Annotated in this window: 155 protein-coding genes, 1 tRNA gene, 72 pseudogenes and 1 other annotated feature (1 of these 229 only partly in view); of the genes and pseudogenes, 129 read left to right on the top strand and 99 right to left on the bottom strand. The window is 59.5% G+C overall.

Annotated features, from left to right (window positions below):
- Positions 1 to 397 precede the first annotated feature (397 nt).
- The 3 genes from IVB45_RS05260 to IVB45_RS05270 form a co-directional block, all read right to left on the bottom strand.
- Positions 398 to 473, bottom strand: a tRNA-Ile gene (locus IVB45_RS05260).
- Between the two features lie 529 nt (positions 474 to 1,002).
- Complete coding sequence (locus IVB45_RS05265) at positions 1,003 to 2,709, bottom strand: MFS transporter (RefSeq protein WP_247356690.1); 1,707 nt, start codon at positions 2,707 to 2,709, stop codon at positions 1,003 to 1,005.
- A gap of 115 nt (positions 2,710 to 2,824) precedes the next feature.
- Complete coding sequence (locus tag IVB45_RS05270) at positions 2,825 to 3,937, bottom strand: ABC transporter ATP-binding protein (protein ID WP_247356691.1); 1,113 nt, start codon at positions 3,935 to 3,937, stop codon at positions 2,825 to 2,827.
- Positions 3,938 to 4,025: 88 nt separating this feature from the next.
- Here IVB45_RS05270 and IVB45_RS05275 point away from each other — a divergent pair, with 88 nt between their 5' ends.
- The 4 genes from IVB45_RS05275 (at position 4,026) to IVB45_RS05290 (ending at position 7,729) form a co-directional block, all read left to right on the top strand.
- On the top strand, positions 4,026 to 4,850 hold the full coding sequence (locus IVB45_RS05275) for an ABC transporter permease (RefSeq protein WP_247356692.1): 825 nt from the start codon (positions 4,026 to 4,028) through the stop codon (positions 4,848 to 4,850).
- A 10-nt stretch (positions 4,851 to 4,860) separates the two neighbouring features.
- Positions 4,861 to 5,694 (top strand): ABC transporter permease, encoded by an 834-nt coding sequence (locus tag IVB45_RS05280; RefSeq protein WP_247356693.1) that lies wholly within the window; start codon positions 4,861 to 4,863, stop codon positions 5,692 to 5,694.
- Between the two features lie 189 nt (positions 5,695 to 5,883).
- Positions 5,884 to 6,051 (top strand): hypothetical protein, encoded by a 168-nt coding sequence (locus IVB45_RS05285; RefSeq protein ID WP_247356694.1) that lies wholly within the window; start codon positions 5,884 to 5,886, stop codon positions 6,049 to 6,051.
- An 814-nt stretch (positions 6,052 to 6,865) separates the two neighbouring features.
- On the top strand, positions 6,866 to 7,729 hold the full coding sequence (locus IVB45_RS05290; protein WP_247356695.1) for an IclR family transcriptional regulator: 864 nt from the start codon (positions 6,866 to 6,868) through the stop codon (positions 7,727 to 7,729).
- A 287-nt stretch (positions 7,730 to 8,016) separates the two neighbouring features.
- Here the strand turns inward: IVB45_RS05290 and IVB45_RS05295 are convergent.
- Together IVB45_RS05295 and IVB45_RS05300 are read right to left on the bottom strand one after the other, a co-directional pair.
- Positions 8,017 to 8,310: pseudogene (locus IVB45_RS05295) on the bottom strand (IS3 family transposase); the annotation flags it as partial.
- Positions 8,311 to 8,449: 139 nt separating this feature from the next.
- Positions 8,450 to 8,821 (bottom strand): hypothetical protein, encoded by a 372-nt coding sequence (locus IVB45_RS05300; RefSeq protein WP_247356696.1) that lies wholly within the window; start codon positions 8,819 to 8,821, stop codon positions 8,450 to 8,452.
- 558 nt (positions 8,822 to 9,379) lie between these two features.
- On the opposite strand from IVB45_RS05300, the gene IVB45_RS05305 reads away from it, so the two are divergent.
- From IVB45_RS05305 to IVB45_RS05315, 3 genes and pseudogenes are all read left to right on the top strand, one after another.
- Entirely contained in the window at positions 9,380 to 9,913 is a 534-nt protein-coding gene (locus tag IVB45_RS05305) for an SET domain-containing protein (protein WP_247356697.1), read from the top strand.
- A gap of 95 nt (positions 9,914 to 10,008) precedes the next feature.
- A pseudogene (locus IVB45_RS05310) lies at positions 10,009 to 10,560 on the top strand (IS5/IS1182 family transposase); the annotation flags it as partial.
- A gap of 358 nt (positions 10,561 to 10,918) precedes the next feature.
- Positions 10,919 to 11,176: pseudogene (locus tag IVB45_RS05315) on the top strand (transposase); the annotation flags it as partial.
- A 240-nt stretch (positions 11,177 to 11,416) separates the two neighbouring features.
- Here the strand turns inward: IVB45_RS05315 and IVB45_RS05320 are convergent.
- The 4 genes from IVB45_RS05320 to IVB45_RS05335 form a co-directional block, all read right to left on the bottom strand.
- Complete coding sequence (locus IVB45_RS05320; protein ID WP_247385528.1) at positions 11,417 to 12,469, bottom strand: IS110 family transposase; 1,053 nt, start codon at positions 12,467 to 12,469, stop codon at positions 11,417 to 11,419.
- A 174-nt stretch (positions 12,470 to 12,643) separates the two neighbouring features.
- Complete coding sequence (locus IVB45_RS05325; protein WP_247807596.1) at positions 12,644 to 14,233, bottom strand: IS66 family transposase; 1,590 nt, start codon at positions 14,231 to 14,233, stop codon at positions 12,644 to 12,646.
- A gap of 69 nt (positions 14,234 to 14,302) precedes the next feature.
- The gene (gene tnpB / locus IVB45_RS05330) at positions 14,303 to 14,656 is read right to left on the bottom strand and encodes an IS66 family insertion sequence element accessory protein TnpB (RefSeq protein ID WP_007601228.1); all 354 of its coding nucleotides are present in this window, start codon (positions 14,654 to 14,656) and stop codon (positions 14,303 to 14,305) included.
- Positions 14,653 to 15,075, bottom strand: a complete 423-nt coding sequence (locus tag IVB45_RS05335) for a transposase (RefSeq protein ID WP_247290870.1) — start codon at positions 15,073 to 15,075, stop codon at positions 14,653 to 14,655. The genes tnpB (IVB45_RS05330) and IVB45_RS05335 overlap by 4 nt, the downstream gene beginning before the upstream one ends.
- 94 nt (positions 15,076 to 15,169) lie before the next feature.
- Between IVB45_RS05335 and IVB45_RS05340 the strand changes: the two are divergent.
- Positions 15,170 to 15,970 (top strand): annotated as a pseudogene (locus IVB45_RS05340) (DDE-type integrase/transposase/recombinase); the annotation flags it as partial.
- A 14-nt stretch (positions 15,971 to 15,984) separates the two neighbouring features.
- Here IVB45_RS05340 and IVB45_RS05345 read toward each other — a convergent pair.
- Positions 15,985 to 16,997, bottom strand: a pseudogene (locus IVB45_RS05345) (IS110 family transposase).
- Positions 16,998 to 17,012: 15 nt separating this feature from the next.
- Between IVB45_RS05345 and IVB45_RS05350 the strand changes: the two are divergent.
- Positions 17,013 to 17,324, top strand: a complete 312-nt coding sequence (locus tag IVB45_RS05350) for a transposase (protein WP_256467193.1) — start codon at positions 17,013 to 17,015, stop codon at positions 17,322 to 17,324.
- A gap of 165 nt (positions 17,325 to 17,489) precedes the next feature.
- Here IVB45_RS05350 and istB (IVB45_RS05355) read toward each other — a convergent pair whose 3' ends face one another.
- The gene (gene istB, locus IVB45_RS05355; RefSeq protein ID WP_247356441.1) at positions 17,490 to 18,251 is read right to left on the bottom strand and encodes an IS21-like element helper ATPase IstB; all 762 of its coding nucleotides are present in this window, start codon (positions 18,249 to 18,251) and stop codon (positions 17,490 to 17,492) included.
- 15 nt (positions 18,252 to 18,266) lie between these two features.
- Positions 18,267 to 19,805, bottom strand: a complete 1,539-nt coding sequence (gene istA, locus IVB45_RS05360; protein ID WP_247356440.1) for an IS21 family transposase — start codon at positions 19,803 to 19,805, stop codon at positions 18,267 to 18,269.
- Between the two features lie 315 nt (positions 19,806 to 20,120).
- Here istA (IVB45_RS05360) and IVB45_RS38865 point away from each other — a divergent pair.
- The 4 genes and pseudogenes from IVB45_RS38865 to IVB45_RS05380 all read left to right on the top strand — a co-directional run.
- A pseudogene (locus tag IVB45_RS38865) lies at positions 20,121 to 20,237 on the top strand (helix-turn-helix domain-containing protein); the annotation flags it as partial.
- 14 nt (positions 20,238 to 20,251) lie between these two features.
- Positions 20,252 to 20,782 (top strand): transposase, encoded by a 531-nt coding sequence (locus IVB45_RS05370; protein WP_247501255.1) that lies wholly within the window; start codon positions 20,252 to 20,254, stop codon positions 20,780 to 20,782.
- 695 nt (positions 20,783 to 21,477) lie between these two features.
- Positions 21,478 to 21,868: pseudogene (locus tag IVB45_RS05375) on the top strand (ATP-binding protein); the annotation flags it as partial.
- A gap of 197 nt (positions 21,869 to 22,065) precedes the next feature.
- A pseudogene (locus IVB45_RS05380) lies at positions 22,066 to 22,680 on the top strand (transposase); the annotation flags it as partial.
- Between the two features lie 407 nt (positions 22,681 to 23,087).
- On the opposite strand, the gene IVB45_RS05385 reads toward IVB45_RS05380, so the two are convergent.
- The 3 genes from IVB45_RS05385 to IVB45_RS05395 form a co-directional block, all read right to left on the bottom strand.
- Positions 23,088 to 23,927, bottom strand: a complete 840-nt coding sequence (locus IVB45_RS05385; protein ID WP_247363250.1) for a hypothetical protein — start codon at positions 23,925 to 23,927, stop codon at positions 23,088 to 23,090.
- A gap of 131 nt (positions 23,928 to 24,058) precedes the next feature.
- Positions 24,059 to 25,099, bottom strand: a complete 1,041-nt coding sequence (locus IVB45_RS05390; protein ID WP_247363247.1) for a polyamine ABC transporter substrate-binding protein — start codon at positions 25,097 to 25,099, stop codon at positions 24,059 to 24,061.
- Between the two features lie 630 nt (positions 25,100 to 25,729).
- Entirely contained in the window at positions 25,730 to 26,059 is a 330-nt protein-coding gene (locus tag IVB45_RS05395) for a hypothetical protein (protein ID WP_247363252.1), read from the bottom strand.
- On the opposite strand from IVB45_RS05395, the pseudogene IVB45_RS05400 reads away from it, so the two are divergent.
- A pseudogene (locus tag IVB45_RS05400) lies at positions 26,009 to 26,657 on the top strand (IS630 family transposase); the annotation flags it as partial. The gene IVB45_RS05395 and the pseudogene IVB45_RS05400 sit on opposite strands and share 51 nt — an antisense overlap.
- A 1,412-nt stretch (positions 26,658 to 28,069) precedes the next feature.
- On the opposite strand, the pseudogene IVB45_RS05405 reads toward IVB45_RS05400, so the two are convergent.
- From IVB45_RS05405 to IVB45_RS05415, 3 pseudogenes are all read right to left on the bottom strand, one after another.
- Positions 28,070 to 28,279: pseudogene (locus tag IVB45_RS05405) on the bottom strand (transposase); the annotation flags it as partial.
- Positions 28,277 to 28,557, bottom strand: a pseudogene (locus IVB45_RS05410) (phage integrase N-terminal SAM-like domain-containing protein); the annotation flags it as partial. The pseudogenes IVB45_RS05405 and IVB45_RS05410, both read right to left, overlap by 3 nt.
- 791 nt (positions 28,558 to 29,348) lie before the next feature.
- Positions 29,349 to 30,030: pseudogene (locus IVB45_RS05415) on the bottom strand (transposase); the annotation flags it as partial.
- A gap of 207 nt (positions 30,031 to 30,237) precedes the next feature.
- Here IVB45_RS05415 and IVB45_RS05420 point away from each other — a divergent pair.
- The 6 genes from IVB45_RS05420 (at position 30,238) to IVB45_RS05445 (ending at position 40,935) form a co-directional block, all read left to right on the top strand.
- A complete protein-coding gene (locus IVB45_RS05420; RefSeq protein WP_247363696.1) occupies positions 30,238 to 31,587 on the top strand; it encodes an IS701 family transposase in 1,350 nt (449 codons plus the stop codon).
- A 197-nt stretch (positions 31,588 to 31,784) separates the two neighbouring features.
- The gene (metF, locus tag IVB45_RS05425) at positions 31,785 to 32,699 is read left to right on the top strand and encodes a methylenetetrahydrofolate reductase [NAD(P)H] (RefSeq protein WP_247358209.1); all 915 of its coding nucleotides are present in this window, start codon (positions 31,785 to 31,787) and stop codon (positions 32,697 to 32,699) included.
- Between the two features lie 6 nt (positions 32,700 to 32,705).
- Positions 32,706 to 36,581, top strand: a complete 3,876-nt coding sequence (gene metH / locus IVB45_RS05430) for a methionine synthase (protein ID WP_247807597.1) — start codon at positions 32,706 to 32,708, stop codon at positions 36,579 to 36,581.
- A gap of 405 nt (positions 36,582 to 36,986) precedes the next feature.
- The gene (gene metK / locus IVB45_RS05435) at positions 36,987 to 38,183 is read left to right on the top strand and encodes a methionine adenosyltransferase (RefSeq protein WP_247361455.1); all 1,197 of its coding nucleotides are present in this window, start codon (positions 36,987 to 36,989) and stop codon (positions 38,181 to 38,183) included.
- Positions 38,184 to 38,311: 128 nt separating this feature from the next.
- Positions 38,312 to 39,733 (top strand): adenosylhomocysteinase, encoded by a 1,422-nt coding sequence (gene ahcY, locus IVB45_RS05440; protein WP_247361453.1) that lies wholly within the window; start codon positions 38,312 to 38,314, stop codon positions 39,731 to 39,733.
- A gap of 200 nt (positions 39,734 to 39,933) precedes the next feature.
- A complete protein-coding gene (locus IVB45_RS05445) occupies positions 39,934 to 40,935 on the top strand; it encodes an adenosine kinase (protein WP_247361461.1) in 1,002 nt (333 codons plus the stop codon).
- Positions 40,936 to 41,111: 176 nt separating this feature from the next.
- Here the strand turns inward: IVB45_RS05445 and IVB45_RS05450 are convergent, their stop codons facing one another.
- Positions 41,112 to 41,366 carry a hypothetical protein gene (locus IVB45_RS05450; protein ID WP_247361451.1) on the bottom strand — a complete coding sequence of 85 codons (255 nt, stop codon included), beginning with the start codon at positions 41,364 to 41,366 and terminating at the stop codon, positions 41,112 to 41,114.
- A gap of 439 nt (positions 41,367 to 41,805) precedes the next feature.
- Here IVB45_RS05450 and IVB45_RS05455 point away from each other — a divergent pair, with 439 nt between their 5' ends.
- The 10 genes from IVB45_RS05455 to IVB45_RS05500 all read left to right on the top strand — a co-directional run bounded on the left by IVB45_RS05455 (position 41,806) and on the right by IVB45_RS05500 (position 57,200).
- On the top strand, positions 41,806 to 42,045 hold the full coding sequence (locus tag IVB45_RS05455; RefSeq protein WP_247361449.1) for a hypothetical protein: 240 nt from the start codon (positions 41,806 to 41,808) through the stop codon (positions 42,043 to 42,045).
- Positions 42,035 to 42,733 (top strand): recombinase family protein, encoded by a 699-nt coding sequence (locus IVB45_RS05460; RefSeq protein ID WP_247361447.1) that lies wholly within the window; start codon positions 42,035 to 42,037, stop codon positions 42,731 to 42,733. The genes IVB45_RS05455 and IVB45_RS05460 overlap by 11 nt, the downstream gene beginning before the upstream one ends.
- 462 nt (positions 42,734 to 43,195) lie before the next feature.
- Entirely contained in the window at positions 43,196 to 44,233 is a 1,038-nt protein-coding gene (locus IVB45_RS05465; protein WP_247491446.1) for an ABC transporter substrate-binding protein, read from the top strand.
- Between the two features lie 248 nt (positions 44,234 to 44,481).
- Positions 44,482 to 45,876, top strand: coding sequence for an MmgE/PrpD family protein (locus IVB45_RS05470; RefSeq protein WP_247361444.1), 1,395 nt, complete (start codon positions 44,482 to 44,484; stop codon positions 45,874 to 45,876).
- Positions 45,877 to 46,051: 175 nt separating this feature from the next.
- Complete coding sequence (locus tag IVB45_RS05475) at positions 46,052 to 47,020, top strand: D-2-hydroxyacid dehydrogenase (RefSeq protein ID WP_247361442.1); 969 nt, start codon at positions 46,052 to 46,054, stop codon at positions 47,018 to 47,020.
- A 90-nt stretch (positions 47,021 to 47,110) separates the two neighbouring features.
- A complete protein-coding gene (locus IVB45_RS05480) occupies positions 47,111 to 48,499 on the top strand; it encodes an aspartate aminotransferase family protein (RefSeq protein ID WP_247361439.1) in 1,389 nt (462 codons plus the stop codon).
- An 851-nt stretch (positions 48,500 to 49,350) separates the two neighbouring features.
- Positions 49,351 to 51,399 carry a hydantoinase/oxoprolinase family protein gene (locus IVB45_RS05485; RefSeq protein WP_247361437.1) on the top strand — a complete coding sequence of 683 codons (2,049 nt, stop codon included), beginning with the start codon at positions 49,351 to 49,353 and terminating at the stop codon, positions 51,397 to 51,399.
- Positions 51,400 to 51,402: 3 nt separating this feature from the next.
- Complete coding sequence (locus tag IVB45_RS05490) at positions 51,403 to 53,370, top strand: hydantoinase B/oxoprolinase family protein (protein ID WP_247361435.1); 1,968 nt, start codon at positions 51,403 to 51,405, stop codon at positions 53,368 to 53,370.
- 349 nt (positions 53,371 to 53,719) lie between these two features.
- Positions 53,720 to 55,333, top strand: coding sequence for an L-glutamate gamma-semialdehyde dehydrogenase (pruA, locus tag IVB45_RS05495; RefSeq protein ID WP_247361432.1), 1,614 nt, complete (start codon positions 53,720 to 53,722; stop codon positions 55,331 to 55,333).
- Positions 55,334 to 55,676: 343 nt separating this feature from the next.
- Complete coding sequence (locus tag IVB45_RS05500; RefSeq protein ID WP_247361458.1) at positions 55,677 to 57,200, top strand: altronate dehydratase; 1,524 nt, start codon at positions 55,677 to 55,679, stop codon at positions 57,198 to 57,200.
- Positions 57,201 to 57,788: 588 nt separating this feature from the next.
- Here the strand turns inward: IVB45_RS05500 and IVB45_RS05505 are convergent.
- Positions 57,789 to 58,030 (bottom strand): annotated as a pseudogene (locus IVB45_RS05505) (ISAzo13 family transposase); the annotation flags it as partial.
- A gap of 665 nt (positions 58,031 to 58,695) precedes the next feature.
- Between IVB45_RS05505 and IVB45_RS38870 the strand changes: the two are divergent.
- Both IVB45_RS38870 and IVB45_RS05510 read left to right on the top strand, forming a co-directional pair.
- Entirely contained in the window at positions 58,696 to 58,824 is a 129-nt protein-coding gene (locus IVB45_RS38870; RefSeq protein WP_256467191.1) for a hypothetical protein, read from the top strand.
- A gap of 541 nt (positions 58,825 to 59,365) precedes the next feature.
- Complete coding sequence (locus IVB45_RS05510; RefSeq protein ID WP_247361430.1) at positions 59,366 to 60,886, top strand: porin; 1,521 nt, start codon at positions 59,366 to 59,368, stop codon at positions 60,884 to 60,886.
- Positions 60,887 to 61,146: 260 nt separating this feature from the next.
- Here the strand turns inward: IVB45_RS05510 and IVB45_RS05515 are convergent, their stop codons facing one another.
- The 4 genes from IVB45_RS05515 to IVB45_RS05530 all read right to left on the bottom strand — a co-directional run bounded on the left by IVB45_RS05515 (position 61,147) and on the right by IVB45_RS05530 (position 64,404).
- On the bottom strand, positions 61,147 to 61,740 hold the full coding sequence (locus IVB45_RS05515) for an aminodeoxychorismate/anthranilate synthase component II (protein ID WP_247361427.1): 594 nt from the start codon (positions 61,738 to 61,740) through the stop codon (positions 61,147 to 61,149).
- The gene (pabB, locus tag IVB45_RS05520; protein ID WP_247361425.1) at positions 61,737 to 63,131 is read right to left on the bottom strand and encodes an aminodeoxychorismate synthase component I; all 1,395 of its coding nucleotides are present in this window, start codon (positions 63,129 to 63,131) and stop codon (positions 61,737 to 61,739) included. The genes IVB45_RS05515 and pabB overlap by 4 nt, the downstream gene beginning before the upstream one ends.
- Positions 63,132 to 63,302: 171 nt before the next feature.
- On the bottom strand, positions 63,303 to 63,608 hold the full coding sequence (locus IVB45_RS05525) for a Dabb family protein (RefSeq protein ID WP_247361423.1): 306 nt from the start codon (positions 63,606 to 63,608) through the stop codon (positions 63,303 to 63,305).
- Between the two features lie 163 nt (positions 63,609 to 63,771).
- Positions 63,772 to 64,404 carry a GntR family transcriptional regulator gene (locus tag IVB45_RS05530; protein WP_247361422.1) on the bottom strand — a complete coding sequence of 211 codons (633 nt, stop codon included), beginning with the start codon at positions 64,402 to 64,404 and terminating at the stop codon, positions 63,772 to 63,774.
- A 114-nt stretch (positions 64,405 to 64,518) separates the two neighbouring features.
- Between IVB45_RS05530 and bioB the strand changes: the two genes are divergently transcribed.
- The 5 genes from bioB (at position 64,519) to IVB45_RS05555 (ending at position 69,050) form a co-directional block, all read left to right on the top strand.
- Positions 64,519 to 65,580, top strand: a complete 1,062-nt coding sequence (gene bioB / locus IVB45_RS05535) for a biotin synthase BioB (protein WP_247361420.1) — start codon at positions 64,519 to 64,521, stop codon at positions 65,578 to 65,580.
- The gene (gene panD, locus IVB45_RS05540; protein ID WP_247361418.1) at positions 65,565 to 65,918 is read left to right on the top strand and encodes an aspartate 1-decarboxylase; all 354 of its coding nucleotides are present in this window, start codon (positions 65,565 to 65,567) and stop codon (positions 65,916 to 65,918) included. Before bioB ends, panD begins: the two co-directional genes overlap by 16 nt.
- A gap of 83 nt (positions 65,919 to 66,001) precedes the next feature.
- Complete coding sequence (locus IVB45_RS05545; protein ID WP_247361416.1) at positions 66,002 to 67,153, top strand: 8-amino-7-oxononanoate synthase; 1,152 nt, start codon at positions 66,002 to 66,004, stop codon at positions 67,151 to 67,153.
- The gene (gene bioD / locus IVB45_RS05550) at positions 67,150 to 67,788 is read left to right on the top strand and encodes a dethiobiotin synthase (protein WP_247361414.1); all 639 of its coding nucleotides are present in this window, start codon (positions 67,150 to 67,152) and stop codon (positions 67,786 to 67,788) included. Before IVB45_RS05545 ends, bioD begins: the two co-directional genes overlap by 4 nt.
- Positions 67,785 to 69,050, top strand: coding sequence for an adenosylmethionine--8-amino-7-oxononanoate transaminase (locus tag IVB45_RS05555; protein WP_247361412.1), 1,266 nt, complete (start codon positions 67,785 to 67,787; stop codon positions 69,048 to 69,050). The genes bioD and IVB45_RS05555 overlap by 4 nt, the downstream gene beginning before the upstream one ends.
- Positions 69,051 to 69,402: 352 nt before the next feature.
- Here IVB45_RS05555 and IVB45_RS05560 read toward each other — a convergent pair whose 3' ends face one another.
- From IVB45_RS05560 to IVB45_RS05570, 3 genes are read right to left on the bottom strand one after another with little or no spacing between them, the layout of a single operon-like run.
- A complete protein-coding gene (locus IVB45_RS05560; protein ID WP_247360894.1) occupies positions 69,403 to 71,139 on the bottom strand; it encodes an IS66 family transposase in 1,737 nt (578 codons plus the stop codon).
- Positions 71,140 to 71,183: 44 nt separating this feature from the next.
- Positions 71,184 to 71,531, bottom strand: coding sequence for an IS66 family insertion sequence element accessory protein TnpB (gene tnpB, locus IVB45_RS05565; RefSeq protein ID WP_082758020.1), 348 nt, complete (start codon positions 71,529 to 71,531; stop codon positions 71,184 to 71,186).
- A complete protein-coding gene (locus IVB45_RS05570) occupies positions 71,528 to 71,872 on the bottom strand; it encodes a transposase (RefSeq protein WP_188106852.1) in 345 nt (114 codons plus the stop codon). Before IVB45_RS05570 ends, tnpB (IVB45_RS05565) begins: the two co-directional genes overlap by 4 nt.
- Before the next feature lie 1,236 nt (positions 71,873 to 73,108).
- On the opposite strand from IVB45_RS05570, the gene panB reads away from it, so the two are divergent.
- The 3 genes and pseudogenes from panB to IVB45_RS05585 all read left to right on the top strand — a co-directional run bounded on the left by panB (position 73,109) and on the right by IVB45_RS05585 (position 75,700).
- Entirely contained in the window at positions 73,109 to 73,981 is an 873-nt protein-coding gene (gene panB / locus IVB45_RS05575) for a 3-methyl-2-oxobutanoate hydroxymethyltransferase (RefSeq protein WP_247363215.1), read from the top strand.
- 15 nt (positions 73,982 to 73,996) lie between these two features.
- A pseudogene (panC, locus tag IVB45_RS05580) lies at positions 73,997 to 74,862 on the top strand (pantoate--beta-alanine ligase).
- 454 nt (positions 74,863 to 75,316) lie between these two features.
- The gene (locus IVB45_RS05585) at positions 75,317 to 75,700 is read left to right on the top strand and encodes a transposase (RefSeq protein ID WP_247363213.1); all 384 of its coding nucleotides are present in this window, start codon (positions 75,317 to 75,319) and stop codon (positions 75,698 to 75,700) included.
- 495 nt (positions 75,701 to 76,195) lie between these two features.
- On the opposite strand, the gene IVB45_RS05595 is transcribed toward IVB45_RS05585, so the two are convergent.
- Both IVB45_RS05595 and istA (IVB45_RS05600) read right to left on the bottom strand, forming a co-directional pair.
- On the bottom strand, positions 76,196 to 76,588 hold the full coding sequence (locus IVB45_RS05595; protein ID WP_346015323.1) for an ATP-binding protein: 393 nt from the start codon (positions 76,586 to 76,588) through the stop codon (positions 76,196 to 76,198).
- A pseudogene (istA, locus tag IVB45_RS05600) lies at positions 76,588 to 77,883 on the bottom strand (IS21 family transposase). The gene IVB45_RS05595 and the pseudogene istA (IVB45_RS05600) overlap by 1 nt, the downstream one beginning before the upstream one ends.
- 756 nt (positions 77,884 to 78,639) lie before the next feature.
- Between istA (IVB45_RS05600) and IVB45_RS05605 the strand changes: the two are divergent.
- Both IVB45_RS05605 and IVB45_RS05610 read left to right on the top strand, forming a co-directional pair.
- Entirely contained in the window at positions 78,640 to 79,128 is a 489-nt protein-coding gene (locus IVB45_RS05605) for a HAMP domain-containing protein (RefSeq protein WP_247363212.1), read from the top strand.
- A 332-nt stretch (positions 79,129 to 79,460) separates the two neighbouring features.
- Positions 79,461 to 79,772 (top strand): annotated as a pseudogene (locus tag IVB45_RS05610) (methyl-accepting chemotaxis protein); the annotation flags it as partial.
- Positions 79,773 to 80,196: 424 nt separating this feature from the next.
- On the opposite strand, the gene IVB45_RS05615 reads toward IVB45_RS05610, so the two are convergent.
- Positions 80,197 to 80,400 carry a hypothetical protein gene (locus IVB45_RS05615; protein WP_247363210.1) on the bottom strand — a complete coding sequence of 68 codons (204 nt, stop codon included), beginning with the start codon at positions 80,398 to 80,400 and terminating at the stop codon, positions 80,197 to 80,199.
- 698 nt (positions 80,401 to 81,098) lie between these two features.
- Here IVB45_RS05615 and IVB45_RS05620 point away from each other — a divergent pair.
- The 7 genes and pseudogenes from IVB45_RS05620 (at position 81,099) to IVB45_RS05655 (ending at position 87,077) form a co-directional block, all read left to right on the top strand.
- Positions 81,099 to 81,299: a hypothetical protein gene (locus tag IVB45_RS05620; RefSeq protein ID WP_247363208.1), complete on the top strand. Its 201-nt coding sequence runs from the start codon at positions 81,099 to 81,101 to the stop codon at positions 81,297 to 81,299.
- 16 nt (positions 81,300 to 81,315) lie between these two features.
- A complete protein-coding gene (locus IVB45_RS05625; protein WP_247363207.1) occupies positions 81,316 to 81,678 on the top strand; it encodes a hypothetical protein in 363 nt (120 codons plus the stop codon).
- A gap of 65 nt (positions 81,679 to 81,743) precedes the next feature.
- Positions 81,744 to 82,504: pseudogene (locus IVB45_RS05630) on the top strand (IS5 family transposase).
- A gap of 988 nt (positions 82,505 to 83,492) precedes the next feature.
- A pseudogene (locus tag IVB45_RS39015) lies at positions 83,493 to 83,648 on the top strand (transposase); the annotation flags it as partial.
- Positions 83,649 to 83,784: 136 nt separating this feature from the next.
- Positions 83,785 to 85,703: pseudogene (locus tag IVB45_RS05645) on the top strand (conjugal transfer protein TraG).
- A 13-nt stretch (positions 85,704 to 85,716) separates the two neighbouring features.
- Positions 85,717 to 86,136, top strand: a complete 420-nt coding sequence (locus IVB45_RS05650) for a CopG family transcriptional regulator (RefSeq protein WP_247359477.1) — start codon at positions 85,717 to 85,719, stop codon at positions 86,134 to 86,136.
- Between the two features lie 572 nt (positions 86,137 to 86,708).
- Positions 86,709 to 87,077, top strand: a complete 369-nt coding sequence (locus tag IVB45_RS05655) for a hypothetical protein (protein ID WP_247359478.1) — start codon at positions 86,709 to 86,711, stop codon at positions 87,075 to 87,077.
- 71 nt (positions 87,078 to 87,148) lie between these two features.
- On the opposite strand, the gene IVB45_RS05660 is transcribed toward IVB45_RS05655, so the two are convergent.
- Complete coding sequence (locus IVB45_RS05660; RefSeq protein ID WP_247501306.1) at positions 87,149 to 87,565, bottom strand: hypothetical protein; 417 nt, start codon at positions 87,563 to 87,565, stop codon at positions 87,149 to 87,151.
- 1,606 nt (positions 87,566 to 89,171) lie between these two features.
- Here IVB45_RS05660 and IVB45_RS05665 point away from each other — a divergent pair.
- The gene (locus IVB45_RS05665; RefSeq protein ID WP_247359451.1) at positions 89,172 to 89,567 is read left to right on the top strand and encodes a hypothetical protein; all 396 of its coding nucleotides are present in this window, start codon (positions 89,172 to 89,174) and stop codon (positions 89,565 to 89,567) included.
- A gap of 381 nt (positions 89,568 to 89,948) precedes the next feature.
- Positions 89,949 to 91,064, top strand: a complete 1,116-nt coding sequence (gene modC / locus IVB45_RS05670) for a molybdenum ABC transporter ATP-binding protein (RefSeq protein ID WP_247359453.1) — start codon at positions 89,949 to 89,951, stop codon at positions 91,062 to 91,064.
- A gap of 121 nt (positions 91,065 to 91,185) precedes the next feature.
- On the opposite strand, the pseudogene IVB45_RS05675 reads toward modC, so the two are convergent.
- A pseudogene (locus IVB45_RS05675) lies at positions 91,186 to 91,440 on the bottom strand (transposase); the annotation flags it as partial.
- 194 nt (positions 91,441 to 91,634) lie between these two features.
- Between IVB45_RS05675 and IVB45_RS05680 the strand changes: the two are divergent.
- Both IVB45_RS05680 and IVB45_RS05685 read left to right on the top strand, forming a co-directional pair.
- Positions 91,635 to 92,247: pseudogene (locus tag IVB45_RS05680) on the top strand (cation:dicarboxylase symporter family transporter); the annotation flags it as partial.
- A 249-nt stretch (positions 92,248 to 92,496) separates the two neighbouring features.
- A pseudogene (locus IVB45_RS05685) lies at positions 92,497 to 92,925 on the top strand (ATPase, T2SS/T4P/T4SS family); the annotation flags it as partial.
- A gap of 37 nt (positions 92,926 to 92,962) precedes the next feature.
- Here IVB45_RS05685 and IVB45_RS05690 read toward each other — a convergent pair.
- Positions 92,963 to 93,148 carry a hypothetical protein gene (locus IVB45_RS05690; RefSeq protein ID WP_247363376.1) on the bottom strand — a complete coding sequence of 62 codons (186 nt, stop codon included), beginning with the start codon at positions 93,146 to 93,148 and terminating at the stop codon, positions 92,963 to 92,965.
- A gap of 74 nt (positions 93,149 to 93,222) precedes the next feature.
- On the opposite strand from IVB45_RS05690, the pseudogene IVB45_RS05695 reads away from it, so the two are divergent.
- Positions 93,223 to 93,480: pseudogene (locus IVB45_RS05695) on the top strand (transposase); the annotation flags it as partial.
- Positions 93,481 to 93,834: 354 nt separating this feature from the next.
- Here IVB45_RS05695 and IVB45_RS05700 read toward each other — a convergent pair.
- Positions 93,835 to 94,362 carry a hypothetical protein gene (locus tag IVB45_RS05700; RefSeq protein ID WP_247363375.1) on the bottom strand — a complete coding sequence of 176 codons (528 nt, stop codon included), beginning with the start codon at positions 94,360 to 94,362 and terminating at the stop codon, positions 93,835 to 93,837.
- A 404-nt stretch (positions 94,363 to 94,766) separates the two neighbouring features.
- Positions 94,767 to 95,799 (bottom strand): annotated as a pseudogene (locus IVB45_RS05705) (IS110 family transposase).
- A gap of 214 nt (positions 95,800 to 96,013) precedes the next feature.
- Between IVB45_RS05705 and IVB45_RS05710 the strand changes: the two are divergent.
- The 3 genes and pseudogenes from IVB45_RS05710 (at position 96,014) to IVB45_RS05720 (ending at position 97,787) form a co-directional block, all read left to right on the top strand.
- Positions 96,014 to 97,039, top strand: coding sequence for an IS110 family transposase (locus tag IVB45_RS05710; protein ID WP_247363374.1), 1,026 nt, complete (start codon positions 96,014 to 96,016; stop codon positions 97,037 to 97,039).
- Between the two features lie 247 nt (positions 97,040 to 97,286).
- Positions 97,287 to 97,549, top strand: a pseudogene (locus IVB45_RS05715) (IS30 family transposase); the annotation flags it as partial.
- Positions 97,506 to 97,787, top strand: coding sequence for a hypothetical protein (locus IVB45_RS05720; RefSeq protein ID WP_247363377.1), 282 nt, complete (start codon positions 97,506 to 97,508; stop codon positions 97,785 to 97,787). The pseudogene IVB45_RS05715 and the gene IVB45_RS05720, both read left to right, overlap by 44 nt.
- A 220-nt stretch (positions 97,788 to 98,007) precedes the next feature.
- Here IVB45_RS05720 and IVB45_RS05725 read toward each other — a convergent pair whose 3' ends face one another.
- Together IVB45_RS05725 and IVB45_RS05730 are read right to left on the bottom strand one after the other, a co-directional pair.
- On the bottom strand, positions 98,008 to 99,282 hold the full coding sequence (locus IVB45_RS05725; RefSeq protein WP_247363373.1) for an acyl-CoA dehydrogenase family protein: 1,275 nt from the start codon (positions 99,280 to 99,282) through the stop codon (positions 98,008 to 98,010).
- A gap of 801 nt (positions 99,283 to 100,083) precedes the next feature.
- Positions 100,084 to 100,314, bottom strand: a pseudogene (locus IVB45_RS05730) (IS630 family transposase); the annotation flags it as partial.
- Positions 100,315 to 100,368: 54 nt separating this feature from the next.
- Between IVB45_RS05730 and IVB45_RS05735 the strand changes: the two are divergent.
- Both IVB45_RS05735 and IVB45_RS05740 read left to right on the top strand, forming a co-directional pair.
- On the top strand, positions 100,369 to 100,791 hold the full coding sequence (locus IVB45_RS05735) for a VirK family protein (RefSeq protein ID WP_247363372.1): 423 nt from the start codon (positions 100,369 to 100,371) through the stop codon (positions 100,789 to 100,791).
- A gap of 537 nt (positions 100,792 to 101,328) precedes the next feature.
- Positions 101,329 to 101,887, top strand: a pseudogene (locus tag IVB45_RS05740) (carbonic anhydrase).
- Between the two features lie 568 nt (positions 101,888 to 102,455).
- On the opposite strand, the gene IVB45_RS05745 reads toward IVB45_RS05740, so the two are convergent.
- Positions 102,456 to 103,805: an IS701 family transposase gene (locus IVB45_RS05745; RefSeq protein WP_247284244.1), complete on the bottom strand. Its 1,350-nt coding sequence runs from the start codon at positions 103,803 to 103,805 to the stop codon at positions 102,456 to 102,458.
- Between the two features lie 122 nt (positions 103,806 to 103,927).
- On the opposite strand from IVB45_RS05745, the gene IVB45_RS05750 reads away from it, so the two are divergent.
- From IVB45_RS05750 to IVB45_RS05760, 3 genes and pseudogenes are all read left to right on the top strand, one after another.
- Complete coding sequence (locus IVB45_RS05750) at positions 103,928 to 104,893, top strand: IS481 family transposase (protein ID WP_247807598.1); 966 nt, start codon at positions 103,928 to 103,930, stop codon at positions 104,891 to 104,893.
- Positions 104,894 to 105,052: 159 nt separating this feature from the next.
- Positions 105,053 to 105,813: pseudogene (locus tag IVB45_RS05755) on the top strand (IS5 family transposase).
- Between the two features lie 74 nt (positions 105,814 to 105,887).
- A pseudogene (locus IVB45_RS05760) lies at positions 105,888 to 107,236 on the top strand (IS701 family transposase).
- A gap of 316 nt (positions 107,237 to 107,552) precedes the next feature.
- Here the strand turns inward: IVB45_RS05760 and istB (IVB45_RS05765) are convergent.
- A pseudogene (gene istB / locus IVB45_RS05765) lies at positions 107,553 to 108,418 on the bottom strand (IS21-like element helper ATPase IstB).
- Positions 108,419 to 108,438: 20 nt separating this feature from the next.
- The gene (gene istA / locus IVB45_RS05770) at positions 108,439 to 109,743 is read right to left on the bottom strand and encodes an IS21 family transposase (RefSeq protein ID WP_247807599.1); all 1,305 of its coding nucleotides are present in this window, start codon (positions 109,741 to 109,743) and stop codon (positions 108,439 to 108,441) included.
- 2,071 nt (positions 109,744 to 111,814) lie between these two features.
- Here istA (IVB45_RS05770) and IVB45_RS05775 point away from each other — a divergent pair.
- Positions 111,815 to 112,974: pseudogene (locus IVB45_RS05775) on the top strand (AMP-binding protein).
- 50 nt (positions 112,975 to 113,024) lie between these two features.
- Here the strand turns inward: IVB45_RS05775 and IVB45_RS39020 are convergent.
- Positions 113,025 to 113,153 (bottom strand): hypothetical protein, encoded by a 129-nt coding sequence (locus tag IVB45_RS39020; protein ID WP_346015283.1) that lies wholly within the window; start codon positions 113,151 to 113,153, stop codon positions 113,025 to 113,027.
- Positions 113,154 to 113,238: 85 nt separating this feature from the next.
- Complete coding sequence (locus tag IVB45_RS05780) at positions 113,239 to 113,364, bottom strand: tripartite tricarboxylate transporter permease (protein WP_247356407.1); 126 nt, start codon at positions 113,362 to 113,364, stop codon at positions 113,239 to 113,241.
- Positions 113,365 to 115,117: 1,753 nt separating this feature from the next.
- Between IVB45_RS05780 and IVB45_RS05785 the strand changes: the two genes are divergently transcribed.
- Both IVB45_RS05785 and IVB45_RS05790 read left to right on the top strand, forming a co-directional pair.
- Entirely contained in the window at positions 115,118 to 115,258 is a 141-nt protein-coding gene (locus IVB45_RS05785; RefSeq protein WP_247356408.1) for a hypothetical protein, read from the top strand.
- Between the two features lie 558 nt (positions 115,259 to 115,816).
- Entirely contained in the window at positions 115,817 to 116,665 is an 849-nt protein-coding gene (locus IVB45_RS05790; RefSeq protein WP_247356409.1) for a CmcJ/NvfI family oxidoreductase, read from the top strand.
- 299 nt (positions 116,666 to 116,964) lie between these two features.
- Here IVB45_RS05790 and IVB45_RS05795 read toward each other — a convergent pair.
- From IVB45_RS05795 to IVB45_RS38875, 4 genes and pseudogenes are all read right to left on the bottom strand, one after another.
- A pseudogene (locus IVB45_RS05795) lies at positions 116,965 to 118,295 on the bottom strand (IS5 family transposase).
- A gap of 420 nt (positions 118,296 to 118,715) precedes the next feature.
- Positions 118,716 to 119,930, bottom strand: a pseudogene (locus IVB45_RS05800) (IS91 family transposase).
- A 34-nt stretch (positions 119,931 to 119,964) separates the two neighbouring features.
- Positions 119,965 to 120,813, bottom strand: a pseudogene (locus IVB45_RS05805) (tyrosine-type recombinase/integrase); the annotation flags it as partial.
- 259 nt (positions 120,814 to 121,072) lie between these two features.
- Complete coding sequence (locus IVB45_RS38875; RefSeq protein ID WP_256469470.1) at positions 121,073 to 121,207, bottom strand: hypothetical protein; 135 nt, start codon at positions 121,205 to 121,207, stop codon at positions 121,073 to 121,075.
- Positions 121,208 to 121,568: 361 nt separating this feature from the next.
- On the opposite strand from IVB45_RS38875, the pseudogene IVB45_RS05810 reads away from it, so the two are divergent.
- Positions 121,569 to 121,715, top strand: a pseudogene (locus tag IVB45_RS05810) (transposase domain-containing protein); the annotation flags it as partial.
- Positions 121,716 to 122,130: 415 nt separating this feature from the next.
- Here IVB45_RS05810 and IVB45_RS05815 read toward each other — a convergent pair.
- Positions 122,131 to 122,340 carry a transposase gene (locus tag IVB45_RS05815; protein WP_247356410.1) on the bottom strand — a complete coding sequence of 70 codons (210 nt, stop codon included), beginning with the start codon at positions 122,338 to 122,340 and terminating at the stop codon, positions 122,131 to 122,133.
- Positions 122,341 to 123,144: 804 nt separating this feature from the next.
- Here IVB45_RS05815 and IVB45_RS05820 point away from each other — a divergent pair.
- Positions 123,145 to 123,405 (top strand): hypothetical protein, encoded by a 261-nt coding sequence (locus IVB45_RS05820; RefSeq protein WP_247356411.1) that lies wholly within the window; start codon positions 123,145 to 123,147, stop codon positions 123,403 to 123,405.
- An 809-nt stretch (positions 123,406 to 124,214) separates the two neighbouring features.
- On the opposite strand, the pseudogene IVB45_RS05825 reads toward IVB45_RS05820, so the two are convergent.
- Positions 124,215 to 125,076, bottom strand: a pseudogene (locus IVB45_RS05825) (IS3 family transposase); the annotation flags it as partial.
- A 257-nt stretch (positions 125,077 to 125,333) separates the two neighbouring features.
- On the opposite strand from IVB45_RS05825, the gene IVB45_RS05830 reads away from it, so the two are divergent.
- Complete coding sequence (locus IVB45_RS05830) at positions 125,334 to 125,963, top strand: transposase (protein ID WP_247356412.1); 630 nt, start codon at positions 125,334 to 125,336, stop codon at positions 125,961 to 125,963.
- A gap of 508 nt (positions 125,964 to 126,471) precedes the next feature.
- Here IVB45_RS05830 and IVB45_RS05835 read toward each other — a convergent pair.
- Together IVB45_RS05835 and IVB45_RS05840 are read right to left on the bottom strand one after the other, a co-directional pair.
- Positions 126,472 to 126,614: pseudogene (locus IVB45_RS05835) on the bottom strand (IS3 family transposase); the annotation flags it as partial.
- Positions 126,615 to 126,660: 46 nt separating this feature from the next.
- Positions 126,661 to 126,972: pseudogene (locus tag IVB45_RS05840) on the bottom strand (transposase); the annotation flags it as partial.
- On the opposite strand from IVB45_RS05840, the pseudogene IVB45_RS05845 reads away from it, so the two are divergent.
- A pseudogene (locus IVB45_RS05845) lies at positions 126,961 to 127,638 on the top strand (IS110 family transposase); the annotation flags it as partial. The pseudogenes IVB45_RS05840 and IVB45_RS05845 overlap by 12 nt on opposite strands.
- A gap of 48 nt (positions 127,639 to 127,686) precedes the next feature.
- On the opposite strand, the pseudogene IVB45_RS05850 reads toward IVB45_RS05845, so the two are convergent.
- Positions 127,687 to 127,980 (bottom strand): annotated as a pseudogene (locus IVB45_RS05850) (transposase); the annotation flags it as partial.
- On the opposite strand from IVB45_RS05850, the gene IVB45_RS05855 reads away from it, so the two are divergent.
- Both IVB45_RS05855 and IVB45_RS05860 read left to right on the top strand, forming a co-directional pair.
- Positions 127,931 to 128,242, top strand: coding sequence for a hypothetical protein (locus tag IVB45_RS05855; RefSeq protein ID WP_247363219.1), 312 nt, complete (start codon positions 127,931 to 127,933; stop codon positions 128,240 to 128,242). The pseudogene IVB45_RS05850 and the gene IVB45_RS05855 overlap by 50 nt on opposite strands.
- Positions 128,197 to 128,391, top strand: a pseudogene (locus IVB45_RS05860) (IS481 family transposase); the annotation flags it as partial. The gene IVB45_RS05855 and the pseudogene IVB45_RS05860, both read left to right, overlap by 46 nt.
- Positions 128,392 to 128,445: 54 nt before the next feature.
- Here the strand turns inward: IVB45_RS05860 and IVB45_RS05865 are convergent.
- The gene (locus IVB45_RS05865; protein WP_247363221.1) at positions 128,446 to 130,098 is read right to left on the bottom strand and encodes a class I adenylate-forming enzyme family protein; all 1,653 of its coding nucleotides are present in this window, start codon (positions 130,096 to 130,098) and stop codon (positions 128,446 to 128,448) included.
- A gap of 483 nt (positions 130,099 to 130,581) precedes the next feature.
- Positions 130,582 to 130,763 (bottom strand): annotated as a pseudogene (locus tag IVB45_RS05870) (transposase); the annotation flags it as partial.
- Between the two features lie 1,535 nt (positions 130,764 to 132,298).
- Between IVB45_RS05870 and IVB45_RS05875 the strand changes: the two are divergent.
- From IVB45_RS05875 to IVB45_RS05900, 6 genes are all read left to right on the top strand, one after another.
- Complete coding sequence (locus IVB45_RS05875) at positions 132,299 to 134,410, top strand: hydantoinase/oxoprolinase family protein (RefSeq protein ID WP_249800429.1); 2,112 nt, start codon at positions 132,299 to 132,301, stop codon at positions 134,408 to 134,410.
- 4 nt (positions 134,411 to 134,414) lie between these two features.
- Positions 134,415 to 136,157, top strand: coding sequence for a hydantoinase B/oxoprolinase family protein (locus IVB45_RS05880; RefSeq protein ID WP_247363225.1), 1,743 nt, complete (start codon positions 134,415 to 134,417; stop codon positions 136,155 to 136,157).
- A 757-nt stretch (positions 136,158 to 136,914) separates the two neighbouring features.
- Entirely contained in the window at positions 136,915 to 137,349 is a 435-nt protein-coding gene (locus IVB45_RS05885; RefSeq protein ID WP_247363226.1) for a hypothetical protein, read from the top strand.
- 359 nt (positions 137,350 to 137,708) lie between these two features.
- Positions 137,709 to 138,986 carry an aminotransferase class I/II-fold pyridoxal phosphate-dependent enzyme gene (locus IVB45_RS05890; RefSeq protein WP_247363227.1) on the top strand — a complete coding sequence of 426 codons (1,278 nt, stop codon included), beginning with the start codon at positions 137,709 to 137,711 and terminating at the stop codon, positions 138,984 to 138,986.
- Positions 138,987 to 139,223: 237 nt separating this feature from the next.
- A complete protein-coding gene (locus IVB45_RS05895) occupies positions 139,224 to 140,000 on the top strand; it encodes an SDR family NAD(P)-dependent oxidoreductase (protein ID WP_256469471.1) in 777 nt (258 codons plus the stop codon).
- Positions 140,001 to 140,324: 324 nt separating this feature from the next.
- Complete coding sequence (locus IVB45_RS05900) at positions 140,325 to 142,766, top strand: CoA transferase (RefSeq protein ID WP_247363229.1); 2,442 nt, start codon at positions 140,325 to 140,327, stop codon at positions 142,764 to 142,766.
- Between the two features lie 98 nt (positions 142,767 to 142,864).
- On the opposite strand, the pseudogene IVB45_RS05905 reads toward IVB45_RS05900, so the two are convergent.
- Positions 142,865 to 143,884 (bottom strand): annotated as a pseudogene (locus IVB45_RS05905) (IS66 family transposase); the annotation flags it as partial.
- A 174-nt stretch (positions 143,885 to 144,058) separates the two neighbouring features.
- Here IVB45_RS05905 and IVB45_RS05910 point away from each other — a divergent pair.
- Positions 144,059 to 144,211 (top strand): annotated as a pseudogene (locus tag IVB45_RS05910) (IS481 family transposase); the annotation flags it as partial.
- On the opposite strand, the pseudogene IVB45_RS05915 reads toward IVB45_RS05910, so the two are convergent.
- Positions 144,211 to 144,700, bottom strand: a pseudogene (locus IVB45_RS05915) (IS66 family transposase zinc-finger binding domain-containing protein); the annotation flags it as partial. The pseudogenes IVB45_RS05910 and IVB45_RS05915 sit on opposite strands and share 1 nt — an antisense overlap.
- Here IVB45_RS05915 and IVB45_RS05920 point away from each other — a divergent pair.
- The 6 genes and pseudogenes from IVB45_RS05920 to IVB45_RS05950 all read left to right on the top strand — a co-directional run bounded on the left by IVB45_RS05920 (position 144,593) and on the right by IVB45_RS05950 (position 148,096).
- Positions 144,593 to 144,823 (top strand): hypothetical protein, encoded by a 231-nt coding sequence (locus IVB45_RS05920; RefSeq protein ID WP_247363235.1) that lies wholly within the window; start codon positions 144,593 to 144,595, stop codon positions 144,821 to 144,823. The pseudogene IVB45_RS05915 and the gene IVB45_RS05920 sit on opposite strands and share 108 nt — an antisense overlap.
- A gap of 368 nt (positions 144,824 to 145,191) precedes the next feature.
- Entirely contained in the window at positions 145,192 to 145,440 is a 249-nt protein-coding gene (locus IVB45_RS05925) for a resolvase (protein ID WP_247363230.1), read from the top strand.
- Positions 145,441 to 145,654: 214 nt separating this feature from the next.
- A complete protein-coding gene (locus tag IVB45_RS05930) occupies positions 145,655 to 145,780 on the top strand; it encodes a recombinase family protein (RefSeq protein ID WP_247363234.1) in 126 nt (41 codons plus the stop codon).
- Between the two features lie 131 nt (positions 145,781 to 145,911).
- On the top strand, positions 145,912 to 146,145 hold the full coding sequence (locus tag IVB45_RS39025; protein WP_346015324.1) for a zinc ribbon domain-containing protein: 234 nt from the start codon (positions 145,912 to 145,914) through the stop codon (positions 146,143 to 146,145).
- A 1,060-nt stretch (positions 146,146 to 147,205) separates the two neighbouring features.
- Positions 147,206 to 147,521: pseudogene (locus IVB45_RS05945) on the top strand (integrase core domain-containing protein); the annotation flags it as partial.
- Between the two features lie 191 nt (positions 147,522 to 147,712).
- Positions 147,713 to 148,096, top strand: coding sequence for a helix-turn-helix transcriptional regulator (locus IVB45_RS05950; protein WP_247363231.1), 384 nt, complete (start codon positions 147,713 to 147,715; stop codon positions 148,094 to 148,096).
- A 28-nt stretch (positions 148,097 to 148,124) separates the two neighbouring features.
- Here the strand turns inward: IVB45_RS05950 and IVB45_RS05955 are convergent, their stop codons facing one another.
- Positions 148,125 to 148,892: an enoyl-CoA hydratase/isomerase family protein gene (locus IVB45_RS05955; protein ID WP_247363232.1), complete on the bottom strand. Its 768-nt coding sequence runs from the start codon at positions 148,890 to 148,892 to the stop codon at positions 148,125 to 148,127.
- A gap of 203 nt (positions 148,893 to 149,095) precedes the next feature.
- On the opposite strand from IVB45_RS05955, the pseudogene IVB45_RS05960 reads away from it, so the two are divergent.
- Positions 149,096 to 149,457: pseudogene (locus IVB45_RS05960) on the top strand (DDE-type integrase/transposase/recombinase); the annotation flags it as partial.
- 39 nt (positions 149,458 to 149,496) lie between these two features.
- Here IVB45_RS05960 and IVB45_RS05965 read toward each other — a convergent pair.
- Positions 149,497 to 150,042, bottom strand: a pseudogene (locus IVB45_RS05965) (IS30 family transposase); the annotation flags it as partial.
- Positions 150,043 to 150,139: 97 nt separating this feature from the next.
- On the opposite strand from IVB45_RS05965, the gene IVB45_RS05970 reads away from it, so the two are divergent.
- From IVB45_RS05970 to IVB45_RS05980, 3 genes are all read left to right on the top strand, one after another.
- Complete coding sequence (locus tag IVB45_RS05970; protein ID WP_247363233.1) at positions 150,140 to 150,376, top strand: hypothetical protein; 237 nt, start codon at positions 150,140 to 150,142, stop codon at positions 150,374 to 150,376.
- 210 nt (positions 150,377 to 150,586) lie between these two features.
- A complete protein-coding gene (locus IVB45_RS05975; protein WP_247541991.1) occupies positions 150,587 to 150,757 on the top strand; it encodes a hypothetical protein in 171 nt (56 codons plus the stop codon).
- Positions 150,747 to 152,816: a recombinase family protein gene (locus IVB45_RS05980; protein ID WP_247482664.1), complete on the top strand. Its 2,070-nt coding sequence runs from the start codon at positions 150,747 to 150,749 to the stop codon at positions 152,814 to 152,816. Before IVB45_RS05975 ends, IVB45_RS05980 begins: the two co-directional genes overlap by 11 nt.
- Here IVB45_RS05980 and IVB45_RS05985 read toward each other — a convergent pair.
- Positions 152,786 to 153,052 (bottom strand): annotated as a pseudogene (locus tag IVB45_RS05985) (IS3 family transposase); the annotation flags it as partial. The gene IVB45_RS05980 and the pseudogene IVB45_RS05985 overlap by 31 nt on opposite strands.
- A gap of 81 nt (positions 153,053 to 153,133) precedes the next feature.
- Here IVB45_RS05985 and IVB45_RS05990 point away from each other — a divergent pair.
- Positions 153,134 to 154,460: pseudogene (locus tag IVB45_RS05990) on the top strand (IS30 family transposase).
- Between the two features lie 40 nt (positions 154,461 to 154,500).
- Here IVB45_RS05990 and IVB45_RS05995 read toward each other — a convergent pair.
- Positions 154,501 to 154,853: pseudogene (locus tag IVB45_RS05995) on the bottom strand (IS3 family transposase); the annotation flags it as partial.
- A 135-nt stretch (positions 154,854 to 154,988) separates the two neighbouring features.
- Positions 154,989 to 156,269, bottom strand: a complete 1,281-nt coding sequence (ccrA, locus tag IVB45_RS06000; RefSeq protein ID WP_247360872.1) for a crotonyl-CoA carboxylase/reductase — start codon at positions 156,267 to 156,269, stop codon at positions 154,989 to 154,991.
- Between the two features lie 564 nt (positions 156,270 to 156,833).
- On the opposite strand from ccrA, the gene proB reads away from it, so the two are divergent.
- The 9 genes and pseudogenes from proB to IVB45_RS06045 form a co-directional block, all read left to right on the top strand.
- A complete protein-coding gene (gene proB, locus IVB45_RS06005; RefSeq protein ID WP_256469452.1) occupies positions 156,834 to 158,030 on the top strand; it encodes a glutamate 5-kinase in 1,197 nt (398 codons plus the stop codon).
- Between the two features lie 105 nt (positions 158,031 to 158,135).
- Positions 158,136 to 158,258: pseudogene (locus IVB45_RS06010) on the top strand (transposase); the annotation flags it as partial.
- A gap of 184 nt (positions 158,259 to 158,442) precedes the next feature.
- Positions 158,443 to 158,774, top strand: a pseudogene (locus tag IVB45_RS06015) (recombinase family protein); the annotation flags it as partial.
- Between the two features lie 276 nt (positions 158,775 to 159,050).
- A complete protein-coding gene (locus IVB45_RS06020) occupies positions 159,051 to 159,551 on the top strand; it encodes an IS66 family transposase zinc-finger binding domain-containing protein (RefSeq protein ID WP_247360875.1) in 501 nt (166 codons plus the stop codon).
- A 236-nt stretch (positions 159,552 to 159,787) separates the two neighbouring features.
- A pseudogene (locus IVB45_RS06025) lies at positions 159,788 to 159,994 on the top strand (transposase); the annotation flags it as partial.
- Positions 159,995 to 160,094: 100 nt separating this feature from the next.
- Positions 160,095 to 160,184 carry a transposase domain-containing protein gene (locus tag IVB45_RS06030; protein WP_247360878.1) on the top strand — a complete coding sequence of 30 codons (90 nt, stop codon included), beginning with the start codon at positions 160,095 to 160,097 and terminating at the stop codon, positions 160,182 to 160,184.
- Between the two features lie 466 nt (positions 160,185 to 160,650).
- The gene (locus tag IVB45_RS06035) at positions 160,651 to 161,073 is read left to right on the top strand and encodes a transposase (RefSeq protein WP_247365184.1); all 423 of its coding nucleotides are present in this window, start codon (positions 160,651 to 160,653) and stop codon (positions 161,071 to 161,073) included.
- Positions 161,067 to 161,419 (top strand): annotated as a pseudogene (tnpB, locus tag IVB45_RS06040) (IS66 family insertion sequence element accessory protein TnpB). The gene IVB45_RS06035 and the pseudogene tnpB (IVB45_RS06040) overlap by 7 nt, the downstream one beginning before the upstream one ends.
- A gap of 51 nt (positions 161,420 to 161,470) precedes the next feature.
- Positions 161,471 to 161,632: pseudogene (locus tag IVB45_RS06045) on the top strand (transposase); the annotation flags it as partial.
- A gap of 42 nt (positions 161,633 to 161,674) precedes the next feature.
- Here IVB45_RS06045 and IVB45_RS06050 read toward each other — a convergent pair.
- The 4 genes from IVB45_RS06050 to IVB45_RS06065 are packed head-to-tail and all read right to left on the bottom strand — an operon-like array spanning position 161,675 to position 164,660.
- A complete protein-coding gene (locus IVB45_RS06050) occupies positions 161,675 to 162,277 on the bottom strand; it encodes a plasmid pRiA4b ORF-3 family protein (RefSeq protein ID WP_256469503.1) in 603 nt (200 codons plus the stop codon).
- The gene (locus IVB45_RS06055; protein WP_247478075.1) at positions 162,274 to 163,839 is read right to left on the bottom strand and encodes an IS66 family transposase; all 1,566 of its coding nucleotides are present in this window, start codon (positions 163,837 to 163,839) and stop codon (positions 162,274 to 162,276) included. The genes IVB45_RS06050 and IVB45_RS06055 overlap by 4 nt, the downstream gene beginning before the upstream one ends.
- A gap of 51 nt (positions 163,840 to 163,890) precedes the next feature.
- Positions 163,891 to 164,244, bottom strand: coding sequence for an IS66 family insertion sequence element accessory protein TnpB (tnpB, locus tag IVB45_RS06060; RefSeq protein WP_091898177.1), 354 nt, complete (start codon positions 164,242 to 164,244; stop codon positions 163,891 to 163,893).
- Positions 164,238 to 164,660, bottom strand: a complete 423-nt coding sequence (locus IVB45_RS06065) for a transposase (protein WP_247807601.1) — start codon at positions 164,658 to 164,660, stop codon at positions 164,238 to 164,240. The genes tnpB (IVB45_RS06060) and IVB45_RS06065 overlap by 7 nt, the downstream gene beginning before the upstream one ends.
- A 282-nt stretch (positions 164,661 to 164,942) precedes the next feature.
- Here IVB45_RS06065 and IVB45_RS06070 point away from each other — a divergent pair.
- Positions 164,943 to 165,682, top strand: a pseudogene (locus tag IVB45_RS06070) (IS701 family transposase); the annotation flags it as partial.
- A 208-nt stretch (positions 165,683 to 165,890) separates the two neighbouring features.
- On the opposite strand, the gene IVB45_RS06075 reads toward IVB45_RS06070, so the two are convergent.
- The gene (locus tag IVB45_RS06075) at positions 165,891 to 166,766 is read right to left on the bottom strand and encodes an IclR family transcriptional regulator (protein WP_247356790.1); all 876 of its coding nucleotides are present in this window, start codon (positions 166,764 to 166,766) and stop codon (positions 165,891 to 165,893) included.
- Between the two features lie 18 nt (positions 166,767 to 166,784).
- Positions 166,785 to 167,474, bottom strand: a complete 690-nt coding sequence (locus tag IVB45_RS06080) for an aspartate/glutamate racemase family protein (protein WP_247356788.1) — start codon at positions 167,472 to 167,474, stop codon at positions 166,785 to 166,787.
- A gap of 313 nt (positions 167,475 to 167,787) precedes the next feature.
- Here IVB45_RS06080 and IVB45_RS06085 point away from each other — a divergent pair, with 313 nt between their 5' ends.
- Positions 167,788 to 168,312 carry an SET domain-containing protein-lysine N-methyltransferase gene (locus IVB45_RS06085; protein ID WP_247356787.1) on the top strand — a complete coding sequence of 175 codons (525 nt, stop codon included), beginning with the start codon at positions 167,788 to 167,790 and terminating at the stop codon, positions 168,310 to 168,312.
- Positions 168,313 to 169,148: 836 nt separating this feature from the next.
- On the opposite strand, the gene IVB45_RS06090 is transcribed toward IVB45_RS06085, so the two are convergent.
- Positions 169,149 to 170,123 carry an IS701 family transposase gene (locus tag IVB45_RS06090; RefSeq protein ID WP_256469504.1) on the bottom strand — a complete coding sequence of 325 codons (975 nt, stop codon included), beginning with the start codon at positions 170,121 to 170,123 and terminating at the stop codon, positions 169,149 to 169,151.
- A gap of 69 nt (positions 170,124 to 170,192) precedes the next feature.
- Here IVB45_RS06090 and IVB45_RS06095 point away from each other — a divergent pair, with 69 nt between their 5' ends.
- The gene (locus IVB45_RS06095; RefSeq protein ID WP_247359224.1) at positions 170,193 to 170,513 is read left to right on the top strand and encodes a hypothetical protein; all 321 of its coding nucleotides are present in this window, start codon (positions 170,193 to 170,195) and stop codon (positions 170,511 to 170,513) included.
- A gap of 433 nt (positions 170,514 to 170,946) precedes the next feature.
- Here IVB45_RS06095 and IVB45_RS06100 read toward each other — a convergent pair.
- Positions 170,947 to 171,653: pseudogene (locus IVB45_RS06100) on the bottom strand (IS30 family transposase); the annotation flags it as partial.
- On the opposite strand from IVB45_RS06100, the gene IVB45_RS38975 reads away from it, so the two are divergent.
- Positions 171,631 to 171,837 (top strand): hypothetical protein, encoded by a 207-nt coding sequence (locus IVB45_RS38975; protein ID WP_275992084.1) that lies wholly within the window; start codon positions 171,631 to 171,633, stop codon positions 171,835 to 171,837. The pseudogene IVB45_RS06100 and the gene IVB45_RS38975 sit on opposite strands and share 23 nt — an antisense overlap.
- Positions 171,837 to 172,217: an ATP-binding protein gene (locus tag IVB45_RS06105; RefSeq protein ID WP_276011505.1), complete on the top strand. Its 381-nt coding sequence runs from the start codon at positions 171,837 to 171,839 to the stop codon at positions 172,215 to 172,217. The genes IVB45_RS38975 and IVB45_RS06105 overlap by 1 nt, the downstream gene beginning before the upstream one ends.
- A 41-nt stretch (positions 172,218 to 172,258) precedes the next feature.
- Here the strand turns inward: IVB45_RS06105 and IVB45_RS06110 are convergent, their stop codons facing one another.
- A complete protein-coding gene (locus IVB45_RS06110; protein WP_247359222.1) occupies positions 172,259 to 173,104 on the bottom strand; it encodes a CmcJ/NvfI family oxidoreductase in 846 nt (281 codons plus the stop codon).
- Between the two features lie 298 nt (positions 173,105 to 173,402).
- On the opposite strand from IVB45_RS06110, the pseudogene IVB45_RS06115 reads away from it, so the two are divergent.
- A pseudogene (locus IVB45_RS06115) lies at positions 173,403 to 173,605 on the top strand (IS66 family transposase); the annotation flags it as partial.
- Positions 173,606 to 174,701: 1,096 nt separating this feature from the next.
- Here the strand turns inward: IVB45_RS06115 and IVB45_RS06120 are convergent.
- From IVB45_RS06120 to ltrA (IVB45_RS06135), 4 genes are all read right to left on the bottom strand, one after another.
- On the bottom strand, positions 174,702 to 175,172 hold the full coding sequence (locus IVB45_RS06120) for an IS5 family transposase (protein WP_247807627.1): 471 nt from the start codon (positions 175,170 to 175,172) through the stop codon (positions 174,702 to 174,704).
- Positions 175,070 to 175,462, bottom strand: coding sequence for an IS5 family transposase (locus tag IVB45_RS06125; protein WP_027515775.1), 393 nt, complete (start codon positions 175,460 to 175,462; stop codon positions 175,070 to 175,072). The genes IVB45_RS06120 and IVB45_RS06125 overlap by 103 nt, the downstream gene beginning before the upstream one ends.
- A 65-nt stretch (positions 175,463 to 175,527) precedes the next feature.
- Entirely contained in the window at positions 175,528 to 176,013 is a 486-nt protein-coding gene (locus IVB45_RS06130; RefSeq protein ID WP_247359476.1) for an Lrp/AsnC family transcriptional regulator, read from the bottom strand.
- Positions 176,014 to 176,832: 819 nt separating this feature from the next.
- On the bottom strand, positions 176,833 to 178,242 hold the full coding sequence (gene ltrA / locus IVB45_RS06135) for a group II intron reverse transcriptase/maturase (RefSeq protein ID WP_346015295.1): 1,410 nt from the start codon (positions 178,240 to 178,242) through the stop codon (positions 176,833 to 176,835).
- 549 nt (positions 178,243 to 178,791) lie between these two features.
- Between ltrA (IVB45_RS06135) and IVB45_RS06140 the strand changes: the two are divergent.
- A pseudogene (locus IVB45_RS06140) lies at positions 178,792 to 179,790 on the top strand (IS256 family transposase); the annotation flags it as partial.
- 353 nt (positions 179,791 to 180,143) lie between these two features.
- On the opposite strand, the pseudogene IVB45_RS06145 reads toward IVB45_RS06140, so the two are convergent.
- A pseudogene (locus IVB45_RS06145) lies at positions 180,144 to 181,322 on the bottom strand (IS110 family transposase); the annotation flags it as partial.
- Positions 181,323 to 181,564: 242 nt separating this feature from the next.
- On the opposite strand from IVB45_RS06145, the pseudogene IVB45_RS06150 reads away from it, so the two are divergent.
- Positions 181,565 to 181,807: pseudogene (locus IVB45_RS06150) on the top strand (transposase); the annotation flags it as partial.
- A 424-nt stretch (positions 181,808 to 182,231) separates the two neighbouring features.
- Here IVB45_RS06150 and IVB45_RS06155 read toward each other — a convergent pair.
- Both IVB45_RS06155 and IVB45_RS06160 read right to left on the bottom strand, forming a co-directional pair.
- Positions 182,232 to 182,975, bottom strand: a complete 744-nt coding sequence (locus IVB45_RS06155; protein WP_247363326.1) for a LuxR family transcriptional regulator — start codon at positions 182,973 to 182,975, stop codon at positions 182,232 to 182,234.
- Between the two features lie 846 nt (positions 182,976 to 183,821).
- Positions 183,822 to 185,267, bottom strand: a complete 1,446-nt coding sequence (locus IVB45_RS06160) for an IS4 family transposase (RefSeq protein ID WP_247363325.1) — start codon at positions 185,265 to 185,267, stop codon at positions 183,822 to 183,824.
- Positions 185,268 to 185,483: 216 nt separating this feature from the next.
- Here IVB45_RS06160 and IVB45_RS06165 point away from each other — a divergent pair, with 216 nt between their 5' ends.
- Positions 185,484 to 185,981, top strand: coding sequence for a transposase DNA-binding-containing protein (locus IVB45_RS06165; protein WP_247363324.1), 498 nt, complete (start codon positions 185,484 to 185,486; stop codon positions 185,979 to 185,981).
- Here the strand turns inward: IVB45_RS06165 and IVB45_RS06170 are convergent.
- Positions 185,968 to 186,345, bottom strand: coding sequence for a hypothetical protein (locus IVB45_RS06170; protein ID WP_247363323.1), 378 nt, complete (start codon positions 186,343 to 186,345; stop codon positions 185,968 to 185,970). The two genes, IVB45_RS06165 and IVB45_RS06170, sit on opposite strands and share 14 nt — an antisense overlap.
- 58 nt (positions 186,346 to 186,403) lie before the next feature.
- Between IVB45_RS06170 and IVB45_RS06175 the strand changes: the two genes are divergently transcribed.
- The gene (locus IVB45_RS06175) at positions 186,404 to 186,760 is read left to right on the top strand and encodes a hypothetical protein (protein WP_247363322.1); all 357 of its coding nucleotides are present in this window, start codon (positions 186,404 to 186,406) and stop codon (positions 186,758 to 186,760) included.
- Positions 186,761 to 186,934: 174 nt separating this feature from the next.
- On the opposite strand, the gene istB (IVB45_RS06180) is transcribed toward IVB45_RS06175, so the two are convergent.
- Both istB (IVB45_RS06180) and istA (IVB45_RS06185) read right to left on the bottom strand, forming a co-directional pair.
- The gene (gene istB / locus IVB45_RS06180; RefSeq protein WP_007605871.1) at positions 186,935 to 187,678 is read right to left on the bottom strand and encodes an IS21-like element helper ATPase IstB; all 744 of its coding nucleotides are present in this window, start codon (positions 187,676 to 187,678) and stop codon (positions 186,935 to 186,937) included.
- Positions 187,679 to 187,689: 11 nt separating this feature from the next.
- Positions 187,690 to 189,222 (bottom strand): IS21 family transposase, encoded by a 1,533-nt coding sequence (istA, locus tag IVB45_RS06185; RefSeq protein WP_247807628.1) that lies wholly within the window; start codon positions 189,220 to 189,222, stop codon positions 187,690 to 187,692.
- 104 nt (positions 189,223 to 189,326) lie between these two features.
- On the opposite strand from istA (IVB45_RS06185), the gene IVB45_RS06190 reads away from it, so the two are divergent.
- Positions 189,327 to 189,689, top strand: coding sequence for a hypothetical protein (locus IVB45_RS06190; protein WP_247360717.1), 363 nt, complete (start codon positions 189,327 to 189,329; stop codon positions 189,687 to 189,689).
- A 28-nt stretch (positions 189,690 to 189,717) separates the two neighbouring features.
- Here the strand turns inward: IVB45_RS06190 and IVB45_RS06195 are convergent.
- The 6 genes and pseudogenes from IVB45_RS06195 to IVB45_RS06220 all read right to left on the bottom strand — a co-directional run.
- A pseudogene (locus IVB45_RS06195) lies at positions 189,718 to 190,007 on the bottom strand (transposase domain-containing protein); the annotation flags it as partial.
- A gap of 319 nt (positions 190,008 to 190,326) precedes the next feature.
- On the bottom strand, positions 190,327 to 191,967 hold the full coding sequence (gene groL / locus IVB45_RS06200; RefSeq protein ID WP_247360715.1) for a chaperonin GroEL: 1,641 nt from the start codon (positions 191,965 to 191,967) through the stop codon (positions 190,327 to 190,329).
- Positions 191,968 to 192,011: 44 nt separating this feature from the next.
- Entirely contained in the window at positions 192,012 to 192,326 is a 315-nt protein-coding gene (locus IVB45_RS06205) for a co-chaperone GroES (protein WP_247360712.1), read from the bottom strand.
- Between the two features lie 894 nt (positions 192,327 to 193,220).
- A complete protein-coding gene (ltrA, locus tag IVB45_RS06210; protein WP_346015295.1) occupies positions 193,221 to 194,630 on the bottom strand; it encodes a group II intron reverse transcriptase/maturase in 1,410 nt (469 codons plus the stop codon).
- A gap of 427 nt (positions 194,631 to 195,057) precedes the next feature.
- Positions 195,058 to 195,303 (bottom strand): annotated as a pseudogene (locus IVB45_RS06215) (transposase); the annotation flags it as partial.
- Positions 195,304 to 195,412: 109 nt separating this feature from the next.
- Positions 195,413 to 196,514, bottom strand: a pseudogene (locus IVB45_RS06220) (IS3 family transposase).
- A gap of 98 nt (positions 196,515 to 196,612) precedes the next feature.
- On the opposite strand from IVB45_RS06220, the pseudogene IVB45_RS06225 reads away from it, so the two are divergent.
- Positions 196,613 to 196,870: pseudogene (locus tag IVB45_RS06225) on the top strand (transposase); the annotation flags it as partial.
- Positions 196,871 to 197,110: 240 nt separating this feature from the next.
- Here IVB45_RS06225 and IVB45_RS06230 read toward each other — a convergent pair.
- Entirely contained in the window at positions 197,111 to 198,163 is a 1,053-nt protein-coding gene (locus IVB45_RS06230) for an IS110 family transposase (protein WP_247807602.1), read from the bottom strand.
- Between the two features lie 62 nt (positions 198,164 to 198,225).
- Here IVB45_RS06230 and IVB45_RS06235 point away from each other — a divergent pair.
- The 4 genes and pseudogenes from IVB45_RS06235 to ltrA (IVB45_RS06245) form a co-directional block, all read left to right on the top strand.
- Positions 198,226 to 199,152 (top strand): annotated as a pseudogene (locus IVB45_RS06235) (IS3 family transposase); the annotation flags it as partial.
- 64 nt (positions 199,153 to 199,216) lie between these two features.
- Positions 199,217 to 199,423: pseudogene (locus IVB45_RS39030) on the top strand (transposase); the annotation flags it as partial.
- 54 nt (positions 199,424 to 199,477) lie between these two features.
- Complete coding sequence (locus IVB45_RS39035) at positions 199,478 to 199,603, top strand: hypothetical protein (protein ID WP_345946712.1); 126 nt, start codon at positions 199,478 to 199,480, stop codon at positions 199,601 to 199,603.
- Between the two features lie 864 nt (positions 199,604 to 200,467).
- Positions 200,468 to 201,877, top strand: coding sequence for a group II intron reverse transcriptase/maturase (ltrA, locus tag IVB45_RS06245; RefSeq protein WP_346015295.1), 1,410 nt, complete (start codon positions 200,468 to 200,470; stop codon positions 201,875 to 201,877).
- Positions 201,878 to 202,394: 517 nt separating this feature from the next.
- Here ltrA (IVB45_RS06245) and IVB45_RS06250 read toward each other — a convergent pair.
- A pseudogene (locus tag IVB45_RS06250) lies at positions 202,395 to 203,191 on the bottom strand (IS3 family transposase); the annotation flags it as partial.
- Positions 202,791 to 202,907 (bottom strand) — a sequence feature (AL1L pseudoknot). It overlaps the preceding pseudogene by 117 nt.
- Before the next feature lie 334 nt (positions 203,192 to 203,525).
- Here IVB45_RS06250 and IVB45_RS06255 point away from each other — a divergent pair.
- A pseudogene (locus IVB45_RS06255) lies at positions 203,526 to 204,335 on the top strand (electron transfer flavoprotein subunit beta/FixA family protein).
- A 388-nt stretch (positions 204,336 to 204,723) separates the two neighbouring features.
- On the opposite strand, the gene IVB45_RS06260 reads toward IVB45_RS06255, so the two are convergent.
- On the bottom strand, positions 204,724 to 205,407 hold the full coding sequence (locus tag IVB45_RS06260) for an HAD hydrolase-like protein (protein ID WP_247360329.1): 684 nt from the start codon (positions 205,405 to 205,407) through the stop codon (positions 204,724 to 204,726).
- 3,051 nt (positions 205,408 to 208,458) lie between these two features.
- Between IVB45_RS06260 and IVB45_RS06265 the strand changes: the two are divergent.
- The 3 genes and pseudogenes from IVB45_RS06265 to IVB45_RS06275 form a co-directional block, all read left to right on the top strand.
- Positions 208,459 to 208,906: pseudogene (locus IVB45_RS06265) on the top strand (NADPH-dependent 7-cyano-7-deazaguanine reductase); the annotation flags it as partial.
- 465 nt (positions 208,907 to 209,371) lie between these two features.
- Positions 209,372 to 210,184 carry an arylamine N-acetyltransferase gene (locus tag IVB45_RS06270; protein ID WP_247298742.1) on the top strand — a complete coding sequence of 271 codons (813 nt, stop codon included), beginning with the start codon at positions 209,372 to 209,374 and terminating at the stop codon, positions 210,182 to 210,184.
- 8 nt (positions 210,185 to 210,192) lie between these two features.
- Positions 210,193 to 210,366 carry a hypothetical protein gene (locus IVB45_RS06275; RefSeq protein ID WP_247360328.1) on the top strand — a complete coding sequence of 58 codons (174 nt, stop codon included), beginning with the start codon at positions 210,193 to 210,195 and terminating at the stop codon, positions 210,364 to 210,366.
- 146 nt (positions 210,367 to 210,512) lie between these two features.
- On the opposite strand, the gene IVB45_RS06280 is transcribed toward IVB45_RS06275, so the two are convergent.
- A complete protein-coding gene (locus IVB45_RS06280; RefSeq protein WP_247360327.1) occupies positions 210,513 to 213,356 on the bottom strand; it encodes a hypothetical protein in 2,844 nt (947 codons plus the stop codon).
- Between the two features lie 292 nt (positions 213,357 to 213,648).
- On the opposite strand from IVB45_RS06280, the gene IVB45_RS06285 reads away from it, so the two are divergent.
- Positions 213,649 to 214,254, top strand: coding sequence for a DUF2937 family protein (locus IVB45_RS06285; RefSeq protein WP_247360326.1), 606 nt, complete (start codon positions 213,649 to 213,651; stop codon positions 214,252 to 214,254).
- 153 nt (positions 214,255 to 214,407) lie between these two features.
- Here the strand turns inward: IVB45_RS06285 and IVB45_RS06290 are convergent, their stop codons facing one another.
- From IVB45_RS06290 to IVB45_RS06300, 3 genes are all read right to left on the bottom strand, one after another.
- Positions 214,408 to 215,250, bottom strand: coding sequence for a hypothetical protein (locus IVB45_RS06290; protein ID WP_247360325.1), 843 nt, complete (start codon positions 215,248 to 215,250; stop codon positions 214,408 to 214,410).
- Positions 215,251 to 215,346: 96 nt separating this feature from the next.
- Positions 215,347 to 216,051: a serine protease gene (locus IVB45_RS06295; protein ID WP_247360324.1), complete on the bottom strand. Its 705-nt coding sequence runs from the start codon at positions 216,049 to 216,051 to the stop codon at positions 215,347 to 215,349.
- Between the two features lie 397 nt (positions 216,052 to 216,448).
- Positions 216,449 to 216,832 carry a hypothetical protein gene (locus IVB45_RS06300; protein ID WP_247360323.1) on the bottom strand — a complete coding sequence of 128 codons (384 nt, stop codon included), beginning with the start codon at positions 216,830 to 216,832 and terminating at the stop codon, positions 216,449 to 216,451.
- Positions 216,833 to 216,969: 137 nt separating this feature from the next.
- Between IVB45_RS06300 and IVB45_RS06305 the strand changes: the two genes are divergently transcribed.
- From IVB45_RS06305 to IVB45_RS06315, 3 genes are all read left to right on the top strand, one after another.
- Positions 216,970 to 218,166 carry a Fic/DOC family N-terminal domain-containing protein gene (locus IVB45_RS06305; RefSeq protein ID WP_247360322.1) on the top strand — a complete coding sequence of 399 codons (1,197 nt, stop codon included), beginning with the start codon at positions 216,970 to 216,972 and terminating at the stop codon, positions 218,164 to 218,166.
- 163 nt (positions 218,167 to 218,329) lie between these two features.
- Positions 218,330 to 219,583 (top strand): DUF6035 family protein, encoded by a 1,254-nt coding sequence (locus IVB45_RS06310; protein WP_247360321.1) that lies wholly within the window; start codon positions 218,330 to 218,332, stop codon positions 219,581 to 219,583.
- Between the two features lie 127 nt (positions 219,584 to 219,710).
- Positions 219,711 to 221,192 carry an RES family NAD+ phosphorylase gene (locus IVB45_RS06315; RefSeq protein ID WP_247360320.1) on the top strand — a complete coding sequence of 494 codons (1,482 nt, stop codon included), beginning with the start codon at positions 219,711 to 219,713 and terminating at the stop codon, positions 221,190 to 221,192.
- 180 nt (positions 221,193 to 221,372) lie between these two features.
- On the opposite strand, the gene IVB45_RS06320 is transcribed toward IVB45_RS06315, so the two are convergent.
- Positions 221,373 to 221,753, bottom strand: a complete 381-nt coding sequence (locus IVB45_RS06320; RefSeq protein ID WP_247360319.1) for a hypothetical protein — start codon at positions 221,751 to 221,753, stop codon at positions 221,373 to 221,375.
- A 296-nt stretch (positions 221,754 to 222,049) separates the two neighbouring features.
- Here IVB45_RS06320 and IVB45_RS06325 point away from each other — a divergent pair, with 296 nt between their 5' ends.
- Entirely contained in the window at positions 222,050 to 222,313 is a 264-nt protein-coding gene (locus IVB45_RS06325; protein WP_247360318.1) for a hypothetical protein, read from the top strand.
- Positions 222,314 to 222,490: 177 nt separating this feature from the next.
- On the opposite strand, the gene IVB45_RS06330 is transcribed toward IVB45_RS06325, so the two are convergent.
- Positions 222,491 to 222,670 carry a hypothetical protein gene (locus tag IVB45_RS06330; RefSeq protein ID WP_247360317.1) on the bottom strand — a complete coding sequence of 60 codons (180 nt, stop codon included), beginning with the start codon at positions 222,668 to 222,670 and terminating at the stop codon, positions 222,491 to 222,493.
- A 23-nt stretch (positions 222,671 to 222,693) separates the two neighbouring features.
- On the opposite strand from IVB45_RS06330, the gene IVB45_RS06335 reads away from it, so the two are divergent.
- The 3 genes from IVB45_RS06335 to IVB45_RS06345 all read left to right on the top strand — a co-directional run bounded on the left by IVB45_RS06335 (position 222,694) and on the right by IVB45_RS06345 (position 224,331).
- The gene (locus IVB45_RS06335; protein WP_247807603.1) at positions 222,694 to 223,089 is read left to right on the top strand and encodes a DUF6074 family protein; all 396 of its coding nucleotides are present in this window, start codon (positions 222,694 to 222,696) and stop codon (positions 223,087 to 223,089) included.
- Positions 223,079 to 223,483 (top strand): hypothetical protein, encoded by a 405-nt coding sequence (locus IVB45_RS06340; RefSeq protein ID WP_247360315.1) that lies wholly within the window; start codon positions 223,079 to 223,081, stop codon positions 223,481 to 223,483. The genes IVB45_RS06335 and IVB45_RS06340 overlap by 11 nt, the downstream gene beginning before the upstream one ends.
- Before the next feature lie 410 nt (positions 223,484 to 223,893).
- Positions 223,894 to 224,331 carry a hypothetical protein gene (locus IVB45_RS06345; protein ID WP_247360314.1) on the top strand — a complete coding sequence of 146 codons (438 nt, stop codon included), beginning with the start codon at positions 223,894 to 223,896 and terminating at the stop codon, positions 224,329 to 224,331.
- A gap of 606 nt (positions 224,332 to 224,937) precedes the next feature.
- On the opposite strand, the gene IVB45_RS06350 is transcribed toward IVB45_RS06345, so the two are convergent.
- On the bottom strand, positions 224,938 to 225,201 hold the full coding sequence (locus tag IVB45_RS06350; protein ID WP_247360312.1) for a hypothetical protein: 264 nt from the start codon (positions 225,199 to 225,201) through the stop codon (positions 224,938 to 224,940).
- A 1,235-nt stretch (positions 225,202 to 226,436) separates the two neighbouring features.
- On the opposite strand from IVB45_RS06350, the gene IVB45_RS06355 reads away from it, so the two are divergent.
- Both IVB45_RS06355 and IVB45_RS06360 read left to right on the top strand, forming a co-directional pair.
- Positions 226,437 to 226,634: a hypothetical protein gene (locus IVB45_RS06355; RefSeq protein WP_247360311.1), complete on the top strand. Its 198-nt coding sequence runs from the start codon at positions 226,437 to 226,439 to the stop codon at positions 226,632 to 226,634.
- 19 nt (positions 226,635 to 226,653) lie between these two features.
- Positions 226,654 to 227,076, top strand: coding sequence for a hypothetical protein (locus IVB45_RS06360; protein WP_247298775.1), 423 nt, complete (start codon positions 226,654 to 226,656; stop codon positions 227,074 to 227,076).
- Positions 227,077 to 227,892: 816 nt separating this feature from the next.
- On the opposite strand, the gene IVB45_RS06365 is transcribed toward IVB45_RS06360, so the two are convergent.
- The 3 genes from IVB45_RS06365 to IVB45_RS06375 form a co-directional block, all read right to left on the bottom strand.
- The gene (locus IVB45_RS06365; RefSeq protein WP_247339996.1) at positions 227,893 to 228,102 is read right to left on the bottom strand and encodes a hypothetical protein; all 210 of its coding nucleotides are present in this window, start codon (positions 228,100 to 228,102) and stop codon (positions 227,893 to 227,895) included.
- A gap of 355 nt (positions 228,103 to 228,457) precedes the next feature.
- Positions 228,458 to 228,679 (bottom strand): hypothetical protein, encoded by a 222-nt coding sequence (locus IVB45_RS06370; RefSeq protein WP_247339997.1) that lies wholly within the window; start codon positions 228,677 to 228,679, stop codon positions 228,458 to 228,460.
- 3 nt (positions 228,680 to 228,682) lie between these two features.
- Positions 228,683 to 228,916, bottom strand: coding sequence for a hypothetical protein (locus IVB45_RS06375; protein ID WP_026232951.1), 234 nt, complete (start codon positions 228,914 to 228,916; stop codon positions 228,683 to 228,685).
- A 1,201-nt stretch (positions 228,917 to 230,117) separates the two neighbouring features.
- On the opposite strand from IVB45_RS06375, the pseudogene IVB45_RS06380 reads away from it, so the two are divergent.
- A pseudogene (locus IVB45_RS06380) lies at positions 230,118 to 230,318 on the top strand (DUF2285 domain-containing protein); the annotation flags it as partial.
- A gap of 219 nt (positions 230,319 to 230,537) precedes the next feature.
- Here IVB45_RS06380 and IVB45_RS06385 read toward each other — a convergent pair.
- On the bottom strand, positions 230,538 to 230,686 hold the 3' portion of the coding sequence (locus tag IVB45_RS06385; protein ID WP_247296012.1) for a hypothetical protein. The gene runs 220 nt beyond the window's last position; only the last 149 of its 369 coding nucleotides appear in the window; the start codon falls outside the window, past its right edge; its stop codon occupies positions 230,538 to 230,540.

The following is a 230,686-nucleotide window of genomic DNA, read 5'->3' on the forward strand; positions in this document are numbered from 1 at the left end:
TTCGTCTTCTAGAGATTCCATCTCGTGGTGCTTCAGTCAGGTGCCGGTCGCAAGCCGCGCCTTGCCTAATACGATACCTTACCCTCGGACGAGCGTGCCGCATTTCTGCCGCTGCGAGGAAATGTACGGGCGCGGAAATTTCGGAGCAGTCAACGTTTCGGTCGCTGCTGAACGACTGTTGAAGAAAACAGACCTGCTCACGTTCTTTCGTGCTCCAAAGTCGGCAAGGAGCCGGTGGGGAGATTCGTCAGCTATGTCAGCGGATCTGAAATCGGCTCGTTCTCAAACCGAACTCGAATCGTTCTCAAAATGTCCCATAAGAAGAAGAATTAAGAAGGAGTGCGTGTGTGTGGTGACCACCACTACCCACCAGCAGAGCAGCAGCAGCAGCAGTAGTTGGTGGGCCCGCCTGGATTCGAACCAGGAACCAGACCGTTATGAGCGGCCGGCTCTAACCATTGAGCTACAGGCCCCGCAGCGGGCGCCCCCTGAGAGAGGCCGGCAACGGTGCGCGGTTCGGGCCGGCATTTCGGCAACGCCAAGTTGGGCCGATTGAGCCACGCCTTAGCTCATCTCCACTGAAAAGAACGAGCTAACCGCGCAGGTGAATTTCTTGCGTCGCTCCAGCAAGGGTTTATCCGACTTGTTTCTCCGCTTTTAGGCGTGCTGGATATCTTCGGTTGCCATTCGAGAAACTTTGCGGCCAAATCGGCATTGGTTTCTGCAGAATCCTTGGCGCTTCGATTGCGAAAACGAATGCATGATCGGTCCTACAATCGCTGATGCCGATCCGCAACTTCAAACTATCGTCCTCCTCGTGGAAGCGAATTTCATAACAACAGCCTCTCTGCGCAGCAAGTCGTGACCATGATTCCTCTTCCCGTGAGATTGACGTTGCCCGTGCCATTGCGGGCGGTAAGTGCTTCAGTTGCCACTCTAAGGGCCTCGGCGTAGCGAAGCTGACTTGAACGAGGTGGACTATTGAATTGCGCGGCTATAGAGCTAGCATCGATGCGACGACGAAGTCGTGCCTTGCGCCATACTTGTGATCACCGGCAGAACGTCGTCGGTTGCACGATGGGGTGTATCGTCCCTCCAGCGCACGGAACCAAACGGTCGCTCGAGCATGCGGCGCACTCGCACCGGGACCGGGCCGACGTGAAAGGACATGGCCTGCCGTTCCATCGCCCGCTCCGAATGGGTCCAGCGATTGCGCTGACGAAGATAATCGAGCCAAGTCGGGCAGTGATAGCGCTCGGTCCACAATTCCGGTTCGGCGATGTCACGCGCGATTGACCAACCGTAAGCGCCATTGCGTTGGCGCGACAACTGCACGTCCTGCATCACGTTGTGAAACGCTCGGGCGTTCTCCTGAGGGACGCGGTATTCGATCTCGACCACAAGCGGGCCGCTGCGTCCCGTAAGCGCAAGCCGCACCTCGGGATCTGCCAGCACTTCAGCTTCCTCCTCACGCGCGCTGATTCGCGGCATACGCAGCCATAGGGCCAAGAGCGGCGAAGCAAGCATGAGGACAGTCGAGACCAGCAAGGCAGCTTCGACGCCGACAGCATCAGTCAGCCGTCCCCAGCCCCAGCTGCCCACGGCAATCCCGCCTGATGACACTGCTTGGTAGGCAGCAAGCGCGCGTCCGCCCACCCAACGCGGCGCTGACAGCTGCACACCGATGCTAAACAATGCCCAAGCAATCGTCCATGCGACTCCCGCCAACAATAGCGCGGCTGCTGTTAACAGCGGCTGCCGACTTAGCGCCACCGCCGCAATCGCTAAGCCCATCGATAGTGCGCAGGCGCGGATCGCGGCTTCGCCGCTCATACGCTTGCGTACCTCAGTCACATTGAGTGCGCCGATCACTGCGCCCAAACCAAAGGCGCTGAGCATGATGCCATAGGTTTGCGCGTCACCATGCAGGAGATCGCGCGCCACAAGCGGCATCAGTGCAATAATCGCCCCGCCGATTAGACCGATCACCATGGCGCGGATTAGTACAACCTTGATTGCCGGCGAATTGGCGATGTAGCGCACGCCAGAAGCGACGGCGCGGCTTAGCCGTTCAGCCGGCAAGCGCGGAGGCGCCGCGACGCGCTTCCACATGTACAACGCGACAAACAGCGGCAGATAAAGGAGAGCGTTGAGCGCAAACGCGGCTACGGGGCCCGCGCTCGCCACCAGCACGCCTCCAATGGCCGGGCCCACGCTGCGTGCGATGTTGTAGTTGCTCCCGTTGAGAGCGACTGCCGCAGGCAACGCTTCTGACGGCACCTGCTCGCCTATCGAGGATGACGAGGCAGGTCCCATTATCGCCATGCCGCTGCCGAGTATAAAGCAAAGTGACAGCAACAGCTTCGGGGTGACTAGGCCGAACCAGGTGGCCGCCGTCAGCGCGCTTGCGCCAGCAAGCGCGATGGTAAGCGAGACAAGAGCCACGATCCGCCGGTCGTACATGTCGGCAATTGCGCCGGCTGGTACCGAGATGAGCATTACCGGCAACCATAGCGCGGTCTGCACCAGTGCGACCATGTCAGCCGACGATGTCATCTCAGTCATTGCCCAAGCCGCGCCGACGCCCTGAATGAGGATGCCTAGATTAGAAAAAAGGCTTCCAAGCCAGATGCGCCGGAAGGTGGCATAACGCAGCGGCGCGGCGATCCCATCGGCGCTGAAGGCCCGCGGCTTGGGCGCGTCGGTCATCAGCTCCTCCCTTGCCTGCTATGGCTTGGATCAGAGGGCGTTTCCACGCCGGCCGGATTTGCGCCATTTGCGTGTGAAGGCTTCATGGAAACCACTGATGCCCTGAAGCTCCGAATCAGAGCAGCGAAATCGCGTCGCCCGGTAACCAGTCAACCCAGACTTGGTCATTGGATTCGAGTACCGGTATGCCGGAGCCGCTGTTCTGCAGAACGGTTATCCGTTGATCTCCCGCCAATACGGTATATCGAATTGCGTGTCCTACGAATGCACGATTTTCAATGACGCCTCGCAGCCCGAAATCACCGGGCTCTGTGAAGCGGGTCAGCCGGACGAATTCTGGTCTAACCATCAGTTTCATCTGATTGCCGGGGCCGGGATTGCTCTGCAATGCGCAGCCCATCATCGATCCGTCATTCGTCCGGACGCGGGCGACACCATCGGAAGCGTGATCTATAGTTCCCCGTATCAGATTAGCGTCGCCTAGGAAATCTGCAACGAACTCATTTGTCGGCCGAAAGTAAAGGTCGTTTGGCGTGCCGACTTGCTCGATTCGAGCATGGTTCATGACGCAAATCCGATCAGACAGAACGAGAGCCTCTTCCTGATCATGGGTGACATAAAGAATCGTAACACCGAGTTCCTGATGTATTTTCCTGATCTCGAATTGCAACTGATGTCTTAGCTTCTTATCAAGAGCTCCGAGAGGCTCATCCATCAGGATAAGTTTTGGCTTATAAACGAGGCAGCGAGCGATCGAGACCCGCTGTTGTTGGCCGCCAGATAGCTCTTTCGGCTTGCGTTGCGCGAAATCCTTCAGCCGAACCAAATCCAGAATGGCCATTACATCGCGCTCAATTTCGTGCTTAGCGCGCTTGCGGATGCGGAGAGGAAAGGCGACGTTCTCAAAAACAGTCATATGGGGCAGAAGGGCATAGTTCTGGAAAACCATGCCGATGTTCCGTTCGCGTGGAGGGATGTTCGTGACATCGCGTCCATCAATCAGCACGGCGCCACTCGTCGGCACTATCATCCCCGAAACAACGTTGAGCAGGGTCGTCTTCCCGGATCCGCTTGGGCCTAGCAGAGTCAAGAACTCCCCTGGTGCAATCGATAGATTGACACGATCGAGTGCAACCACCGAGCCATAGCTCTTCCTGAGATCCTGAAACTGTAGTGCGGCCTGCAATGGCGTGTCCCTCGTATGTTCGGCTGGCTTGGTTCCATGCATTCTTGGAAATCTCCTCCAAAAGGAGCTGGAATTTAGCATCAAAGTTCTCTATATTGCAATCCGATATGACGAATTGTATGAAGAGACAATGGCTATCCAGATGAATCGACGGGAATTAGCGCAGTTTCTTGGCCCGGTGACGGCTGTAATGGCATTCGGCCTGATCATTCCGCTTGCATTCATTGTCTATAGTAGCCTTGGCGGCGGGCATCTATCGCTGAAGGCTTACATTGACTTATTCAATAGCCGCCTTTTCGCGCGCGTCGCACTGACCACTGTCGAGATTTCGCTGTCAGCGACTGCAGTGAGCCTTTTACTTGGCTATCCCATTGCCCTGCACCTCTCTCGACTTTCGGACTTGTGGCGTCCGATCTTCCTCATCTTTGTATTGCTGCCCTTTTGGACCAGCATTTTGGTCAAGAGCTTCTCTCTTATTGTGGTCCTGGGGGAGCAAGGGCTCGTCAACAGCACGCTGGCTGCGATCGGGTTGCCGCGCCTACCAATGGTGTTCAATCGAATCGGGGTTCTTATCGGGCTAAGCAGCTGGCTCATTCCCTTTGTCGTGTTCCCTTTGCTTTCCAACTTGATTGCGCAAAGCGCAGATCTGCGAAAGACGGCGGCGGTAATGGGAGCGTCGGATCTCCGCATCTTCTGGCAGATCACCTTTCCGCTGAGCACCCCAGGTCTCCTTGCTGGAGGCATTATGTGTTTCGTTATTTCGCTTGGCTCATTCGTTACTCCAGCCTTGCTCGGCGGACGACAGGATATGATGGTCGCGAACCTGATCGATTTCTACACACGCGAATCGCTGAATTGGGCAACAGCATCAGCGATTGCCGTACTTCTCTTCGCGGTAAGCGGGGCCCTGTTGCTCTTGCTTGGTAAGCTGCGAGGCAACAGCGCTTTAGTTTGAGGAGATCAGCTTGACTTCTATTGCATCGCAGCAGGCCTTCATTAAGGCTCCAAGGCAGACCTTTACCAAGGGGCGGATTGTGGTTGGGCTGGCCACCATCCTTTACATCTACTTGCTCTTCCCAAGTTTGATCATAGTGCCGATATCGTTTGGCAATCGGGTCGAGCTTGTCTTTCCGCCGACCTACTATTCTCTTGACTTGTATCGCGCCTACTTCGGGTCGACGGCTTGGCTGACAGTCACATATCGGAGTGCCACTTATGCTTTGCTCGCATCGGCACTCGCGATGGCGGTTGGTGTGCCGGGTGCCTACGCGCTCGCGCGCGCGAATTTTCCGGGCAAGCGGTTGCTTGTCCTGTTAATCCTAAGCCCAATGTTGGTCCCAATCGTCGTGATCTCGCTCGGACTTTATATGTACTATCTACGAATTTCCCTAACTGGAACGGTTACGGGGTTGGTTCTTGCGCACGCAATGTATGTCACGCCTTTCGTAATCCTGACAATTTCTGCCGGTATCGAGAATCTTGATGAAAGGCTGGAAAAGGTAGCAATCATCATGGGGGCAACTCAGTGGCGCGTGTTTCGCCAAGTCGTCTTGCCGCAGCTCGTTCCTTCGCTCATTTCAGCGGGCTTGTTCGCCTTCTTGATGTCATTCGATGAAGTTGTGATCGCTTGGTTCGTCACCGGTCCGAGCACCTTGACGCTGCCGGTTAAGATGTACTCCAGCATCAAGTGGGAAATTGAACCGGTTTTGGCGGCGATCGCGACAATCCTGACCGTTCTTGCGATTGTCATTTGTCTTGCCACGGCTGTGGTGACGCGCGGACGGGCTAGGGCAAGATAAAGTCGACATGGATTGCGTGCCGGTTGGGTCACGCAACCGGTTGCATGCTCTTCGCGCAACTCCAGCACGGTTCTCAATGCGGATTGCTTCCGATTGCGAGCCTAGATGGCGGGCGGGTAGGCGTGCATAAGGTGAACAAGATGGCGGCGGACGGTGCAGTTTTATTTAGACGTCCTGCGGGAGGGAAGAATGCAAGAACCAAAAATGATCGCATCTTGGATCGCGCCCAAGGCGACTAAAGATGCCAAAAGCCATATTGCCGGACGCGGGGCCACCGCCCTTCAACCGATCTGCAAGGGTGAAGTGGTAGCGGTCAGAAGCGGGCACATCATGAAATGCTCAAATGTCGCGCCTTGAGTCAAGGTCGTTTGGAGAACAATTGCTTTCAGATATCTGAAGATTTATGCATCGCGGGTGTGAGCCAGGAAGAGTATGAGGGGGTCCAGACCTTCGTCAATCACTCTTGCGATCCGAATTTAGGCATGGCTGGCAACGTGGTCATGGTTGCGATCCGTGACATCGAGCCCGGTGAAGAGCTTGCGCTTGACTAGGCGATGCTGGGCAACAGCAGCGATAAGGTAATGGATTGCTGCTGCGCCGCCCCTTCATGTCGGAAAATTGTTGCCTTTCACGACTGGCGTTTACCTGAGCTTCAAGCGAGATATAAGGGGTACTTCTCTTGGCTTGCCGAGGCCCGCATTCGATCGGCGCAGGAGCTATAATCGTCGGAGGGCCGGGGCAGGTGAAAGACAGCCCCGATCCAAGTCTCATATCTTGCCCGACGGCCAGCGGGCTGCCATCTTGCTTTTGGCATTCCAGGATGATCAGGCCGTGCGGGCTCGCCGAATTGTGGGACCGCCAAGCCACATATTGCGGCGTTTGATGAGACCTTGAGCAGCGAGGGATCCGGACCCTTGCTTATCTTCCGCCAAGATCGCACTCGTTGGCTGCGCACCAGCCAATAGGGTTGTTGATCGGCGCAGACGGTCTGGCGGTTCGAGAAAATCCAAATTGGCTTGTCTTCCCGGGATCTCCTCCGCCGGACCGGTGGAATGAGAAGCGGGCCCAGATGTCGCGTTCCGGTGCATAATGTGACCTCAGCGGTCATAAAAGGGCGTGCATAGTGCTACTAGGAATTGACTTTCGATTCGCGTGATGCAATCTGAGGTCAATGTCCGAGCGCCAAAATTCGCAGCGTAGTCCAAGCCTTCCCGAACGGCTTACAAGGGCTGTCTCCAAGAGCCGTAGTCCACGGAAAGGAGATACCCGCGACCATTCGCTGTTTGTAAATTCAATCGAAAAAGCGGTTATGGTGCTCAATGCGTTTAGTCGAGAGCGACCACGATTGACGCTCGCTGTGGTTACGAAGCTGACAGGTCTGGACAAGAGCGCGGCCCAGCGATTTCTCTTCACCCTTCACCAACTTGGCTTGGTACGAAAACACGACGAGACCAAGCAATACTCGCTGTCTCCTCGGCTGCTTGAATTCGCTTATGCCTACACTTACAGCGACGGCTTGATCGAGCGGGCTCAGCAATTTCTGGTTGAGGCACACGAGAAGACCGGGGAGACCGTTAACCTAATGGTGCTGGACGGCACCGACGTTATCCTCGTTTGGCGGATCCCCAGTTTGGACATTGTCGCAATGAATGTTCAGGTGGGGCTTCGTATGCCCGCCCTCTACAGTATTGCAGGAAGGGCAATTGTTGCTCAATTTCCGCCAAAGGAGCGAGAATTTATCATTCGGGCCACGAACTATCAGAAATATACGGATGAGGCAGTCACGAATCCTAATGAAATGCGCAAGCTTTTGGAGAAGGCGAGCAAAGACGGGTACGTGTTGTCGCAATCGCAATACTTTCACCACGAGACTGCGGTGGGTGCGGCCATTATCGATGGTTCAAAGAAGGTGCTAGGAGGTATCAGCCTTTCTGGTCCTGGTAGCCGGTTGACGGTCCAGGAGGCTCGGGAGAAGCTGTTGCCAGCTACAATTACTGCCGCTCGAAAAATCTCGCTTGCGATGGGCGCTTACTGAGTTTGTGCTAACAGTGTCCTTCCCGGTTGAATGAGCTGGATTAAATGCGCGGCACAAACTGATAGGTCATTCAACGGCGCCGGTCATGAGCACACGCTTCGGCAAGACTGCTTCGTAAATCGATGCCTTCACTTCATTTTCAATCTCTCTCCAATCGTCCGGTGAAGATCGCCTAATCGCACTCAAGCCGGGCCCTCATGACTGCTGCTTTCGGCCGCGCCACATTTATCGAGCTCTTTCGACCCAGCCGGAGGCAGCGATGCGACCGCGTGCTGCTTGCCTTTGAAATCAGCCAGGACTTCCTTCAATGCGCTGGCCTCGCGACTCGCAGACGTCGCAGCGGCACCGTATCGCCCGCCAGCCGGCGCTTGCTGGCCTCGAGAAAAATTCCATGAAACAAGCAGTAATACATCGAGGTCGAGATGCCCTCGCGGCGGCACAGCTCCGAGTTGTTCTCCTCGCGGCGTAGTCCTTCCAGCGCGATGCGGATTTTCTCTTCCAGCCGAGCACTGCGTCTGGCGTCGAATGCCGTTCGGCATTTGTACTGCCGGCGCTTTATCCGTCCCGGATTTCTGTTTCATCTTCGCCCTCGTGGCTACGATGACCAGAAATCCTCCCTTCGTTGAGTCCTTCAATTTGTCTCAGAGATCCTGACGGCAAACACGCCGAGAGTTTCCTTCCAATTTAGGCAAGAGATGACTTCGTGGATGGACGCCTCCGTCACCTGGCAGAGAGAGTTGACGTCGTAAACAGGCAAACCTGGTGAAACGACAGATCTCGCCTACACACACGAAAAGGCGTGCAGTTGAACAGGATCGCGGCAATTCCCCGATGCGCCTCACGCAGTCGGGAGAAGGAAGCCAAGACGTCTGCACCGATGTCGGCAGCTTTGGTCGTCAGCGGGCCGGTCGACTTGCGTCTCGCCAGCAAGTCCCCTTCGATTTCGCCGATCACGTTTCGAGCCTGCTGCACTTCTGAAACTCCGAGCATCTCGTGATCCGCGGCATTGGAATTGACCGTAAGGATGCGAGCTTGCCGCCGGGTGGCAGCTATCGCAGCAATGTCGGGACCGACAGGCTGGGCCGACGTCATGACGGGTACTTTTGGCACCTTTACAAGCGTCAGCGACGCAAACGCTCACGTCGCTTGTTCGCGCGTTAAATCGTCGGTCGGCTGCGCTCGGTCCGGAGCGGATCTGGACTGACGGTTCTTGCTCGATCCGGAACAAAGCGCCCGTCAAGCGGATGCCCGCAAGGCTACCGCTACAAGCCCGTTTCTTTGCCCGAGTGGCTTCGCTTGTCCTTATGAAGTGCTTTCGTAAAATAGCTGGCCCCGGGGGGATGCGCGTTAGGCGGCTAATGAAAGAGCTTGCAAGCAAATATTCAATATGTTATATTACAAAGCAATACATCATACTGTAGTTACAGGGAGGCAACTATGGACCGTCGAGATCATGTCAAGAATAGGTCGACGCGCGTTGCATGTCGGTTGGGTCGCGTAGATGGTCGCATGCCGTTCGCGCAACACCAGCGCGGTTCTCAATGCCGATCGCGCTGCGAGCGCCAGATGACGCGCGGGATAGACGTACATAAGAGTTAACAAGATGCCGCTGGCGGTGCAGTTTCACCGGATGTCGTGGGGGAGGGAAGAATGCAAGAACCGAAAATGATCGCATCTTGGATCACGCCGAAGGCGACTAAAGACGCCAAAAGCCAAATTGCCGGACGTGGGGTCACCGCTCTTCAAGCGATCCGCAAGGGTGAAGTGGTGGCGGTCAGAAGCGGGCACATAATGAAATGCTCAGAATGTCGCTCCTTGAGCCAAGGTCGTCTGGAGAATAATTGCTTTCAAATCTCTGAAGATTTATGCATCGGGGCTGTGAGCGAGGAAGAGTATGAGGGTATCCAGACTTTCATCAATCACTCTTGCGGTCCGAATTTGGGCATGTGCGGCAACGTGGTCATGGTTGCAATCCGCGACATCGGGCCTGGTGAAGAGCTTGCGCTCGACTACGCGATGTTGGGCAACAGTAGCGATAAGGTAATGGATTGCTGTTGCGCCGCCCCTTCATGTCGGAAAATTGTTACCTTTTACGACTGGCGCTTACCTGAGCTTCAAGAGAGATACAAGGGGTACTTCTCCTCGCTTGCCGAGGCCCGCATCCGCTCAGCGCAGCGGCTGTAATCATGGGAAAGCCGGGGCAGGTGAAAGAGCCAGCCCCGATTGTGTTGACCTCAAGAAGATCAGGGGCGCAGCGGGTGCGCACCGAGGATCAGCATGAGCGCGGCCCCAAGGTCTATGCGTTACATGCCCCGGAGGTCGAGTGCATCGGCAAGGGGAAAGCCCGCACGCCTTACGAGTTCGGCTGCAAGGTCAGCATCGCCACCCCCCTGACGTCCCCGAAAGGCGGACAGTTCGTGCTCCATGCCAAGGCACTGCATGGCAATCCCTTCGACGGGCACACGCTCGGCCCGTATTCGCCGACATGGAGAAGCTCACCGGCGTAGAGGCTCGCCGCATCCATGTCGACAAAGGGTACCGCGGCCACAACCACCCGCACCGGTTCAGGGTCTGGATCTCGGGTCAGGTCCGCCGCGTCACCGCTTCCGTCCGTCGCGAGATGAAGCGTCGCGCGGCTTTCGAGCCTGTCATCGGCCACGTCAAGGCCGAGCACCGCCTGGACCGCAACTATTTCAAGGGCCGCGTCGCGGACCGCTATCCTCGCCGCGGCCGGCTACAACTTCGGCCTGCTCCTGCGATGGCTCGCAGAACTCTTGCGTGCCATCACCCGGGCGTTCGCCGAAACTGTCCCGGCTCAAAAGATCGCTTAAATCAGCGCGCGCCCGCGTTCTTCACGGAGGACGAATGAGTGGGTCAAAAGCGCGGCACAAAATTGATAAAGCCAAATTCTGCGGCGCTGTTTGTGAGCATGCGCTTCGTCCAAGATCCTTCAGGCAAAAGGATCCGGTGAGGACCGCGTAATGGCGCTCAGGCGCCCTAATGACTGCTTGTTTCGGCCGCCGCGCGGCTTTCATCAATTTCTTGGGACCAAGTGGCACGAGGGAGATGCGAAGCGCCGGCGAGCGCGCTCGCATTGCTACCGCGGTGAGGCGCTCGGTCACCGGTGACCTTGCCCCACGGGCTTAATCCAGTTTGAAGTTCGCTCTGGCCCACAGCAAGGACCAGAGCATGAAGCGCAAGCGGTGTACGGAAGAACAGATCATCGGAATTTTGAAGGAGCACGAAGCGGAGATTCCGGTCGCCGATCTCTGCCGCAAGCATGGTGTAAGCGACGCCAGCATCTACAAATGGAAGGCCAGGTTCGGCGGGATGGACGTCTCGGAGGCCAAGCGACTGCGGTCGCTTGAAGACGAGAACACGAAGCTGAAGCGGCTTCTGGCAGACGCGATGTTGGACAATGCGGCGCTGAAGGATCTCGTGGGAAAGAATGTATGACCCGCCCCGCCCGTGCAAGGTCGTTTAATGAGGACGATGCAGTCTGCACAAATGTATCCGGCCTCTTGCAAGTGGGCCGCTGTTGCGGCCAGGCCATGATGAGATCCGCGCGTGCCGTTCCCAGATAAATGGTTCGGGCTCGAAGCCCGCTTTTTTGCACAGGGTTTACGGCGCGCCGATCGACTGTTTCGTCATCACCTTCACGAACCTCGCAGTCTGGAACAAACGGGATCAGCTAAAGGCCGGATCCCGCCGTTCATAGCTTGCGCCGGGCTTGGTCATCACCACCCATGCGATCCGCGCAATCTTGGCCGCCAAGGCCACGGTGACCTTGTTAGTGTGCATGCGTGCCTGAAGTCCATCAAGCCACGCGCCAAGGCGGTATCGCGAGCGATCAAGATGAGTCACGCAGGAACGGGCGCCATGGATGATCATCCGGCGCAGATATCGATTGCCGCGCTTGCTTATCCCCAGCAGCTTCGTTTTGCCTCCCGTAGAATATTCTCTCGGGACAAGACCTAGCCAAGCTGCCATATCGCGGGCCTTTTTGAACTGGCGGGCAGATCCAGCTGCTGCCAAAAGCGCCGTCGCGGCCAGCGGACCAATGCCCGGGATGGTCATCAATCGACGTGCGGTATCGCTTTGAGAGGCAATTGCCTCAATCTCGCGGTTGACCTCGGCAATCCGCAGCTCCAGCTGCCGCAGCTCGTCAAATGTAGATGCAAGAATGCGACGCATCGCCGAGGTTAGATCATTCGACTGATCGGCCAAAACCCTCGGCAGATCAGCCTTGAACTTGCCGGCGCCCTGGTGAATAGCGATCCCATATTCCAGGCAAAAAGCGCGCATCTGATTGATGAGGCACGTCCGTTGCGACATCATCCGATCGCGAACACGATGCAGCGCTTGCAGGTCAATGTGCTCAGGCGACCTTAGCTCGACGAAGCGCATCGTTGGTCTCGTCACGGCTTCGGCGATCGCCGCGGCATCGATGATGTCATTTTTGTTGGACTTCACATATGGCTTCACGAATTGAGCTGGGATAATGCGAACGGTGTGCCCCATGGCGGCGATCTTGCGGGCCAACCATTGTGAGCCGGAGCAGGCCTCCATCCCCACCAAAGCCGGTCCTGCACGTTCGAAGAACTGCAAGAGCGTATCGCGCCGAAAGGTCGCCTTCTGGATCGGCATTCCGGCGGCGTCGAGCCCAACGACGTGGAAAAGGTTCTTGCCAATGTCGATCCCAAACACCGTTGCCGGCCTGGGCTTGTTCCGTGTCCTCATTGCTTCCTCCTTTCAAAAGCCAACTCAGTCTGACTGAGAGGACGGGGCGGGTCATCCCATTAGTGGTGACGCCCGCGGGGAAGCGGAAAGCTGTCGCTCATCTGGTGGATGCCCATGGGATGAGCGAACGGCGGGCGTGTAAAGCCATCGGCTGGTAAGCGCTTAGCCGCAACCCTATTGAGGCTGGCTTGACGTTTTGCGGAATCGCCACGGCATGAGGTCTTCGATGCGGCTATGGGGATGGCCGTCGATGATCGTCTCGAGTGTTTCGGCGATGTAGGCGGCCGGGTTGACGTCGTTGAGCTTGCAGGTGGCGACGATCGAGGCGAGCAAGGCCCAGTTTTCGGCTCCGACCTCATGACCGGCGAAGAGCGCATTTTTTCTGGTCAGGCAGACTGGCCGGATGGCGTTCTCGACAGGGTTGGTGTCGAGCTCGAGGCGCCCGTCTTCGAGGAAGCGGGTCAGACCTTGCCAGTGATTGAGCGCGTAGCGGATGTCCTCGGCGAGCGTCGAACCGCTGGAGATCATCGACAGCTGTTTTTCGAACCACGACTTCAACGCGGCTACCATTGGCAGCGAGTGCTCCTTGCGCGCGGCCAACCGTATGTCCGGCGATGCACCGCGCACCATGGCTTCGATGGCGTAAAGCTGTGCGATGTGCCGAATGGCGGCCTCGGCGATCGGCGATTTGCTATTGCGGGCCAATTTGACGAAGCGCCGGCGCAAATGGCTCCAGCAATGCACGAGCGTCCACGGCCCTTGCGGTCGAACGACTTCGGTCAGCCGGTCATAACCGTCATAGGCATCGCATTGCAGGAAGCCTCCGCAAAAGCCATCCAGGAACTGCTCCGCAAAGGCACCGCTGCGACCGGGGGCATATCGGAACAGCACGATCGGCGGACTTGGGCCGCTGTGGCCGCGGTCGTCTGAGGCGATCGCCCAGAAGTAGCCCTTCTTCGTTTGGCCGCGCCCCGGATCGAGTACCGGCGCCTTGGTCTCATCCATGAACAGCCGATCCGCCATGGCCAGGTGGTGGCGCATGTGGTCCGCGATGGGCTGAAGATGGAAGCAGGCGCGGCCGGACCAGTTGCCCAGCGTCGCCCGATCAAGCCGGATACCCTGGCGCGCATAGATCTCGGCCTGACGGTAAAATGGCGTATGATCGCCAAATTTGGAGACGATCACGTGCGCGATGGCCGCTTCGGTCGGCAGCCCGCCGGGCACGACGTGCTCCGGTGCGTGCGCCTGCACGACGGGGCCCGCGCAGCGGCGACAGATGTATTTCGGGCGGCGCGTGACCAACACCCGCCATTGCGCCGGGATCACGTCGAGCCGTTTGCTGACGTCCTCGCCGATCTTCGCCATGGCACCGCAACCGCACGGGCAAAGCGGACTCGCAGGCTCGATAATCCGTTCCACCCGCGGCAAATGGGCAGGCAAGCAGCCGCGATTGCGATGAGGACCTTGATCCGGCGCGCTCCGCGATCGGCCATTGATCACAGTCTCGGCTCTCTCCTGCGCCGCGTCCAGAATGCCTTGCGCGATCTCCACGTCTTCCAGCGGCAAGTGATACTGATCTGGCCGCAGCTTCTCGGACTTCGCGCCGAACTTCTCGCGTCGCAATTCGCCGAGAATGACCTCCAACCGACGCCGCGCCTCTTCCGACGTCGCCAGCGCCGCCTGATGTTCGCTCAAGGCCGCCTGCGTTTGCGCCAAAAGCGCTTTCAATTGTTCATTTTCGTCGCGCAGCGCCGCGATGCTCATGCGCTATTTCGAGCACATCGCCGCCGCGCGTGCCACATTCAAAATAGCTTCCGAGTCATTCTGCCGCAGTTATCCAGCCGCCTGGGGACGCCGCGCTTCTTCCGGGCGGACCAACCTCCAATCCAGCCCCTCGAACAGGGCTGCGAACATCGCCGGCGATATCCGTATCACGCCGTCTGCGATCGTTGGCCAAACGAACTTGCAACCTTCAAGACGCTTGTGCACCAACACCAGACCCGTTCGATCCCAGACCAAAATCTTGATCCGGTCCGCTCGTTTCGATCGGAACACGAAGGCTGCGCCGCTGAACGGGTCGAGACGAAGCATCTCCTGCACCTTCGCCGCAAGCCCATCGTGGCCACAGCGGAAGTCGATCGGCCGCGTCGCGATGTAAATCTTCAGATCGGCACCGGCCGCGATCATCGTGACGCTCGCATCGCGCGGATCACACGGGACAGCTGCTCGCCATCTATGGCTGTGTCCGTCCGCAGCACGACATCGCCGATCGCGATCTCAAGCTTGATCGCCGGAACCTGACGCTCCTCCAACGCACCTTCCACGACTAGCGGCGCGAATGTCGGCTGCGATACCTCGCGCGGCGGCAACATGCCTCGCTGTCGAAACCGCCGCCGCCAATCGTAGATTTGCCAGCGCGTCGCTCCGTGCTTGCGCGCCACCTCGGACACCTGGGCACCGGGTAACAGACTCTCGGCGACGATCCGAGCTCTCTCAGCTTCCGAACGTACGCGGCGCCCCGATGGTCCTTCAAGAACCTCCAGCCGGCTCACCGATCCCCTCGTTGAGCCGTCCAAATGGACGTCCTTTTTGCTGTCCAATCCCATCCGAAACCTCCGTCCAAGCCGGAGGCTTCTTTCGCACGTTCATTCGAATTCTGAAGCAAGGGTATCGGCTTCGCGCTTACATCGGCTGCTGCCGCTGACCAGGAGATACCGGACGACCCAGGCTGACGATACCAGCCTTCGCCAACGCATGAGGGCGATCGCCCAGGAGCGCCGCCGCTTCGGCTATCGGCGGCTGCATGTTCCGCTCAGGCGGGAGGGCTATCTGATCAACCACAAAAAGCTCTTGCGGCTCTATCGGGAAGAGAAGCTGACGGTGCGCCGCCGTGGTGGCCGCAAGCGGGCGATCGGGACCAGGGCGCCGATGCTGGTTCCGATGACGCCGAACGACCGGTGGTCGCTCGACTTTGTGTCGGATCAGCTGACCGACGGCCGCCGCTTCCGCATCCTGACTGTCGTCGATGATTGTACCCGTGAGTGCCTGGCGCTGGTGGCCGATACCTCGCTCTCCGGCATCCGCGTGGCGCGGGAACTGGACCGGCTGACGATCGAGCGCGGCAAGCCCAGGATGGTGGTCAGCGATAACGGCAGCGAACTCACCAGCAACGCCATCCTGGTGTGGGCCGACCAAAGCCGTGTCGAATGGCACTACATCGCGCCGGGCAAACCCATGCAGAACGCCTTCATCGAGAGCTTCATGTATAGACGGCCCCGCGGGTGCAAGAGGTTTCGACAACATTTTGATGTCGGTCGGGTGCGTTCATGTATACGGCCTTTTGGTGCGACCGATACCATGGTCGCTGGCCCTGATGGAGATCGCGGATCGAGGCCTCATCAACGGGTCGCGCTTGTTGCGCTTAAAGCTCTTCGAGCTTTCTCGATCCCCAGCTCCGCCGGTTTTCATCACGCTGTCATTTGCCCTCGCACCTTAAGTTAGCCGCATCCGCAGCTTCACGCAGGGGATGTCGGCCTATAATACTCCCCAGTCGTCATCATCGCCCAGACGATCCGAGCCAACTTGTTTGCAACGGCGATTGCGACCACCATGGGTCGACGTCACTCGAGGAGAGCTTCGATCCATCCGCCTCCGACCCGTGAGCGTGCCTGGGGAACCGGACGACGTTACGTGCTCCGATGACCAGCAAGTGCCTAACATAGGAATCTCCCTGCTTCGTTATGCGGCCGAGCCGATCCTTTCCACCACTTGGGTTCTCCCTTGGCGTTAGGCCGAGCCAAGCTGCGAACTCCCGCCCGGAACGGAACATGGTTGGATCGGGGACGGTGGCAGCAAGGGCTGTAGCCGTTACGGGGCCGACGCCCGGGATAGAAGCAAGCAACCTCGCCACTGGATGCGCTCTCTGGATCTGAGCCAACTCTCGCTCGATGGCTTCAATCTGCCGGTCGACTTCCTTCATCTGGTTCACAAGCGCCGCCAGCGCCATGCGCGCCGTAGTCGGCAGCGATAACTGATCATCGTCCAACATTTGCACCAAACCATCCACCCTTTGTCGGCCTTGCCCAACAATAAGGCCGAACTCGGCAGGCTCGGATGGCGCAAGATGTCATAGTCCTCTGACGAACCAGCAGGCCTCTCGCTCGATGAAGCATCAAGAAGCCTTGGTTCTCGAGGCTCTTGATCGGAACGAACCGCATGTTAGGGCGAGCAACTGCTTCGCAGATTGCGGCCGCATCAGTCGCATCGTTCTTAGCTCCTCGCCGGACGTAGGCCTTTACATATGCCGGCGGAATCAACCTCACATCGTGACCAAGCCGCTGGATCTCGCGTGCCCAGTGATGCGCGGAAGCAAGCCTTGATGCCGACCAGGCAGGATGACAGTGATGAGAAGAAGGCGATGATCTCACCACGCCGCAGGCGTTGGCGACAGACCACGTCCTTCGTCATCAACCGCATGGAGGTGAAAAGCGAACTTCGAAATGTCCAACCCAATAGTCGCGATGTTCATCTTGATTGACTCCTTCTGCCGCCAGCACATCTGGCACGATATCACCGGCGCCGAGAGAGCGGGGCCGTCTTCCCCATCAACGGCCGGCTGCGGGATGAGCTGTTGAAGGAGACGTTGTTCACGTCACTGGCACAAGCCCGCGTCACAGTTGGAAGTTGGCGGGCGGATTACAACGACACAAGACCACACTCGCAGCTCGGATGGAGAACCCCGTCCGAGTTCGCGATGACCTGCCACCCGCGCCGGGATCTGGCGCTGCGCTATGCCGAGGGCTCCGCGCCAGCTCCCGTCGCTACCACCGCCCAACTGGGCAAATCCAACTGCTAGGGCGAATGCGGATTCCGATTTATTCCGGCCGGGTATTCCGACGTGAAGCCGGCCACCGTTCCGATTTTGCGCATTTCGCTGATGGTGAGCGGCGATTTCAGGCGATCGTGAGCAGCTGTTTCGCGCGATGGTGAGCAGCGGCTTTGACCGACATGGGTGATTGGTTCAGGGGTTTGAGTTGGCGTCAAGAGTTTGATTGCGGGCGTTCTGCTTTCGCATGCTTTCTCCGGAGAGTTGCAGACGGTGAGCGTTGTGAACGAGGCGATCCAGGATGGCGTCGCCGAGGGTTGGGTCGCCGATAACGTCGTGCCAATGTTCAACAGGGACCTGACTGGTGACGATAGTGGAGGCGCGACCGTGGCGATCATCGAGGATCTCCAGAAGGTCGCGCCGTTCGGGCGGATTTAGAACTGACAGGCCCCAATCATCGAGGATCAGAAGTTGAACGCGGCCGATGGTTTTGAGCAGCCGGCCATATCGGCCGTCGCCGCGAGCCAGGGCGAGCGCCTCGAACAGGCGCGGGACGCGGTGATACTGGACCGAACGAGTGTCGCGGCAGGCCTTGTGGCCGAGGGCGCAGGCAATCCAGCTTTTGCCGAGCCCGGTTGCCCCTGTGATGAGCAGGTTCTCGTTGCGGTCGATCCAGTCGCCGCCGACGAGTCTGGCGAAGACGCTGCGGTCGATGCCGCGTGGCGTGCGCAAATCGACGTCTTCCACGCATGCGCTCTGGCGTAGCGCGGCGAACTTGAGACGGGTCGTGAGACGTTTGGTGTCGCGCTCGGCGGCTTCGCGATCGACGAGAAGCCCGATGCGCTCCTCGAACGGCAGGGCGTCGAGGTCCGGTGATCGTCGCTGCTCCTCGAAGGCTTTGGCCATTCCGGTCAAGCCAAGCGTGATCAGCCGTTCATGGGTGGGGTGTGTCAGCATTGGAGTCTCCCTGGTTCAGTGGAAATAGCCCTGACCGCGGATGTTGCCGTGGCGCAGGGGCTGGTGGTCGGACGTCTCGTCGAGGAAAGCGCGATCGAGGCCGCTCTTGAGGATCGAACGGATCGAGGCGACGGAGCGAGCCTTGATCAGGATGCCGCGTCGGCAGGCGGCATCGACGCGCGCATGGTCGTAGCTCCTGGCCAGCGACAGAATACCGAGGCAGGTGCGAAAGCCTTGCTCGGGGTGCGGCCGGGCTTCGATGACGACCTGGAAGAACGCCGCCGTCGATGGACCGATCTTCTCGCCGGCGGCGATCAGCCCTCCCGGTGTCCATTTGCCGTAGCGGCGGTGGGCGCTGGGCATATGATCGGCAATCGTGGTGTGGCCGCGCCGGTTGGGCGCACGGGCGTGGCTGGCGATCCTCTGTCCCTTGTGGAAGACCTCGACGGTCTTGTCGGCGATACGGACATCGACGAGTTCACGGATCAGGCGGTAAGGGGTGGAATACCAATGGCCGTCGATCTCGACGTGATAATCTGGGGCGACACGGCAACGCTTCCAGCGCGCAAAGACGTAGGGCTGGTCCGGCAGTTCTCTCAACCTGGGGCGATCAATCTCGGCGAACAGTTCGGTCCGGCTGGAGCCGAAGCCGCGCATCTGGCGGGCGTTGAGTTCGACGACGAGCCCGCGGATGGCGGTATTGAGCTCCGCCAGGGAAAAGAAGCGCTGGTTGCGCAGGCGGGCCAGGATCCAGCGCTGGGCGATCTGGACTGCGATCTCAACCTTGGCCTTGTCCTTTGGTCGCCTCGGCCGGGCCGCCAGGATCGCGGTGCCGTAATGGCCGGCCATCTCAGCATAGGTGCGGTTGATCCCGGGATCGTAGCGATCGGGGTTGGTCACGGCGGCCTTGAGATTATCGCAGACCACGAACTTCGGCACGCCGCCGAGATACCTGAACAGGCTGGCATGCACGCCGATCCAGTCGGACAGGCTCTCGCTTGGGCAGGCCTCGGCGTAGGTGTAGTTCGAGGCCCCCATCGCCGCGACGAACAGCTTCATGGCGCGCACTTCGCCGGTGATGGGATCGAAGATATCGATGGTGTCGCCGGCGAAATCGACGAATACCTTCTCCCCACCGGCGTGGGTCTGACGCATGCTTGGCCGGGCCCGCTGCTTCCAGGCCTCGAACGTCGTGCAAAACCAGGTATAGCCAAAGCCGTCCGGATTGGCGGCGCGATACTCTTCCCACAACAGCAGGCGCGTCACGCTGCGGCGGCGCAGCTCCTTCTCGACATAAGCCCAATCCGGTGTCGGGCGCCGGTCGCTTTGCGAGGCTGCCGTCGGCGCCGGAAACAGCAGCAGTTCAAGGTTCTCGTCGTCCAGGCCCTCCGGCAGCGGCCAGGTCAGCCCCGCAAGGCGGGCGCGACGCACATAACCGTGTACGACCCCATTGCTCACTCCCAACGTCCGCGCGATGACGCGCTCGGTCAGGCCCTGGTGCCTCAAACGTAGAACTTCTCGGATCCGGCGCATCGACAATCTCTCGGTAGGCATCAGGCTTCCTCACTGGTTGAATGAGAAATCCGCAGCCCGGTTGAGTTGTCGGTCGAAGCGTCCGGCACCGCCAAACGTTGCTCACGATCCTCTGAAATCGTTGCTCACGATGCGCTGAAATCCGTGCTCACGATCCCGCGAAACGCGCAGATTTGAAGCCGGCCACCATTCCGAAATGAAGCCGGCCGGCATTCCGATCAATTTCCGGCCAGGTTTCTGAGAAGGTCGGCGTTTTCGTTTGGGTCAGTCCCTCAGGCATCAAGTCCCTCGTTGATCAACGGGGGAAAGCGGATGCCGGCCAAGAGAGAACTGCCCATGCGACAGATACGCCAAATGCTACGGCTTGCCCGTGACGGGGTGAGCGCCCGGGAGATCGGACGAACGCTCGGCGTGGCGCGGAGCACGATCCAGGACAATCTCAAGCGGGCGGCAGCGGCCGGGCTTGCGTGGCCTTTGGCTGGCGACCTCACGGACGCGTTCTTGAACAACGTCTGTTCGCCCATGCCGGCGTCAAGCGTGGGTACCGCCGGCGCGCCGAGCCAGATTGGGGCTCGCTCGCCTGCGAACTTAAGCGGCCTGGCGTCAATTTGATGGTGCTTTCGGAGGAGTATCGCGCGGTTCACCCGGGAGGCTATGGCTACAGTCGCTTCTGCGATCTGTTCCGGGAGTTCGAGCGGCGGCTGTCGCCGACCATGCGGCAGGACCATCCGGCCGGCGACAAGGTATTTGTCGATTACTCCGGCAAGAAAATCATGATCGTCGATCGCGCAACCGGGGTCGTGCGTGAAGCGGAGATCTTCGTCGCCGTGCTTGGCGCCTCCAATTACACCTACGCCGGAGGCGACCTGGACGCAGAAACTGGCGGACTGGATCGAGGCCCATGTCCGCATGTTCCGCTTTTTTGGCGGGGTGCCGCGCCTTGTGGTCCCCGACAATCTGAAATCCGGCGTCCACAGGGCCTCGTTCTACGACCCTGAAATCAATCGCAGCTACGGGATGATGGCGTCCCATTACGGCGTCGGCATCCTTCCGGCGCGGCCACGAAAGCCCCGGGATAAGGCAAAAGTGGAAGCCGGAGTGCGTTTTGCCCAGACCTATATCCTCGGGCGGCTTCGCCGGCAGACCTTCTTCTCGCTGGCTGAGGCGAACGCGGCAATCGCCGCCGCGCTGGAGCGCGTCAACGCGCACGTCATGCGTCGGCTTGGCGTCAGCCGCCGGCAATTGTTCGAGACTGTCGAGATCCCTGTCCTGGCGCCGTTGCCGGATGCCGACTATCAGTTCGCGGAATGGCTCCTGGCCCGCGTCTCGCTCGATTATCATGTCGAGGTCGACGGCTTCTTGTACTCAGTTCCACACGGCCTGATCCGGGAGCAGGTCGACGTTCGCGCCACCACCCGGACCATCGAGTTGTTCCATCGGGGTTTGCGTGTTGCTGCTCACCAGCGCCGTTATGGCAGCCGCCGGCATGGCACGGATCCCGATCACATGCCCAGTGCGCATCAGCGTTACGCCGAGTGGACTCCCGATCGATTCCGGCGCTGGGGGCGATCGATCGGGCCCAACACCGAGGGGCTCGTCCTCGCCATCCTGGCCAATCGGCCTCATCCCGAACAGGGATTCCGGACCTGTCTCGGCGATATTGATCCCGAACGCGCCGAGCTGATCGCGGCCCGCGCGTTGCCGAGACGACTTCTCAGTTGCGTACCATCACGTGCCGCGTCTCTTCACCGCCCTCGCACTCGGCCGCGCCGATGGCCGTTACACCAAGATGCTGCGCGCTATCGCTCGTCTCGATCTGCTCATTCTTGATGACTGGGGGCCAGAGCCGCTCGACGCCGACCAGCGCCCATGATCTGCTCGAGATCGTCGAGGACCGATATGAAGCTCGCTCGATCATCATCACCAGCCAGATGCCCGTCGACCGCTGGTACGAAATTATCGGAAATCCCACCATCGCCGACACAATCCTCGATCGCCTCGTCCACAACGCCTAGCGCATCGAACTCAAAGGAGAGAGCCTCAGAAAGCAAAAGCAATCCGCCCCCAATCAATCGGTCACTTGACCTTCTCATCCCTCAACGACATCATCAAATCGACCCATGCGATTGACGCCAAGGGTGGCCGGCTTCCGATCGGAATACCCGGCCGGCTTCAAATTGGAATGCGTGGCCGGCTTCGTCGGTACCCGCAAACTTGATGAAACTTGGGGGCAAGGTCAACATCGTCTGGGAATCCCCGGGAGACTTCGTCGGAATCCGCAAAGGGCTGGTCAATGCGTTATCTGCGCTGGCTTCAGGACCAGAAGTTCGATCACCCGGCACATCAGATCGCAGTCCAGGAAATGGTCGAAGCGGTTCGCATCGCGAGGGAGCGGGTCGAACGTCTGGAGCACACGATCGAAGAGTTCGTCTGTCCTGGTCTAGTCTCTGGAGCCGCTCGTGGGGCGCTTCAAACATTGCGAGATATCGACCGGATCGTCGCAGTAACATTCGCCACCGAGGTCGGCGACGTGAGCCGTTTTGAGAGCCCACGTCAACTCATGGGTTATCTCGGTCTGGTGCCCGGCGAGCGATCGACGAGAGAGTCCGTCAGGCGTGGCGGCATCAGCAAGGCCGGCAACGGCAGCGTCCGCCACATGTTGGTCGAGAGCGCCTGGACCTATCGACACCCGCCGAAGATCGGCAAGACAACGCTACATCGGCTCGAGCAGGCATCAGGCGTGCAAGAGATCGCGCGGAAAGCACAGAGCCGCTTGACTGCCCGCTATCGGAAGCTGGCTACACGCGGCAAGCGAACGACAGTGGTCTGCACTGGTATAGCCCGTGAACTGGTCGGGTTCATGTGGGCAATCGCAAGGCAAGTGCAGGCAACCTGATCAGGTGCTTCTCATCATCGTGCATGGGCGCAGGCGGGAGCACGGCAGAGGGAATGCCCGTCGGACGCTTTGTGGCCGGAAAGAGCGCCGACGTCCACAGTAAGATAGGAGCAGACTTCGGACGCACAATGGGGAATGCGGTGGTCAACCCGCGCATCAGAGCTTGATCACCGACGTCTTTCGGTCCCGCCTGTGGCAACCAAGCCAGTCGACTTTAGGAAGGGAGTGGAGGGGCTTGCTATGATGGTACGCGAGCACGATCGCCAGCGTTCGAATCGCGTTTCAGAATGTTCTGAACTGTAAGAGCCATGCTTCGCATACCGCGACGCATGTCGGTGTGGCCACTGGCGATCCAAACCCTGACGCCGCTCGGAATCGGGATCATCGTCGCGGCGCGAGCCTCAAGTCTAGCGACGCACCGACACTGCGAGGCCTATGCCCTTGCCGTCCACCGTAAGTCGACCCAGCCCCGGAGTCGCGAAGGCGTCAGCGAAGAACTCGATCATGGAAGCTACATCGAAAACTGGGAGGTTCGCTGCTCGGTGCACCGCTGGAGCGTACTGTGAAAGCCCCGTGCATTCCAAGAGAATCGCGGCGATATCAGGGTGCTGGAGGATCAGGGAGGACGCGACACCTACCGTCTCCCGCTCAATCTCAGCTTCGTAGCTTGTGCGTTCTGGCATTCCAACAACCTCCGAAGCCTCCATCACAGCCTGTCGAAACACCGGCTGACTGCCGACGTCACCGACGACGAGGCGGCCGGCATCAGAGACTCCTGCCCGCTCGAGAAGCTCGGCTGTAAGTGTCGGGCCGCTCGCGGTCAATACGGCTAGCTTCTTGCTGCTACCCAAACACGCGAGCAGCAGTGGGGCGACCAGGAGACTTGACAACAGCACAGGAACGTCCACTGCGTTGCGTACTGCTTGCTGATGACGAATCATGAAGCCACAATTGGAGGCGATCACTCGCGCGCCCTCATTAACGAGCTCGCGCGCGGCGGTGATCACAAGATCTTGGAGTCCGTCATCTCCTTTGTATACGAGCCGATCAACTGTGCAGCCGGGAACGATTCGACACAGGTATGGAGACGCGGAGGAGGAAGGATTCTCCCTTGGCCCACCTGGCACCGGACGGTAATTGTAGTCGAGCAGGAGAATACCAATTGGCGCACCACAACGTCGGTTCAACTCACAGCTATCGAAGACAGTTTGAGCAACCAATGTTTGGCCGGCGCTTACTTGGTTCATCTCAGGCCCTCCTTGGCCGACGCGCAGCAGTCACTTGCATGTCCGGTTTTGTTTTGGAATCGGACAACTCCAGTCAACAGCCCCTGAATGACACGCAGATCATCTGCCATTCAGGATCGGACCGCGGAGCGCTACCGCAGGCTCCATTCCTTGTAACTGTTACTGAGCTCCTGATATCTATCGGCCCAATACTTGTTGTCGACAAATAGGCTATTAGGATTGTTTAAATCAGGAAGCCAGCGCCGCGCCTCTGCGTCAATCTTTTGCTCGGCTCCCTTCGTCACTGGAACCGCGCCAAGCTTGTTGGCCAACGCGGCCTGCTGTTCTGGCCTGGTAATGAAATCAAGGAAACGCATCGCCGCCTCCTTGTGCTTTGTGCCCTTGAGCACGGTGAAATAGCCAGTCAAATTTATGCACTGGGCGAAGGAGAAGTCGATTGAAATGCCCGCCGCCTTCGCTAACTTCACCCGATTTAGCCAAGCGGTGGAGTAGTCAGCTTCGTTTCTCTGAATGAGCGAAATGCACTCGGCAGTTGCCGTCCAAAACTTTACGACGTTCGGCTTGATGCGGTCCAGCGCCTTGAAAGCGCGATCGAGATCGAGCGGGTACATCTGGCTCGGCGCCACTCCGTCCGCAAGCAGTGGTACTTCTAGACACGGAGCGCCTCCGGTGCCCATCAAGGTGCGGCGCCCTGGAAAACTCTTGACGTCCCACAACTGCGGAAAGGTTCTCGCCGGATCCTTCGTCCGGCTCGGATCATACGCGATGCCAAGGGCATAGATAGCTGTGGGCACGGCAAAAGAGGGCGGGCTCTGAACAAAGCGCGCGGGATCAACTATCTTGGTATCGATTTGCTCCCAAAGGCCCAATTGTCCGCCCTGATAAGCCTGGCCTCCTCCGGTATCTAACAAGTCCCACTGAATGTTGTTACTCTGGACCTGGGCCAGTGCTTTCGCAAAGTCTGGGCCAGCGACAGTGTCCACGGCGATACCGGTCTCCGACGTAAAGGGCTTGATCCAGTATTCCTTCATGAAGTCGTCAGTGCTTCCGCCCCAGTTCGCGAGCGTAATTCTCTCGGCGGCGCGGGCCCGGCTGGACGCGACGAAGGGAGCAGCCCCTAGAAACAGAGCTCCAGCAGCAGTCACACCATTCACAAATTGCCGGCGGTTCACGATGCTTCTCCCTGTTTTGATGCTACATATTGGATACTAGTATCTCATATCGCAATACGATTTTCAAGTCGTGAACCCCGTATTGGCCGCGCCTGGATGGACAATGGCCGCCCTCACTGCATCGGCTTGGACGGACTGCGCGTTGATGATGCAATCGAGGAAACACTTGCTCGGCATCTCGGTCCGGGCGCTATCGCCATCGCCGGGCTCCTCAACACAACGGCGTCAAGACCGGTTGCAATCGCTGGACACGCGAGCGCGTCACCTAGGTGCGCTCGAACTATCGCATCCCCGTGTGCAGCCCGGGCGGGATCGAGCGCTGCCTGAACCACAGCAACCCGGCAAACCTCCTCGCTTCGGCTCCCCGCCGAAACAGGCGAGATCGTCCATCCGCCATCGGACGGCCCGTGGATCTTTGCTCGCGCCCTCGCTGATAACCGCCGCCAGTCAATCTATCGCGGAACGAGCTCGGCAGAATCCAAGATACCCCACGGGATCACATCCCGATCAGCAAGTTCTCTTCTCTTCAAAAACATAGACAGATGGGTGTTCTGATCCGTTGTTGTACAACACGACCCGCGGGCACTCGATCATCTCTCAGCCCAGTTGAGTTCGAGCCTGAGGTGGGGATTAGCTTAACCCGGCGTCCATCAAACCCGCAGCAAAGATCGAATTGTTGGTTGTCCTTAGCGCAATCAAATCAGGGACAACACTGGAGCGAGCTATATGCCGGCCAAATGCAAAGCCCTTCAATTGAACGAATGAGCGGCTTGCTGTACGATGCGTGCGGACCTTTTCAAGCAAAACGCTGGCAGGCAAGCGGCTGCTATTGCTGCACACGAGCAGAGGCCCGGCGTCTCGGGCGATCGCTAGTTCGAGGAAGTCTTGGAACAGACACAAAAAGTGGGATGTGCGGATGGCTTGCCAAGCAAGTCTGTGGCCGCCGAACTCGGCATCCATGAACACACCGTTGCCAAGTGGCGCCGGCGATTTTAAGGATCGATGTGATGGGCTGATTGACGAAGCCCGCCCTGGCCGCCCTCGCACCATCGACGACGATCAGGTTGCTGAGGTAATCGAGCGTACATTGCGTACGACGCCGGCCGACGCGACGCACTGGTCGACCCGCTCGATGGCTGCGGAAACTGGCTTTTCCCACACCACCATTCGTCGAATGTGGTCGGCGTTCGGCTTGCAGCCGCACCATAGCCAGACATTCAAGTTGTCGAGCGATCCGCTGCTCGTCGACAAGGTACGCGATATCGTCGACCTTCTATCCCCACCGAGCCGAGCCCTTGTCCTCAGCATCGATTAGAAAAGCCAAATTCAGGCCCTCGATCGCGAGCAGCCGGACTTGCCGATGATGCCTGGCCTGCCGGAACGCCGCACGCACAGCTACGTGCGGCATGGCACGACCACGCTTTTTGAGCGCTCGATGTCGCCTCGGGGTTCGTCATCGGCAATGTTACAAGCGCCATCGATCAGTCGAGTTTTTGAAGTTCCTCAAAGAGATCGACGCTCAATCCCTGAGGGGCTCGCTGTCCATATCGTCATGGACATGTGTGGACGCCCCCGCTGATGCAAGAAGAATCTTTCAAAGAGCGCTGAGCGTGGTCGGGGGCTGACATGTGTCCGGCCTTTTGCTGCGGCTGTCACATGCCGCTGGCCCGTATGGAGTTCGCGGAACGGGTCCAATTCAACCTCGCGTGCTCGAGGCGCGTATCGCTGATCTGGTTTTCCCGATTCCTGTCTCGCGACCGTTGCGCCATACTCTCCGGTTGACCTTCTCTCGATTGGTCCCTCCATGAACCATGGCGCATCGATCTGGTCATGGCGCAGGGACGTCAGGAAGGTCATGGTTTTCCAACGCCGTGTGGGACTTTGGCGGGGAGCTTGTGCCCACGCGGTGCCCATTCCCGCAGGAGAGCCATGTCGGTCCGGGTCTAAGTCTCGTCGATGAAGACCAACCGCTCAGCTTTGACGGGACTTTGGTACTTGTCCACTGGGCTCGCCGCCGTGCCACCTCGGGGCGATCGCGTTCGCCAGCCACCACGCTTTTTTTAAGCTGAGCTTCGCGGCATGCACGACACCGAGTGGTAATCGACCTTCAGGCCGCGTCCGGCAAGCTACGCAACGAGACCGCGTATGGTGAAATCGCCGTCCTGGATCCGTTGCGACAGCCACATCGCGTGGTCGCCCGAAATCGCCTTCTTATGACCACCCATTTGACAACGCTGCCGATCGACCCGCTTCATCCAGCCAATGGCCGTGCTAATCGCAATCCCAAACCGCTTGGCTGCCTAAATGCGGGACATCCCGCCCTTGATCGCGGCCGCGACACGCTTGCGAAGATCCAGAGAATAAGGCTTGCCCATCCATGCTGGCCTCCAACCCAGCCAGCATGGTGAATCAGAAACACGCTGATTGGAATCTTGAGGGTTCAGTGAGGTCGCGGGGCAAAGGCCAGACGCGCGCTCTGTTCGTAGCGTGCGATTTCATAGAAGCCGGATTGAACGAAGCCGCGGAGTTGTGGGCGCTATGAGGATAGTGCAGCCAGCGCGGCTGCGGAGAAGGCGCGTCTGTGGTCATAGCGCGTCGGCGAGACATTCAGCTGATGTGAGCGGCCCCAGTGATCGGGCAATGGCCGATCCAGCGAGCGATCTGGTACGCTGGGATGCGTGGCCGAACGATTGGCGAGATGTTTGGTGACGAACGCGGCCACGGCGATATCGGACGTTGCCACCGAGAGAGTGATCACGGAAGGAGTGGATGGTGCAGGCGTGGATCATGACGTATCACAACGAAACGGATGGTCGCGCGCGCCGGGACGAATTCGGCGCGCCGCATGGTGTCGCCGCAATGTAGGCAGACGGGGATATCGCATTTGACGAGGGGATCGCCGCCGGCTTTTTGATCAGCCGGAGCGTTGCGAACAGCAAGGAGTTGACGGCAAAGGGCGATTTTATCGTTGCGTCCGCCATTGGCGAGGAAGCCATAGTGGCGGATGCGGTGAAAGCCGTACGGCAGGGTGTGCAGGAGAAAGCGACGAATGAACTCACCGGCATTGAGCATCATCACCTTGGCTTTGCGATTCTGCCGATAGTCCTTCCAGGAAAAACTCACTTTACCATCGGCGAGTGAGATCAGCCGGCTGTTTGCGATGGCGACGCGATGCGTGTAGGCGATGCGCTCCGGGATTGTGCTATGGCCGAGCGTCACTCCGTAGAAGAATCGCAACGCACAGACGATCTGGTTGAGTGCAGGCCACGATATCCCCGTCGCCACGAGATGAACTGGAACGCGTGAACGTCCTCCAAGCCCAAATGGTCGGGCGATCGGCCAAAATGTCGGCTGAACTTCGATGCTGCGTTGAGATATGATCGTTGCGTCGCCAGCGACAAATTGCGGACTGTCATGTCCTCGACCGGGCGTCGGCGGAGAGGGCTCACCTGGGCCATCGGAAAACTTCCTCTCTGAGGGTTGAGCTCTGAAAAGGGCGGCGACTTGCGCGCTGCCGGCTTACACTTTCAGCTTTCGCCTGGCGGTTGCTTTTCAAATGGTGCAGCAGACCGCTTTGCGCGATCGGTGCGTTATTGCTTTCAACGGCCTTGAAAAGCTATCTGCAATTCGTCAGCTGCCGGTCGGCATCACATTCCGGAGCCGCACCGGATTCGGCAACTAGCGCCACTCTCTCGTTGCCTGCATGGCGCCTGGGAGTAGAGTCGATTGATGTATCGATGTCTTCGGCTCAATCGCCGCATGAGCCCATTGATCTCGAGCGCTGAGAGTGCGGCGCGGGCTTGTGATCGCGAGCGAACCACCGCCGAGCTGGCGGTCTCGACCACGTATGAACCAATCCCTCTGCTGGCGCAAATTGGACTATCGACGTTCTTGGACTGCAACTGGCATGAGCTCCCAGTTCGCGGTGATCAGGTTGCGTGGGCAGCGGAACGGCATCCAATGTTAGCGTATGCCTCGACTACCGCTGGAATATCGGCGTAGGCTAATCGAGAAAGTCCGGCGTCTCGCGGCCACTTCGTAGGGATCCGAGCATCGGATGTCCTTGATCGTCGCGACGGTGCAGCAAAATTCCCATCCAGTTTATCGCGCTAAGTCCATACTGAATGCGAACGGCTTAGGGCAGCACTACAACGCGCGAATTCGCATGACAGCATCGCCCACCGCACCCGACATCACCTTCGCCTCAAGGCAAGCACGCAGGACGGCATCGGATCGAGTGGCGTGCGATAAACTTCGGTGTTGTCGGGGCTAAGGCGTCGAACGCCAATTCGGCGGCGGCCTTGGTTTCGGCCGTCCAGATCTCCTGCAACTCGCGATTGGCCTTCAGCTGCTGGCTGTGCGGCAACTTGGCGAATAGGTTGGGGTCTTGCGCACCCAGCGGCGCTGCTGGCGCGTTTTCGGCCAGATATCGCCGGCGGCCTCTAGAACCCGCGTGCGCCATCGGCGATGGCGAGCCGCGGCGGCGCGTCGAGCCAGCGCCGCATGAGATCGAGCACCAGATCGCGCCACTCCTGCGCCTCTCACGGCGCCATCGGTGAAGCCCACCAGCTCCTTGCGACCTTCCGACGTCGCGCCAATCAGCCGGGGATGCATGGCTTTTCGTCTTCGAAGTGTGCTTGGAGATGGATGTCATCGGCCCAATGTAGACGTAGCGCTTAGTCGATAGATTGCGCCTCGCCACGGCGGCGTGCTCGTCGAGCCAGCCGTGCTTCAGGGCGGCCGGTGGTTGCTGACAACCCGGCAGCACGCTTGCCAAGCAGCGCCGCTGCAGAGCGGCGCATGTAAGGCGGAGAAAACCGGGATACGATCGGGTCGGTCGCGTCCGCCTCGCGATCGGGTACACACGGCTGACGGACGGCGACCGCGCCGATACCGGTCATCATCTCGCGTTCCGGCAGGTGACCGCGGCGCAGCAGCTCCGTTTTCTTTTGGTAAGGTCTCCCAACAAGGCGTTGGCACCCGCTTGGGAGGGGTGGGCTGCTTCTAGAATTTGATTGCCTCTGTTCGTCTTTCCCACTGCATGTCGTCCCTAAAAGAGATTGAACATCTGGCCTAGCACTACTTTGGCAGATTGTTGATTTTGCCGCGATTTATAGGATTCCCGAATCAATTGTTCAATGATTCATGGGTGGTCGGCTCTTGGAGGGCTGACCATGCCGGGATGGGAAGACGAACTCGAACGCTGGCTGATGCCGTTCTTGGACCGGCTGGGTCATAAGACCCGACAGCGGATGTGTCCTCTATATGTTGCGGGATTGATCGGTCCTGGCGATCGCAAGAGCGTTCAGCCGATGGCGGAACGCCTTGCCACGAGCAACTACGACCAGTTGCACCATTTCATTGCGGACGGCGTCTGGAACGCGACGCCGCTAGAGACAGAGCTGCTCAACCAGGCGGACCGACTTGTCGGCGGCAGGGATGCGGTGCTGGTTATTGATGACACCTCACTGCCGAAAAAGGGTGAGCGATCGGTCGGTGTTGCGGCTCAATACGCGTCGGCTCTCGGTAAAACTGCAAATTGCCAAACGCTGGTGTCTTTAACGCTTGCGCGCGGGGAAGTGCCCGTGATGGTCGCGTTACGTCTCTTTCTGCCTGACAGCTGGACAAGCGACATGCCTCGCTTGAAGCGCGCTCGCGTGCCAGTCGAACACCGAACGCCGCGGTCCAAGCCGGAGATCGCTTTGGCCGAGATTGACCGCGCGATGGCAGCCAACATACGCTTTGGATGTGTGCTGGCGGATGCAGGATACGGCCTCAGCGCGCCGTTTCGACAAGGGCTAACAGAGCGCGGGCTGGCCTGGGCGGTCGGTATCCCTCGGCACCAGAAAGTGTATCCGGTCGATGTGAAGCTCATTTGGCCGATCACCAAAGCCCGTGGCAAACCACGAAAGCACCACGTGCCCGATATCTTATCGATTGCGGCAGAACAAATGCTGGCCAGCGCCAAATGGAAAACCGTGAGTTGGCGCAGCGGGACGAAAGGTCGGCTCAAAGCCCGATTTGCTGCTCTCCGTGTCCGCACCGCCGACGGCCCTCCGCAGCGGATATGGGATAAAGGTCAGCAGCATCTCCCAGGCGACGAAGCCTGGCTCATTGGCGAGCAACGTGCCTCCGGGGAGAAGAAATACTATCTCGCCAATCTTCCGGCGACGACGGATCTGCGCACGCTGGCCGCCACCATCAAGGCACGGTGGATTTGTGAGCAGGCGCATCAACAGTTGAAGGAGGAACTTGGACTTGATCACTTCGAAGGGCGATCATGGCAAGGTCTTCATCGCCACGCCCTTATGACAATGATTGCCTACGCCTTCCTGCAACATCGTCGCCTCGCAAACGCGGGGCGAAAAAAAAAGAATCAACGGGCCTCCGCCTCAACCGACTATGCCCGCCGTACGTCACGCCATCGTCGATCTCATCCTTCGGCCGCCGCCCCAGCAGTGCCCACATTGCCGAAAGCAAATCCTTGAAAAACAGCGGCGAAAACACATTCTGCCAAAGTAGTGCTATGGCTCATGTTGGCCCACTCTCATCCCGGCGGCTGGAGCAAAAGATCCATAGATCGATCTAAATTGGGCAATTTCCCAAAACCCAGTGGGCTATCGATGGTCCGATCTTTGGTTTATGTATCTTGGTCAACGTCTCAAGCTAGCGGAGTTGTGGTCATATGACTGAGTTGACGCGGCGTTGTCCCAGAGGGTCCCGCGCGCTGCTATCCCCTTCGATCTCCTTCGAGTTCTTCCCACCCAAGACCGAAGAGATGGAGCGGAATCTCTGGGACACCATCAACCGGCTTGCCCCGCTCGACCCGAAATTCGTCTCGGTGACCTACGGCGCCGGCGGCTCGACCCGTGAGCGGACCCACGCGACCATCTCGCGCATCCTGAAAGAAACCGCGCTGCTGCCGGCCGCGCATCTGACCTGCGTCGGCGCCTCCCGCGGGGAGATCGACGAGATCGTCGACCGCTATCACGAGGTCGGCGTCCGCCACATCGTCGGCCTGCGCGGCGATCCCCCGGGCGGCATTGGCACGGCCTATTCCAGCCATCCCGATGGCTACCAGAGCTCCGCCGACCTCGTCGCCGGCATCAAGAAGCGGCACGGCGATATCGAGGTGTCGGTCTCGGCGTACCCTGAGAAGCATCCCGAGGCGCGCGACTTCGACGATGACATCGACACGCTGCAGGCCAAGGTCGATGCAGGTGCGACCCGCGCGATCACGCAGGTGTTCTTCGATAACGACCTCTATTTCCGCTATCTCGACCGCGTGCGCGCGCGCGGGATCAACATCCCGATCGTGCCGGGCATCATGCCCATGCATAATTTCAAGCAGGCGAGAGCCTTCGTCACCCGCGCCGGCACCTCCGTGCCGGACTGGTTCGCCGCGAAATTCGAGGGGCTCGACGAAGACGCCGAGACCCGCAAGCTGGTGGCGGCGACCGTCGCGGCCGGCCAGGTGCAGAAGCTGGCCAAGCACGGCGTCGACACCTTCCATTTCTACACCATGAACCGCGCCGATCTCGTGTTCGCGATCAGCCATTTGCTCGGCATCCGCGCCAAGAGCGCGCAGAAGGCGGCTTAAGACACCATGACCGTATCCACCTCTCCCAAGCGAACCGCCCTGCTCAACGCCGCGCGCGAGCGCATTCTCGTGCTCGACGGCGCCATGGGCACGATGATCCAGAATCTCCAGTTCGACGAGGCCGCCTTCCGCGGCGAGCGATTCAAGAACTTCCATCGCGATTTGCGCGGCAACAACGACCTCTTGATCCTGACCCAACCGCAGGCGATCGAGGACATCCACGCCGCTTACTTGCGCGCCGGCGCCGACATCGTCGCGACCAACACCTTCTCCACGACCTCGATTGCCCAGGCCGATTACGATTTCGCCGACATCGTCTACGAGATGGCGCGCGAAGGCGCCCGCCTCGCCGGCAACGCCGCACGCCGCGTCGAGGCCGAGGACGGCAAGCCGCGCTTCGTCGCCGGCGCCATCGGACCGACCAACCGCACCGCCTCGATCTCGCCCGACGTGTCCAATCCCGGCTACCGTGCCGTCACGTTCGACGACTTACGCAAATCCTATGGCGAGCAGATCAACGGCATGCTCGATGGCGGCGTCGATCTGCTGCTGGTCGAGACCATCTTCGACACGCTGAACGCCAAGGCGGCGCTGTACGCGATCGCCGAGATCACGGAAGAACGTGGCATCGACATGCCCGTGATGGTGTCGGGCACCATCACCGACAAGTCCGGCCGCCTGCTGTCCGGCCAGTTGCCGGAAGCGTTCTGGCATTCGGTGCAGCACGCCAAGCCTGTGACCATCGGCTTCAACTGCGCGCTGGGCGCGGAAGATCTGCGCGCGCATATCGCCGATATCGGCCGCGTCGCCGACACGCTTGTTTGTGCCTATCCCAATGCCGGCCTGCCCAATGAGTTCGGCCAGTATGACGAGACTCCGGAATACATGGCCCGCCTGGTCGGCGAGTTCGCGCGCGATGGCCTCGTCAACATCGTCGGCGGTTGCTGCGGCACCACGCCGGACCATATCGCGGCGATTGCGGCTGCGGTCGCGCCGCACAAGCCGCGCATCGTGCCGGAGATCGAACCTCGCTTGCGGCTCTCCGGCCTCGAGCCGTTCATCCTGACCGACGCCATTCCCTTCGTGAACGTCGGCGAGCGCACCAACGTCACCGGCTCCGCCCGCTTCCGCAAGCTGGTCACCGCCGGCGACTACACCGCCGCGCTGCAGGTCGCGCGCGACCAGGTCGAGAACGGCGCGCAGATCATCGACGTCAACATGGACGAGGGTCTTCTGGACTCGGAAGCCGCGATGGTGACCTTCCTCAACCTCGTCGCCGCCGAGCCCGACATTGCCCGCGTGCCCGTAATGGTCGACAGCTCGAAATTCTCCGTGATCGAGGCCGGCCTGAAATGCGTGCAGGGCAAGCCGGTCGTCAACTCGATCTCGATGAAGGAAGGCGAGGACAAGTTCATTCACGAGGCCAAGATCGCCCGCCGTCACGGCGCGGCCGTCGTGGTGATGGCGTTCGACGAGGTCGGCCAGGCCGACACGTTCGCCCGCAAGACCGAGATCTGCAAGCGCGCCTACGACATCCTGATGAACCGCGTCGGCTTCCCGCCGGAAGACATCATCTTCGATCCCAATATTTTCGCGATCGCAACCGGCATCGAGGAGCACAACAATTATGGCGTCGACTTCATCGAGGCGACGCGCTGGATCCGCAAGAATCTGCCGGGCGCGCACATTTCTGGTGGTGTGTCCAATTTGTCGTTCTCGTTCCGCGGCAACGAGCCGGTGCGCGAGGCCATGCACTCGGTGTTCCTGTATCACGCCATCAAGGCCGGCATGGACATGGGCATCGTCAATGCCGGGCAGATGATCGTCTATGACGATATCGATCCCGAATTGCGCCAGGTGTGCGAGGACGTCATCCTCAACCGCGACCCCGGTGCGTCCGAGCGTCTGCTGGCGCTTGCGGAAAGATTCCGCGGCAACAAGACTCAGACCAAGGAAGCCGATCTCGCCTGGCGCGAATGGCCGGTGGCGAAGCGGCTGTCGCATTCGCTGGTGCACGGCATCACCGAGTTCATCGAGCAGGATACCGAAGAGGCCCGCAAGGCCTCGACGCGCCCACTCGACGTGATCGAGGGACCGCTGATGGCCGGCATGAACGTGGTCGGCGATCTCTTCGGCGACGGCAAGATGTTCCTGCCGCAGGTGGTGAAGTCGGCCCGCGTGATGAAGCAGGCTGTCGCCTGGCTGATGCCGTTCATGGAGGAGGAGAAGGCGCGCAATCTCGCCAACGGCATCGGCACGGAAGGCTCCTCGTCCGCCGGCAAGATCGTGCTCGCGACCGTCAAGGGCGACGTCCACGACATCGGCAAGAACATCGTCGGCATCGTGCTCCAGTGCAACAATTACGAGGTCATCGACCTCGGCGTGATGGTGCCCGCGGCCAAGATCGTCGATACGGTGAAGGCGGAGAAGGCCGACATCGTCGGGCTGTCCGGCCTGATCACACCCTCGCTCGACGAGATGGCGTTCTTCGCCGCAGAATTGCAGCGCGAAGGCCTCAAGCTGCCGCTGCTCATCGGCGGCGCCACCACGAGCCGCGTGCATACCGCGGTCAAGATCGACCCGAGCTATCGCGCAGGACCCGTGGTGCATGTCAACGACGCCAGCCGCGCCGTCGGTGTTGCGTCGGCGCTGCTGTCGCCCGAGAGGCGCGAGGCCTATGCCGCCGAGGTGCGCGCCGAATACGCAAAGATCTCGGACGCCCATATGCGCGCCCAGGCCGACAAGAAGCGGCTGAAGCTGGCGACCGCCCGCGCCAACCGCGTGCCGGTCGACTTTGCCGCGAACAAGCCGGTGAAGCCGACCTTCCTCGGCACCCGAAGCTTTGACGACTACGATCTCGCAGAGCTCGTGCCCTATATCGACTGGACGCCGTTCTTCCAGACCTGGGAGCTCGCCGGGCGCTTCCCCGCCATCCTCGACGATGCCAAGGTCGGCGAAGTCGCGCGCTCGCTCTACGACGATGCACGCAAAATGCTCGACCTGATCGTCAAGGAGAAATGGTTCCGCGCGCGCGCCACCGTCGGCTTCTGGCCGGCCAATGCGCAGGGCGACGACATCGTGCTTTACGCCGACGAGAGCCGGACCAGGACGATCGCAACGCTGCACACGCTGCGCCAGCAGCTCGAGAAGCGCGAGGGCCGTTTCAACGCGGCGCTGTCCGACTTCGTCGCGCCTGCCGGCACGGGTGTCCCCGATTATGTCGGCGGCTTCGTCGTCACCGCCGGCATCGGCGAGGATGTGGTCGCCGACCGTTTCAAGATGGCCAATGACGACTACTCGTCGATCCTGTGCAAGGCGCTGGCCGACCGCCTCGCCGAAGCCTTCGCCGAGCGCATGCACGCCCGCGTCCGCCGCGAGTTCTGGGCCTATGCGCCGGATGAGGCGCTCTCGACCGACGATCTGATCCTCGAAAAGTATCAGGGCATCCGTCCCGCCCCCGGCTATCCCGCGCAACCCGATCACACCGAGAAGGCCACGCTGTTCGAGCTGCTCGATGCCGAGAACACCGCCGGCGTGAAGCTGACCGAGAGCTTTGCGATGTGGCCGGGCTCTTCCGTGTCGGGGCTCTATCTCGCCAATCCCGAGAGCTATTATTTCGGCGTCGGCAAGATCGAGCGCGATCAGGTCGAGGATTATGCTGCGCGCAAGGGCATGACGATCCCCGAGGCCGAGCGCTGGCTCGCGCCGATCCTGAACTACATCCCGGCCCAGGTGGAGGTGGCCGCAAAGACGGCGGCGGGCGGCGCGACCTTCGTGGCCACGCCGGCCAACGATGCGCAAGCCGCCGATCTCGCCGTGCATCCTGCGGGCTGCACCTGTGCGGTGCATCAGGCCTGGCGCAGGAAGGTAGCGCGGAGCTGATTTCCGCATTCGCGTTTTCGTCCACCTAAAGCGGATGGCGTTAGGTTGAATCGATTCTCGATTGAACGAAGCCGCTGGCGCGGCATTTGAGGAGAGGTGTTAACGGCCGCCTCCTGTCTGAGACGATCGAGGGACAGTTGGACCGAATTGACGGAGGTCTGTCCTCGAATTGAGCGCGCGCATGCTGACAATCCGGGCGCCACGTTAAGTCTTAGACCAGATTACCGAGACCAAGAAGACGCACAGGGACCGCGGTGAGCTGGACAGATAAGCTCTAATAATGGGAATGCGCGCACCATTGACGTGATATGCAATCGTACATATTACTATGAAATAGTCGTGAGGGCAGTTCAGAGTAAACATCGCAAACGACCGCCGGCTAGTGGCGGAACGAAGGGGTTACTGATGCGCGCGTCCTATCTCTTCACCAGCGAGTCCGTGTCCGAAGGCCATCCGGACAAGGTTTGCGACCGGATCTCCGACGAGATCGTCGATCTGTTCTACCGCGAAGGGCCGAAAGCCGGCATCGATCCCTGGCAAATTCGCGCCGCCTGCGAAACGCTCGCGACCACCAACAAGGTCGTGATCGCCGGCGAGACCCGCGGTCCCGCGTCCGTCACCAACGAGCAGATCGAAGGTGTCGTTCGCGCTGCGATCAAGGACATCGGCTACGAGCAGGAAGGTTTCCACTGGCAGAAGGCGGACATCGAGATCCTGCTGCATCCGCAGTCGGCCGACATCGCGCAGGGCGTCGATGCGCTGCAGCCGGGCGAAGTCAAGGAAGAGGGCGCTGGCGACCAGGGCATCATGTTCGGCTACGCCACCAACGAGACGCCCGATCTGATGCCGGCGCCGATCTTCTACGCCCATAAGATCCTGCGCCTCATCTCGGAAGCGCGGCACTCCGGCCGTGAGAAGGTGTTGGGCCCGGACTCGAAGAGCCAGGTCACGGTGCAGTACGAGAACGGCAAGCCGGTGGGCGTGCGCGAGATCGTGGTGTCGCATCAGCATCTGGTCGAGGACATCTCGTCCAAGCAGATTCGCGACATCGTCGAGCCCTATGTGCGCGAGGCGCTGCCGAAGGATTGGATCACGGCGAAGACCATCTGGCACATCAACCCGACCGGCAAGTTCTACATCGGCGGTCCCGACGGCGATTCCGGCCTGACCGGCCGCAAGATCATCGTCGACACCTATGGTGGCGCGGCTCCGCATGGTGGCGGCGCGTTTTCCGGCAAGGATCCGACCAAGGTCGACCGCTCCGCGGCTTACGCTGCCCGCTATGTCGCCAAGAACATCGTCGCGGCCGGTCTTGCCGACCGCTGCACGCTGCAGCTCGCCTACGCCATCGGCGTGGCGCGTCCGCTGTCGATCTACATCGACACCCACGGCACCGGTAAGGTGTCGGAGGATCAGCTCGAGAAGGCCGTTGCCAAGGCGATGGATCTCACCCCGCGTGGCATCCGCAGCCATCTCGATCTCAACCGCCCGATCTACGCGCGCACCTCGGCCTACGGCCATTTCGGCCGTACCCCCGACAACGAGGGCGGCTTCTCCTGGGAGAAGACCGATCTCGTCGAGCCGCTCAAGCGCGCGGTCTGATCACCGACGTCATTCCCGGGGCGTCGCGACCGTGGCGAGCCCGGAATTCGCAATCCATCGCATCGAGATTCCGGGCTCGCCTCTCCAGGGCGACCCGGAATGACCAATTCAACAACAGGACGCCCGCAATGAACGCGAAGCCCGGCTTCAACGATTACATCGTCAAGGACATTTCGCTCGCCGATTTCGGCCGCAAGGAGCTCTCGCTCGCCGAGACCGAGATGCCCGGCCTGATGGCGACGCGCGAGGAATACGGCCCCAAACAACCGTTGAAGGGCGCGCGTATCGCCGGCTCGCTGCACATGACGATCCAGACCGGCGTGCTGATCGAAACGCTGGCCGCGCTCGGCGCAGATATCCGCTGGGTCTCCTGCAACATCTATTCGACCCAGGACCACGCCGCGGCGGCGATCGCTGCCGCCGGCATTCCGGTGTTCGCGGTCAAGGGCGAGAGCCTTACCGAATACTGGGACTACACCGCCAGGCTGTTCGACTGGCACGGCGGCGGTCACCCGAACATGATCCTCGACGACGGCGGCGACGCCACCATGTACGTCCATCTCGGTTTGCGCGCCGAGAACGGCGACACCAAGTTCCTGGACGAGCCGGGTTCGGAAGAAGAGGAAGTCTTCTTCGCGCTTTTGAAGAAGCAGCTCAAGGAGAAGCCGAAGGGCTACTTCGCCGAAATCGCCAAGAGCATCAAGGGCGTTTCCGAAGAGACCACCACGGGCGTGCATCGCCTCTATGACATGCAGAAGGCCGGCACGCTGCTGTGGCCGGCCATCAACGTCAACGACAGCGTCACCAAGTCGAAGTTCGACAACCTCTATGGCTGCCGTGAATCGCTGGTCGACGGCATCCGCCGCGGCACCGACGTCATGATGTCCGGCAAGGTCGCGATGGTCGCGGGCTTCGGCGACGTCGGCAAGGGTTCGGCCGCCTCGCTGCGCCAGGCCGGCTGCCGCGTGCTGGTCTCGGAAGTCGACCCGATCTGCGCGCTGCAGGCGGCGATGGAAGGCTATGAAGTCGTGACCATGGAAGATGCCGCGCCGCGCGCCGACATCTTCATCACCGCGACCGGCAACAAGGACATCATCACGATCGAGCACATGCGCGCGATGAAGGATCGCGCCATCGTCTGCAACATCGGCCACTTCGACAATGAGATCCAGATCGCGGGTCTGCGTAACCTGAAGTGGACCAACATCAAGCCGCAGGTCGACGAGATCGAATTCCCCGACAAGCACCGCATCATCATGCTGTCGGAAGGCCGCCTCGTGAACCTCGGCAACGCGATGGGCCATCCATCCTTCGTGATGTCGGCCTCCTTCACCAACCAGACGCTGGCGCAGATCGAGCTGTTCGCCAACAACAAGAACGACAAGTACAAGAAGGGAGTGTACGTGCTGCCAAAGACGCTCGACGAGAAGGTCGCGCGCCTGCACCTCGCCAAGATCGGCGTGAAACTCACCGAGCTGCGGAAGGACCAGGCCGACTATATCGGCGTCAAACCGGAAGGCCCCTACAAGTCGGATCACTATCGCTACTGAGGGCGCGTACGATCACGTGCACGCACTCATCCACACTCCTGACCTGCGCAGCCTTTCGACGGACCTGGTGGGTGGATGCTCTTCGCAACGGCGCCAAGGTATGGATCCGCCCTCGGCGTTCGATGCCGAGCTCTCAATTAGAGTTACCGGACGGATCGGTTTGTGTAGACCACAATTGCCGCAAGCAGGACATTTATAGAATGATTGACGCAGAATACGACGTTCTCGGGATCGGCAATGCAATTTTTGACGTGCTGGTTAAGACCGATGAGGCGTTTTTGAACCGCCACGGTATGGGAAAGGGCAGCATGGCCCTGATCGACGAAGTGCGTGCGACGGCCATCTACAGCGACATTGGTCCGGGAACTGAAATGTGCGGCGGATCGGCTGCTAACACCATCGTCGGCGTCGCAAGCCTGGGTGCGCGTGCTGCTTATGTCGGCAAGGTTAAGGTCGACCAGATCGGCGGGCTTTACACCCACGACATACGAGCTGCGGGTGTTGCCTTCGAGACCAAGCCGGCGCCGGACGGACCGGCGACCGGCTGCTCCTACATCCTGGTCACGAGCGACGGCGAACGCACCATGAACACCTATCTTGGTGCCGCGCAGGAATTGAAACCTGAGGATATTGATCCGGCGCAGATTGCGGCGGCGAAGATCGTCTATCTCGAAGGCTATCTCTGGGATCCGCAAAGCGCGAAGGAGGCCTTTGTGAAGGCCGCGACAATCGCGCATGGCGCGGGCCGGCAGGTTGCGCTCACGCTGTCCGACGCGTTCTGCGTCGACCGCTATCGCAACGAATTTCTGGAGCTGATGCGCAAGGGCACGGTCGATCTGGTGTTTGCCAACGAAGCCGAGCTGCATTCGCTGTATCAAACCTCAGATCTTGATGCGGCGATGAAGCAATTGCGCGCCGATGCCAAGCTCGGCGTGGTGACCCGCGGCCAAAAGGGCTGCCTTGTGTCTTCCTCAGAAAGAGTTACCGCCATTCCGGCCTTCCCGGTGAAGCACATCGTTGACACGACAGGCGCCGGGGATCTCTTTGCTTCCGGCTTTCTGTTCGGCCTCGTCCGTGGCGCGGGTTATGAGAACGCCGGACGATTGGGCGCGCTCGCCGCGGCTGAGGTGATTCAGCACATCGGTGCGCGGCCGCAGGTCTCGCTGAAGGAATTGGCGCGGCAGAACGGGTTGCAGGGGTAAGAGAGCGAAGCCGCGAGTGCGGCTTTCGGGCTGTAGGAATCTTCGACGACGCCGGAGATCTGCCCATCCTAGATCTTGGATTGGCAATAGAAAAATTCGTCAATTTCTCGAAGGTAAGGATTTTTTGCCTCAACGGATCATCCTGCGGGTCAATGATCTTGCAATAGCCCTCATCATCAATGGCTAGCGACGTTGCCGGTGTGCATCCCAGCGGCGTTGTCCGAGACCTCGATGGGTCTTTCGCTTTCGTTCCAATTAGATGATGCAATAGCTGCGGGCGCAAGCTCGCCGCGTTCGCCGGGTGGCACGATCCTGCCCTTGAAGTCGACGACTTCCACCTCGACATGCAGATGAACGCGCCCGAAGATTGAGACACGGCGCTCCAGCGGATCGTCCACAGCGCTCTGAGCTGCTGCCGGTTTGATGGACACCGGGTTAAGCTAATCCCACCTTGCGCTCGAACTCAACAGGGCTGAGGTATCCGATCGTCGAATGACGTCGGATCGCATTGTACAACAAGGTTTGAGAACGCCCACAGGACCGTTCTTCGCGAGATTCTTTATCGATATCATCCTTGGTTTGGTCGCCAAGTTTACGTTCACGGAACGGTCGACAAGGCTGATGAAGTCGCTTTCCGCTGCGCGCTGGATGGATCGCAAACAGATCGTTGGCTGGAGGTTCCAGCCTGGATGTTCGACCGGACGGCATGCCCTGAGGCTGAGGTTTTGGCAGCTCGGCCATTTGTCAGCATAACCGCACTTGCAGCGCTTTCTGCGCTTCTCGATCTGGCGTTGAAGGATCGAACGCCATCAGCTGCCCTGCTTTCTGGCGCATCCAGAGCCTCTCACGACCAGAATCGGGGAGAGACCCATGTCACGGCAGACGGCGATGCCAGGGAGCGGATACCGACACAATCGACAACCGCGGCCGCAGCAGCAGATGGATCTGTTCGGGAGCGGCCTGTCGAACGGCGCCATCGGCGCACCAGCATGGCTGGAGCTGCCGGCGGAAGCTCGGGCGGCCCTCACGAGCCTGATGACGCAGTTGATCGTCGACCATGCTGCAATGACAGCGACGCCGCCCGCGAAGGAGGTCGGTCATGATCTCTAACAAGGTCAGGCCTCATCGTCTGGAGCGCAAGGCGATTCTTTACGTGCGTCAATCCGCGGCACATCAGGTGTTGCACAATCGCGAGAGCAGCGCGTTGCAATACGCCATGCGGGACCGGCTGACGGCGCTCGGTTGGTCTGAGATCGAAGTGATCGATGATGATCTCGGTCGTTCAGCCGCCGGCGGGGTCCAACGCGCTGGTTTTGAGCGGATGGTAGCGGAGGTTTGCCTCGGTAAGGTTGGTGCGGTTTGCACCCGCGAGGTCTCGCGGTTCGCTCGCAACAGCCGAGATTGGCAGCAACTCATCGAGATGTGCCGCGTGGTCGACACCGTTCTGGTCGATCAGGAGACCATCTATGCGCCAAGGCACGGCAACGACCGCCTGCTGCTCGGGCTCAAGGGTAGCCTCAATGACTACGAGCTGGATCTGTTGCGCCAGCGCTCGCTCTCGGCCCGCTATGAGAAGGCGCGTCGGGGCGAGTTGATTGTGGCGGCGCCCGTCGGCTTCGTGAAGGCCGGCGACCGCTATGAGAACGACACCCCTCGTTCCCTGACAAGCTTGACCGCCTCGACCTTTAACTCTCGATTAAACTTCCGTCTCTGCATAACAACCTCCGGCTTCATGAAACACCCAATCTCGGTGTCCATCAAACCGGCCGCAGCTCAAAACAACAGCGCAAAACTCTAGCTCTGGAGCGAAAAACTTTAGCTCTGGGTGGTGCAAAGTTCTGTCTGGCTACGGACCGGACTCTAACTCCATCTGAACGAAATACGCAGTGCAGGTCACACGTTGGCTAGGCTAGCGACGTGAGCGCCGGGTCGCTTATTCACGCGTTGAACCGGCGGCCAGCGGCGCGCTCAGGCCCCACCGAGCGGTCTAGCGCGGATCTGAGTTGGCGATTCATGCCTCGCTTCGAACAAAGAGCCAGTCAGCGGAGAGCATTCGGCCCCATCACGGTTATGCTGCTTGTTAGCCCAATTACTGCAAACCTGCTTCATCCGGGCCAAGTGTGGCTTGTTTGTCCCTTAAGCTTCGGAGACCCCTCGCCGACGCTGCGAAGTGGCGGCCAACTAAAGAGACTTGCAATGTGGTATTCGATATGAAATATTACGAAGCAATATGTCGTACTGCAAAGAGAGGGAGGCACTTATGAACCGTCGAGATGTCTTGGCTGGCGCGGTGAGGTTCGGAGCGACATTGTCTCTGGCGGCCCCCTTCGTTCTACCTCATCGAGCTCGCGCTGCTACGACTATTTCATTCGCGACGTACGGCGGGAGCTATGGCGACTTTATGAAGGAGTTCTGGATAAAGCCGTTCACGGCTGAAACTGGAATTTCTGTCGAACCTATCTATGGTCTTGATCTTGCTAAGGTCAAAGCTCAAGTTGAAACTGGCAACGTCCAGTGGGATGTGTTCGATGGGCCCGGTACGAAGGTCTATGGAGCCGCGAAGGAAGGGCTCTGGGAGCAGATCGACACCAAGCTAATTGATCCGTCGCGGTTTGTTCGCAATCCGCCTTCGTTTGCCGTGCCCACAGCCATTTATTCGGGCGGCATTGGCTATGACCCAAACCGAACGAAACAGCCACCCAGGGACTTCTCCCAGTTCTGGGACGTCAAGAATTTCCCTGGCCGTCGCGCAATTCAAAGTTCGCTCGGGGCTGGGGCGTTGGAAATCGCGTTGGTTGCCGATGGCGTCGCGCCAAGCCAGCTGTACCCACTAGATATAGATCGTGCTTTCAAAGCGCTCGATCGAATCAAGTCGCGCGTCAAATGGTTCGCAGAAACCACCCAAGGAACGTCGCTCGTTCAGACGAATGAGGTCGATTATAGCCTCACTTATGCGAACCGGGTTAAGGCTGCGAACGAGGCGGGTATATCAATTGATATCTCGCTCGACCAATGTATCAACAACATGCAATACTTTAGCGTCCTCAGAGGAAGTCCGCGGAAGGAAGCTGCGATGCGATTTCTTGAGTTCGTCACGCGGCCCGCTCAGCAAGCTTCGATCGCTGCCAGACTTGGTGCTTCCCCCGTAACGAAGGGCACCGAGCAAGTCGTTGACGCGAAGGTGCGGCGCTGGCTTCCGGACTTCAGCAGTCCGAAGAACGTGTTCGTCAATGACGAATACTGGGCCGACCATTTTGTTGAGCTTAACAAGCGTTTTCAGGAATGGATTCTGATCTGAGGATTCTGCTCACGTCAGACAGTTTCGCCGCCGCTCGCGCGTGAGGCTCAACGCTCGATGCACGGCATGGTGTCCTTGGCTTGTCGACCTCTGATCTGGCGTTGAGGCAAGCGATCCTTTTTGCGCGACGGCTTGCGAGCTGAGTTCTTATCCTGCAAGACAGGAATCGGCACGCGACCCTCTATCCACCCGAATGATTAGGTGGGCCAATTGACCCAATGAATATCTTGGAAGTCCGGGAGCTGGTAGTGGCAGCGCGTCCGCAGAACGCGCCGTTCCAATCTAAAGCACTTCAAAACACATCAGAAAACAAGATGAACGAAATAGTTGATCAATTGGCGCGTTACGTAGTCAACCTAGAAGTTGCTGGCGTGCCTGACTCTACCTTCCATGCAGCTCGTCGATGTCTGGTCGATGTTCTCGGTTGTGTCGCCGCTGGGAGGGGGCAGCCGGCAGTCGTGCTGGCGCATCGTTGGGTCGAGCGGGCCTATGCCAGAGGAAAGAGCGGTGTCTGGTTTGGCGAGGGGAGATTCTGTCCCGTCGGCGCCGCTTTCGTCAATGCCAGTGCGGCATCGATCCTTGACCTTGATGACGGACATCGTGCCGCCGCAGGCCATCCGGGCGCCGCGATAATTCCAGCGGTCCTGGCACAGGGACAAGAACAGGGTGCCGACCTACAAGATATGCTGCTCGCAATTGTTGCAGGTTATCAGGTTGGTATCGCTTGCGCCAGTACGCGAAGCGTCGCCGCCCAAGCGACGGTCGCAACCGGCCGTTGGTCAGCCATTGGTGTGGCCGCGGCGCTCGCGAAGTTGAGGGGCTTCGATGCTGAGCGCACTCGTCATGCCCTGACCATCGCGGAGTCGCATGCGCCCAACCTGCTCGCTGCTGATTATTCTGGTTTCCAAGGCGGGCACGTAAAGGAAGGCATCCCTTGGTCGGTGATCACTGGCTTCGCGGCCGCTGAACTCGCCGGTGATGGATTCCGTGGCTATGATGCGGCCTTCTCGAATCCCGCCAGGTACGGGGATTGGGGAGCGGCGGCCTGCAACGAGAGTCCGCCATTCTTTATCGACGCAGTGTACTTCAAACGCTACGCGTGCTGCAGGTGGTTACACAGTGCGGTGGATGCGGCGAGCAAGATCGTGGACCGGCTACCTTCCGGCGCTCGGATACAATCGATCTTCATTGAAACTTTCACGCGCGCGGCGACATTGCCGAACCTTGCCCAGCCCAAAGACCTGATCTCAGCGCAGTTCAGCCTGCCTTTCGTGATGGCCGTTGCGCTCACGCATGGCCTGTCCGCCCTCCTTCCATTGAAGCCTCACCTGCTTAGCGATGAAAATGTCATCCGTGTTGCGCAAACGGTTGAGATAAAGGTAAGCGCCCAACTGGACACGATGTACCCGCTCAAGGTGCCCGCACGCGTGAACATCCGCTCGTCACATGGCTATTTCGAGGAGCTCGTCATTTCCCCCTTGGGTGACTACGATAATCCCCTCTCAGATGAGCAGCTTGTAGCAAAGGCGCTGCTTCTCGCTGAGAAATCCCGGTTGGTTGTGTCCAGAAGTTTGCTCGAGGAACTGCTCGAAGCGAAGCCGACAGCCGAAACGGTGTTCGGCGCATTGGACGCAGCTGCGTGATAGTCGTCGTTGTATCAATTGCTAGCCGGCGCGATAAAGATGAGGCCGATATTCGGGCCCCCGCATGGCACCCGAGGAGCGGTGCACCGTCCGGGCTGACATGACGTCCAGCTGGGCATTTCAATGCCGGTGAGCAGGTCCCAAGCACGTTCTTTTGTCCCGAGGAGCTTTGATCTTGCAGGGTTCATCTTTGGTCGAAGCCGGCCGCATCACGATTTTAATCGATCACTCCATGGCCCATGAAATTCGGGCAATGATCGAGACCCGGTTCCCGACAGTGCGGGTGTTGGTTGGACGTGACGCGACGGCTCACGGCGTTCTGCCGCAAGTTGACGTTCTGCTGGCGTTTGATGTTCCATCTGAACTCTCCAATGCTCGAAAGTTGCGCTGGTTTCAGTGTACGGCTGCTGGGGTCGATCACTTGAGGACACTGAGAGAAAACGCTGGCGACGTCGTTGTAACCAATACACGCGGAATCCACGGAGAGATTATCGCTGACTATGTGATCGGTGGGATAACGATGCTCCACTGGAACTTTCCTCGCCTTCTTAAATGCCAGGAACTTCGACAATGGAAGCCACAGCGCGTGAAGCCGCTATCCGCAATGACGGTTGGTATTGTTGGGCTTGGCTCAATCGGCACCTCGATTGCGCGCCGTGCAAAATCTGCCGGCATGACTGTAATCGGCTCGAAGAGGGATGTCTCCTATCCAGTAGCCTGCGTTGATCAATTGTTTGGTGCGTCTGATCTCGACGCTATGCTGCCCCAATGCGATTTTGTTGTTATGGCTGTACCTGCGACCCAAGAGACCTCAGGATTGATGGACCGTGCGCGTTTTACGAATATGCGTCAGAGCGCCTACCTGCTGAACATTGGGCGCGGAAATGTATTGGTGGAAGAGCACTTGATCGAAGCGCTTGAATTGGGAAACATCGCGGGGGCGATGCTTGACGTTTTTGAGGCAGAACCGTTGCCTTGCGAAAGTCCACTCTGGACAATGCCCAACGTGATTGCGACGCCGCATATCTCGGCAGCTTCAACGAGCGACGGGCAATTCATCTTTGAGGTCTTCGCAGACAACCTCCAACGCTTCCTGGAGGGGAAAGCCCTCAGGAACGTCATCGATCTAAGGCGCGGCTATTGACGAGATTGTCGTCTAACAAAGCGCTCAAGTCGATAATCGTGCTGTGCCTGTTGGCCCCGCGCGTGCGAGTGATAAAGCGAGGAGAGGAAGATGACTACGGCTGAGCTGACAAATTCTGTAATCGTCACTGACTACAAAGCCAAGACCGAGGGCTCCGCCAAGCTCTTTGAACGCGCTACTAAGGTACTGCCGAGCGGCATTACACATGACGCCCGCTATCTCGATCCCTATTCAATCCACGTCGGGCGTGCCATGGGGCCGCTCAAATGGGATGTCGATGGCAACGAGTATGTGGACTACTTCTGTGGCCACGGCGCCATGCTGCTCGGGCATTCGCATCCGGCGGTCGTTGAGGCCGTCAAGCGCCAGATGGATCTCGGCACGCACTATGGGGCGAGTCACGAGCTCGAGGTGCGCTGGGCTGAGCTTGTGTGTGAGCTGATCCCGTGCGCAGAGAAGGTGCGGTTCACGGCGTCCGGTACGGAGGCGTCACACATGGCGATCCGCCTTGCCCGTGCATACACTGGAAAGGAAAAGATCGTGCGTTTCAAGGGGCACTTTCATGGTTGGCATGACCATGTCGCCCCCGGCGCAATTTCGCACTATGATGGAACGACCACACCAGGTGTGCCGCAGAGCGTTACCGATTTGACAATCCTAACGCCAACCGACGACGTATCGAACATCGTGCAGCTGATCGAGCGACACGACGACATTGCGGCAGTGATGTTTGAGCCTTCGGGCGCATCGTGGGGCCAGGTGCCGCTGCCACCGGGCTTTGTTCAGGCGGTCCGCGACGTCACGACGAAGAAGGGCGTCGTGATGTTAATGGACGAGGTCATCACCGGATTTCGCTGGTCCGTCGGCGGCGCGCAGAAGGCGCTCGGAGTTACCCCCGATCTGTGCATCCTGGGCAAGATCGTGGCGGGCGGCTTGCCAGGTGGTGCGGTGGCTGGCAGTGCTGCAATTATAAACCGCATCGATCACGCGGCCAGCGCTGCGAAGAACCACGAGAGAATTGCCCATCCCGGCACATACAACGCCAATCCATTGTCGGCAGCCGCTGCCGTTACGGCGCTATCGCTAGTGCGCGACGAGAAGCTCGCCGAGAAGGCCAACCGAACCGCGGCGGAGCTACGCTCGGCCCTGCGCCAGGTACTGATAGAGGAGAGCGTGCCGTGGGGCGTCTATGGGGAATCTTCGGTCTTCCTGATCTATCCCAATCCCTGGAACGATCCGATCGATCCGGCAACCTTCGATCCGCTGAAAATTCCGTTCGAGAAGCTAAAGGGTGCCAGCAACGTGAACCCACTGAGAGGGAAGATCCGTATGAGCCTGATGAGCCATGGCGTTGATTTCTTCACGCCCGGCGGTTTCGTATCGGCGGCTCATGGAGCACCTGAGATCGAGCGTACCGTGTATGCATTTCGCCGAACGCTCCGCAAACTGAAAGCGGAAGGGGAAGTGAAGTCGGTTTGATACACCCTTCCATACGCCGCGATCGGCGGGAGGACGGATAGGGGGCTAATTCGCCAGCTACCGGCGAACGCAAGGTGCGCAACCCTGGTTAGTCGGACGTTTTGCGGTTAGCTTCGTTGCTACCTGCCATCCAGGCGTGAAGCAAGATACATCGCGTACTGCAACAGAAGCGTAGCTGATGCCGAGTCGGAATCGGGCGCTGATTCCGTGTGCGGTGCGAATGCGGTCTCTAGAGTAGACTGCTGCTCGCCATGTTGCCATCAGCGCTGACGAGCCAATCGTCTGTATTAGCGGCCGAAACAAGGTTGGCGCAAAAGAGGCCGTGGCGCGCGCCGACAAGAGAAGCTGACGAAAGCAGGCCTTGTACGTAGGGTGACTTTGGCCGAGGGATCCCCCTCGCTGCGACTGCAGGAAATCTCCGGCAAAAAACCAATTGCGCAACTGTACACGATATGTAATAGTACTATGCAATACGCTGGGTGAGAGTAAGAAGATGATCATCACGAACTACGAGGGCGCCTTGAGGAGTCTGCTGAAGCCCGGAGAAGCCCTAAGCCCCCGTTGGGCAGTCGGCGACGCCTGCGCGGTTTGTGCAGACGCAAATCCTCGTCGCAGCCGAAGTTGAAGATGTTTGGCCTAGCCATCGCTGTTGCGATCGGTCGTGCCCGTATGAGGCGAAGCACGAGGGCGTCTTGAAGGTCCGGAACAGTAGTGCTGTTGAATTCAATGGAAGCGCTGTGTTCGACGAGAATAATAACCGGCAGGTGCACGAATGCGCCTGGCCTCCGGCGGCCCACCAGCTTCGGCGTAGTAAAGGGATCGCTCTTGCTCACTAATAGGATAGAGACATCATGTTAAGGATTGGCATCGATATCGGCGGCACTTTCACCGACTTTGCCGTTTGGTGCGACGAGGCTGATGGCTATCGCCAGATCGATGGTCAGAAAATCCCGACGTCCCGTCCTCAGTTCGCTCGGTCGGTAATCGAAGGGTTGGAGGCCATCTTCGAACGCCAGGGCGTGCGTAAGAACGACTCCGTTCTGGTCGTTCATGGTACGACGGTCGGCACTAATGCGATTATCGAACGATCCGAGCCGCCGATCGCGTTGATTACTACGCAGGGGTATCGAGACATCCTGAATATTGCTCGACTCCGTCTAGATCATTCCATGGATATGTTTGGCCGGCGGCCAACGCCGCTCGTGCCGAGGGGCATGGTATTTGAAGTCAAGGAGCGTCTGCGCGGTGATGGAAGCGTGGAAATTCCGCTGGACCATGAATCGGTCATCGCCGCGGTAGCGGAGGCAAAGAAGAGCGGTGCAATCGCCATTGGCGTATGTCTTTTGCATAGCTACCGCAACTCGGTTCATGAAGAGCAATTGTTGGAGATCGCCCGCGCGGCGTTCCCCGAACTCGATATTGTTGCCTCGCATGAGGTTTGGCCGCAGCAGTCAGAGTACGAACGTGCGGTGCTGACCTTGTTGAACGTGTACGTAAAGCGGCTCATGGCCGGCTATATCGGAGAGGTTGACGGATTTCTGCGTCGCCGCTTGCCGAATGCGCGCTTGCTTGTGACAAAATCGAATGGCGGTGTCATGTCGGGAACCGAGGCTTGTCGGTTGCCGGTGCACACCCTGTTATCAGGTCCTGCCGCAGGTGTGACAGCCGCGCGCACTCTTGCGGAATGGACCCGGAACGAGAAGATTCTGACCATGGACATGGGGGGCACCTCGACCGACGTGTCGTTGGTGCAGGTCGGGCGCCCGACGCTCACAGCCCAGGCCGAGGTTGGCGATTTTCCGCTCTTGTTGCCCGTGACGGCAATCGAGGCAATGGGTGCGGGAGGAGGTTCTATCATCTGGCTGGACGGGAAGGTGCTGAAAGTCGGCCCTCGCAGCGCCGGTTCGAAGCCTGGTCCTGCCTGTTATGATATGGGAGGCACTGCACCAACGCTTACTGACGCGTATCTCCTTTGCAACTACCTCTCGCCGCTTGGATTGCTTGGCGGGCGTCTCCCGTTGTCGCGGGCGCTCGCTGAGAAAGCGATGGAGCCCATCGCGGAGGTGGGAGGAGGTGATGTGATTATTGCAGCCGAAAGCTGCATCGAAATCGCTACGAGCAATATGTTGGCCAAAGTGCTCCCATTCCTTGCGCGCGCAGGTATTGGTCCGGCGGATCTCACGCTGATGATTTTTGGTGGTGCAGGCGGCATCCACGGGCCGTTGCTGGCGGAGGAGGTGGGAATCAAACGTATCCTCGTGCCCCGCCTTTCATCTGTGTTCTGCGCGTTTGGCTGTCTAGCGGCCGACTTGGTGCACGACGCTGTACGTAGCGTAACGGGGATGGATCTGGATGCCGACAAGATGGGTCGCATTTTCGACGAGCTCGCGAAGTCAGGACGCGCGTGGGTGGCAAATCAGGCGGCCGGCGGGCAGGTCAAACAAATTGATGAGCTGTACCTCGCCGAAATGCGCTATGCCGCACAGTCCTTCACCATTCCGGTAGATATCACAGAGGCATTGCGCAGCCATGCCGGAATGGCTGGCTTTACTGCCGCATTTGACGCCGAGCATGAAAAGCTATTCGGCTATGCAAACCCCGGAGCACCAGTAGCTATCAATGAACTGTTGGTGCGCACGTTCGGCCGACAAGCGAAACCTCATGCGATGACGGATGCCAAGGCGTCGGTCAAGGTCGCGGCAACATCGCATCGCGATTTGCGCTTCCGCGGACGTTGGTGGCCGGGCTGTCCCATATTTAGCCGTTCTGATCTCGCCGCGGGCTGGACGCAGCTCGGTCCGACCGTGATCGAGCACGAATTGGCAACGATCTTGGTGCCGCCGGGATTTCGGGCGGAAGTCGGTGCACTGGGTGACATCTTGCTGAGCAAGGAGAACTAAGCGATGGATATCGCACGCACTGAAATTATGAAGAATCGGTTTGCCGCGATGACAGAAGAGGCGGCCACAGTCGCCTTTCGTACAGCGCACACGACGTTCATCAAACAGACACAGGATTTCTCGGTAGCGCTTGCAAGCCCGAGTGGCGAGAGCTTCGCCATGCCGTTGTACACCGGTTCTGCCACCGGCACCGAGCGAACGCTCGCACCTTTCCTTCAGCATTATTCGGACATCGCCCCCGGGGATTTGCTGATTACCAATGACCCCTTCCATAGCGGTGGGCTTGTTACACATCAGATGGATATCTATCTGGCGCTGCCGCTGTTCTATGGCAAAGATCTGGTCGCGTTCGCTTGGTGCTTCATCCATTGCACGGACATCGGCGGCGCCGTGCCCGGGAGCGTCTCGCCAGACCTGCATGAATGTCATCAGGAAGGCTTCCGGATTCGTCCCACCAAGCTGATACGCGGCGGGGTGATGAACGATGATCTTCGCAACTTCCTGCAAGATAACTCTCGAATCGGAGACGCCCTCTGGGGTGATCTCGAAGCAATGATGGCCGGTTTGAGGGTGCTCGAACTGAGGATGAACGACCTTTGCGAGCGTGTCGGCGTGGTTGCCCTTCGCCAAGGGATCAACGACGTGATGGACTATGCGGAGGCAAAGGCACGATCTGTGATCGCCAAATTGCGCGACGGCGAGTATGAATTCTCCGATTATCTTGAGGGCAGCGGCACCAAAGATCCCGTGCATATTCATTGTCGGTTGCGCATTGCGGGCGATGAAGCGGAAATTGATTACACGGGTAGCGATCCCCAGGTGCAGGCCGCTTCAAACTTTATCACTGGGGGCATGCGTGCGCATTCATCTCTCTGTCTTGGGCTAACCAACTACATCTACTCAATCGAACCCTCCACTCCAGTGAACAGTGGGGTTCTGCGACCAATGCGTAGTCATGCGCCCTCTGGTACGGTGATGAACGCGGAGTATCCCGCGGCCATGGGTAATCGCTGGATGACGGTTATGCGCTGCTACGACGCGCTGATGGGGTGTCTCAACCAAGCGGTTGATGGTGGCATTATCGCCAGCGGCGCAGGCCAAGCCGGCAATATCGCCGTTTCCTGGCAGGAACACAGCGGGCGGACGCGAGTGGAAGTGGTCGAACCATTCTCAGGCGGATCGGGGGGGCGCTACCGAGCCGACGGCGTGGATGCGACCGATACTCTGGTCAACTATTTGAAAAGTTCGCCCGTCGAGTATGTGGAAGCCGAAACCCCACTAGTAATCCGGCAGCATGCGTTAGTACCATCAAGTTTTGGCCATGGTCGTTATCGGGGTGGCGCTTCGGTATGCATCGAAGTTGAGTGTCAAGCCGCCCAGGCGAAAATTATGGTGCGTGGCTTGGATCGGTTCCGGTTTCAGCCTTGGGGCGTGCAGGGCGGCCATCCCGGCCGCAGCGGCGAGACTTGGTTGTTGCGTGGGGGTGAGAAAACGACCTTTGGTCGCGGTGGCGTGCTTTCAATGCAACGAGGAGACCGGATACTAATGGTCTCGCCGTCGGGGGGCGGGTTTGGCGATCCGACGACGCGTCCCGCTGCTCTCGTTGTGGAGGATGTAACGAACGGCCTTCTAGATGAGGCAGAAGCAGCAGAAGTCTATGGCGTCATAGTCAAGTCGGGCATTCTTGATACACCGGCGACAACACGGCGCCGCGAGCAAATGGCTGCTACTCACACGTCAGTGCCTACCGTCACGCATGGGCATGGCCGTGGCGAGTATGAAGAGGTATGGCCAACCGAAGCGAGCGTCGCATTTGCAAATGCGGTGCTAAGGGCACCGGCTGGACTACGCACTGCGGTGCAGTGCGACGCTCGTGCCGCTTTAGCCGCGCGGCGGGCGCCCCTCAGCGCTTCCGTTGTGAGCGATACCGTTGCTGATTTGGTCCGCGGCATTCAAGCGCCCCATGCCTAATCGAGACTCAGACGCTGGGTAGAAAACTCTATGCATCGTCGAGCTATTTAGGGCGAGCGATCAAGTTCTCGCGGCCTTCTCCATGAAGGCCGCTGGTCGTGATGACCTTCGGGGTTCTTCGCGCGGCGGCTTTGTGACTGACCTCTCATCTGTGCGACACCACACTTACTCTATCGTTCAACGATGAAAACAGAACTCTCAGACCCATGTCTTCTGCGGCGGCCGCACCGCCTCCCTCAATCACCGTGATCCGAACAAGAAAGAACATTCCTCCTTACTGGAAAGTCGGCTCCAACATCTTCACGATCATCGTGACGTTGTTCAGTCCGCGTTAGAAAGAACGACCAACATGAATGGCTTCCCGACGTTCCCGCGACCGTCCAATGAACCAGAGTTTGACTACCATGGCAATCCGAGTGCACGCGAGGAGCTTGAACGCCATCTGAACTCGCAGGATGTTGTCGAAATTCCGGCTGTCGTCGGCGGTCGCCGGATCTTCTCCAATGATGTCCAAGAGGTCCGGGCGCCGCATGACCGAGGGCGTCTTCTCGCGCGTATCCATCGCCCATCAGATACCGACGTCCGGGCTGCTATTGCGGATTCACTAAAAGCGGCACGGGAGTGGTCGGGTCTGCCGTTCGATAAGCGCGCGAGTGTATTTTTGAGAGCCGCCGAGATTGTCGCGCACGAGCGCCGTCATATGATGACGGCTGTCACAATGCTTGGGCAGAGCAAGACCATAGACCAGGCCGAACCAGATGCAGCAGGCGAACTAATTGACTTCATGCGCTTCAACGTGTTCGAGGCGCAAAAAATCTATACAAGCCAGCCGCTTACTGTGCCCAGCGCCGTGAATCGCGCTGATTGGCGTCCGTTGGAGGGATTTGTATATGCGGTCAGTCCGTTCAATTTCACAGCAATCGGCGCTAACCTGTCCTGTGGTCCGGCGCTGATGGGAAACGTTTGCGTCTGGAAGCCATCAGACAAGTCCGTTTTAGCCAACTATCGCTTTTTTGAGATTCTGGAGCAGGCTGGCTTACCTCCGGGCGTCATAAATTTTGTCCCGGGAGATCCGGCTAAGACGAGTAGCGTCGTGCTGGAGTCACCAGATCTCGCGGGCCTACATTTCACTGGATCCTCCCACGTTTTCAAGTCTCTATGGCGTTCAATCGGAACCAACATCGAACGCTATCGCACTTTCCCGCGTATGGTAGGAGAGACGGGCGGCAAGGACTTCCTCATCGCTCACCCCTCGACGGATGCAGTTGCGGTCACAACCGCGTTGATCCGTGGTGCGTTTGAATATCAAGGTCAAAAATGTAGCGCTACTTCGCGCGCCTACATCCCTAAGAGCCTCTGGCCTGCAGTCAAATCGAATTTGCACGAGCGTATAGAGTTGCTTCAAACTGGCGATGTCGCGAACCGCGATACGTTTATGGGAGCTGTCATCGACGGCGCTTCCCATGACCGTCTAGCGACACGTATCGGGAAGGCGAAGGACGATACTCGTGCGCGCATTGTTTGCGGTGGCAAGTCGTGGACCGATCCGGGCTGGTTTGTCGAACCGACTGTGATCGAAGTGTTTGACCCAAAGCATGAGCTAATGTGCCATGAGCTGTTCGGACCAGTGCTGGCCGTCTTCGTTTACGACGATGCCGCGTGGGAGGAGACCTTGCGGCTCGTCGACTCTACCAGCGACTACGGGTTAACGGGTTCAATCTACTGCGTGGACCGCAAGGCTCTGCTTCAAGCCGAAACCATTCTCGCTAACGCCGCAGGCAACCTTTACGTCAACTATAAGAGCGCAGGTGCGGTAACTGGACAGCAACCTTTCGGCGGCGCAAGGGCGAGTGGCACGAACGACAAGGCAGGGTCCTGGATGAACCTTCTGCGGTGGACCTCTCCACGCGTCATAAAAGAGACGTACCTTCCTGAGGCAAGCTGGAGCTTTGCCGGCCGCTAGAAGGAAGGTTAATAGGACAAATAGAGACGTTCTTCGCTTCCAAAAATGAGCGTTCCATCTCTGAATAGCAAATCGTATGCTGACGGTTGGCGATCATTCATGCACATCGCCATTCCTGCGCCGGACGACTCATGCTTGGGCCACCTCATTGGAGCCAGATTGCTTCCGCTCGTTTACTCATCAGCGGGCCAGCATAATGCTGTCGTGCTCGGATGAGGAGACGCTGAATACTCAGAGGGCCCTCGCGGTCACCGCGCGATGGCGGAGCCGTGAGCCGCCTGGCCTCCTTCATTTCGTGAATTAATTGGAGATCGCTTTCATGGCTGAACGGCTCGAGCCGCAAATGACCGGCTTGGTAATCCGGCTCCATAAGGACGATAACATTGTCATTGCGCGCGTGGCGATCGCTGCAGGCACGGAGTTGCCTAGTGAAGGAATTGTAGCGAAAGACTGCGTAACGGCCGGTCAAAAGCTCGCTTCGAGCCCGATCAAGCGCGACGTAGAAATCCGCAAGTATAATGTAGTCATTGGTTTTGCGTCGGAAGACATTCCGGCCGGCGCCGTCATTCACAATGATAGCATCAAATTTCGCGAATTTGATCGAGACTATGCCCACTCCCGTGATTATCGTCCGGTTGAACTGCTTCCGCTAGCAAGCCGAGCGGTATTTCAAGGTATTGTCCGCCCGGACGGTCGCGTCGCGACTCGTAACTATATTGGCGTGATTTCAACGGTGAATTGCTCGGCGACTGCCGTCCATGGGATCGCGGACTGGTTCACTTCCGAGCGGTTAGCAGCATATCAAAACGTTGACGGCGTCGTGGCATTCGCGCATGCCATGGGTTGTGGCATGGAAATGACGGGAGAGCCGATGGATCTCCTGCGCCGAACGATGGCGGGTTACATTCGCCATCCTAACCTCGCTGCAGTTCTGGTTGTCGGCCTGGGCTGCGAGCGCAACCAAGTCGCTGGACTGATGTCGTCGCAGAACCTTGAGATGGGGGCGAGCTTACGTACATTCACAATGCAAGAAGTCGGCGGTACACGGAAGACGATCGAAGCCGGCATCGCTGCTGTCAAAGAACTGCTCCCCGAGGTTGATCGCGCAAGGCGGACGACAGTGCCGGCCAGTCATCTCACTGTTGGACTCCAGTGTGGCGGCTCTGATGCATTTTCTTCCATTACGGCCAATCCATCATTGGGAGTAGCGGTCGACATCCTGATCCGTAATGGCGGCACTGCCGTTCTATCTGAAACTCCAGAGATTTATGGCGTAGAACACGTGCTCACGCGCCGCGCCGTGAGTCGCGAGGTGGGAGAAAAGTTGATTGAGCGCCTCCGCTGGTGGAAAGACGAATACACCGCCGGGCGCGACGTCCAAATCAACGGCGTCGTGAGTCCCGGCAATCAGATAGGCGGCCTTGCAAATATTCTTGAGAAATCGCTTGGCTCCGCAATGAAAGGAGGCACGAGCCCCTTAATGGCTGTCTACAGGTATGCAGAGCCCGTGTTAGAGCGCGGTCTTGTTTTCATGGATACGCCGGGGTTTGATCCAGTTTCCGCAACAGGGCAGGTCGCAGGCGGAGCAAATCTTATTGCCTTTACTACGGGACGAGGCTCCATGTTCGGAGCTAAGCCGTCGCCGTCTATAAAGCTGGCCAGTAACACCCCCATGTTTCGCCGGCTGGAGGAAGATATGGACGCCAATTGCGGTGAAATCCTTGACGGTACGGTCAGTGTACGGGAGATGGGCCAACGTATCTTCGACTTGATCCTGAGGACGGCCTCCGGCGTGCGTAGCAAGAGTGAGAATTTGAACGTCGGCCGATATGAGTTTGTACCCTGGCAGATTGGTGTAGTTGGGTGAACTTGTTAGCAGGACTAGTTGATCTTCGGCGAAGGGCGCAGTAGTTGGGTTTCGATTGAAGTGACTTGGCGCCCCGGCTTGGCTCGGCTCGGCAGCCGCAACTAGCCTATGAGAACTGCACTGCCTCCCATTGAACCATTCACGCTTTTTGCTGGCGCTCATCACAACATGTTCAGTACTGTCGCGCCAAGAGGACGGCCGCTGTATGCCGCGCTTCTTCGCGCGAGATACATCAGCATGCGCAGCCGCGCCGTGAGTTGGAACTCGGTCCGAGCAGCCTTGCCCGGGCCAGCCGCTGGTCGAGATCGTGACGACAGGATCCCAGGTTTTCGCGTCGCTCCGGGCTGACGCCATCCGAAGAAGGGTATTATCTTCGCGGCGGGAATTCATTCCAGTCGGGAGAAAAAATCGGACTCGGATCGGCCAGTCGATCAAGCGAGCCCATAGGCAAAGGCGCCTGCGTATGCGGGGTTCTTTAAGATCGCCGCGACAGCAGCCAGCGTCGCGCGCGTCCAGCGCACAAGTCGCCATCCCGATCACGACGCGGCAGTTTCAGGTCACGGTCGTTCAACGCTCGCATGACTTTGGCAACGGCTTGCGTCCGCCACCTGGCCTGCGGACCCGTTCTGGATCAAGCTCCTCACCACAGGCAACTCCGCGAGTGCCCGCCCGATGGTGCTACGGGCGACCCCGGTGGCCCGCGACACCGCGACAATGCCTCCATGGCCGGCCGTCAAGGCCTCCGCCGCCACAAAACGCCGCCGTCCGCGTTCGTCCAGCAAAGGATCGAGCGCCTCAAATCGCCCACGGATGGCCGATTCATCAATCACAAGCAGATGCTACAAGCATCATACCCGGACGGGAATCCCACCACTTGAAATCGCGAGCAAACGCAGATTCACTTATTCATGAGCGAGGCCTTACAACCTGGTGGGACGTCGACTGCCGGATGTATACTACGGCTTGGCGCGCCAAGCGGCTCGGTGTGACCAGCTCGGACTTCATGAGGGATCTCCGCCAAAATCGCGGCGACGTCTTCGACGATCTGGCGTCGGAGCGCGGGCGTCAGCGTCAACAAAGAGCGGCTGGATCCATGCTCATGTGCGTCGGGACAATCCACTGTCGATTAAAGGTCGAGTAGAGCCCTCCACACTCAGCTTAATCTGATTTGCTTCTTCTCCATAATATCCGATTGCGGTTGCTTGAATCAGAGGACTGCTTCCTGCGCGATACTCAGCTTCATACGAAGCGGGAATACCTCGGCCTCGCTGGCCGATCTTCCTGATCACTCGAAATGACCGGCCGCACAAAGAATGGTGAGGATCCCGAACCTCGACCATCTCCGGAATTATTCGTAAGGCTCACTATTGGGGACATTCCTCAATCCCCCTCGCTGTCCGGGATCGACTGGCGGCGCCCACAAGAGACGTGGCGGTCCACATCGGTCGGGCGACGCGTTTTGCTGCGAATTGCGAAGGATGCGATTCCATGTCACGTGACCATCTCAATGCTTTCCACCAATCTTGCCGCCGCGTATGCCATAAACCTCGCGGAGCGCGCCGCACGCCTGAAAGCAGAAGAAGTCGCGACGAGCGCCGTCATTCTCAGCGGCACCTTAGGTTAATCGCGTCGGCAATCGACGACTGCGCAGCGTGTGGTCGTCTTCATACGAACGCCTGGGATGATGAATGATAGTGGCTCACACGCGAGTCATCGTTAGCCTGCATCTATCGCGCTGATTGGAGGCTGGCTCTCCGACCTGAAGCTGCACATGCACCGCGGCATTAGCAACTGCTAAGCATCTGCCATGCTCATCGTGTCGGATGAGGTCCTAGGCGTCGACTAGGCAGCACGTTGTAGAGAACGTACGAGAGAAACGCGTACGATACGTACGGATATGAGGTGACAACAGCACGGCCGCAGAGCGGTTGCCTCCATTCGTCCGTTACGTACGAAGTTTCTCATTCAACACCGAACGCAATCTGTCAACGTAAGCGAGCGAGTTGCGGAATGATCCGTACCGCGACGTTCACTGGTTTCAAGTTGCCAGTTGGCGTTCGAGGATCCCCTGCTGGTCGAGAATGATTTGGGGGCGGGGGCAGAGGTGAAGAGCTCTTCCGTAATGGGTGAGCCGTCATCTTGACCAGAGAATTTGGAGGACGTTTATGAAGATGATGAAGAGCCTTTTGCTCGCTTCGGCGGCGGGACTAATCGCTGCAGGTGGGGTGCAGGCTGCCGACCTGCCTGTAAAGGCCAAAGCGATCGAATACGTGAAGATCTGTTCGCTATATGGCGCGGGATTCTACTACATTCCTGGCACTGACACGTGCATCAAGCTCGGTGGGTATCTCCGCGCCGATACCGTGCTGGGCACGAGTAGCGACTTTGATGGTGCAACAAGCGGCGTGGCGGGTGCACGGAACCGGCTCAGCAATTATTATACTTGGCGAACCCGCCAGGATCTGCAGATCGATACGCGCACCGCGACCGAGTACGGAGTGGTCCGGACATTCGCTGAACTCGTTTTCACCTGGACCAGCGGCACCTATGCCGGTGCTGGCACAACTGCCGTAAACGGTTCGACCACTTACACGTCGTCGGTCGGTTCTGCCATCGCTGGTGGGTCGCTCGGTGTTTACTATGCCTTTATCCAGTTCGCCGGGTTTACATTTGGTAAGGCCGAGTCGCAGTTCAGAACTCCGTGGGGCTCATACGCCGCGAACAATCTGGAAATGCCAGGAGCCGCTGGTTGGGATCCGGTGAATCAGGTCTCTTACACCGCCGATTTCGGTCAGGGCATTACGGCTTCTTTCTCACTCCAAGATCAGGTCGCAAACTACACGACCAACATTTGGAACGTGAGTGGCGCGACGGCCGCAGGTATTGCGACCGGGGCTTACGGTGCCAACGATATCGGCGGTTCGCGAGCTCCGGACCTTGTGGCGAGAGTCCGCGTCGACCAGGCTTGGGGGCTTTTCCAGGCGTCGTTCGCCGCGCATGACAACCACGCTGCCTACTATGGCGCCGACGAAACGACCGGTCATCCAGGCGACAAGTGGGGCTGGGCTGGACAAGTGGCGTTGTCCATCAAGAATCTTCCCACCGGTCCTGGTGACACGATCAACTTGACAGCCGTGTATACCAACGGGGCGAGCAGATACAACTTCGAGGACTTTATGCCCAGCACCTACGCGATGTACGGTGGTTCGGGTCTGGCTGGAGCATATCAAAGTCTCGGCTTTGCTGGTGTCTCTGATTCCGTATTCGTCACGGGTGCCGGTCAGCAGCTAACCACGACGTACGGCTTCAACGGTGGCTACACCCACAATTGGGATCCCTACTGGAATACGTCCGTCTTCGGCGCGTGGGCTGCTGTGCGGTACAACAACACGGCTAAGGGCTACATCTGCGGAGCGGTCGTCGCAACTGTTGCTCTCTCGAGCGGTCTTGCCGGCTGCAATCCCGACTTTAATTACGCTGTTATCGGCACGAAGACGGGGTGGACGCCTGTCAAGAACCTGACGTTCACGGGCGAACTCGCGTACGTGATGCTCGATCAGAAATTTGCAAGCGGAAGCACCGTGACTCTTCCGCTGCAATCAGGGACCGCAAAGCCCGGAGCTGCCTACGAGCTCAAAGATCAGAACAGCCTCGTCCTGTTGCTCCGAGCTCAGCGCAGCTTCTAACAAACCTAGCAGAAGGAGAACCAAATCTAAGTTCGACCTCCAAGGAAGGCCTCCGGCATGCCCGCCGGGGGCCTTTTTACATCTCACGTGAGTTTGGGCGAGCTGGTTGAGGAGACCGGTTGGTTTCAAGTCGGGCGACGATGTTACTTAATCAGCGCGGAAGTCCTGCAATCGATCTCTCGCTGAGGGGCGGTCATCGACCTAAGCTGGGTCGAGTGGGAGAGGGGTCCAGCCATTCTTCCTGACCTCTACAAATTTGACTAGGCGGCCGGGCCAACAAACTCAGTTGCGAGCCGGAGGAAATTCATAAGAAGCGCATGACCTTGTTGGGTAAGGATCGATTCTGGATGGAATTGTACCCCGTAGGTCGGGTGTGAGCGGTGTGCGAGGGCCATGATCTCGCCATCGTCGGAACGGGCTGTTACCGCAAGATGCGGTGCGCACGATTCATCGAGTTCAACAACAAGAGAATGGTAGCGCCCAACGCAAAGTGGGGATGGAAGTCCTTGGAATAGCCCTCGACCATCATGGGTTACATGTGAGGAGCGGCCGTGCATGGGACGACGTGCGCGCCCGATGCTTCCGCCAAAAACGCTGCCAATGGACTGGTGTCCGAGGCAGATGCCGAGAATCGGAACGCGACCGGAAAGCTCGCCGACGACTGCGGTCGTTATTCCGGCCTCTAGTGGAGTGCAGGGGCCGGGCGAGATGACCACCGCGCGTGGATTGACGCCGACAAGATCGGAGACGCTTAGCGCATCATTTCGGATCACCTCCGTTGCTTCGCCAAGCTTGCGGAAGTAGCGCGCAATGTTGAAGACGAAGGAGTCGTAATTGTCGATGATAACAATCAAGTTGCAACATATGTCTCAGGACGAAACGCGTCAAAGATTCGCTCTGCCTTGGCGAGCGTCTCGTCATATTCGGCCGAGGGATCCGACATCGCGGTGATCCCGCTTCCCGCATGAAACACGGCCTGCCCGTCGTCCATCGTCACAGTGCGGATCGCAATGTTCGTGTCCATGCATCTGTTGAAGCCGATGAAGCCGATCGATCCACAATAGACCTGTCGTGCGACTCGTTCGATTTCCGCTATGATTTCCATCGATCGAATCTTAGGCGCCCCGGTAATGGAGCCGCCGGGAAAGCAAGCTCGGAGTGCGCTGATGGCGTCCTGCCCCTCTGCGAGTTGCCCCACAACGATCGACACGAGGTGGTGCACCGAGGCATAGGATTCGAGGTTGCATAGGGCGGGAACATCGACAGAATCCGGAGTACAAACCCGCGAGAGATCGTTGCGCAAGAGGTCAACAATCATCGTGTTCTCGGCGCGGTCCTTTTCGGACGCAAGAAGGGCTTCAGCGCGACATCGATCTTCTGTCGCATCAGCGGAACGCGCAATCGTGCCCTTGATCGGTCGTGTCTCGACTGTTTGTCCGTCGAGCTTCAAAAAGCGTTCCGGCGAACTTGATGCAATGGTCAGCGTCCCGTAACGCAGCAGGGCCGAAAAGGGCGCCGGGTTCACTGACCGCAGCCGGCAGTAGAAGGCAAGTGGATCAAATGAAGGCGATAGCCGGGCGCTGAATCGCTGCGCAATATTTGCTTGAAAGACATCGCCAGCCAGGATCAGGTCGATCACGCGCTGTACCGCCGCAATATAGCCTTCACGGCTGAAGTTCGAATGCCAAGAGCCCACTGTGGCCGTGGAGTTGTTCGGCGGCGACATTCGGCGCGCGAGAAGAGCTGCAAACTCATGGGCGCGCCGACCTGCGCGCTCGGTACGGCGTCCGGGATCCCGCTCCGGCCATCCGGAGGATACAATCCAGCATCTGCCCAGACGGTGATCGAAGCAGACAACGAGGTCGTAAAAGTGCAGGATGGACTGAGGCAAACGCTGACCAGAAATCGCAGGCAGCGGTAGTCGCTCCAATGTCGTGTTCAGATCGTAAGCAAAAAAGCCAGCTGCGCCTCCCTGAAAGGGGGGGAGGTCCGGGCGATGCTCTTGAGGATACTTGGCCAGAATCGCGCGGAGCGCGTCCCATGGATCGCCCTTGAGAGCATCTCCATTCCAACTCGCTCGTCCGTCCACGATCATATAAATCCCGAATGGATCGCATGTTAGATAGGAGTAGCGCCCAAGCACCCCCTGTCTTGCTGCACTATCGAGAAACGTGAGGTGAGGTCGATGCGCGAGACGTCGCATCGCCGTAACGGGTTCAATCCACTGCAATTCGCGGACGTGCATCGGCCTATTGATCGCTGTCAGCTGGAGTGCAATAAAACGCGCAGCACTTGTGACGTCAATTCTAACGAGAGTGCCGCTCGTTGGAGCTCCGTCGGCTCGCGAGCCCTATCATCTGCCTTATTCTGCATCAATGGACCCGATGCGCTGATCGCGTTGACTTGTCGTTCTCGTTCAAGCAGAACGCGCATCCGTCAACACAGTGTAGTCCGCCGCGAACCGCAGCTCCCGAAGCGGACGGACCCGCTTGATGGACTCCTGATATAGATCATGCGCCTTGTACGCCGCAAGTTCCCTCTCATTTTCGAACTCACCATAGACCACGACGTCGATGTCATTGGCAAGCTCGTCGGTCTTGCAGTTGCGAGCAATCTCGAGCCGCCGCGCGTGCGGGATTGTGGTAAGAACGGATAGGCCATCGATAATTTGGTCGACATGAGCCTTATCTTTGGCGGAGAACAAAACGATGTGACGAATCATCAATGACTCTGCATTGAACCGAAGGCAGGTCGTATGACTATCGCGAGATCGAACTCACTGCAACGCTCGATCGTATATCCCGGTCGAGCGGCAGGAGCATGAGCCTTTGACGTTGTTGCGGGCGAGCGGTCCGAAGGAATTCGTCAAACCGCTTTCCTCGTCCTCAGGCGAGAAATGCAAGGCGCTCAATCGTTTGAATGTGGCGCGCGAGCAGATTGCAAGCTTGATCGAGGTTACGCGCCCGCAGCGCTTGCAGAATCAGGCGGTGATCCTGATTCGACCGAGGTCGCCACCCTGCAGACCGCGCCATCGCGAAGACCAATCTTGAATTTGCAAGCTGTAGTCCATCGAGGCTGGCGAGCAGCCGCGGCATCCCGCAGGGGGCTACCAGCGCTTGGTGAAATAAGCGATTGGCCTTTTCGAACTCCTCGATGGTCTCGGCGTTGTCTCCTTCAATCAAGGCGAGCTCGACCCGTGCTAAATCTGCGGAGGTGAGCTTTGGAGCCGAATTGCGCAGCGCGACCACTTCGAGGGCGGCGCGCATCTCGGCGATCTCCTTCACGGACTTGGCATCAAGCGGTGCAACACGTACTCCGCGACGTGGCTGAGCCACGACAAGGTATTGGCCTTCAAGTTGTCGAAAGGCTTCGCGCACAGGGACGTGGCTGGAATTGAACTCTCGCGCGACGTGATCTTGTCGGAGTGGGACCCCTGGCAGCAGTGCGCCGGTGATAATGCGTTCGCCGATCGAGTCGGCAATGCGTGTTACAATTGTCGTCCTCTCATCAGTGATCATAGATTATCTATCGCAAAAAACGGGTGCATCCGCAGACGAGTTGGACTAGCATTTATTCAAAAGCGATGACTATGGATAGTTCACACGATTATCTATGATGAGCCAAGGTGCCCGATGAGCGGTGGTGTTGAAACGGTACGAAGCGGACGGAGTGGCGCCTCGGCAGTTCGCAGTGATTGGACGCGCGTTCAGGCCGAAGCGCTCTATGGTCTTCCTTTTGCCGATCTGATGTATCAGGCACAGAGTGTTCATCGCGAGCATTCCGATCCAAACCGCGTTGAAGCCGCAAGTCTCCTCAGCATCAAGACAGGCGGGTGTCCGGAAGACTGCAGCTACTGTTCGCAGAGCGCGCACTATGACACCGGCTTGAAAGCAACCCGTCTCATGAATTGCGCAGACGTAGTGGCCAAAGCGGAGCGCGCGAAGGAGGCGGGCGCAACCCGCTTTTGCATGGCGGCGGCCTGGCGCAGCCCAAAAGAGCGGGACCTCGATCGGGTCTCTGCCATGGTGAGCGCAGTTAAAAATCTTGGATTGGAAACCTGCGTCACGCTCGGCATGCTAACAGCCAAGCAGGCAGTGCGGCTGTCCGAGTCCGGGCTAGATTTCTACAATCACAATATCGACACCTCGCCGGATTTCTACGGCAAGATCATCACCACCCGCGTTCTGCAAGATCGCATCGACACTCTAGAACATGTACGCCGGGCTGGCATCAAAGTCTGCTGTGGCGGTATTGTTGGCATGGGCGAGCGGGTCGAGGACCGCCTCGCCATGCTCGTGTTGCTCGCCAATCTGCCCTCACATCCAGAAAGCGTGCCGATCAACGTGTGGAACGAGGTCAAGGGCGTGCCCGTCAATCATACAGCGGACCGTCCGGATCCCATCGCGCTGTTGCGATTGATCGCAACGGCCCGGATCATGATGCCGAAGAGCGTGGTGCGCTTATCGGCCGGGCGGAAGTACATGACTGATGAACTCCAGGCGCTGAGCTTTTTGGCGGGCGCAAATTCGATCTTCATCGGCGATATGCTGTTGACCACCAGAAACGCGAATGCCGATCGAGACATGAATTTGCTGAATCGGCTCGGCATCACGTCCGGGCTTGCCCGGCTACAACAGTCGGCGAGCACGCTCGACGCAAACTCCAGGTTAGGTCCAAAATGCGAATTACGTTGATGAAGGGCAAGATCCATCGGGCCTCGGTCACAGAGGCCGACCTGCATTATGAAGGATCGATTTCAATTGATCGAAAGCTGTTGGAAGCGGCTGGAGTCCTGGTCAATGAACGCGTCGAAATCTACAACGTCGATACCGGAGCACGGTTTGCCACTTACGCGATCGAGGCACCCGAAGGGTCCGGCACTGTAGGCCTGAACGGCGCGGCTGCGCGTCTCGCCATACCCGGAGACAAGCTCATTATCGTTGCATATGCCTCGTTTGATGAGACTGAAGCCAAAACCTTTAGGCCCCGCGTTGTGCTGGTTGATCGAGAAAATCGCATCTTGCGCAACTGAAAATTGTCAAAGCAGTGCTGGGGCAGTTGACCGCTCCGGTATCAGGACTTTTGACGAGATCGATTTGAGTATGCAGGTGAGGAATGAAGCCAAACCACCCAGCCAAGGTCGGCGGCTATGTTGCGGCCCTGCACGCGCTGAAAGAAGACGATCGGCTCCGCGGCCTTGGGCCGCGCGGTGGGATCGATTTTACATCGAACGATTATCTGGCGCTGGCGAGCGCGCCGCGTATGAAAAACGCGATCTGCGCTGCGCTTGAGGCCGGAACGCCAGTCGGCGCCGGCGGCTCCCGGCTTCTGCGCGGCAATTGCGAAGAACATGAGGCTCTCGAAGCAGAGGCGGCTCAATTCTTTGGAGCAGAGACGGCGCTCTTCTTTGGTGGTGGTTATGTCGCAAATGTTGCCGTCCTGACCACGCTGCCGCAGCGGGACGATCTGCTTGTTCTCGACTCTCTCGTGCACGCAAGTATTCATGAAGGTGCGCGCGCCAGCCGGGCGGAGTTGCGGATCAGCGAGCATAACGATCCACAATCCGTCGAAGACACGATTCGTGAGTGGCGCACAGACGGCGGCGTCGGCCGCGTCTGGATCGTCGTTGAAAGTGTCTACAGTATGGACGGCGATTTCGCGCCGCTGAAAGACCTGGTGGTGATCGCCGATCAGTACGATGCGTTCCTGATGGTCGATGAGGCCCACGCTACAGGCGTTTACGGCGAGCGCGGAAGAGGACTCACGGCGCCTTATGAGAGGCGCGAGAATGTCCTCGTGCTTCATACCTGTGGCAAGGCTATGGGAGCTGCCGGGGCATTGGTGACTACTGTACGAGCGCTGCGCGACTTCCTGGTCAATCGCTGCCGTCCATTTATTTTTGCGACCGCCCCTTCGCCATTGATGGCCGTGGCCGTGCGGGAGGCGCTCTTGATCCTGCAAGAGGAACCCGAGCGGCAGAAGCGTCTGGCCGACCTGGTCGCGTTTACGCACCGGGAGATCCGCGTGCGCGGTCTCAAAACTCCCTCGGACTCACAGATCGTGCCCTATATCGTTGGCGAGAATGCCCGCGCAATGCGGCTCGCCTCTGCATTGCAGGCCCGGAGCTTCGATATCCGCGGAATTCGGCCGCCGACTGTGTCGGCTGGCACGGCCCGCCTGCGCATTTCACTGACACTCAACGTGGGGGAAGATGATGTGCGAGCAATGCTCGACGCTCTTGCCGAAGAGACGAGGCTCAACTCTTGACAAGACCGCGCATCGTGGTGACCGGAACCGATACCGGGATTGGAAAGACAGTCTTTGCCGCAGGCCTAGCGCATCTTCTCGGTGCGAACTATTGGAAACCGGTTCAGGCCGGGCTCGAAGGAGAGACGGACAGTGAGGCCGCCGCACGGCTGGGCGGGCTCTCGCCCGATCGTGTTGTGCCGGAGCTCTATCGTCTTCGAACCCCTGCGTCGCCGCATCATTCGGCTGAAATCGATGGCGTTCGTATGAACGTGAATTCGTTTCATCTGCCGGATTCCGGGGAGAGGCCGCTCGTAATCGAGGGTGCCGGCGGGCTCATGGTGCCCCTGAATCGGGGTACGCTTTACATTGATATCTTTGAGCGATGGAGCCTTCCCGTCGTGCTTTGCGCGAGCACGGAACTTGGCACCGTCAATCACTCGCTGCTCTCAATAGAGGCTTTGCGAAAGCGGCATATCAGCATCCGCGGCATTGCGTTTATTGGGGAACGAAATCCTCAAAGCGAGGGCGCGATTTGCGAAATCGGGCGAGTACGCTCGTTGGGGCGGTTGCCCTGGATTGCGCCTCTTACGGCCGATACGCTGCAGAAAATATTCAAACGCTCATTTGTGCGTGGCGATTTCTTGAATCCATGATGCCCAATAGCAAGCAGCCGATCTGGCATCCGTTCACGCAACACGCGCTCGAAGACGAGATGACAAGGATTAAGCGCGGTGATGGTGCTTATCTTTTCACCGCGGATGGTCGCCGTATGATAGATGCAATCTCATCCTGGTGGGTCGTGACGCATGGTCATTGCCATCCACACATTGTGCGCGCTATTCAGGAACAGGCGGCCAAGCTCACTCAAATCATCTTCGCCGGGTACTCCCATGATCCGGCGGAGGAGGTTGCCACGGAGCTGTTAAAACGCGCGCCGCGTGGGCTCGATCACGTCTTCTTTTCCGACAGTGGCTCCGCGAGCGTGGAGGTCGCCCTCAAGATGGCGCTCGGCTATTGGCATAACATCGGCAAGCAACGGATACGCATTGTCGTAATGCAGCACTCCTATCACGGAGACACCGTTGGGTCGATGTCGGTCGGCGCCCGAGGGGTCTTCAACGCAGCGTACGGACCATTACTTTTCGATGTGACCTCGATCCCGTTTCCTGCCAGGGGTCATGAGCAGACAACGCTCGATGCACTTGAGTCGGTGTGCCGACACGAAATGCCCGCCGCCTTTATTGTGGAGCCTCTGATACTAGGGGCAGGTGGGATGCTGATGTACCCACCCTGGGTGCTGAAAGAAATGAAGCGGATCTGCGAGGCTTCGGACGTTCTTTTCATTGCCGACGAGGTCATGACGGGCTGGGGCCGTACTGGAACATTGTTCGCCTGCGAGCAAGCCGATGTGACGCCCGATATAGCCTGCTATTCGAAGGGAATCACAGGAGGAGCGCTTCCACTCGCGGTGACACTCTGCCGATCAGACATTTTTGATGCTCACTATTCGAGGGATCGCACTCGCACGTTCTTTCACTCGAGCTCATATATTGCGAACCCCGTGGCCTGCGCCGCCGCGAAGGCAAACCTGGATCTTTGGCAAGATCAAAAATATCGCGAGCGGGTGGCGTCGGTGGCCACAATGCAAGAGCAAGCAATTGAAACATTTCGAACCGATCCGCGCTTTGCAAACGTCCGTCGGACCGGCACCATCACGGCACTCGATCTGAGAACCAGCGATGCGGGCTATCTCGCGGACATCGGCCCGAAACTTGGAGCATTCTTTAAAAGCCGCAATCTGCTGCTACGCCCGCTTGGAAATACGATCTATGTGATGCCACCTTATTGCGTGACAGCGGCAGATCTTGATGAAATCTATGTCGGGATCCGCGATGGTGCCGATGCACTTGCTTGACGCGGCGCTCTCGCGTGCGCGCCACCGAGAGCTCAGTCTCTGATCATTCCGATAGTCAGCCTCGGCTCATTTCCAGGCACAACCTGTGCGTTCCTTCGATGGACCGAGCATCGCCACGCGCCGACGGTGTACCAATTCCAATCCGATATCAATTCCTCCGTGATTGGTATTGGCGCCGCTGGAGGAGGTGCGTTTAAGCTTGCTTTGCTGTTCAGGTTCTTTGTCGGCCTGAGAATACCATTACTCAGCCCAGCTGGTTCCGGCCTGTCAATACCGTACGCATACGACGAGGACCGCCTGATTGACGCATGCGCGCGGGCACGGCGAGCTCTATGATGGCGTTGCGTGAAGGTCAGGCGGCCTGCTGACCGGCGGGCTTGTCGGCTTGGCGCAGGAGCTTCCATTCCCAGGGCAGCAGTTCGTGCAGACGCGACGCGGGAAGATCGGCGATACGGGCGAGGACGTCGGCGAGCCAGGCCTTGGGATCGACGTCGTTGAGGCGACAGGTCGTGATCATCGTCAGCATGATGGCGGCACGGTCGGCGCCACGCTGGCTGCCGGCGAAGGTCCAGTTGCGCCTTCCCAATGCGATGCCCCTCAATGCGCGCTCAGCGCAATTGTTGGTCAAGCAGATCCTGCCATCGTCGAGGAAGCGGGCGAAGTCGTCCCAGCGCCTGAGCATGTAGTTCATAGGCTTCAGGACCTCGGAGGAGCGCGAGAGGGTTTCGCGCTCACGCAGCAACCAGGCGTGCATGTCCTCGAGAAGCGGCTTGCTCTTTTCCTGGCGCACGGCGCGCCGCTCGTCGGCGCCGCAGCCATTGATAGCGCGCTCGATCTCGAACAACGCATCGAGGCGTCTGACCGCCTCCAGCGCGATCGGAGAGACCGGTTTGCCCTTCTTACCTTCCCGAGCATTTTTCTCGATGTCAGCCAGCTCGAAGAAGCCCCGCCGCGCATGGGCCAGGCAAAACGCCGGTGTGATCGGCATCGCTTTCTTTTGCGGGTCGAACAGCGGCTCGAAGCCGTTGTAGCAATCGGCTTGCAGGATACCGGCGAAGGCGGCCAGATGCTTCTGGGGGTGCTCGCCTCGTCGGTCGCTCGAGGCGTAATAGACCGCCGCCGGCGGCGCAGGCCCGGCAAAGGGCCGGTCATCCCGCACATAAGTCCAGATCCGCCCGGTCGTGCACTTGCCCTTCGCCAGGATACGGATGGTGGTGTCGTCGCCATGCAGGCGCTCGGCCGCGAGTACATGGCGTTCGATCAGGTGGAAGAGCGCCATGACGGCAAAGGTCCCGTGGCCGACCTGGTCGGCCAGTGTCGACAACGGCAGGTCGATCCCCTCGGCCTTAAAGCGCGCGCTCTGGCGGTTGAGCGGGATATGCATGCCGAACTTGTCGAACAGGATCGTCGCCAGCAATTGTGGGCCGATGAAGCCGCGCGGCGTGGCATGGAACGGCGCGGGCGGCTGGCTGATCTTCTCGCAATCGCGGCAGGTGAACTTCTCGCGTACCGTCTCGATCAGCTTGAAGCGGCGCGGGATCTCCTCCAGCGTCTTGGTCACATCCTCACCGATCTTCGCCAGCCGCGATCCACCGCAGCAGGCGCAGGTCGTTGGAGCCTCAATGACGACGCGCTCGCGTTCGATGTCATCCGGCCATGGCTTGCGCACCGGCCGCTTGCGCGTGAAGGCGCGTACGCTCTGCGCCTTTGCCGCCGCGGCCTGCGCGGCGAGCTCATCCTCGCTCGCCGTGGTGACGAGTTCTTCAAGTTCCAATTCCAACTGCTCGATCAGCCGCGCCGTGCGCTCGGAACGCGGCCCGTACAGTTCGCGTTTGAGCTTCTCGATCCGCAGCTCGAGATGCGCGATCAGCGCCTCATTGTCCGACAGCTTCGCCCGCGCGTTCGCCGCTTCGGCTTGCCAATTGATGGCTTCGGCCTGTATCCGGCTGACCTTCGCCGCGGCCGCATCGCGTTCGACCTCGACCCTCAGCCGCGCGTCGCGTTCAGCCCGCAACGCCTCACGTTCGATCAACAGCGCCGCCTGGGCGCTGGCGAGATCCGAAGGAAGGTCATCCGGCTTCAAACTCATGAAGCCAGTGAATCAGATTTCCCGGTAGGTTCAATCGCAGAATGCTATCCAACTCGCGTTGGACGCAAAGTTTCTTGAGGATTCCGCCAGTCGATCCCAGATAGCAGGTAAGAAAGCTGCGCCGGAGAGATCGTCACGGCTTCACCGGCAGCCGAAGGCCAGATGAATCTTCCTCTTTCGAGTCTTTTTGTAAACAGGCACGCTCCCTGAGAATCGTGCCAGATGATTTTTATCAGATCTGAACGGCGCCCCCTGAAGCAAAACAAATGACCCCCCAGTGGGTCATGCTTCAAGACCTCCTGCACCTGCAAAGCCAGGCTCGGAAAGCCGCGCCGCATATCGGTATGGCCCGTCGCCAGCCATACCCGCACGCCAGAGGGGATCGGAATCATCGCAGCGCCTTCAACACCGCCGACACCAGCAAGGGCGGCGCCGACCCGCAAATCCTGATCCGTCCGCTCCCCGTCAATTCCACCACGATCACTTCACCGGACGGTGCCGCTTCCTTGATCGGCTCCGCTTCCATCGCCGCTTCCACAAAGCCCTGGTCAGCAAGGTCCTGGCGAAGCCGACGCCGCCAGGTGTAAATCAGCCCCGTTGAAATATCGTGATCCCGCGCAACCTGCGCCACACACGATCCCGGCGCAAAGGCCTCCGCAACGATCCGGCACCGCTCATCCTCGCTCCAACGCCGCCGGCGTTCCGGCCCCGTCAGCACCGAAATCTGACCCATCAATCGCTCTTAAGCTCGCTCTTAAACACGTGCTTATGAGTGCTCAATCCGCCTCTCAGAACAAGGCGGCCTTCATCGTGGGCGTACTCAATACCGGCGGTAAGTACGATAGCAGTCGCCCGGAAGTCGTGATTGGCGCGATTCTCTGCGAAAGAGATCGCCTGACGTTGCTCAGCATGCCACCGCCGCGCCGTAACCTGTATCCACATAGCGCGGATTGCGAGGTCCTACATCGGCAACGAGGCGCAGAGCCTCCGTTTGTTCAGAACACGCGATGAGAAATGGCAGGGGGCGAAGCAGGAAATCCCCTATAGGAGGCGAGAATGCGAAACAGCTCTCACGTTCGCACCGCGGTCCAGCAAAATGCTGCGCCGTATCTGGCGTTAAATTCGGGCCGACACTACTGGTGGCGAACAGCCCGTTGCTCCAAGAAATGCGTCGACCGCTTCAATGCGCGCCGGCAGGCCGATCACCGATGGCTTCGGGTTGCGCGCGGGCTGGCACACGCCACCGAGGGCCACACAGAATTTGAAGCGACGTGCATGGAAAATCATGCCTAAGCGGTCTTCTCAGGTTGCCTTAGCTCAAATGCAACGCTGGCGATGCGCAAAGTGATGGAAAGGTGACACGGAGACAAGATCTCAGACCGATCGGAGCGCACTGGAGGATCCACCCAATGAAGTTCGTGCTCGCCAATCAGAGGACACCGTGCGGCGATCGAACCTGCGCCAAATGCGCTCGGTCCTTAGGTCCGGCTTACCTGCGCGATGTGGTAACGCGAAGGGGATTTTGTGGCTACAATTGCTATCGACGTTATCACTCAACCTTGCCTTTGCTTACGACGTGGCCGACGATTGACACCAGAAATGCCGGTTCTCTTGGACTTGCGGCCTTGCTGATCGCCGCTTCGTGCTGGTTTCAGGCCGGCGCAGCGGTCGCGGGCGCCTGGATCGACACAGCGCCCGCGGGCCAGCGCGGCGTCCACCGCTGAGGCACCCCATCGCCTCAAGTAGGTTGGCTAAGATGCACGTAGAGCAGGCTCGCGCTCGCACGGGGAAAGGGCGGCTTGAAAGGCCGCGTTCGATGATCGCGCGATCATTGGAGGTTTTTTGCGTCTGTTTGCGGTAGGGGAGAGGTACGTTTCTTTCTTCCACTCGCTATTGACGGCGCTCAGTCGGTTTCACTAGGAAGCGCTAACTCCAGGGGGTAAGGGTTGGCTGATGATCGGGAGGTAGGATGAGCTACATTTCGGAGCGGCCCGTTAAACGTGTCACGCTTCCAGTTCTACAGCGTTGGAGGCAGGAGGGACGTCGACTCGTAATGACCACCGCTTACGACGCGGTGACGGCACGGATCGCCGATCCGATCGTCGACGTCATTCTTGTTGGGGACAGCGTGGGGAACGTGTGCCTCGGACTCGACAACACGCTGCCTGTCAGTATGGCCATGATGAACCATCACTTAGACGCTGTTGCGCGCACAAAGCCCCGCGCCTTGCTCGTGGCCGATATGCCCTTTCTCAGCTTTCACCTCGGTGCCGAGGAGACAATCCGGAACGCCGGAGGCTTCCTCCAGCGTGGCGCTGATGCTGTCAAACTCGAGGGTGGTGCCAAGCGTGTCGAAATGATACGTGCCTTGGTCGACTGCGAAATTCCTGTCATGGGTCATCTCGGTCTCACCCCCCAGAGCGTCAATATCATGGGCGGGTTCAAGGTGCAGGGCCGGAAAGCCGATGATGCTTTGCGCCTGCTTGATGATGCGCAGCGTCTGCAGGAGGCGGGCTGCTTTGCTCTCGTCCTGGAAGGCATTCCGGCCGAACTGGCTGCACGAGCGACTGAATCGCTGAGCATACCAACGATCGGGATCGGGGCGGGGGCCAGTTGCTCTGGACAAGTGCTCGTGTTCCATGACGTTTTGGGGTTGACCGAAGGTCATCGCCCAAAATTCGTTCGTGCCTATTCAACTGGTTTCCAGCTGTTGCAGGACGCGCTGGCGCACTGGGCCGCCGATGTGCGTAATGGTGCTTTTCCCGCGTCAGAAGAGTCCTATGGACTTCCCGAGGGACTCAATGATGCGATCACAAACTGGACGCCTTCCAACTCAAACTGATGCAAAGCTCAAGCAATCACCAGGGTCGCCGAGTTGCGTCACGCTCTCGCAAAGGCTTCGAAAGGAGGGCAAACGCGTCGGCTTGGTGCCGACGATGGGATATCTCCACGAAGGGCACCTAGCCTTGGTCCAGGCGAGCCGGACGCGAAGCGATATCACGGTCGTAAGCATCTTCGTCAATCCCACTCAGTTTGAACCGAACGAGGATCTCAGTACGTATCCGCGGGACTTTATTCGTGATGAACAACTGTGCCGTAGCGCTGGCGTCGCGATCCTCTTCGCGCCAGGCGCACGGGAGGTCTATCCAACAACATTTGAGACCTTCGTCGAACCAGGCGACCTCGCTACGCCGTTGTGCGGTGCGTACAGGCCCGGACATTTTCGCGGCGTCGCGACCGTCGTTTGTAAGCTTTTCAACATGGTGCAGCCCGAACTTGCGTTTTTTGGACAGAAGGACTTTCAGCAATGCGCGGTCGTACGTCCATGACCGTTGATCTGGACCTTCCGGTCGACATCGTGACCATACCAACCGTTCGGGAACCGGACGGGCTGGCAATGAGCAGTCGCAATCGATATCTCAGCGAGGAAGAACGCCGACGGGCCGTTACTATCAGCCGCGGGCTCCTCGCTGCAGCAGGCAAGTTTCGCTCCGGAGAGCGCGACGTGGAAAAGCTGATTGCGATTGCGAAGGAGCAGTTGAGCAGCGTTGATCGACTGCAGTACCTTCAGCTCGTTGATCCTCATACGCTTAGGGCCGCCGAGAGCCCGCTGCAGCGCCCAGCGGCGCTCTGTGCGGCGCCTATGTCGGCTCAACGCGGTTAATCGATAACGTGATACTGTCCTCGCCTACTCCGGACGGGAAACGGAGGCTCGGCGCCTGACGCTCGGAATATTGAAATTTGCAGTTGGTAGGTATCTTCGTGAACGAGCAGTTTTTGATGGACCGGGCCCAGATCATTCGCGAGCTGGCGGACAAGGCAGACCGTTCATTAGAACAAGGCTGCTGGACTTGGCGGAACGTTATGGCAGAAGCATCAACCGACCGTCTCAGACGACGATGACGCTGTTGTCAAATCGTCATGCAAAATAGCTAGAGCGTGTCACTTGGCGCAAAAATGCCGCTTCATCTAGTCGCCGAGCAGTGCGCGGGCTAGTTGGGTCAGAGTCCAGTTCGGTAACGTCCCTCCGCGCTCGGGATCGTGACGTAGTCTGCCTCGTCGAGGTCGTCTCGCGCGGTAACCCTTCAATTGATGGTAGGTGCTGAGGCCCTTCAGATTGTTTGTGCGCCGTCTTGTAGCGCCGCTAGAAGAGTGTTCGTCTGCAAGGGTGCTCACAATGGACGACCATTCGGACGACATAAGACGACCGCTGTCTCCGCGTGTCGAAGTGTATGCTGGAGTGGGCCGGAAGCAGTGGCCGGATGATTTGAACGCCCAGATTGTCGCGGAAAGCCTTGAGCCAGGCGCGATTGTCACAGATATCGCACGTCGCCATGGCTGCCGGCCCCAGCAGGTGCATGACTGGCGGCGCCGGGCGCGATTAGGTGAACTGGTGCTGCCGGCTTCGGCGGATACACTATCATTCGTGCCTTTAATATCGGAATCATTGCTACCGGCAGCTACGGAGCCCTCTGGATCGTTGGAAGCCGCCATTGTTACGGTTGAGCTCCCGGGTGCACGAGTGGAGGTGCGCGGAACGCCCGGGCGCTTGCCGTGCTGAGTGACGTATTTTTCGCGTTGCGACGGACACGATCATGCTGACGGCTCCCGCTGGCCTCATGATTTACGTTGCGACCCGACCTGTAGACTTTAGGAAAGGCGCGGATGGCCTGGCGCTGTTGGCGAAGGAGACTCTAGGCCCCGATCCGATGACGGGCGTGGCGGTGGTCTTCCGTGCGAACCGCGCTGACCGGGTGAAGATCGTGGTCTGGGATGGCAGTGGCCTTGTGCTGTATTGGAAGCGGCTTGAGGGCAGCGCCTTCAAGTGGCCGCCGGTTGTTGACGGCGTGATGAGGATGAACGCCGCGCCCTTGCGGTCGCTCTTGGGCGCGAAGCGATCCTGGTTGGGCATTCCGTTCAGTTCGTCGCAGCCACCACGACTGGCGCAATTTGCCAAGCCAAAGCTCCTGATCATCGATGACCTCGGATATCTGCCCTTTGAACGTACGCATCCGGCGAGCACCCCAGGCCGGCGCGATGATCTTCCGCGAAGCGCTCAGGCAGCAACGGGGGCCTTTGACCGCTGGTTCGCCGTCCAATGCGGCTTGCCAAACGCCAGGTGGTCCAAGCAGCAACACGTTCTCGCCATTGGCGATCCAGCGAGCGCTCGCAACCTTGCGTATCTGCTTGGGATCCAGCGACGGCGGGCCGAGAAGTCGAAGCCCGACAGATCGCGAACGAACGAGAAGCGAGCAAGTTTTAGCGTCATCTCGATGCGCCGCTCATCCTTGCGGGCGATCTCGCGCTCACACAGCAGCACCAGGGTCTCGCGTAGACTCAGCTCTTGTCGGCCGGCTTCATCCAACAACCCATCCAGCTGGTCGCGGACAGCCGTTAGTTTCAGGCGCGTCAACATATCGCTCAGGCGGTTGGGAACAATGGCTCGCATCAGAAGCCCCCTACCACAATCGCTTCGTACTCGCCGAGCGGCCGCAGCAGCGTCGGGGACGGCGGCGCGACAGGCGATAACCCGAGCTCGGCAGCACGGCTTGGTTTAAAGCCAGTCAGGCCCTCAAAGTGTGTAGGGTCAACGACGCGACCGCGCCGACCGACACAGTTCGGATGAACGGCCACATCATGGATCTCGTGGTGGATGCGCACCACGCTATCGGCGATCCTCGCTCTCACCGTCCCGCCGATTAGCCGCCATGGCACAGAGTAGGCGTTGCCGTCTATCTCGACCGCGCGGTCGGCCTGGACGCGCCGGATCAGTTCACGTGCGGCCTGCAAGGGCGGCCTCCCGGCGATGGGTTTCAGCGCAGGAGCCTCGCTGAGTCTGAACCGCTCAATCGGTGGCTCGCCAGTGGTGCCATGCTGGCGCCGATCGTCGACCTCCCGTGTTCAAGCCTCAAGATGCGCTTTTAGGGTTTCGCAGCTCGGGAAGGCGCGACCAGCGATCGCATTCCGTTTGACGAGCCAACGCCGTTCTCCGTCTTGCCCTTGGTCCGGGCTCGATATGGCGCGCAAGCCCGCGGCCGGAATCCCCATTGCTTGGCATACGCAGTCAGCTTGTCGTTGAACACGACGGTGCGCGTCGCGGCATGGTGCTCCACGACCAAAGCACGTGCATTATCGAACAGCACTTCTTCGGGCACGCCACCGAACTTCAAGAAGGCGCCTTCCAGGTCATCGAACCAGCTCTCTTGCCGTTCGTTGCGGAATGCTCTGACATGGTGCCGGCGCGAGGAGCCCAATGTGGCGACGAACAGGTAGCGCGAACCTTGCTGCCGCCGATCTCGACCAGCCGCTCGCCAAAATTGATTTGCAACTGTTTGCCCGGCGGCGTCTCGAACCGCACCGTGGCGCGCGCTTCCGCCGCAAGCTCTCGGCGATAGCGCTGCACCGCACGTTCCACTGTGCGCAGGCTGACGATGATGCCTTTCTCGGCTTGCAGCTCCTGGCGGATCACGTCAGCTTGCCCTGCTGCTGCCGCAGGCGCTCCTTGAGCCAGATCTCCTGGCCATCGAGCGCCCTTTTGTGGTGCGGCTGCCAATAGGGCGTCCAGCTGCCGGCCGCCAGGTAGTTCTTCACCGTGTTGCGGCTAATCCCGAGCTCCCGGACAATCCGTTTACTACCCCACCCCAGCTCGTGGAGCCGGAGTATCGCCGAAACCTCGTCCGGGGCCAGCATGGCCTCCCTCCGCGGATCTTTGAACCGCAGAGGACCTGAACTGAGTCGCTGCATAACCCACCGTCCTGACGGTGTCCCGAGGGGGTCAATTCCTCGTGTCGTCGGGGGGCAATTTTCCATGTCGCCCGACAAACCAGGACTGCGCCCCGGGCACAAACTCGCTCGAGGATTAAGATGCGCCAGATTTCGACCAGATTTCGCGAACAATTGAAAGTCCACGTCGGATTGCGCTACCAGATCGCATTGCTCGGAATCTCCGGGGTCGTTGTCACGGGGACGATCTGTGCGGCCGCCTTCAACTATGCGAGCCTGGTCCAGAGCGCTTGGACGGATAGCAGCCAATTCAAAGCGCATGTCGCATCTCTGTCACGAAGCTTCCTGGAGTCACGCAAATCGCGAGCGATTTCCTCCGCAACCCCAGTGAAACGTTAGTAACGAGGTATGCGGAGAGTCATGAGCGTCAGCTCGCGGATTTGAGAAGCATTTGTGACGTCGCTGCCCGTGCTCTCGGCTCAGCGGAACCTCCGCTTAGACGAGGATGAGGATTTCAGGGAAAGCTGCGCAACGCCGTACATACTGTCGAGCAACGGCTTTTAGAGCTGACCAGGAGCGCCTTACGATGTTGATGCTGATGATGCGCCGGCATGAGAAAGAGTTCATTTTGCGCGGCGAACACAAGTAGGGCGATCAATTGGCCGACGAGAGACGGAGTTTGAGACAACGCTCGCTCAGGGAAATCTTCCTCCAGAGACAAATCCCAGCCTCTCGAGCTGATCCGCGCATACAAGTCGAGCTTCGCGTCGATCCGAGGTGACGAGTGAGACGCTGCACGATGAGGTCGATGATCTCGGACAGATCTATGACCGCATCCGCCCGGCTCTGGTCCAGATCATGGCTGCCGCTGATACGCATTCGCAGGCTGTAGACATGCGCGCCGAGGAAATTCGCCGGTATCTGATCTGGATAGTTGGCCTTGCAACAGCGCTCGTGGGGCTGCTCGCCTTACTTTTCGGTCGTCGCATCGCCACAACGATCGTTTCGATGACGACAGCTATGCGTCAGCTCGGCGACGGTCAGTTCGACGTGAGTTTGCCGGGTCTTGGCCGAAGGGATGAACTCGGAAGATGGCCGAAGCGGTCGAAATGTTCAAACTGGAAGCGCGTGAAAAGGCACGAACCGAGCTCGACGCGAAAGCCGAACAGGATCATGCCGCCGCCGTGCAGTAGGGCCGATATTGCTCGACTCGCCGGCGAATTCGACGCCCATCGACAGCATCTCATCCGCTTCGTTGGAACTTGAAGCGTCCGCACGCAGTCTCACCTGCTCGGCCGATCACAGCCGGCAACTCTCCGTCGAGGTCGTTTCCTCGTCCGAGGAAGCATCCTCAAACCTTCGACACGTCCCGGCCGCTTCGAGCGAAATGGCGGAAACGATGACGAGCATCTGTCGGCGGGTCGAAGAAGCGGCCAATCTCGCGCATCAACGGGTTCGCAAAGTCGGGCTTAGCGACCGGCGTATGGCCGGTTTGACATCTGCGGCGGAGCGAATCGGCAGCCTGGTCGAGGTGACGCAGCGGTCGCACGGCTGATCAATTTGCTTGCGCTGAACGCCACGATTGAGCCGCCCGCGCCGGAGCGTTCGGTAGAGGCTTTGCAGTTGTCGAGCAGGAAGTGAAATCTCTCGCTGCCGAAGCCGCGCATGCAACTGTCGAGATTAGCGAGCACATTGGCGGGATTCAAGTTGCGACGGCGGAGTCGGCTGGCGCGGTCGCTGAAGTTGGCGTCATCATCGGCCGTATCCCGGGGATTGCCAGGACGGTGGTCGACGCTGTCGGAGAGCAGGAGGCAACGAGCAAGAGCATTTCTTTCAATGTGCAGGGAGCGGCGGCTAGAACTACCGGGGTGGCGGCCAGTGCCCATAAAGTGACAGACCGCGCGATCTAACCGGAGCGGCCTCGCGCCAGCTGATTACGTCGGCCCAGCTCTTGCCCGAGGAAACCAGTCGGTTGAATACGAGCTGCGGAGTTTCCCGGCCCAAGGGTCAAGCAGCTTAGGTTGGCCAGCCAACTGACGCTCCAGGGCGGTCATCGGGAGATCGCGGCGGCTGCGGGACCCGAGCGACAAGAGGAGTTCATCGGCGCGGTGTCCAGAAGGAAGGCGTTGAGATTTCGGTCGTATGCTTGGAGGCACTCGATACGGTATGGATCGGCGCCCGCATATCCCCATGATTTGGCCGGCAAGGCTGCAAGAGCCGTGACTGGTGATCTGCAAGTCGCGCGGGAGTTACCCAATGGCGCTCATGAGATGGCTCTCTTTCCTCAGATTATGGGACACAGAGTGAGCGGGACTCTTCCCTTGGCTATTCCGGTCATATGCTGACGTAGTAGGCCTCATCTCGGTCCCTGCGGGTCACGACCACCCACGTGGTGCCTCGTAGCGCAGGTTGAGCACTCGCCACGTCGTTTGCCAGACGTTGAGCTGCGTGCAAGGCCTGCAGCTCGTTTTCGAATGCCATGCCGAACGGATCCTCGACGTTTTGGTTTCCTTCAAGATTGAAATAGAAGCGCAGCATTCATCCCCTACCCATTGCCCGCGAAGCGAATAGCAGAATTCGCATCACCTGGATTTCGCTCGCCCTAGGCGGCACCGCGTGCGTTCACGGCTACCGGAAAGTGAAACCTGGCACAATCCTATCGAGCATCGCAGATAAAATAGTTCGTTCGTTTCGTACGGAAGTGAAGTGTTACAGTCACATCGATAGATGAGAGATACGATTTGTAAACGTCACCGGCCGACGTACCGATCGGAAAGTCAAACGTTGCCGCGTACTTCTCTCTTGCGATTTCGAAGTGCGACTCCCTGATCGCTCTACGGCCCTAGCGGGCTGTTTCTGCGTCATTCAAACTTGAATTCCTCGCTTTGGCTCGCTCGCGCAATGCGATGTACCTCCGAATAGGAACGCCGCGAGGCGACCGTCAAAGTGTAGGACGGGTTCGTCCGTCGCTTCGAATCGATTGATGTCGCAGCAGCGAGCGTCTAAAGTTCAGGATGGTGGCCGATCCAAAAGACGTCATGAGAATAGAAAAACAAATCACTATGATAACGTATGGTCATTCTCGCTTCGCGACGCGTTCCGTCGAGGATGTAAAGAGTCAGAGGAGACGTTGGAGAGGGCTCCGCGCAGAATTGGGGGGTAGCGCCGTAATTCGCCATTGACGTATTTCATTGTTCAACTTGAAACCCGCAGCTTTTGACAATGGGAGAGCTACGATGTTGGGTGCCGCGACCGCAACGCTTCTACGCACCGTCTTCGACGAGGTCTGCGAGGGGCTTCCCCCTTATGACACCGGAGCTCGCGCCCATGTCGCTTCGAAGATATTAGAAGCCGCCACCGGGGGCGAGACGAAACCCGAGGTCCTCAAAGAGATCGGCCGCGAAGCCCTTTCGCAAGCCCCGACCATGTGGCGGTAGCACATTTGTCAGTCAGGTGAATTTCCAAGTCACAGTGCTGAAGATCCTCGTGAGCTATCCGGATGGGTTCGCGCCGATGTCGGATCTCAAGCGCGACATGGCCATTTTAGCAACGAGTGGTCGGGACTGGTCCGAGCGCACCAAAAGAATGGCCAGCCGTGTGCCGAACCTTGATATTTTCTCGGAGGAGCTCATTGACCGTATCCATGGCGGTTGGCGCATCACCGAAAAGGGACGCGCGGTACTAGAAATCATGGAAGCACGACCGATCGCTGCAGAAGTGATGGAAAAGGCAGAGTTGGGCACCTCCGAGCAACTCAAGCCGATACCGTCGCGATCAGTTGCCGAAGCCGGCCGGCCCCATAGACGCCAGCACTAGGGTCTGTACCTAATTAGCGAGTTCTGATTCCCTGGTGCCAAGTTGATTCGGCACGGGGGACTTCGATGCGCAAAGGACTGTTCTGGCTCAATGACAAGCAGTGGGCTCAGATAGAGCCGCATCTGCCAACGAACCAGACCGGCCCGGCGCGCGAAGACGATCGACGCATTATCAGCGGTATCATTCACATGCTCCAGTGCGGCGCACGCTGGCGCGATTGCCCGTCCGACTATGGCCCTTACACGACGATCTACAATCGGTTCAATCGCTGGGCTAAGCGCGGACATTGGCAGGCGATCTTTGAAGCGCTCGCCCGCTGCGGCAAGGACCGAGTGGCTTTGTCGATCGACTCCACCTCGATCAAAGCGCATCGCTCGGCGAGCGGCGGAAAAGGGGGGAGTGTGAACAGGCGATCGGCCGCTCGCGCGGTGGGCGGACCACGAAAATCCACGCGCTGAGCGACCCTGATTGCAAACCTTGCGCATTTCATCTCACTCCGGGACAAGCCGCAGACATTGCCGCAGGGCCGGCCCTTTTGAAGCTCGCGCCGCCCATGTCTTCCCTCATTGGGGACAAAGGCTACGATGGCGACGGCTTTCGCGCCGAAATCGTCAATCGCGGCGCGAAACCCGTCATTCCAAACAAATCCAACCGGGTAACCCTCCACAGCTTCAGCAAGCGCCTCTATAAAGGGCGCAATGTTATCGAGCGCTGTTTCTGCCGGCTCAAGGATTTCAGGCGTGTTGCTACTCGCTACGACAAACTTGCCAGAAACTTCTTGGCCGCCGTCCACCTCGCCGCTCTCGTCGCTTATTGGATCAATTGAGTCTGAACCCTAAGCTCGCCAGATCAGTAAGAGAAAAGCCGACATCAGGTCTTAGCCGGGGATTCTACTCCTCATATTCGCCGCAAGGCGTGGCTAAACCTGCCTCTCTGTCCCCCGGAAGGTCACATGATTGCGGTAATGATGGCGGAACTGGCTCGCTGTTGTCGCCAGTGTGAGCGCTAGCCTGACCGGTCAAATCCGCAAGCGCTTGAATCCGGCCAAGCTCGCGCGTATCGCATCCTGGGATTGGCTGCTAGATGCGTCAGGCAAGGCTCATTCGACGGATCCTTCGTCGATCTCTCCGATGGACGTAGCATACGCGCACGCTGGCAGGCAACGGGATCATCGTGGCCGTCCATCAATCAACGCCGCCACGACTGCGCTCAGCGTCGCCGCGTCAACGGTGCCCGTGATCCAGGGTCTGGCGCAATGGAGACTGCCGCAAAACGCACTTCGCCATCCTGCAGCTGCATCGGCTCGGGCCCGCAAATGAGGACGCCTGTGCGCGCTTGCCGCCGCCAAGCCTTAACCAGATTGCGTTGAACGTCATGTCGCCGACCAACCTCGACAACACTGGCCCAGGCGCCAGACTCTCCTCCACAATCCGAAGCTTCTCGGCACTCGTCCACCGCCGTCGACGCTCTGGACCGGACAGAACCGTAACCGTCGTCACGCTTGCTTATTTGCTTGCGAATTAACGAGCAAACCATCTCATGCTCGAACCCAATCCGGGAAGGCGGCGTCCACCGGGTCCACCGGCTTTCAATTACCCACAAGTGCTTGATTCATTTGCGGGAGGGCTCGAGCAGATGAATCGGTTGTGATTCATTGTTGAGCACCTGAATCGCGACGGCGAGGTGCCTTCATGTGTTCGAGCGGTGCGATATCTCGTCGGTCGGCGGGCCCGGATGGTCACCAGGATGATCGTGATGAAAGCGCCGCGAACACTGGACTGAGCGCGAGATCGACAAGACAGCTTTCAAGGACCCGTCTTGGTCAACGATTTGGCGAGCTGTTAAGGCAAATTGGTGATGGCATGGGCGGGAGCATACCGTTCGCGTGCCAAGACTGGGCGAACACGAAGGCAGCCTACCGCTTTTTCGCCAACGAGCGCGTGGAGGAAGCCGACATTCTTAGCGGCCACTTCGGCGCCACGCGCAGTCCAACTCCATCGTGCCACAAGGCCTTGATCAGCGAACCGCCGCGTCCGCGGAACACGCACATCTCCGGCGAACGGATCACGACCAAGGCTTTCCTGCACCAATAATGACAAACCCTGCATGCCCTTTGCTGCGACCGAATGGACCGCTTGTCAGCTTGCGTTCCAGCCACAGCTTGGACCGGCTTGGTTCAGGTTAGGGACCTGGCCCGTCTACCAGCCGTTTGCCTTCTTCATCTGGTGGTTTGAATTCGACGCTTATGCGCCCACGATATTCCTCCAGGGGGGCGCCATTGCCGGGAGCGGTGGGATCGCGGCAGTCGCCGCCGCAATGATGCTTTCGGTCTTGCGCGCGCATGAGGCTCGCGATGTCACGACTTACGGATCAGCGCGTTGGGCCGATACGCGCGAGGTCAAACGGGCGGGGCTGCTAGGCAACGAAGGCCTTGTGCTCGGGCGCTTTGATGGTCGATATCTTCGCCATAATGGGCCTGAGCACGTCCTCTGCTTTGCGCCCACCCGTTCGGGCAAGGGAGTCGGCCTGGTCGTTCCTCTCTTTTGACCTGGCCGCGCTCGGTGATCGTCCACGACATCAAGGGTGAGAATTTCCAGTTGACCTCGGGATGGCGCGCGCGCCTTGGCGATGTAATCTTGTTCGACCCGACAAACGCGGCAAGCGCCGCCTACAATCCCCTTCTTGAGATTCGCCGTGGTGATTGCGAAGTACGAGACGCGCAAAATGTCGCGGATATCCTGGTCGATCCCGAAGGGGCGCTCGATCGCCGCAATCATTGGGAAAAAACCAGCCATTCTCTGCTTGTCGGCGCTATCCTGCATGTCCTCTACGCTGAAGCTGACAAGACACTTGCCGGGGTTGCCAGATTCCTTTCGGACCCGTGCCGCCCGATCGAGGCCACCCTGAATGCGATGCTTGCGACCCCTCACCTTGGTGATCGCGTCCATCCCGTCGTCGCTTCAGCTGCGCGAGAACTGCTCAACAAGAGCGAGAACGAGCGGTCGGGCGTGCTGTCGACCACAATGAGCTTCTTGGGCCTTTATCGCGACCCGGTCGTCGCTAAGGTCACCGCGCGGAGCGATTGGCGCATTTGCGATCTCGTCGACAGACCGCAGCCCGTTTCACTCTACCTCGTCGTGCCGCCATCCGACATTGTCCGCACAAAACCCCTGATGCGGCTCATCCTCAATCAGATCGGACGGCGCCTGACCGAGAGCCTGGATCCCGACCGGCGCCGTCAAAAGCTCCTCCTGATGCTCGACGAGTTTGCAGCTCTGGGCCGCCTCGACTTTTTCGAGAGCCAGCTTGCCTTCATGGCGGGCTATGGCATTCGCAGTTTCCTGATCACTCAGAGCTTGAATCAGTTAGAACGCGCCTATGGGCCGAACCACGCGATCCTCGACAATTGCCACATCCGGATAGCCTTCTCCACAAATGACGAGCGCACCGCTAAGCGCGTCTCGGATGCGCTGGGGACCGCGACCGAACTGCGCGCCATGAAAAACTATGCCGAGCATCGCTTAAGCCCCTGGCTTGGACACTTGATGGTGAGCCGCCAAGAGACGTCCCGTCCGCTCCTGACGCCTGGCGAAGTCATGCAGCTCTCATCGAAAGAGGCGATCGTGATGGTGTCGGGCCTCCACCCGCTGCGTGCCACCAAGGTTCGTTACTACGAGGACCCGCAATTTCAGAAGCGCATCTTCAAGCCGGCTACAGCAGGAACAATTCTCTTGTCCTCGCGCCCGGATGAGGACGGGTCAGGGCACCCACCCCCTGCGCCCTCGATCGAACTGCTTGCGACTCGGCAGCGAAAGCGCGGCGATCCGAACGGGGGGCTGCGGCGCGAGCTAGAATTGCCGCAGCACGAGGAGATCGAAATCAAGGCACCGCTCGCGGAACATGAGTTCGATGCTGGTCCCGATGAGCCCGACGCAGATGCGGTCCAGGCACAAGCGCTAAGCCGCGCAATGCAGGGGTTAGCGCGCGCGACCAGCCTCGACCCTGACGATGGCATGGACCTCTGAGTGGGACAAATCGGTGAAAAAGGTTCAGCTCAGTATCTACCTTGATCCGCAGACATTCAGGACCCTTGATGTCTTCGCGGAGCGTCGTGGCCAGCCCAAGTCGCTGGTCGCAGAGGCCGCGATCGCGTCATTTCTTTCGCCTGACGATTCCGACCGACGCGAGGCGGCTATTGCCAAGCGGCTGGATCGGGTCGCGCGGCTGCTCGAGCGTCTCGAACGCAATGACAGCATCACGCTCGAGACGCTCGCCTTGTTCGTTCGCTTCTGGTTGACATCGGTGCCGGCATTACCAGAACAATCCAGTCCAGCCGCTCGCGCCAAAGGCGCCGAACGTTATGATCGATTCGTTGAAGCGCTTGGCCGAAGGCTTTCCAGTGGATCAAGCGTTCTGAAAGAGGTGAGCTTCGATTCGAATGCCGCAATTCCAGAGTAATTCAACAACCGCCCGAGTGGGCGGACGATGCAGGACTACAAGGGAATTTGCAAGGGTGCTCGCGCCGAGTAACGCCGCAAACAACGATAAGGCCGAATCGAACGGTGCGAGCGCGTTAGATCGGAATCGACGGCAGATATCTGAGGGGTAGCAGCCGCATGACATGAATGCTGAAATGTGAAGGGAGTTGAGGCGACGCCCGGCCCCATCGAGCTGCCGCTCAATGGAGTAACGCTGCTTGCTTGAGCAAGGGGAAGCGTAATCCAGAGTTCTGGAAGGTCTTCTCAATGGTCGCCCTACCAGTTTTTGCGAATTGCATTGCAGGTCCTCTGTGTTAGCAGTCCACCTTGTACCGTCTTAGTGTGCGAACATCCTGTCGAAAAATGCGAGCGCGTGCATTGCCCTTCAGCAAACTGATGCGACGTTGTCCGTTTACGTCAGATTGCAATCGGGCATCGCCTGAGACCGCATGCAATATGTTTCCACAATTCCAGAGGAACGGAACTAAATCATCCTCTTTCGATCGAAGGGACAACTGCGCCAAGAGAAGCACATTGGCTTGGAGCCGTTGAATGAGACCCAATTCCCCCGAGATGGCGACGATGGCCAAGCATTCTCACACCAAGATCAATCTGATCAGCTCTCTGGCCTCACGACAAGACGGCGTTACGCAAGCAGAGTTGCGCAACGCCACGGGATGGAAGCTTGTCCCGATGCCCCTGATCACCAAGCGGTGCAAGATGAAGCTGATTACCAAACGTGCGAAGGGCAACGTCACTCGCAAGAATGGTAAGATCGCCAGCAAGAGCGGCCACTTCGCCACGTACTACATGATGGCGCATCATTCGACTACAGCAGTAACCGGAGCGACTACCGACACAGTAGGCAGAAAGCCGTATCCCTCAATGCATAAGCGAAGCGATGCGGAAAACGCGTCATGAGCCAAAGACCTGCAGGGCATTGCGCAGCTATCCGGACAACGAGGCTTGGCTATTGCCGCTTGTCGCGCCGGCTATCCCGCTTCGAAGGAACGCGGAAAAACGTTATAGCCCATTTCGATGCCAATGCCGAAATAGTGAAGCTCGGGTCGCTCGCGGAAACAACGCAGCACAGCTTTGACGTCTTGAGAGTCGATTTCCCTAGATTCTATTTCAATGTTCAGAACGCGCCGCCTCTCGCTCGCTACCGAAACGCGATCGGCTTCACGGCTTCTTTGTCCGATCAGGTCGGAACGGCCGTATGGGCGTCTAAGGCCGCACTGTGCAACTTGCCGCGAGCGCTTTGCGGCGAACTGATCCGCCGAAGCGTTCGGGTAAACGCCGAGAGTTCGAGCCTCATCGAAAGTCCGCTGTTTAGAAACATCGGCATTTCCGAGGCCAGCGTGCAAGACCGCCGAACGGTCCCGGTGGAGCAGATAGCCGCGAAACACTTCGGAAAGCCACGGAAGATCGCGGCGCGTGAGCTTCCTCGCTTTCGGCGACGCATCCTACATCACCGGCAGCGACGTCGCTGTCGATGGCAGACGCACACAGCCCTGAGTCCAACCAGCCCCCATGGGCTCGAAGAGCCCCCGTGAGAGTCATCCGTCATCCTCTACACCAGTTGCAGTGCAACGCTCGGATACTCACAATGTGCAGAAGAAGAGAATGAGAAAAATCGTTAAGGCAGCCGCCGTACAGATCAGCCCCGTGTTGTACAGCCGAGAGGGGACAGTCGAGAAGATCACCAGAAAGATTCGCGAATTGGGCAAAAAGGGGGTGCGTTTCGCCACGTTTCCCGAGACCATCATCCGGGTGCTCACTCCGGTTTGGGTGCGCATCCTTTCCCAACGTAGTTCGTGTATCGTCCCTGGAATTGCACTTAAGTACATCGACGGCTCCGACGTCAAGGCGGGCGAGCAAGGTGGACCTTTCGAAGAAGTTCTGCCACGAGCCTGTAGCAGCCGATCTGGCGCAAGTAAGCTCGCCGTCTGCAGGGGCAATTTGCATCTCAGTCCTCCATCGGATCCGGAAGCGATGCCCGGAGTGCGCAGGACCGATGGATCTCCTGGCTCGCGAGGACCGGCACAACGAGCGCTACGGCTGCAGCCATGGCGAGGGGGACCCGCTACGCGATCCACCGCCCGCCAGTGGGGCCGACAGTTCCCCTGAGGCCCTGACAAGTGAGTGGTCGCACTGGGCCTGCTGATACGTTTCAACAGCCGTAGGACGGGCTCGACGCGCGGCACGCGAACGGTTGTAAGTCCTATCGCACGCTGGTGATGCATGCCGGAAATGGGTGAGGCGCAGGTGTATTTGGTCGCGCGCATGAGCTGGTGCTCTTCTTACGAGGCGCATCACCCCACAGGGAATAAGGCCGGTGCGTCCGCGCGGGTCGTTCGCGACCTCGAGGGTGCGAGGGCGTCATCTAGGTTGCGCCTACGCCTCTTTTTGAATCGGTAAGTTTGTCGATTTGAAGTAAGGGTGCACGCACCGTCCGCGAAATCGCGCGTCTGTCGGCGACCTGACGGTCTAGAGGGTCAAGAGGCTACGAGACGTCTGCCGCTGGTCTTTAGGAATCCGCCGTTTCTTTCTTTCGGTACGCCAGACTGCGACCAGAATGTCCCCGCGGTTGAAGCGGCATGCGGTCTCGGCCCTTTTGTCGTGCGTCATCGCAGGGCGATTCATCCGTTTGGGCCGAACAGCGATCTGCTCCGGCGAATGTCCCATCGCAACGCTTTTGCTCACGCGGCTTCGTAGGTCTGGCTGGCGTGCCAGCTTGAAGCGACAATCCCACCGCCTGCGTCGATCGGCCAATAGCGTAGCCGCCGGTCCAAACCTTCGTCGGCCTCGAATTATGCTTAATTTCCCGACTGATCGTCGATGACGCCCGGCCAAGCACAGACGCAATTTGATTTGAGATATACCGCCTGCATGCAGGATCTCAACTCGCTCTTTAAGGCTGAGCTGGCCATAACATCGTCCCATCGCAACAACACCTTAGCAGCTGTTGCACTTGCATCGTGAACCCAAGCGAGATCGCCAGAAACATCATCCTTGAAAGTTCAGCGAAGGGGCAGCCCGGCATCGAATCCTAAGTTTCCATCTCGTCCGTCCTCTACGTCCACTTTGAGACACCAAGGGTCGGAAATCCAACAACGCGGCGCGGCCCTGCCAGAGTTCGATCGCGGCGCCTATGCGTATTTCACGTCTTTCAGCAAGGCGCATGATGTGCTCGAGCGGCACGCGGATTGCTGGGGTGAGGAGCAAGGAGCCGTCGAGGAAAGTGGTCGCAGCGGTCCCGTCGTCAGAGTCATCGATGAGGCTTGCCCAATTGGTGTCCAATATCGCTCTCTGATGCAGCTTATGGTCGGAAATGCACAACCCGTTAACATCAATGTGGCCATTGGTTCGAAGCTTACGTTGCTCGCCAAAGAGAATGTGGGCTCGTGAAAGCAGAAGACCAGACACGAGGCTTTGGAGCTTCGGCGCGAAGCCGAGCGTTCATCTAGAGTACGCAAGCCGCGCCATTTCAGGTATCTGTCTCCGCCAACTTCCGCCCGAGCAAACCGATCGAGAATGGTCCGGCGGCTCGGAACACCACTTCGACTGTGCGATCGGCGAGCGCGTTCTGTGGGGTTCGACCGCAACTCTTGAATGGCCTGGCGCTCAACTTGCCGCCTGTCCCAAAACGGTCGATCCGCAATCCCGCCGCCCGATCCTACTGCGTCCCGCGGTGCAGGCGTCGCGCTGGAGCGCCGGCGGCATGATGATGCCTGCCGCCATCGTCCTCTACGTAGCCTTGATCGACAGATAGAGCGCGAGTACGAGCCCATGAGGATAGCAAAACCAGGGCTTATCGAAGTCGCCTTCAGTGGTTCTCTCGACAGCATTCCGCTCGATGCGCAATTCAGCGTACTGGCCAATGGGACAACGGCTGTTTTCGGCCCGCCGGGCTGCGGCAACACCTGGGTGGCGCGTTGCATTGCCGGTGCCGCGCATCTGCCAACTGGCTTCTGTGCCGTCGACGGTGAGGTGTGGCAGGATGAAGGCACGTTCCGCCTGCCGCATCTGCGTCCCATCGGCCATGTATTCCAGCGGCCGATCCTTCTTTCAAATCTGTCTGTCAGGGGCAACCTGCTTTGCGGCGCACCCAAATCCAAACCGAGCGCGATTGAGCTCGATGAGGTGGTCCAATTGCTCGAGTTGGCACCGCTGCTTGACCGTTCTCCCTTATTCCTTTCTGCCGCCGAGCGGCAGCGTGTCGCCATTGGCAACGCACTATTATGCCAACCCCGACTACTTCTGATGGAAGAGCCGCTCGCCGCTCTCGATCACTCCACCAAGCGCGAGCTTCTGCCATTCCTCGAGCGATTGCATGAGAAACTCACGCTGCCGATAATCTATATCAGCCATGACATGGCTGATATAGAACGCCTGGCCGACCATCTCGTTATGATGAAAGACGGCGTGGTTACGGCCGTTGGGCCGTTGCATGTCCTGCAGAGTGACCTTGCGCTGCCGCTTGCCGCGCGCCACGAAGCCGCCGTCAGTTTTGATGCCCTGGTCAGCGGCTATGACGAGAGATATGGGCTCCTCGTCCTCGGCTTTGGAGGCGCGCGCCTGTTGGTGCCAGGGGAGCCGCTCACACTCGGCGCGCAGCAGCGGCTTCGCATCGCAGCCTGCGACGTCAGCGTCGCGCGTGAGATCCCGCGCGCAAGCTCCATCCTCAATGTGTTTCCAGCGCGCATCAAAGCCTCCGTTTTGCTCGGCGGTGCTGAGGTCACGTTGCTGCTTGCGCTCGAGGGCAGCGGCTCGGGCACGCGCTTCTTATCGCGCATTACGCGCCGCTCCTTTGATGCGCTAGGGCTCGAGGATGGGATGGACGTATTTGCTCAAGTGACAGGGCTTTCGCTCGTTTCGTCCTCTGAAACGCTACTGAAGGATTGACGGCTTCCACGCGAGAGGGAGATCCTGCACAGGAAAACACGGGGCGCTTGAGTCCATCAACCGTTGAAGGCGGCATAACCTTCTAGTGGATCGGATCCAACAGTGCCCTCGTTTGACGGCGAAGGCCGCGCCTGAGGCGTCGTTTTGAAAGTTTGGCGAAGAGGCGTTCGACGGCTTGAGCCACGACAGACGTGGGCGTGAAATGGAAGGTGAACGCCAATGGCGATCGAGCCATTTGCGGACCTTCGGATGCTTATGGGTCGCATAGTTGTCGAGAATGACGTGAACAGCTTTTTTGGCAGGTACTTGAGTGTCGATCTGGTTGAGGAACGGATGAGCTCTTGATGCGATGCTTCTGCATGTATCGTCCGATGACTTGCTTCGTCGGGAATTGCCGGACGCGATACGTATAACTTGAAACCGATCAAGATGTGGAGTGGTGAACTCCGCCTTCTGCCTGACCTTCCCGCCTCGTCGGTCTACAGGCGCGTCAAGAACGTCCGACCGACGGATTGCCTGAGAAGCTCCAAACAGCTGGTCCCATATGCGACATGCGTCGCAACGAGCGTGATGTACAATCACCGCCAGCGCCGCTCTGTCAAAACCGCCGCCCTGTTCCAGTCATCTGGCCCCTGGTACAATGTTCTTTATATCCAGGTACTCATCGCGATCCTGATTGGCGTTCTCGGGCTGGTTGTGGCCTGCTGTGGGGACGAACAGCTGGGTGAAAGCGCTTGGTGACGGATTCATCAAGCTGATCAAAATGGTGATCGCGCCGATCATCTTCTGCACTGTTGTGTCCGGCATTGCGCATGTTCAGGATGCACGAAAGGTCGGCCGAGTCGGCGTCAAGGCGTTGCTTTACTTCGAGATCGTGTCAACCTTCGCGCTGATCCTGGGTCTCGTGATGGGCAATCTCGTTCAGGCCGGCCATGGGCTCGCTCCCAGGGCTGATGCCGCGGCGGTAGCCAACTACGTCAAAAGAGCGGAAGGGCAGAAGGCGGTCGATTTCCTCCTCAATATTATTCCGGATAGCGTAGTTGGCGCTCTGGCCCGAGGCGACGTGCTACAGGTGCTGCTGTTTGCCATCCTATTCGGGTTCTCACTGATGGCGCTTGGCGAGCGGGGTGAACGGATGCGCAGTCTGGTCGACGATGCTGCACACGCGGTGTTTGGTGTCCTTACTGCGACCGGGAGAGGCGGAAAAATAGTAAGCTCCGGACCATTGCTCATCGCTGATTTCTCGCCTCGCCATCGAGGGGTCGGCGTTTCTCTACGCTAGACTACGAACGGCATATTCCCTTTGTTGCGGTAACACGCGATCTATCTTTTACTTGCCTTCAGATGAGGACGCCGAAGCGGCCTCAGCAGCTTGGGGCAAATCGTGGCGATCCATTCCTTTGATTCAGAAGCGAACTTGCGCGGAGCGCGTATGCTGCGTACCGCGTTGGGGCCCGCCATCGCAGGGTTTTTGGAAGATCCGGCAATCGTCGAGGTGATGCTCAATCCCGACGGCCGGCTGTGGATCGACCGACTGTCGAGCGGCCTTACAGACACCGGAGAGAGCCCTTCGGCAGCGGATGGCGAACGAATCGTCCGACTGGTCGCGCACTATGTAGGAGCAGAAGTTCATCCCGGCTCGCCCCGGATTTCGGCTGAGCTGCCGGAAACGGGGGAACGTTTCGAAGGATTGCTGCCGCCGGTTGTTGCCGCGCCGACCTTTGCCATCCGCAAACCGGCGATCGCCGTGTTTGGCCTCGACGAGTATGTCGCCGCGGACATTATGAACGCGAGCCAAGCGAGCGCGCTTCGCAACGCGGTCGCCGCACGGAAGAACATCTTGGTCGCCGGCGGCACCTCGCGCCATTGGCCAACAGTTCCGTAACCAGGTCGGCGAGCTATTGGGCGAAGGTCATCAACTTCTTAACGTGATCGAGCCGCTCCTGTCGATTCATGAACATATCTCCCAGCAGCAGAGCAAATTCGACGACGAGGTCCGCCGATTGGCGAAGTCTGACGAGACGACGCGTCGCCTGATGACGGTTCCTGGTGTCGGCGTGGTGACTGCCTTGACGTTCCGCCATACGATCGATGACCCTCCCGCTTCCGATCGGCCTCGACAGTCGGCGCCTATCTCGGCCTCGCACCTCGGCGCAACCAATCTGGTGAAACTGACACTAGTGGCAAGATATCCCGATGGGGCGACAGGCTTCTCCGAACCTACCTGTTCGAGGCAGCGACCGTCCTTCTCTATCGGACCAAAAAATGGTCTTCCCTCAAGGCCTGGGGAATAAAGCTCGCGAAGCGGGTCGGCATGAAAAAGGCAAAGGTCGCCATTGCGCGCAAGATCGCTGTGATCCTCCACTGCATTTGGGTCGATGGTACGTCGTTCGACTGGGGCCACGCGCCTGCCTGACCTTAATTTTGCAAGTTCCTGGCCCGGTCCGCCGGGCCCGGCGATGTCCCGCTGGGACGGTGGTCGTGGTGACCTCGGTCAATCGGCTGGTGGCGGGCTCGCCCGCACGCCGTTGCAAACGATGAGGCACCCGATCCGGACATCATCATGAGGCGCTTGCGACCTCGGAAAGGACCATGACCCCAGCGACGGGCAGCTGATCGCATTGTGATTTAGGTAACGGCTAATCGGCCCACGACTACCGAGCTGGCTATCGATCTACCAGCCGCGCTCGCCCCGTCTCCGCAACCCCGACCCGCTCCGACGGGTCGAGCGCTACCGTCTTGCCGAATGGCTTCAAAAAGAGAATTGACATCAATCCCCAATTAAAGGGCCGATTGACAGAAGGCTCGACGCCAGCTTCAGCCAGGCGCTCGGTGTACTTAATGGATTGGGCGAATTCAATCGGTCGTCGCAACACCCGGAGGTTGGAGGTTGCGATGAACGTTGTAAGGCGCCGGTCGGTGCGGCCAGCACGAGCCCCATTGCCATCGCCAGGACGGCCGTCTGTTGCAGGGCGCGATGAACAGAATAAATTGTGGCGGGCGATTGCCGCGGGGCTGGCAGCGAAGATGCTGCGCTGGAAGCCGGATTGTCACAACCTGTCGGAAGCAGATTATTCCGAAAGGCGGGCGGCATGCCGCCAGCGATGTTCGGATCTTCGGCAAAGGCGCTCTCCGGGCGGTAGCTCTCGTTGGTCGAGCGCGAGGAGATCGCACTTCTCAGGTGCAGGGCCATTCCATACAGGCGCAACACGACCACCCGCAGCGGCGGGTTGGGAATATCGGGCAACAACTGCCCAATGGGAGCGAATCGATCCGCCCGCCGGGGCAAGCCGACCAAGCTTGCGCTCAATGTAACCTTGCGCACTTATGTGGAGGAGAGACTTGCTGGCGGCGTCGTAGCCTCCAGCGGCGCTCCCGTTCCTGGTCCCGCCGTTCCGTGGACGGGACGCCGGCATGCCCCGAATGATCGGCGATGGGCAGTCTGTGGACGGCTCCGGGTTGGCAAGGAGAATCTTCAGTTGCGGCGTTGGTCGGAGCAACCATGTGTTCGGTCCTGTTGTGCGGTACTCATGACCGCTGGCGATAGTGCCCTCCGCGGATCAGGTCCCGATCAAAAGCACGGATTCGAAGATGCCATGGCCCATGTGGGTTGTCCTGATCGCCGGATCGACCGGCGCTGCATTAGTGCTGTTCGCCCTTCCAACCGTTACGTCACACCCGGATGACCGGCTGTGATCTCGTTCACGCCGTAAGAGCGGCGGGTTCCTTGTAGGGTTCGTTCCTGGCCATCATCGCCCATGCCATCCTGGCGAGCTTATTGGCGAGTGCGATGGCTGCGACCTTGGTGGGGCGCCGTGCCAGCAACGCAGTGAGCCAGGGCCGATGGCCCGCGCCATGGATCTTGGCATAGCGGATCACGGCGAGTGCGCCCGCTGTGAACAGGCTGCGTAAAATAGCGATCGCCTTGCTTGCTGATACTGCCAAGCTTGTCCTTGCCCCCACTGGAGTTCTGCTTCGGCACGAGCCCGACCCAGGCCGAGAAGTCCCGCCTCGACCGGAAGGCCTTGGCATCGGCAACGCTTGCGACTAGCGCCGTTGCCAGTGCTGGACCGACTCCAGGGATCGCATCCAGTCGCTTGCTCGTCGCGTTTGATCGATGCCAGGCAATAATGCGCCTATCGAACTCCAGGATCTGAGCCTTCAGGGCCCGCAACTGACTGCCGAGAGCCGCAAGACACGCGCGGGCCACCTCCGGGAGCCGGCGGTCAGCTGGATCGGCGACGACTTCCAACAGCTGTCCGACACCCCTGCGCCCGACGGGGGCAACAATCCCGAACTCGGCCAGATATGCGCGGATCGAGTTGATGACGGCAGTCTGCTGGCGAATGAAGAGATGGCGTACGCGATGAAGCATCAGACAGCTCTGTTGCTCGTTCGTCTTGGTCGGCACGAACCGCATGTTGGGCCTTGTGACCGCCTCGCAAATAGCCTCCGCATCGGTGCTGTCGTTCTTCTGCCGCTTGACGTAGGGCTTCACATAGGCCGGAGGCATCAATCGCACCGTATGCCCCAACGCCTGCAGCTCGCGGGACCAATGGTGCGATGAAGCGCAAGCCTCGATCCCAACTAGGCACGGCGGCAACTTCTCAAAGAACGATAGCACGAAACGGCGCTTGAGCTGACGACGTATGACCACCTGGCCGGCTGCATCGACCCCATGTACTTGGAAGACCGACTTCGCGATATCCAGACCAATCGTTGAAATTGACTGCATAGGCTGCTCCTCCGAATCGTGGGAGCCTTAAACGGCGCCCACTCCTTGGCACTCTCGTGGCCGTGGAGGAGCCGTCCACATGGGGTAATCGCGGGAGCGAGTCGCCCCTCAAGCCGGGTCAACCGACAATGGAAGTTGGTGGCTGTTCCCCGATAGGATGGAAATACGGGCTCACGGCCGGACGCCGGGCCCAAGCATCGAATGGAGAACAGCCATGGAAGAATATATCGGTCTCGACGTGTCGATGAAAGAGACGTCAGTCTCGATCCGCCGAGCAGGTGAACGGATCTGGCGCGGCAAGTGCGCATCTGATCCCAGAATCATGGCCGAGCTCATCCGCAAGCGGGCGCCATCCGTGAAACGCGTCGTATTCGAGACCGGACCGCTGTCGGTGTGGTTCTATCATTCTCTGCGCGCCGAAGGCTTGCCGGCGATCTGCATCGATGCGCGCCATGCTAAAGCGGCGCTCGATATGGCGGCGAATAAGACGGACGCAAACGACGCCGATGGCCTGGCGCAACTCGCGGAAGTCGGCTTCTTTCGTGAGGTGCGTGTGAAGGGATTCGACAGCATGCTGACCCGCACGCTTGTCGCAGCGCGGACGCGGCTGGTCCGAATCACTACCGAGCTTTCCAACCAGATCCGCGGCGTCATGAAAACCTTCGGTCTGGTCGTTTCTGCCGGAAAGGGAAGCACCTTCGAGAAGAACGTCCGGAGCCTTCTTGCCGATCAGGACGGACTTGCATCGATCGTGCTTCCGATGCTGGAAGCCTGGCGTGGCATTCGCATCCGCGCCGCCGAACTTGGACGCCAGTTGGTCCAGGACGCGCACCAGAGTGAGGCTTGCCGCATCCTTATGTCCATTCCCGGCATCGGTGCGATCACCGCAACCGCCTTCACAACAGCCATTGAGAGGCCGGACAACTTCAGGAAATCCCGATCTGTTGCCGCCTGGATCGGCCTGACAACGCGCCGCTACCAATCCGGAGAAGTCGATTATGACGGCCATATATCCCGACGGGGCGACCACCATTTGCGAGGGCTTCTGTACGAAGCGGCTGCGGTCATTCTGACGCGCAGCTCAACCGACAGCACTCTGCGCACGTGGGGTCTGAAGCTCCGGGAGAGGATCGGCTTCAAAAGAGCTGCCGTGGCCGTAGCGCGCAAACTGGCGGTTATAATGCATACGATGCTTAAGACTGGCGAACTCTTCAATCCGAATGCCGGAGCCACCGCATAAGCCCGATCGCGTTCAGAACCCGAACGCCCAAGGTGTCCCTGCCGGGACGTGAGCCGAGCCATTCCGCTGATGCTGTTGCACTGCTGACTCAGCAAAGTGCGTCGTCCAGATTGAAGGCTCGTCCTGCGAAGCTCCATCATGCGGCGGCTAATGCCGACCGCGAAGACAACCATGCACCCGGCAGTGTCCCCTGAACGAAATTATATGCTTGACGCCTCAGCAGCGATTAGACAACAACAGCATCAAAGCCCCTGAGCAGATTGCCCGACGCTTGCCGATCGATTTCCCGGACGACAAGACGATGCGCATCAGTCACGAAGCTATCTATCAAGCTCTCTTCGTTCAGGGCCCTGGAGCGCTGGGCCGCGAGCGAACGGTCTGCATGCGAACAGGGCGTGCGTTACGGATGCCCAGAGCGCGCGTACGCAGGCGAGGCAAGGGCTTTATCGCCCTGAGATCATGACCAGTGAGCGCCCTGCTCAAGCTGCCGATCGAGCAGTGCGGGGACATTGTTCGTGAAGCGCCTCCGCCGGCGTTTTCCAGCCTTTCTCAGTCGGGCATTGAGGCCGCTGCCACAGCGGATATCTCTTTGGCTTGTGGATGCTCAGGTCTGTGCCTTGGCTCGCTGGCTATCTCGCCCGCGCCAACGATCCTCCGCCCGGCAACATGGTCATGTGGCGCGGGTTATTCGCGCCTGACCGACATCGCGCTGGGCGTCATGGTCGGCGCAGAAATTGTGGGTAATTGAAAGTTTCACCGGGGGCTTACGACGCGCAGCTGAACGATCATTTGCTGGGTGGCGTTGCCAGCAACTCGGGGGCGATCCTTAGGTCTTGGGCATCATTAATCCTCGACTATTCGGAAGAACTCGCCATCCTGCTGACAACGCGGTTTCTTTGCGCCTGCCACGGCAGCCGGCTGAAACAACGGTGCATGGCAGGTCGAATTCGGCTGCGCGTTTCGTCCTGCTATTCCATGCTCAGTTCGTGACGACCCACGACCATCCAGTGGACCTCATCGGGACCGTCGGTCATGCGCAGCTGGCGGACATCAGTGTACATCTCTGCGAGCGGTGTCCAGTTCGAGATGCCGGTCGCGCCGTGCATTTGGATCGACTGATCGATGATTCGGGAGGCACGCTCCGGCACCATCGCCTTGATCATGCTGACCCAGACACGCGCCTCCTTGTTACCAAGCACATCCATGGCTTTCGCGGCCTTCAGCACCATCAGCCGCATGGCTTCGATTTCGCAGCGCGCCTGCGCGATGATCTGCAGATTACCGCCGAGACGAGCAATCTTCTTGCCGAAGGCCTCACGAGTGAGCCCGCGCCTCACCATCATGTCAAGTGCTTTTTCCGCCTTGCCGATGACGCGCATGCAGTGATGGATGCGGCCCGGGCCGAGGCGGAGTTGCGAGATCTCGAAGCCGCGGCCCTCTCCGAGCAGGATGTTTTCTTTCGGTACCCGGACATTGTTGAAGCGCAGGTGCATGTGGCCGCGCGGCGCGTGGTCCTGTCCGAAAACGTGCATGGGTCCGAGGATCTCGACGCCGGGCGTGTCCTTCGGCACCAAGATCTGCGAATGCTGCCTGCCCGGTGATGCATCCGAGTTGGTCCTCGCCATCACGATCATTATCCTGCAGCGCGGATCGCCTGCGCCGGAGATGAAGTATTTTTCGCCGTTGATCACCCAATCGTCACCGACAAGCCTGGCGGATGTCGAAATATTCTTGGCGTCGGATGAGGCCACGTTTGGCTCCGTCATGGCGTAAGCCGAACGGATCTCCCCGTTGAGCAACGGCTTCAGCCACTTCTCCTTCTGCTCTGGCGTGCCAACGCGCTCCAACACCTCCATGTTGCCGGTATCGGGCGCCGCGCAGTTCATGGTCTCTGGTGCAAGCAGGTTCTTGCCAAGCTCGGCGGCAATGTAGGCGAAGTCCAAATTCTTCATTCCCTCGCCGGTGTGCGCATCGGGCAGAAAGAAGTTCCACAAGCCCTCCGCCTTTGCCCTGGACTTCGCCTGCTCAAGCATTCCGAGATGCGCCGGGGTGAAGCTCCAGCGGTCGGCTGTGTTCTCGGCAAGCTTCTCGAGCTCGGCCGAAATCGGTTCCACAGTATCGCGGATGAATTCTCGCACGCGGCGATACAAAGGGCGTACGTCCTCAGACATGCGGAGATCGTTCAGCTCGTCCCCGGGGCTCAAGCAGTAATTGGTACAACGGATCGGTTCGGTCAGGTTCATGATCAGCTCCTTGTTCGAGCCGGGTCTCACCGGCCGGCCTTTCTTCGGCAAGCTCCTGCTGCCTGGATCGCCTTTGTCAAGCTTTATGGTAGCAGGCGAAATGGCAGCTCACTGGACTCTATGTTGTCCCTAGCATTTTTCACCTGCCTGCTCACTCCCTAGAACATGCCGCCTTCAAATGTTAATGGACTCGGCTAGCCCGTGCTTTCCTGTGCAGAATCTAACGGCGTGCTACGCACGGACAGAGGTCGGGGACACCCACATCGCGGAAGTAGTCCCCTTCCTTTCCTGACGATGAGAAGGGCAGGTGAGTACCGTCGTACCGGTCAAAAACGTTAGCTCCCGCGGGCGCTCCAATCGAGCCTTCGAAATCGTTGAGGCGCGCGATGATGGGCACGAGTATAAGATCCCCGTTGTCCGCGCGGCGGTGGCTTGAGGACCTTCATGGAATTCTCGGCGATGGAACTGGGAACCAGCTCGACCTCGTCAGGCTAGATGGCCGACCAGGCGATCAAGATAGGCGGGCGAAGATACTTTAGTTTTTCCAAGCGTGCGACGTCGTCGGGCTCAATCTTCCACCTGGTGATCACGAGGTATGATTTGCCAATGCTCTTCAATCCAGTCCTTCGAGGGTGCGAATAGGTGCTCCTGTACGCCCGAAAAAACGTATCAGTCGCGCAGTTGAGTATCAGCGTGGGTTGTGCCGGGGCGGAACGCCCAATGCCCGACCGATCGACCCATCGCCTCCACGTCGTCCACCACGAGACGAGGCTGTTTCATGCTAGTAGCTCTGCACAGTGATTATGACTCTTTGGAAGCGGCGGGATAGGCGCGGCCCATTTTGGCGCGCGCCTCATCTGTTGCGAACATCCATTTGATGCGTGAGCGGGCGGCATTTCGCTTCCGTTCCCAGGCAGCGATTTCACGGCGCAGCCGCTTGGGATCATCGATCGCTGCGATCCAGGCACTGGCCCGCAGGACGCCGGTTTCGATTTCAACCATGTTGAGCCAGCTTGCATGCTTGGGGGTGTAGACCTGCGGAATGCACCACATGTCCCGTTGAGGAAGAAAAGAATATGCTGTGCAATGGCAGACGCTCGCGAATCTTCTTGTCCTTACTGTTGCTGTCAGCGTCAGCACGATCGTCAAGGCCGAGGAGCCCTCACCGAAGTACGCTCAGGTGCTCAGTGCCTTGACTGGCAATACTGTTATGGTCATGTGGACCTAAACCGCTGCACCACTGTCGATGGCAGACCCGACTCGGCCACACAGGGTGGGCCAATTATCAATGCCTTCAGGGTGACTGCCCAGAACGGCGTTTACTTCTCCAATGCTCATCAAACCGTGGACAGTTCCGGTTACCCGGTGACGGATTACATCCGCCACAGCCTCAGCCGCGAAGGCAAGCTTACGGTGCGGGCCTCAAAGCTGGTGGCCGGACCGGCCAACAAGATCATGAACCAGGGCGAATTCGTCCGCGAACTGCGGGACGGCGCGAACTTCGCCTAGAGATTGGAATGAGGCTTGAGCCGTTCTTAGCCGCGTCGGATGTGATAGGTATCCCATTCGGCACGCAACGTGACAACTTCGATCGGGCTACATTACCTGAGGTGCGCTAGCGACCAGGATGCCCAGTTCGTTCGTGCTCACCGCTGCCTGCGCACATCGATGGATTCCGGCGCCAAGGCCGTTCGCGCGGCTCCGCGTTCGCTCCACTCATCCTAATCTAGTGGAGCGCATGCCGGCCTGAAGAAACGGCTGTTTGGGAGGGGGTGACGTTGCCTCGAAATCCTGATCGGGTTGACGTAACGACACGTTTAGAGCTCCTTCTCGGAGCCATTTTGGACAACGCTCATGGCGGTGTCATCAAGCGCAGCGAGAGGCGCTAGGGCGAACACATCTGTGCAACTGAGTTGGTCGCGCTGGGTTAGCGCTGGTTCCGCAGCGAGGCGGAGCCCGAAGCGACAGCATAGAGCCGCACAGCAGCACACGAAGAGGACGCCGTCTCGCCGTTCGCCAATGCCGTTCACGGCCTCGGCGGCGGGCATGTTGCCTGGGCGGTAGCATTGCGGGCACCATGGAGGCAACAGCGCCGCCAAAACCGGACAACCTTCTCACCCCCGGATGCTTCGCTGAAGCGCTTACTGGAAAGCAATGCGCGCTGCGTCCAGGGCCTATCACGATGCGACGATTTCACGCACGAGCGCGAAGCTTTGATCGGCGGGCAAAATCCATATGCGGTGGTCCTAACCTGCGCCGATTCACGTATCGCACCCGAATATGCTGTCAATAGCGGAGTTGCCGATCTGTTCGTCTGCCGTGTCGCTTCGCCATCGATGAAATGCTTGCCAGCATTGATTATGCGCTGGCCGTGCTAAATACTCCGGTGGCCCTGGTACTTGGCCACGGTCGCTGCGGCCCTTTGTCAGGAAAGCGGGGATGCACTCGCAAATGCGATCCCGCAAATGTAGTCGACAACTCAACAAGCTCAAATCGGCGGCTCCGATTTTAAATTTAGCAATCGACCAGAACAGGCTGAAAGTCGTGTCGGGCTCTTTATCGGCTCGACACCGGCCGGGTCGAATTGCCGTCATCACAGCGTTAACTTCTGAGCAGTGCCTTTGAAGCGACAAGGTTGAAAGATTGTTGTCTCTGCCGCCGAGTCGACCAGATCCTGGATCGGAGAGATAGATCTTACGCTGCGCGCCGGCGCAGCGCCTTCGCGGGTCAAGCCCCCACCCGGAGACAGAATGGATAGTGCTTACGTGCGGACCAGGCTACTTCCGGGAAGCCAGGAGCTTGGACAAAATTTCTGAGATCATTTCGTTGAAAGGCCTTGAATCGCCCGTAACGTCACATTGTACGATCTTGAAATGAGATCGCGACCTCTGACAAACGAACGTAAGCTACTCCTAGGTGGCATAACGATCTTGTCGTATTTCGAATTTGCGGCGAACGCTCGCCGTAAATGAGCCGGCGGCAACTCTCCCTTGCCGACGGTCGGGGCGATGTGTAGCAGCGTCGCCCCCCAGACTGACTTCGCCCGGCTTCTAAGATGAGGCCGGGCCTTTTTTGCCGTCGGGAAGACGTAGTGCCTTGTCGACGCGCAACTGCTCGATCACCTTGTCCGGAACTAGCACTACTTTGGCAGAATGTGTTTTCGCCGCTGTTTTTCAAGGATTTGCTTTCGGCAATATGGGCACTGCTGGGGCGGCGGCCGAAGGATGAGATCGACGATGGCGTGACGTACGGCGGGCATAGTCGGTTGAGGCGGAGGCCCGTTGATTCTTTTTTTTTCGCCCCGCGTTTGCGAGGCGACGATGTTGCAGGAAGGCGTAGGCAATCATTGTCATAAGGGCGTGGCGATGAAGACCTTGCCATGATCGCCCTTCGAAGTGATCAAGTCCAAGTTCCTCCTTCAACTGTTGATGCGCCTGCTCACAAATCCACCGTGCCTTGATGGTGGCGGCCAGCGTGCGCAGATCCGTCGTCGCCGGAAGATTGGCGAGATAGTATTTCTTCTCCCCGGAGGCACGTTGCTCGCCAATGAGCCAGGCTTCGTCGCCTGGGAGATGCTGCTGACCTTTATCCCATATCCGCTGCGGAGGGCCGTCGGCGGTGCGGACACGGAGAGCAGCAAATCGGGCTTTGAGCCGACCTTTCGTCCCGCTGCGCCAACTCACGGTTTTCCATTTGGCGCTGGCCAGCATTTGTTCTGCCGCAATCGATAAGATATCGGGCACGTGGTGCTTTCGTGGTTTGCCACGGGCTTTGGTGATCGGCCAAATGAGCTTCACATCGACCGGATACACTTTCTGGTGCCGAGGGATACCGACCGCCCAGGCCAGCCCGCGCTCTGTTAGCCCTTGTCGAAACGGCGCGCTGAGGCCGTATCCTGCATCCGCCAGCACACATCCAAAGCGTATGTTGGCTGCCATCGCGCGGTCAATCTCGGCCAAAGCGATCTCCGGCTTGGACCGCGGCGTTCGGTGTTCGACTGGCACGCGAGCGCGCTTCAAGCGAGGCATGTCGCTTGTCCAGCTGTCAGGCAGAAAGAGACGTAACGCGACCATCACGGGCACTTCCCCGCGCGCAAGCGTTAAAGACACCAGCGTTTGGCAATTTGCAGTTTTACCGAGAGCCGACGCGTATTGAGCCGCAACACCGACCGATCGCTCACCCTTTTTCGGCAGTGAGGTGTCATCAATAACCAGCACCGCATCCCTGCCGCCGACAAGTCGGTCCGCCTGGTTGAGCAGCTCTGTCTCTAGCGGCGTCGCGTTCCAGACGCCGTCCGCAATGAAATGGTGCAACTGGTCGTAGTTGCTCGTGGCAAGGCGTTCCGCCATCGGCTGAACGCTCTTGCGATCGCCAGGACCGATCAATCCCGCAACATATAGAGGACACATCCGCTGTCGGGTCTTATGACCCAGCCGGTCCAAGAACGGCATCAGCCAGCGTTCGAGTTCGTCTTCCCATCCCGGCATGGTCAGCCCTCCAAGAGCCGACCACCCATGAATCATTGAAAAATTGATTCGGGAATCCTATAAATCGCGGCAAAATCAACAATCTGCCAAAGTAGTGCTAGGTGTTTAGTCCCAAGCTTTGATGGTGCATTCTTATCGCACGATTCGAAGGATGCGCTATGGGACAAGTTTTACACGGCTGCGCCACGACGACGGAGGCGGTCCGTCGAGCAATACAAAATAGTCAAGAGAGCCTGAGAGCGCTCGCCAAGCGCTACGGGATCAACCAGAAGACTGTCGCGAAGTGGAGGGAGCGCGAGACCGTCGCCGATCTCCCGACAGGCCCCAAAGAAGCCAAATCGACCGTGCTTTCCATCGAGGAGGAGGCGATCATCGTCGCTTTCCGGCGGCATACGCTATTGCCGCTCGACGATTGCCTCTATGCGCTCCAGCCGACCATCCCGCATCTGACGCGATCATCCCTGCATCGCTGTCTCCAGCGCCACGGGATCAGCCGATTGCCGGAGGTCGGAGGCAGCAAGCCTCCGAAGAAAAAATTCAAGGCTTATCCGATCGGCTATTTCGACATCGACATTGCTGAGCTCCAGACCGCTGAAGGCAAGCTCTACCTCTATGTCGCTATCGATCGCACCAGCAAAGTCGCCTTCGTGCAACTGGTCAGGAAGACGGGAAGGACCTCGGCCTCGACCTTCCTCGAAGCTCTGATCGCGGCTGTCCCCTACAAGATCCACACGGTTCTCACCGACAATGGGATCCAGTTCACTTTCCCCCCGCGCTACGCGGACGGCCCGACGGCAAGATACGTGACACACATGTTCGATATGCGCTGCCACGAGAATGGCATCGAACATCGGCTGACCAAGATCAAGCATCCCTGGACCAATGGCCAGGTCGAACGCATGAACCGCACGATCAAGGAAGCGACCGTCAAACGCTACCATTACGATCGACACGATCAGCTCGAAGCTCACCTTGACGACTTCATCAACGCCTACAACTACGCTCGGCGGCTGAAAACCTTGAAGGGCCTCACGCCTTACGAATACATCTGCAAATGCTGGACTTCCCAGCCAGAACGATTCAAACTCAATCCGCTCCACAAAATGCCGGGACTAAACACCTAGGCAAACTTGCGAGGTCGAGTCCGAAGACAACACGCGTTTCGACGACATCGGCATGCTGATTGTAAATCGTCAACACATCGCAGCTTCAGTCTAGGGTCTGTACCTAATTAGCGAGTTCTGATTCCCTGGTGCCAAGTTGATTCGGCACGGGGGACTTCGATGCGCAAAGGACTGTTCTGGCTCAACGACAAGCAGTGGGCTCAGATAGAGCCGCATCTGCCAACAAACCAGACCGGCCCGGCGCGCGAAGACGATCGACGCATTATCAGCGGTATCATTCACATGCTCCAGTGCGGCGCACGCTGGCGCGATTGCCCGTCCGACTATGGCCCTTACACGACGATCTACAATCGGTTCAATCGCTGGGCTAAGCGCGGACATTGGCAGGCGATCTTTGAAGCGCTCGCCCGCTGCGGCAAGGACCGAGTGGCTTTGTCGATCGACTCCACCTCGATCAAAGCGCATCGCTCGGCGAGCGGCGGAAAAGGGGGGAGTGTGAACAGGCGATCGGCCGCTCGCGCGGTGGGCGGACCACGAAAATCCACGCGCTGAGCGACCCTGATTGCAAACCTTGCGCATTTCATCTCACTCCGGGACAAGCCGCAGACATTGCCGCAGGGCCGGCCCTTTTGAAGCTCGCGCCGCCCATGTCTTCCCTCATTGGGGACAAAGGCTACGATGGCGACGGCTTTCGCGCCGAAATCGTCAATCGCGGCGCGAAACCCGTCATTCCAAACAAATCCAACCGGGTAACCCTCCACAGCTTCAGCAAGCGCCTCTATAAAGGGCGCAATGTTATCGAGCGCTGTTTCTGCCGGCTCAAGGATTTCAGGCGTGTTGCTACTCGCTACGACAAACTTGCCAGAAACTTCTTGGCCGCCGTCCACCTCGCCGCTCTCGTCGCTTATTGGATCAATTGAGTCTGAACCCTAGCACTACTTTGGCAGATTGTTGATTTTGCCGCGATTTATAGGATTCCCGAATCAATTGTTCAATGATTCATGGGTGGTCGGCTCTTGGAGGGCTGACCATGCCGGGATGGGAAGACGAACTCGAACGCTGGCTGATGCCGTTCTTGGACCGGCTGGGTCATAAGACCCGACAGCGGTGTGTCCTCTATATGTTGCGGGATTGATCGGTCCTGGCGATCGCAAGAGCGTTCAGCCGATGGCGGAACGCCTTGCCACGAGCAACTACGACCAGTTGCACCATTTCATTGCGGACGGCGTCTGGAACGCGACGCCGCTAGAGACAGAGCTGCTCAACCAGGCGGACCGACTTGTCGGCGGCAGGGATGCGGTGCTGGTTATTGATGACACCTCACTGCCGAAAAAGGGTGAGCGATCGGTCGGTGTTGCGGCTCAATACGCGTCGGCTCTCGGTAAAACTGCAAATTGCCAAACGCTGGTGTCTTTAACGCTTGCGCGCGGGGAAGTGCCCGTGATGGTCGCGTTACGTCTCTTTCTGCCTGACAGCTGGACAAGCGACATGCCTCGCTTGAAGCGCGCTCGCGTGCCAGTCGAACACCGAACGCCGCGGTCCAAGCCGGAGATCGCTTTGGCCGAGATTGACCGCGCGATGGCAGCCAACATACGCTTTGGATGTGTGCTGGCGGATGCAGGATACGGCCTCAGCGCGCCGTTTCGACAAGGGCTAACAGAGCGCGGGCTGGCCTGGGCGGTCGGTATCCCTCGGCACCAGAAAGTGTATCCGGTCGATGTGAAGCTCATTTGGCCGATCACCAAAGCCCGTGGCAAACCACGAAAGCACCACGTGCCCGATATCTTATCGATTGCGGCAGAACAAATGCTGGCCAGCGCCAAATGGAAAACCGTGAGTTGGCGCAGCGGGACGAAAGGTCGGCTCAAAGCCCGATTTGCTGCTCTCCGTGTCCGCACCGCCGACGGCCCTCCGCAGCGGATATGGGATAAAGGTCAGCAGCATCTCCCAGGCGACGAAGCCTGGCTCATTGGCGAGCAACGTGCCTCCGGGGAGAAGAAATACTATCTCGCCAATCTTCCGGCGACGACGGATCTGCGCACGCTGGCCGCCACCATCAAGGCACGGTGGATTTGTGAGCAGGCGCATCAACAGTTGAAGGAGGAACTTGGACTTGATCACTTCGAAGGGCGATCATGGCAAGGTCTTCATCGCCACGCCCTTATGACAATGATTGCCTACGCCTTCCTGCAACATCGTCGCCTCGCAAACGCGGGGCGAAAAAAAAAGAATCAACGGGCCTCCGCCTCAACCGACTATGCCCGCCGTACGTCACGCCATCGTCGATCTCATCCTTCGGCCGCCGCCCCAGCAGTGCCCACATTGCCGAAAGCAAATCCTTGAAAAACAGCGGCGAAAACACATTCTGCCAAAGTAGTGCTAGCATACATAGCAACGCTTCCACAGCCACCGACGACTTGAACCTTTCCGGCCTTTTTTTCCTGTAGACTGGCCATATTGTGCCTTGCGCAACCCCAATACCGCAACGTACCGACCTAAAAAGGATATTGTGACGCGCACACAACGAACGCATTGGTTTTTGCGTGCCCAAAGCCAACTGCTGTGCTGTAGTTCTTATTGTGCAACGGCATCTCTGTGCTCGAGTCGACGGGTGCGCGAGATCAGCTGTCAAACGCCATCCGGAACTGCCCCCTTTGCGTCATGTAGAACTGCCCCCACCATCGGGATTATGATCTCGGTGAAGGTTGTTTCCGCCGGTGACGGGCCGGAGGGAGGCGGAGCCGACCGGAGGGTCGTCACCGGCGGTCGGCGTTTTGATGAGGCCGCTCCTGCGCTTGGCGCGGAGCCGGTAGCTGTCGCCGCGGATCGTCAGCACATGGCTGTGGTGCAGGAGCCGGTCGAGGATCGCGGTGGCGACCACGGGATCGGCGAACACTGTGCCCCATTCGGCAACGCTGCGGTTGGACGTGATCAGATGGCGCCGGTTTCGTAGCGCCGGCTGACCAGTTGGAAGAACAGATGCGCCGCGTCAGGTTCAAGTGGCAAGTAGCCGAGCTCGTCGACGATGAGCAGCTTTGGCTTCGACAGCGCGAGCAGGTTCTCGTCCAGGCGTCGCTCGCCGTGGGCCTTGGCAAGACCTGCGACCAGCGTCGTCGCCGTGGTGAACTGCACCGTGTACCCGGCCAGGATAGCCTCTCGCCCCAGCGCGATCGACAAGTGCGTCTTGCCGACGCCGGGCGGCCCGAGCAGCAGCACATTCTCGCCGTTGGCGATCCAACGTGACGCGGCAAGATCGCGGATCTGCTTTGGATCAATTGACGGCTGCGCCTCGAAGTCGAAGCCAGCAAGCTCCTTCACGGCCGGGAAGTGTGCGAGCTTGAGCGCCATCTCGATGCGGCGATGGTCCTTGCGTGCGATCTCGCGCTCGCACAGCAAGATCAGCGTCTCACGCGCCGACAGGTTCGCGCGCGCCGCCTCGTCGAGCAGGCTGTCGAGCTGATCGCGGATCCCGGAGAGCTGCAATCGCGCCAGCATGGCATCTAGCGGATCGGTCGTCGCTTCCATTACCTTTTTTGCCCGCGTCATCAGAAGCGTCCTCCGACCACGGCTTCGTATTCGGCAAGAGGACGTAACAACGACGGCGGTGAGGACGGCGCCAGCACCGCCGCGATCTCCGCCCGGCGGACCGCGCCACTGCGACCAGCAACACCATCGAGATGGGCGGAGTCGACGATCCGCAGCCGGCGCCCCTCCGATTGCTTGTGCACTGCTACCTGGTGCAATCCATGGCGGATCCGCACTTCGCCGGCCGCGATCGTTACCGCCACGCGCTCGCCAATCAGGCGCCACGGCACCGAGTAGCTGTTCGTGTCGATCTCGACGGCGCAATCATTGCCGACGACGCGGGTCAGTTCACGCAAGGATCCAAACGACGGCTGCCCGCCGAGCGGCTTCAACCGATGTATCTCGTCACGCGCGAAGCGGATGATCGGCGCCTCGCCGGTCGTGCCGTGGATACGAACGTTCGCAACCTCACGCTCCCATCTGTCGAGATGCGCCTCGAATGCTTCCCAACTTGGGAAGGAATGACCGGCGATCGCGTTCTTCTTCACGTAGCCGACGCCGTTCTCCGTCTTGCCCTTCGTGCGCGCCCGATATGGCGCGCAGGCGCGAGGACGGAAGCCCCAATGTTTTGCGAAGGCTACCAGCTTGTCGTTGAACTGAACCGACCGGCTCACCGCGTCGTGGCGCACGACAAGCGCGCGTGGATTGTCCATCAGCACTTCCTCCGGCACACCGCTGAAGGTCGTGAATGTGCTCTCGAGCCCGGCGAACCAATGCTCCTGCCTCTCGGCCCGGAACGCACGCACATGGAGCCGTCGCGAGTGTCCAAGCGTTGCCACGAACACGAATGCCTTGACTTTCGCCCCTCCGATCTCGACCAGGCGCTCCCCGAAGTCGATCTGCAGCTGCCGGCCCGGCGGCGTCTCAAACCGAGTCGTCGCCAGCGCCTCCGCCTTCAGCGCCTGCCGATAGGGCTGCACCGCGCGCTGCAGCGTCCGCCGGCTGACGGCCACGCCTTTGTCCGTCAACAGGTCCTGGCGCACCACGTCGGCATTGCCGCGATGCCGAATGAGCCTCTCGCGCAGCCAACCCTCAAGGCCGTCGAGACGCTTCGGCCGCTTAGGCGACTTGAATGGCTTCACCCTGCCCGCCGCCACGTAGTCCTTTACTGTGTGATGGCTGCAGCCCAGCTGCCGCGCAATCCGCTTCACACCCCACCCGCACGCCCTCAGGCGCATCATCTCCGCCACGTCATCCGGCGTCTTCATCACCTGCCCCCGTGGATCATTCCACGCCGAGCTTTCAGCGATTCGTTCCCGCTTCATTCACTCTCTCCTCAGCTATCCGAGGAGGGAGCAATTCCTCGTGACGCTGAGGGGGCAGTTTTCCATGGCGCGCGACAGATCAGCCGCCGACAACGAAGAAAGACGCTTGCATGAAGGACGTGTTTCGCCTGCGTAACACCCAGATCCGGGATCGCACCGCCATCACTGCGTGTCTCAGAGCCAAGCAAGCGAGCTTGAGTCATCAATCGCGACGTGATTTCCATTGACGATACCGCAAAAGAAAAAAACGAGACTCGAAGTCTCGTTTGAGTTGTTTGGGCGGCGATGACAGCCATGCCCAAAACCCATTTTAAGCAGCCTTAATCCTCGACCGCATTCGCCGCCTGGTCGAAATCGCTCGCCGGTCTGGACGCATCGTATATTGCGCCCCCCGGGCAGCTTGGACCGGAGCCGGTTGCAGCGATCGTCTGCTGGCGCGCTCGTCCGGGGAACAGGACGCGCCTGGCATCTTGGTGCCGAGCCGTCTCGACACGGTTCATCCGATCGGCTTCATCGAGTGGCTGCCGTTCAAGATCGAGGGGGAGAGCGCGTTTGGGCAGGAATCTACGACATGAAGTGCGGCGGCTAGCTCTACTATCATGCCTTTCCGGCAAGTTCGCCAACCGCGCGCGCTCACCGTTTGGCGGTGCCCCAGTTCTACTTATCGTCCGAAGAGATCGGCAGCCCGACCTCGGGCGCGCAGATAAAGCCGAGGGCGCAATCCCAATTATGTGATAGTGACAGAGCTGGCGCGCGATGGCGGCAAGATCGTCACCGGACGCGAGATCTCGCGCGCTTCGAGGCACTCATCACGAACGTGCCGTGGCATGCCGGCTTTTTGTCGCCAAGGAGCTCCTGGCAACGATTCTTGGGCTGACATCGCGCATCAAGGCCGTCAGTGTGAAGGTGGTCGCAGAGCTTAACCGGCCCCCTGAGAAGTGAAACGCCGGAGCTGCGCTCTTCGATCATGCCAAATCCCAGCCGCCGGGCGCGGCTTCGATTTTGTCGACGTCGTCACCGGCGGCGTTTACCAAGGCGATTTGAACGCGCCGCGTACCGCAAGAATCGACCGCCTGGGAGGCGACGCCAAGCGCGCGCATACCCACTATGAGCAGCCCCTACATTCGTTAGTTGAGCCGCGCCTCTGACATCGGCTCTACCAGAAGCTGCGATGGTTGCTGCGCGACGCGATATCTGACATCGCCATTACCGCCGTACGGCGGCACGCTCGCGCAGTCGCGCGGCTCGTTCTTCAGGGCAGGCGCCGCAGCTGGGGTGCATCTCGTGAATCGCGTTGGCCGGACAAAGGTCACGTATCGCGCCACCATACGCCTTCTCTGATCCACATCGCTGAAGAGCTGGTCAATTCAGGGGACGTCAACGTCAACCTTACCGCGCTGTGCGGCTCCTCCTATTGCAGATTGAAAACCGAATTCCTCCGTGGCCCGTGACACCCGTACAAATCAGTTGAAACAAGGAGTTTTGGTTCTGCTCGACCAGCTCGCTTGGAGGTCGCTCGCCGCCATCATCTTGGAAATGCACGAAGGTCGATCCGGCCTCGGATGGTTTCAATCGGCTTAGACGGCTAATGTCGATCGGCATGACTGGAACGATAACGCAAAAGATTGCTTCGCATTTCGGAGCAGCAGGATGAAAAAGCCCGACGGCGCCAAGAACGTTCTGTTGCTCGACCACATTGAAGGTCGTTGCCGAGCTATAGTCGGCTTCAAAGATGCAGATTCCAGATCTCCCTATGTGTGCGGTGAGCCTGTAAGTCGGAAACCTGATAAGAAGATAATGTCATGGTGCGCTCACACTACGCGCAGATGCACGCCGGACAGCGGAGCCCGTGAAGCGCCTACGCCTTTACGGTTTAAGAGAGTTAAAGCGAGCCCGGGCTGATGACGTCGTGAAGATCGTATCCTGAGATCGCTTGACTGCTCGCGCGCCTGAAGGCATCCGATGCGATCTGTTCGCGATCGAAATTCGAGAGCTTCCGGACGACCTCAGGAGGTCGGGGGTCTGAGTACTTTTGCAAGTACGTAACGAACCTAGCAAAAAGGGGACAGAGGTGGATCTTTGCACAATGATCGAGCGTAACGCACCGTTTGCTCCCGACAACCCCGCGATCCACTTCGACGGGGTATCCTAAGTTACGCCGCCTTCACTCAAGGCATCGAGCAAATCGCTCGTGCTCTAAAAAACCAGCTCGGCATTGAGAGAGGCGACCGCCTCGCGATGCTTGCCATCAACCCGCCCGCGTACCTGGCCCTGCTCTATGCCTGCGCGCGACTCGTTGGCGGTCTAAACATCCAGATAACCCCGGCGTTGCATCACGGCGCGACGGTCACCATTCACACGCGATTTAAGCCCGAGGCCACGCTTGCTGCGATCGAACGCGACAGACCTAGGCTGGCAGCGTTGGTGCCTGCCACGATGCAAGTCCTAACCGAGCATCCTCAGTGGCGAACGACGGACCTCACCTCACCCACGGCAATTTGCACCGGTTCAACGATGGTCCGCAGCGCCTTATCGAACGCTTTGTCGCGCGTGGGGTGCCGGTGCTGCAGGTTTACGGTTCGACGGAGACCTGCCCTATTGCTGTGTATACGAGGCTCGCGGCGATCTTACGCGTAAGGGCTCGAGCGGCTTGCCGGGCCTATGCTGCGAAGCAGCGATTCCCGGTGACACCGGCAACAAGTTGCAGGCGGGCACCCCGGGCGAGATCGCCGTGTGGGGCCCCAACGTCTTCGGCGGGCATTGGGGCGCTCAACAACCACTCGCGCGAGGCTTTGCACAAGGGCTGGTATCTCACCGCTGACATTGGCCGCCGCGATGCCGATGGATACTTTGGGTATAATCGCAAAAGGAACCTGATCATTTCCGGTGGAGAAAAGATCTACCCGGCGGAAGTAGAGCGCACGCTTCTGGAGCATCCCGATGTCGCAGACTGCGCCGTTGTCGGTTGCCCCGATGCGCGTTGGGATGAGGAGCCGATCGCGTATGTGATCAGCCGGCCGGGGGGTCGGCTTGACGCGGAAGCAGTAACGGCGGATGCAGGCTCGCAACTCGCCCGCCTTTAAGGTGCCGCGCGAAATTGTTTTCACGGAAGAATTGCCACGAACGGCGTTGGGCAAGATCCACTATTTTCCTGCTGAAGGGGCTTACACGATTAAGCCAGCACAACGATGGCGATCGAGGTTTGGCATTTTCTTTACCCCGCAGGCGTAGCCGCTGAAGACACGAAAACCCCACGGTCGTACCGAACTCCAGCGCGACCTTCACCAGCACCGGAGCTTCATTTCCAGGATGCCCCAGGAAGCGCCGACGAACGACGACAGGACCGTGATGCCAAGCGCGGCGGCGCCGCGGCTCTGCTTCGTCAGTGGAAGCCCGTCGGGGCACGTCACCGCGTGTGGCGGATGGCATGGTTAGTTGAGCAGGATCCAACAGATCGCGCCGCGTATTGCGCCCCATAGAACACTCCTGACAGCATCAATATGGCGCCGACCGCTTGAAGCCGAACGTCAGCGGCAGCAGCACCGAGATCGTGGCGAGCGACTCCATTCCCGGCAGGACGCCCACCATGTTTCCGACAAGGACGCCGACGAAACACCACATGAAATTCTGGGCTTGAAACGCCGATCGGAAAGCGCGCTCGCCAAAATCCTAAACCCACATACAGTACAGCGGGAAAGGAACACGTAGGAAAAGAGGAGCCAGCGGGCGACCGTGACGACCGCGGCCAGGACGGCCGAGCGTTTCACCGTGGCGGCCTGGCGCCGAGGCGAATACGCACATGAAGGTGGTCGTGGCCATGCCGAAATAGGACGCCGAAGAGGATGAACATCAGAGGACCCGCGAGGAAGGAGGCCGAGCTTGGGACAGCCGATTTGCTATCCGCCGCATAAAGTAAAGCGAAAGGCACCAAAGTTGTAAGCCACCGCTGCCAGTCCTTGAGGCGCAACTTCATCATTCCTCTTCCGGCTCCTTCAAGCCTTATGCCACCCTTTTGCTCAATCGGACGTGTCATGGCCTCGACAGCATGTTGTAAGCCCGAATGACAGAACTTGGTGTCTGGCGGCCGGCTCAATCGTTGGCACACACCTCCTGTCAGACGTCACGGAGTTGGCCATCACCGCGCGTTTGACTTAAGTAAGGTGAGTGATCAATGGGCAACCCGCCACTGTCGATACTGGCTGCGATCCGGGAAAGTATGCGGTACGCCCGCCAGCCGCCGCGCCGGCCAATTTTGGGCGACAAGCATGAGATCACTGAATCCGACAACGGTTGCCGTCGACCCGCTCCTGCGAAAATTGGCCAGGCGATGGACGCTGGACCAGAAAACGCAATCCTGTCGAGTGCTTGGACTATTTTACTGGCTTTGGCGGGAGCGGATAAATGCCGAGCCACGATTTGACCTCCTTTCGATGATGGCGCACTCATCGGAGACCCGGCATATGGAGCCACGTGAGTCTCTTGGCATCTCATCGACGCCACGCGCACTTCGACCACCGCGGGCCTGCTGTTCATGAACCAGTCCCCGTCCGAGCTAGAAAGCTTCGCGCGATAACCCTCCTTGGTGTCGAACGCTCTGTCCGAGATTATTCGATACCAGACGCCCATGACACATATGCGCCGCAACGCCACCGCTGACATCCTCATGGGAGGAAAGCAAATCAGGCGAGGCGACAAGGTCCTGATGTGGTAAATTTCCCGTTGGCGCGCCGGAGCGCGTTGCATCGCACTTCGTGCACGGTCATCCCGCACTCACTGTCCGAATCGTAGCCTAGATGTGGTGCCCTGAATGAGGCCTGGGCTGCACGGCAGGACCGTCGGCGCCCTGATGACCAGTTAGCCCACTACATGCGGACCGACGCGGGCCGCTGAAAGTTGCCATCCCGGTCGACCAACAGCTGCATTGTGTCCACCAACACGTTTCGCGTGCAGCATCTCCCAACGGCATCACGTCCGAGTCCGGGGAACTCTGTCACAATCAGATTCGGAGCCGGAGCATGGGCGTATGAGGTGATGGTTACTCGGCAAAAAAGCCCAATGGCCCAACCTTTGCCCGCAGCGGTCCTCCGGTGGCGGCTTATCGCTTCGAAGACAGCCGCTCCGCAGAATGTGCTCTCCGCTATTCAGTGGCTATCGTGGTATCTGCAGGTGGCTGGTTACGCCGCCTATAGATCAGCAATGATGGCATCACATTGGCTGGCTGTTGGTCACACAGCAGACGCAAGCTCTACGAGCTGCATGTTGCAGGGAGCTCGGAAGCGGCAACGACGACGGTCGAAGGGAGCAAAGCTCTGGCAGGTCGAGAAAAACGTGCGCGGTCAAAGCCCCGACGCATGCGTTGCCGCGCTCCAGGGCGATGGCCGCAGATTTCTTCGAGTGCTGGCAGCAGATCTTGCGGCGGATCTGCTGCAATTCAAAACAAGCAGCAGCTGAACTCACCGAGGTGATCGCGATGGTTCTCGATGCCGAACGGTTGCCCGATCTTCTAGTGTTGTGACGTCGCGTGGAAGAGCAATTTAAAGTGTCGTGGGAACCGGCTCGTCCGGATTGCCAGCGGCGGACCGACGCCGATGATCCTCCCTGGACGGATCTCCGCGAACTCCTCGCACTCGAGCCAAGCCGCGGCTTTCTTGGCCGCCGGCGAGAGTAAAGAGGCAGCTCAGCGTCATCGGCCAAACATGCAGGTAACTGTAAGCACCGGGATCGATGGCGAGCTGTGTCCGTTTAGGTTCTCCACCGCTAAATCTTTGGCGCAAGAACAATGCGCTCCGCACTGGCTCGTTCGCCAAAGCCTTGGCCGCTCGATGATACCTAGGCTTCACTTAGGCCAAACTCGGGCCGCAAATGTGCGGCGATCGTCACATCCTTCCGAGCTTCGGTACTGGTGATCCTGAGAACAGTGATTGAACGAGTAAGTGAGAGCAATTTTCTAGAATTGGTAGGCTTCCGCGCTTCCCTTCTTCATGTATTCTTCGGATCGTGACTAAAGATGTTGCAATCTATGAATGGTCGGGACTCCCAACCGTTCGCCAAGTGACTTTTGAGGATCATTCTGATGAGACAAGCAGTAATGGAAAATGAAACACGAGCTTCATCGAAAACAAAACACCACGATCACTTGGAGTTCGTGCAAGGTCAAATCAACTTTGCTCAACGCGCCGCCGACGAGAATGCCCCCGGAATTGCTTTGTCGATGCAAGATATGCCCATGCTCCCCTACGACGTAACGATTCGTGACGCGCGTCCGATCGTGAGCGAATTGTCCCTTGATCGACAGGGCTTTACTCTAATTCAACACAAGATATCTCACGCAAACGATGGCGATCGAGACATTGGATACGACAAGTACTTGGAAGAAATGGTTCCGTTCATAAAGAACTATTTCAATGCGTCCTGGGTCGTGCCGCGTCGACAAGGCGTCGTTGTTCGCTCTGCCAAAGCCCTTCGTGGTGTAAGGGAACCGAGTGTAATGGCTCACATTGACTACGCGCCGATCGCCGGTCCAATGCTCGCCGCGGTCGAGGACCGATCGCAGGACATCCCGATCCGATCGTATTCTCGATTGATGATCGTTCAGGCTTGGCACGCCCTCTCGCCCCCTCCGCAGGATTTTCCCTTAGCGTTCTGCGATGGTGGCTCCGTTCACGATACGGATATTGCCGTGGTGGATTACACATATCTTGGCTTCACGTTCAAGAGTTGTGCCGTGCACTTCAATCCAGCGCATCGTTGGTACTATTTTCCGGAAATGACTGCAAATGAGTTCATCCTATTTAAGGGCTATGATTCCGAGCCGCATTGCAATCCGAAGGCCGCTCACTCGGCCTTCGACAATCGTCGCAAGCACCCCAACGCGGAGCCCCGCGAAAGTATAGAGGCCCGCTTTTTCGTGTACTACGCCTGACAGCCGAGATCGCTTGTGCCACTTCAGTCGCCGGCGCCGAACGTTTAGAGGACCCGCCGCGCTAGGTTCTGCCTCGACGCGCTAAGCTCTTGCGTTTCCCGACCTGCTAGACGCAGCTGAGACAACGTCAATGCTGCATATGCCCTCGCTTATCACACCCGCGACAGTTAATGGCCCGGGGACTTGCTTTCGTGATTGCACTTGCGCTTTAGTCGATGGACCCATCACGTTAAGTAACGTGCATGCGTAGCTTTCGTCAGGGGAGCTACGCATTTAGTCGTCCGTGAAGAACGCCGGTTTTAAGCCGGAGCGGGTTGAATCGTTGCCATAAGGGCGAGGAGTATCTGGCACAATAAAAGTCTGAGCCAGCGGATCAGGCGGCGGAAATTGTAGCCGACAGCTGCGAGGATGGCGTTGGCAGCGTCGCCTTGGCGGTACCAGAGATAGTTTCGGCCCATTCGATGGTCGGCTTTGAGATGGCCGATCACGGGTTCGACGGCTGCCCGGCGGCGTAACTGACGTTTGATCCTGGGCGTCACGCCGCGTTTCTGACCGGAGATGAAGATTCTGAGCTTGTGGTCTTGCGGTGCATTGTGGCCGCGATATCCCTTGTCTGCGAAGATGCGATCGAGGGTGTTGCCGACCAGCGCCTCCATCTCCGGGATCACGGTTGCCAGGGTGTGTCCGTCGTCGGGGTTGCCCGGCATGGACTTCACGTGAGTGACGAACTGTCCGCCCTTGGCGTGGCTGAGAGTGGTGGCGACGGAGACCTTGACGCCGAACTCGTATGGCCGATGGGCCTTGCCCTTGCCGATGCATTCGACTTCCGGCGCGTGCAGGGAATAGACCTTCGGTCCGCGCTGACGCTGCTGTTGCTCGCGCACGCGCCGCGCCGGCATCAGCAGCTGGGCGAACACCGCTTCAAGCCCGCTGTCGCCCTCGATCTTGCGGGTGATGTCGCGAATGACGCGGCCGAGCAAGGTGCGCAGCTTCTTCAGCGCCCGGTTGGCGCGATTGAACTGCTTGGCGTGGGCATAACGCTGGTGCTGCACCAGGGCGAGAACTTGCCGACCCGTGTATAGGACTGGCGCAGAGTCACCCCGTGTTGCTTTGCCAGCCGCACGAGCTTCTCGCGTGCTCGGTTCAGCAGCCTGGCATCGGTGGGGAACATCACGTTCTTGGGCTGCACTGTGGTATCGACGATCACCTGTGACAGCTCGGACGGCTTGATCGCCTTGGTCCTGGTGGCCACCGACAGGCTTTCCTGGAGTAGCGCCTGCAACCGCTCCTCGCCCATGCGGTTGGGCCAGCGCGTCAGCGATGAACGATCGAACACCAGTCCGTGCTGGAAGAACTCCTCGCCGCAGAAATACTGGTAATAGGGGTTCTCAACCCAGCGCTCGCACAGTACCTCATCTGACAGGAGGATCGCCAGCCCGGCCATCAGTCGTGTCGGCAGCGGCGGATGACCGGGATCATCCGTGTAGACCTCGGAGAAGCGGCCTTCCAGGAACTGCCACTCCACCGTTCGCGCCAGCTTCGCCAGCGGATGATCCATGTCGATGATCTGATCGAGCCGGGAGCGAAACAGATCCTGCTCGCCCGTCTCCCGCCGTTCCCGTGGCCGCATCTCGCTCTCCGCCGAAGCAGTGATACGACACAGAATCACGAATCAAATTTGCAAGGAATCTGGAGGGTTCTGTGAGGTCGCGCTCACGCGAGGGCGCGACAAAGCGCTTATCACGCGACCTCATTGAAGCCGGATTGAACGAAGGCGCGGGAGAATATGCACGGTGGTGCGGCTATGGGGATAGTTTGAGATCGCGGGTTGCTATGGGCAGACTGCGGAGCAGACGCGGCGACGTTTTGGTTGCGCAATGGCGGCAACTTGAGACAGAGAGCATTTTACCAGCGGTCGCGATCGATGGCCGGCTGCATCGAATAGTTTCCAGCGCGCTGTTTGGCCGCACGGATTCGGCAGCGTCTGCGATGATCGAGACGACGGGATCGTAATGACGAGTGACGATCTTCGTGCACGGCATGAATTGGCTCACGATGTGTCGCACCGGAACGATTGGGTTGAAGCGCCGGAATGACTGAACCTGTGTCGAAAGCGCTCGATGATGCGCATGACGCCACCACAATCAGGACAGGCGGGAACCTTGGGCCACGTCAGAGCGTCCGAATCCACAGGCGGCGGCTCGCCACCGTTTGGCGCGGTCCGCTCACGATCGAGAAGTTTGCGGCAAAGGGCGAGTTTGGCAGCGCGATGGCCGTTTGCCATGAAGCCGAAGTGGCGAATGCGATGGAAGCCATCGGGCAGCGTGTGAAGAAGGTAGCGGCGGATGAACTCGTCGGGCTTGAGCTTCATGATCTTCGTCGCGCCGTTCTGGCGGTAGTCCTTCCAGGTAAAGGCGACGTGATCCTCGGCGAGGGCTACGAGCCGGCTGTTGGCGATTGCAACGCGATGGGTATAGCGGCCGAGATAGGCCAGCACCTGCGCGGGGCCGCCGAACGGCCGTTTGGCGTAGACGACCCAGCTGATGCGCCGCATGGCGACGAGGTGAGCTGCGAAGGCGGCAGGCTGGGCCAGGGATGCGAGATCGCCGAAGAAGTTCAGGGTGCCGACGTCGAAGGCGGCGGTCAGACGTTCGAGGAATAGGCGTCTGAACAGCCGGGCGAGCGGTTTGACGGCCAGGAAGAAGTTTGGTCGGCTGGCGATCCAGCGCGCGCCATCGGGCGAGAGGCCGCCGCCCGGCACGACGCAGTGGACGTGGGGATGGTGCGTCAGCGCCTGCCCCCAAGGTGTGGAGGACGGCGACGACGCCGATCCCGGCGCCGAGCCGGCGTGGATTGGCGGCGAGCCTCGACATTGCCTCGGCGGCGGCTTTGAACAGGATCGCATGTTCTGAAAGGCGATCGCGCCGATCGGAGCCGGCAGTGTGAAGACGACGTGGAAATAGGGAACCGGCAGCAGGTCGGCTTCTCGCGCGGCAAGCCACGCGGCTCGGGCTGGCCCCTGACACTTCGGACAGTGCCGGTTGCGGCAAGAATTATAGGCGATGCGTGTCGTGCCGCAGTCGTCGCAAGCCTCCATGTGGCCGCCGAGCGCCTCGGTTCGGCACGCAACGATCGCACTCATCACGCGCCGCTCGACCCGACCGAGATGACCGGCATGCAAACGGCGATAGGCGTCGCCATGCCGGCGCAAGATATCGGCAATCTCGATGGCGGGTCTGTGCGGACGGACGTCGGGGCGGGCCATAACCCGCACTTCCGGACGCGTTGTCATCCCGGTGCGTCACCTCCAGCGACAGGCGGTCGAGCGGGCTCTGCGTCGCCCGGATCGTATCGGTGGCGACCTGCGTGTAGCGCGCCGTCGACGACAGGTTATTGTGCCCGAGCAGAACCTGGATGATCCGGATGTCGGTTCCGTTCTCGAGAAGATGTGTCGCGAAGCTGTGGCGCAGCGTGTGCAGCGTGACGCGCTTGGTCAGACCCGCAGCCTTCACCGCCGACCGGCAGGCGGCATGCAACACGGTCTGATCGATTGGATGGTCTTCGTCGCGTCCCGGGAACAGATAAAGGCGCGGCCGGGCGAGCCGCCACTAGGTGCGCAGGATGCCCAGCAGCTGGGGCGACAACATCACGTTGCGATCCTTCGCGCCCTTGCCGTGGCGCACCTGGATGACACCGCGAGCACTGTCGATGTCTTCGATCCGCAGTCCCGCTACCTCGGAGGCCCTCAGTCCGGCCGCATAGGCGGTGGTCAGTGCGGCGCGGCTCTTCAGGCTGGACACTGCTTCGAGGAACTGGACCACTTCGTCGGCGCTGAGAACGACCGGCAGCTTGCGCGGTTCTCGCGCATCGGGAATGCGTTCCGGGATCAGCGCCTCGCCGAGAGTAACGCCGTAGAAAAACCGCAGCGCACAGACGATCTGGTTCAGCGCCGGCCATGATATGCCGGTCGAGACCAGATGCACTTGAAAGGCGCGAACGTCTTCCAGTTCCAGCCGATCCGGCGATTTGCCGAAATAACGGCTGAACTTCGAAACCGCGCTGATGTAGGATCGCTGCGTCGCCGGCGACAGATTGCGGACGGTCATGTCCTCTATCATGCGACGGCGAAGAGGGCTCAAATCGGCCATCTCAATACTCCTGTCTGAGGGGGTGGGCTGCAACACCCACATCCTCTCAGGCAGGAGGCGCTCTACGCCACCTCGCCGTTCACGCCGCGGTAGCGGCTTCGTTCAATCCCCTTTCGAGCGGCCGGTTTCCGGCAAAGTGGATTTCCACAGATCGTCGGTTTATGATTCAAATCAACGGTTTGGGTATTCTTCACGAACGACAACTTAACTCGCGAGCAAATGCCGGGACTAAATAAACAAAGGCACTGCGTGCGTATGGTCAGGCGCGATTTAACTCATCCCTCGCCTCCGACCGATCCGTGATGCGTGCCAGCGGCAGCGGCGTCATCGCCACCGTCGGCAGCAACGGCAGATCGTCGACCAACTTCGCACGTTCTGCTGCAGTGAGCGTCATACGAAGCGGTCGCGCCTCGAATAGATCTGGAAGTTTGAAAGGTCCCACGCATCGTGTTCCAAGCCTCCGGGGGCATCTCCCCTGCCTGGAAGGCCAGAACCGAGTCGATCAGTGCTCGAAGCTCAAGAATCGACGTCAACTAAATACATGGAATATCAACGATCTTGACAGATCCTGCTTCTGCCTGCGTCATCCAGGTCGGGACGAGAGGAGCCATCTTCCGCTCGGAGTTTGAAGTGCCGACGATCCGAATGGGTCTGGTCGCCGACGAACGTCGCGGTCCGCCCGAAGAGAATGAAATGGTTAGAAGACTTCGATCTCGAGCCCCAGACTCCGCGTACTATGGCGTCGCCGGGGACGCGGAGCCGAACATTGGGCCATCAACACGTCGCTGATCGAGACCTGCAGAATCAACGACGTAGATCCTCTGGAATGCCTTACCGACGTCATCATCAGGAGTGAAGGTCATCCAAACAGCGATATCAATCAGCTGTTGCCCTGGGCCTAGCGAAAGCAAAGCACTCAAAGGCGTGGCCTGATGGCGACGCTTACGATCTGTGGGACAATCCGCTCGACCTCCGCGATGCTGGCCGCACTGGCGTTGATATCGGCCCGCCGCAGCTTGGCCGTCAGCATATGCCTGCCGCAAAACACGTACAGCGGCAGACAGCTACAGGCAGTCCTAATAGCGTGGAAGAAGCGCCCCTCCTGGTAGCCCTGCCGCGGGTCGTCGGTTCGGCGCTCGCTTGTGCGCCTCCAGGAATCGTGTCACCGGCAGCGAATCGATCGCCGCCGCCTGATATGGGATCTTGTGATAGCGCCAAGGGTTGCTTTGCCTCAGCTCCAATCGGTTCAGCGTCGACTTACCGGCCACCGCTGCGCAGTCCTCCCGCCAGGCTTCAGACTTGCCCGCCGGCACCGCATCAGCAGGTCGTGCCGCAGTTCGTCGTGATCTTGAGATCTTCATAGCGAAGTGCGATGCAAAAGATCTGCTCTCCGATCAATGTCCCGAGCGCATGCTCGACCAAGTCCGGCCGGCGATGATCGCGAAAGCAATCTGACGCCTCACCATATTGATCGCCCGAGCGGTGGCGCCCAGAAGCAGCGCTAAAGCGTCCGACCTCACCACGCATCAAAGGCCGCTTCCACAGCCCGGCCCTCCACCACTCCGAAATTAAACCGTTCCGCGCCACACTGTGTCGGCGTCGGGGCATTCCCTCAATCATCCAAAGTCCTTCCCGCAAAAGAACTTTTGCTGATTCGCGCCCTGGTGCGCCTCACAGTGTGAGAAATGCGGTTCAGCTTCCTTCGCGCCTGCCGGGAGTCGGCGACGGTCTACACTGCTTCCATTTCGCGACAGGCTGGTTGATCCCGTAATACCTGGCAAGTGCTCTCAGGCCTGACTAATTGTATCGCTCCTCGGATTGCCTCCGTCGTGGTGGCGCAGCCGTGTAACACACGTCCCGTAGCGCATCATTCGAAAATGCCCCATCAAGGCCCGGGACTAACAAATCCTGCGATGGCTTCCAAAATCTGGTAGGAGACTCCCTCTCCTATTTGTGTATTCTCAATCATCGAGAGCGATGATCAACTGGCGGCTAAAGCGCCGCACCCAACACGGGACGATTTGGAGACGAACAGTGAGAGCTCTCCTAAGTGAGAGGATCCCATTGACCATCACATCGAGAGCGGGTTGTGCATGACGGGACACGATGAACAGATTAAACTAGCGAAAACGAGCTGCGGCAAATGATCTATCAATGCGCACCCATACATCGGTGTGGGCGAATTCGAGCGCTGCGCATTTCGAACCCGAATACCAGGCGATGTCATCCTCATTGCCCGCCCGATCGAGACGCGTTGGACAGCTAGCAGCGTCTTCTCGCGGATCGCCAACAAGCAATTTTCCAACGTCGTTGAGTTCGTTAGGATTCGAGATGATCTATGCCACATTTATTGACACATCAACAGATACGGCGGCGGGCGAGTTCAGAGGCCGGAAAATCGCGCAACTGCGCGAAGGGGAGCTAACGGCCCAAGGCGCTCAATTTACGGCTCCAAGAACGCGACAGACGCTGCTTTTGAGCGTTATTGGCTTGCTCCGCTATGCGGAGGCTGAAGTACTTGAGCTGAAGCTTGAGACGTCAGCCGTTCTTTTGGGAGCCACGATCGCCGAGCTCGAGCAAAATTTGGAGTAGTGCGCCGGCTGACGCGGCGATCTGAAGAGGGTCGAACTCCCCGGGTGCCGGCTTTTAAGTACAGACGGATCTCGGTCGTAAACTCCGGTGAAGAACTGGACAAGCGGTTCCGTTGCCTCTCATCAGGATAGTTTGCAGCGCAAACCTGCCGACCTATCTGCTCGCCGCCCAGATTGGGAACTCTCTTGATGGTTGGGATCGAGCCGTCGCAATAGGCCGGCGGGATTACGCCATGCCATGCTGCCGGCCAAGCTCGGCGAGTTGCGGCTCTTTCCCTTGCATCCGAAATGCCGATTTCGGCTCTCCGCCGTCTGACTTGACAATCGCCTCGATCTCGGAACGCGTCAGGAAATGCACATGGCGCTTTGTTATGACGCTCACTTGGTATCGCCAAGACGCGCTGAATCGCTGTGAGCACCTCCAAGATGCGAACCGTAGAGGCGCATGGCCGTGTGTGAGGTAACGGTCCACGAAGCGCGGCAAGGTTACTACTCCACTCGTGGTTAGCCTCCCAGCGCCGGTCAACAGCGCCGTGCCCCAGCTGGCGCGCATGTGCGAGACGTCGGAAAGCTCAAAGGAAGAATGCACGCCGCTATCCGCGCACGCACAGGCCCGGGCACAGCCCATGGAACCGGCGCACCACGGCGCAAACGCGCTACTCCCCATCTGCACGGCGGTCGGCTTGACGCCGACAGCGTCTAGTCGCTTCTGGCTAAGCAAGTGTGGGCGGCGGCGATCAGGGTTCTTCAGAGCTGGTCCCGGTTGTCTGAACAGAATCTCCGTGTTGATAAGTGAAGCCTCTGCCGGGGCTAGGCTGCCAAGCGGATTGGTAGTGGGGTGAAGTAGGCTTGATTCGGTGTGCTGCCGTCAGGGCTCGAATGGGGCGCGGCGATTGTAGAACTCGAGATATCGGCCAATTGAATCGCGCGCCTCGCTGCCGGGGCTCTAGATATACCTCCTCGTTTTTGACGCTGCGCCAGAACCGCTGGACGAACCACGTTGTCGCGCCAGGCGCCCTTGCCATCCATCCTGATGGCGATGTCGTTGCCGGCGAGCACGGCGGGTGAAGGCCGCACCGGTGAATTGCGAGCCCTGATCGATGTTGAAGATGTCGGGCCTGCGGTGACGAGCCAGAGCATCTTCCAGGGTCTCGAGGTAGAATGCTGCTTCGATGGTGATCGACAGCCGCCACGACAGAACCCGGCGTGTTGCCCAGTCCAGCACCACGGCGAGATAGACGAACCCACGCGCCATGGGGATGTACGTGATGTCCATCGCCCAGACTTGGTTCGGCCGCGACCTATCCATGCCGCGCAGCAGATACGGATAGATCTTGTGGCCGGGCTCGGGCCTGGTGACGCGCGGCCGGGCATAGAGCGCCTCTATCCCCGTCCGTGGCATGAGCGTCTTCACATGCCGGCGGCCGATCTTGCACCCTCGGCAGCCAGCAGGCCTCGCAACTTCGCGAACCGGCGAAAGGATACTCCAGATGCAGCCATCAAGACGCTGCATGGCCGCCAGATCGGCGGCCGTTAGCGGGCGCGGCAGGCAATAGACGCTGCCGCGCCTGATCTGCAGAACTTCCGCCTGCCTGGTGATCGACAGAGCATGCTCGCGATCGATCATCGCTTTGCGCTCAGCAATCCCGCCTTGGTTAGCACTCCTTCTAAAAACCAGGCGCGGCGCGGCGGTGCCCCGTGGGATAGAAACGGACCGGCGCCAGATTGCCGACCGGAAGGGAGCGGCCGATACGATTTTGGTGGCACGTGCCCAATTAAAAAGCCTGGTCCATGGGTTGTCGCGTACTTGAGAGTGGTGACGCCATGCAGCGATCCCGTTTAGGAATAGCGCAGCCCAGCCCTTCCGCCGCGGTCAGCAGGAGGATTGGAGATCACCCCCAAAGATCGAACTCGACGAACGATAGTAAGATGCCGATGGTGCATCCGAACGCGGCTGCCATCGACGTCGGAGCGACTATGCACACTGCCGTGAGGGCAGATTGCGCACCGGAGCCAGTCCGCAGCTTCGGTAGCTTCACGGCCGATCTGCATCGGCTGGTCGACTGGTTTACTGAATGCGGCGTCGAGACCGTCGTCATAGAATCGACCAGCGTCTACTGGATTCCGGTTTTCGAGTTTCTCGACGCCCGGGGATTTACCGTGTTTCTGGTCGACGCGCGATGCCAAGCACGTGCCGGGGCGCAAGACCGATGTCAGCGATGCGCAATGGCTCAGCGGCTCCATTCATTCGGGTTTGCTACGCGCCAGCTTTCGGCCCAAAGGGCACATTGCCGAGCTGCGAGCCTACGTGCGTCACCGCGAGCGTCTGCTGGAGTACGCGGCCTCATTATCCAGCATATGCAGAAGGCCTTGACGGAGATGAATCTTCAGCTGGCACCACTCGTCCCCGAAATCACCGATGCGACCGGCCTGCGTATCATCCGCGCGATCATTCCCAGCGAGCGCGATCCGGAGGCGCTGGCGTACTTGCGCCACTACAGCTGCCACTCCAGCGCCGAGACAATCCCGAAGGCGCTCACCGGAATCTACCGCGCGTAGCATCTGTTTGCGCTCGATCAGGCACTCGCCCTTTGCGACGCGTATCACGAAAAGGCATCTGCCAGCGACGTCCGAATCGAAGCTGTGTTGAAGGAACTCATTATCCATAGGGGGCATGATCATGAATCAGCGCCCCTGGTCTCGGGCGATCAACAATTTGCACCGACGTGGGGCCGAGCAACAAGGCCTCCGGAGGCAAAATGCTTTCTTCACGAGCGCGCCGATCCGGCGCGTACGATAGCATGTCTCGTAGCACGAGTCCCCGGGACGACCTAGTCCATTCCGTGGCGAACGAGTTGTAGAACAGGACTGCGATCTTGCGGGCTATCGCGGTGACTGCCTTAGCCTTGCCGATGAGGGCGATAGTCTTCTATAGGCGCCGAGCGCGGTGTCGGTGCGTCCGACGGTTACGGCAGCAAGGCGCAGAAGAGCTGCGGCCCGACCGTGCCAAGGCATTCGGCTTTGTTCTGCAGCCCTTGGAAGCGGGAGCTGGTGCCGTTTATTAGGAATCGTTCTCCAGCCTCAGCTCCCCTATCTTGGCATGTAGTGACTTCACATCGACCGCGGGCGCAACCGTCGCGGAGCTCCCCGCGCGCCGAACACGTCAGAAGCCCCGCGATTAAGCTGAGCTTTCCAGGCCGTCACCTGATTGGTAAGCGCGAAGCCGACACCCTGAGTTCAGAGTTAGGGTTCAGACTCAATTGATCCAATAAGCGACGAGAGCGGCGAGGTGGACGGCGGCCAAGAAGTTTCTGGCAAGTTTGTCGTAGCGAGTAGCAACACGCCTGAAATCCTTGAGCCGGCAGAAACAGCGCTCGATAACATTGCGCCCTTTATAGAGGCGCTTGCTGAAGCTGTGGAGGGTTACCCGGTTGGATTTGTTTGGAATGACGGGTTTCGCGCCGCGATTGACGATTTCGGCGCGAAAGCCGTCGCCATCGTAGCCTTTGTCCCCAATGAGGGAAGACATGGGCGGCGCGAGCTTCAAAAGGGCCGGGCGGCTGGGTACCTGCCGCAGATCTGGACGCCTGACGCGGAGACGGAACGCAAGCGTCGGCTGGTGGCGCGGCGCTACCAGGTCGTGCGCCATCGCACGCGGCTCAAGAACGAGGTGCATTCGATCCTGCACGCGCACCTGATCCCGAAGTGCCCGCATGCCGATCTTTTCAACGGCCGCGGCCGGGCGTGGTTGGCCGCCCAACCGTTGCCGGACGATGAGCGCGCGGCGATCGATCGGCACGTCCGCGAGCTTGACCGGCTGGCGGAAGATCTGGCCCTGCTCGACCGCGAGATCGCGCAGGACGCCATCGACGATTCCGCGGTCAACAGATTGATGACGATCACCGGCGTCAACTTGGCGGTCGCTGCCGGCATCATGGCGGCGATCGGCGACATCAGCCGGTTCAACAGCCCGCAGAAGCTGGTGAGCTATTTTGGGCTGAACCCGCGGGTACGGCAGTCCGGACTGGGCGCCGCCCATCACGGCCGCATCAGCAAGATCGGCCGCAGTCACGCGCGCGCCATGCTGGTCGAGGCGGCCTGGGCAGCGGCCAAGGCGCCCGGTCCGCTGCATGCGTTTTTCGTGCGCATCCGCGCCCGGCGCGGCCATCAGATCGCCGCGGTGGCCGTGGCCCGGAAGCTCACCGTGCTTTGCTGGCATTTGTTGACGAAGGGACGTACGCGATTTCTGCAATCGTCATCTCGGTCATGAAAAAAATCGCTTGTCCATCTCATCCGTGGAGTGCAGCTTGGTCCGGTGCTGCGGCGGGAACGTCGTGTAGGCGAGCACGTCGGTCTCGGCGTCGTCGAGGAATCCGGCAAGCTTGGGCAGCTTGGGACGGAGTTGATCGGAGACCTTGCGCCACTGCGTTCGCGCGGCCTCGGCATCGTCCTGGGCAAACGCGGTGGCGATGAAGGCGGAGACGACACGCCGGCCGCTCTTACCGGCATGCGCCAGTGCGTTGCGCATGAAGTGGACGCGGCAGCGCTGCCAGCTGGCGTTGAGCACCTTGGCGACGATGGCGCTGGCCCAGATTGGTCAGATCGTGATGATGACAACTGAACTTGGTTTCATCGGGCACATCGGTGTGGAGGCGGTCGCCGCGGCAGCGCTGGCCAGCAAAATCTATGTCCTTGCCTTCACGTTCGGCTCGGGCCTGCTGGCGCCCGCTGTTCAGTTGGCGGCAGAGGCGTATGCGAGCGACAGGGCTGCGCCGTTGCCTTCCTCAGAGCCGCTCTCGCCTATCACGCGAACTTGGGCATCAAGGCCGAACGGCTGATGACCGACAACGGCTCGCTGCTACAAATCTTTTGCCTTCCGGTAAAGCCTGCAAGCGCCTCGCTCTCAAGCACATCGGCACCAAGCCATACACGCCGAGGACCAAGGGCAAGGCCGAGCGCTACCAGCCTGCGCGAGTGGGCCTATGCCGCGCCTCAACACCTCAAGAGCCTGAGAGGATCTGCAAATCCGCATCCTACGACTTCACCGCCAGCGCTTCTTCTCAGAGTCGTAGCAGCCGGAAACCGGATCGCTGATCGCCGTCAGTTCACGTTTGAGCACCCGAGCCTTGGTGTCAGCTCTTGGAAGGGAAGGAATGAAGGCGATGTATCGCGGCACCTTGAATGCTGCAAGGCGCGCAATAGCATGTTCGAGAATGCATTCCACCGGCAAATCGGCTGGCGTGACGCCCTCCTTAAGTTCCACGTAGATCTTAACTTCCTCTCCTCGCTTGGCATCACCAACGGGCACCGCGGCCACATCCGCGATCTCGGGAAGCTCGCAGATGATGGCCTCCACCTCGCGCGCAGCTATGTTCTCGCCAGATCGACGAATCACGTCCTTCTTACGTCCAACCAACCAATAAAAGCCGAGTTCGTCGCGGCGCAACAGGTCACCCGTCTTGAACCATTCACCCTCGAAGGCAGCGGCATTGGCTTGCGGATTGTTCCAATAGCCCTTGAAAATTCCACGTCCCCTCACCCACAACTCGCCAACCTCATCGACCGGCGTGGGGCTGCCGTCGTCATTGAACAGCCGCAAATGACGAAACGGGGCACGAAGCCCCACCGAACCAGAGTCGGCCATTACGTCAAGCTCGTTCGGCATTTGTGTGCCCCGGCCGATTTCCGTCATTCCAAAAGCATCTTGAGTGCGCACTCGAAACCGCTCGCGGAATCGGCGGACGGAATCTGGACTCCAGCCCCAAATCAGAGTTTGCTTCAGAGACGTCGACCCCTCGATGTCGTCGCTCTCAGCCTGGCGCGCTACCACTTCGGGGAACGAACACCAATCGATGCGATGCTGCTTGAGCCAATCGATGAAACGCGACGCGCTGAGTTCGGGAGCCAGGTACAGGGTACCGCCTTGCCGATATGACTTCAGAAGATGCGCTTGCGGTTCGCTATAGAAGAAGGGTCCTGCAGAGAGATATCTCTTGTACGGCTCATAGTCCAATGAGGCCGCCTGGTACGAGCCGATCCCCCATCGGTCGTGCGTCAACATGCAGCCTTTCGGAAATCCCGTCGTCCCGGAGGTGTAGTTAATGGTTAGCAGGTCGTCGGCGCAAACATCCTCGTCAACCGGCGAGTCATCCACGCCCTTTAAGAGCTCATCGATGGTCGCAATTTGAGCGTCCGCCGATTCTCCGACAAGAAGGACTTGCTCTTTGAGGAATTCTTGCGACCAAGGCTCCATAGCCGAGAACATCGGCCAAACGGATTCGTCGAGCACGGTGAATCGCGCCTGGGTATGGGTAAGAACGTATTCGAGCTCGACCGGTGTGTGGTGCATGCTGGTCGGCACCATCACGGCGCCCAGCTTTGCAAACGCGAACCACAGGATAGGGAATTCGATGCGGTTGGGCAGCATCACAAGGACGCGATCGCCTTTTCGCACTCCGAATGCGCGTAGCGCGTTCGCGTAATTGTTGGAGCAGCAGTCCATCTCCGCGTAGGTCGCCCGCTCTCCGCGATCGAAAACGTTGATGGCCATCGTTGAGCCGTGTGTTCGGGCTCGTCTCGAAACTAGCTCTCCGATGGTTATGGTTTCATACGCATGTTCCAACGCTTCGATCTTGCCCAGCGCCTTTGCTACGCGGTTCTGTAACTCAATTCGCGTCAGTTTTGTATTGGTCATCGTGCGGAACCTTGAAGTCCAGACTAACACAACTGGGTAGGCGCAACGTTTTTCCAGGACCTCTTCGGAATTTGCCCTCCGGCATGGAAAATACGCTGGCCCCATCATTTCGTGGCGAACGCGAGGGCCGAAGTCGGTATTCGATAGAAGAGGCAATACATCGATAAAGAGAGATTGGCAATCCTTGTTTACACCTATATTAAGAATTCGGGCGTATCGGGCGTGATCGTAAATTCAAGCCGGTTTGGCAGCGCTGGCGTCGCTCGCTCCTCGTATCTAAACATGCGGCGAGAAAATGGGTCCCACGTTTCTGGATCAGCCCAATGGTGCTGCAGCGCCGCGGTCGTTGAGGTTGCCATGCAGCCAGTTGTTATCGATGGCCGTGCTGCAGGACGAGTGTCCCCGTCGAGGGGGATGTATTCGAAATCGGGATCATCGCAGAGCGTTGCGCCCGCGCCGGAAGCGTACATACGGTGAACCACTCCCAAACGCTTCCGGTAGAGTCCGCCACGGCGAGCACATGCGTCCAATCCAAAGAACCGCTTCGCAAAAAGTGCGGTTGTCACACCCACTGCTGCCAGCGGCTTTTCCCCGATAGGTCCGGGCCGATCCGTTCCCATTGCGCGTCGCTCGAGTCGAATCAACGGCCGATCTCGAATTTGCAGTCTTGAATTAATTTCCGCCGACTCGGGAATCCTCCTGACCGTAACAGGCCGGGGCTAGCGCAAACGGTGCTGTCGCAGTTCCGACCTATGTCGCAATTGCTTCGTCGCGCTCAGCGCGAAAGGATCTCAAACGTTCTCAAGCCATTGTCCTTAGATTGATTTTTTGCGCACGCCGTAATTTGGTACGACACTTGCTGTCCTCAGCCTGGGTTCTGGTTTTTGGAGAACTGCATGCACTGCGTCATCAGAATCAACCTGATCCTCTACTCGCGCTCAGATTCCCATCCTATGATAAACGTCATCACGCGCTCGGAGCCGACCATTATCAACTGTTGCGATCTGTTCGCGCTGGCAAGCGGTACCGGAGCTGTGCGACTGGGATTTCCAGATGTGGTGGGCTCCGTGCGCAGGGCGCTGACGTTGTTCGCCTATCGCGCCCTCGAAGCCGCCGACACGCGGACGCCGAGATATAAGCCGGCGAGGGCCGGGAGCAAATATAGCTGCTTGATCTTATCTTCACTGCCAAGCAGACCGCAGACCGTAACACCTCGCATTTGGAGGCGGGCTGCCCCAAGCGGCTGGAGCTCCCCCATTCTCGGCAAACACAGCGCGTTGGATCTCGCCATACTCACCATCGAAACGCAACGGCGTTCTATTCGTACTGGACCGCCATTCCGAAAAATCAAATCTCGCCTATGCCATGGCTGCTGGTGGTCTCGGGCTCAAATGACCATAGAATCTCAGGGAAGCGCGTCAGATCGCATTGGTGCTCGCCGCCGGAAAGCTGTCCTGGTTTCTCGCTCAGAAGATGGGTTTGCTGCGGCGCACCGCTCTCATGTGCGGCGGCAAGATGGTCGAGACCGGGTCAACCGCAGAGGTATTGGAATGGTCGCGTATTGCGCGATCGCTCGTTGCGACTGCCCCGCCGGGCCAACTCGGGGCCGCGCGAGCGTTGATCGATCTGCCGCGTCTAGACGAGCGGGGGGCTTGTCAAATCAAGACACGGTTGGTTCGGCGGGTAGCGTTGCTGATTCGGCTCTTCTCGAACTCCGGCAACTTAATAAGCTAGTCGACCACTCAGGCGGCTGGATCACCCAGCTGTCGCGTTGGCTGCCCCAGGACCGAGGGAATGAAACGACTGTTACAAATCGCACGGCTCCGGATATGAGCGTTACGGCTAATCCCGGTGCGCAACTCGGAATGGTCGGCGAGCCGGGAAGTGGTAACTCTATCATGCTGCACGTGATAACGGGGCTGCTAGAGGGGCAGATCACCTTTGTTGGCGGAAATGTCGGCTCTGTACCGAATTCTTGCTTCAGCCGAGATTTGGCTAAGCAGCGCGATCGTTTTGAGCGATGGCCAAGATTTGGTCAGTCGCGATTTCACGTGATCCGTACAATATATAATTGGGCATTGGCCATGCGAGCCGACTTACGAGTCGGGTTCAACGTTGTCGAGAGCGTCTGCGGCGCTCTAGGGCATCCTAGCCGACTCATTGACGCCAATCTGCCCGCATGGCCTTTGGAGAATGTGCAATGAATTGCGCCTCAGTCAACGTTGAGACCGACTGTAACCAAAGCGCTATCGCAGTTGCTCCTTGGCGGATTGGAGTAGATGTGGGAGGCACCTTCACCGATCTGGTCTTGGCCGACGGCGGCGGTACGTTCTTCACCTTTAAAGCGCCGACCAACCTCATGAATCCGACGCTAGGAGTGTTGGCCGCAGTCGGTCTCGCGGCAAATGGTTTGGGGATCTCCATTCAAACCCTCCTCGGCCATTGTCGTGTGTTCGTACACGGCACGACGATTGCGACCAATACTGTTCTTGAGCGAACGGGAGCCGTCGTTGGACTCCTCACAACCGAGGGCTTTCGCGACGCGCTCGAGATCCGGCGCGGCTTCCGTGAGGATCCGTGGGACCACCGCACTCCGTTCCCTGAACCGCTAGTTCCACGTCATCTGCGACTCCCGGTGCGGGAGCGGATGGACAAGAGCGGTTCTCCCATACGTACACCTGACCCCGAGAGTATAGCACGGGCACTCGATACGTTCCGCCGCGAGGGCGTGACTTCCATTGCAATTTGCCTGCTTAACAGCTATCGCAATGACAGCCACGAACGGATATGCGCCGAACTGATTCGCAAAAGTTGGCCAGAGGTGTGGTTATCTGTTTCCGCAGACATTGCGCCAGTGCTCGGGGAATATGAGCGTACCTCAACCACCGTGCTCAACGCATATCTCTCGCCGCGTGTCGTGCCCTATCTGCTGCAGCTTGAGCGAGATCTACGCGCGCATGGACTGCCTTATCCGCTCCTGTTGATTCAAAGCAATGGCGGGGCGGCGAGCCTCGAACAGCTTGGTCGCCGCGCCGTTATGCTGGCGTTATCCGGACCAGCTGCGGGCGCTAGCGCGCTTCGCACGGTAGCGGAGATGGCCCGCCGTGATAATCTGCTGTTGATGGAGATCGGCGGTACGAGCTGCGACGTCACCCTGATGAATGGGGGCGAGATCTCAATGGTTGATTCGCTCTCCATCGGCGACTATCACCTGACGTTACCATCGGTTAATATCCACTCCATCAGCGGGGGAGGTGGGACCATTGCGAGGGTCGACGCCGGCGGACTGTTGAGTGTCGGTCCGCATGGCGCTGGCGCCCGACCAGGGCCGGCCTGCTATGGTTTAGGAGGCGAAGACCCGACCATTACTGATGCACATCTGGTGCTTGGTAGGATGCGTGCTGGCTCCTTCGTCGACGGGCTGATCACGCTCGATCCAGGGTTGGCGCGTGCAGCGATCGAAGCCAGAATAGCAGCCCCGCTTGGACTGGACGCCATCCCTGCTGCAGCTGGTATTATTCGTCTGCTGGAACAAAATCTGCAGCACGCGATTGAGCGAGTCAGCGTCGAGTGTGGACATGATCCTAGACGCTTTACGCTCGTTGCAGGTGGAGGGGCGGGAGGTCTACATGCGGTCTCCGTCGCACGTGCGCTTGGCTGTCCCGTGGTATATGTACCACGCCTTGCGGGGGTATTTTGTGCGTTCGGCATGTGCAGCACCGACGTGCGCGAGGTTTTTCTGGAAACTTGGCTGAAGCTACTCGGCCGCGAATCGACCGACGCCCTTGAGCGAGAATTCTCACGGTTAATCTCTACGGCCAAGACGCGCCTCGCCACCAGCGGCTTTTCGCCGTTGAATATGAGATTCGAGCGAAGCTTTGACATGCGATATGTCGGACAACAATGGTTGTTGCAAGTCCCGGCTGACAGCTGTTGTGTGCGGTCGGTTCGCGCCGATTTCGAAGCTCGGCACCAGAGGCAATTCGGGCACTATCAGCCCGACGGGCAGATCGAGATCGTTCACTTGCGGCTCGTTGGAATCGTTCGGCTGCCCCCGGTACGGCGTCCTGACTTACCCCTGACCCAGATCGCTCCTGTGCCGTACGAACTGCGCTCCGTCTATCTCGACTCCGCGTCCGGCTTCCGAATGATGCCGGTCTATAACGCCGATGATATGCACCCGGGGCAGAAGGTGAGCGGGCCCGCTTTGGTCGAGGAGAGGAATACTACCATCCTGATCGGATCCGGCGATCGGCTTGAGATCGATTGCAGCGACAATTTTCTGATCCATATAGCCAAGGCCGCGGAGTAGCGCGATGATAGACGATCCCATTGGCCTTTCAATTGTTCAAAAGCAGCTTGATCACATCGCGCGACAGATGGGATGGGCAATGATGCGCACGGCTCGGAGCCCGATATTCAGCCAGTCGCATGACTTCTCCTGCTTCATTTGCGGTGCTAATGGCGACGTCGTTTCGCAGGCTGACGGATTACCTATTCACACCGGCGGTGGCGCTTTTGCGGTCAGGGCCGTGCTCGAGAGTGTCGGACACGATTTCACGGAAGGCGACGTCTTCATTCTAAATGATCCCTACGAAGCCGGCGGCAATCACTTGCCTGATTATACGATCATCCGACCCGTGTTTGTTCGGGGTGAGCTCGTTGCGTTTTGCTGCAATAGAGCCCATCAATCTGATATCGGAGGAGGTGCTGCTGGTACTTACAATTCTGCTGCAACCGAAATCTTTCATGAGGGCATTCGGCTGCCGGTGCTGAAGCTGATCGATGCCGGTGAGCTACGCCGAGATCTCTGGCGCCTACTTCTCTTGAATTCCCGCTGTCCTGATCTCCAGGATGGCGATTTGCGAGCAATGATCGGATCGACAGAAATTGGTGCTAGGCGCGCAGGCGACGTGTTGTCGTTGTTACCGCAGGGGACCGCGCGCGATTTCCTTGAAGGTATTCTCGACTATGCCGAGCGGCTCATTCTCGACGAAATTGCTAACCTGCGTTGCGGGGTCTATGAAGGGGATGACGAGAGCGACAACGACTGTTTTGGGCGCGCCGATATTCGAGTTCGAGTTCGCATTGTGGTATCCAAAGGCGGTCTTCACGTCGATTTTACCGGAACTTCGCCCCAGATCATGGGCTACAAGAATTCCTCGATCGCCAATACCTACTCCAGTGTCTATCTCGCGTTAGTCGCGTTTCTGGCTCCGCACCTGCCTAAAAACCGGGGCACTTTCCGTCCGATCACAGTGCATGCGCCGGAAGGAACCCTCGTCAACGCTCGGTCGCCCGCACCGATGACGATGAATACGATATTTCCCGCAACCAATATCATTCATGCGTGTTGGAAGGCACTGGCAGCATGTGATCCAAAGCGAGCATGCGCTGGCTGGGGAAAGCTGCTGCATTGTGTGACGTCTGGCCGCGCCTCTACCGGAGAAGCTTTCGTGCTTTATCATGGGCATGGGTTACCTTCGGCGGGAGCTGTTCGCGGCCGGGATGGCTTTCCCATAATGGGAATACTGCCAACGCTATGCGGATCGCGTTTGGCAAACGTCGAGGCTTACGAACAGCTCTATCCCATAACTATTCAAAAACATGAGATGCGCTGTGACGGCGAAGGCGCCGGCGAATTTCGCGGCGGTCCCGGTATTGATTATGTCGCGGACATTGAAGTGACCGCCGAATATTCGTTTCGGGGTGAAGGAGCGCATGGACTCACCGCCTTCGGAGTCAATGGTGGCTCGGCGGGTCAATCGGGTTCAATAACGCTCGCCTCAGCGCATGGCGTAAGCTTCGATATCCCGCAATATGGGGTTCGCAACCTACCGCCGCTTCGCATCATCATTTCCTCTCCAGGCGGCGGAGGATTCGGCGATCCAAGGCAACGCGACCCAGAGACTGTTCTTCGTGATGTTCGCGGCGAGATTGTGAGTCCCGGCAGGGCGCGAGATGTCTATGGCGTGGTTCTCACTGCCGATCTCCTTCATGTCGACTTCAACCAGACGGACGTATTGCGCTCACGCTATAAAGCGAAAAGTGGCGCATAGCGCGAGAGCTTGCGGACATAGCGTCAAGGCGAATTTACTCTTTCCGCAAAGGTCCGTCTTGGTCACAGATATTGAACGGCACATATCAACTTGCGATTGTGGCGGTCGTCTCGTTCGGTTCGTGCTTTAGGTCTGGCACGCTGTGCGGGCCATGGACATAACAGGTGATATTTGGCCATGCTGATGTTCTGGCTGTAGCATCTGTCGTTCTCATGATCAGATGTTGACATGTGGGATTAGCGCAGAGATCCGGTCTAGGGTCGTTGCGAGGTCAATGACCTGGAGACCTTACAGACGTGTGATGTTCTCAGTGTTTGACGCACAACGCCGCGGGCGGAAAGACCTCTGCGACACGTAAAACTAGGGTTTATTGGGATTCAGGATTTTCATCCGGGCTCGGTCGTGATTCGAGCTTGGGATGGACCGTTTCGTTTTGACTGAGGTCCAGAGGCGAAGATGGAGCCGCTTTGTCTTGGCAAGCCGGGTGACTCCGGCCGCCGCGGCAAGGATAACCGACTATTCGTCGAGGCCGTGCTGTGGACTGGCCGAAGCCGCCCTCGCTCGGTCACTGGAACAGTGTCTTAACGCGCTTCCGCGACCGGGTAAAGGTGGATATCTGGAAGCGGCTGTTCAACGCCGTCTCCGTGGATCCCGACATGGAATACGCCATGGTCGACGCCGCATCGTCAAGTCCATCGCTACGGACAGGCGCAAAAGGGGGACGCAAAGCCAGGCAATCGGCCGCTCGAAGCGCGGCATGACCACCAAAATCCTGGCGCTCACTGATGCGCTAGGCAATCTCGTGCGCTTCGTGCTGCTGCCCGGACAGCGCTTCGACACGGTGGGCGTGCAGCCACTCATCGAGGAATTGGCCTTCGACGCGCTGATCGCCGACGATGCGTGCGACAGCAACGCCATCACCGCCGAACTCGACGCGCGCGGCGCCCAAGGCCATCATCTCCCAGCATCCGCGTCGAGCAAAGCCTCTCGCCATCGACAAGGAGATGTACAAATGGCGGCATCTCATCGAGAACTTCTTAGGCAAGCTCAAGCAATTCAAGCGCATCGCATGCGCGCCGACAAGACCGACCAGAGCTTCGCCTGTGATCAATCTAGCCGCGGCCGTGATAAATTCCAGATGAATCCCAATAGACCCTGGGTCGAGATAGCGGGCGAGGGGATCACAGTGTGATGATCGCAAAAATACCTGCGAGACCGCCGCGCGTGTCGACGTTCTCAAAGGGTACCGAAACGCAGTCGCAGACTTCTGATTCTCACTTTCCTGGCGGCATGTAGCTTGAGCTGATGCTAGTGTTTTCAAGTGCTCGGGCCGTTCATGGATGTTTGGACCCTTGGTACCGGCTTTAACGCGTCCAACATAGGACGTCACTTCGTGCTCCTCGTAGCGGACGGCGCTACGCGACGCTCTTATCCTACGTGATTTGATAGCTGCCCGGTCGACCTAACCAGTAGTAGTTTGCTTGGACGAGGTGGCTTGACCAATCGGAATGGTTCGGTCCGTGCTCTCGGCAGACCACGATGGAGAATGAAATGCAGCAAGGGACCGCTCTACCCGATGATGGTCGCCCGACCCAGCACTTTCGCAACACTGCCTATGTCATCGACGAGAGCAGGCCGTATTTCGATGCCGCTTACGCGGCTGGTCTCATGGGTGTCTACGGGCGTTCCACGAGCGGACGTAGCTTCGCTTTGGGCGCGGGTCCAGTTGAGAATCGAGCCCGCATAATCGATTTCGTGCGATGCTCCTATCTTGGCCTCGACAATCATCCGATGGTCATCGCTGGTGCGATCGATGCGATCGAGGCGCATCGATCGTTGCACTGGTCCTGCGCACGCACGCGCCTCAATTTTGATCATCTGGCGGAGCTTGAAGCAACGCTGTCGGAGATGTTCCGTGCACGCGTGATCGCCTTTTCCACGGTTATGCTCGCCAACCTGGGTGCAATGCCCCTCCTTGCATCCGGCCAACTAACGGGCGGACAAAAGCCGCTCGTTGTGTTCGATAGGATTGCGCACATCTCGCTTGCTTATCACAAGCCGGCGGTCGCTGATGAAGCGCGGCTGGAAACGATTGCGCACAACGACCTTGACTCTCTTGAACGGTTGTGCCGTGACCATCCGGTGGTCGCCTATGTCTGCGATGGCGTCTATTCCATGGGCGGGAATGCTCCTGTGAACGAACTGCGTCAGCTCCAGGAACGTTATGGGCTCTTCCTCTACATCGACGATGCTCACGGGATATCGCTATTCGGGCACCAAGGCGAAGGATTTGCTCGTTCTCAGTTCCCGCAACTACTAGGCGACCGCACGATCATAGCAGCTTCGCTCGCAAAGGGATTCGGCGCATCTGGTGGAATGCTGATGCTCGGAACGGCTGATCATGAAGATCTGTTTCGGCGGTACTCCATTCCCTACGCGTTTTCGGTTCCACCCAATCTCGCTGCCGTCGGCGCGGCGCTTGGCTCGTGCAAGGTTCACCGTTCGGCAGAACTTGGCGAACGGCAGATGCGGTTGGCGAGACGGATTGAAGCCTTTGATCGTCGCGTGGCTACCGCCGAGCAAGGAAATTCATTTCCGATCAGGATGATCGCAACGGGATCGGAGGCTAGGGCGATTGCTATTGCACGAGAGCTTCTCGATGCTGGTTTCTACACGCTAGTAACATTCTTCCCGACCGTCGCGCGAGGTAGGGCTGGGATTCGGGTGTGCATTACGGCCGATCATGAATTCAGCGACATAGACCGGCTCTGCGACTGCATTTTGGAAAAAGCGGGCGGCACATACGGCCGATCTTTTGACCTTACGTGATTGCCAGTGGACGAGTTCCTGGTGCTGGTGTGAGGGCGAATACGAGTAGGAAACGTTTGAGGCAATGCTGGAGAGAGTGCATCTTGAAACGAGCGTTTCATTTTGTTTGGTTAACACCTTGAGAATGCTTTCGTTAACCGAAGATGCAACGACAATTCTCTGGAGACGCGTCGTGCCGCGCTCGCTAACCTGGCAGGGTTGTGCGATGATGACTGTTTGACGATTATGCCAGAATTGATGGAGCCTAATGTCCGAAGCAATCCGTGCGTTGCCCTCGTAACCGGCGGAGCGCGTGGGATTGGACTCGCAATAGTACGCCGGTTTTTGGCCGACGGATATTATGTCGCTTTTGTAGCTAGAACAGCCAAGCATGTCGAGCAAGCGCTTGATACTCTTCGTTGCTCCAAGGAGCGGGTCTATGGCGACGGGATCGACGTAACCCGACAAGATGAGTTGGCGGGCTTCATCGGTCGGATTGGAGCACGCTGGGGTGACGTTGCGATTTTGGTCAACAATGCGGGAATGTCCCCGAAGCGGATGGATCCGGAGTCACCTTGGCTGTCGCAGACATCGCTTGAGGAATGGGTGCGGGTCGTTGATGTCAATCTCAGTGGGCCGTTTATTCTTACGCGGCTCCTTGCGCCAACCATGATTGCGAACGGCTATGGACGCATCATCAATGTCGGATCGCTTGCGGGACGCACAATGCCGTTGATTGCGGGGCCGCATTATGCCGCGTCGAAGGCAGGACTCATCGGATTAACGCGCGCTGCGGCGCGAGACCTCGCTCCACACGGCATTACGGTCAATTGCATTTCACCTGGGCGAATTCTTAGCGATCTGACTGGGCCATCCGACGCCACGGTCAACCGTACCGCCCTGAACCGGATTCCAGTCGGCCGCTTGGGAACGCCTGAAGAGGTGGCACACGTCGCAGCTTTTCTCGCCTCACCGCTGGCGGGCTTTATCACGGGCGCAACCATCGACATCACGGGGGGCGAGTTTGCAGCCTAGGTCGCCCCTGATCGCGTGTTTGCGGGAAAAGCTGGCGTGGCGCTTGAATATGAGAGGAGAGCGATTGAAGCGGGGTCGGGGCAGCTAATGAGTCGATTACGCACGAGCTACGTGTGTCGCAGTGCAGCAGTTCGCCCCCATTTGCGGCACGCGGCGCGGCTCGATTTGGATGTGGTCCTTGCGAGGGGAGATGCCTGGTTTTGTCAATCGTCATAGGAGCGCGCCCGCCGTCACTGACAGGCCAACATCTATCACGTGATAAGCCGTGTCGCCCACGTGGTGGCCGTCTTGCATGGCGTAGTAATAGTTCTTGGAAGGATTGGAATGGCCGAGAGAATAAAGGCTTCGTTTGAGGTGTTATCGCATCTGCGGGTGATCGAGATCGGTAGCTCGGCCGCAACCAGCTATTGCGCCCGGTTGTTTGCAGACTTTGGTGCCGATGTTCAGAAGATCGAGCCGACAGCAGGTGATCCACTTCGTCGCAGCGCGCCATTTACGCCAAACGGCCAGAGCGCGTGGTTCGCGTTCCTAAACTTTAACAAATCAAGTATTATCATCGATGCCGCCGAACCAGATGCAATCACACGACTGACGGCATTGATCGAGGATTGCGACATTCTGATCGATGGCCGTCATGTCGACCCTGCGGATTGCCCGTCGGTTGATATTGCCGGGATCCGCCAGCGACGTTGCAGGTTGATCTATGTCGAAACGAGCTGGTTTGGCCGAGAGGGGCCTTATGCAGAATGCGCGGCAACCGATTCAACCGTCCGTGCGCTCGCTGGGCTCGTCAAGCTGGTTGGACCGGTCGAGGGCCCGCCATTCCACGCACCCGACTTCCAAACGGGTATCCTCGCGGGCCTGTGGGGCTTCATCGCCGCGGCTTCCTCGGCAGTCGCGCGAATGCAGTGCGGAGCAGGGCGGTCGTGGTCGCTCAGTATTTTTGAATCCTGCCTCACTCTTACTGACTATCTTATGTTCGAGGCGTTTGCGCGCGGTGACGTGATGCGCAGGATTGGCATTAATCGCTTCTGGCCTGGCTTTCCGTTGGGCATTTACGAAACCAAAGAAGGGCTGCTAGGGGTCACAACGGTGACGCCGGCACAATGGCGCGCATTCTGCGACATGCTAGGTCTGTCGGAAATGCGTGATGATCCGGCTTTGCTCCTTGGCGAAGATCGTCTGCTACGCGCGGAGCAGATCGAGCGAGAGTTCATGCCGAGGCTGAAGACGCAGACGGCTCAGGAGTGGTTTGCGGAGGGACTCAAGCGCAAAATACCGATCGTGCTGGTCCCCACGATCTCCGATCTGCTCGTCGACGCGGAGAAGAGCGCACGCGGCGCGATCGTGCCTGTCTTGATTGGCGAAGAAAAGGCCCTGGCGCCAGGCTCGATGCAGCGTCTGACATTGACGCCGCCGCGCCGGGGTGGGAGAGTCCCAGCTCCCGGCTACCAGCAGGCTTCCCTGAGTACCAGACGGCGCATGAGCGGCAACGCGTCAGCATCGTTCGGTTCCGTCGCCCAGCCGTTGGAGGGAGTTCGTGTTATCGATTTCTCGATGGGTTGGGCGGGGCCCCTCTGTACACGTACGCTGGCTGATCTCGGTGCGGACGTCATCAAGATCGAGGCCATCCAGTATCCGGATTGGTGGCGCGGAGTTGATCGAAGGCCGACCTATGTCAACTGCCAGATGTACGAAAAGACGCTGCGATTCTGCGTTATGAACCGCAACAAGCGCGGTATCACACTCGACCTGACGCGGCCGCAAGGCGTGGCGCTTGCCAAACGGCTTGTGGCTGGCGCCGATATCGTCGTTAGCAATTATACGGTCGATGTACTGCCGAAGCTCGGGCTTGGTTACGACGTGCTCAAAGCGCTCAACCCTAGGCTCGTCATGATGTCGATGTCAGCCTTTGGTGCGATCAGCGCTTATCGCACTTGTCGAGCCTACGGCTCGACTCTCGAGCAGGGCTCGGGCTTGCCGAGGGTGATCGGAAGCCCCGATGGTTCACCCGTGATGAGCCATACTGCCTTTGGGGATCCTGTCGGAGGGTTGAACGGCTGCGCTGCAGCTCTGGTTGCCTTGCTTCATGCGCGCCAGACAGGGCAGGGACAATTCATTGATCTGGCGCAGATCGAATGCATGATGCCGTTCGCGGCACCATGGATCATCCTCCAATCGATCGGCGGTGTACCCAAAAAGTACGGTAATCGACATCCGCAGTTCGTGCCGCATGGCTGCTTTCGGTGCGCGGGCCAGGACAACTGGATCATGATCGCGGCAACGGACACCGACATGTGGCAGAGGCTTGCGCTGCTTATTGGTCGATCTGATTGGGCGGTCAACGTATCGTTGAAATCTGAAAAATCGCGCCGCTTGCTTGAGGATCCAATCGAGACCGCGATCGCAGCTTGGACTCTTACCCGCGATGCCGACGATGCTATGTCTGAATTGCAAACCGCAAAGATTGCCGCTGGCGTGGTCCGCCTGCCAATTGACCTATTCAACGATCGGCATTTAACGTCGCGCGCATTTCTGCAGGAGGTCGACCGCGCCTTCATCGGCTTGCATCCGCAGCCTTCTATGCCGATCCGCGAAGGTGCTGTGCCTTATGCGATCCGCACAGCCGCACCGACGCTGGGACAGCACAACGGAGAGATCCTTTCAGGACTCCTCGGCCTCTCCGACGCCGAGATCGCGTTGCTGGTGCGGCAGGGCATCATCGGTACGGCAATGCTCTCCGACGTGGAGCTAGAAAAAGCATAGCTGTGTCGTTAAGTTGAAGATCTAGCTAGGTTCAGGACGTGCCCCTCGAGCTTGGGGATTTGCTGATGGCGTAACGTTTGCGTCGGTAGCGGCACGGCTCAGCACAAAGTAGGCGTCGTCCTCAAGCCACGGCTTTGAGTTCTTGACGACGATAAGCAAGGCAGGAGCTGATCGATCTGGCTGTTTGGATGGCCATTGACGATCCTGGTGAGGACGTCGGTGATAATTGAGCGGGTCGGCGTCGTTCAGCTTGCGGGTTTCGATCAATGAGGCGATGACGGCCCAATGCTCGGCACCACCGGAGCCGGCGAATAGAGCATTTTTCAGTTGAGCTTGATCGGGCGGATTGATCGCTCGCAATGTTATCGATTTCGATGCAACCATCATCAATGAAGCGCGTCAGTCCCCTCCAGCGCGTGAGCGCATAGCGAACGGCATCGGGTAGCTTGCCCTTCTGGCTGATCAAAGCGAGCTTGGCGTGCAGCCCCTGCTCAAATGTCTTGGCGAGTGGCCGGCTTTTCTGCCGTCGGATGAGACGGCGCTCCTCGGCGCTGCGACCGCGGATGTTTTTCTCAATGGCGTGGAACTCGGCGATGCGCTTGAGCGCCTCACTGGCGATCGGCGCAGGGCCTCGCGTTGCCAGGTCATAGAAGTTGCCCGCGTATGCGCCCAGCACAGCAAGCTCGACGTCACCTCGCTCGGCGAGCTTCGGGTAACCGGTATAGCCGACGACCTGCAAAATCCCCTTGAACCCCGCGAGATGGGCGATCGGCCGCTCGGCCTTGGTTCGGTGGCATAGACATAGGAGACGCTGGGCGGGTCGGCGCCGCCCCATGGCCGGTCGTCGGCGGCATAGGCCCAGAGCTGGCCGGTCTTGGTGCACCCGAGGCCGGGATCGAGCACCGGCACCGTGGTCTCGTCGGCGAACAGTTTTGATCTCTGCCTGAGCTTGAAGAGCAGGCGTTCGTGCAGCGGCCGCAAATGCCACCGGCATGAACAACCCAGTCCGCCGGCGTGGAGCAATCCAGCTCGATGCCCTGGCGCGCGTAGATCTGGGCCCGCCGGTAGAGCGGCAGATGATCTACATATTTGGACACCAGAAGCTGGGCGACTGTGGCCTAGGTGTGGTCTTTCAGGAGGTTGTCCATCTGGTCTGAACCGAGGAAGCTGAGGTTGCGAAGCTTCAGTGTTCCAAGGAGAGACCAGATTAAAGTCACAAGAATGCGCCTTTGATGCCTAAGGTCGAAAGGCGATGTGCGAAGCGTGGTCGAGGGCGGGCTGAGCGAGACTGCGAATGGGCGTACGCCAAAGCCTGTCCAACGTCAGATCGCCGCGCTCAGGAGTTGCCGATTTCGCTGCACCAATACAATTGGCACCGGCCCCACGGCGGGATAAAATCTGAAACTCCGACCAGCAGGCTCGGTTTGACCATGGTGCACGCTTAAGTCGGTAATCCGCCCTCGATCAGCCGGGCTGGGCCTGCGCTTGCAGGACGCCGATCCTCGCATGATCGGCAGGCGTATTTGGGTATGCAGGTGACAAGGACCTGGAACTGCGCCGGCACCATGTCCAGCCGCTCGCTCTTGTGCTCCCCGATCCGGTGCGACTCGCCCCGGCAACAGGGCAGATCTTGTCGCCGATGCCGACCACGACCTCGATGCGCAGCAAATGCGCTGGCGACGCATTGCCGCGGCGCTTGCGAGGCCGCGCTATACGCCCCTCAGAGGCACTCTCGTCTTCGCTGCCCCCGCCGGAGGCTGTTCGACGTCTTCCAGGCCCAGCAGCATCCGGTCCTCGGGCAGCGTCTCCGCCCGACGGCTAAATCGGTGTCGCTGCAGCTCCTTGATGATCTGACGCAGCCGCTCGCTCTCGTGCCGCTCGGCAAGCAGCATCGCCTTCAACGCGCCAAAGCGGCAGATCATATTCGGCTGCATTTTACGACGATCTCGACCGACCTGATTCACTTCGCCGCAGCGCTGCCAACAATTGTCCGGGCTGGCTCGCGGTTGCCGTTCGCGTGCCTCATGGACCCGACGCCAGTCGAGCCCTTCCGGTGAGCGGATTGAGGAATGTCCCCAATAGTGAGTCTGACGAATCATTTCCGGAGGTGGTCGAAGTTCGAGAGCCCCACCATGCTTTGTACGGCCGCTCATTTCGAGTGATCAGGAAGTTGGCCAGCCAGGCCGCGGTATTCCCACTTCGTATGAAGTTGAGTATCGCGCAGGAAGCAGTCTTCTGATGAATAGTATGGAGAAGAAGCAAATCAGATTATGCTGAGTATGGAGGCTCTACTCGAGCTTTTATCGACAGCGGATTTTCCCGACGCACATGAGCATGGATCCAGCCGATCTTTGGTTGACGCTGACGCCCGCGCTCCGGCGCCAGATCGTCGAAGACGTCGCCGCGATCTTAGAGGAGATCCCTCATGAAGTCCGAGTTGGTCACGCCAAGCCACTTGGCGCGCAAAGCCGTATTCTATATCCGGCAGTCGACGCCGCACCAGGTCGTAAGCAATCAGGAGAGCCTGCGCCTTCAGTACGCGCTTCGCAAGCGCGCCCGCGAACTCGGATGGCGTGAGGCGGCCGTCGACGTGATTGATGCGGATCTCGGGTTGAGTGGCGCGTCTATAGCACAGCGCAACGGCTCAAAGAAGTCGTTAGCCGTGTTGGCCTGAGTGCAGTGGGACTCATCCCCTCGATCGACGTGACCCGCTTGGCGCGTAATTGTACCGACTGGTATCCGCTCCCGGATATCTGCGGTCTACGTGGCTGTATCGCCGACCGCGATGGTGTCTATGATCCGGCACCCCGAACGACGGTTACTTCTCGGGCCGAAGGGCTCGATCTACGAGCTTGAACTACAAACTGCCGCGTCGCGGTCGGGACGATGTGTGCTGGACGCGCGCGACGCTGGCTGCCGTCGCGGCGATCTTAAAGAACCCCGCATACACAGGCGCCTTTGCCTATGGACGAACTCGCTTCCATCCGCCGAAGCGGGAGGGCGCCCTGCCATAAAGGCCCCGCGACCAATGGAGGGGTGGCGGATCGTCGTTTAAAGATCGATATCCTGCCTATATCGACCGGCCAATCTTTATGGCATCGAAACCCGAGGCGCGCCTCGCGGTGGCGAGCTGCTGCTCCGCGGCATCGCCTGGTGCGCACGATGTGGCCATAAGATGTACGTCCGCTGCAAGGCGGGCGGCAAGTATGTATGCAATCACCAGCGTACCCACGAAGGCCAGCCGACCTGCCAACACATCTGGGCCAAACGTATCGATTGTCAGCCCGCCCTCGGTTCACCCGATGGTGCTGACGCTGGAACGAGCCGGCCTCATCACAAGGCAGCCAAGGACGCCTCGCAGCATCGAGATCCTCGTTGATCCGAAACAATTGCCAGAGCTAATCTGACCGCCGGACGCAACCTGTCAAATTCACTGTGCGGAGCCAGGAAGCCGTTCCTTCTCATCCTGCGACCACCGACACCGCCGCTCGACAGATGTGATCGTGAAATCGTCCAGCGCTTCTCCTAGGATTACCGCTAAGACCTGCAGCGCTCGCGTCCGTCAAACAAAGCGGCCCTCAACGGCTTTCAAAAATCTACTCCGACCGCCGCGCCCAGCGCGATGTCGGTTAGGCGTGACAGCCCGCACACATGACGGTATTGTCAGGCGGCCGATCGCCGGCGCGGGCGAGATAACCGCCCAGCCGGGCGATCTTGCTCATAGAGTGCGAGAGCGTTTTCTGTCTTGCCTCTGGTTTGTCCTTGAAGAGACGATCGCGCTCAGCGGCCCCGAACAGGATGTGATTTTCCCGCCAGGAGCACGAGCCCAGCCGCCTGGGTCGTTGTCCGACTTCACCGACACAAGCGCGCTCGGCATTAGCATCGCGAGTGAGGCGCTCCAGCAGCGGCTCTACCACTTGCGGCTCGCGTTCTCGGGCTTCGAGGACGCCCATTCGTGCTTGGCGGCGAAAGCTCGTTGCCCTGGCTGAGGGCTTGCAGAACGCCCTGGGCGTTCGGCGGCGTGGCGCGGGAGCATCGCAGCGCAACCTTCGGTGGCGTTCCGTCATCTGCGCCGGAGCATCTGACACAGCGCTGTGCCGGGCATGGGCCACTGCGGGATGAGGTCAACGCGCAACAATGCGGGCATCGCACACGAGAACGGTTCTATCGAGAGTGCGCACGGTCATCTCAAATGAGCACTGGAGGATGCGCTGCTGCTGCGGGGGACGCCCGACTTTGTCAGTCTCAACGCCTACCGGCTTGTGTGACAAGATTGTCGGCCGGCGCAACTCAAAAAGGAAGCACTGGCGCCACTGCCGAAAGGCCGAACGACCGACTTCGAGGAGAGGCTAATCCCGGTGACGTCGTCTGGCGGCTTCATCCGGCGGCGCGACATTCGTCCGATATTCGCTGCCAAGAGAACAGGCTCGAACATTCCGCTGACCGACATCAAACATCCCAAGACCAATGGCCACTCAAGCGCATGAACCGCACGATCAAGGAAGCTGCCGTCCAACGCTATCATTGTGATCGACGCGATCAGGTCGAAACTCACCTTGCCGACTTCATCACCGCGTACAACTGCGCTCGGTGGTCGAAGACCTTGATGGGCCTCACGCCTTACGAATACGCCTGCAAGTGCTGGACTTCCCCGCCAGAACCATTCAAACTAACCCGCTCGAGCAAATGTCAGGACTAAATACCTTTCGATGCCGTATGCGTCATCTGTCCGCATTGCTTGTCTCACGCCACTAGCGTGGGCTGCACCCGGCTCTCCTGGTCAGAGGATGGGCTACGAAAGGAACCTGAGCGTCTCCAGAACTGCCGGCGAAGTTGGTCAGCCAAATTCCCGCATGAGCAACGGAGGCTTAGTTGAAAAAAATTCCAAAATAGTAACAAGTCAAATTTGTTAATATGAACCAAAGGCAAGACAAGGCAGACCAATTGTGCCGTACAGTGACATTGATGTAAAAATTGGCGAACGCATTCGGAATGAGCGAAAACGAATCGGTCTCAGTCAGAAGGAACTCGCAAGTCAACTGGATATAGTTTTTCAGCAGCTGCAGAAGCACGAGAATGGCACAAGTAGAGTACCGGCTAGTCGACTTTACGAAATTGCCCGGGCACTGAACACGCCCATCTCACATTTTTTTGATGTGACCAAACGTGAATCACCCGAGGTTTCGGCAATAGTCAGCGCACAAAGGGGCAAGTTAGGGAAGCAAGTTTTCGAGCTTGTCACGGCCTTCCTGAAGATCAGGGATGACGATGCTCGAGCGGATATCGTCTCCTTGGTCACAAAGCTATCAAAATTAAGCACCAAGCGATAGATCTGCTGACACTTTCGCTTGCCAAGCGTTACATCAAACTTTCGCTATGCTTTAGGACCCGTTTAAAGTGTGGTTGGGCAGCGCTAGCCGCAACCCCAGCAACATGTGCCTCCTTCGCATCCTGTGCGATTTCCTGCAAACCTGCGACCAGCCCCCCATTGATGAGCTCTTTCGTTCGTCGAAATGTGACTTCCGGAAATTTACTGAGCATCTGCGCTCGAACAATAGCCTTCTCCACAATAAGATTCCCATCTACCAGTTCGTGAAGCAGTTTGTGATCCAGCGCCCACGAAATCGGAACGGTTTCGCATCCAAAAACAATATCAGACATTGCTGCTCGACCGACAAGACTTCGGAGCATATAGGCGCCAATCGGACAGGCGATCCCGTACTTCAATTCCCACATAAGCAGCTTGGTGTCCCGCGAGCCCACGCGCCAATCGCACGACAGGGCGACCTGAAAGCCGACGCCTATTGCGTATCCACCGACTGCCGCAACCGTTGGCTTCGTGAGCTTGAGTATCGTCGAATAGAAGTCAATCCACCGGTCAATAGCGGCTTCTACCGCTAGGCGCCCGGAAAGCTGGGCCACCTCGTTGAAATCAGCGCCGGCGCAAAAGGATCGGTCACTTCCTCCCGTCAACACCAAAGCCCGTATCGCGGGATTATCCTCTGTGTCTCGGCAAACAGAACGAATGGCGTTCTCAAGTTCCAAACTCATCGGGTTCTGAGCACTGGTGTGATTGAACCGAGCGATGAGAACCGCGCCTCGAGCTTCCGTTTCTACAATTGCCATACCGTTTCCAATCAGTCGCTTGCGTTAGCGGGGCGTATCCGCCTTGAGAGCCACATAAATAGTTCGTACACCTATTCGGAGAAATTTGCAAGTCGAATGCTACACCTATATTGAGAAATTCTCGCCAAGTGTCTCGAATGTGCTGGCTTAGGACGGGAGCGGGCCGGTGCAGGGCACATCGCGCGCTCTCGATCGAAACACTTTGTGGCCCACACCGGATTGAGCGGCTGATGCGCCTACAAGGCTTGCGGGCGCGCCCGCGACGTCGGCGCTTGCAAGGATGACGGCGATCGACATTTCGAGAAGGTGCCAACGAACCTCCTGGACCGGCAGTTCGCTGCCGAGCGGCCGAACCAGAAGTGGATCGCCGAGTTCACCTTATCTCTGGACGGCCGGAGGCGGGCTCTGTGTCGTAACGGTGATCGACCTGTTCTCGCGCCGCGTGGTGGGCTGGTCGACGAGTGTCGCCATGACAGCACAGCTCGTGACGGACGCATTGTTGATGGCCGTCTGGGGACGAGGCAAGCCGGATGCCGTATTGCATCACTCCGACCAAGGCAGCCAGGGCGGATTCAAACAGTCGTCGCAACGCCAGTTGTTTTACTCATGACAGCAGATCGTCAAGCGCCTCCGCCGGCGTTTTCCAGCCTAGTGTCTTTCTCGGTCGAGCATTGAGTTGAGGGCCGCTGCCACAGCGGATATCTCCTCGGCCCTGTGGATGCTCAGGTCTGTGCCTTTCGGGAAGTACTGCCGCAGCAAGGCGTTGGTGTTCTCGATAGTGCCGCGCTGCCAAGGGCTTTGCGGGTCGCAGAAGTAGACCTGGATACCCGCATCGATCTTGAGACGATCGTGCTGAGCCATTTCGGCTCCCTGGTCCCAGGTTGGCGAGCGACGCAGCTCTTCGGGTAAGGTGATGACGGTGCGCGTGATCGCGTCGCGCACGGCTTCGGCCCCGTGTCCCGCAAGCGCAGGTCCGTTCTTCACGCGCGGAGTTTCGCCATGCCCCCAACCCGCGTCGTGAAGCGCGTCGTGCGCTCGACCAGCGTGCCGATTGCCGAGCTGCCAAGACGAGGATGAGGTCTCCCTTCCAATGTCCCCGCACTGCTCCAGCGGCAGCTTCAGCAGGGCGCTCACTGATCATGATCTCGGGCAGACAAAGCTGAGCTGCTGCCGGGTTGATGGACGGCTGGTTAAGCTAATCCCACCTTGCGCTCGAACTCAACAGGGCTGAGATATCCGATGGTCGAATGACGCCGGATCGCTTTGTACAACGACGTTTGAGAACGCCCACAGGACCGTTCTTCGCGAGGTTCTTTATCGGCATCATCCTTGGTTTGGGCGCCGAGTTTGCGTTCATGGGGCCATCGACAAGGCCGACGATGTCGTTTTTCGCTGCACCCTGGACGGATCGCAAGCAGACCGTTGGCTGGAAGTTCCCGCATGGATGTTCGACCGGACGGCATGCCATGACGCCGGGTTTCTGACAGCTCAGCCGCTTGTTAGGATCGATGCACTTGCGGCGCTTTCTGCGCTTCTCGATGTAGCGTTGAAGGATCGAACGCCATCAGCTGCCCCGCTTTCTGGCGCATCCAGAGGCTCTCACGGCCAGAATCGGGGAGCGACTCATGTCAAGCCAGACGGCAATGCCAGGGAGCGGATACCGACACAATCAACGACCGCGGCCGCAGCAGCAGATGGATCTGTTCGGGAGCGGCCTGTCGAACGGCGCCATCGGCGCGCCGGCATGGTCGGAGCTGCCGGCGGAAGCGCAGGCGGCCCTTATGAGTCTGATGACGCAGTTGATCCTCGACCATGCTGCGACGACGGCGACGCCGCCCGCGAAGGAGGTCGGTCATGATTTCTGACAAGGTCAGGCCTCATCATCTCGAGCGCAAGGCGCTTCTTTACGTGCGTCAATCCTCAGCGCATCAGGTGTTGCACAATCGCGAGAGCAGTGCGTTGCAGTACGCCATGCGGGACCGGCTGACGGCGCTCGGGTGGTCAGAGATTGAAGTGATCGATGATGATCTCGGTCGTTCAGCCGCCGGCGGGGTACAACGCGCCGGTTTCGAGCGGATGGTAGCGGAGGTTTGCCTCGGTAAGGTTGGCGCGGTTTGCGCCCGCGAGGTCTCGCGCTTCGCTCGCAACAGCCGGGATTGGCAGCAACTCATCGAGATGTGTCGTGTGGTCGATACCGTCCTGGTCGATCAGGAGACGATCTATGCACCGAGGCACGGTAACGACCGCCTGCTGCTCGGGCTCAAGGGCAGCCTCAACGAGTACGAGCTGGATCTGTTGCGCCAGCGCTCGCTCTCGGCCCGCTACGAGAAGGCGCGCCGGGGCGAGTTGGTTGTGGCGGCGCCCGTCGGCTTCGTGAAGGCCGGCGACCATTATGAGAAAGATCCGGATCGGCGTGTCCAGGAAGCGATCAAGCTGGTGTTCGACAAGGTCGAGGAACTGGGCAGCGCGCGACAGGCGCTCTGCTGGCTCCACGAGTACAATCTTGATCTGCCGGTGAAGCAGACCAGCGGCGACACGGCCTGGCGGCGACCAAGCTACTCCGCCATCCACCGGATCATTGAGAACCCGGTCTACGGCGGCGCCTATGCCTATGGTAAGACCGCTGTGGCGGCGGGATACAGCGCCGCAGGCGTGAGCGTGAAGATCCGCCGCAAGGCGCGGAACGAATGGCTGGCGCTGAAGCCCAACACCCACGAAGGGTATGTGAGCTGGGAGAGGTTCGAGGCGATCCGCACTATGGTCAGCAGCAACATTCCCACCGGTCGGCATCACGGCGCGCCCAAGCATGGTGACGGGCTGCTGGCCGGCCTGATCCGGTGCAAGCGCTGCGGCCGCAAGCTCACACTCCGATACTCCGGCATGAAGCACCATATCCCGCGCTACAGCTGCAGCCGCGCCTGGATGGACAATGGTGGCCCTCACTGCATCGGCTTCGGCGGACTGCGCGTCGATGATGCAGTCGAGGAAGCGCTGCTTGGCGTCGTCGGTCCGGGCGCTATCGCCGCTGCAACCGCGGCCGCCAAGGAAGCCAGGGAACGGCGGGATCAGGTGCGCGATGCTCTCAGTCGCGACCTCGAAGCGGCGCGCTATGCCGCCGACCGGGCCTTCCGGCAGTACGATGCCGCTGACCCCGCGAACCGGCTGGTGGCGGGCGAGCTTGAAGCGCGCTGGAACAGGGCACTCGCTCACGCGGCGGAGGTCGAGGGCAAGATCGCAATGCATGAGGCGGCGACGCCCGCCCCCATTGCCGATCCAGCTTCGCTCGGCGTTCTAGCCTCGAACCTCAAAGCGGTCTGGGATGCGCCGACGACGGATGCTCGCCTCAAGAAGCGCGTTGTGCGCACCCTCATCCATGAGGTCGTGGCCGATATCGACGATGCGGCCTCCGAGATCGTCCTCATCGTCCACTGGGTCGGCGGCGTTCACAGCGAGATACGCCTGCCCAAGCGCCGGCGCGGGCAGCGTAACAGCACCTCCGCCAACATCATCGAGGCTGTGCGCCGACTGGTGCTGATCGCCAGCGACGATCTGATCGCCGGCCTCCTCAACCGCAACGGCCTCGAGACCGGTAACGGCAATCGCTGGACGCGCGAGCGTGTTACCTCGCTGCGCTCGAACTATCGCATCCCGGTGTTCAAGCCCGCCGAGGACGGCATCGAGCACTGGCTAAACCTCAGCAACGCCGCCAAGCTCCTGAAGATCGCGCCGAAGACGCTCCGGCTGGCCGCTGAAGCCGGTGAAATCGAAGCCATCCATCCTCTGTCGGATGGTCCTTGGATCTTCGCCCGCAGCTCGCTGATAACAACTGCTGCTCGATCTATCGCCGAACGAGCGCGACAGAACCCAAGATACCCCACGGGATCGAATCCCAATCAGCAAAGTCTTTTCTCTTCAACAACATAGACAGATGGGTGTTCTGATGCGCGGTTGTAGAACCGCTCGATATAGTCGAACACATCGGCCCTGGCCTCGTTTCTGGTGCCATAGGTTTTGCTGGCCGTGCGCTCGGTCTTCAGTGATGAGAAGAAGCTCTCCATCGCCGCGTTGTCCCACACATTGCCGGACCGACTCATACTGCAAACGATGCCGCTGTCGGCCATCAGCCGCTGGAACTGCTCGCTGGTGTACTGGGCGGATTCAAACGGTCGTCGCAACACTCGGAGGTTGGAGGTTGCGATGAACGTTGTAAGGCGCCGATCGGCGCTGTCAGGACGAGCCCCATTGCCATCGCGGGGCGGCCGTCTGTTGCAGGACGCAACGAACAGGATAAATTTTGGCGGACGATTGCTGTGGGGCTGAGTAGCGAGGATGCTGCGCTCGAAGCTGGATTGTCACAACCTGTCGGAAGCAGATTATTCCGAAGTTGGGCGGCATGCCACCCAGCGTTGTTCAGATCTCCGATAAAACCGCTCTCTGGGCGGTACCTCTCGTTGGTAGAGCGCGAGGAGATCGCACTTTTAAAGGTGCAGGGCCATTCCATGCAAGAGATTGGACGTCGCCTGGGGCGGGCTCCTTCGACAGTCTCCCGTGAACTGCGGCGCAACGCGGCCACTCGCGGCGGCGGGTTGGAGTATCGGGCAACAACTGCCCAATGGCATGCGGATCGATCCGCCCGCCGGCCCAAACCGAGCAAGCTTGCGCTCAATGCGACCTTGCGCACATATGTGGAGGAGAGACTTGCTGGCGGCGTCGTCGCCCCGAGCGGCGCTCCCGTTCTTGGTCCCGCCGTTCCGTGGAAGGGCCGGCGGCATGGCCCGCGCAAGGATTGGCGATGGGCCAAGGCCTGGAGCCCTGAGCAGATTGCCCGACGCTTGCCGATCGACTTCCCGGACGACAAGACGATGCGCATCAGCCACGAAGCTATCTATCAAGCTCTCTTCGTTCAGGGCCGTGGCGCGCTCCGCCACGAGCTGACCGCCTGCTTGCGAACAGGACGTGTATTACGGATGCCCAGGGCGCGCGTACGCAGGCGAGGCAAGGGCTTTGTCTCGCCGGAGATCATGATCAGTGAACGCCCTGCTGAAGCTGCCGATCGAGCAGTGCTCGGACATTGGGAGGGAGACCTCATCCTCGGTCTTGGCAGTTCGGCAATCGGCACGCTGGTCGAGCGCACGACGCGCTTCACGATGCTATTGCACCTTCCCCGGTTGGCGGGGCATGGCGAAGCTCCGCGCGAAGAACGGAGCTGCGCTGGCGGCACATGGGGCCGAAGCCGTGCGCGATGCGATCACGCGCACCGTCATCACCTTGCCCGAAGAACTGCCTCGCTCGCTGACGTGGGACCAGGGGGCCGAAATGGCTCAGCATCATCGTCTCAAGATCGATGCGGGTATCCAGGTCTACTTCTGCGACCCGCAAAGCCCTTGACAGCGCGGCGTTAACGAGAACACCAACGGATTGCTGCGGCAGCGCTTCCCGAAAGGGACAGACCTGAGCATCCACAGCGCCGACGAGATATCCGCTGTGGCAGCGGCCCTCAATGCCCGACCGAGAAAGACACTAGGCTAGAAAACGCCGGCGGAGGCGCTTGACGATCTTCTGTCATGAGTGAAAATAACTGGTGTTGCGACGACCGAGTGAATCCGCCCTGGCTGCCCTGATCGGAGTGGTGCAATAACTCGTTGAGCTTGCCGCGCCGCCAGATGGCCATCAGCAGGGCGTCGGCAACCAATTGGGTCGTCATTGTTGGCCGCCTTCCGCGGTCCAGATGTAAGTGAATTCGGCGATCCACTTCTGGTTCGGCCGCTCGGCCACGAACTGCCGGTCCAGAACGTTCGACGCTACGGTTGGGACCTGGCGATCGCCTTCGTCCTTCGGCAGAGGTCGGCGCCGTGGTCGCGCCCGCAGAGCCTGCAAGCGCATCAGCCGTTCGATCCGGTGCAGACCGCATTCGACGCCATCCGCCAGCACGTCACGCCAGACCCGCCGTGCGCCGTAGGTCATAACCACCTCCGGCTTCATGAAACACCCAATCTCGGTGTCCATCAAACCGGCAGCAGCTCAAGCGAGGTGGGTACCTAACCTATCCCACCGCAACTCGCTGCCAGGGAAGCAGTGCCCCCCTTTCCACGTCCTTCATCTAGCAATTTGCGCTGCACTTGATTGGACAAGAACTGCCATATTTCCAGGCTGGTGCTGGTTTCTCCACATCTTCCTGTGTGCGCGTGGAATTTCAGCCCACGTGAAGACTTCGGACAAGCAGGGATCTATACGCCTTTCAAGAACAAGCCGATTCGCTTCCCACAATTGATATGGATTGGCGAAATGGCTACCTTGCACTCTTTTCTGTCGCATCCAGATAAAGCGCGCGTCCATCGTAAGGTTGTAGCCAGAGGTCCCACCACACAAAACAACCATTCCGCCTCGTTTCACAACGTAGCAGCTGACCGGAAATGTCATTTCTCCCGGGTGTTCGAAGACAATGTCGACGTCGTTACCCTTTCCTGTAATATCCCAAATGGCCTTTCCGAAACGGCGCACCTCCTTCATGTAGGTATTGTATATAGCCGCCTCGCTCGCATCGGGAAGTCGACCCCAGCAGGAGAATTCCTGTCGGTTTATCACGCCCTTGGCCCCCAATGACATCACATAGTCTCGCTTCAAATCGTCAGAAACGATACCGATCGCGTTGGCCCCCGCTAAAGTTGTGAGCTGGACTGCCATCGAGCCAAGTCCCCCGGCCGCACCCCACACTAAAGCATTTTGACCTGGTCGGATCACGTGTGGTCGATGACCAAACAGCATCCTGTATGCAGTCCCCAGCGTACCGGCATAGCAGGCGCTTTCCTCCCAACTTAGATGGGTTGGTCGAGGCAACAACTGACGCGATTGAACTCGCGCGAATTGTGCAAACGATCCGCCCGGAGTTTCATACCCCCAGATTCTCTGAGAAGGCGAGAGCATAGGATCCCCACCATTGCACTCGACATCGTCGCCGTCGTCCTGATGAGAATGGAGGACTACCTCGTCACCTACCCTCCATTTCTTCACGCGATCTCCGACTGCCCAAACAATTCCGGCAGCATCGGAGCCGGCGACGTGATGAGAATGCTGATGCACATCGAGCGGGGAGACCGGCTGTCCGAGAGACGCCCAGATGCCATTGTAGCCTACTCCCGCCGCCATAATCATGACTAGAGCATCATCTGATCCGAGGACAGGCGTATTAACCACCTCCACTTGCATTGCAGTCTCAGGATCGCCATGTCGCTCACGACGGATGACCCAAGCATACATGTGCTTCGGTGCATGACCTAATGGAGGAATTTCCCCAATTTCGTAAAGGTCCTTGGCGGCCGGTTGGGCATACTTCACCGCCTCGGGATCGCCGCTGCTGTGTTGGTCGATTCCAGTCATGTGTGCCTCCTCTCGAGCAATTGAACTGAGATGCGCATCACAAGTCCGATCAATACGCGGGGCTACTGGCAGCGGTGTCAGGCGACTGCCGCACTCTACGGACTAGTTTGCACGTCGCATCGTTTTTAGCCCCCGGAGTCTCGTTGTCCTGAAGCGCGAAGCGGCTTCCGAGGCGGTGCGGCAAGTTGCACAACGAATGTCCATTGGCTCAAAATGAGCGACGCCATGTATCGCGCGGGCTTTGATTCTCATAGATCGTCCGGTTTTGATCAAAAATAAGATCACATCTATTATAAGAATTGTCAATAGTAACGCGACACCTATTGGGAGAGTTTTGTGTCTTGTCTTGATCCGCAAAATCGATAAGAATTGAAGCGCGCGGGAAAACTGACTAGACGACGCGGTAAGAGTAGAGATCGGTCGCGTGATAAGTCCTTAGCAAATGGGCCGCCGCCATTTTGCGCGAGTTCTCCGATGTTATGAATTCACGTAAGGACTTCATTCAAGGACCCTGAACCATGACGTCGCCTGTCGTCCACTTGATGAACTTACACGGTGCAAGCTATGGCTAGTGAGGACGTTAGGCGATTTACTCCAATCACAGAGTCAGGAAACTCTGGAAGCCAAAAAGCCGTCTCGCGGACATTTGATGCCCCTGTATCAAGACTTGCTTCGGCGCGGCGTATCATTTTGAAAGTTGGGTCGGCTCTCATTGTCGATCAGGCGAGCGGGGAGATGAGAGAGCCATGGCTTGAGACGTTAGCCGAAGACATCGCGCAGCTTCGCCGTCGTGGCCAAGATGTCGCTGTGGTTTCATCTGGCGCCGTCGCCATTGGAAGACATGCTCTTCATCTACACAAAGAAGTCCTACCAAGGGCGGAGCGGCAAGCTGCCGCGGCCGTTGGGCAAATGCAGCTTGCCAGAGCATACAGGGAAATGTTCGCGAGACATCGGCTTACGGCAGCGCAAGTCTTGCTCACTTTGGATGATACGTCCGAAAGGCAGCGTCTGCTCAACCTTCGCGCGATCTTGATCAAGCTTTTAACGCTCCAAGCCATTCCGGTACTCAACGAAAATGACGCGATAGCGAGTTGCACAGCCAGCTTCGGCGACAATGATTGTCTTGCCGCTCGCGCGGCACGGTTGATTGGAAGCGACATGTTGGTGCTTCTGTCTAACGTCGCTGGTCTTTATTCGACCGATCCAAACAACTCATCAAACGCCAGTTTGATAAGGGAGGTGCATGATGTGACGCCAGAAATTCGGCGCATGGCCGGAGGCGCGCGGCCTGGCTATAGCTGTGGCGGCATGGTAACCAAGCTCGCGGCCGCTCAGATCGCACTTGCCTCCGGATGCGCCATGATTATTGCGGATGGCCGCGATAGGCATCCTCTCTCAGCTATTGATTCCGGTAAGCCATGTACCTGGTTTCATCCCTCAACTGCAGCACGCGTTGGTCGAAAGAGGTGGATCGCGGGAACATTGAAGCCCGCTGGCTTCCTTGTCGTTGCTGGTTCCGCAGCAATGCGGCTCCAGCTAGGAGAAAGTCTCTCTGTCGCGGGAGTGATATCATTTGGCGGAGACTTTGTTCGTGGTGATGCCATTGTGATACGAAATTCCCACGGCAACGAACTTGCTCGAGGTCTGTCAATCTGCTCGAGCACAGAGCTGCGGTGCGCTATTCGGCGCTCCGAACTAAACAGTGGATCATCTGAACTTGACCAGGTCGTCCACTGCGACGATTTGGCGCTTACGGAATAAGCGACTGTCCGATTGGCAGCGCAAATGAGAGCCGGCTCCGCAACGTGGTCGATAAGTGGAGTTTCCGCCTGAAAGCAGCGATGATCGCGGCGAACAGGAGGGACCATGAACAGACGACCGCGCCGAAACCACAGCCCGGCTTTCAAGGCGCAGGTGGCGCTTGCCGCCGTCAATGGCGACCCGACGATATGCCAATTGGCCGAGCACTTCGACGTCCACCCCAATCAGGATCCGGTCCTTCCAAGCAGAAGGAGAAGGGTTGTGCAGAGAAGCCTTTGTCGCAGTCGAGCTCAGCTCGTTCTGGAGCATGAAAATCACAATCGTCAAGCGCCAGCGGAGCGAAGCAGGGAAGGACTGATCGAGGCCTTGGCGGGCCTTCTGCTGGAAAGCCGTGAGGGCGGAGGAATCGGCGATGAAGGGGTCGGCGATCAGCAGCAAGATCACCTCTGAACACCTCGGCCGTATCCCCGCGGTCTACGTTTACCAATCGAGCAGGGCGCAGGTCACGGGCAATCTCGAAAGCCAGCGCCGGCAATATGACCTGGCGGGCGCTGCGGAGAAGGCGGGGTTCGCATCGGTAAAGGTGATCAACGACAATCTTGGACGTTCCGGTTCCGGCAGCGTGCAGCGGCCCCGCTTCGAGCGGCCTGTGGCGGTGGTTTGCTCCGGCGATATCGGAGCCGCTCACTGGATCCTTCGCGGTTAGCGCGAAACGGGCGCGACTGGCACCACCTGATCGACTTGTGAGTCGTGGTCGAGTAGCTCAGCCATTTGGCTTTCGCCCTCACAGATCCGGGCAGGCGGCTTTCCCGCACCCGGCTCTTCCCGAGGGTAACCCGCGTCATATCCGCGCCTGCGCCCAAGTGCGAGTGATGCGTGGAACGGGCAGACGGAAGCGTGCCGTCAGGACGCGGCGAAGGAGAGAGCCGAGGCTGTGATCAAGGGCCGATCGCGGAGCGCGCCGGATCCAGGTTCTCATCGCAATCGCGGCTGCTTGCCTGCCCATTTGCCGCGGGTGGAATGGATCATCGCGCCTGCGAGCACGCTCTGTCCGAGGACGTCAGCAAACGCTTCGACGTGATCCCGGCGCAGTGGCGGGTGTTGGTCACGCGCCGTCTGAAATACATCTGCCGCCACTGCTCGGGCCCTGCCGTGCAGGCGCACGCACCGGAGCACGTCCTGCCGACCGAAGCGACGATTGCACACGTGATCGTCTCCAAGTTTGGCGACCATACGCCGTTTTACCGCCATGCGAGATCTATGCGCGTCAGCATCCAGCTTAATCGGGCGACACTGGGCCACTGGTCCGGCCGGGCCTGCTTCCATCTTCAGCCCATCGCGGACCACATGCGCCCACCGCCTAGCCATAGCGGATCGTCTGTTCATGGACGAAACCACGGCGGCGGTAGCTCGATCCCGGGCGAGGCCAAACGAAGAAGGCCTACTCCTGGGCGATCGTCTCCGACGACCGCGGCCACACGGCCCGAGTCCGCCGATCGTGCTGTTCCGATATGCCCCTGATCGCAGGGGTGCCTTTGCAGAGTAGTTCCCGGATAGCTTTTTGCGGACACTTCCGGCAATGCGATGCCTATGACGGTTATGACCGGGTAACCGAAGTTGCTCGACCGCACGGGCCGTGGACGCTCGTGCATTGCTGAAGCCATTTGCGCAGGCGCTGCGGCGCATCCTAAAATTGGCGTAACAGCAAATCGCCGATCGCCGAGGCCGCCGTTCGGCACATTGCTCAGCTTTACGCCATCGAAGCCATGGTGCGCGGCTCATCGCCGGAAATGCGGTTGGCCGCGCGCAGGGAGCACGTCGCCGCGTTAAAGCTTTGGTTCGAGAAACAGCTGTCGATGATCTCCAGTGATTCGACGCTGGCCGAGGACATCCGCTACGCGCTCAACCACTGGGAAGGGCTGACCCGCTTCCTCGAAGACCGGCGCCTCGAGCTTGACACGAACCCAGTCGAAAACGCCATCCGGCCAGTCTGCCTGACCAGAAAAAATTGCGCTCTTCGCCGGTCACGAAGTCGGCGCGGAAAACTGGGCCCTGCTCGCCTCGATCGTCGTCACCTGCAAGCTCAACGACGTCAACCCGGCCGCCTACATCGCGGAAACACTCGAGACGATCATCGATGGCCATCCCCCATAGCAGAATCGAAGACCTCTTGCCGTGGCGATTCCACAAAGCGTCAAGCCTGCGTCCATAGGGTGACGGCTAAGCGCTTGCCCAGACCGGATTGTGCTCCTCGCTTCCAATTCGTTCCGAGCTACGCGAGAACGGCAGCAAACTCGTAGAGACCCTCGATACCGATCCAGGCAGCCTGAGCGCCATGCCGGCGCAGTAGCCTCCGTCAACATCCAATTCGGCAGCTCACGGCAAAGGTCAAGCCGCTCATCCGTGTAGATGCACGTCAAATCCTTCCCGCGCCGAAAGGGGATACCTGCAGCGTTCGCCTGAACAGCGGGCGCCACGCATACGCGATCGCTGCAAAGCGAAAACTGTATGTAGAATGTCGCTTATTGTACGGTAAGCGTAGCGCCGCGGCCCTTTAGATTGTCTGTGCGCGATCTTGGGAGCACCGTTAGAAGAGTCATCTTCTGCAAGGGTGCTCATAATGGACGACCATTCGGACGACATAAGACGACCATTGACACAGCGTATCGAAGTGTACGCCGGCGCAGGCCGTAAGCAGTGGCCGGATGATTTGAAGGCCCGGATTGTCGCGGAAAGCCTTGAGCCGGGCGCGGTTGTAACAGATATCGCACGCCGGCATGGCTGCCGGCCACAGCAGGTGCATGACTGGCGGCGCCGGGCGCGTTTAGGTCAACTGGTGCTGCCAGCTGCGGCGGGTGCACTGTCGTTTGTGCCGTTGGTGTCGGAATCGTCGCCATCGGCGGCTGCCGCGCCCTCCTCATCGCCGGAAGCAGCCGTTGTGACGGTTGAGCTCCAGGGGGCACGAGTTGAGGTGCGAGGGACGCCTGGACTTGCCGTGCTGAGTGATGTGTTTGTTGCGTTGCGCCGGGCACGTTCATGCTGACGGCTCCCGCTGGCCTCATGATTTACGTTGCGACCCGACCTGTAGACTTCAGGAAGGGCGCGGATGGTCTGGCGCTGTTGGCGAAGGAGACGCTGGGCCACGATCCGATGAAGGCGTGGCGGTGGTCTTCCGTGCGAAGCGCGCTGATCGGGTGAAGATCGTGGTCTGGGATGGTAGTGGCCTCGTGCTGTATTGGAAGCGGCTTGAGGGCAGCGCCTTCAAGTGGCCGCCGGTCGTTGACGGCGTCATGCGAATGAACGCCGCGCAGTTGTCCGCGCTTCTGGCCGGCATGGATTGGACACGCATGCATGCGCCTCGAATCCCGCAGCCGAAAGCGCTTGCGTAGGACATAAAATCTTCGCTGCATCGGGGCGCGAAGCATGGCAGACTCGGGCCAATGAGTGATTTGCCTGATGAACTGCCGAGCGATCCAGCCGAGTTGCGTGCCTTTGCCGCGGCTCTGCTGGATCGCTGCGCCAGGCTCGAGCGGTTGCTCAAGCTTGCAAAAGACGCGCAGTTCGGTCGATCGTCGGAAAAGCTTGACGCTGATCAGCTCCAGCGTAAGCGTCGCTCTGAGGCCCATTTGATTGGTGCTTGACGTCTATTTTGAACGCGTGGTGCGCCGGCGCGGCTTCCATATTTCCGACAATGCGTTGACGGCGGCCTCGAGGGCCTTCCGGTCGATTACGTTGGGATCGAACCGCTCTGGGCCCCAGCGGCGCATATGTTCGTGCTCCGGATGAGCAGGGTCGCTGATGGCGTCGAGGTATTCGGCATAGCCTGGCGCACCGCCGACGTCTTCCGGAGGACAACGACCGGCGGCCTCGAGCAGGAAGGGCATGCCCTCCGTCGTGGTGTTGTCGAACCATTTTTCGAGCTTGATCACATGGTCCCAGCTGTCGCCGAAGTCATAGAGATAGTGGATCGTCTTGGCGCCAGTCTCTCGAACGATATCGCAAAGCCGCGCTTTACGGGCATCCATGGGCTGGTGGCCGTAATCATTGTCGGGGTCGGGAATCCCCCAATGTGCCTCACCAGCGAAGAACTCGAAGAGATGGCTATTCGTCCAGCCAAACGCCGCCTGAAGCGTCAGATGCAGCCGATCAAGGCGCAGCGTGAGCGGCACGACAAGGCATCGCATCACCTCCGGTTTCACGTCCTTGAGAGTCACTTTGATCCGGACCGCGGTCGTGCTGAGGCTCATGCCGCAAGCCTCGGATCTTGTGCATGCATCGTATAGGTGGATGCCCAGGGAAGCAGTTCGTCCAGCCGTGCCGCCGGCCAGCCATTGACGAGCTTTGCGAGAACGTCGGCAAGCCAATACTCGGCGCTGACGCCGTTGAGCTTACAGGTCTCAATGAGCGACGCCAGCAATGCCCAATTCTCAGCACCCTCGTCACACCCGGCGAACAGGGCGTTCTTGGCATTGAGCTTGATCGGCCGCATCGCACGCTCGACTGCGTTGGTGTCCATTTCGATGCGCCCGTCATCAAGGTAGAGCGTCAAGCCGTCCCAATGACGCAGTGCATAGCGTAAAGCTTTCGCCGTCTCACTCTTCTGCGCGAGGTGACCAAGCTTCGCCTCAAACCACTGCTTCAAGGCTGCAGCCAACGGCCGGGCATGCGCCTGCCGGCCCGCGCGGCGCTCGGCGTCAGATCGGCCACGGAGGACTTTCTCGACCGCGTAGAGCTGGGCGATGCGCTCGAGGGCCTCGCGGGCAACCGGCGCCGGCGCCGGCGAAGCCTCGCGCTCGATCTTCACAAACTGGCGCCGGAGATGCGACCAGCAGAATGCGAGCGTCCCGGACAAGGCGTCCGCACGCGTCTCTCGCATCATGGTCTTGTAAGCCTGATAGCCGTCGCAGTGGATGATGCCGCGATAGCCTTCGAGCAGTCGCAAGCCATGAACGGCGCCGCGGCCTGGTGCATAGGCATAGACCACGCCGGGCGGATCAGGCCCGGCCCAAGGCCTGTCATCGCGCGACAGCGCCCAGAAGTAGCCGGTTTTGGTCCTGCCGCGCCCGGGATCCAGCACCGGCGCCGGGGTCTCATCGACACAGAGCTTCGGAGAGGCGAGCAGAAGCTGGCGCAGACGATGCCACAAGGGCTTCAATTCCTGGGCCGCATAGCCGACCCAGAAGGCGAGCGTGGAACGGTCGATGGCAATACCGTGCGTCGCCAGCATCTGCGTCTGGCGGTAAAGCGGCAAATGCCAATGATACTTGGCATCGATCACATGCGCGACGAGCCGCTCGGTCGGCAGTCCTCCCCTGATCAATCGCTCGGGAGCAGCATGCTGGAGGACGACGCCGTGACAGGCGCGGCAGGCCAGTTTGGGGCGGCGGGTGACGATAACGCGATACTGCGCCGGTACGACGTCCAGCCTCTGGCTCTCATCGTGACCGATCTCAAAAAGGTCGCCTGCGCAGCACGGGCAGCAGGTTGCAGCGGGCATCAGGGTCTCGATGATGCGCGGCAAATGCTCCGGCAGCTTGCCACGATTGGCCCTGCGCTCGGCAGCTCTCTTCTCGCGTGTTTTGGGATTGGCGCGGTCCTCGGCTGCTTCGAGAGCCGCGACAGCCTGATCAATATCCTCCAGAATAAGCTGGAGCTGATCAGCGTCAAGCTTTTCCGACGATCGACCGAACTGCGCGTCTTTTGCAAGCTTGAGCAACCGCTCGAGCCTGGCGCAGCGATCCAGCAGAGCCGCGGCAAAGGCACGCAACTCGGCTGGATCGCTCGGCAGTTCATCAGGCAAATCACTCATTGGCCCGAGTCTGCCATGCTTCGCGCCCCGATGCAGCGAAGATTTTATGTCCTACGCAAGCGCTTTCGGCTGCGGGATTCGAGGCGCATGCATGCGTGTCCAATCCATGCCGGCCAGAAGCGCGGACAACTGCGCGGCGTTCATTCGCATGACGCCGTCAACGACCGGCGGCCACTTGAAGGCGCTGCCCTCAAGCCGCTTCCAATACAGCACGAGGCCACTACCATCCCAGACCACGATCTTCACCCGATCAGCGCGCTTCGCACGGAAGACCACCGCCACGCCCTTCATCGGATCGTGGCCCAGCGTCTCCTTCGCCAACAGCGCCAGACCATCCGCGCCCTTCCTGAAGTCTACAGGTCGGGTCGCAACGTAAATCATGAGGCCAGCGGGAGCCGTCAGCATGAACGTGCCCGGCGCAACGCAACAAACACATCACTCAGCACGGCAAGTCCAGGCGTCCCTCGCACCTCAACTCGTGCCCCCTGGAGCTCAACCGTCACAACGGCTGCTTCCGGCGATGAGGAGGGCGCGGCAGCCGCCGATGGCGACGATTCCGACACCAACGGCACAAACGACAGTGCACCCGCCGCAGCTGGCAGCACCAGTTGACCTAAACGCGCCCGGCGCCGCCAGTCATGCACCTGCTGTGGCCGGCAGCCATGCCGGCATGCGATATCTGTTACAATCGCGCCCGGCTCAAGGCTTTCCGCGACAATCCGGGCCTTCAAATCATCCGGCCACTGCTTACGGCCTGCGCCGGCGTACACTTCGATACGCTGTGTCAATGGTCGTCTTATGTCGTCCGAATGGTCGTCCATTATGAGCACCCTTGCAGAAGATGACTCTTCTAACGGTGCTCCCAAGATCGCGCACAGACAATCTAAAGGGCCGCGGCGCTACGCTTACATTGTACGGCACGACCACGGAACACAAAGGGTCGCCGGCAAAGGGATCTCGCCCGAAGCCTTCCTGCACCAGCAATGCCAGGACCTGCATGCCTTTGCACATGTGAGTGTGACCGGTTGCGATCCAGATTCTCGCCCCTGCTGCGATCGGGATCATCGCCGTCCTCACAAGGCGGCCGTCACCTGAGAGAGACGAAGGAATGGACCGAGGATCCAGATCGTCTGGAAGCCGCATACGTGCCTGCCGATGTCGGAGTTGCGACCAAACCAAAGCGTGCGACGAGAATGATCGCACGTGCGATAGCCGCGTCTCTACCCTTCATGTGGGTTGCCGGTGATATCGGCGAGGTCTTGCGACATCGAACAGCAGCTACGGGCACCCAAAAGCTATGTGCCCCGGATCAGCAGCTCTCATGTCTTCCGATCCTGGGGCAAGCGATAGATGGTTGCCGGCAAGGCCGAAGACATCGCCCGGACGCGGCGACCGTCCGACTGGAAGTGCTTGTCGGCGGGAGCCGGAATCAAAGGACCGAGGCTGCATGACTGGTGCTATCTCGAACTGGCCGATCTCGAGGTCAACGAATGTGAACACTGCAAATAAGGTCTGTGGACGCGCGGTCTGCTGATCCGTCGCGATATCGCCGATGGCGATCGCCTTCTTCAGCACCTGGCGTCCAGCGGGAACGTCCATGGAATCGCTGGTGGCGGTCGAAGGCCGTCGGTGGGCGCTCGAGGACAGCTTCGAAACCGCTAAAAACGAATTCGGGCTCGATCACAACGAGAGCAGGTCCTGGCATGGCTGGCTTCGCCACGTGCCCCGTTATCCTCGCCTTCGCCAGATGGCGGCGATCCACCATCGGGCCAATTCCGCCACCGCCCAAAAAAGTCAAACGCCGCACCCGGCAAAAGCCAAAGCACACCCACGCCGCCGCTGATCGGTTGGCCATCCAGGAAATCCGCCGCATCGCCATCAGGCTTGCTCGAAAGTGAATCCAACCCGAGCATGTAATCGCATGGTCATTCTGGCGCAGAGCTCACCAGGCGCCGCTTAGCGCGCGTATCTCGAAGCAACAACTGTAATGTTAGGCAGGATCCTCTCGCGGACATACCTCATTCAGGATCGTGACGCCAGAATGCACGGCCTCAGTAGGCGCCCATCGCAAGCGAAATTTTCCGCGCCGCTGTGATTGTTGCCGGCACGAGTTTTTCTCGGGCCTCACGAAGCGTTAGCCGACTGCGAGGACCGCAAAGACTAATCCCACCCAGCACCGTGTTTGAACCATCAACAATGACAGCCCCCACAGCGGTTTCGTGCTCGAAATATTGTGATTCCGACACGACGGCCTCCTCCTGCGCGACCTTCTGCAAGAGCTTGCGCACCTTATCGGGTGTGACCGCCTTATCCGGATATCTCTCGTAATTCGTGCCGCGAATGATATGCTCTCGCTCATCTGCCGGAAGGCGAGCAACAATCGCATGACCTACGATGCTGTAGAGAGCGGGCATTCGAAGGCCGACTTGTACATTCATCCCGACAATGTCCAAGCTGGGAATACGCCAAACGAGGATGACGTCCATGCCGTCTAGCACCATGAGATTGACGGTTTCTCCAGTCTTCTGGTGTGCTTCAACCAGAAACTGCTGGGCTCGCTCGATCAATCCGTCGCTATAGGTATAAGCATAGGCGAACTCAAGCAGCCGGGGGGACGGCGAATATTGCTTAGTATCTTCGTGCTTTCGTACCAAGCCCAGTTGATCGAACGTAAAAAGAACGCGCTGGGCTGCGCTTTTGTCCAAACCTGTCAGCTTTGTGACTGCAGCGAGGGTTAATCGCGGTCGTTCGCGGCTGAATGCATAAAGCACCAAAACAGCTTTCTCAATTGAATTCACAAACAGCGAATGGTCGCGGGTATACTCTTTCCGCCGTCCACGACCCTTGGAGACCGCCTTTGTGATCGTTTTGGGATGAATTTGGCCACATTGCAACGCTTGATGTTCCGACATCGACTTGAATTTCATCGCCGTAAGAGATCGGCTCTATGCAAAGATCGGCTTATTGACCCCGTTCAGGGCAAACCCAACGAGACTTAAAATGTCAAACACCGGTCTACCTGTCTTTCGCTGAATTGCCTGGGCAAATGGCGGCAAGTTGTGACACTCGCAAACAAACGCTTTGATGTCGGGAAAGCGCTCCAGCAGCAGCTCCGAAGCGCGCGCGACGCAGGTTTCTATCCTTTGCAACTCTAGTCCGCCAATCCCCTTTAGGTAAGGGTCAGCGAACTCCTTATTGCGCTGCAAGCCAAGAACTGCTGTGGGCACGTCATCGGAAACACCTGCTAAGTGCAGATATTCCTTTGTAAGCGCTTCATCGTCTGCGGTAATTACGGCTACGCGCCCCGCCACCAGACGGTGTACAAGTGGAATCTGAAGCAGTGATGACGCCACAAACGGGATCCGTAGCTGTCTTGCAATCGCATCTTGCAGAGGAATAAGAAATCCGCATGTGGTCGTGACGACATTGGCGCCCTGTTCTTGCAATTTAAGCGCACCTTCTAAATACGGCGCTAGGAGAGCTGCATTTGGGGCAGGGCGCACCACGTCGTCAGGAGTCAGCCCGCGAGCAACGTGCAAAATGGTTCGGCAAGGATAGGACTCTGCATTGCCCGCGTCCCCCGCGGGACGACGAAAGGACCTTTCTGGTAGTACAATGACGCCGACCGTGATCATAGCTCTTCCCAGTTGATTGAGGACTGCTCGAATGCGCACCGAATAGGAGATGCAAGCATTTGCCGCTTCGGTCCACTACCAACATCAGCAGTTGATCTAACCAGGGTATACGGTACCATCGGGTTGCCCATAGCAATATACAAAGTTTAAGTGTGAAATCAAAATAAACACAAATTCATAGTTGATCGATAATTTCGTCTAACCTGAGGAGGTTGAAGAAGATATCCCAACGCAGGTACAGGCCCACTACGCTCGGTCCCGGCAATCATTCGGCGCACGCTGAGAATTGCAGCGACCTTCACATGAGGCAATCATGCAGGAACGGAAATTGGTGTCATCCTGGATCACGCCTAAGGCAAGTAACGGTTTTGAAAGCGCCATTGCCGGACGCGGGGTCGTCGCTCTCGAACGGATCCAGAACGGTGAGGTGGTCGCCGTTAGAAGCGGACATGTCATGACCCTCGATGAGTGTCGCTCCTTAAGCCAAGGTCGCCTGGAGAACAACTGCTTCCAGATCTCTGATGATCTGTGTCTTGGGGCAGTGAGCGAGGAAGAGTATGAGTCGATCCAGACCTTCCTCAACCACTCTTGCGACCCAAACGTGGGCATAGCAGGGAACGTGGTAATTGTTGCCATGCGCGGGATCGAGCGGGGGGAGGAACTCACACTTGACTACGCCACGCTGGGCAATAACAGCGATAAATCGATGCACTGCTGCTGCGGCGCCGCGCGGTGTCGGAAGATCGTTACTTTTCGCGACTGGCGACTACCCGAGCTTCAGGAAAGATATCAAGGCTATTTCGCCTTCCATCTCACCCCGCAATTACGCTCGGGATAAAGCGACGCAACCTGAGTGCGTATGAGGAGATCACCGCCGAGTATAACAATATGGTCTACGGACGCGAGGTGCGAGGAGGTTGAGGCGCGGCCAATGTTTTTGTCCTGACACAAGCATTTTTGGGGTTCTCGACAGACAGTCTGCTGCAAGTTCGCGCGGCTGCTACCGAGCCAGGGAAGAGCGCCACGCACCACAACTGCCATCCAGCGGCAGCACGAGGAGACCAAGCGACGGATCAAAAGGCAGACGATGCCGCCGTTTGGCTCTGACCGGGCGTAGCGGACGAACACATTCGTTGGTTATCCTATGTACTCATCGCAGCTTCACATTGGGACCCTTCGTGCAAAACTTCTCGCCTGAATGTACGTTCGGGAGCCCGGCCTTCGATGCGGCAGGCCCATCTGGGCAGCGAGAAAGTTTTTCGGGGATTTCGGCGGCGACACGTCATAGACCTCACAGTGGGGAAGAGCGGTCGCCGGCTCCAACTATGCGTACGCCGAGGCCTGCCCAAGCGAAATCTCAACGTCGCGTCACTAATCGTAACGGGTGTTTTGATCGCGCCTTTTCCTTAAGATTACGATCGGCGAGTGTGACGATCTCTGAATCGGGGAGATCGTGTTGCGTCTACGCTTAACCATACGCTTGAGCCGGAGGCAACGACGGCGCGCCAGCTTGAGGTTATCGCCGGAACGGGCCGTCGCCCGGTGGTTCTCGGCAGATGACAAGGCCCGGATGATTGAAGAGACGTTTTCCCGGGGTGCGGTGGTGTCGGAAGTTGCGCGGCGGCATGAGCTTGCGTGTAGCAACTGTTCACGTGCGCGCATTTGACGGAGAGCTTAGAGCAGACGCGAGCTAGCCTGCGGGCATCTATAACCCGGAGCCTCGCTTCGCGAACGCCGGCCGCACGCCCTTGACGCTGGTCTCTTCCATCTCGGTCGCAATCGTATGGCCGTCCCGCTGCGCCAACTCACGGTTTTCCATTTGGCGCTGGCCAGCATTTGTTCTGCCGCAATCGATAAGATATCGGGCACGTGGTGCTTTCGTGGTTTGCCACGGGCTTTGGTGATCGGCCAAATGAGCTTCACATCGACCGGATACACTTTCTGGTGCCGAGGGATACCGACCGCCCAGGCCAGCCCGCGCTCTGTTAGCCCTTGTCGAAACGGCGCGCTGAGGCCGTATCCTGCATCCGCCAGCACACATCCAAAGCGTATGTTGGCTGCCATCGCGCGGTCAATCTCGGCCAAAGCGATCTCCGGCTTGGACCGCGGCGTTCGGTGTTCGACTGGCACGCGAGCGCGCTTCAAGCGAGGCATGTCGCTTGTCCAGCTGTCAGGCAGAAAGAGACGTAACGCGACCATCACGGGCACTTCCCCGCGCGCAAGCGTTAAAGACACCAGCGTTTGGCAATTTGCAGTTTTACCGAGAGCCGACGCGTATTGAGCCGCAACACCGACCGATCGCTCACCCTTTTTCGGCAGTGAGGTGTCATCAATAACCAGCACCGCATCCCTGCCGCCGACAAGTCGGTCCGCCTGGTTGAGCAGCTCTGTCTCTAGCGGCGTCGCGTTCCAGACGCCGTCCGCAATGAAATGGTGCAACTGGTCGTAGTTGCTCGTGGCAAGGCGTTCCGCCATCGGCTGAACGCTCTTGCGATCGCCAGGACCGATCAATCCCGCAACATATAGAGGACACATCCGCTGTCGGGTCTTATGACCCAGCCGGTCCAAGAACGGCATCAGCCAGCGTTCGAGTTCGTCTTCCCATCCCGGCATGGTCAGCCCTCCAAGAGCCGACCACCCATGAATCATTGAAAAATTGATTCGGGAATCCTATAAATCGCGGCAAAATCAACAATCTGCCAAAGTAGTGCTAATCTGATGGCGGTCTTCTGCATTCTCAGCTGGCGCGTGCTCTGGCTCACCATGCTCAATCGCACGGCCCCAGACGCGTCACCGAAGATGGCCTTGACGGACACCGAGATCGCATTGCTCGATGAACTCATCAGCGACGTCGGCAATCGACGATGTCGCCCTGGAACCCTCGCATTCTACTTGACCAAACTTGCACGATTGGGTGGCTACCTGGCCAGGGCCGCCGATCCGCCACCCGGAAATGTTGTCATCTGGCGCGGACTCTCCAGACTCACCGATATCGAACTCGGCGCCGAAATCGGAGCGGCTGGAAATGTGGGTAATTGAAAGGTCCACCGGAGGCTTACGCTCCAGCCGCACCGGACGGAGACATTCAAGCTCTCCACGAACCAAACTTCATGGCCAAAGTGCGCGACCTCTTGGGCCTTTACGTCCGGCCGCCGGAGCTCGGTGTCGCATGCGTGGATGAGAACCAGTCCGGGCCGGTGGAGCGCAGCCACCATGCTGCCGATGCGTTTCGGCCAGCCGGCCCGAAGGAACCATGAGTACAGAAGACATCGCACCACACCGCTGTTTGCCGCTCTCGACATTGCGAGCGGACGAGCCATCGGCGAGTGCTAGGGAGGTCACCGTGCTGCCAAATTCCGTCAGTTCCTCGACGAGGTCGAGGCCGCTGTGCCGCGCGACCAGGCGCTCGGTGTACTTAATGGATCCGTATTGGGCGGATTCAAACGGTCGTCGCAACACCAATTGTTTTCACTCATGACAGTAATTCGTCAAGCGCTTCTGCCGGCGTTTTCCAGCCCAGTGTCTTTCTCGGTCGGGCATTGAGGGCCGCTGCTACAGCGGATATCTCGTAGGCGCTGTGGATGCTCAGGTCTGTGCCTTTCGGAAAGTACTGCCGCAGCAACCCGTTGGTGTTCTCGTTAGTGCCGCGCTGCCAAGGGCTTTGCGGGTCGCAGAAGTAGACCTGGATACCCGCATCGATCTTGAGGGGTCGTGCTGAGCCATTTCGGCTCCTTGATCCCAAGTCAGCGTGCGACGTAGTTCTTCGGGCAAAGTGATGATGGTGCGCGAGATCGCGTCACGCACGGCTTCCGCCCCGTGTCCCGCAAGCGCAGGTCCGTTCTTCTTGCGCGGAGCTTCGCCATGACCCGCCAACCGGGGAAGGTGCAATAGCATTGTGAAGCGCGTCGTGCGTTCGACCAACGTGCCGATCGCCGAGCTGCCAAGACCGAGGATGAGGTCTCCCTCCCAATGTCCCGGCACGGCTCGATCGGCCGCTTCAGCGGGGCGCTCACTGATCATGATCTCCGGCGAGACAAAGCCCTTGCCCCGCCTGCGTACGCGCCCCCTGGGCACGCGCAACACGCGGCCGGTTCGCAAGCAGGCGGTCAGTTCGCTGCGTAGTATACCGCGGCCCTGAACGAAGAGAGCCTGATAGATGGCGTCGTGGCTGATGCGCATCGCTCTGCCGGGCGGGCAGCCCGGACCGATCCGGGAAGCTGCCTGCTGGTCGCCTGGAAGGCGCCCATTCTTTGCCATGGCTGAAGAGAATGCGCGGCGCAAGGGTGCCGGAAAGAAGGAAACAGCCGTCTTCGCCAAGCTCGTCAGCGGGGACTGGATTGGTCGCTACGACTTTTTTTCATAATAGGAGCGACCGGGTTCGTCAAAAGTTGGTCAGCCTGTGCCCTCGGCCACAAGGCCTGCCGCGACAACCGCTCGGTTCTCTACCATCCCCGTCCCAAGATTGTTCGAAGATGGGCCACTCGCGCGGGGGATGGACGTTGTGCCCGCTTGCTCAAAACCCTTCGCCGCGCCCAGCTTCTGATTTTGGACGATTGGGGATTGTCGGTATTCACCGCCGCCGAGCAGCGCGATCTACTGGAAGTCCTTGAGGACTGCCATAGCCGCGCCTCCATCATCCTGACAAGCCAACTCGCTGTGGAGACAATTGGCGGTGCTGGTTTTCGACATTTTTTGAACCTGCCACTGGCCTTATCCGGGCGAGCGCCAGCATGCCGCCTATGAAGTTGATCAGCTGTTAAAACGGCAGAAGCGATCGCGGCCCCTCAGGCATAGTAGACAAAAAAACGCGCCTCGAGACTCTCACGTGGCTTCGCATTCGGAAACGCACGACGATTGTCGAAAGCCGCATGGACAGCCTTGGGATTGCAATGCACCTCAGAATCATAGCCCTTAAACAGAATGAATTCGTCCGCTGTCATCTCCGGAAAGTAGTACCAACGGTGAGCCGGATTGAAGTGCGCGAGGCATAGCCTCAACGGGGTGTTAAGAAACGTGCGACCTTCCACTACGACAATGTCGGCATCGTCAACGGAGCGGCCATCGCAGAACGCTAAGGGAAAATCCTGCGGAGGCGGCGAGAATGCATGCCAAGTTTGAATTATCATCAATCGAGAATACGCTCGACTCGGAATGCTTTGCGATTCATCCTCAATCGCGGCAAGCATGGGGCCGGCTATCGGCGCGTAATCAATGTGAGCCAATCCATCCGGCTTCAATACTCTGGGAATGGGTCCCCCGCCGGCAGAACGAAGGATCACGCCAGATCTGCGTGGTACGACCCACGACGCATTGAAGTAATTCTTGATAAACGGAACCATTTCTTTTAGATACCTGTCGCGCATAATCTCCGGATCATGCTCCTTTGCACAGGACACCTTGTGCTTAATTAGAGTGAAACCTTCTCGGTCAAGGGATAGCTCGTTAACGATCGGGCGCGCGTTGCGGATAGTGACGTCGTAGCCGAGCCCGAGCAAGTCGAAGCTCGACAATACAACTTCGGGACCTTTTTCGTCAGATGCGCGTCGAGCGAATATGATCTTACCTGCCACCGGCTCGAACTGGTCACGGTTTACTTTTACTGTCGATGATTCCGTTGTCGGGTTTGCCATGGGTTTGTTTCCTCAGTTCTACAATGGCTTTCTCTAGTGCCAATACATAAGCGAGAGGCGACGCCGAATGGCTGCAAAATGCCGCCTCAAAGCGCGGAAACTGCGCAAATATAGGGTGGGTCGTGCTGGATTTCGACGCTGAACCGTTGCGCCTTTGCGACTCTGGCACATGGTCCACAACCGAGCAGCGGCACGTTGAAACACCGCATGTTGTTGACCCGGGCCGGATTAAGCCTACTTCACCCCGCGGCACTCCGCTTGGCAGCCCAACAGGCAGATGCTCCACTTGTTTGTCGTGGCCATTTTCGAGCAGGTCCTGGCCGACGGTCGCGTCGGCTCGACGGCTCGAACTCGCCATCAGGTCATCAACGATTACGAGAAAAGACTAGCCTCTTTTCTGGGATCGATTGCGGCGAACACACCTGGGCGACAACTCCAACACTGCTGCAGACGGCGAAAACGACTGGCGTCGATCCGTTCGCCTGGCTCGCCCCAACATTTTAGCGTATCGCCAACGGCTCGCCGACCAGCCGGCAAGATGCCCTTCAGCACGCAGCCCCTTTGCCGATCCCACGCAAATTCCAAAGCGTTCCATGCACTTTCATTTTGCCATCCGATGACGAGGAACCGTATTTCCGGCAAGCCAGGCGTTTGCACGCGAACCAGTCCACTCTCGCCGTCGCCGGTCTTGCAGCGCGTCCGATTGAGCGACACGGCGAACTTTCGATGAGGCCAATGACAATGGGTGCCATATTCCCCGGATATCGGCCTATCTTAACGTGAGCCACACGGAACCTCCGTGTGCCGGCGGCCGGTCCAGTGGATGAGCGGAACCGTTGGCGTTCTCATCGAGATCGCAAACAATCTCGGACCACGGTGTGAACCAGTCGCTGCTTGGTGCGTGTGTCCGTCGGCGGTATATTCCAAACGCGCGGCAGATCAAAGTTGCGGAAGCAAACCCGGTCGATCTTGGGACTGTTTGCCGATGCGGCGTGCAGCTCCTTGATTCGTGCCTCAAACTTGGCAACCCGCTCCAAGTCGCATTCCAGCGCACTTCCGGTTCACGGGCAACATGACGCCTGGCCGGATTGACAAGCTCGTATCGGCGTGCAGCCAGGCGACTGCCTAGCATGCGACTTCAAACTTCCATCGACGGCGGCAATAATCTCTCGTCGAGGTGGTCGGGTAATATCGCCGCTTCATCAGCCAGACAGGAGACATAACCGACATAACGAAACCGATCGTGTATGGTGCCTCGCATCCCGCTGATCGGCTCACGTCCAGTAAAGTGTGGGAGATAGGCCGGTCCATTGTGCCGGCGAGGTGGACGACCCTACACTGCACGGAAGATATCGACGATTTTGGTTCGCCGCGCGATGCGGCGCTGCAATCAAGATGGAAGGGGCGCGGCTATCTAGCAAGCACTTCGAGCGGCTCGGGAACCTGGAGTTTGCTCGCGCAACGCCGCGGGATTACGTGATAGGTTTCACCGCCGCATCCCTTCGCGAGCGCCGACCGATATCATACCGGGTGAATGACGAGCCTCCCCAGTGTTGGATTAGCATTACAAAAGCAACTGTAATGTTAGGGTTCAGACTCAATTGATCCAATAAGCGACGAGAGCGGCGAGGTGGACGGCGGCCAAGAAGTTTCTGGCAAGTTTGTCGTAGCGAGTAGCAACACGCCTGAAATCCTTGAGCCGGCAGAAACAGCGCTCGATAACATTGCGCCCTTTATAGAGGCGCTTGCTGAAGCTGTGGAGGGTTACCCGGTTGGATTTATTTGGAATGACGGGTTTCGCGCCGCGATTGACGATTTCGGCGCGAAAGCCGTCGCCATCGTAGCCTTTGTCCCCAATGAGGGAAGACATGGGCGGCGCGAGCTTCAAAAGGGCCGGCCCTGCGGCAATGTCTGCGGCTTGTCCCGGAGTGAGATGAAATGCGCAAGGTTTGCAATCAGGGTCGCTCAGCGCGTGGATTTTCGTGGTCCGCCCACCGCGCGAGCGGCCGATCGCCTGTTCACACTCCCCCCTTTTCCGCCGCTCGCCGAGCGATGCGCTTTGATCGATGTGGAGTCGATCGACAAAGCCACTCGGTCCTTGCCGCAGCGGGCGAGCGCTTCAAAGATCGCCTGCCAATGTCCGCGCTTAGCCCAGCGATTGAACCGATTGTAGATCGTCGTGTAAGGGCCATAGTCGGACGGGCAATCGCGCCAGCGTGCGCCGCACTGAAGCATGTGAATGATACCGCTGATAATGCGTCGATCGTCTTCGCGCGCCGGGCCGGTCTGGTTTGTTGGCAGATGCGGCTCTATCTGAGCCCACTGCTTGTCGTTGAGCCAGAACAGTCCTTTCCGCATCGAAGTCCCCCGTGCCGAATCAACTTGGCACCAGGGAATCAGAACTCGCTAATTAGGTACAGACCCTAAGCATGGCACCAGCATGCGATAGAAGCCATTGGTAGACTGAAACTCGCTTTAACTCGATCCAAAACGACCATCGTCTCAACGCGTTTTAAGTCTGAGTTTTCGTGTTTAAGGCGCCGAGTGAAACACTCGTATTCTTCCATATTGTTCGCTGTAACCAGCAAGACGAAGTCGGTCTGCCCGGTAACGTAGAATCCACTCATTACCTCGGGCATCTTACCGATTGCTCGCTTGAAGCGATCAATGATGTCAGGCCGATCGCGCTCAAGCGAAATCAGAACCAGCACCGTCACATTCCGCCCAATCGCTTTTGGAGAAACGATTGAGACGTCTGCTTCTATCACATGCTCCGATCGCAGGCGCTTCAATCGACGCTGAACTCCGGATGCAGACAAGCCTATCTTCGCACCAAGCTCTTCACTGCTCAGACGATTGTTGCGTTGCATAAGATCAAGGAGACGAGCATCGAGTCTATCCAGTTCCATAGCGACGCCGTAAATTCGTTAAGACCGCTCGATAAGGTAATCGCTCACGCTTGGCGCGACAAAGGCCGCGCAATCAGAGTCCCTGCCTTCGCGACCACATCACAATATCGCTTCCTAGATCAAGCGGCTCACTCTTAATGTACTGGTCCTTGCCACCCCTAATTCCGCTAGGTGAGTCAGATTCTGACCTCGGATGAGGTCTGCTCTTTTGCAACTCCGGAGACCAGCGCACATACGCCGGGCCCGCTGAGCGCATAGCGTACCCAGATTTCAGCTGCAGCTTACGGCCGGCAGCTGCTTTCATCTGTTGTGCACTCCCGTTCAGCCAACGAGGGTGCGCACTGCTCAAGATCGTTTCGCGATTGGTGCGACTTCCTAAGCGTGAGAATCGGAGACCACGTCGTACACGCGGCAGTCTTCCCGGGTGCTGCAAGTAATGCCGGGTTCGACATTCAAAGTGCATAAGAGAACCATCTGGTCGCGCTTTCGATAAGCGCCGCGTGGACGGGGCTTGATATGAAAGCAGGCGGAACCAGACTAGTTGGCCGTGTCTTCCAGATCGGCTTCATTGTTACTCGAGAACCGGGAACAACGCGACTACCAGTATTGGCGGCTGTGTGATTTAGCTGGCATGTAGGCGCGCACTTACCGATTTCGGAGCGGCTATCAGTTCTTAGACAACATGCTTCTCAGCTATGAACTCACGAGCGTCCAGTCTCGCACCGGTCGTGGTCGAGTAGCTCAGCCATTTGGCTTTCGCCCTCACAGATCCGGGCAGGCGGCTTTCCCGCACCCGGCTCTTCCCGAGGGTAACCCGCGTCATATCCGCGCCTGCGCCCAAGTGCGAGTGATGCGTGGAACGGGCAGACGGAAGCGTGCCGTCAGGGCCTCGAACTCCGACCAGCCCATGCGCCGACTTTTCTGACTGCGCCGTCTCAGACAGTGCAGCCAGATCCGACGCACTTCGCGGTAGAAGCCGTTAAGCGCTGGATAATTGTGCGGCCTGCCGTAGTAGCCGTAGTGTCCACGCAGCACTGCGGCGAACCACTCGTGCTGGGTGGCCAGTGACTCGTGCATGAGCCGCCAGGCCTCCTGGCGCAACGCCGTCAGCTTGCGCGTCAGGCGTTTCCCTTCCGTCTTGTGCTTCACGATAAACCGGCCGTCCCGGGTCCGCCCGCAGTAGTGGGTGAAGCCGAGGAAGGCGAAGGTCTCGGGTCGCCGCTCGCCGCGCCGCTGACGCGAGAGGGCCGCAAATCGACCGAACTCGATCAACCGCGTCTTGCCCTCATGAAGCATCAGGCCAAAGCTGGCCAGCCGCGCCTTGAGGGCCAAGAGCATCTCCTGCGCATCCACCTTGCTCTCGAAGCCCATGACGAAGTCGTCCGCATAGCGAACGGCCACAACGCGACCGCGTGCGCGGCGACGGCGCCATTGATGGGTCCAGAGATCGAGGATGTAGTGCAGAAAGATGTTGGCGAGGAGCGGACTGATGCCCGCCCCCTGCGGGGTACCCCTGTCCGTTTCTTGCTTCTCGCCGCTCTCAAGAACGCCGGCCCGCAGCCACAGCTCTATGAGCCGCAATATGCGAGGATCGGCGATCCTGTGCGCCACAATCCGCAGCAGCCACTCGTGGTCGACCGAGTCGAAGAAGTTGCGTATGTCGGCATCGAGCACCCAGTTGACGCGCTGGCTCATGATCGCCGTGTGCAAGGCGTCAAGCGCCATATGAGGATTCCGCCCCGGCCGGAAGCCGTAGGAGAACCCGAGGAAGTCGACCTCGTAGACGGAGCTCAGCACCTCGGCTACCGCGCTTTGGACAATCTTGTCCTCTAGCGCCGGCACACCGAGAGGCCGCTTACCGCCATCGGCTTTGGGGATGTAGACTCGTCGCACCGGCTGTGGCCGGTAGCGACCCGTGTGGACGCGTCCGCAGAGCTCCCGGAGGTTATCCGTGAGCCTCTCTTCGTACTTCGCCACCGTTATCCCGTCGACCCCCGCGCTGGCCTGCCGCTTTTGTCGTCGAAACGCCCGACGCAGAGCGTCCTCGTCGACGTGGTGCAGCAAGGCCGTGAACCGGGTTTGGGCAGCCTGCTTGGCTGCCGTGTTCACCCGTTCGAGGTTCGGCGGCAAGGCAACCCGGCTCTGTGTCCGGACCCTGGCCTTCTCGCGCGGGCTCCCCTCGGGCTGGCCCCTTCCCTCCATGCGTCTCGTTTCCTTCGACGACTTCACAGGTACTATGGACCAGTCCGACTCCCGACCTCAGCTCGGACCGCGGCTCTGGCACTGCCTTGCCGCTGCCCCCCGTTGGAGACCAATCCAACGGACCCGGTCGGGCCTCTCATGTTCCGATGATTACCTTCCATGCGTGATCCGGCCATCGACCCCGACGGAGCGGCATCGTCTCGCATAACGACGATGCTCATGCTGCCTTCGTGTTTAGGGAACACACTCGGCCTCCGCGAACATCCACCTTTCGAGGCTCATTCCCGCACCCCGCATGGCTCCTGTCTACACTTCGAACCCCGCGTTGCCGTGACGCCCGCAAGACTCGGTCCCGGCCTGCCTGCTTCGGCTTTGGCCGGATGGGACTTGCACCCACAAGCATTCATCAGCTTGGCATGACGTACTCCCCAGTGGTGGTGTAGCTCGGTAGAGCAAAGCCGCCCGGACGCGCGCCCCCAAATAGCGCCGTAGCGGGCGGACGGCTTTGCGGTGGTCACCGGCGGTCCTCCGGTAGGATCGGGTTGCGACACGCCAACGCAACCAGAGGAACCACCGATGACCGACGATATGATGAACCTGCGCAAGCTCGTGGAGAAGACCCCTGATGCCGATCTGTTGCGCGAGATGATCGGCTTTGCTGCCCAGCGTCTGATGGAGCTGGAGGTCGAAAGCCAGACCGGGGCGGCCTACGGCGAGAAGAACCCTGAGCGCCTGGCCCAGCGCAACGGTTACCGCGACCGGATTTGGGAGACCCGCGCCGGCGCCGTCGAGCTGCGCATTCCCAAGCTGCGCAAGGGCTCCTACTTCCCGGGCTTCCTGGAGCCGCGACGCATGGCCGAGAAGGCGCTCACCGCCGTGGTGCAGGAAGCCTACGTGCAGGGCGTCTCGACCCGTTCGGTGGACGATCTGGTGCAGGCCATGGACATGACCGGCATCTCAAAGAGCCAGGTCAGCCGGCTGTGCGGCGAGATCGACGACAAGGTGAAGGCCTTCCTCGCCCGTCCGATCGAGGGCGACCGGCCGTATTTGTGGATCGACGCCACCTACGTGAAGGTGCGCCAGAACGGCCGCATCGTATCTGTCGCTGTGATTGTTGCGGTCGGCGTCAACAGTGACGGCCGGCGCGAAGTTCTCGGCATGGATATTGGCCCTTCCGAAGCCGAGACGTTCTGGACCGCGTTCCTGCGCAAGCTCGCCCGCCGCGGCCTGCGAGGTGTCAAGCTGGTCGTCTCAGATGCCCACGAGGGCATCAAGGCCACTGTGGCCAAGGTGCTCAATGCCTCCTGGCAGCGCTGCCGCGTCCACTTCATGCGCAACGCACTGGCGCATGCCGGTAAGAGCGGCCGGCGTGTCGTCTCCGCCTTCATCGCCACCGCGTTTGCCCAGGACGATGCCGAGGCCGCGCGAACGCAGTGGCGCAAGGTCTCCGATCAGCTCCGTCCCAAGCTGCCCAAGCTTGCCGGATTCCTCGACGACGCCGAGACCGACGTGCTCGCCTACATGACGTTCCCGCCGCAGCACCGGACCAAGCTGCACTCCACGGATGAGATGGACAAGCGATTTTTTTCATGACCGAGATGACGATTGCAGAAATCGCGTACGTCCATTCTTTTGTTCGGCTGCGCTCCGGGCCATTCTTCCGTCCCGGCCATCGATCTCGCAGCCGCCGCGCGCAGGGGCGGTCGAGGCTGGCCGCGTTTGCGGCCACCGCGAGGCTTGGCCTTGACCGCCCCCGAGCACGGCGGCATGCTTGCGTGGAACGGGACTGCATTCCTGGCTGGCACTTGCCGTCAGGCGGGATTATCCTTGGTGGGCGGGCGACCTCGTGGCGAAGCGTGGCGCATCGGCTGCAAGCGCCACCAGGCTGCCCTATTTTGTCTTGCGAGCTGAGGCGCCCGCGCGCCGGTTTTTGGCCGCCGTGGTTTCCATTGCGTCACCAAGCGCTCGTAGCTTTGCTCCGCCTGTGCGGCAATCAACATCTCGCGGTCGCGCAATGCCTTGATGTTGTAGGCATACGCTGGCCCACGCCGGCTGCCTTTCTGTTGCGGATGTCCGGCTTGAAGCTGCATCGCGCGGGTCTTGATGGCGACCAGTGCCGGGCGCGCCCACAGGTAATCCTCGCCCTTCGTCAACAAATGCCAGCAAAGCACGGTGAGCTTCCGGGCCACGGCCACCGCGGCGATCTGATGGCCGCGCCGGGCGCGGATGCGCACGAAAAACGCATGCAGCGGACCGGGCGCCTTGGCCGCTGCCCAGGCCGCCTCGACCAGCATGGCGCGCGCGTGACTGCGGCCGATCTTGCTGATGCGGCCGTGATGGGCGGCGCCCAGTCCGGACTGCCGTACCCGCGGGTTCAGCCCAAAATAGCTCACCAGCTTCTGCGGGCTGTTGAACCGGCTGATGTCGCCGATCGCCGCCATGATGCCGGCAGCGACCGCCAAGTTGACGCCGGTGATCGTCATCAATCTGTTGACCGCGGAATCGTCGATGGCGTCCTGCGCGATCTCGCGGTCGAGCAGGGCCAGATCTTCCGCCAGCCGGTCAAGCTCGCGGACGTGCCGATCGATCGCCGCGCGCTCATCGTCCGGCAACGGTTGGGCGGCCAACCACGCCCGGCCGCGGCCGTTGAAAAGATCGGCATGCGGGCACTTCGGGATCAGGTGCGCGTGCAGGATCGAATGCACCTCGTTCTTGAGCCGCGTGCGATGGCGCACGACCTGGTAGCGCCGCGCCACCAGCCGACGCTTGCGTTCCGTCTCCGCGTCAGGCGTCCAGATCTGCGGCAGGTACCCAGCCGCCTGCAGACTGGCGAGCGTGCCGGCATCGATCTTGTCGGTCTTGACGTGAGCCTGGGCGATCGCCTTCACCTGCAGCGGATTGGCGATAATCACCCGTGCCACGAACGGTGCCAGAACCCGCGATACCGCCATGCTGTTGCCGGTCGCTTCGACCACCACCTCATCACTGGCCAGCAGGGTCTTGCCAAATCCCTCCAACGCAGTCCGCGTCATATCAATGCGGCCCGCATGTCGGAGCCTGCCATCCTCCCAGATCACCACCTCCCCGAAAGTTCGGTGGACGTCGATGCCAATCACCCGTCGCATTCGCACCTCCTGCCAATCAGACCACATGACGGGAGCTACGGGCGACACGACAACTACGGATTCGCGCTCTCAGCGCAACCGGGCGAGTCGCAGAGGCGGCCAGCTACTAACTCGAGCTCGCGGACTCATCGAATGCATCGGCCTGCCCGCACCTTCGTGCTCCCGGTGCCTCTGTCCCGATGGTCGCACCATACGCCACGATGCAGAACACCGCAGCGGAACACCGGCACCGAGAAACTCTCATACCGGTTACCAACCCGATCGGACGCCTCAACGGCGAGATCAAGCGGCGGACCGAGGTGATCGGCATCTTCCCCAACGAGGATGCCATCGTCCGCCTGATCGGCGCGATTCTGCTCGAACAGAACGATGAGTGGGCCGTGCAGCGTGCCCGTTACATGACGCTGGAAACCATGATGCCGATGAGCGATGATCCCACCGTCAGCCTTCAGGCACTCGCCAGCTGACCGGCCCGGCTCCTGCCGGCCAACGCGGTGACCCGCCGCCAGCTACACCACGCTAGGGGACACGATCGTTTTAAACTCCCAAGAAGAAATCAACTGAAGCAAACCGATCAGCTCGAATCAAACTCCCAATCTTCATTGGCGCCTACAGCTACGATCGGCAACGGAAACCCTCACGTCCTACGAACACCTGCAAATGCTGGACTCCCTAGCCGGACCGATTGTAACCTAACGCTCCAAAGGATGCCCGGGACTAAGCACGTAGTGCCGTATACAGCGTGCGCGCTAGGAGCAAGTGGCTTCGTCACATGGCAGGTCGAGCTTGCTCATTGCCCTGGCGAACGATTGCCCACAGGATCGATTCTTGTCTTCACAGCAGTTTTCAGACGCAAACTACATTGGATACAATCATCGTCCATCAAGATGCTCACGCAGCATGGACGCCAAAAATAAGATTGAGGCGAATCGCCACAATGACGGCTTGGATCCGGCTGGTCGCGCCCAGCTTTCGCATCGCGTTCTTAAGATGAAAGTTCACCGTATTCTCGCTGATTTGTAATATCCTCCCGATTTCCCATGACGATTTGCCCTCTGCCACCCACCCTAGACAATCTAATTCCCGCTGTGATAGCGCAACTCTCATATTGCAGTTATCTTCCGCCGGACGTGTGATCTCCACACAAGCGGTGTGAAAGTGCCAGGCTAGTGCGTTCAGATGGCCTTTGGAATGTTGAGGATCGGCATCGTCGAACCGAGATGCAAACGATACGACCGATAATCGACCCAATGGCCCAAACAATGGTACACTCATGCCGTGCTTGAGACCGGCCTCTCTGGCCTCATCAAGTACGCGCCTTTCGTCGGGCTGTAGTTGATATTGCTCGGCGAGTTGATCCCACAGAAACGGCCGCGAAAGCGTCGGTGTCCGCCGGACCACCGGATCGATTTTGTGGTACTTTCGTTTAAAATATCGTTCACACCACTCGGGCGGCCACTTAACGGCCACGGCGGGCGGTGGATACTCCGGTAGGCGAAGTGGCTCCGCGAAATTGAGCGCTCCGTAAGAGACTTCGCTGAAGCCTTCGTCGCTGGCACAGCTCACAAGAAGGTCGAAAAGCGATCGGAGGGATTGCGTTCGCGTCGCGCATTCGGTGAAGCTGAAAAGATCCATTTTGGGCGCCTCAGCGGGCTGACCCAAGAGGTCGGTATTGCGCCGCTCGATTGAGCTTGTTTTAAGCGGAGGCAAGTTCCAATCCGTCGCCGAGCCGCTCCGCGGTCCCGAGCTCAACGAGCCCGGTGTCACCGCGGATGTTCGGCTTGCCGGCGAGCATGAAAAGAAGTGGGCCAAGGTCGTGCACGATCTACGGATCTGCATCGTCAGCCCCCAACTGATCTTCACCGCGCCGGCACCGACGAGAGCCCGATCGATGAGCAGCCCAACAGGGTCGTCGCGCAAGTTTGGCTCCTTGCATGAACAATGCGCGGCGTCTGGGTGCCTTAGTCGCACGCCTCCGACGCGAACAATTCTTAAGGGTTGAGCGCGACCGGCCCTCGTGGTGCAAGGCGATGTTCGTCGGGGGGGTACCCCGATATGTCGGCCGTCGGAAATTCTGCTTGGTGCAGAGGGCACTTTGCATGCGCATCTCCGGAAGGGAGAGAACCTAGGGATGAGAACAGCAAGTGTCGTACCAGTTGCACCGCTCCAAAAAATCGGGTTTAACGACAATGACTTGAGAGAATTGGGATAGCTGCCTCGGGCGCGTGCGTTGAAGAATTCGCGACAACAGGAGGAAAGCCGACAGCCCCATTTGGCTTAATTGTTCGTGATGATTGCCTGATTGGCTTTTTCTCTTGACGTGTGATCGGTGCCCCCTTGTGCAAGGCTCCGCTGAATCGCTCATTATTGCGTTTCGCTTGCCAAGAACCTGGAAACAAGCGGAAAAGTTCAAGGACAGCGCATGCACGCTATCTAACTCCTCTGTGAGCCGAATCCGTAAGCATCCGGTGAGGCTTTCAATTACCCACATCGTGGACGAGCTCTGATTGAGAGACCGAAGGCGATGTCGTTGAGACGTGTTAGGCCTCGCCACACGACCATGTTTCCTGGCGGCGGATCGTGATTGCGCGCGAGGTAGCCGCCCAGCATGGCAATCTGGAGCAAGTAGGTGGCGAGGGTCTTGCGCAAGATGCGCGGCTTGGCCCGTGCCCCGTCCATGGCATCTAGCGTCGCGATTTCGGTTGGGGTGAGGACTGTCTCCGGCGCAGCCTCGGGCTTCGCTCGTGCGGACATGGTGAGGAAGAAGATGCGCCAGCTAACCATCGCGATGAGCGCGAGGAACTTGGTCAGCCGCTCGGCAGTCTCAAGCCTCGCCTCTTCGGCGCGGCAGCCAGACTTCGTTACCTTGTGAAACACCTCCGCTTTCCAGCGCAAGGCGTACCATTCGAGCTTCTCGATGGCGATGGCGAAATTTCCGACCGGCAGATTGGTCAGCAGCTTCCAGTCGATCGGCGGACGGCCCGTAGGCGGGTCGATCTCAAGGGCTTGAATGTAGGTGAGAAGCTGAGGACTGTATCGCTTCTGCTTGCCTATGGGCGGCAAGGTTTGGATGGCGGCGAACTTCACGTGCACGCACGCCGTCTCATCCTGTCCGATCGCGACGTAATGGCGTCCCGCCCAAGGCGTAGCCGAGAACTGGGCGAAGACCCGATGAGCTCCATCCCGTGGCTCTGCGTCGGGGGGCGTGCCGGCCAATCGATTGGTCTGCACTCGCACCAGAAAGCGCGTGCCGAGATCCTGCGCCAGGCAAAAGAGCTCGTAGATGTCGCTCTCGCGGTCGGCCACATGCACGCAGCGCTCTGGCGCGCCCACGAGCGCCATCGACTGGCGCAAGTTCTCCAGCCAGCGATAGCTTTCCTTCGTCTCGATTGGCACACGCGTGGGGTTTACATGCCGCTTGAGCGTCCAGGTCCCCTTGAACTTCGTGCGTGTCCAGAACTTCGCTGCCGTCAGCCCGAGCGGCGCGCCGCCGAGGGTTACGGCCAGGCTCGAATGCATCAGCACCCCACACAAGGTCACCACGTTGGGTTGACCCGCCTTATAACGTCCGGCGTTAATGGTCTTAGTGAAGCCGATCTTACCCGGTTGTGCGCGACTGTAGATGAACTCGGTCGTATCCTGCAGAATGAGGATTGGTCCTTCGCTCGCCGCGCAGCGCATGGCGGTCGCGGCAAAATGACCGGCCAGCATCCCATGCTCGGTAACGCGTGGGTTGTCGAAGAAGCGATAGGCCGCCTTCGTCGCCGCCCAATCGCCGCACGCGGCTGGGACTGGCTGGCCAGGGGCCGCCGACATCTGATCAAGCAGACGGCCAAACCGCCGCGCCAGTCGCTTGTCCGGCAGCCCCGCCGAAACGACTTCGTCGTCGTGCCAGCCTGTCGTACCGGCTCCAGTGTCTCCGCTCATCTGTGACGCCTCCGCGAATCGGCGTCACAAACAGAATCACAGACGATTCAATCGATGCAAATCCTCCCTACCAGATGTGGGTAATTGAAAGCCGGTGAGGCTTTCAATTACCCCTAACTTTAACCCCTCGGGCTGATCCGCTGATCGGCGAAATCCTGAATCGAAAGAATCACTTGTGATTCCTTTCTGAGCACCTGATTCGCGAGGGGGTGCTCTATGGGGCTGACATTAAGGGGTCGATCGGCAAAAGGCTGTTTGCGGTCCTTGGAAGGTGAATGTTGGATTGATCGAGAGAGTAGTGGATGCGAGTTTAGGGACGCGCGGCTCGGCGACAGATTCCGCAAACTGCTCACGCAGATTGGAAGCGCCATGGGACAAAGCATTCCGCTCGTCTGCCAGGATTGGGCGAATACCAAGGCAGCCTACCGCTTCTTCTCTAATGACGGGGTCACCGAAGCGGACATTCTGGCCGGCCATTTCCAATCGACACGTGATCGTGCCGCCGCCGCTGGAGGTCTCGTTCTTGTGCTGCACGATACAACCGAGTTCAGCTATCAACGCGAGAAGTCAGAAGCGATCGGCATCACCAAGAGCATAAACAGTGGACGGGACGAAGGCGGGTCGCCTCAGATCGCACACGGTTTGCGGCATCCTGATGCATTCGAGCCTCGCGGTCACAATCGAGGGGATGCCGCTGGGGTTAGCGGCCGTTAAGTTCTGGACCCGGAAGAAATTCAAGGGGACCGCAGCGCTTAAAAAGAAGATCAATCCGACCCGGATTCCTATCGAGATAAAGGAAAGCGTCCGCTGGTTGGAAAATCTCAAGCAGTCTGCGCAACTCTTGGACCATCCTGGACGATGCATCCATATCGGTGATCGTGAGAGTGACATCTACGAGCTTTTCTGCGCGGCACAGGAGATCGGAACTCATTTCCTGATCAGGACCTGCGTCCACCGCTTGGCTGGAGACGGGGATCACACGATCGCCGACGAAATGGACGAGGTCGCCGTCAAAGGGCTCCATCGCATCGAAAAACGGCGATCCCGACCAGGCCGTTCTTGAGATCAGGTATCGCAAGATTCGGGTCCTTCCGCCGGTCGGAAAGCAGAAGCGCTATTCTGCTCTGACGCTGACGGTGATCTATGCCGAAGAGCGCGGGACACCGAAAAACAGAAAGAAGATCGATTGGAAGCTGATCACCGACCTGCCTGTTGGTTCCCGCGCCGACGCCATTGAGAAGCTCGAATGGTATGCTTTGAGTTGGAAGATCGAGGTATACCACAAGATCCTCCAATCTGGCCGCAAAGCTGAGGAGTCGAAGCTCAGGACCGCCCAGCGTCTGACCAATCTGATCTCGCTGTTTTTGTATCCTGAGTTGGCGGGTCTTCTGGATGACGATGCTCAACTGCGGATTCCGACGAAGTCGCCCAGGCGTACCGATATGAAGTCGCCCGTGGATTCCGAGACGATGTCGCCCACCTTTCCGATTTGATCTCGCCCAGCGGCGAGGCGTTCTGGCCGGCTGGTTCTCTGGCATCGGTCAAGCCGCGTGGTCAATCTGGAATCGCGACTTCAACCTGTTTTTCTTCTTCTGCGGTTGCTGTGGGCATGTGGGCAACGCGATTGCGTTGTCCAAGCGCAGCGGCATGTCCACAGCGCCACGGGCTCAGGTCTTTCGGGCGGATTGCCGGGTTCGGCGCAGGCTCTCACCGGTGAGGTCGAGCCGATGGGCATTGTGGACGAGGCGATCGAGCACGGCGTCGGCATAGGTGGGATCTCCAATGAGCAGATGCCACTGGTCCACGGGGAGCTGGCTGGTGACGATGGTGGAGCGATGACCGTAGCGATCTTCGAGGATTTCCAGGAGGTCGTGACGGGCACCGGCGTCGAGCGGCTCGAGTCCCCAATCATCGAGGATCAGCAGATCGACACGGCCAAGGCCGCGCAACAGGCGTGGATGGCGGCCGTCGCCGCGGGCGAGCGCCAGATCGTCGAACAGTCGCGGGACGCGCTGATAGAGCACGGAGCGATTGTCGCGACAGGCCTTGTGGCCGAGCGCCGAGGCGAGCCAACTCTTGCCAACGCCGGCCGGGCCGCAGATCAGGAGATTGACGTGGTCGTCGATCCAGCGGCCCTCGACAAGCTTAGCGAACAGCGGGCGGTCGAGACCGCGCGGGGTGCGGTAGTCGATGTCCTCGACGCACGCTTGCTGGCGCAGCTTGGCGTAGCGCAGGCGAGTGGCGAGCCGTTTGTCGTGCCGCAGCGAGGCTTCACGTTCGAGCAGCAGCGCAAGCCATTCGGTGTGACCGAGGCTTGCGGCCTCACCGGTGGCTTCGATGTCGGCGAAGGCCTTGGCCATGCCGTGGAGGCCGAGGGCGTTGAGGCGGTCGAGGGTCGGATGGGTGAGCAAGGGATGATCTCCTAATTGTAGTAGCGCGGTCCGCGGATGTTGGCATGCAGGATCGGCGCATCGTCCGCGGAACGCTGGTGAGCAGAACGCCGATCGAGATTGTTGGCGAGGATCGACTTGACCGAGCCATAAGTGCGCGCGCCGATGTCGATTGCCCGCGCAGCCGCGGCGTCCAGCCGTTCGCGCCCATAGGAGGCGGCGAGCCTGAGGATGCCGAGGCAGGCGCGGAAGCCTTGCTCGGGGTGCGAGCGCTCGTCGAGAATGAGGTCGCACAACGCGCTGGTCGCCGGCCCGATCGCGGCGGCGTCCTGGCGGATACGCGCGATGGTCCAGCCGGCGTAGCGCCGATGGCTGGAGGCCATGTGCTCCGGCACGGTGGTGTGTTTGTGATTGCCGCTCATGCGCTGATGCGCGGCGATCCGCTCGCCCTTGTGGAAGATCTCGACGGTACGGGCCGTGAACCGCACCTCGACCTCGGCGCGGGCGAAGCGATGCGGAACGCTGTAGTAATGCTTCTCCACCTCGACGTGGTAATCGAGACTGACGCGGCGGATCCGCCACTCGGCGAGGACATAGGGGGACGCCGGCAATGGCTTGAGCGCCGGCCGGTCGACCTCCTTGAGCAACCGGCGGCGTGTCACGCCGATCCGCCGGATCGGCCGTTCCTCATTCAGCCTCGTGAGCAGTTCGCCGATCGCCGCATTGACCTCGGCCAGGCTGTAGAAGGTGCGATGGCGCAGGCGGCCGAGCAGCCAGCGCTCGACGATGAGGACGGCCTGCTCGACCTTGGCCTTGTCGCGCGGCTTGCGCGGCCGCGCCGGCAAGATGGCGGTGCCGTAATGCGCCGCCATCTCCGCGTAGGTACGATTGATCTGCGGGTCGTACAGGCTCGCCTTAATGACCGCGACCTTGGTGTTGTCGGGCACCGGCAGCGCCGGTATGCCGCCGATCGCCGCGAAGGCGCCAACATGGGCGCTGATCCAGTCGGCGAGCCCCTGCGTCCACGTCGCCTGCGCGTAGGTGAAGCTCGATGCGCCGAGCACGGCGACGAAGATCTGCGCCGTTCTGCGCTCACCGGTCAGGCGGTCGACCACCACCGGCACGCCATCGCCGGCATAGTCGACGAACAACTTGTCGCCGGCCGCATGGGCCTGGCGCATCGTCATCGACAGGCGGCCCTCCCAGGCGCGGTAGAGCTCACAGAAGCGCGAGTACCGGTATCCGCCGGGCTCGGTGGCGATATATTCCTCCCACAGGATCGACAGCGTCACGTGCTTGCGTTTGAGCTCGCGGTGCACGGTCGCCCAGTCGGGCTCGGCGATGCGGCGGTGACCCTGACGGTTGCCATTGCCGGTCTTCGCGAACAGGCGAAGTTCCAGAACCGTGTCGGTGACGTCGTCTGGCAACGGCCAGCTCAAGCCCGCGGCCTCGAACCGCCGGAGCGCCAGGCGCACCGTCGAGGGCGCCGCGCCCACCCGTCGCGCAATCTCGCGGCTCGGCAGCCCGGCCGCCTTCATTCTGATCACATCGCGCACACGGCGCATCGCAAGCCTCTCCGTCGGCATCCAGGGTCCCCTTCGCAAAGCCGAAAGAGTTGACCCTATGGGAGCCAGAAGAGGCCTCGTCACCCGGGCGACATCATCCCGGAATGGTGGGCGACATCATTTCGGAACGGGTGGGCGACTTCAAATCGGAATGGTGGGCGAGATCATCTCGGAATCCTGGGCGACATCGATCGGAATCCGCACTCAACCGTTCTGCCCCAGACGCGCCGCCAACCCTCGCGTTAACTGCGACTGAAATCGGCGTGCTCAATCGCCTCGCCAACGACAAGCCAAAAGCAAGACAGAAAACGCTCTCTCACTATTTGATCAAGATCGCCCGGCTCGGCGGCTATCTTGCGCGCGCCAGCGACCCGCCGCCCGGCAATACCGTCATGTGGCGCGGGCTGTCACGCCTCACCGACATCGCGCTAGGCGCCATGGTCGGAGGAGAATTTGTGGGTAATTGAAAGCCGGTGAGGACCGCGGGACGGTCACTCAGGCTGCCTGATTGACTTGCCTATTTTGGTCTCGCCAATTCCAGGGCAGCAGTTCGTCGAGCCTTTTGGGCTGGATGTGCAGCGATGCGCGCCAGGACATCAGTGAGCCAGGCTTGTGGATCCAGGTCGTTCATTTTGGCGGTGACGATCAGGGGTCGGAGCCGCAGAACAGCCAAGACTTCCGACCCAGGGCGATGCCACGCAGGGCTCGTTCGGCGGCGTTGTTGACAAGCAGATACGGCCGTCGGCGAGGAAGAGGGTGAACGCACTCCAGCGCTTGAGCATATAGGCGCCGGAACCGATGCTATTTAAGTCAGTAGCGCCAATGGGTGGCTACCGCGACCGGGCGTTCTCAGGTGTTCGCCTTGACCGGCCGCCGACGCTGAGGCCGCATGGAAAGACTGTGCAGAACGGCCATCACCCGCTCATGTTGCCGGTGACATGCCTACCAGCAGACTCGCAAAACCCCGAGCGGAACGTCGAGCAACTGCTGATCTTCATTTCCGGAGCGCATAGCGCGAGATCAGAACAACGAACTGAAAACGTCGCGAGCAAAAGATGACCCCGGCATTTTTCTGCCGGGGATCGCATTTCAGCGAGAGTTGGATCAGAAGTCCATGCCGCCCATGCCGCCGCCCGGAGGCATCGCGGGCGCGCCGGTGTTCTTCTTCGGCAGCTCGGCGACCATGGCCTCGGTAGTGATCAGCAGGGCCGCCACGGAAGCTGCGTTCTGGATCGCGGTGCGGACCACCTTGGTCGGGTCGATGATGCCCTTGGTGACCAGGTTGCCATATTCGCCGGTCTGGGAGTCGAAGCCGTAGGCGTACGACTTGTTCTCGAGGACCTTGCCGACGATCACGGAGCCATCTTCACCGGCGTTGATCGCGATCTGGCGAGCGGGCGCGGAGAGCGCCTTGCGCACGATCTCGACGCCGGTCTTCTGGTCGTCGTTCTTGGTGCGCAGGCCCTTGAGCTGCTCGGAGGCACGGAGCAGGGCGACGCCGCCGCCCGGGACGATGCCTTCCTCGACCGCCGCGCGGGTCGCATGCATCGCGTCATCAACGCGATCCTTGCGCTCCTTCACCTCGACCTCGGTCGCGCCGCCGACGCGGATCACCGCGACGCCGCCTGCGAGCTTGGCAAGACGCTCCTGGAGCTTCTCACGGTCGTAGTCCGAGGTGGTTTCCTCGATCTGCGCCTTGATCTGCGACACGCGCGCTTCGATGTCGGCCTTCTTGCCGGCGCCGTTGACGATCGTGGTGTTCTCCTTGTCGATCATCACCTTCTTGGCGCGACCGAGCATGTTGAGCGTGACGTTCTCGAGCTTGATGCCGAGATCTTCCGAGATCGCCTGGCCACCGGTCAGGATCGCGATGTCCTGCAGCATGGCCTTGCGGCGATCGCCGAAGCCGGGAGCCTTGACGGCCGCGACCTTCAGGCCGCCACGGAGACGGTTCACGACCAGGGTCGCAAGCGCTTCGCCTTCGACGTCCTCGGCGACGATGACCAGCGGCTTGCCGGTCTGCACCACGGCCTCGAGCAGCGGAAGCAGCTCGTTGAGCTGAGACAGTTTCTTTTCGTTGATGAGGATGTAGGCGTCGTCCATCTCAACGCGCATCTTGTCGGCGTTGGTGACGAAGTAGGGCGAGATGTAGCCGCGGTCGAACTGCATGCCCTCGACGACGTCGAGCTCGGTCTCGAGCGACTTGGCTTCCTCGACGGTGATGACACCCTCGTTGCCGACCTTCTTCATGGCGTCGGCGAGGAACTTGCCGATCTCCGCGTCGCCGTTGGCCGAGATGGTGCCGACCTGGGCGATCTCGTCGTTCGAGGTCACCTTCTTGGAGTTCTTGACGAGGTCCGCAACGACGGCTTCGACCGCGAGGTCGATACCGCGCTTCAGATCCATCGGGTTCATGCCGGCGGCAACCGACTTGGCGCCTTCGCGCACGATCGCCTGGGCTAGCACGGTCGCGGTGGTGGTGCCGTCGCCGGCCGCGTCAGCGGACTTGGAGGCGACTTCGCGCACCATCTGCGCGCCCATGTTCTCGAACTTGTCCTCGAGCTCGATCTCCTTGGCGACGGTGACGCCGTCCTTGGTGATGCGGGGAGCGCCGAACGACTTGTCGAGCACGACGTTGCGGCCCTTCGGACCGAGCGTGACCTTCACCGCGTTGGCGAGAATGTCGACGCCGCGAAGCATCTTGTCGCGCGCATCGACCGAGAATTTGACTTCTTTAGCTGCCATCTGGATTTTTTCCTTAGGTGTTTAACTGGATAAGAGAGGGGCTCTTAGGCCGCCTTCTTCTTGGAAGCGGGGACGTCGAGGACGCCCATGATGTCGCTTTCCTTCATGATCAGCAGGTCGACGTTGTCGATCTTGACCTCGGTGCCGGACCACTTACCGAACAGCACGCGGTCGCCGACCTTCAGGTCGATCGGGATCAGCTTGCCAGCTTCGTCGCGGCCACCCGGGCCGACGGCGACGATCTCGCCCTGCGAGGGCTTTTCCTTCGCCGTGTCGGGAATGATGATGCCGCCAGCGGTCTTCTCTTCTGCGTCGATGCGCTTGACCACGACGCGATCGTGAAGCGGACGGAATTCCATGCAGATCTCCTAAGCATTTAAACTAGTTGACGATTTCCCGATTGGTAACAATCTCGGCCCGCGAGTGCCAACGCAGGCGCAGCTGAAATAGGACTGATTTTTGAGGGAACAAGTGTTTGTAGCAGGAAAATCCGCTAGGCGCGCGGGATCTCTGTGGCGGCTGCCCAGATCACTTTCTCGAGCTTGCCAGCACCCGACCTTCTTCTGAGTGAATCGTACGGCTCTGTCTCTGGACGCAGTGTCGCCTAACAGTTCAATTCCTCGGCCTATAGGCCAGCCGATCTGGTGCCGGTTCAAATGCGAATCGTCGGCTGACTTCATTCTAAGATTGCGATGCGTTTAGAACCTAAACGCAGAGTTCGGGAACGGAGGTATCGCTCCGCTTGATCGATGATCCGATACTCAGCAACGCGATGCGAGGTAACGCTGGCTGCGCCTAGGTTGCAACGGCACGTGCTCAAGAAAGGCCCTCGCCCCGGGAATTTGCTGCGGCTTGGTGCAGCGAGCGCGAGCACATGTCAGCACGGCGCCATAAGTGCGGAGGATCCAGAGACGAGCCCGCCGAGACGGCAGTCGTTCTCGCAATTCGCAGGCATTGCACGAACTGACTCGCAATCCGCGGGATCCATCAAAATTATTTGCAAGCGCAACGCACGCTTAGGCCCTACATACCCAATCACCTGCGCAGGTTCCCTCGGGTCAGAACAACAACTGGCTCCACAGAATCAAGCACACCTATCGATTTCGTCAAAAAACGTCAGGGCAACGTCTGTTGGTTGTTCATTAAGGCGGCCACCACGGTCGTGGTCGAGTAGCTCAGCCATTTGGCTTTCGCCCTCACAGATCCGGGCAGGCGGCTTTCCCGCACCCGGCTCTTCCCGAGGGTAACCCGCGTCATATCCGCGCCTGCGCCCAAGTGCGAGTGATGCGTGGAACGGGCAGACGGAAGCGTGCCGTCAGGGCCTCGAACTCCGACCAGCCCATGCGCCGACTTTTCTGACTGCGCCGTCTCAGACAGTGCAGCCAGATCCGACGCACTTCGCGGTAGAAGCCGTTAAGCGCTGGATAATTGTGCGGCCTGCCGTAGTAGCCGTAGTGTCCACGCAGCACTGCGGCGAACCACTCGTGCTGGGTGGCCAGTGACTCGTGCATGAGCCGCCAGGCCTCCTGGCGCAACGCCGTCAGCTTGCGCGTCAGGCGTTTCCCTTCCGTCTTGTGCTTCACGATAAACCGGCCGTCCCGGGTCCGCCCGCAGTAGTGGGTGAAGCCGAGGAAGGCGAAGGTCTCGGGTCGCCGCTCGCCGCGCCGCTGACGCGAGAGGGCCGCAAATCGACCGAACTCGATCAACCGCGTCTTGCCCTCATGAAGCATCAGGCCAAAGCTGGCCAGCCGCGCCTTGAGGGCCAAGAGCATCTCCTGCGCATCCACCTTGCTCTCGAAGCCCATGACGAAGTCGTCCGCATAGCGAACGGCCACAACGCGACCGCGTGCGCGGCGACGGCGCCATTGATGGGTCCAGAGATCGAGGATGTAGTGCAGAAAGATGTTGGCGAGGAGCGGACTGATGCCCGCCCCCTGCGGGGTACCCCTGTCCGTTTCTTGCTTCTCGCCGCTCTCAAGAACGCCGGCCCGCAGCCACAGCTCTATGAGCCGCAATATGCGAGGATCGGCGATCCTGTGCGCCACAATCCGCAGCAGCCACTCGTGGTCGACCGAGTCGAAGAAGTTGCGTATGTCGGCATCGAGCACCCAGTTGACGCGCTGGCTCATGATCGCCGTGTGCAAGGCGTCAAGCGCCATATGAGGATTCCGCCCCGGCCGGAAGCCGTAGGAGAACCCGAGGAAGTCGACCTCGTAGACGGAGCTCAGCACCTCGGCTACCGCGCTTTGGACAATCTTGTCCTCTAGCGCCGGCACACCGAGAGGCCGCTTACCGCCATCGGCTTTGGGGATGTAGACTCGTCGCACCGGCTGTGGCCGGTAGCGACCCGTGTGGACGCGTCCGCAGAGCTCCCGGAGGTTATCCGTGAGCCTCTCTTCGTACTTCGCCACCGTTATCCCGTCGACCCCCGCGCTGGCCTGCCGCTTTTGTCGTCGAAACGCCCGACGCAGAGCGTCCTCGTCGACGTGGTGCAGCAAGGCCGTGAACCGGGTTTGGGCAGCCTGCTTGGCTGCCGTGTTCACCCGTTCGAGGTTCGGCGGCAAGGCAACCCGGCTCTGTGTCCGGACCCTGGCCTTCTCGCGCGGGCTCCCCTCGGGCTGGCCCCTTCCCTCCATGCGTCTCGTTTCCTTCGACGACTTCACAGGTACTATGGACCAGTCCGACTCCCGACCTCAGCTCGGACCGCGGCTCTGGCACTGCCTTGCCGCTGCCCCCCGTTGGAGACCAATCCAACGGACCCGGTCGGGCCTCTCATGTTCCGATGATTACCTTCCATGCGTGATCCGGCCATCGACCCCGACGGAGCGGCATCGTCTCGCATAACGACGATGCTCATGCTGCCTTCGTGTTTAGGGAACACACTCGGCCTCCGCGAACATCCACCTTTCGAGGCTCATTCCCGCACCCCGCATGGCTCCTGTCTACACTTCGAACCCCGCGTTGCCGTGACGCCCGCAAGACTCGGTCCCGGCCTGCCTGCTTCGGCTTTGGCCGGATGGGACTTGCACCCACAAGCATTCATCAGCTTGGCATGACGTACTCCCCAGTGGTGGTGTAGCTGGCGGTGGATCACCGCGTTCGCCGGCAGGAGCCGGGCCGGACAGCTGGCGATAGCCTGAGGCTGACGGTGCGATCATCGCTCATCGGCACCATGGTTTCCAGCGTCATGTAACGGGCACGCTGCACGGCCCACTCATCGTTCTGTTCGAGCAGAATCGCGCCGATCAGGCGGACGATGGCATCCTCGTTGGGGAAGATGCCGATCACCTCGGTCCGCCGCTTGATCTCGCCGTTGAGGCGTTCGATGGGGTTGGTAACCGGTGACCTGCCCCTGCCGATTTCCTCCAGTTGAAGTTAGAGTCCGGCCTTCTGTGCAGCGAGACCGAACTTTGGACCAGCGAGAACCAGAGTTTTGCACCTCTGATCACGTTAGCGGGCTGGTTGCGCCGACGTGGTTTTGCAGCAAAATCGGCGGTCGATTGCCGATCGCCCCGTGGGGCCGTTCTTCATTGTAGTATCTGCGCCAAGCCTCCACCTTTTCCTGGGCGTCCGCAAGGGAGAGGAACCAGTGGGCGCTGAGGCATTCGGCCCGGAAGCGGCCGTTGAAGGCTTCGATGAAGGCGTTGTCGGTCGGCTTGCCGGGTCGTGAGAAGTCCAGCGTGACGCCGCGCTGGTACGCCCAGAGGTCAAGGTCGCGCGACACAAACTCGCTGCCCTGATCGACCGGATCGTCGCCGGGAGTCCCACTTCATTGCAGAGCCTTTCCAGAACCTCCACGACGTCGATGCCGCGGAAGGTGAGCCGCGGCTCCAACGCGGGCGAGAAGCGCGAGAAGATATCGACGATCGTGAGCACCCGGAGCTTGACGCCGGTTGCGAGCTGGTCATGGACAAAGTCCATCGCCCAGATCTCGTTGACCCGCGTCGCTGGCCGTCGGTCATCGCGCAGCTTGGCCTTGACCCGGCGCTTGGGCGATTTGTTGCGCAATTGCAGGCCCAATTCGCGGTAGATGCGGCGGGTTTTGTTCTGGCCGTGACCCCACCCCTCTCGGCGCAGCAGGACGTGAACGCGGCGGTAGCCGTAGCGAACGCGGACATGACAGATCTCCTTGATCCGATCCTCGAGGGCAGCCTGGCCGGAGCGACGAGATTTGTAGTGGTATGTCGATCGGTCGAACTCAAGAGCCGCGCAGGCCTTGCGGATCGACACCTGCCACTCACCACAAACCTCCTCGACGAGCTTGCGCTTCCGACCAGGCTTCACAGTTTTCGGCGGATCACGTCCTGCAGCATCTCCTTGTCGAGCGACAGATCCGCCACCAGCTTCTTCAGCTTGGCGTTCTCGTCCTCGAGCTGCTTCAGCCGGCGCATCTCCGTCGGCAGCAGTCCGTCGTACTTTTTCTTCCAGTTGAAATAGGTCGCCTGGCTGATCCCGGCCTTGCGGCAGATGTCCGCAACCGGAACCCCGTCATTGCCCTGCTTCAGGATGAACGCCTTCTGGGCGTCCGAAAACCTCGAGGCCTTCATCGTCGTCCGCTCCTCCCAGCCGAGGGGATTCGGCAGCGCAAAACTCTAGCCAAAATTGGTCCAGTTTTCCGGCCTCAGATCATCTGAAGGACGGACAGATGAAGCGAGCCAGGTTTACGGAAGAGCAGATTATTGGCGTGCTGCGTGAGCATGAGGCGGGTGCGAAGGCTGCCGATTTGGCGCGGAAGCATGGCGTCTCTGAAGCGACGCTGTACAATTGGAAGGCGAAGTTCGGCGGTTTGGACGTCTCCGATGCCAAGCGGTTGCGGCAACTCGAGGACGAGAACGCCAAGCTGAAGAAGCTGCTGGCCGAGCAGATGCTGGATGCTGCAGCGCTACGCGAGCTTTTGTCAAAAAATGTATGACCGGCCCCGCCCGTGCAAGGTCGTTTAATGAGGACGATGCAGTCTGCACAAATGTATCCGGCCTCTTGCAAGTGGGCCGCTGTTGCGGCCAGGCCATGATGAGATCCGCGCGTGCCGTTCCCAGATAAATGGTTCGGGCTCGAAGCCCGCTTTTTTGCACAGGGTTTACGGCGCGCCGATCGACTGTTTCGTCATCACCTTCACGAACCTCGCAGTCTGGAACAAACGGGATCAGCTAAAGGCCGGATCCCGCCGTTCATAGCTTGCGCCGGGCTTGGTCATCACCACCCATGCGATCCGCGCAATCTTGGCCGCCAAGGCGACTGTGACCTTGTTAGTGTGCATGCGTGCCTGAAGTCCATCAAGCCACGCGCCAAGGCGGTATCGCGAGCGATCAAGATGAGTCACGCAGGAACGGGCGCCATGGATGATCATCCGGCGCAGATATCGATTGCCGCGCTTGCTTATCCCCAGCAGCTTCGTTTTGCCTCCCGTAGAATATTCTCTCGGGACAAGACCTAGCCAAGCTGCCATATCGCGGGCCTTTTTGAACTGGCGGGCAGATCCAGCTGCTGCCAAAAGCGCCGTCGCGGCCAGCAGACCAATGCCCGGGATGGTTATCAATCGACGTGCGCTATCGCTTTGAGAGGCAATTGCCTCAATCTCGCGGTTGACCTCGGCAATCCGCAGCTCCAGCTGCCGCAGCTCGTCAAATGTAGATGCAAGAATGCGACGCATCGCCGAGGTTAGATCATTCGACTGATCGGCCAAAACCCTCGGCAGATCAGCCTTGAACTTGCCGGCGCCCTGGTGAATAGCGATCCCATATTCCAGGCAAAAAGCGCGCATCTGATTGATGAGGCACGTCCGTTGCGACATCATCCGATCGCGAACACGATGCAGCGCTTGCAGATCAATGTGCTCAGGCGACCTTAGCTCGACGAAGCGCATCGTTGGTCTCGTCACGGCTTCGGCGATCGCCGCGGCATCGATGATGTCATTTTTGTTGGACTTCACATATGGCTTCACGAATTGAGCTGGGATAATGCGAACGGTGTGCCCCATGGCGGCGATCTTGCGGGCCAACCATTGCGAGCCGGAGCAGGCCTCCATCCCCACCAAAGCCGGTCCTGCACGTTCGAAGAACTGCAAGAGCGTATCGCGCCGAAAGGTCGCCTTCTGGATCGGCATTCCGGCGCCGTCGAGCCCAACGACGTGGAAAAGGTTCTTGCCAATGTCGATCCCAAACACCGTTGCCGGCCTGGGCTTGTTCCGTGTCCTCATTGCTTCCTCCTTTCAAAAGCCAACTCAGTCTGACTGAGAGGACGGGGCGGGTCATCCCATTAATGGTAGGGCCCGTCGCCAAGCGCGAAGCCGTCGCGCACCTGCAGGCCGTCATGGGTCTGTCGGAGCGGCGGGCCTGCGGCATCGTCGGCGCTGACCGCAAGATGGTTCGGTACCGATCGTGCCGACCGCCGGACACCGAACTACGCGGCCGCTTGCGCGAGCTTGCTAATGCCCGTCGGCGGTTCGGCTACCGCCGGCTGTTCGTGCTGCTTCGCCAGCAGGGCGAGCCGTCCGGGCGGAACCGGATCTACCGTCTGTATCGAGAGGAAGGCCTCAGCGTGCGCAAGCGCCGGGCCCGCCGCCGCGCCGTGGGCACCCGAGCGCCGATACTGGTCGAGGCTCGGCCGAACGCCCGGTGGTCGCTGGATTTTGTCCACGACCAGTTCGCCAGCGGCCGTCGCTTCCGGGTCCTGAATATCGTCGATGACGTGACCCGGGAATGTCTGGCGGCCATCCCCGACACCTCGATCCCGGGGCGGTGGGTGGCACGCGAACTGACGGCGCTGATCAATCAGCGCGGCAAGCCGGGCATGATCGTCTCCGACAACGGCACCGAGTTCACCTGCAATGCCATGCTGGCATGGTCGGAGGAGAACAACATCGACTGGCACTTCATTGCGCCGGGCAAGCCGATGCAGAACGGCTTCTGTGAAAGCTTCAACGGCCGGATGTGGGACGAGCTTCTCAACGAAACCTTGTTCTTCGGCCTCGATCACGCCCGCGCCAAGATTGCGGATTGGGTCGGCGACTACAACGGCCAACGCCCGCATTCCTCGCTCGGCTATCTGACCCCTGCGGCCTATGCCGCCTACCTCACCGCAACGTGCGAGCGGCTGCGCAACCCCGACCGGCTCCGCCGATCGCACGTTGCTCACACCGCGCCAAACGGCGTAACATCCGCCGAGACTCTAACCGCTACTGGGTGAAACTTCAGGGGCAGGTCAAGAGATTTTGGTTGCTGTCAGAAAGGACCCCGATGCAAGGCGTCTGATGAGCATTCCGGGTGTCGGTCCTCTCATCGCCGCTACCGTTCGGACATCGGTTTTGGACGCTCGCAATTTTGCGACTGCACGAGATTTTGCGGCTTGGACGGGGCTCACACCGAGGGCACAGTCGAGCGGCGGAAAAGAAAGGCTCGGCGCGATATCAAAGCGTGGAAATCGGCAACTACGGACGCTCTTGATCGTTGGTGCGACGTCTATCATCAAGCTTGCTAAACGAGGCTTGAAAGTCCCACTCTGGATTCGGACCATGCTGCAAAGACGGCCGGTCAAGGTCGTATCGGTCGCGCTCGCCAATAAGATTGCGCGCACGATCTGGGCCTTGCTGGTCAGAGGCGGCATCTATCAGGCGCCGGCCGCAATGCTGAAATCCTAATCTTAAGAGCTCTCCGGCGGAAGAAGAAAGCTGCCGAGGAGGCAAGGTGCAAATCTGGATGAACCCCGAATGACGTCATTCCCGGTGGCAATCAGACCGCCTGACTCACTGCGCTTCGAGCGCGAGAAATTGATTGGGCGATTGCTTCCGCGGATATCATCGTGGCCAGCGGCCAGGCGCCGCGTTCACAGGCCGAACATATGACCGCACCGTCATCCCTTGTTCAACCAGAGAAAGATCTTGCAGCCCGGGCCGTTCCACATATGAGTCAGAGCCTTCTCTACGAGCGTGCGCAGGTTCATCATGTCGTCGGTCATCGGCGGTTCCTCGGTTGCGTTGGCGTGTCGCAACCCGATCCTACCGGAAAACTGCCGGTGACCACCGCAAAGCCGCCCGCCCGCTACGGCGCTATTGGGGGCGCGCGTCCGGGCGGCTTTGCTCTACCGAGCTACACCACCTCCGGGGAGTACGTCATGCCAAGCTGATGAATGCTTGTGGGTGCAAGTCCCATCCGGCCAAAGCCGAAGCAGGCAGGCCGGGACCGAGTCTTGCGGGCGTCGCGGCAACGCGGGGTTCGAAGTGTAGACAGGAGCCATGCGGGGTGCGGGAATGAGCCTCGAAAGGTGGATGTTCGCGGAGGCCGAGTGTGTTCCCTAAACACGAAGGCAGCATGAGCATCGTCGTTATGCGAGACGATGCCGCTCCGTCGGGGTCGATGGCCGGATCACGCATGGAAGGTAATCATCGGAACATGAGAGGCCCGACCGGGTCCGTTGGATTGGTCTCCAACGGGGGGCAGCGGCAAGGCAGTGCCAGAGCCGCGGTCCGAGCTGAGGTCGGGAGTCGGACTGGTCCATAGTACCTGTGAAGTCGTCGAAGGAAACGAGACGCATGGAGGGAAGGGGCCAGCCCGAGGGGAGCCCGCGCGAGAAGGCCAGGGTCCGGACACAGAGCCGGGTTGCCTTGCCGCCGAACCTCGAACGGGTGAACACGGCAGCCAAGCAGGCTGCCCAAACCCGGTTCACGGCCTTGCTGCACCACGTCGACGAGGACGCTCTGCGTCGGGCGTTTCGACGACAAAAGCGGCAGGCCAGCGCGGGGGTCGACGGGATAACGGTGGCGAAGTACGAAGAGAGGCTCACGGATAACCTCCGGGAGCTCTGCGGACGCGTCCACACGGGTCGCTACCGGCCACAGCCGGTGCGACGAGTCTACATCCCCAAAGCCGATGGCGGTAAGCGGCCTCTCGGTGTGCCGGCGCTAGAGGACAAGATTGTCCAAAGCGCGGTAGCCGAGGTGCTGAGCTCCGTCTACGAGGTCGACTTCCTCGGGTTCTCCTACGGCTTCCGGCCGGGGCGGAATCCTCATATGGCGCTTGACGCCTTGCACACGGCGATCATGAGCCAGCGCGTCAACTGGGTGCTCGATGCCGACATACGCAACTTCTTCGACTCGGTCGACCACGAGTGGCTGCTGCGGATTGTGGCGCACAGGATCGCCGATCCTCGCATATTGCGGCTCATAGAGCTGTGGCTGCGGGCCGGCGTTCTTGAGAGCGGCGAGAAGCAAGAAACGGACAGGGGTACCCCGCAGGGGGCGGGCATCAGTCCGCTCCTCGCCAACATCTTTCTGCACTACATCCTCGATCTCTGGACCCATCAATGGCGCCGTCGCCGCGCACGCGGTCGCGTTGTGGCCGTTCGCTATGCGGACGACTTCGTCATGGGCTTCGAGAGCAAGGTGGATGCGCAGGAGATGCTCTTGGCCCTCAAGGCGCGGCTGGCCAGCTTTGGCCTGATGCTTCATGAGGGCAAGACGCGGTTGATCGAGTTCGGTCGATTTGCGGCCCTCTCGCGTCAGCGGCGCGGCGAGCGGCGACCCGAGACCTTCGCCTTCCTCGGCTTCACCCACTACTGCGGGCGGACCCGGGACGGCCGGTTTATCGTGAAGCACAAGACGGAAGGGAAACGCCTGACGCGCAAGCTGACGGCGTTGCGCCAGGAGGCCTGGCGGCTCATGCACGAGTCACTGGCCACCCAGCACGAGTGGTTCGCCGCAGTGCTGCGTGGACACTACGGCTACTACGGCAGGCCGCACAATTATCCAGCGCTTAACGGCTTCTACCGCGAAGTGCGTCGGATCTGGCTGCACTGTCTGAGACGGCGCAGTCAGAAAAGTCGGCGCATGGGCTGGTCGGAGTTCGAGGCCCTGACGGCACGCTTCCGTCTGCCCGTTCCACGCATCACTCGCACTTGGGCGCAGGCGCGGATATGACGCGGGTTACCCTCGGGAAGAGCCGGGTGCGGGAAAGCCGCCTGCCCGGATCTGTGAGGGCGAAAGCCAAATGGCTGAGCTACTCGACCACGACCTTTAAAACTGCTACTGGTTCGAATATATGCCATCTTGTCAGGTATGAATCGGTCAAAAGACCAGCTTGTAAACCCAGTCGACAAGCTCTTTCTGGACGGGAGGGCGGTGCATTCGACGTGGCTGATGCGCCACGGCTACTCTGCCCAGCTTTCAAAGTTCTGAGTAAAATCAGGCTGGCACGAACAGCCCAGGCGTACCATCCAAACAATCGTCCACTATTCGCCGCTTCTCATGGTGGGCGGACGGCGTTCGAAGTAGCGAGGCTATGCGCACACCTTCCGCAATCAACGACGCGCGCATCTCTATGGTCCAAAAGCGCGCCCGATTGTGACGGGAAAGCGGTGCTGACATTGGAGCCGCTGAAGTCTGCCCAATCGCCCTGGTCTTCAACGCCTCAGACCACATTGAACATCTGCCAGCAATAGGCGTCGATGACGAAGGCGACGTAGACGAAGCCGGTCCAGGTCGCGACATAGGTGAAGTCGGAGAGCCAAAGGACGTTCGGCCTCGGCGCCTTGAACTGGCGGTTGACGTGATCCAGCGGGCATCGCGCAGCCTTGTCGCTGATCGTGGTCTTGACGGGTTTGCCGCGGATGACCCCTTGCAAACCCATATCCCGCATCAATCGCGACACCGTGCAACGGGCAACATCGAACCCTTCACGTTTGAGCTGCCGCCAGACCTTGCGCGCGCCGTACACGCGGAAGTTCTGATCGAAGACGCGCCGGACCTCGATCTTCAGCGCAACATCCTGCCGGGCGCGCGCCGACAGCCTGGCGGGATCCCGCCGCTTGGCCACATGGGCGTGATAGGTCGAGGGGGCGATCGGCAGCACCTTGCAGATCGGCTCGACCCCATGAGCCCCACGATGATCGTCGATGAAGGCGATCATGGCTTGGACCGGCGGTCGAGCTCCGCCATCGCAAAATAAGCGCTTGCCTTGCGCAGAATCTCGTTGGCCTGCCGAAGCTCCCGGTTCTCCCGCTCGAGCGCCTTCAGCTTCTCGGCCATGTCGGTCGGAACGCCGGCCCGCTGCCCGCTGTCGACTTCAGCTTTCTTGACCCAGTCATGCAGCGTCTGCGGTGTGCAGCCGATCTCGGCCGCAATCGACATCACTGCCGCCCAGCGCGAGGGATGCTCACTCGCGTGATCGAAAACCATCCGAACCGCACGCGCCCGGACCTCGGGTGAAAACTTGTTCGTTGTCTTGCTCGTCATGGCTCCACCTTCTCAAGAGTCGGAGCCTCCGGCAATCCCGGGGCGGTTCAAACCCTGGCAGGTGCGTCCTTGTACGCATTGATAAAGAACGCGGGCGTTTCGCCGAAAGCGCAGAATGGCGCTCCGCTGACATCGTCGACGACGTCGATCGAAACCTCGACGAGTGTGCTCCATCTCAATCTGGTGGCTCCGATCTTACTTGCGCATGGCTTGTTTTGGCGAGCTAAAAGCCGCGGCAGGATCGATTGTCAACGTGACCTCAATCGCACGCTCGCGGGTGCACCCGTTTGCCGGCAGCAACTATACGACTTTCAAGGCGGCGCATGTCGTCTGCATGAAGCAGGTTCCCGGCTCCGCGCAGATGCGCGTGCACCCCGTCACCAACCCCATCATGCGTCAGGGCCTGCCGACGATCATCAATCATACGATCTCTTCGCGCTCGAGGCCGCGCTGGAATTGCGCGATCGGTTTGGCGGCGAAATCACCGTGCTTACAATCGGGCCAATGTCGGCCGAAGGCTCCTTACCTTGCCCAAGGCGCTGACATTCGGCGCCGATCGGCCGTTCTGCTCACTGACTGGCGCTTCGCTGGTTCTGATACTCTGGTGATAACTCACGCATTGGCAGCCGCCATCCGAAAAGTTGGTAAGGAGCATGGACCGCCGACTTCATCTTACCGGCAGCAAACCATCGACGGTGACACCGCCCAGGTGGGACCCGGGATTGCGAAGCGGCTTGGGATGCTGCGGCTGACCTACGTCGGCAAGATCAGAGCTCTAGACCTGACCGTGGGCACAATCCAAACGGAGCGACGTGCCGAAGGCGGTGTCCAGGTTCTGCTTACCAGGCCGTATCTCATTACGATTCTCGAGGCCACCACCAGATTTGCCGCGGCGCCATGGCGGATGCGCTACGAGCCGCCCGCGCGCCAATCGTGAAATGGAACGCACAGGACGCGGGTGTCGAGGACCTTTCCAAATGTGGTCTCGCCGACCGTGATCAAGTGAGTCTTCGGTCCCTCGGCGCGCGCTGACAAAGCGACGCTGGTGGAGGCTTCCGAGCAGCCGCCGCGAGCTTTGATCGACGCGATCTTCAAGCACCAGCCTAAGGTTGAAGCGGAAGTTGCCGCCACGGTCCGCGAGTAATCTGGGCAGCTTTGTGGGCGCTTTCAGGCATGCGCGTCGCTGCACAACTCCGAGGCTCTAACCGCTCCCCGATAAAAACTCGACGGCAGGGCCGCGGCAAGCGCGGTCCGACAAGAGGAATTTCTCGGCGCGGGTCTTACGTCTTCAAGACCGCGGCCCGTCTGGAAGGACCTCGACGTAGGGAATGGGTGTTGAGTCGGACTGCGTGAGGTTGCAGATTGACAAACTCGAACGGCGAAGTCCCGTATCGGCCAATACTAGAAGATTAGGCGCGCACCCATCTATGGGCCTCATCCGTCCAGAGCCGATGCTTCGGCCATCAGTGTGAAGGCGACGCTGGAGAACAGGAAGACATGGACGTAGAGGTTTTCAGTCATGCTCTGCGTCGTTATGAGTTCTGAAAAAGGCCACGCTCCTGCAGAATGGGCAGCAGCTTATGATGGTCCTCGATGAGATAATCCGGCTGCGCCGCTCGCAGACGCGTCTCGGAAACAAATCCGCCCGTAATGGCTACGCTGATCAAGCCAAGTTCGCGTGCAATATCCGTTTCGACCGGCATGTCCCCGATGATGAACGTTGAGCTGGGGTTCAGATTGTATGCTCGCATGTACAGACGAAGCCGCTCTCCTTTGCTTGTGCCTTTATATTGAGTAGCGCGGCTTTCAAAAGCCAGAACCTCCGCGACACAATCGTCGATTCCATGTCTTCGTAATTGGGTAATAAGGGGATCGACTATATGGTTACTAACGATAATGCTGGGAACCTCTTGTTGACGGGCCGTTTCCAAAATGCAACGCGCGCCTTCGCGCAGTTCGGCTTCGCTCGCCAGCGGTTCGTAAGTGTCGTGAAAAATAGCGCTGTCATGGCTATCGACCGTTTCGATTTCACTCTCCGACATTCCTAGATTGCGGTAAAAAACCGAAAGTGGAACATCGAAATGATCCCGAAAAGTGTGCATGTCGATGGCAGCTCGGCCGAAGCGGTCCAAAATGGTGTTCGTCGTTTGTAGCAAGACGTCGGCGTCGTCAAGGAGAGTGCCGTTCCAATCGAATACAAGAGCAGGTTTCATCATGGCCTCATGCTGCAGACGTTTTCGTTGAGGTGAGATCGGCGATCAATCTATTCGAAGTCTCGTCTGCGCGTTTTTGCCCGCCAACGGGGCGGCATCTCGAACGTAAACGCAGAAAGACCGGCTCCCTCATGTCCCCGCGGCAGCAAGGAAAGCAGACTTCAACGGGCACATCAGCGTTGACCAAAGCCCCGTCCAAACAAACCGTCAAACGACGGCAGGAGGTTTTATGATTGTCAAAGGGCTGGAAGTCGGCGTCACTCTTCTCCCTGTGAGAGGGAGTGCGAACGTGTGCTATAGCTACATGCGGCCTGGAATGCGCGTCCTGCTCAGTGAAATCAACATCTGCTAGTCTGCCTTGGCCGGCATGACTTTGTATGTTGAAACAGTTCTTCATGCATAGATGCGGCAACGCCGAACCCCCTCTGTGCACGGTTTTCAAGCTTCGGCACCATGTGCTTGAGCTGATCGGAAACCGGCCTTTGTGAGCGGCTTGAAGGCAACAGAAATGCGCCTGCAGCACCGGACATGCTATGTCTCCTTGACCGACGATTATGGATGTCGCCCGTTGCATGTTGTTGTTTTCCCCCCTGTACGGTTGCAGACATCCGATGTCTGGAACCGACACCGAGCGGAGGTAATCCGTCGACTGGCGCGAAGCACATGGTTTTGCGCCTCAGCAAGCAAGGCTCGTACCAAGTCCTCTTTCGCGGGCAGGAGGCTTCGCCGAGCTTGGCAAGCGAACTGTGTGATTCGAAACAGCCGCCCTGATCCGGCTGCCTGACTTCCGACAGCGCGGCCGCCAAAAGTCAGCTTTGGTGGGCACGGTGCCTGATGGGGCTATCCCGCGGTGCTCCGCCTAGCAGCCGCAGCAAAGAGCGTTACGCGACTGTTGCCGCGGGGGAATGTCTTGGTCCAATCCTCAAGCGGCCAGTCCGAACTCTACGCTGAAGAACGAAAACGTTCAGTGAACTGGACTCCCACCTGAGGGACCATCGGGCCCCGTTTGCTGATTGAATTCGTGCACGCTCCGATCTCCTTGATGTCACGGAGCGAACAGCGCTGTCCGCCGTTGTTGCAGCTTTCAATGGGTAGACGCTCCGTGACGGCATCGATACGCAAAGTGAAGGCTATTGAAGCGTCACATAAATGAGGGCGTTTGTGAACGAAGCTCGTGCGATTCGGCTAGGCTTCACTGAATGTACTTTCAGGCACATGGCGCAGACGCAAGCGAGGTCGGTAAGGGGACCGGCTCATGTTTTCACGCCGCTATGTCTGTTTTCAGCCGGGTCGTCTTGAAGACGTTAATGTCCGGTCCCCGACATCAGGGCGTAAAATGTTTCCGCGCGCGCTCGCAAAGCGCAATGGTGTTGTTCTCTTGCAGCAAGACGAGGAAGGCGGTTTTCGGCACGTTGATTGCAGCGACGGTGAAGGATGCATTTCAAAAACAGCGATCTCTCGCCGTCACCAGTCAAGAGTTCAGATGAAAGCTATCTATTCCATCAAACAACTCCGTCATTCTTCGAACGTTGGAGGCGCTACGCAGCACAATGGATGGCATCGCTCGACTGGCCATACTGCCGACACGGTGGAAGTCTCGAACTCATCCAGGATATCAAGGCCATGCGGCAGGTAATCGCAGATCAGGTGGCGACAAGCGGCCGTTCCGACGCCAGGGGCATCATGTGGACTGCCGAAATGCAGAAGCGCCCGCACATCAACTTGTTCGCGCGAGAGCGAGGCAAAGCGCCCGGCTAGGATGTTTGATGAGCTCAACGCAAGCAACTCGTAAACGCCTGCTCGACGCAGGCGTGTCCTTTGGAATAAACGCCAATGTCGCAGAATACTTGCGGCCCGGTGAGGGTGAGATAGTACAAGCAGAAGTCGAGCAGCACTTGCAGTCTTGCTTGAGGCTTGGTTATCGACACTAGCCGCGACCACAACACGACTGCGACTGCAAAACGGATAGCCAAGATGTACGTGCGCCAGGTGTTCGTCGAGCGCTTTGAACCTAGCCCTGCGGCTACGGAACTTGCCAAACGCGGGCTGCCTGCAAGAGACCTACGCGCTTGGCTCCATCACCGTGAGATCGGCGTGCTCGCACAACTTTGTTCCGGTCATTGGCATTTTCATTGAGGGTTTTCAATGCGCCTCCCGGACCTTTCCACACCGCAACCGACGCTCGTGATCGGCGAGCCGGGTTGCCCCGATCTCGCGGGCCTCACCGCCGGCGCCCGCCGCGCGCTTCTCTCGGCCGCGTTCGGCTCATTGCGGCCCGGCGGCTCGGGATGGTTCGGCCCCGACAAGCTCCACCGCATGTGGGTCGGCGTGCTGCCTGGTGTCGGTGATCGGTATCAGCAAAGTTGTGCGTGTGGCCAACTTGATCATGGCGCTCCCGCAATCCAAGAGGAAGCGTATTATGTTGGCAGACGAGCTCGAGGCCACATTAATCCGAAGGGGTTGGCCGTCATGGTTACGGCGCGGCACCAGTGCGTGTGGCGAGGCGTTCGCGAGACGGAAACCACTATGGTGACCAGCATCATGCGCCGTGTTTCCGCGACAGCAAAATACTGCGTAGCGAATTTCTGGCGCTCATCAAGGACTAAACCGTGACCTATGTATCACTCAAGACATACGGCCGTGAAATCGGCCTATCTGCTGCGTTTTGCCAGCGGCGCCCGCCGTCGCACCGTCGCCTGTTGGGCCAAGATGTCGCCCGTCGACAAGCCTGCCGACGTCGACAAACTACTAACCCTCAACATCGGTGGGGCGACCAAGCCAGCAATATGGATGCAATCGTTGAGCCAAGGCAGCGGAGCTGAGCACTCAGGAGGTGACTGCACGCTTACTGAGCGCGTCATCATTCAAACACGAAGTTTCTCGGCGTGCGGTAACGGGGTTGGAAGGTTCTGCGGCTTCACCCTTGCGACGATCGCGGTGGCTTCTCCGATGTCGTCGTCCACTCGAGAGCAGCGGCAGTGGATCAGGAGGACTTCATCGGCGATGCCCGGCTCGACGGCCGCACTTCCGGCGGCATGCATCAAGGAGTTGCCCGTGCCTACCACCCGGAACTTTACACAGGTCGGCGCCCACGTCGAGACGCCAGGAAGCCCAGATAAGGCGGTCCTCGAAAACGCGCCGCTCAGGCGCGGAGACGGACCGCCCGCCATCGTGCGCTGCACCTGCCCGGAATTCACCTCGTCTGCCCGTCACCGGTCAGCCGAGTTTCATCGTAATCGACTACGCGCCCGACGAGGCACTGGTGGGCTCCAAATCACTGAAGCAGTTCAGGACTTCGTTCCGCAAACACGGCGCTTTGCATGATGAATGCACAGCGCTAGTGGGCCGACGCATTGCCGGGGCGATCAAACCACTGTGGCTGCGCGTCGGCGGCTACCGGCATCCGCGTGGCGGCATCCCGATCGACGTGTTCTGGCAGACCGGCGCGCCACCGGGGGGCGCCTGGTTGCGCGATACAGGCGTGGCGCCTTATCGCTGCCGTCGGCTGAGCAACCAAAAGAGCGACAGCCGCTCGTTAGTAGCGCAAGAGCTGCAGGTTCGTAACTACGATTCATCAAGGGTGATGTCATGTTGAACGCGGCAGAAACTGCTGGTGTAGCTGAGAGCGAATCCTCAGCTGGTAGCTGTCGCCGTTCTCTACTTAGTGATGGCGGATCGCGGGCGGCAGTGGATCTCGAAACGCGGAGCATTCGCGGCGAGGCGAGACGAGATGATTCGCAAGGCTGGAAGATCGCCGTTGCAAATCGCCGCGGACCGGGAGTCCGACGGGCTGCTCCGGCCGTGCACAAATGGCCCGTTGGCTCGATACTGGCACTGAGGCTGTCGCCGGAAGTGCTGGGGCTGTTTCATTTCTATAGGAGAGATGGCCACCTTCTACGCGTCGCCTGCGAAGTCATCGCGCCTTCGGCGGCTTAATCAAACGAATCCAGACATCAGAGGACGTGCCATGGCATTTAAGATTGCGACCTATCTCGATCGGATCGGCCTTGCTCAAGTCCCGACAACGGTTGATGGCCTTCTTGCGCTCCAGCAGGCTCAAATGCGAGCGATCCCCTATGAGAACATTGATGTTCTGCTGGGCGATATCCCCGATCTGACTGAGAATTCGATCTGGGCCAAACTTATCGATGCCCGGCGAGGCGGCTATTGCTTCGAATTGAACAAGTTGTTTGGCTTGGCGCTCGAAGAACTTGATTTCACGGTCCGGCCAATTCTTTGCAGGGTGCGCATGGGGGCTTCGGAAGGTGGCCCACGCACACATCATGCATTGATCGTGACCATAGAGGGTTGCGACTGGCTTGCCGATGCCGGCTTTCCCGGTCCGGCACCGATTGCACCGCTACGAATCGATGCGAAGGAGCAGCAAATAGTTGGCGGGGACGTGTTTCGTCTGCGGGCCGACCCGGCCAGTGGAGAGCTCGTGCTTGAACGCAAGAACGAAGATGAATGGTTCGCTCTTTTCGGCATTGACCGAGCCGTCGCCCTGCCACCCGATTTCGAGGGTGCCAACTTCATCTGCGCACGCTGGGACCGTATGCCCTTTCCATCCGTCCTCATGATGAGTGTGCTGACATCGGAGGGACGTGCAACCTTGCTTAACAAGAAGCTCAGATTGACTCGCAGCCAATTTAGGGAAACACAAACACTGGAAACGAAGATCGAACTGCAGCAGGTCTTGGCCAATGTCTTCGGGCTCCGACTGACTCAGTGCACCGTTGATTCGTTATGGGAAAAGCTTGGGTCACGTGGACTTGTATAGGAAAGAAAGTGTTCAAGCATTCCCAGCGCGACGATGGCCTTGCGGTCTCTTCCAAATCCCAGGGCGGGATCGTCGACTCTGTTATTGGCGATGTCGTAGTGCTTCAGGGGACGATCGAGTTGCTCTGGAATGATCCCATCGATCCGTGGCTTCAAGGGTGCCGAGCGCGCGGCTACATGTAGCTTAGACTTGGGCCCCCTTGATGTGACGCTAGCGCGGACGGCTTAGAGCGTTGGTCGGCGGGGAGAGGCGCAGAACTCCGGCCTATCGGTGGTCTAAAGTTCGGTCTCAGTGTAGGCCGCTCAGAAATCTAGGGCGCGGCCGCGTTTCAGAGAGTGTTGCAGCTTGAAGAGCGTACGGCCGGCAAGAATGTTATCGCGGTGTGATCGGAGGCGTGCCAGGCGCGAAGCGCAATGCCGATTGAAGCGTGCCCGTCAAGAAGGTAGTCCTGAGTCCCCGTTCGGCCAATGCGTACCTCATGGAGCCGAATATCAAGCCGCGCCGCTTCAACGTGCTTTTGACTTGCTGCACGGGCTTTGACCAAGTCTTCGTTGGCCTGAGCGTCCCCGAGATCGGTGCGTACATCATAACGCAGTTCTAGGAACTCGGTGCGAAAATGGTCCGCCCGGAGTCGGTCTAGCGCTTTGTTGATCCAGACAAGCGCTTGGGCTGGATCTCCCTGTGCGCGCCGCGCGCGCGCCATGAGCCGCTGGAGCCATTCGCTCGTTTCAAGCTCCTTCCGTTCCCGCAGAAGGGCCTCACCTTCTGCTGGGCGGCCCATTTCGATCAGGAGTTCGGCGCGCCGTTGGAGGTGGAAAAGCTGTGGTCGAACCAGCGATTCATGGAGGGCGAGCGCCTTGGCATGGAAGCCGGAAGCGTCGGCACCCCGCAGGCGGGCTGCCTCGAAATAGACCTCAGCCCACGCAAAACGATCGCTGTCGGTCTGCAAGCCATCTAGCGTGCATTCGGAGAGCTGCTCGAAGATGCGGCCAAACATGGCCGGCTCTTCGGTTGAGAGGTAGCGCCCGAGTGCAGCGAACGCACGAATCGCTTGCAGCACGCCGACATTCGCTGCCTCGGCGATCGTTCGCTCGATTGCGTCGGCATGGCGTCGAATGAGCCCTGCTCGCCAGTTGCCTGAGCCCCATGGCAAGCGCTCGATCACACCCAGGAGAACCGAGTAAGTCACGTTATCTTCGCCGGGAGCGCGAGCGAGGATTTCATCGACCAGCTCGATCGCCCGAGCCACTTTGGCGGGATTGACCCGGTAGATATCGATCAACTGCAGGCGGGTTTCGTGCATGGGCGAGGGTCCGCTCAGCACCTGCTCAAAGAGTTCGGCCGCGGCGGCCGAGTCACCAAGTCTCTTGAGCGCCTTACCCTTATGATGCTGCACTTCGGCAGTCTGCCTGTCGGTGAGCCCGGGAAGTCCGGTAAGTGTGTCGAAGGCTGACAGGCGTTCCCGCAGCCGGGCCTTGGCGATCTCATCGCTTTCCAGCTTGTCGTAGAGGAACAGCTGCTCGATCGCTTCGATAACTGCCATCAACGCCAAAGGCGCCGGAGGGCGTCCTGCCAGCGCATTGGCGTCGGCCAATGGGTCGCCCACGAGTTCGGGAGGCAGTTCGGTATAATCCGATACCGTGAGCAGCGCGTAACGGATCGCGGCAGAGCGAGCTCCTGCAGCAATCAGCTTCTTGAGCTTAGGGACGAGGATGCGCCCGATCGTCCAAAGACGCAGACCAGGCTCACTTGCCGCGGCGCGCAGATAGCCCTCCAGCGCGGCATCCAGCTCGACGCGCCGCTCCGGGGGACACCAGCCGCCGCCGCTCAGCGCCGCGTACACGACATCGTGGAGCCGAATAATCCCGCTTCGGTCAGCAGCTGTAAGCCCGTGGCTGCGGAGCTTGCGGATGCCGAGCGGCTGGACGACATGCTCGAGAAAGTCCTGCCCGCAAGTTGCTTGCTCGGCCCAGGCGAAGACAGACAGCTCGCGCTCGAGGGCAGGTCGCAGTCGCCCCAGGAGCCGATCGGCGAGGCGCTGGCCATGATGTTCCAGTTCGCCGACAGCCCGACAGTCACGAACGATCTCGTCCCACGTGGCGCCCTGCCGCACGGCAGCGCTGATCAGACCCAGGGTCAGCGGATGGCCGCCCACCGTGGACCAGATGATGTCAAACACATCAGCTGGGCACATCGCGCCATCGTGGTCGAGCAGGCTCTGTGCCTCTCCACGAACGAACATTGGTAGTTCGTATGAGCCTGGTTGTGCCGACCGCTGCGTGAGGATGATCCGTGAGCGAGGCCCGCAAAGTTCACCAAGGCGCGCTGTCGAAAGACCGGGTTCGGCGTCATCGATTACTAACAGACAGGCCCCGGTGCGCAGCAGCGCCGTGACGTTCCGGGTTTCGCCGCCTCGCACCAAAGGGAGCGCCTGGAGTTCCTCTGGCCGACGGACTTCCCCCGCGTCTAGCCAGATGGCGAGGTCGTACTGGTCTTCGTGGTCCGTGGCGTAAGCGGCAGCTGCCGCTGACTTGCCGAGCCCGGCGATACCGCTGATGGTCACCACTGGACTTTCCGAGAGGCGCCGCGAGATGTCGGCGTCGACGTCGACGCGAATAATGCGGCTTCGATCCGGGGCGGGGACCAAGCGGCTCACGGCCTCTTCATCCCGAATCCTCTGTAGCTCAGGCAGGTATGGAGCGAGCCTTCGAACAACGGTGTCGCTGAAGATCAACTTTTCGATCAGCTGGGTCGCGATCTCCTCCGCGCCCCACAGGTACAGAGTCTTGCCCTCCATTTCCGGCCAGGTTCTGACGGCGCTTTCGAACTCCTGGGCGACTTGGGGCCGCTTTCGCTGGCCCGACAGCAGGAAGATGTCCCGTGCGGACGGTTTGCGATTGAGCGCCTTTCTCAGATCGCCGTCCGCCTTGGCCATCGGGCGCTCAAAATAACCGCCCGCATCAGAATACTCGGCGACTATCCGGCCGTCGTCGCTGACTGTGTCGACCACGCCGCCAACGGCATAGCCGACCAGATTGGTCCCTTGATGGTTCAGAGGCACCTCGAGCAGGGCGTCCAGAAATAGTCCGGCGAACCTCTCGAAATCGGTGGCGATGTAGCCAATTGCACCAGCCAGACGGTCAATTTGCGCGACCTTGCGCTTTGGATTCATCGTGATTTCTCGACTGGTGGCATAGCTTCCGTGTTTAGCGCTTCAGAGGCGGGCACGTGAGGGCATTCCCGCCGCATATCGTAGCATATCTCCAACATTTCGATTGCTCCCGAGCTACAGCTGATCGGTGCATAGAGCCCGCTACAGGTTTCCCCAAACGGGCTGAACGCCCTCGGCCGACCGGGGCGGGGACGCCGGCTGACAACCACTTCTTGTGATTGGACCCGAATGACCGAATCGAGGCTATTGAAAATCTCAAAGCGATGGTCTCGACTTGAGAAGGAGTAGTGCAATGCAACGGCTCTTTGCGGTCTTGTCGCTTGTGGGTGCTTTGCTGTTTGCGCAGATTCCTGAGCTCCTGCAACAGTATAGGCAGCGGCTCGGTGGCGCAGCCGACGAGCTGACAGTCATTGTGCGCAACTTCGACGAGGACTCCCGCCGCTCGGGTTATGACCGATCGGGCGCACTCGGTGTGATGGCGAAGAACCCAGAACAACTGGTGCGCGACCAGGCGCAGCGAATGACGGAATATGTTCGAAGGCTGGACCGGCTGAACGAGCAGCAATCGGATTTGGCGAATGGCGTCACGCCTGCGGCCATCCTGGCGGTAGCGGTTGACTACAACAAGCCGATCATGGCGCAAGCCTGGAGCGCCTATGCACCCGCGCTTCCGACGACCCTCACGGGCATTGTATTTGCGATCATCGGCTGGTGCTTGCCTTATGCTGCATTCTTGGTTCTCGGCGCTGTTGCCGGCTCACGAACAGAGTCGCTGCGTGATCCGACGAAACCGAGATTCATCGGCAGGGGGACAGCAAACCGAGCCGTCAAACTCCGCGCGGCGTTTCTATACCTCAACTCTTGTTCGCGGTCTTCACCGCGAGCGGCTGCTGGATGAAGCGCCATAGCGGCAACGCATCACTTTTGTGGTCGGATGATACCAGTGGCGCGAACCAGTTGGGCCGATGTTCAAGTTCAATTTGCACTGAATCCGGTTCTCCATTGGCCCGTTGCGAATAGTGGCGGGAAAACATCCGGCTCAGCGTGCCGATTATTTCAAATCTCTCAGTGTCCTCGTTGAGCCGTTCCTCGGGCAGCCAAGAAAACTCGATCGCCGACAATCTTCCGTCAGTGACAATGGCCTTGCTCTCCTGCTCGGCCATTCCCCGAGATTCATGAATATCCACGCGATCTCCTGCTCGTCCGCACGCGTGAGGACACGATCCTCACTGAGCATCGTAACCTCTCGAACCGTAAAAGGCGCCATTCCGTCGGGGCCGATGGCGTTGGGCGTGTCGGCGGTTAGCCGAAGTGTGAGCGGCGGCGTTGTGCCGATTGTCATATCGCCGAGCCTGCCCAGCTCATTGAAGCAGACGGCATGTTTCATGTCGAGCTTGAGGTAGCCATTTTCATCCAGCAGATCGTGCGGGGATACGAGCGTCCAGATGCCCCATCTGGCCCAATAGACGGCCACCTTGAGCGCGGCCCGTGTTGCCCGCGCGTAGCTGTCGAGCGAGGACAGATAAGACGGTGTCATGATCTGACGTTCTTGCCGGACCGGATCTGCCTCGTAGACGTTCTTGACTTCGACCAGCCATTGCTCGTCGTCTTCCAGTACGATTCTGAAATCGGGCGCCCGATATCTGCCGACAGGATAGACGCGCCCGGTATCTTCGACCTTCATCAGCTTGTAATGACCAAGCGCCACCACCATGGCTTCGAACATTGCCGCGGTTCGTTGGCCCGCGATCAGAATGTCATCGGTCAATGCCTTGTCAAGCTGCGCGCCGATCGCCGCCAAAAATTCCTGGGCTGTCTGGGGCGCCGTGACCGAAATCTTTCGCTCGCGGCTGAAGCGGGCATAGAGATTGAGAAGATCAAATGGTTTGCTCATTTTGGCGTCGCTGCCTTGAATTTACGCGTGGGAAAGGTCGGGCCTACGACTTGGTGAAATCGGCAACCTGGTCGGCTTCCAAGTTAGCTGACCCGCCTAATCGGCCGAACTCATAAAATCATCTGAGCCAGCCCGCAGGGAGCCCAAGCGAACCGAATAGTCCGACGCCAGCGTCGCGCAGATTTCCTCTGCCCGTGCGCGGTCGTTGGTCATTGCCGCAACATGCCAAGGAGCGTTGCGCACCACCGCCCAACCGCGCACCCATCCCGGGTTCGATGGGTCGACGTGAGGGAGGTTGCGTTGAGGAACTGGGATCGGCGCAAACCAGAAGGCGTAGGATTGCGCACCGTCGCTTCCCGGCTCGTCGCTTGAGCTGACGAGGCCGATCACCTCTCCGTCCTGGTTGAACACGGGTCCTCCGCTCATACCGCCTGGCCAATGGCTGTCGACCGCAAATGTCGGCCAAGGACGATGTTCGCGGCCACTCGGCAGCACTGCCGTTACGCGGCCAATAGACCCATACATGCGCTCGGTTAGAACATCCGTGTCGATCTCGCGGTCCTGTATCGAACGCAGTTCGGGAAATCCCACCGCCATGACTTCATCGCCGATCTCGGGCCATTTTCCGGTCAGCCGCAGGGGCAGAAAATCGCGTACTTCGTGCAGGCGCGTGTTGTCCGCTTTGAACGACAGCGTCATGCAGTCGAGTGACATGCGGCTCGAGTCACGGTTGAGCAGCCAATCAAGGGCAATATCTTCTGGCGGGGTGCGAAAGGCGGTCGCTGACGCAATCACGACCATCCCGGTCGACCCCAATCGGGGCGCGCCGCCCCGGGTTGAGCAGACCTACAACCGTCGACCGCGGGCGCGAAGGCCCGAGCCATGCTTCAAGCACGTGCTGCGCGGTCAGATATCCTCCGAAGGCGTCGATGCGGAACGCCGTGCCGAGACCAGAGACGCGGTCTGTGTGGTTGTCGATTGCCAGTAAGGAGATAATCGGATGGCGAACCCCCGTCGGGCCTTGTATCTGAAACTGGCGGGGATCGTCTCCGGGTGCGGGGGTGACTGGAAAGGGCATCGTCCAGTCTAACACGGCAAGGCTAATCGCCCTAAGGCGCATTCAATGTAAAGGCTTATCCGAGTCACAAGGAAACCGGCGCCGCTGTTTTGAAACGGCGCCGGTTTCTTTGTCAAAGGTCTAGTGAGCGGCGGCACCTTGCTTGATCGCAGAGGCGAAGTCTTCGACAACACGAACAAATAGATCGGGATCACGCAGTGCGTTCTTGAGCTTCTCAGTCCAATCCGGATTCGACTCGGTCCACTTGATCAGCGCGGTCGCCTTGACGCCGCGATGCTTGATCAGGAAGTTGGAGATCTTTGCCGGCACCGCGCCCGCGACAAACGCGGCTCTAGCCGGTGCGGCGCGCGCCAGAAGAATGAAAGCCCGCGAGAAGCTCGCGAGATCATCCTCTTCCGCGAGTTTGGTGAGGAGGTCCAGTACAGGACCGGAAGGGGTCGTGTAGGCTGCCGAGCCCTGGGATGCGATCGCCTCGGCAATGCGGTGCAGTGTTTCTGGGGGCATGCTCTTAATTCCTTCGTCAAGGCCGGCGATGGAACGTAAGAACGTTATATAGGGCCCACCATCATTCGCTTTATTGAAGTATAGCTCAACAACCTTTATTATGGTGTCGGACTTGGCTCTTCTGCGAAAGGTTTCTCTTGAACCGCGATAATCTCACTCACGCCCTTCGGGAACGATTGCAGCGGCTCCCGGCGCCCTATGCGGCGCATTACGGCGTGGTTCCGCTGCCCCCGCCTGAGGACGGCGTTGCCGTGGGGTCGGTCCTTGCCCGGCTCAGGGCGGCGGATGCAGCCTTGGTGCGTATCGAGACGCTCGCGGCCGAACTAAAGGACCCGTATCTGATCAGCCGCATCTTGCCACGGCGAGAAGCTGTCAGCAGCTCGGCGATCGAAGGCACCAACAGCACGCTTGACGAATTGCTGTCCAGTGAAGAAAGCGAAGATTCCCAGCAGGGCGAGGCGGTAGTTCAGGTGCGTGACTACGCGCTCGCGCTCGATGACTTCCTGCCGCGGGCCAGACAAGAGAAACTGGAAATCTTCACAAGCGGTTTGGTGCAGGATCTGCATCACGCCGTCATGCGCGGCGACGCAGAATACAAGGACAAGCCCGGCGATCTTCGCCAGGTTGTGGTCTGGATCGGCGGCAGGGGCGATATTGCTTACTCGACCTACAATCCGACGCCGCCGTCTGACATTGCCGCGTGTCTTGAGGACACGATGAAGTACATGCGCTGCGAGGGCATGCAGGCGATGTACCAGAGCTTCATTGTGCGAATGGCGGTTGCGCATGCACATTTTGAGGCAGTCCACCCATTTCGTGATGGCAACGGCCGCGTCGGCCGTCTCCTCCTGCCGTTGATGATGGCGGCGGAAGGAATGATGCCGATTTACCTGTCACCGTACATTGAGGCCCACAAGGCGGCTTATTATGAATCGCTCAAAGCGGCTCAGCAGCGCCTCGATTGGCATGAAGCGGTCGGATTCATGGCGGACGCAATTGTCGGCACCACGGATGAGCTGCTGAAGACGCGCGACGCTTTGTCTGCACTTGGCGATCTATGGCGAAAGCGGCGCAAATTTCGCCAGGGCTCAGCGAGCCTGCGAGCACTCGATGTTCTGCCGCACTATCCGGTGCTGACCGTCAAGCGTCTGGCCTCGCTTCTCAGCATTACGGTGCCTGCAGCTTCGCAAGCGGTAGAGCAACTGGTCGAGAATAAAATCTTGAACGAGCGTACCGGCTATGCGCGCAACCGCGTCTTCGCCGCGCCCGACGCGCTGTCGATCATTAACCGCCCCTTCGGCGAAGAACCCATTCTTCCCGGTGCGGACACCTGACGGCCGGTATGCCGGGCTGACAATCGGTGAAGCCCCGAATTGTGTCTTCGCCCCGCCGCCGGTCATGCCGTCGGCGGGACTTCCTTGAGACACAGGCGATTTTCCATAGCACGCGATCCCGCAAATGCTCAATGATCACGCCGGACGAAGGGAGATTCGGTAGATGGTCGAGGCGATTCTCCGAAGGACACTCAAAAGAGTGCTTGACCTTGCATCGATGGACAGCATCACGAGTGATGCGCTCATAGCGATGAGCAAGGACGATTATCAGGTTCTCCGTCGCGCGGCGACGCGCGCGCGGCTCGACAGGAAAGCGCGTTTCGTCTGCGCGAAATGCGGACATGCCGTCTACCCTCCGCGCGAAGGCCGGACCGGCCAGCCTTACTGGAAACACCACCCGGGTGCCCCACAGCTTTGTCCCTGGTGGACGGGGACGCCCGCCAGCGTCGATATCGTTAGCGCGCAGCAATTTGACGGAGCGCAGGAAAGCCCGCTGCATGCTAAAATCAAACATATCGTCGGTGAGTTATTGACCAACGATCCGCGAACGACCGCAGGAAGCGTCGTTGTCGATGAGTATCTCATCCTAGAGAATGGACGGCGGCGGCCGGACGTACGCGCGATCTATGATCGCATGCCACTCGTCGTGGAGGTTCAACTTGCAACCACGCAAATCCCCATCATCGTGCAACGCGAAGATTTCTATGAGAGCGCGTCCATTCGCCTGATTTGGCTCACCTGGAATTTTGAGCCACCCACGAGCGGCCGATTACTCAGTTCGTTTGAGGACATTTTCTACTCCCACGACAAGAACCTGTTCTCAATTGACGATGAAACGATAGCCCTCTCCAGACAGCGGCGAGAAGTGATCTTGCGCGCGTTCTGGCTGGATGTAGACGCATGGCGCTCGAAATTGGTCACGATTTTCGACCTCAATTGGATCGAGGGAGGGCGCGCAAACGCGGTCCCGTCGAGGCCGCCTTGGCATCATGACTTTCTGTCGCGCTGGCGCGGCGCGCTCGCCGAAAGAGGTACGAAATGGAAAGAGCGTGAGATCCTGTTTGGCGAACTCGTCGCCAAAGTGGCGATTCCGGGGAGCGACGTCAACGAGCTGCACGCGCTCGATGTGGATGCATTGATCAACTGCTTACTTTCCCTGGTCGACGGTCGGCCAGTCGGATCGCGGCAGCAGAATCTTGTCGAGGTGCTGAACTCCTTTCTCAATGTCGAGCGACGACAGCGCTATGTGCGCCTCATTCGGACCTTCGCCCGACTGACCAACAGGGACGCTCTCTTTGAAATCGAGAGTGTTCGCACCAAGATCGTCAAAGCTCGCACAGTGGTGCAAGACGATCGCCAAAGCGTGTCGGGAAAGATCGCGCTGGCCTTGTTCCCGGAGATATTCTCTTCAGCTTGACGCAATGCCAGCAGCGTATCTCAGCGCTTGACGTATTCTGTAGCGCAATCAAGTGAGTCGAGGATTGCGGACGGGGCCAGATTGCCTGTGGGGGCAGCGGCTTGGTAGGAGACGATGGCGCAACAAGGTGGAAAATATCGTGCATTCCGTAGATAGTGACGACCTCGAAGCGAAGCGCATATGCTACGCCTGCATTGGCGAGCAGTATCTAAGCGAAGAAGTTCGCGCAAAGGGCAAACGCGCCAAGTGCAGCTATTGCGACAAGGCGCGTCGTACCTTCAGCCTTGACAAGATGGCCGCACGTGTGGCGACCGCGTTCGAGCAGCACTACTATCGAACGTCAGATCAACCAAACGACTACGAATATATGCTCCAGCGCGACAAGGAGCTGAGCTACGAATGGAATCGACATGGCGATGATGTCGTGTACGCCATTCAAAACGCCGCCGAAATCCCTGAAGACGCGGCCCAGGACGTCCAGTCAATCCTGGAGGAGGAACATAGCGATTTCGACAGCGCGGCCATGGGTGAAGAGACGGAGTTCGCGAGCGACAGTTACTATCAAGAGAAAAAGGTCAGCGATGATGCTTGGCGCGAGGAATGGTATCGGTTCGAGAATTCACTCAAGACCGAGGCGCGTTTCTTCAGTCGCACCGCAGCTACGCATCTGGCGGCCATCTTCGACGGGGTGGATGCTTTGCGGACGCGGCAGGGGCAGCCTCTGGTCGTAGATGCGGGGCCCGGAACGCCCTTCCATACACTCTCTCGTGCCCGGGTCTTCCAGTCCGAGGACAAACTCGAGGTGGCGATGTGTCGGCCCGACCTCCAGCTCGGGTCGCCGCCAGCGCTGGTGGCTGCGGCAGGTCGCATGAATGCGCGGGGCATTTCTGTGTTCTACGGCGCCAACGATCCCAACGCCGCCATCGCCGAGGTGCGGCCTCCGGTTGGAAGCAAGGTTGCCGTGGCGCAATTCGAGATTCTCCGAAAACTCCGGCTGCTCGATCTGACGGCGCTCAAGAATGTCCAGATGCGCGGAAGCATCTTTGACGTCGATTTTGCGCGCCGGCTGGAACGAGCGCAATTTCTGAAATCTCTGAGCAACCGTATCACCCAACCGGTCATGCCCGACGATGAGCCTTTCGAGTATCTGGCAACGCAAGCCATCGCCGATTTTCTCGCAACGGAATCCTCGGTGCCCATTGATGGCATTATCTTCCCGTCGGTTCAGGTCGCGGGAGACGTGCTCAACGTCGTCCTATTCCACAAGGCTGGGCGCGTCGAGGCGATGGAAATTCCGAGCGGGACCGAGATCAGAGCCAGGACGGGGCAAAGTACCGCGGAGGGGTGGGAAGTCGATTACTCGGTATTCGAGGAGGTGCCGCCGCGGCCAAAGGTTGATGAAGAAAAGGAAAAATCGCCAGGATGGCCCGACTTCGATGCCATGCCGGCGTTGGCGGGAGAACGGGTCGATTCCGATCTGCGGGAGCCAAGCCTTCGCGTCATGCCGGACAGCGTCAGCGTACACCATGTGGAGGGCGTCGTCTTCAAGACAGACGAGTATCAGGTGCGTCGTTCCCGCTGGGAGAAGGACGATCGATCGCCGTTCTAAATTTACACCCGGTCACGAGAAGGTGTGTGATGGCGGCGGCGACTAATGGCGCTGACGCATGAGGCGCTTTCGCCGGCCACAAGCAGTGGCACGAAAATTCCTACGACGACCGCAAACCTATCGATGAGAACAGCGGCCCGAATTGGGACGCGCCAGCGCTTGCCTGCAAGGGAATAGCTTTCATTCTTCCTTTGGCGACCACGGATCAGGCAGGCTGACAATGTCGGCGAACCGCTTTCCGTCCCGAAACATCCACTTGTCGTCGTCCGCCTCAAATCGGTTGATCTCTCGTAGCTCGTCCGGAAGAGGGTGGTCCGCCCAAGGATGAACTGCGAGTACCGGCTGCCATTTCTCCTCTCTCAGCTTCCACAATCCTGTCTCAGGTAACAATAGAACTGCGCTCACATGCGTGTTCCGCGGACCGTTAGGCCCATGCCAAAATCCATTCTTTGCGCGAGTGATATGAGCCGAGCCACCGTTAAACTGCACGATCTCGTCGCCAAAGACGGCGTCTCCGTAACGCATCCGAGTAATCAGCTCGGCGCAGTCATCCGCCGGCATTCGACGCCGCGGTGAAACGAAAGCACCGTCACTTGCATTCGCCTTCGTCTCTCTACGCTCGAAATCAACCGGTAAAGCGCCCGGAATGACCGCCGCAAATCACATCGCTGCGCGATTTCGCACCCGCCCATTCGATGTAGTCGTTTCATCAATAATCCGTCGGACCGGAATAAACCTCGCATCAACGACATAACTTCGGTGCTTTAGTATTGGATTTTGGGCACGTTGACGAACGCTCTGAGTGTCGCGAATGATTGCGGTCATGGACGAAACTGAAGCCTAGGAGAACTCTCCCAATGCGCCGCGAATTGCCGCCCCAGTTGTCGACCTCCCGTCGTTCTCGCCCCGGCGACATGACGCTCCCGGACGTCGTCAAACTTTACAACCTGTCCCTGAACGTGCCCGTCGACCGCTTTTGCGAAGTCGCTGGAATTGGGACAACCAGATTTTATGAGCTAGTGAAGGACGGCGTGATCCGCGTTCGAAAGAACGGACGCCACACGACTGCTCCTGTGGAAGATTTGTTCCAGCTTCTGCGCGGCGATCAAGCCGCCGCCTAACCTTCCACTTCGGCGCGCGCGGTTCCGTCCCGCGTCAGCGCCGGCGCCGACCCGGCGGACGTACCCGGGCGGCGCTAGCGGCGGCGCGCTGCGGTCTCTGAACCTTTCCCCAGCGCGCCGCCCTTCATCCAGCAGATCGGGAGTTGACCGATGAAGCGCCGACGCAAGGCAGTTCCTTCAGCGCACATTTACGCGTTCCCGTCGGCCCGCCACCGTCGGATCGTCGCTTTCATAGCCGCCAAAATGCGCAAGCGACCGTCGGCTGACGACGCTGAGAAATATCAGATCGAGCACCTTGACATCGAGTGGGGCCGGCTCGCTGGGCTGGGCATCACCGATGCCGAAATCGAACAGCATTGCCACGCTTTCGCGAAGGCCGCTTGGCAGATCGTCTTCGCAGATCGTCGGACTTGGAGGGCAGCATGACTGAACGGGCCGTGTCGCGCGCCGTGCGCAACGCCCGGCGCGAAGTGGCGCCGGCTCAGGAAGGCGATCCCCGGCTTAATGTCCGCATCGCCGAGCCGAAGGCGAAGGTCTTACTTTTGCCCGGCCGCTTCCGGGACGCCGCTTACATCAAGCGCCACGTCGAATTCGTTCTGACGCGACCTGCCGAGCAAGGCGAGCAGCATGTTCGGCAAAATCTAAACGCGATCCGTCGGACACTGGATGAAATAGGCGTTGATCATTTCACCATCGACGCGGAAGTGCGGCGCATCGAAGCAAAGGTCCGCGCCGAACTGTGGCGGCAGGTTCTGACGCCGGGCGGTGACCAATGAGCACCGCTGCCGCACGCCGGCTTACCGGGCCGCGGTGGCGCGCCTAGAGCAGGCCCGGGCGCCGGCCGCTGAACAGTGGCCCGAACCGCCGCCTTCGATCGTGATCACGTCCGCGGCCGACCGGCGGGCCTTCCAAGGTTGCTTTGAACAAGCCGAAGGGTTCGAAGGGCAGCCGCTCTATCGCACGATCGTCGATGCCAACGGGACGGTCCACCCCGACGCGGCCTGGCTCAACCTGCTCAAGCCCGATCGTCTCCGCATCGCACTCGCCGCGGTCCGAGGGGATACCGAACGTTGGGGAGGCAAGCGGGCTAGGCAACGACTGGAAGGGGACCTGACAGCGCAAATTGTTTGCAGCGGAACGATACGGAGCCCAGTGCGCCAGAGCTATTGAAGTCTCCGGTGTCGAAGCCGCGAAGGACGCAGCACACATAGAAGCAAAGATAATCCATTATTTGCTGTATAGAATTCGCCAGTACGCGCCGCTTACCGTCTCAGGAATGTTCATCTTGGCGCGCGGCATGATGCTGTTTGAAGTGCAGAAGAGCAACTATTGCGGCGGCGAACAGGGGGCGAGGTCTGCTTCTGGGCCGCGAGTTAGTAAGTGCGGTCCTTCGCGTCGCCGGAATTGCGGCATAACATCGTCGAATGGGGCGGCGGCTTCCGCCGCCGTCCTCCGGGCCATCTTTACGAAAAAGGTCAACCATGGGCGAGCGAAGGCGAAGACGAATGATGATGGCATACCATGAAGCGGCCCACGCAGTGCTGGCTCGCCGTCAAGGGCTAGCATGCGCGGAAATACGTATGTCAGGATCGGTCGGAGCCCTAACGGCTTCGGCGTCTTATGAGAGTGGAGAAGCAGTAGAAGCGAAGATTGCGGGGTACGAGATCGATGCCGCTGTAGCATTAGCAGGACCAGTCGCGAACGTTCGGTTCTCAGGGCGTCCCAGCTCGTTTTCTGACGGCGCCGAAAGCGACTTGCAGATTGCACAAGCGGCGGCCGGTTCTATTGCTCTACTGAAATCTGGCCAGTCGTTGCCCGGCGCTGGGAACGAGGAGCTTGAACTTCCCCGGGACGTCCTTCGGCAGGCGAACGACATACTGGCCGTCATCTTGCAGAATTGTGAAGAGTTGGTCGACGAGCACTGGGCCGAGATTGATCGTGTAGCGAAAGTCCTAATGCACCGCGATCTGATCACGGCCAGTGAACTTGACCAGCTTATAGCCGAAACACCCAGCTGAATTGCATGTACCAAGCTGACCGCTCTGAACGCGGCAAGCTTTGGCGAAGGTCGCTCTAGCGATCCTTCCGGAACGCTGCCGGTTTCATTATCCAAGCGCTCGACGGCCGGGCCCGCGCTTACGACTTCCGATACAACCATATGGCGCTGTCCTTGCGTCGGCAGATCGACAATCCAGCGCACACCAGAAAACTCGAAATTAGGTTCCAGGGCGAGCGGATGTTGTTTGCGGAGTGGACCGACGATGGCTTTACCAAACGGTCATATAGGTCGGGTGATTGGGAAGCGCGGCTACGTCGGTACGAACGAGTACCCGCGCTGGCCGGGCGGGTCAAAGCAGCGACATGAAGCGCGACCGACCATACCGGCCGGCGGCGCTGCGGCTGGGTCAAGCAGCGAGCTATTTCGGACTGTCGGTCCACATGTTGAAGGCCGTCGGTCCGATCAAGCCGATCGAGTTCACGCAATCAAGCGGCGGCAATCGGTATCTGCGAGCTCGGGCCAAAACCATGCCTGACCGAGGTCGCGTTCACTTCGATCTAGGTAATCGTCAGGCGACGTTCTATCCCGAAGTGGCGTCTGATATCGATGTCGTGGTTCGCTTGCTCTACTTGGTGGAGGTCATCAGCGCGAAGCCGACGACCGCCAAGATCGCGACCGGGGCAACCACGACGATCAGTTTCAGGAAGAACGTCCCGGCTATGTCGATCGCCGGGTAGAACTGTTTACCGGCGGTCGGGGAAATCCAGCCGATGACGATGCGGATCGCTAGAAGGAGGATCGCGCCGGCGAGAGCCAGGATCAAAATGATTGCCAATAGCAGCCCCCCTGCAACACTCCGGAGGCGGCCGGGTTTGGCACCGACGGACATTACACTCGTGATTGGCGCGAGGAATTCTCCCGCGGTGGTTTTCCCCGATTAATGCGGCCTTGCGGCGCGCCGCGATGGCGCTTTTCCGCGTCCCTGATCTGGCGCGCCTCGTGGAATTCTTGGCGGGAGATACCGACGCCGGGCCGCTGTCAGCTTGCTAGCGTTCCGGGTGGTAACTCTAGGCAGATTATCTCCAAGACGCGCAACTTCACCCCGCGCTTGCGCTGCGTCATATTCGTCGGCAGGCCGCCGCTTTGCCCGCGCCTCGATATTAAGCGCATCGCCTTGCGCGCGGTAGGCGGCGCAGATCAGTTCGTCGTGGGCCTTCTTCGCCTTCGCAAGCCGCGCTTGAAGCTTCGCTGCAGTATAGGCAACGACAGCACGGTCGCGGGCGTCGAGTTCATCGACCGCCTCAACCTGCGCAGCTGACATGGTCGGCGCCTTCCGTTGCTTGCCGTGGCGGCCGGTTCGTTGTTCAACTGGTAACTGCTTTCCAGTTGATCGACGGGCTTTCGCTACGGTTGGGTGACTGACGCCGATTTCCGCCGCGATAGCGCGGTCAAACTTCTCCGGATTAGCAGCGATCGCTTCCGCCGTGCGCTGCGCGGCAGGGAGGTACGGCGCGCGGCGCAGAACTCCGTTGAGCCGCCCTCACAGGCCATGATCGCCGCCCGCAAAGTTTGATGGAGCGACGGCGCTCAAAGAATGGAGATGGCTGTTGGCTGCACTGCAACGCCTGATGGCGCGCGCGACTAGGATGCAAAAGGACAGGTCCGCGCTCCTATCGCTTGCCAAGGGGGTCTGATATTTTGTCGCGTGCCGATCTTTTTGATCCATATTTTTCGAAGACGCTGCAAATTCGATCGTGCCCCGGTGGGAAGTTTTATTCATGCAAAGCGATTTAAGCTGCGCCGAGCGTCACGCGGCGAGTACCGCTGAGGTCGAAAAGTTCGCAGCCGAGCCCCTCGCGACCGGCAGACCCGTAGCTGCAAACGATAACATTGAGGACGGGCCGTGGCTGCTCGTTCCATTTCCTGACGATTGGTGCGCGACGTGTTGAAACATAGTCCAAGAACCTAGCCCCTTCGCGCGGGTAGCGTCGCGACGGTAGAATGTTCGTAGACGACCGCTGACTAACAAGAAGGCACAATGAAATTTGTCGAGACCAGGAACAGTTATTGATCGCAGCGAGGTTTGTTCTTCATCAGAGGCTAGGCGTTGCGGAGTTCTCTTCCATGGCTACCCAGATCGTAATGGACAGCACAGGCGACAGCAGACATTTTTTTGAGGAAGACGACCCCAAGGGGCTCGCCGAGGCCGAGCGGCGCTTCAAGATGTTTACCGGCCGGGGATTTACCGCTGCCACTCGGACGCCGGCCGTTGATGCAACAGCGGAGGAAACGCTGTTCTATCCGCACTTAGTCGGCGGTTAGAACCGTCGTAGCACCGAAGATGTTTTTGTTCGGACGCAACGTCGCGCAGGGCGCGCGTTTGCGCGCCCTGCGTGCGCTTTATCGGAGCTTCAACGAGCAAAATGGCCCGGAAGCGCGTGCACGCCGTCTTTTGCGGGAATGGTTATCTCCAGAACAGCGCGCGCAATTTGATGTCAATGGCTTTTTTGAAGTCACTGGTTCTCTTACCGGCCGTCGATACCGAATTCATCAGGGCACCATGAGCAATGTTTTGGAGCTGGACGAAAAATTGGAGCCTAAGGTGGGATGGTGCTTCCTCCCCGAACGGGCGTTGGCAGTTGGCGATGTGATGCTCGCCCAGAAGATCGCACTCGAAACCGACGAAGCCGCGGTTCTCGCGATCGCCAAGTCGTTTTCTCCGAGACTGCCGTTTGTACCCCGAGCGGTGCGGCGCGCTCCCTAGATCTGATCATGGGCGGGGCCGCCGCTTGTGGCGGCGACCCCTAGCCGCGAAGCCGCCGGTACGCGAGACGAGGACGACTTCGCGACTGCATCCAGCATCGGCGCCGCCGGCGGCAGGCGCAAGGACGTCTGTGCGTTAGTGTTACTTGGGCTGCTTGACGGCGCCTGATGGCTTCGCAGACGGGGACCGCGAGGCGATCGCTTCAACCTTTTGCAGCGTTCGTGCGAACTCAGACCGCAGATGTTGGACGTGCGCGACGTCCCTCGGCTCTGACAGAAACGCGATCTTCACGAGGAAGCGGTTCAACAGCGACGCTATTCCAAGATTTTCGGAATGTTGCGACCGCAGTACGGTGAGTTGCCGACGCATCTCGACGAGATCAAGCGGTTCGTGGTCCGGCTGCTTTTCCAAACGAAACCGCCTGCAATCAAACGAAGCGCCGCGTCGAATATGGTGGTGCGACGACTTCGCCGTGGGTGGAGCCAGACGGGCAATGTCCGGCGTTCAGAAGGTAACGCTTCGCAGCGATGCTGCAATCGAGTTGCAAAATTAAGATTGATGCAGCGAGATCAGGTTAATTCTGGAACAGCCGTGCTGCCGATCTATAGCTCCCGTCCCGTCGCCGGGTGGCTGCGGTTCTTCACCTTGATCCAGTGCTTCTGCCGACGGCCACGGTGAGGCCGATCGCGATGCTTGGATACCAGCCCCTCAAGACCCATGCAGATAAGCGGCCCGGAATAGCTCAGGGCTGATCTCGCCGCGATCGGGAATGCAGCGTCTCAATCACGGGAGCCGTATTTCGTAAGCCGAGCTGGCTTACTCCCAGCCGCGCCGGCCTATTGGTCCTTCTGCCGAATGCTCGCGGTGGAGGCGGGCCATCTCGCGATTGGGCCGCCTGATGAAGTCGCGCTCGACGCAAAAGCCGGCCGTGATTGAAGCGGTCAGTGCAAGGCCGCAGGCGAGGTAGCTATTCATGAAATCCCACAAAATGTTGCTGCCCGCGACTACAAGAAAAGTGAGTGCCATGACAGTATCGCGAAATGCCCGAACCATGTTGCCCCAAACTGATTGGCGAGGCTTCACTTAGCATCGCAACCACGACGATCAGCGGCGTCGATGGGGCATCCGGCGCCGTCTTTCTGCACGGAGTGCGCGCTCGCTGAACCAACCGACCAGCAGGACCGCAAAGGCGGCGACAATCTCGCCGGCGGCCGCCCATCGGATCAGCGAAGCCCGGTCGTCTGCTGGCATCGCCGCGAGTGCATCAAGTTCGGCGCCCTTGTCCAGCGATGTACCGGCGAGGCGGTCTAGATCGGGGCCTAGCGCCTTGGCGAGGTCGGCGCAAGCGGCAGCCTGACAGGCATCGCCGACGGCGAACCGCCTACTGTTGTGGATCGCCGATGTCGAACGCGCCTAAACGGTAATCTTCGCCCACCGATTGCTCAGTCGTTGGCCCCACAATCAAAGTGAACGTCGCGTCGGGATAGCGCGTCCACACTTCGATGTCGTCTGACGTAACGGTTAGATAGCCGAAGAAGCATTTGTAACGGCCGGGCTCTGTCATGCGGCCGATCTTCTCCCAATTGATCTTGTTAACGCGCACGCCCTAGCTCCACTCGTTTTCGGGGAGCGAGCCGGGCGGCGGCTTGAGTTCTTCTAGGCCGGCTTCGATAGTTGTTATTTCGTCTTGGACGGCCTGAACAGCGTTCGCGGGATCGATGCCGGAGACAGCGTGTAGTTCGCCCAGCATCTTGCGCCGATGCGCGAGCAGGTCCGTCAAGGCACGTCGGTCCCGCACCTTCACGTAGCCGGCGACGATCATTTCCATGGCTGTTGACACTGCGTTGCCTCCACTGCGCCTTTGAGTTATCGCGGCCGGCTAAGCTCCAACAGACCGGCTTCGGTCATACGATATTCGACGCCTTTGCCCGTTGAGCGTCGCTCCATCCATCCGTTTCGAAAAAGAGCGAGCGTCGTTCCGGGGCTGTCGGGAAGCTTTAACGAAGACACCCAATCGCGGTCACGAAGACGATCGAGAAATTGCCGGTGATAGTGCTTAAAAAGCGACCTGCGCTTTTCTTGCCGACGGCTGTCTCGCAGTATCGTTTCAGGCGGGAGTTCGGTTTCCATGCGGTTTGTTGCCATCGCATGGTTTACGATCACTTAACGACCGGGAACAGCCGGCAATCTTTTCTAAATGGTTCATGGTTGTTGTTTTGCGGCATGGGAGGACGCATCTGCTTGGTTCGTGCCCACTGTCAGGCGAAGCTATGCTCGCCTGGTCCATCGAGCTTGAATTGCATCCGCTTGTAGCCGATAGCATCAAGTCGACCGATGACCAGCCCCACTGCCAGAAGGGCAGTCTTTGACCTTGCTCAAGGCGGTTTGAGACAAGGGCGCTTAGAACCCAACACGCAGCCGAACGGCGCCGCCATGACGTTGCTGAGGTTGTGGGCCCGGGTTCCTAGGAATACCGGGCCCGCCTTGTTTTACCGGCTCAGGTGGCGGCCGCGATCCGCCGAGAGATGCTCCACATTGGCATTGAACTTCCGTTACGGCGCGCAGGCGCCGCGGTCCCAGCTGGGCGCGTGTTTGGCGTCGGCGCCGGCCCATCCCAAGCCTGCATGTTGGGCTGGCCGGATCAATAACCAGTGTGCAACATGACCGGGCTGTCGAGTGCCGGCAGTCCTACGGCCCCGCGCTGCGGTAGGTGCGGACCCCGAAACGCGGGGGCGATTTGGCTATCCTGTCCAACTTCCCTAGCGGCTTGGAAGCGGCCGCGGGCTGCATGGAATGTCGCAGCGGCGCTGCCTCGGTACTCGCCCGGCGCGCTTCACAAGAACGCCGGATGACCAGCCCTACCGCGGGCCGAATTGGGAACGCCGGCGCGCATACCGATCACGTCAACCCGGATCGCGCGGGAAATAAATCAGCCACCTTTCGCAGCGGCCTTAGTCCCGTGCCGGCGCCCACCCGGGCGACACAAAGACCGAGAATGGTCCCGGCGCTGCAACCAATGATCGGAAGGAAGCACATGTTTCTATGATGAACAGCACCGCATCACCTATCTCCGCATGCTTGATGCCGATGCGGAAGGCGCTGACTGGCGCGAGGTATCGCGGATCATCTTGCGCATTGACCCGGAACGAGAGCCAGCGCGCGCTCGGCCCGCGTTCGAAAGCCATCTTGAGCGCGCGAAATGGGTCGCTGACAGTGGGTACCGTCGGTTGCTGCGGCAAGGATGGCCTTCGGCTGCTGAAAGGGCTAGGTCACGACAATGGCCGGCGGGCATCGCTGCCGCCGGCCATCGCTTTGCGCTACCTGTGGCTGGGGGGCTGATCGGCAGCGCTGATGGTAAGCCTGCCGAGCCCCGATTAACAACCCGTTAGCCAATTCGGGCAGGCTCTGGCTATTTCGCGGGCAACAACGCGGCGGTGTGCTGGGACCTGCGTTGAACCAGTTCAATGCTTTCGCAGCGGTATTGCCACATCCACGACCACGCCTCCGCCGTCTCTGGTGAACGCCTGACACCCGACTGCTGCGTTAGGAAGAGCAACGCTAGCTTGTTCGCCGTCGTCCTTGAGTGCGGTTCTCTGGCATCGATGAGCCG

The sequence above is a fragment of the Bradyrhizobium sp. 4 genome (genome assembly GCF_023100905.1).
Lineage (GTDB): Bacteria > Pseudomonadota > Alphaproteobacteria > Rhizobiales > Xanthobacteraceae > Bradyrhizobium.

Coding starts and splice junctions, on each gene's coding strand:
- IVB45_RS05265 (WP_247356690.1), bottom strand. CDS start 2,709: ATGACCGACGCGCCCAAGCCGCGGGCCTTCAGCGCCGATGGGATCGCC.
- IVB45_RS05270 (WP_247356691.1), bottom strand. CDS start 3,937: ATGCATGGAACCAAGCCAGCCGAACATACGAGGGACACGCCATTGCAG.
- IVB45_RS05275 (WP_247356692.1), top strand. CDS start 4,026: ATGGCTATCCAGATGAATCGACGGGAATTAGCGCAGTTTCTTGGCCCG.
- IVB45_RS05285 (WP_247356694.1), top strand. CDS start 5,884: ATGCAAGAACCAAAAATGATCGCATCTTGGATCGCGCCCAAGGCGACT.
- IVB45_RS05290 (WP_247356695.1), top strand. CDS start 6,866: ATGTCCGAGCGCCAAAATTCGCAGCGTAGTCCAAGCCTTCCCGAACGG.
- IVB45_RS05300 (WP_247356696.1), bottom strand. CDS start 8,821: ATGACGTCGGCCCAGCCTGTCGGTCCCGACATTGCTGCGATAGCTGCC.
- IVB45_RS05305 (WP_247356697.1), top strand. CDS start 9,380: ATGCAAGAACCGAAAATGATCGCATCTTGGATCACGCCGAAGGCGACT.
- IVB45_RS05320 (WP_247385528.1), bottom strand. CDS start 12,469: ATGAGGACACGGAACAAGCCCAGGCCGGCAACGGTGTTTGGGATCGAC.
- IVB45_RS05325 (WP_247807596.1), bottom strand. CDS start 14,233: ATGAGCATCGCGGCGCTGCGCGACGAAAATGAACAATTGAAAGCGCTT.
- tnpB (WP_007601228.1), bottom strand. CDS start 14,656: ATGATCGCGGCCGGTGCCGATCTGAAGATTTACATCGCGACGCGGCCG.
- IVB45_RS05335 (WP_247290870.1), bottom strand. CDS start 15,075: ATGGGATTGGACAGCAAAAAGGACGTCCATTTGGACGGCTCAACGAGG.
- istB (WP_247356441.1), bottom strand. CDS start 18,251: ATGCTGACACACCCCACCCATGAACGGCTGATCACGCTTGGCTTGACC.
- istA (WP_247356440.1), bottom strand. CDS start 19,805: ATGCCTACCGAGAGATTGTCGATGCGCCGGATCCGAGAAGTTCTACGT.
- IVB45_RS05385 (WP_247363250.1), bottom strand. CDS start 23,927: ATGAACCAAGTAAGCGCCGGCCAAACATTGGTTGCTCAAACTGTCTTC.
- IVB45_RS05395 (WP_247363252.1), bottom strand. CDS start 26,059: ATGGATGCCGAGTTCGGCGGCCACAGACTTGCTTGGCAAGCCATCCGC.
- IVB45_RS05420 (WP_247363696.1), top strand. CDS start 30,238: ATGATTCATGGGTGGTCGGCTCTTGGAGGGCTGACCATGCCGGGATGG.
- metF (WP_247358209.1), top strand. CDS start 31,785: ATGACTGAGTTGACGCGGCGTTGTCCCAGAGGGTCCCGCGCGCTGCTA.
- metH (WP_247807597.1), top strand. CDS start 32,706: ATGACCGTATCCACCTCTCCCAAGCGAACCGCCCTGCTCAACGCCGCG.
- metK (WP_247361455.1), top strand. CDS start 36,987: ATGCGCGCGTCCTATCTCTTCACCAGCGAGTCCGTGTCCGAAGGCCAT.
- ahcY (WP_247361453.1), top strand. CDS start 38,312: ATGAACGCGAAGCCCGGCTTCAACGATTACATCGTCAAGGACATTTCG.
- IVB45_RS05445 (WP_247361461.1), top strand. CDS start 39,934: ATGATTGACGCAGAATACGACGTTCTCGGGATCGGCAATGCAATTTTT.
- IVB45_RS05455 (WP_247361449.1), top strand. CDS start 41,806: ATGTCACGGCAGACGGCGATGCCAGGGAGCGGATACCGACACAATCGA.
- IVB45_RS05460 (WP_247361447.1), top strand. CDS start 42,035: ATGATCTCTAACAAGGTCAGGCCTCATCGTCTGGAGCGCAAGGCGATT.
- IVB45_RS05465 (WP_247491446.1), top strand. CDS start 43,196: ATGAACCGTCGAGATGTCTTGGCTGGCGCGGTGAGGTTCGGAGCGACA.
- IVB45_RS05480 (WP_247361439.1), top strand. CDS start 47,111: ATGACTACGGCTGAGCTGACAAATTCTGTAATCGTCACTGACTACAAA.
- IVB45_RS05485 (WP_247361437.1), top strand. CDS start 49,351: ATGTTAAGGATTGGCATCGATATCGGCGGCACTTTCACCGACTTTGCC.
- IVB45_RS05490 (WP_247361435.1), top strand. CDS start 51,403: ATGGATATCGCACGCACTGAAATTATGAAGAATCGGTTTGCCGCGATG.
- pruA (WP_247361432.1), top strand. CDS start 53,720: ATGAATGGCTTCCCGACGTTCCCGCGACCGTCCAATGAACCAGAGTTT.
- IVB45_RS05500 (WP_247361458.1), top strand. CDS start 55,677: ATGACCGGCTTGGTAATCCGGCTCCATAAGGACGATAACATTGTCATT.
- IVB45_RS05510 (WP_247361430.1), top strand. CDS start 59,366: ATGAAGATGATGAAGAGCCTTTTGCTCGCTTCGGCGGCGGGACTAATC.
- pabB (WP_247361425.1), bottom strand. CDS start 63,131: ATGCACGTCCGCGAATTGCAGTGGATTGAACCCGTTACGGCGATGCGA.
- IVB45_RS05525 (WP_247361423.1), bottom strand. CDS start 63,608: ATGATTCGTCACATCGTTTTGTTCTCCGCCAAAGATAAGGCTCATGTC.
- IVB45_RS05530 (WP_247361422.1), bottom strand. CDS start 64,404: ATGATCACTGATGAGAGGACGACAATTGTAACACGCATTGCCGACTCG.
- bioB (WP_247361420.1), top strand. CDS start 64,519: ATGAGCGGTGGTGTTGAAACGGTACGAAGCGGACGGAGTGGCGCCTCG.
- panD (WP_247361418.1), top strand. CDS start 65,565: ATGCGAATTACGTTGATGAAGGGCAAGATCCATCGGGCCTCGGTCACA.
- IVB45_RS05545 (WP_247361416.1), top strand. CDS start 66,002: ATGAAGCCAAACCACCCAGCCAAGGTCGGCGGCTATGTTGCGGCCCTG.
- IVB45_RS05555 (WP_247361412.1), top strand. CDS start 67,785: ATGATGCCCAATAGCAAGCAGCCGATCTGGCATCCGTTCACGCAACAC.
- IVB45_RS05560 (WP_247360894.1), bottom strand. CDS start 71,139: ATGAGTTTGAAGCCGGATGACCTTCCTTCGGATCTCGCCAGCGCCCAG.
- tnpB (WP_082758020.1), bottom strand. CDS start 71,531: ATGATTCCGATCCCCTCTGGCGTGCGGGTATGGCTGGCGACGGGCCAT.
- IVB45_RS05570 (WP_188106852.1), bottom strand. CDS start 71,872: ATGGGTCAGATTTCGGTGCTGACGGGGCCGGAACGCCGGCGGCGTTGG.
- panB (WP_247363215.1), top strand. CDS start 73,109: ATGAGCTACATTTCGGAGCGGCCCGTTAAACGTGTCACGCTTCCAGTT.
- IVB45_RS05585 (WP_247363213.1), top strand. CDS start 75,317: ATGGACGACCATTCGGACGACATAAGACGACCGCTGTCTCCGCGTGTC.
- IVB45_RS05595 (WP_346015323.1), bottom strand. CDS start 76,588: ATGCGAGCCATTGTTCCCAACCGCCTGAGCGATATGTTGACGCGCCTG.
- IVB45_RS05615 (WP_247363210.1), bottom strand. CDS start 80,400: ATGCTGCGCTTCTATTTCAATCTTGAAGGAAACCAAAACGTCGAGGAT.
- IVB45_RS05620 (WP_247363208.1), top strand. CDS start 81,099: ATGTTGGGTGCCGCGACCGCAACGCTTCTACGCACCGTCTTCGACGAG.
- IVB45_RS05655 (WP_247359478.1), top strand. CDS start 86,709: ATGAGACCCAATTCCCCCGAGATGGCGACGATGGCCAAGCATTCTCAC.
- modC (WP_247359453.1), top strand. CDS start 89,949: ATGAGGATAGCAAAACCAGGGCTTATCGAAGTCGCCTTCAGTGGTTCT.
- IVB45_RS05690 (WP_247363376.1), bottom strand. CDS start 93,148: ATGGCGGAACGTCAAGGCAGTCACCACGCCGACACCAGGAACCGTCAT.
- IVB45_RS05710 (WP_247363374.1), top strand. CDS start 96,014: ATGGAAGAATATATCGGTCTCGACGTGTCGATGAAAGAGACGTCAGTC.
- IVB45_RS05725 (WP_247363373.1), bottom strand. CDS start 99,282: ATGAACCTGACCGAACCGATCCGTTGTACCAATTACTGCTTGAGCCCC.
- IVB45_RS05735 (WP_247363372.1), top strand. CDS start 100,369: ATGGCAGACGCTCGCGAATCTTCTTGTCCTTACTGTTGCTGTCAGCGT.
- IVB45_RS05745 (WP_247284244.1), bottom strand. CDS start 103,805: ATGATTCATGGGTGGTCGGCTCTTGGAGGGCTGACCATGCCGGGATGG.
- IVB45_RS05750 (WP_247807598.1), top strand. CDS start 103,928: ATGGGACAAGTTTTACACGGCTGCGCCACGACGACGGAGGCGGTCCGT.
- istA (WP_247807599.1), bottom strand. CDS start 109,743: ATGAAGCGGGAACGAATCGCTGAAAGCTCGGCGTGGAATGATCCACGG.
- IVB45_RS05780 (WP_247356407.1), bottom strand. CDS start 113,364: ATGTGGTGTTTCGTCGGCGTCCTTGTCGGAAACATGGTGGGCGTCCTG.
- IVB45_RS05785 (WP_247356408.1), top strand. CDS start 115,118: ATGGCCGCAGATTTCTTCGAGTGCTGGCAGCAGATCTTGCGGCGGATC.
- IVB45_RS05790 (WP_247356409.1), top strand. CDS start 115,817: ATGAGACAAGCAGTAATGGAAAATGAAACACGAGCTTCATCGAAAACA.
- IVB45_RS38875 (WP_256469470.1), bottom strand. CDS start 121,207: ATGACGCTCACTGCAGCAGAACGTGCGAAGTTGGTCGACGATCTGCCG.
- IVB45_RS05815 (WP_247356410.1), bottom strand. CDS start 122,340: ATGCGTGGTGAGGTCGGACGCTTTAGCGCTGCTTCTGGGCGCCACCGC.
- IVB45_RS05820 (WP_247356411.1), top strand. CDS start 123,145: ATGATCTATGCCACATTTATTGACACATCAACAGATACGGCGGCGGGC.
- IVB45_RS05830 (WP_247356412.1), top strand. CDS start 125,334: ATGCCGATGGTGCATCCGAACGCGGCTGCCATCGACGTCGGAGCGACT.
- IVB45_RS05855 (WP_247363219.1), top strand. CDS start 127,931: ATGAAGTGGACGCGGCAGCGCTGCCAGCTGGCGTTGAGCACCTTGGCG.
- IVB45_RS05865 (WP_247363221.1), bottom strand. CDS start 130,098: ATGACCAATACAAAACTGACGCGAATTGAGTTACAGAACCGCGTAGCA.
- IVB45_RS05875 (WP_249800429.1), top strand. CDS start 132,299: ATGAATTGCGCCTCAGTCAACGTTGAGACCGACTGTAACCAAAGCGCT.
- IVB45_RS05880 (WP_247363225.1), top strand. CDS start 134,415: ATGATAGACGATCCCATTGGCCTTTCAATTGTTCAAAAGCAGCTTGAT.
- IVB45_RS05885 (WP_247363226.1), top strand. CDS start 136,915: ATGACCACCAAAATCCTGGCGCTCACTGATGCGCTAGGCAATCTCGTG.
- IVB45_RS05890 (WP_247363227.1), top strand. CDS start 137,709: ATGCAGCAAGGGACCGCTCTACCCGATGATGGTCGCCCGACCCAGCAC.
- IVB45_RS05895 (WP_256469471.1), top strand. CDS start 139,224: ATGGAGCCTAATGTCCGAAGCAATCCGTGCGTTGCCCTCGTAACCGGC.
- IVB45_RS05900 (WP_247363229.1), top strand. CDS start 140,325: ATGGCCGAGAGAATAAAGGCTTCGTTTGAGGTGTTATCGCATCTGCGG.
- IVB45_RS05925 (WP_247363230.1), top strand. CDS start 145,192: ATGAAGTCCGAGTTGGTCACGCCAAGCCACTTGGCGCGCAAAGCCGTA.
- IVB45_RS05955 (WP_247363232.1), bottom strand. CDS start 148,892: ATGGCAATTGTAGAAACGGAAGCTCGAGGCGCGGTTCTCATCGCTCGG.
- IVB45_RS05970 (WP_247363233.1), top strand. CDS start 150,140: ATGACGCCGGATCGCTTTGTACAACGACGTTTGAGAACGCCCACAGGA.
- IVB45_RS05975 (WP_247541991.1), top strand. CDS start 150,587: ATGGATCTGTTCGGGAGCGGCCTGTCGAACGGCGCCATCGGCGCGCCG.
- IVB45_RS05980 (WP_247482664.1), top strand. CDS start 150,747: ATGATTTCTGACAAGGTCAGGCCTCATCATCTCGAGCGCAAGGCGCTT.
- ccrA (WP_247360872.1), bottom strand. CDS start 156,269: ATGACTGGAATCGACCAACACAGCAGCGGCGATCCCGAGGCGGTGAAG.
- proB (WP_256469452.1), top strand. CDS start 156,834: ATGGCTAGTGAGGACGTTAGGCGATTTACTCCAATCACAGAGTCAGGA.
- IVB45_RS06020 (WP_247360875.1), top strand. CDS start 159,051: ATGGATCATCGCGCCTGCGAGCACGCTCTGTCCGAGGACGTCAGCAAA.
- IVB45_RS06035 (WP_247365184.1), top strand. CDS start 160,651: ATGGACGACCATTCGGACGACATAAGACGACCATTGACACAGCGTATC.
- IVB45_RS06050 (WP_256469503.1), bottom strand. CDS start 162,277: ATGAGCCTCAGCACGACCGCGGTCCGGATCAAAGTGACTCTCAAGGAC.
- IVB45_RS06055 (WP_247478075.1), bottom strand. CDS start 163,839: ATGAGTGATTTGCCTGATGAACTGCCGAGCGATCCAGCCGAGTTGCGT.
- tnpB (WP_091898177.1), bottom strand. CDS start 164,244: ATGCTGACGGCTCCCGCTGGCCTCATGATTTACGTTGCGACCCGACCT.
- IVB45_RS06065 (WP_247807601.1), bottom strand. CDS start 164,660: ATGGACGACCATTCGGACGACATAAGACGACCATTGACACAGCGTATC.
- IVB45_RS06075 (WP_247356790.1), bottom strand. CDS start 166,766: ATGAAATTCAAGTCGATGTCGGAACATCAAGCGTTGCAATGTGGCCAA.
- IVB45_RS06080 (WP_247356788.1), bottom strand. CDS start 167,474: ATGATCACGGTCGGCGTCATTGTACTACCAGAAAGGTCCTTTCGTCGT.
- IVB45_RS06085 (WP_247356787.1), top strand. CDS start 167,788: ATGCAGGAACGGAAATTGGTGTCATCCTGGATCACGCCTAAGGCAAGT.
- IVB45_RS06090 (WP_256469504.1), bottom strand. CDS start 170,123: ATGATTCATGGGTGGTCGGCTCTTGGAGGGCTGACCATGCCGGGATGG.
- IVB45_RS06095 (WP_247359224.1), top strand. CDS start 170,193: ATGGCGGTCTTCTGCATTCTCAGCTGGCGCGTGCTCTGGCTCACCATG.
- IVB45_RS38975 (WP_275992084.1), top strand. CDS start 171,631: ATGGCGTCGTGGCTGATGCGCATCGCTCTGCCGGGCGGGCAGCCCGGA.
- IVB45_RS06110 (WP_247359222.1), bottom strand. CDS start 173,104: ATGGCAAACCCGACAACGGAATCATCGACAGTAAAAGTAAACCGTGAC.
- IVB45_RS06125 (WP_027515775.1), bottom strand. CDS start 175,462: ATGCGGAAAGGACTGTTCTGGCTCAACGACAAGCAGTGGGCTCAGATA.
- IVB45_RS06130 (WP_247359476.1), bottom strand. CDS start 176,013: ATGGAACTGGATAGACTCGATGCTCGTCTCCTTGATCTTATGCAACGC.
- IVB45_RS06155 (WP_247363326.1), bottom strand. CDS start 182,975: ATGGATCTTTTCAGCTTCACCGAATGCGCGACGCGAACGCAATCCCTC.
- IVB45_RS06160 (WP_247363325.1), bottom strand. CDS start 185,267: ATGAGCGGAGACACTGGAGCCGGTACGACAGGCTGGCACGACGACGAA.
- IVB45_RS06165 (WP_247363324.1), top strand. CDS start 185,484: ATGGGGCTGACATTAAGGGGTCGATCGGCAAAAGGCTGTTTGCGGTCC.
- istA (WP_247807628.1), bottom strand. CDS start 189,222: ATGCGCCGTGTGCGCGATGTGATCAGAATGAAGGCGGCCGGGCTGCCG.
- IVB45_RS06190 (WP_247360717.1), top strand. CDS start 189,327: ATGGTGGGCGACATCATTTCGGAACGGGTGGGCGACTTCAAATCGGAA.
- groL (WP_247360715.1), bottom strand. CDS start 191,967: ATGGCAGCTAAAGAAGTCAAATTCTCGGTCGATGCGCGCGACAAGATG.
- IVB45_RS06205 (WP_247360712.1), bottom strand. CDS start 192,326: ATGGAATTCCGTCCGCTTCACGATCGCGTCGTGGTCAAGCGCATCGAC.
- IVB45_RS06230 (WP_247807602.1), bottom strand. CDS start 198,163: ATGAGGACACGGAACAAGCCCAGGCCGGCAACGGTGTTTGGGATCGAC.
- IVB45_RS39035 (WP_345946712.1), top strand. CDS start 199,478: ATGCTGCAAAGACGGCCGGTCAAGGTCGTATCGGTCGCGCTCGCCAAT.
- IVB45_RS06260 (WP_247360329.1), bottom strand. CDS start 205,407: ATGATGAAACCTGCTCTTGTATTCGATTGGAACGGCACTCTCCTTGAC.
- IVB45_RS06270 (WP_247298742.1), top strand. CDS start 209,372: ATGGCATTTAAGATTGCGACCTATCTCGATCGGATCGGCCTTGCTCAA.
- IVB45_RS06280 (WP_247360327.1), bottom strand. CDS start 213,356: ATGAATCCAAAGCGCAAGGTCGCGCAAATTGACCGTCTGGCTGGTGCA.
- IVB45_RS06285 (WP_247360326.1), top strand. CDS start 213,649: ATGCAACGGCTCTTTGCGGTCTTGTCGCTTGTGGGTGCTTTGCTGTTT.
- IVB45_RS06290 (WP_247360325.1), bottom strand. CDS start 215,250: ATGAGCAAACCATTTGATCTTCTCAATCTCTATGCCCGCTTCAGCCGC.
- IVB45_RS06295 (WP_247360324.1), bottom strand. CDS start 216,051: ATGGTCGTGATTGCGTCAGCGACCGCCTTTCGCACCCCGCCAGAAGAT.
- IVB45_RS06300 (WP_247360323.1), bottom strand. CDS start 216,832: ATGCCCCCAGAAACACTGCACCGCATTGCCGAGGCGATCGCATCCCAG.
- IVB45_RS06310 (WP_247360321.1), top strand. CDS start 218,330: ATGGTCGAGGCGATTCTCCGAAGGACACTCAAAAGAGTGCTTGACCTT.
- IVB45_RS06320 (WP_247360319.1), bottom strand. CDS start 221,753: ATGCCGGCGGATGACTGCGCCGAGCTGATTACTCGGATGCGTTACGGA.
- IVB45_RS06325 (WP_247360318.1), top strand. CDS start 222,050: ATGCGCCGCGAATTGCCGCCCCAGTTGTCGACCTCCCGTCGTTCTCGC.
- IVB45_RS06330 (WP_247360317.1), bottom strand. CDS start 222,670: ATGCTGTTCGATTTCGGCATCGGTGATGCCCAGCCCAGCGAGCCGGCC.
- IVB45_RS06345 (WP_247360314.1), top strand. CDS start 223,894: ATGTCAGGATCGGTCGGAGCCCTAACGGCTTCGGCGTCTTATGAGAGT.
- IVB45_RS06350 (WP_247360312.1), bottom strand. CDS start 225,201: ATGTCCGTCGGTGCCAAACCCGGCCGCCTCCGGAGTGTTGCAGGGGGG.
- IVB45_RS06355 (WP_247360311.1), top strand. CDS start 226,437: ATGGCTACCCAGATCGTAATGGACAGCACAGGCGACAGCAGACATTTT.
- IVB45_RS06360 (WP_247298775.1), top strand. CDS start 226,654: ATGTTTTTGTTCGGACGCAACGTCGCGCAGGGCGCGCGTTTGCGCGCC.
- IVB45_RS06365 (WP_247339996.1), bottom strand. CDS start 228,102: ATGGCACTCACTTTTCTTGTAGTCGCGGGCAGCAACATTTTGTGGGAT.